This is a genomic window from Sorangium sp. So ce385, from assembly GCF_051474135.1.
Classification (GTDB): domain Bacteria; phylum Myxococcota_A; class Polyangia; order Polyangiales; family Polyangiaceae; genus Sorangium; species Sorangium cellulosum_D.
Genome location: NZ_CP150337.1, coordinates 9632452 through 9863137 on the forward strand (window position 1 = coordinate 9632452; position 230686 = coordinate 9863137).

Consider the following 230686-nt stretch of genomic DNA (forward strand, 5'->3'; position numbering starts at 1 on the left):
GCCCGCTCGACGCGCGCATCGGCTCGGGCCCGGACGCGAGCTTCCGGGTGAAGCACAGCCGCGACGACTTCGAGCTGACGGAGAAGCGCGGCCCGGAGTGGACGGGGATGATCCCGAGCGGGTGGCGGCGGATCGCCGTCCTCGGCACGTCGCGGGACCTCTCGCGGTACTGGGAGATCGAGCCGGCCGAGGGCGAGAGCGTGCTGCACTTCGAGGGGTTCTACCTCCGCGGGGGCTTCCGCATCGTCGAGACCGTGAGCAGCACGCAGCGGGCCGTGGCGGCGTTCAAGGGGTTCCAGCCGCGGTGAGCGCGGGCCGGGGGCGCGCGCGGCGCCCGCGCGATCCTCAGAAGCGGGCCTGGGCGCTGACGCCGCCGCCGACGAAGTCGGGGTTCACGAAGGTGCGCAGGGCGAGCGTGCCCTCGGAGGGGTCGCGCTCCATGAAGGTGCCGTTGTTGTCGCGCACGTACTGGACCCACGCGACCGCGGAGAGGATCCGGCTGATATCCCACTTGAGGCTGACGCGGGCCTGGAAGATGGGCACGGCGGACCGGTTGTAGGGGAGGATGGACAGGTTGCCCTGCTCGCGCACGACGACGGTGCGCGCGATCGGCGCGCTGTAGAGGTCGAACGACGTCGTCCTGAAGGTGGCGGGGAGCTGGAGGCCCGCGCCGATGCCGGGGGTGAGCCGCGCCGGCGCGACGTAGTAGTCGGCCGAGAGGGCGAAGAACAGCTCGTCGCCGGTCGAGGCGCCGCGCGTCTCCGGGATGCTCTGGAACGGGATGAAGCTCGGCTGGTTGCGCAGCACGAACGGCAGATCGCGGTAGATGCCGGTGACGCTCGCGCGCGCGTACCCCGACTTGAGGACCGCCTGGAGGGCGCCGGCGCGGGCCGCCTGGCGGGTGGTCACGCCCGCGGACTCGAAGTCCTTGAGGTTCTGGTAGAGGTTCGACGCCTCGAGGCTCACGGCCCAGGTGGTCTTGCCCGGCGTGTAGGTCTCGGGCTTGAAGATGACCTGCGGGCGGTCCGGGTCGTTGCGGTAGAGCAGGAAGTCGACCGACTGCGGGATGGGCTCGCCCTTCGTGTGCGCGACGACGCGGGCCGAGGCGCCGTACGTGTAGACGGGCTCGCCCGCGACGTCGGGCCAGTCGAACCTGCCCTGCTGGAAGTAGCCGGCGCCGAGGTCGGCGTGCACGTAGGGGTGGAGATCGACGCCGCCGCCGAGGAGAAAGCCGTAGTTCGTCTGCGCGATGCGGATCTCCTCGACCTCGCTGGTGCCGGGGGTGAGCACCCGCTGGAGCTGCGTGAGGCTCGCGACCTTGAACCCGGCGAAGACGCTGAACCGCTCGGCGTCGAACTGCACCTTCGCGCCGGGCGCGGCGCCGATGATGCGCGGGAAGATCGATTGGTTGATCGACGCGTTCGTGCCGCCCCACGAGATGTCGTAGAGGTAGCCGAGGCGGAACCGGTCGGTGTCGAGGGGCCAGAGCGTGATGCCGAGCCCGGTCTTGCCGTCGGCCTTGCCGTCCGTGTGATAGAAGGCGCGGATGAACGAGCCGGCGTCGTAGAGCGCCTGATTGACGTTGTTGCTGTTCCTGGACAGCGAGGCGAGGTCGATGCGGAGGACCATCGAAGCCTCGGTGTCCAGCCCCTCGATGAACCCCGGCATCTTCTTGTAGAGCGCGAGGTGCGTCAGGTTCTCGCGCCCGCTGAAGCGGGAGTTGAGGTTGTCGAAGAAGAGCCGGTATTGCTTGCGATCGCCGATGCTCACGTTCGGCGAGATCGGCTGCGCCTGGCCGGTGTCGTGGAGCACGTCGTCGTCGCCGAACGTCCAGGTGAGGCGCGTGTCCATGGCGTCGCCGACGCGGACGGGCGGCTCCTCGGCCGGGATCGTCGCGCGGGGCTCGACCCGCGGCAGCGCGGTCGCGGCCCCGGCCTCGGCCGCGGGCGGCAGCGCGCCGGGGGCCGGGAGGGCGGCGGCCGGTGGCGCCGCGGCGGCCGGGGCCGGCGCGGCGGGCTCCGGGCCCAGCGCGGCGGGGGTCTGGACCGGCGCGGCGGGCCCGGGGGTCGGCGCGGGGGGGATGTCGGCCGGCGGCGCGGGGGCCGCCGCGGGCGCGTCCGGGGTCTGGGCCGGCGCGGCGGGCGCCGGCGGGGCCTGACCGGGGGTCGGCTGGGGCTGGCCCAGCGCCGGCGGGGCGAGGGTGAGCAGCAGGGCCGCGGAAACGGCGGGGGCGAGGAGCGCGCTTCGGTGCATGGCGGGCGGTGGGCTTCCTTGGGGCCTGGGGGATCCGAGGGCGCGGCGCGGCCGCGGGGGGGAGGCGGCGGCTAGTTGGTCTCCGCGTCGTTGTCGTCGAGGCTGCGCAGCCGCACGCAGGCCTCCGTCGAGGGCTTCGCGGCCTTCGCGCAGCCGGGCGCCTCGCAGACGAGATCGTCCGGGCAGCGGGCCTCGATCGTCCAGTTCAGCGAGCCGCCCGAGAAGTTCCGCAGCGTGCCGGTCACGGCCTCGAGCGCGCGGCCCCGGTGGGACGTCGGATCGAAGGCGCTCACCGTGCCCGTCTGGATCTGGATCATGCTCGACCCGTCCGTGACCTTGTAATTGCCGCGCGCGGAGAAGCTCGTCCACTCGCTGCACTCGGGGTCGCGCGAGCACGCGTTCGCGCAGCTCCCCTCGGCCCGGCTGTCGAAGTCGACCTGGCCGTCGCCGTTGAGGTCGCAGCTCGACTGCTCCGGGGCGAAGACGTTGTTCCGCGCGGGCTTCGGGCCGAAGTTCTTGCTGATGTGGACGCCCTCGACGCGCACGAGCCCGCTCTCGAGGCGCTCCATGGCCGAGGCGTCGGCGATCGTCCGCGCGTCGAGGACCGCGGGCTCCGGGACCGGGCACGGCTCCCCCTCGTGGAAGGGCGCGATCTCGTACGACGGGAACGAGAGCTCGGTGAAGCCGAAGAACTCGTTCACGGTGCCGGCGAGGTACTGGAGCCGATCGCAGACCCGCATGTTGGCGGGGGTGTTGAAGTTGTACGCGAAGAGGTGGTTGTACCCGCCGTCCTGGCCCGTCAGATCGGTGACGTAGAAGCCGTCGCTCGCGACGCGCGTGACGACGACGTCCTGGGGCGCGGCGGTGTTGATCTGGATCCCCTCGAACGCGTAGGGCGTCGCCGAGCCGCCCCCCTGGACGTCGGCGACGCGCGGCAGGGCGTAGGCGACGGGCTTCGAGGCGCCCGCGCTGAAGGTGCCGCCCTCCTCGGTGTCGTCGTCGGCGAACGCGCACCCGGGGTCGGCGGGGAAGTCGATCAGCACGTCGCCCGGCGCGTCGTCGTTCTCGCCGTTGGCGCACGCGGGCCGGCCGCCCCGGGGCGCGGGCGCGTAGCCGACGTCCTCGGCCCAGAGCCGGGCGGGCCCGTAGACGGCCGTCACGTGGACCACGCCGGTCGCGACGCCGCCGCGGAGGCGGACGTTGCGGCCGACCGCGAGGTCCGCCTCGTCGGCCTCGACGTCGACCACGGCCCCCGGCTCGACGCTGAGCCGGACCATGCCGTCGAACGGCGCCCGGCGACCGGCGGGGTCGCGCGCCTCGATCCGGAACGACCAGGCGTCCACCGTGTCGCCGCGGTTGGCCGGGAGGGGCGCCTCGGCGGCGGGCGGCGCCGCCCCGTTCACCTCCACGACCTGGACCCAGAAGCTCGAGACGCCCCGCGGCGGGCCCGCGTCGCTGCCGCACCCGGCGAGCGCCGCGGCGAGGAGCGCCGCCTGGAGCCGCGCCCGCGGCGTCACTGGCCCACCATCCGCAGGCGGCCGTCGGAGAAGTTGCCGAGCCGCCGGTCGACGCACGCGAGGTACTTGCACTGCTCGCCGGCGGCGCTGCACGGGGCGAGCGCGCCCTCGCACTGCTGCCGCACCTCCGGGGTCGGCGCCCTGGCGCAGACGTCGCGCTGGTAGGCGGCGACGTCGTCGCGGCAGCGCGCGAGCACGCACGCGCCCTCGGCGCACGGCGCGCCGCCGGTCTTGCACACCGGGCCCTCGACGACCGACTCGGGGCACGCGCAGACGTAGCCCTCGCCCACGCCGGCGCAGTCGGCGTCCCGCTGGCACGACGCGAGCTCGCCGCGGTCGTCGGCGCCGCACGGGCGGCCGGCGCGGATGTAGTCGATGAGCGCGTCGCGCTGCTGCACCTGGGTGTCGAACTGGGTCGTGTTGCGCTGGAGCACGCGGAACCCGCTGCCGCCCTGGGCGAGGTAGTTCGACGTGGCGAGCTCGTAGGTGGCGATCGGGTCGATCGGCTGCCAGCACCGGTTCGCCTCGACGTCGCAGCTGCCCGTGAGGCCGCCCGGGCAGTCGGCGTCGCCGTTCGGGCACGCGATCGGCGGGTCGTGCGCGCCGATGTAGACGTGGGTCGCCACGCCGGGCGCGGCGCCCTCGGAGGCGCGCGCGGCGCAGTCGATGACGACCCGCGCGCCCGCGATCTGCGCCTGCGACACGCACCCGCGGCCGCTCGATCGGCGCGCCACGAAGTCGAACAGGTCCTGCACCTCGAGGCCGGAGAGCTGCATCTTCGAGATCGAGTTGTCGAAGGGGAAGATGTTGAACATCTGCTCGACCGTCACCGGGCCGGGCACGAGGTCGGCGCGGATGCCGGTCGTGTTGGTGAGGGCGAAGTCGGTCTGGATGCCGAGGCGCAGCCACATCGCCGCGGCGATCAGGTTGCCGAGCGGCGAGTCGCCGCCGCTCGTGGAGACGCGGCGCGAGCCGTCGAGCGCGTAGCCGACCAGGAGATCGAGGTTCGCGAGCGCGTCGAGCCCCTGCGCGTACGGCTCGAGCACCGAGGCGACGATCGGGTCCGCCGGCACGCCCTCGGTGACCGGGAAGAGCTCGTACCGGTTCGAGAGCACCTCGTAGCCGTTCAGCGGGTCGTAGTCGGCGCCGAGCTCCGAGGGATCCTTGGACAGCACGAGGTCGAGGCGGCCGACGAACTTCGCGAACGCGCCGGAGTGCGCGAGGACCACGTCGCGCGGCGTGCAGTAGCGCCGGCGCTTCTCGCCCGCCTCCGGGGAGCGCTCGTCGTTCAGGAGGATGTAGTGGCGCTGCTCCGCCTCGTCGTAGTACCGCGAGCAGTCGCGGACGCGCTTCGGCGGCTGGAGCACGATGTGGTTGTGCCCGCCGAGCACGACGTCGATGCCCGTCGTGGTCTCGATCATCCGCTCGTCGACGTCGAGCCCGAGGTGGGTGACGAAGACGATGACGTCCACCGTGGGGCGGAGCAGATCGACGTAGAACTGCGCGACCTCGGTGGTGTTCAGCGGCGTGATGCCGAGCCGGTTCGGCGCCTCGAAGATCGAGGTCAGGCTGGAGAGGTTGCCCATCCCGATGACGCCCACGCGCAGGCCCTCGAGGTCGAAGACCGTGAACGGCTGCAGGATCGCGCCGAGCGGCGAGGCGCCGGGCTGCGCGGGGTCCTCGAGGAGGTAGTTCGCCGCGAGGATGGGGAAGCCCGCGTTCTGCTGGAGCTGCACGCCGAGGTTCAGCGCGCCGCGATCGAACTCGTGGTTGGCGACGATCATCGCGTCGACGCCCATGGCGCCGAGGGTGCGGATCTCCGCCTCGCCCGAGTAGAAGTTGAAGATCGGCGCGCCCTGGAAGCAGTCGCCGCCGTCGAGGTGCAGCACGCGCGACGCGCGCGCGCGCTCGCGGCCGATGATATGGGACATGCGCGCGGCGCCGCCGACGTTGGCGATGGAGGTGGCCTCGCCGAGGCCGAGGCCCGCGTCGACCTGGCCGAGCTGCAGGTTGTAGGGGAAGAGCCGCGAGTGGATGTCCGACGTGTGGAGCAGGGTCAGGTGCGCCTGCCCCACGAGCCGCGTGGGCGGCTGCTCCTGCTCGCAGCCTGCCGCGCACAGGCCGAGCGCCGCCGCGCCGGCGGCCAGCGCGCGCGTGAGGCGCGACGCGGCCGGCGAGCGCGCCGCCGCGCCGCGCGCCGGTGAGAGGGGAGCCTCGGAGGGCCGCGTCGTCGCCCCCGGCGCCGCGCCCATGGCATTACGGGACTTCATGAAGCGGCTTCACGCTAGGAAGCCCTCCCCGCGAGCTCAAGCGAAAAGGAGGTGAAGACGGCGAGGCCGTCGACCTGCGACGCAGGTCACCGCGCGCCGCGCTCTCCCGAGCGCTGGCCGGTCACCGCGCCTCGCGCTCTCCGGTGAGCAGGTCGTAGAGGCCCGGCGCGAACGCCGCGGCGACGCAGCACTCGACCTCCTCGGCCGTGGTGCAGGCGAGCGCCTCCGCCGCGACCGCCTCGGCCTCGGCGACCGTCACGCGCCGGAGCGTCTCCTTGATCTCCGGGATCGCCGCCGCCTCCATCGAGAAGTCGCGGAGGCCGAGGCCGAGCAGGAGCAGCGCGGCGAGCGGATCGCTCGCCATGGCGCCGCAGAGCGAGACGGGGCGGCCGTACTCCTGGCCCGCCTGGATCACCTTCGTGATCAGCCGGAGGATCGACGGGTCGAACGGCGAGGCCAGGTACGCGAGCGAGCGGCTGGTCCGGTCGACCGCGAGCGCGTACTGGATGAGGTCGTTCGTCCCGAGGCTCAGGAACGCCGCCTCGCGCGCGAAATGGTCGACCATGATCGCGGCCGCGGGCACCTCGATCATCACGCCGAGCGGGATCTCGTCGGCGCAGGGCTGGCCGCGGGCGCGCACCTGCTCCTGCGCGCGGCGGAGCAGCGCGCGCACCTGCCGGAGCTCGCCGAGGCCGGCGACCATGGGGATCATGATCCGCACGTCGCCGTAGGCGGAGGCGCGCACCATGGCGCGGAGGTGCTCGAGGAAGACGTCGGGGCGCGAGAGCGCGAGCCGGACGGCGCGGAGGCCGAGCATCGGGTTCATCTCCGGCGGCACCTGGAAGGTGGAGACGAACTTGTCGCCGCCGATGTCGAAGGTGCGCAGGGTGACCGGCTTCGGGCGGAGCGCCTCGACGACGGCGCGGAAGATCTCGAACTGCTGGTCCTCCGAGGGCGGGGAGGTGCGGTCGATGTAGAGGAACTCGGTCCGGTAGAGGCCGATGCCGTCGGCGCCCTGGTCGCGCGCGAGGATCGCCTCGGCCGGGAGCTCGACGTTGGCCCGGAGCGACACCTTCACCCCGTCCTTCGACTCGGCCGCGCGGTGCCTGGACTCCGAGAGCTCCTTGGCGAGCGCGACGTGGCGCTCGGCGCGGGCGCGCGCCTCCGCGAGCTCGACGGGCCCGGGCCGGACGATGACCGTGCCGCGCAGGCCGTCGATCACGACGACGTCGCCCGTGATCACGCGCTGGAGCACGTCGCTGACGCCGACCACGGCCGGGATCTCCAGCGCGCGGGCCATGATGGAGGTGTGGCTCGTGCGGGTGCCGACCTCGGTGACGAAGCCGACGACCGGCTCGTCGACCATGGCCGCGGTGTCGGCCGGCGAGAGGTCGTGCGCGATGAGGATGGTCGGCCCGGAGAAGCGCGGCAGCGCCGCGCCGAACGTCGCCGGCATGGCGATCGAGTTCTGGAGCTCGATGAGGCTGCGGGTGGAGAGCGGCCCGGTGTCGCGCGAGGACGGCGGCTCCTGGGGCGGGAGAGTGAAGGCGCGCAGCAGGCGCTCGCCGACGAACATGACGTCGTGGCTGCGCTCGCGCAGGTACGGGTCGTCGAGGGCGGCGAAGCGGCCGGCGATCGCCTCGCACGCGGCCGCGACGGCCCACTCGGCGCAGCGCCGCTCCTCGGTGACCTGGCGCCTCACGGCGTCGGCGAGCGCCTCGTCGCCGAGCATCAGGAGGTACGCCTCGAGGATCGACGCCTCGGCGCGGTGGTCGCCGAGGCGCTTCGCCATGTCGCGGAGCTCGTCCTGCGCGCGCTCGACCGCGGTCTCGAAGCGCTCGAGCTCCGCCTTGATCTCGCTGGAGCTGACGCGGCGGCGCGGGTGATCCGTCCTGTGCCCGCCGATCACGACGGCGGCGCCGATGGCGACCCCGGGCGATCCGGAGATGCCCCGCAGCGTCTCGGTGCGGGCGCCAGGCGGCATCGAGTCGCCGCGGGCGCCGGGCGGCATCGAGTCGCCGCGCGCGCCGGGCGGCATCGAGTCGCCACGCGCGCCGGGCGCCCCCGAGTCGCCGCGCGCGCCGGGCGCCCCCGAGTCGCCGCGCGCGCCGGGCGCCCCCGAGTCGCCGCGCGCGCCGGGCGCCCCCGAGTCGCCGCGGGCGGCGTCCGCCGGGACGGCGTGATCGCCCGGAGCCTCCGCGGAGAGCGCGCTCCGGCCGGGCGTCACTCGTTTTCTCCGAAGCGTGAGGCGATCAGCTCGCCGATGGCGGAGACCGCCTCGGCGGCCTGATCGCCGGTCGCGTGGACCTCGATCTGGGTGCCCATCGAGCCGCAGAGCAGGAGCACGCCCATCACGCTCTTCGCGTTGGCCGACTGCCCGTCCGGCCCGGTCAGCGAGATGTCGCAGTCGTAGCGGCCCGCGAGCTGCACCAGCTTCGTCGCGGCGCGCGCGTGCAGCCCGCGCACATTGATGATGGTGAACCGCCTCGTCACCCCCTCGGTCGTCACCGATCGCCCCCCGTCACGCTCTTGTCCGACCCCGGGCGCGACTCCGCCGCGGCCGTCCCCGGCTGCAGCCGCCGGAAATCCACGCTGGGCGTCCCCGCCATGCCCTCACCCGCCCCGGAGGGTACTATACTACTGCTCGCCCGGGCGACGTCCCGATGCACGACCGTGATCGGAAGGCCCGTCTTCCGCCGCAGGCTGTCGCTGAGCACGTTGGTGAGCACGACGGAGCGGTGCCGGCCCCCGGTGCACCCGATGCCGATCGTGAGGTAGCTCTTTCCCTCGTCGGCGTAGCGCGGCATGCAGAACGAGAGCAGCTGCTCGGTCTTGCTGATGAACTCGAGGGCGTCCGCGTTCTTCAGGATGTACTCCCGCACCGGCTCGTCGTTGCCCGTCAGCTCGCGCAGGCCGTGGACGAAATACGGGTTGTCGAGGAAGCGGACGTCGAAGAGCAGATCGGCGTCGAGCGGGATGCCGTACTTGTAGCCGAACGAGATGAACCGGGTGGACATCCGGGGCAGATCGACCTTGGCCGGGCGCAGCCGCTCGAGGACGGCGCGGCGCAGGTCGTGCGTCGACAGCCGCGTCGTGTCGAGCTCGATGGTCGCCCTGGCCCGGAGCGACGCGAGCCGCTCGCGCTCGAGGAGCACGCCGTCGAGCATCGCGATGGCGCCGCTGCCGCCGGTCGTCAGCGGGTGCGGCCGCCGGGTCTCGCTGAAGCGCCGGAGCAGCGTCTCGTCCGAGGCGTCGAGGAAGAGGATCACCACGTCGCGGCCGACCCGGATCGAGTCGAGCGCCGCCGTGGCGCCCGCGAGGAACGAGCCCACCCGGACGTCGATGCCGAGCCCGATCCGGTTGATCCCGCCCGCCTCGCACGCCTCGACCGCGGGCCGGACGAGCGAGGTGGGCAGGTTGTCGACGCAGAAGAAGCCGAGGTCCTCCAGCGCGTGGAGCGCCGTCGACTTGCCGGCGCCGGACAGGCCCGTGACGACGACGACGCGCGCCGTCGCGCCGTCGGACGGCGGCTGGGCGGGCGGCTGCGGGTCGGGCGCGCCGCTCACCCTCGCCTCCTCGGCCGCGGCAGGCTCACGGACGACTCCGTGGCGACGAACCCGGTGCCCGGCCGCTCCGGCGGCCTCCCCCGCTCCACGGGCTGCCGGAAGGCGCTGCTCGGCGGGCTCTGCACGTCCACGCCGTGGCCGGGCCGCGGCGGGCGGGGCGGGCCGTGCGGCGGCGCGCCGCGCGGGGCGCCCTCCTCCGCGAGGCGCACCGGCGGCGGGACCGACGACTCCTCGGCCGAGCGCTCCCGGAGCAGCTCGCCCTCGACGTTGCCGAAGAACTCGCGCGCCGCGTGGAACCCGGCGTTCTTCAGGAGCTCGTTGCGGGCGGCGACCTCGAGGATCGACGCCATGTCGCGGCCGGGGCGCACCGGGATGACGAGCTCCCGGATCTTCACGCCGAGGATGGTGTGGTACCGCTCGTCGAGCCCGAGCCGGTCGTACTCGGTGTCCTTCGACCACTCGACGAGCTTCACCACGACGTCGATCCGCTTGCGCTCGCGGATCGAGGTGACGCCGAAGAGGTCCTTCACGTTGAGGATGCCGAGGCCGCGCACCTCGAGGTGGTACCGGAGGAGCTCGGCCGGCGCGCCGAACACCATGCCGGGCGGGCGATAGTCGCACTCCACGGCGTCGTCGGCCACGAGCCGGTGGCCGCGCATCACGAGGTCGAGCGCGCACTCGCTCTTGCCGATCGCGCTCGACCCCATGAGCAGGAGGCCCACGCCGAAGACGTCGACGAGCACGCCGTGCAGGCGGATGCGCGGCGCCAGCCGGTCGTCGAGCAGCGCGTGCAGGGCGGTGATCGTGACGCTCGACCGCACCGCCGAGACGAGGAGCGGCGTCCCGCTCTCCTCGGCGCACTGCGCGAGCTCCGGCACCGGGACGAAGCCGACGCCGGAGCCGTTCACGTCGAACGGCTGGTCGCCCTGCGTGAGGATGACGCAGCACAGGCCGAGCTCGAAGAAGCCGCGCAGCGACAGGAGCCGGTCCTCGCGGGAGAGCTTGTGGAGGAACGAGAGCTCGGTCTGCCCGAGGATCTGCACCCGCGTCGGGACGATGCCGTGGAAGTGGCCGACGAGCGCGAGCCCCGACTTCTGGATGCGGGTGTTCATGATCGGCCGGTCGAGGCCCGCGGCGCCGGCGATCAGGGTGAGCTCGATGCCGAGCCCGTCGTCGGCCATCAGGCTCCGCACCGTGAGGGCGGGGCGCTCGAGCCGCCCTGCGCCGGCCGCGGGGGGCACCCGGCCGCCCCCTTCGCCTTCCTGTGTGCTGCCGCGCGAGCTGCTCATGACACCGACCTCCCTTCCTCGGCGGCGATGAGCTCGAACGCCGCCCGCCCGGTCGAGGCGCCGAGCAGCCGCCTTCTGAACGCCTCGTCCCGCAGGAGGCGGGAGATGCGCGCGAGCGTCTTCAGGTGCTCCCCGGTGGCCCGCTTCGGCCCGATCACGGCCACGAGGATGGACACCGGCGCCCCGTCGATCGCGTCGAAGTCGATCGGCTTCGGGCAGAGCAGGACGGCGCCGATCAGCCGATCGACGCCCTCCATGGCGCCGTGGGGGATGGCCACGCCGCTGCCGACGCCGGTGGACTGCAGGCGCTCGCGCTCGGCGAGCACCCGCTCGATGTCCTCGCTCTTGACCCCCTGCTGTCCTGTCGCGAGCAGGGCGGCGAGCCGGCGGAGCGCGTCCGCCTTGGAGCGGACGACCCCCTCCAGCTCGCTGGCGACGGATACCTGGTGCGCGGTCAAGATGTCGCAGACTTGCATGCTGATTTCGGCGCTCGGCGAGGTGAGAGGGCTCTTTTGTGGCGCACGGGGTACGGACGGCGCGGCGCCCGGCCAGGGCCAGGCGCGCCGACGTGCCATCGTACCCTGGGGACCTCGGGTACGCGACTCAAGGACGCTATCGCGGCCGGCGGCCCTGGAGGGAGCGATCTTCGCGCCGCGGCCGCCCGCGCCGCGGGCAGCAGGCACCTCGGGCGGGTCGCCCGCGCGCGCGCCGTCGCCGCCACGACGGCGAGCGTGGAGGCTCACCCGCAGCAGGCGGCGGCCGCCGCGGTGGGCGCGCAGCTCCCCGCGGGAGGCCGCCGCCGCGACGGCGAGCGCGGCGGCTCAGGCCTCAGTTCGCCGCGCCGCCGCGCCGCCTCGTCGGCGGGCGCGGCAGCTCGGATCGGACGCGCTCCGCCGCCCCGGCGGCGGGCGCGGCGGCTCAGGATCGACCGCGTCCCGCGGCTGCGGCTGCGACCGCTTCCCGCTCCACCTCGGCGGCGTACTCGCCGGCGCTCGTCCCGCCGCGCTTCCGCGCGATCGTGTGCCCCTTTCCATCGCGGATCTGCCGTTCGAGCTTGTCGTGGACCGTGTCGATCGACGCGTACATGTCCTCACCCCGTTCGGTGGCCTGGAAGGCCAGGCTGCCGGAGGAGATGCGGACGTCGGCGACGTGCATCAGCCCCTCGACGGAGAGGGTCACCTGAGCCGTCATCGCCTGACGAAGAAATTTCTGGAGCTTGGCGACCTTCTCGTGAGCGTACTTTTTGACGGCCTCGGTACCCACCATGTGCCGGAACGTGATCGTGATGTTCATCGGGCCAGCCTTCCTTCCCTGATGCGTAGAGGAAACAATCGACTACGGCTACAGAGCTCCCCTCCATCTCGATAATAACACTGACGTAGAGCTCCGGTCTGCCCTCAACGGCACAGCTCCTTCGTTTTGTTTGCCTCCCTTTCGGTCTGGCTCTGTGCCGCGTCTTGCCGCCTCTCCCGCGTCTTGCCGCGCTGCGCTGTGTCCGGCGCGGCCTGCATGCGTCCTCTTCAACAAGTCTTGGCGCGCCCCGCTTGTTCCAGCGCCCGGCGCACCGTGTGCGGGGCATGGCCAGAGGCCAGCGCGATCTCGCCGATCGTGGGTGTGCGCCCAAGCTCGGCCGCGAGCCGCCTCGCGCTCGAGAGGACGGCGCGGAGCACCTCGACGTCGCCCGCGTCGAGCGGCTCGGCCACCCGGAGGCCCTCGGACTCCAGCCGGTCGATGATGTGCTCCACCTCCTCGTACGACACCGGCCGGCGGTCGATGACGTCGGCGATGTCGTTGAGGTCCACCCGGCCGGTGGACCGATGGCGAGTAAGGAGCTCCTGGATCATGTCGTCGATGACAGGCCGCACGGGGCTAGGGTGCCACCTTCGCGCAGGCCGCGCACGCGCGCCCCGCCCCCGGCGCATGGCCTTCGGCGCGGAGCCGGCCGGACGTCCCGAGCCCGTCCGCCGCGCAGCCGCTGCGGCCTGGTCGCGCGGGAGCCCTGAACAACCGGCTCGCCGGCGCGCGGGCCGCCTCGTCCCCCCGTCGAGGACGCCGCGCCCGGCGTCCGTCCTCACCTCGTCTCGTCGGCGCCGGCGCATCGGCGTCGGCGTCCGCGCCGGCTCAACGACGTTTCCGCGAGGATTCGAGGAGGTATGATAGAACCATCGACCGGATATAACTCAGGAGATCTCTCTATGCGCTGGGCTCCTCCCAAATCGCGATCGCGTTATGCGATCCGCGACCATATCGAGGCGAACCTCGATCCGGTCCAGGATCATCAGGAGATCGCGTTTCTCTCGACGTGCTATGAATTTCCGTGGGACACGCACCGCGCCCTCGAGCTCGCGCTGCTCCGCGTCTTCGGCATCGCGAAGGGCACGCCGCTCCTGGTGCAGACAGGGGAGCTCCTGCAGCGGACCCAGAAGCGCTACGACGACACGGTCCTCATCCTCTCGGAGATGCTGGAGAACGGATACGACAGCGAGCGCGGCCGGACGGCGCTGCGGCGCATGAACCAGCAGCACCGGCGCTACACCATCCCGAACGACGAGTACCTGTACACGCTGTCGACGTTCATCTTCGAGCCCATCCGCTGGAACGAGCGCTTCGCCTGGCGGCCGCTGCTCGAGAAAGAGAAGCTCGCGGCGTACCACTACTGGAAGCAGGTCGGGACGCTCATGAACATCCGCGACATCCCGCCGAGCTACGAGGCGTACGAGCGCTTCAACGTCGAGTACGAGGCGGAGCACCTGCGATTTTCGGAGAACAACCGCAGGCTCGCGGTCGCGACGCGCGACCTCATGCTCGGCTGGGTGCTGCCGAAGGCCCTGTGGCCGCTCGGGGCGCAGGTCATCCACGCGCTCATCGACGATCCCCTGCTCGACGCGGTCGGGCTGCCGCGGCCGCCGCCGGCGCTGCGCCGCGTCGTGGAGGCGGCGCTCCGCGCGCGCGGCCCGCTCCTGCGCGCCATGCCGCAGCGGCGCTCGCCGCGCCTGCTCACCAAGATGAAGAGCCGCACGTATCCGGACGGCTACCGCGTCGAGGACCTCGGCGCGCGCTGACCGCGGCGCACGTCGACCGCGCGCCCTCGGGGACGCCGCGTGTCCTTCAGGGCAGCTGGCGCCGCAGGAACTTGAGCGCCTCGCGCGCCGCCGGGTTCACCGGCTCGTAGACGTCGGGCGACTTCCGGAGCGGCGCGCCGATCGGATCGCCGCGGCGGACGCCGAGGATGCGCTCGACGTCCTCCAGGAGCGATTGCATCGAGTCGAAGCGGTTGCCGGGCAGCTTGCGGAGCGCGGTGGCGACCAGCGCCTCGAGGCGCCGGTCGATGCCGGGGCGGATCGCGCTCAGCCGGGGCGCCGGGGCGCAGGCGTGCTGGGCGACGACCACCACGTCGTCCGGCGAGGAGAACGGCAGCTGGCCGGCGAGCATGCGGAACATCGTGACCCCGAGGGCGTAGACGTCGGTGCGGCCGTCGACCGGATCGGCGAGGGCCTGCTCCGGGGCCATGTACGGGACGGTGCCGAGCACGAGGCCGGCCGCGGTGACCGGGCCCGATCTCACCTTGGCGAAGCCGAAATCCATCATCTTGAGCACGCGCGGGCCGCTCGAGGAGCGGACGAGGAACATGTTGTCCGGCTTCACGTCGCGGTGGACGATCCCGGCCGCGTGCGCGGCGGCGAGCGCCGACGCCGCCTGACGTATCAGCGGCAGCGCGACGGCCTCGCTCACGGCCACCTCGCGGCGGAGCAGGACGCCGAGCGACTCGCCGGTGAGGAGCTCGAGCACGATGAACGGAGACCCGTCCTTGCGCTCGCCCGCGTCGAGGACCCGGATGATGTTGGGGTGCCCGAGCTCGGCCGCCACCTCGAGCTCGCGGAGGAAACGCTCGCGCTGGGTCCGGTCCGCGGCGAAGGTGCGGTTCAGGATCTTGACCGCGACCTGCTCCTTCGTGTGGCTGTCCACCGCGAGGTACACGCGCGACATCCCGCCGGCGCCGATGAAGCCCTGGATCACGTACCGGTCCTCGAGGACGGCGCCGAACTGCCGCGTCGGCTGCGCGGGCTGCGCGGCCGACAGCGACGGAACCAGGCGGGCGCCGTCGTCAGGGCAGAACGCGTACGAACGGTCGGCGTAGCCGCGATGGCAGCGCGGGCAGATCATGGACGCGCAACATGATGGCGGCGCGGACGGGGATCCTCAAGGGACATGCGCCCGGGCGGGCAATCGTACGTAAACCAACATGAAACAAAACGGATCCACGCGGAGCGACACGGCCCCACGCGGACCAGCGCGGAGCGCACGAAACAATTGAAACATGTGGAGCGTAACGGTGACGGCGGTGACGACGGGACGCGCGGCGCGCGCTCCGTCGAGGGCGCGATCTACCGTCCCGGGAGGTAGATCGCGGCGCGGACCTCGACTATGCGTGCAACTTTCCTGGACGACGCGAACCACCCCGAGCCCGAGAGACAGAGCCCGTGACCTCACAGAAGCATCCTGCGACCCTCATCCCCGGCGATGGTATCGGCCCCGAGATCGTGGAGGCGACGCTGCGCGCCCTCGACGCGCTCGGCGCGCCTTTCGAGTGGGAGACGTGCGTGGCCGGCATGGCCGGCGTCAAGGAGTCCGGCGATCCCCTGCCCCGGGCCACGCTCGACAGCATCCACCGCACGCAGCTCGCGCTGAAGGGGCCGCTCGAGACGCCGATCGGCGGCGGATACCGCTCCTCGAACGTGCGCCTGCGGCAGGAGTTCAAGCTCTTCGCGAACGTGCGGCCCGCGCGCACGCTGATCCCGGGCGGCCGTTACGAGAACATCGACATCGTGCTCGTGCGGGAGAACCTCGAGGGCCTCTACGTGGGCTTCGAGCACTACATCCCGATCGGCAGCGACGAGCACGCGGTGGCGATCGGCTCCGGCGTGAACACCCGGGTCGGCTCGCGCCGCATCGCCGAGTTCGCCTACGACTACGCCGAGAAGAACGGCCGCAAGAAGGTCACGATCGTCCACAAGGCGAACATCATGAAGGCGCTCACCGGCATCTTCCTCGAGACGTCGCGCGACGTGAGCAAGGCCTACGAGGGCCGCGTGGCGACCGACGAGCGCATCGTGGACGCGTGCGCGATGCAGCTCGTCCTGAACCCGTGGCAGTTCGACGTCATCGTCACGACGAACCTGTTCGGCGACATCCTCTCGGACGAGATCGCGGGTCTCGTCGGCGGCCTCGGCATGGCGCCTGGGGCCAACATCGGCCAGAACGCCGCCATCTTCGAGGCGGTGCACGGCTCGGCGCCGGACATCGCCGGCAAGGGCGTGGCGAACCCGATCGCGCTCATGCTCGCCGCCGCGATGATGCTCGACCACGTCGGCCGCCGGGACCTCGCCGACCGCCTGCGCGCCGGGATCGACGGGGCGCTGAACGTCGACGGGGTGCGCACCCGCGATCTCGGCGGCAAGGCGGACACGAAGGCGCTCACCGACGCCATCGTGGCGCGCATCAAGAACGGCTGAGCGGCGCTCGGGACCTCGCGCCGAAAGGCGCGGCGGAGGTCGCCGCCGGCGCGCCGCGGGCGCGGGATCAGCCGCCCTGGGAGGGCTCGGAGAGCGGGAGCGTGAAGTGGAACGACGTGGTCTCGTCCGGCGCGCTCCGCGCCCAGATGCGGCCGCCGTGCGCCTCGATGATGCCTTTGCAGATGTAGAGCCCGAGGCCCGTGCCGGGCAGGTTCCTCCTGGACGGGCCTGACGTGAGCCGCTGGAAGCGCTGAAAGAGCTTCGGCAGCTCGTCCGGGTGGATGCCCGGCCCGCGGTTCTCGATCGCGACCTCGACCTCGGCCTCGCCGCGCGAGAGCGTCACCCGGGTCGGCGCGCTCGGGTCGCCGTACTTGGCGGCGTTGAGGAGGAGGTTTCCGACCACCTGGTCGACGCGCGCCGCGTCCGCGTGGACGAGCGGCACGCCCTCCTCGGCGGCGAGCACGACGGCGCGCTCCGGCCGCTCCATGTTGGCGAGCTCGACGGCGGCGCGGAGCTGGGCGCAGAGGTCCATCGGCTGCCGGTCGAGCGAGAAGCGGCGCGCCTCGAGCTTGGAGGCGTCGAGCAGGTCCTCGGCCATCCGCTCGATGCGCTGGGCGCTGGCCAGGATCTTCCGGCTCCAGCCGCGGACGTCGGCGGCCTCGGATCGTCGCGACAGCATGCCCGCGCACGCGGTGATCGCGGTGAGCGGCTGCTTGAGGTCGTGCGCCACGATGGAGAGCCACTCCTCGCGGAGCCGCTCGCGCTCGATGAAGTGGGTGACGTCCTCGTAGCTGGCGATGGCGCCGAGGATGGTGCCGTGGTCGTCGCGGACGGGGCCGGCGCTCACCACGACGGGGATGTGGCTCCCGTCGCTCCTCCGGAACCACAGCTCCTCGCAGGTCATCCCCTGGCCGCGCGCGGCGCGGACGAGGGGCATCTCGTGGTGCAGGAGGGGCCGACCGCCCGGCGCGCACAGGAGCGCGCGCCGGGCGGACGTGGGCGTCGCGAGGGGGTGCGGGCCGTCGCAGAGCTGCTCGCAGCGGCGGCTCGCGAGGAGCGAGCGGCCGCCGCGCTCGTCGAAGACGGCGATCGCGACGGGGAAGCCCTCGATGATGCTGCGCAGCCACTGCTGCTCCGCCGCGAGGCGGGCGTTCGCCTCGTGGAGCGCGGACTGGGCGTCGCGGAGGAGCGCCTCGGCGCGCGGCTGCGCCTCCGCCGCCTCGGCGCTCGCGGCAGCGGCGACGACCGCGCGGCGGGGCTTTCGCTCGTCGCGCGGCTCGCCTTCGCGCTCGTCGCGCGGCTCGCCCTCGCGCTCGGCAGAGGCGAGCGCGAGGGCGAACAGCGCGCCGAGGGCCTGGACGCGCGGGAGGAGCTCCGCTGGGGGCGCGCTGCGGCCGCCGAACGCGCAGGTGAGGACGCCGAGCAGCCGCCCGGCGGCGAGCAGGGGAGCGGCCAGCACCCAGCGGACCTTCAGGCAGGTCTCGATCGCGCGCACGTCGGCGAAGCGCTCGAGGGCGGCGTCGTCCGCCGCTGCGTGCTCGACGCGGCGGCTCTCCGCGGCGAGCAGGGCGAGGGACGCGGAGCTCGTGAGATCGCCGAGCGCCCCGTGGAGCGCGCTCGGCGCGCCGGAGGAGGCGAGCAGGCGGATCGCGCGCACGCCGTCCGCGGGCGCGCGCGCGTCGTGGAGCAGCGAGAGGTCGGCGCCGAGCAGCCGGGTAGCCTGCTCGACGATGATGTCGTGGATCTGCTGCGGGTCGCGCTTGCCGGAGAGCGCGGCGGACGCCGCGACGATGGCCTCCGCGAGCTGGGCGGCGGCCGCAGCAGGCTCTCCGTGGGTGCCCGGGGGCCGGTCATGCGCCGAGATCGTCGTCATGCGTCCCTCCATCTTGGCCTAGCACCTGCGGAGGTAGGTGCCGCTCGAGCGGATGGCACGTCGATGCGATGGCGCCGCGTGCGCTATGGGGATGGCGCGAGCGAACGGGCGGGTTGGACATATAGGCTGAGCGAGCGAGCGGAGGTGTGCGGCGCGCGCCGCCGGCGGCCGGTCAGCGGGAGGGATCGAAGCGGCGTTTTGCCCAGCTCACGAGCGGGCTGTTGTCCCGCGTTCGCGCGGCGCCGGGTGCGCCGCGGCGTTTCCGCCAGTCGCCCTCGCGGACGCGGCGGCACCCTGCCGCCTGTTCCATCGAGAGGAGGTAGGCCTGGGCTTCCCGGCCGTCGGCGAGGCGTACGGCGGCGCGCCGGTGCAGGATCGGGTGACCCCGGTGCACGTCGAGCGCGGCGAGCGCGGCGGGCGCGATGGCGTAGAGCTCGCCGGTCACGGCGACGAGCCCGCCCTCGACGAGGGCGCCGCTCGTGCCCAGGTCGACGAGCGCGTACTGGGGGGTCGTGGTCGCCGCCCCGAGCGGGCGGGCTGCCGCGAGCCACTCGTGCTGGTCCTCGCCCTTCATGAGGTTGTCGTAGACGAAGAGCGCGATCTCGCTGGTGGTCATCGGGCGTGGTCCTCGGGAAGGGCTCGGCGGCCCGGCAGAGACCCTCGCAAAGGGAGGGGGCGGGCGCAAGGTCGGCCGGGAGGGCGCCGGCGGGCGCGCGGGGGAGCTGCAGCGCCATGGGAACGTTGCACCTGTGTGGCGGGGGAGCTGCGACTCGGGTGTGGAGCTCGGACGAGGGTCGGTGCAGCGATGAAGGGAGATGGAGCGGCCCTGTGGCTGTCCCGTCTGCGCGTGGGCGAATGCGCGCCTCGCGTGCGTCGATCTTCGCCACAACCCATCTCGCCGTGGTCTCTCGCCCTGGGACGAGGCGCCCACGCGTTTGTCGCGCGAGACAGCGCGGCGACACCACCGCAGTCGCTCGGTGATATCGTCTCCTGATGGAACGCCCCAGCCGCGTGATCGCGACGCTTCTGCTCCTGCCCCTAGGGACCGCGACCGCATGCGAGGCCACGACGGCCGCGACGCCGGGTGCCGCGCAGCAGGACGCAGCGCGCGAGCTTCCGGCACGCCGTGGAACGTGGGCGTGCGGTTTTCCCGAGGAGGCAGACAAGAACGCCATCGACGAGGGCACCGCTGTCGTGAGGGTTTACGTCGAGCTCGACGGCTCCCCCCGACGAGCAATGATCCTGCAGGACTCTGGCCACGGCTTCGGCTCGGCCGCAGCCCAGTGCGCAATGACGAAACGTTACGTGCCGATGAAAGACAGGTCTGGAGCACCGATCCCTGCCTGGACGCCGCCAATCACGGTCCGCTACTTCAGGAAACCGCTGCCCTCGACCGATCGGTAATCCGCCGCCCGCGGCGTGAGCCCCGCCGGGCCGCATCGTGCGTCGCGATGGCCAACGCCGGTGAACTGCCGGCGCCTCGGGGAGAGCGTGCCGTCGCCGACATCAGGCGGGCATGGGTTTCGTGCGGGTGGGTCATTCCTAGCGATGGGTGCGCATGAGCGCGATGATCGAGGCGCTCGATCGCAAAGACGTGAAGGCGGCGGCGGAGCGACTCGGTCCCGTGCCACCAGCGCCAGGAAGAAGGCCGAGCCCAACGAGCCCGAGCCGATCTGAGCGCCTCTCGATCCGCCGACATCCACCGTCCAGCGGGTTGTTCTCCGCGCGTTGCGACACGACCTCGTACGGCAGAAGCTCGGGTCGACGCCGCTCGGCATTGTGGGCCAGGCGACGCTCGGTTTGCCCCGAGCTGCGTGCGCTCCGCGACAACCTTGCAAACGCGCGCACGCTCCGCCTACAGTCGAGCAACTGGCAATGACAGACGACGGGCTGGGGGAGACCGGGCGGCTCAGGGCAGAGATCACGGCGCTGCACGCGCGCGTGCAGGAGCTGGAGAGGGCGCTCGCGGAGCGGTCCAACGGCCCTGCGGCCGACGAAGTCGCGTCGCGCGGCGCGGCGAGCGCGGACGCTCACGGCGCGCTCGCCGCGCTCGCGTGGCTGCTCGCACGAGAGCCGGCGCAGATCCGCTGGCGCCCCGATGGCACGGTGACGCGGTGGAACGATGGCGCCGAGCGCCTCTTCGGCTGGAGCGGGGGCGAGGCCGTCGGTCGCGCGCTCTCCGACCTCGTGGCCGCAGATCCCGTGTCCCCGGACGCGGTGCGCGCGCTCATGCTCGACTGGACGGAGAACCGGTTCGCCTCGGTCACGAGCGAGGGCAGGACGAAAGACGGGCAGGCGCGCCGCTGCCGGTGGACCTACGCGGTGCTGCGCGACGACCGCGGGGCCGCGCGCGAGATCGCGGCGATCGTGGAGGACGCCAGCGACCCGCCGTGGAGGGAGCACGCGCTGCTCGGGCGGCTCCAGCTGCTCCTTCAGCTGGTGGACCACTCGCGCAACTCCATCTTCGTCAAGGACATCGACGGGCGTTATGTCTTCTCCAACCGCGCTCACGCGGAGGTCTATCAGAGGCACGTCGTCGACGTCATCGGCAAGGATGAACATGAGTTGAGCCCCCTCGCCCCCGAGGCCATCGACGAGCTCGTGGCGAGAGAGCGCGATGTGCTCGCCGGGGGGAAGGAGGTGCAGTGCGAGGAGGTCCTGATGCTCGGGGACACGAGCATTCATTTCTCCACGGTCAAATTCCCCATCTTCGACGAGCGTGGCGAGCCGATCGGCCTCGGCGGCGTCGTCACCAACACCACGTCGCTGAGGCATGCTGAGGCCGAACGGGCCGCGCTGCAGGAGAAGATCATCCTCGCCCAGCAGGCTGCCCTACGGGAGCTGTCCACGCCGCTCATCCCGATCGCCGACCGGGTGGTGGCGATGACGCTGGTGGGGACGATCGACACCGCGCGCGCGGCGCAAATCATGGAGACGCTGCTCGCCGGCATCAGCAATCACGGCGCCCACACCGCGATCCTGGACGTCACGGGCGTACGCGCCGTCGACACGCACGTTGCGGACGCCCTGACGCGGACCGCGCGCGCTGCCCAGCTGCTCGGCACCCGCGTGGTGCTCACCGGCGTCGGCCCGGACGTGGCGCAGACGCTGGTCACGCTCGGCGTGGACCTGTCCGGAATCACCACGCTCGGCACCTTGCAAAGCGGCATCGCGTACGCCCTCCGCCACACGGCGCGCTCGCGACAAGCAGGTTGACTCCGTCCGATAAAGCGGAATCTCGGACCGCCGACGGCGCCTGGGCTCGCCCTGTCGTATCACGCGCTGTCGGCGACTCGGCATGAGCCGCCGTGTCCGCCCGCCGATCGCTCCTCGATCGGATGAACCGCCCCCTTCACCACCGTAGCGCCGGCGGGAGGGTCAGCGCGGCGGGGGCGGGTGGGCGCGGCGAGCACCGACCGAGGTGCCATAAGGTCCCCGAGGGCTCGGCGTCCCAGGCGCGCCTTGTGTGGCGCGCAACATAACGTCCCAGATGGCATGGCCCGAAGGGAGACATGCCGGGCGGTGTTCTCAGCGCAAGCTCCCACGCCGCCCGTCTTGGCGGATGGCCGAGCGCCCACCCGCCCCCGCCGCGCTGACCCTCCCGCCGGCGCGGGCCCTACCAGCTCACCAGGAACTGCAGCGCGTCCGGCCCTCGCACCTCGACGGCGATGGTCGGCCTGGCCCCGTACCCCATGACGAGCGCCTCGAAATTCCCGAGCGGGTACTCCAGCATCCCGCGGAAGCTGCCGATGTCGATCTGCACCTCCGACGGCCCCAGCTGCCGCGCCCTGGCCGACGGCCCCTTCACGAGCGCGCCGAGGCTGCCCGTGTAGCGCATCAGCGCGGCGCCCGGGTCGGTCGCCAGGTGCATCGTGATCCGACCGAGCGCGCTCTCCCGGAACGCCGCGACCTGCTGCCGCGCGAGGCGGCGGTAGGCCTCGCGCGAGCTCCGGTTCGGGTGCGAGAGCCGGGCGGCGGCGTCGTAGACGCGCAGGAAGTCGCGCATCGGATAGTCCGAGAACGGCAGGTAAAGCCCGCCGCGCGGCGGGCTCGACAGCGTCGCCACCACCTGCGCGAACCGTTCCCCGAGCGTCGCCGCCAGCGCGTTGAAGAACATCCCCTTCATCGCGTAGAACTCGGGGACCGCCGCCACCACGGCGTCGATGTCGATGTTGCCGAGGAGCGGATCGGACGGACGCACCTCGAAGGACGCACCGTTCGGCCCCACGAGCGGCCCCTCGGAGGCCGGCGCGCTCGCCGGCATGACGCTTCGAGGCACGGTGCGCATGACACCGCTCCTGGGAATCGGCGTCTCGTTGGCTTGCCGGCGCTGGTCGCTGCGGACCTCTTTCATATGGGAGCTCGCCGCGAAAAAAATCTCAACACGGGGCCGCTTGCGGCAACCACCGCAGCGGAGGGGACGCTCCCGACGCTGCAACGGCCATGCCGCTCGATCCGGGGACGAGTCACCGCACGAACAAGGGGATTCACGGCGGATTTCCCTTGCATGGATGAAACGCCGCTTCAGCGGTGCAACCGGGGCCGATGGCCAGGACGGTACCGACCTCCACGCCCGGCACGAGCGCGCGTGTGCAGAGACACATCCGCGAGCGTCCTGGCCGAAGGAACACCGCGTCAAACGCGCCATCAGCGCACCGGCAGGCCGTTCTCGCGGAACTCCGCCGCGCGCAGCGGGAGCTCCTCGGCCATGAAGAGCTCGTCGCGCAGCGGCGGCTTCGCGCGCCCGACCTGAACGTGATCGCTGCGCAGAATCTGCACCTCGCTGTCCGGAGCTGCGTCCGCGGAGCGCGGCTCGCGGGCTGCGATGAGCCGGCGATCGATCTCCCGCTGCGCCTTGTGCAGCGCGGCGAGGCGCGCTGTCGGGAGGGCGCCGCGTCTCCTGACAGCACGCTGTCAGGAGGCCGCCGCGTCTCCTGACAGCACGCTGTCAGGAGGGCCGCCGTAGGGTGCCGGAGCGCGTGGGCGGAAGTCCCGCGAGGAGGCTCTGATGAAGACAGGATTGGGTGGCGTGGTCGTCTATGTGCCCGACGCGGTGGAAGCCGCGGCGTTCTACGAGCGCGCGTTCGGCTTCGAGCGCAAGTTCGTCGCCGACGGCAACGATTACTGCGAGATGCAGGGCGACGTGCCGCTCGGGTTCGTGCGGGAGGAGTTCGTCCAGAAGCACCTGCCCGAGTTCGTGAAGAACCGGCCCGGCGCGCGTCCCGCCGGGTTCGAGATCATCGTGACCAGCAAGGACGTCGACGCGGCGTTCGCGCGCGCGGTCCAGGCCGGCGCCGCGCCCGTCGCGGAGCCCCACGACATGCCCTGGGGCCAGCGCGTCTCCTACGTGCGCGACCTGAACGGCGTGCTCGTGGAGATCTGCTCGCCGTGGTCCACCCCATGAGATCGACCGCTGCGCCGCGGCGGCGCCGTCGCCGCGACGCAGCGCGCAGCCGGCCGAGAGGGTGCGCCCTGTCACCTGACAGCGCTCTCCTGACGGGCTCCTGCGGCAAGTCCTTGCCGTCCCTGACCCGGCCTGCTTAACCTCCGCGCGTGAACGCGAACGGCCGGACACGGGTGCACCTGCTCGTGGCAGCAGCGCTCGCCCTGCTTGCGGCCGGCCCTTCGGGGCTTGGCGGCGGGCCCGTCGCCGAGGCGAAGGAGGCCGCGCGGGGCAAGAGCAAGAAGACGACGCAGTACGAGTGCCGCGTGCAGAGCCCGCAGAAGTTCCTGAAGCGGCGCACCTTCGTCCAGAAGGGCATGCTCAACCCGAGGAAGCACGCCAAGGCGGTCCGCTACCTCGCCGAGCATTACGGCCACGTCGAGACCGAGGAGACGCGGCGTTACAACTCCGAGAGCGCCCATTCCCAGGCGAAGACCGTGCAGTTCATGGGTCTGCCGGTCTCCATCCACGAGAAGATCGCGCCCGCGCTCCACTGCGTGGAGAAGCGGATCCGCGCGACGTGCTCCAGCAAGTCCCGCCGCTACACGCCGCGCGCCGTCGGCGGGTTCCGCACGGCGAACAGCTACCGGGGCGCGGAGATCTCGAACCACCTGTTCGGCATCGCCATCGACATCGATCCCGACCGGAACCCGTGCTGCGGCTGCGTCGATCCGTGGCCCACGAGCCCGCTCTGCCAGGAGAAGAACCGCACCGCCTACGAGCGCACGTCCCTCTCCCGCTGCTGGATCAAGGCGTTCGAGCGCTACGGCTTCGACTGGCTGGGCCACGACGACCTCGAGGACACGATGCATTTCGAGTTCCTCGGGAATCCCGACCGGTTCAAGAAGAAGTAGCGCCGGCGCTCGCGCGCTGCGCCGCCTCCGCGCCGGCGCTCACGCGCTGCGGCCGCCCCCGCGCCGGGAGAGCCGCCGCGCGCGCCGCTCCGCCGCGGCCTCGGCGAGGCGGCGGTCCTCGTCCGTCTCCAGCCGGAGCGGCGGTACGGCGGTCGGCCGCAGCGACGCGTCGACGGCCACGAACGTCACGAAGGCCGTGACCATGGGCCAGACGTCGCCCGTGGCTGCGTCCTCCCCCTCGACGGACACGAGGATCTCGAGCGACGTGCGGAAGGTCGCGGTCACCCGCGCGGCCAGGCGCACGACCTGACCGACCTTGCTCCCGCGGTCGAACGAGAGGTCGTCGATGCCGGCGGTGATGACGGTGCTGCCGGTGTGCCGTTGCGCGCAGATGGCGGCGCACAGGTCGATCCAGGCGAGCACCTGCCCGCCGAAGATCGATCCGAGCGCGTTCGCGTGCGTCGGCAGGACGTACTCGGTCATGGTCGTGACCGAATCGGAGGCGCGCTTCTCGTGGTGGGCCTTCACCCGGCAGGTGTATCACCGCGGCCCCAGGACCGCTCGAGCTAGCTGGACGTGGACGCCCGCCCCGGGCTCGGAAACGACGGCTCGTCCGCCGTGCCCGCCCGACCCGGGGTCGGCGAGGACACCGGCTGCTTCGCGAGCCCCGGCGGCCCGGTCGGCAGCGTGGGCTCGTCCTCGAAGCGCATCGACGTGATCTTCAGCCGGCCGAAGATCGCCTCCGCCCGCTCGTTCATCGTCACCGCCTCGCGCCGCGCCGCCATGTTCGCCACGAAGCTCCGGTCCGTCGTCAAGAACCGCGCGTAGGCCTGGAACGTGCGCGCGAGCTCCAGCTCGTTCCCCGTCTCCTCGAAGATGCTCACCGACCGCGCGAAATACGCGCGCGCGCTCTTCGTGTTCGCGCTGCCCCAGCCGCCCGCCGCCGTGATCTCGCCGAGCGTCCGGAGCGCGATGCCGAGGTGCACCTTGCTCCGCACCGAGGCGAACAGGTCCACCGCACGGCTGATCGAGTCGCGCGCCTTCTCCAGGTCGCCCCGGAGCATGTACGCCTTCCCGAGCGCGCGCCGCGCCTCCGCCAGGCCGAGCCGGTCGCCCAGCTCGTCGCAGAGCTCCTCGGCCTGCTGCAGCACCCGCACCGCCTCGTCGGGATCGCCGCTCCGGTAGAGCGTCCCCCCGATGTTCGTCAGGATGAGCGCCGTCCGGTTGCGATCGCCGACCTGCCGCGCCACCTCCAGCGCCTCCTCGAACAGCTTCAGGGCGCGGCGGTGGTCGCGCTGATCCTGGGCGATCATCCCGAGGTTGTTCAGGCTCACCACGACCCCGAGCAGGTCCGAGATCTCGCGCCGGATCGCGAGCGACCGCTCGAACGTGTTGAGCGCCTGCTTGAACTCCCCCGAATCCTGCAGGGCGAGCCCGAGGTTGTTCAGCGACAGCGCGATCGAGCGGCGGTCGCCCATCCGCTCGCGGCGGGCGAGCGCGTCGCGCAGCCACTTGAGCGCCTCCTGGTACTCGCCCCGGAGCCAGTGCAGCTTGCCGATGTCGTCGATGGTCGACGCGATCCCCCGCTCGTCCCGCGCGCCCTCGAACAGGCGGAGCGCGGTGGTGAGGTGCTTGCCGGCCTCGTCGAGCGAGCCGCTGTCGCGGTAGAGCCGCCCGATGCGGTTGTGCGCGGCGCCGCCCTTGCGCCGGTTGTCGAGCCGGTAGGCGAGCGTCAGCATCTCGCGGAAGGCGGCGAGCGCGTCGTCGATGCGCCCGGCGAGCTGAAGGACGTCGCCGTAGTCGTGGAGCGCGTCGATGCGCCGCGCGACGTGCGCGTCGCCGAGCAGCGACAGCCCGCGCGCGTAGTACTCCGCGGCCTTCGCGTTCGAGTAGCGCCCGCGCGCCACGTCCCCGGCGTCGAGCAGCGACAGCCCCGCCCGCACCGCGTCGCCGATGCGCTCGCGGTGCGTCGCGAGCTCGGCGAGGAGCTCCTCGCTGGCGCGCACCGCCACCTGCTGCTCCAGCCACTCGGCGATCGCGTGGTGGTACCGCCGCTGGGCCGCGGCGCTCATCCGCTTCTGGAGCGCCTCGCGCTCCTTGTCGTGCACGAACACGTACTCGTCCGAGCCCGCGAAGCTCGACTCGCCCTGCCTGCGCAGGTAGCCGCGGTCGCACAGCGAGCGGAGCGCGGCGTTGATCCGGTCGAGATCCCTGTCGCTCTGCTCCTCGCCCCAGAGCTCGGGCGCCTGACAGCCGGCCCGGCCGAGCACGAACAGCGCGCCGCTCCAGAACACCGGGCCGATGGTCGCGGCCTGCTCGAGCAGCTGCCGGCCGTCGTGATCGAGCGCGGCGAGGCGGACGTTCACGGCGTCCTCGACCGTCGCCGGGAGGCGCGCCGTCGACAGCTTCCCGAGGTGCACGCGCCAGCGCGGCCCGCCCGAGTCGGGCGCGAGCTCCTCGATCACCCCCTGGTCGTGGCAGATGCGGACCATCTGCTCGATGAGCGCCGGGTTGCCGTTCGCGAAGGCGCAGGCCGCCTCGACGAGCTCGGCCGGCGCGCCCGGCCGGGCCTGCGACTCCGCCCCCGCGGCGTCGACGACGACGACGTCGTCGCCGCCGCGCGGCGTGCACGGCGCGAGCAGCGCCCTCGCCAGCTCCGCCGCCTCGGCCTCGCCGAGCGGCGTGAGCTCGACAAGCGCGTGGCGCCGCTCGCCGACCTTGCCCCAGTCGTCCTGGCGGGTGAGCAGCTCCGGGCGGGCCGCGCAGACGATCAGGATCGGGCCCGCGAGGTACTCGACGAGGTAGCGCAGGAGCGCGAGCGAGTCGTCGTGGGCCGCGTGGAGGTCCTCGAAGACGAGGAGCATGGGGCCCTGGGCCGCGTCCGCCTCGAGGAACGCCTTCAGCACGGCGCGGCGGATGAGGTCGCCCTGCGCCGGGTCGTCCTGCACGGCGCGGGTGAGCGGGCTGTCGCCGAACGCGAGCCCGATGAACTGGCCGAGGAAATAGATGACGTCGCCGACCTTGCGGTCGCCCATCACGTGCGCGACCTGCGCGCGGACCTCGGCGCGGGCCGCGTCCTTGTCCATGGCGTCCGACAGGCCGAAGCGGGCGCGCAGGAGCCGCGCGAAGATGCCGTACGCGGACGCCACGTCGCCGGCGGCGCCCGCGTAGACGCGCAGCGCGGCCGAGCCCTCGCGCCGCCCCTCGAGGAACTCGCGTACGAGCCGGCTCTTGCCGATGCCCGGCGGGCCGACGAGGGTCACGGTCCGCGTCGAACGCTCCCGCTCGACCGCGTCGAGGGCGCGGGCCAGCGCCGACAGCTCGGCCTCGCGCCCGACGAGCGGTGCGGGGGCGGGCGTCGCTGCGCCAGTTGCACTGTCCTCTCGGCTCATCTCCATGGCCTCCACGTCCCCGGGTGCCGCAGCGCGGGGCACTCCCCTCGGCTCATCTCCCTGCCTCCGCGTCCTCGGGCGCCGCAGCGCGGGACACGATGTCCCGAGCCTATACCAGGTTCGGCTTCGGTGGCGCGTGCGGTAAGCTGCGGGGCGTGGACGACGAGGTCACGGGGACGCCGCCGGGCGCCGGTAGCACGGCGCGCAATGCCGCGGAGATCCGCGGGCGCATCGCGGCCTGCTTCAGCCTGGCCGAGCTGCGCCGCTTCGCAGAAGAGCTCGGCGTGCCCGACATCCCCTGGGACCGGGGGATGCAGGGGGCGGCGCACGAGCTCGTCCGCCGCTTCGAGCAGCGGCGCGAGCTCTGGTCGCTCGTCGCGCATCTCCGCGCGGTGCGGCCGCTCGTGGAGTGGCCCGACATGCCGACGGTGCCGCCCGCCTCGTCGATCGCACAGGCGCCGGCGCACACCGACATCCCGCGCCCGGCGCCGCTGCCGAACCTCGCGCCGCTGCCGGTGCCGTCGCCTCCCACCGAGGTCGCGACGCTGGCGCCGCCGCCCATCCCGCCGACCACACGGACGCCGACCGTCCCCACGCCGGAGCCCGCGGCGGCGCGGCCGCGCGGCGCCGCCGGGCCGGCGCGCCCGGCCGGCCCGCCGGGCGCCGCGGAGCGCGCGCCGGCCCGGGCCGGGCGCCGCGTCGATCCGCGGTTCCTGCTCGCCGCGCTGGGGCTCGTGGTGGCCAGCCTGGTCGTCGCCTTCCTGATCGGCCGGGCGTCGAGCGCGCCGGACGGCGAGGCGACGCCCGCGCGCGCCGCGAGCGCCGCGCCCACGCCCGCGCCGCCGGCCGCCCGGCCGGACGGGGTCGCGGCGCGCGCGGCCGCCGCGATCGAGCGCCGGATCGAGAGCGTGGCGCGGGCGTGCGAGATCCCGCCCGGCGCCGCGGAGGACGTGATGCGCCGCGCCTTCGAGCGCTGCGGGCCGGCGCCCACCCACGCGGCGCAGCGGGCGGCCCCGGCGCAGGGGAGCGACGCGCCGGCGGCAGAGGCCCCGGCCGCTCGGCCGGACGCCCCCGGGGCGGCGCCGCGCGCGGCCGCCGCGGCCGCCAACGCGCCCGCCGGCGGCAATGCGGGGTGCGTGGGGGCGTGCGAGCGGAAGCACCAGGCGTGCAGGGCAACGCAATGCGGCAAGGAGCCCACGCAGGGCAGCCAGTACCAGCGCTACCAGAATTGCCTGTCGACGTGCCTGGAGCAGGCGTCCCGGTGCCGGCTCGGCTGCCTCTGAGCCGCTGCCGCTGAGCCCCTGCGCCGCGCCGGCGCGCGACGCCGGCCCGTGCGACCGCGGCCGCGCCGGCCCGTGCGACCGCGCGCCGGGCGTCAGAGCGGCGGGCGGCTGCGGCGCATCACGTTGACCGTGGCGGTCGGCTGGTGCTCGGGGCAGCCGGTCCGGCCGGAGCGGCTCGGATCGAAGTCGATGCGGAGGCAGGTCTTGCAGACGCAGAGATAGGCGTCGTGGAACTCGCGGTAGCTCAGGATATCCGCGGCGAACAGGCTGAGGACGATGTCGCTGAGCAGGTCCTCTTCGCGCGGGCACGGCTCCCAGAGCGCGCCGTCGCCGGCGCGGCGCACGCGCCCGTCGTCGATCGCCGCGGCGAGGAAGCGATCGTCCGCGGCGGGCGGCATGAGGGCGCGGAGCGAGGAGAGCACCCGGAACCGCGCCGCCTCGACGAGCGCCTGGAGCTCGGACTCGTCCGGCTCCTCCGGGGCGGTCGGGCCGAGCGCCACCTGCATGGAGAAGCCCTCCGTCACATAGGTCGGGCGCCGCATCCGCCCGGGCGCCACGAGGTGCTTCTCGAACCAGCCCGAGAGCGCCGCCGCGCTGCGGGGAGGCTTGTCGACGAACGTGAGCGCCGCGAACAGCGCCCGGCGATCATGCTCCTTCGCGACCAGCGACGGAGCGGATGGAAGCGTGGGAATCGAGGTCTGGGAGTCCGCTTGCCGCATGAACACCCCCATGATTTCGCCCCAGTCTGCCCGAGGTCTTCTGTCGCGGTAAAGACGCGCTGGCGTCCCGATCCCAGATTGCGGAACCACCTGCAATGCAATGCGTTATACGCATGTTGCTGCGGCGGCGCGCGGGGGGAAGGCGGCTCAGTCCGTGATCTTGAGCGCACCGCTGTCGTCGAGCGCGCCGCTCGCGTCGGCGCCGTCCGAATCGGCCTCGACGTCCTCCTGGGACGTGGAGGGCCGCAGGAAGGACAGGTCGAGGCGGCCCATGGGCTGCTGCGCCGCCGCGCGCGCGGCGGCGAGGGGGATCGCGTCGGCTTCGCCGGCGCGGGGCGCGGCGCGGCGCTCGGCCTTGTCAGGGCGCGGGTCCTCGCGGCGCGCGTCCTCGCGGCGCGGGTCCTCGCGGCGCGCGTCCTCGCGGCGCGGGCCTTTCGCGGCGTCGCGCCCGCTCGCGCCGGCCTCGCGCGGCCGCTCCGGCGCGGGCGCCGCGGGCGCGGCCTGCGGGCGCGCGGCCCGCGCGCCCGGAGACGCCGGGGTCCGGAGCCCCTTGGCCGCCTTCGCCATGCGCGCGCGCGTGCGGAACGAGGGGGCGTTCTTCGCGAGCTCGATGCAGCTGCCGCGCATGGCGCTCGGGCAGGAGATGCGCACGTGCATGTGGTCGTCGTGCGGCTCGGAGCCCGTCGGCTGCATCATGGCGAGCTGCGCGCGGACGAGCAGCGCGCGGGAGACGCCGATGCGCTTGGCGTGGGTGAGCAGCGCGTGCCGCAGCGGATCGGAGATGAAGATGTGGCTCACGTGGGCGCGGGGATCGGTGAGCAGGTGCTGCACGAGCAGCCAGTTGCGCGGCAGGTCGAAGCGCGCCCCGGGCAGGTTGGTCGAGGCGAGCCGGGCGTTGAAGCGCAGGAAGTACGGCGCGTGGACCTGCTTGCCGCGGCCGTCGAGCGCGTAGAAGCCGAGGTCGACGTCGCGGCCGCTCTCGTGGGAGTTGTGGCGGTGGACGTCGCCGCCGCGCTGGCGCGACAGGTCGCCGACCTCGAGCACGGCGCCCGGGAAGCGCTTGGCCACGCCGCGCGCCGCGCGCTCGATCATGCCGACGAGCGCCGGCAGCCCCCAGCGCACGTCGGCGTGCGCGTAGGCGGGCACGACGCGGATGTCCTTGCGCGAGGTGTCGAGCCGCACGCCGCCCTCGAGGTGCCCCTCGTTCGGGTGGCCGACCGACGCGGCGGGCGGCTTGGGCGCGGGCTTGGTCTTGGCCGGCTCGGACGATCGCGGCCCTGCGCCGCCGGCGCGGGGGCGGTGGCCGTTGCCGACGTCCCGCGTGAGCCGCGCGCGCGGGGCGGCCGCGCGCGCCCGCGTGCCCGCGGCCCCGCGCGCCTTCGAGCCCGCCGCCGCTTCGGCGCCGCGCGTCTTCGAGCCCGCCGCCGCTTCGGCGCCGCGCGTCTTCGAGCGCGCCAGCGCCTCCGCGGCAGAGCGCGCCTGCGAGCGCGCCGGGGCGTCCGGCGCCGCGGCGGCCGCCGGGGCGCTGGGCAAGGAGAGCGCCAGGATCGTGAACAGCACGGAGATCGGTCGAGGCACACCGGTGCGTTACGGGGTTTCGGCGGGCAGGGCCAAGAAGCCGGCGCCGTCCGGCCCCCGTGCCGCGCTGCGGCGTCCCGGCGTCCCGGCGTACCGCGGCCGCAGCGGAGGCTTTTGCCTCGCGGCCAGTTGGGGTACCTCTCGGTCGGCCATGGACAAGGTCTACAAGAGCGCGCTGGACGCCGTGCGGGACATCCCGGTCGGCGCCACGATCCTCTCGGGCGGCTTCGGGCTCTGCGGCATCCCGGAGCACTGCATCGCCGCGCTCCGCGAGCTCGGCACGAAGGACCTCGTGGTCGTGTCCAACAACTGCGGGGTCGACAGCTTCGGCCTCGGGATCCTCCTGCAGAACCGCCAGATCCGGAAGATGATCTCGTCGTACGTCGGCGAGAACAAGGAGTTCGAGCGGCAGTACCTGAGCGGGGAGCTCGAGGTCGAGCTCACGCCGCAGGGCACGCTGGCCGAGCGCATCCGCGCAGGGGGCGCCGGGATCCCCGCGTTCTACACCCCGACCGGGGCGGGCACGGCCATCAGCGAGGGCGGGCTGCCGGTGCTCTACAACCCCGACGGCACGGTGAAGAAGTACTCCGAGAAGAAGGAGGTGCGGCAGTTCGACGGGCGCGACTACGTGCTCGAGCCGGCCATCCGCGGCGACTACGCGCTCGTGAAGGCCTGGAAGGGCGATCGGTTCGGCAACCTCGTCTACCGCCACACCGCCATGAACTTCAACCCGATGATGGCGATGGCCGCGAAGGTGACGATCGCCGAGGTCGAGGAGCTCGTCGAGGTCGGCTCGCTCGACCCGGACCACATCCACACGCCCGGGATCTTCGTGCACCGGATCTTCCAGGGCGAGCGCTTCGAGAAGCGGATCGAGCGGCGCACGGTGCGCAAGGCGCCGGCCGCCTAGGCGCGGGGCCGGGACAGGGGACACGATGGGACTCACGCGGGAACAGATCGCGCAGCGCGCCGCGCTGGAGCTCAAGGACGGCTACTACGTCAACCTCGGCATCGGGATGCCGACGCTCGTCGCCAACTACATCCCCGCGGGGATCGAGGTGGTGCTCCAGAGCGAGAACGGGCTGCTCGGCATCGGCCCGTACCCCGCCGAGGGCGCGGAGGATCCGGACCTCATCAACGCCGGCAAGGAGACCGTGACCATGCTCCCCGGCTCGGCGATCTTCTCGAGCGCCGAGTCGTTCGCGCAGATCCGGGGCGGCCACATCGACCTCGCGATCCTCGGGGCCATGGAGGTCTCCGAGAAGGGCGATCTTGCCAACTGGATGATCCCCGGCAAGATGGTGAAGGGGATGGGCGGGGCGATGGATCTCGTGGTGAGCGCGAAGCGCGTCGTCGTGATCATGGATCACGCGGCGAAGAACGGCGCGCCCAAGATCCTGACCGAGTGCGCGCTGCCCCTCACCGGGCGCGGCGTGGTCCACCGGATCATCACCGATCTCGCCGTGCTCGACGTGACGCCCGAGGGGCTCGTGCTGCGCGAGCTCGCGCCCGGCGTGAGCGCCCGAGAGGTGCAGGAGAAGACACAACCAACGCTCCGGGTCCCCTCCGACGTGAAGGAGATGGGGCAGCGGAGCGCCTAGGGGTTCGCCGATGACCTGGCCCGAAAAGACCCTGCCGACGACCGACGCGAGCGAGAAGCGCTCGCTGGGAGCGGGCGTGTTCCGTCGCTGCGACGGCTGCTCGCACACGCACGACGCCTCCGAGCTCGCCCGCGCCTTCGAGGTGTGCTCGCAGTGCGGCCACCACCACAAGCTCGACGCCGAGGGGTGGCGTCGGCTCCTGCTCGACGACGGCGAGCTCGCCCAGTGGGACGATCACCTCGTCCCCAACGATCCGCTCGGGTTCAGCGACGGCAAGAGCTACCGCGACCGCGTCGCGGCGCTCCACAAGAAGGGCCGCGCCAAGGAGGCGATCGAGATCGGCCGCGCCCGGCTGAGCGGCCGCGACATCGCGTACGGCGCGTTCGTGTTCGCCTTCATGGGCGGGAGCATGGGCTCCGTCGTCGGCGAGAAGATCACGCGGCTGTTCGAGCGCGCGACGCGCGAGGAGCTCCCGGTGGTGCTCCTCCAGTCGTCGGGCGGCGCGCGGATGCAGGAGGGCATCCTCTCGCTGATGCAGATGGCGAAGAGCGTTGCCGCGCTCGAGCGCTACCGCAAGGCGCGCCTCCCGTTCATCTCGGTGCTGCTCCACCCGACCACGGGCGGCGTCGCGGCGAGCTTCGCCTTCCTCGGCGACGTGAACATCGCCGAGCCGAAGGCGCTCATCGGGTTCGCCGGCCCCCGGGTCATCGAGAACACGATCCGGCAGACCTTGCCCGAGGGCTTCCAGCGGGCCGAGTTCCTGCTCGATCACGGCATGGTCGACGCGATCGTGCCGCGCCCCGAGATGAAGGCGTACCTCGCCACGCTGCTCCAGCACCTCGCGGGCGATCGCCGGGCGCGGCGATGAGCTCGGCGGCGCCGCGGCTCCCGGCGCTGCTCGAGGCGCTGGGGCAGCGGGCGCCGCGGGGCATGGTGCTCGGGCTCGACCGGGTGCGCGAGGCGCTCGGGGCGCTCGGCGACCCCCACGCCGACGTCGCCGCGGTGCACGTCGCCGGCACCAACGGCAAGGGGAGCGTGTGCGCGATGGTCGAGTCGGTCGCGCGCGCGGCCGGGCTCCGCACCGGCCTCTACACGTCGCCGCACCTGTCCCGCTTCGCCGAGCGCATCCGCATCGACGGCGAGCCGATCGGCGACGCGGCGCTCGAGCGCGCGCTGTCGGCCGCGCTCGAGCGGGTCCCCTCGCCGCTCACGTTCTTCGAGGCGCTGACGGTGGCCGCGTTCGTGGCCTTCCGCGACGCGGGCGTCGACCTCGCGATCGTCGAGGTCGGCCTCGGCGGGCGGCTCGACGCGACCAACGTGCTCGCGGCGCCGCTCTGCACGGCGATCACGTCGATCGCGTTCGATCACGTGGCCCTGCTCGGCCCGACGCTGGCCGACATCGCCCGGGAGAAGGCGGGCATCCTCAAGCCGGGCGCGCCCGTGGTGCTCGGCCCGCTCGACCCCGAGGCCGACGCCGCGATCGAGGCCGCGGCGCTGGCGATCTCCGCCGGGCCGCGCCTCCGCGTCGCGCGAGCGGAGCGCGGCGGGAGCGCGGGCGAGATCGCGGTCGGGGGCGCGGGCGAGATCGCGGTCGGGCGCGCGGGGCCTTCCGCGCGCGCGACGCGCATCGCCGGGCCGGGGCGCGCCGCGATCGAGGTGGAGCTCGGCCTCCGCGGGGCGCACCAGGCGGAGAACGCGGGCGTCGCGTGCGGGATCGCGTGGCAGCTCGCGGGCCGGTGGCCCGAGGTCGAGCGCGCGCTCCCGGCGGGGCTCGCCGCGGCCCGCTGGCCCGGTCGGCTGGAGCGGATCGACGCGGGCGCCGCCGGGGTCCTGCTCGACTGTGCGCACAACCCGCACGGCGCGCAGGCGCTCGCCGCGTGGCTCGACGAGGAGGGTCCGGGCGCGGCGCGCACCGCGCTCGTGTTCGGGGCGATGGCCGACAAGGGGTGGGGCGAAATGCTACAGACGCTCGCCCCGCGCGCGCAGCGGCGGCTCTACGCGACGCCGCAGGGCCGCGCGGCCGCGCCGCTCGATGCGCTGCGGGCGATCGCGCCGGGCGAGCCGATCGGCGATCCGCGCGCGGCGGTGGCGCGGGCGATCGAGGTCGCCGGGCCGGGCGGGCTCGTCGTCGTGACGGGCTCGATCTACCTGGTCGGCGAGGTGCGATCGGCGCTGCTCGGCATCGCGCCGGACCCGGTCGTGACGCTCTGACGCGGTCGCGCCGCCGCGCGATGTGCAGGCGCGTCGCTGCGCGGCGGCGCGCCGGTCTGGCACGGGCGATGCCGGTCCGCCGGCATGGCGTTCAGGAAGCGGCGATCTCCGGTGCTCTTCCCTGCGGCGGCCCTCGGGGCTGCCGCGCTCGCGCGGACGGCGTTCCGCGCCCTGCGGCGGCTCGATCTGCGCGGCCGGGTCGTGGTCATCACGGGCGGCTCTCGCGGCCTCGGGCTGCTCCTCGCCGAGGAGTTCGGCCGGCACGGCGCCCGGGTGGCGATCGCCGGCCGCGACCCGGCGGCGCTCGACCGGGCCGAGCAGCGGCTGCGGGCGCTCGGCGTCGAGGTGCACGCGGTCGCGTGCGACCTCGGCGATCGCGCCGCGGCCGAGGCGTTCATCGACGGCGCCGCGCGCGCGTTCGGCCGGATCGACGTGCTCGTCAACAACGCCGGCGTGATCCAGGTGGCGCCGATGCAGGACCTCCGCGTGGAGGAGCTCGACGAGGCGATGCGCTCGAACTACTGGAGCGCGGTCTACGCGACGCGGCGCGCGCTGCCGCACCTGGAGAAGCAGGGGCGCGCGGCGCGGATCGTGAACGTGGCGTCGATCGGCGGGCGCGTCGCGGTGCCGCACCTGCTCGGGTACAACGCGTCGAAGTTCGCGATGGTGGGCTTCTCGGAGAGCCTCCAGGCCGAGCTCTCCTACGGCAGCGCGCGAGGCCCGCGGGTCACCACGGTGATCCCCGGGCCGATGCGCACGGGGTCGATCTACAACGCCGAGTTCGGCGGCGACCCGCGGCGCGAGTTCGGCTGGTTCGGCCTGGCCTCGTCGATCCCGCTCGCGACGATCGACGCGCGGCGCGCCGCGCGGCGGGTGGTGGCGGCGGCGCGCGAGGGGCGCGCCGAGGTGAAGCTCGGGCTGTCTTCGCACCTGCTCAGCTGGGCGCACGGGATCGCGCCGCAGATGACGGTGCGGCTGATGGGCCTGGTCAACGCGTTCCTGCCGGCGCCCCGCGGCGCCGCGGGGACGACGCGGGGGCGGGATCTGCGCGCGCCGGCGCAGGGGTCGGTCCTGCTGCGCCTGAGCAACGAGGCGGCGCGGCGCAACAACGAAGCGCCGCCCGAGGCGGCGCGGTGAAAGCGGAGCGATAGAGCGATAGATCGAGCGACGAACACGCGCCGCGGTCACCGCGCCGGCAGTTGGCCGTAGGCTGTCTTGGCAAAGGTTGCTAAGGGTGGTCTCCTCAGCCCAAACCACGAGAGAGGGACCGTGCCGAAGCACACCAAGAAGGATCATAGGGAGGGCGCTCCGTCGGCGACGGGCGCACCGCAGCAGGCCTCCGCTGGGCGCAAGCTCTTCGGCACCGACGGGGTGCGCGGCGTGGCGAACCAGCCGCCGATGACGCCGGAGATGGCGCTGCGGCTCGGGCGCGCGATCGCCTTCGTCGCGAGCCACGGGAAGTCGCGGCAGGTGCGGGTGGTGATCGGGAAGGACACGCGGCTGTCCGGCTACATGCTGGAGACGGCGATCGCGTCCGGCGTGTGCGCCATGGGCGGCCGCGTGATGCTGAGCGGGCCGATCCCGACGCCGGCGGTCGCGCAGCTCACGCAGAGCATGCGGGCCGACGCCGGGGTGGTGATCAGCGCGAGCCATAACCCGTACCAGGACAACGGCATCAAGATCTTCGGGCCCGACGGCTACAAGCTGCCCGACTCCGCGGAGGAGGAGATCGAGCGGCTCATGGAGAGCCACGAGCTCGACGAGGCCCGGGTGGTGGGCTCGGCGATCGGCAGCGCGGTGAAGCTCGACGACGCGCGGGGGCGGTACGTCGTGTTCTGCAAGAGCACGTTCCCCACGGCGCTGTCGCTCGACGGCGTGAAGATCGTTGTCGACGCGGCGCACGGGGCGGCCTACCGCGTGGCGCCGTCGGTGTTCACCGAGCTCGGCGCGCACGTGACCGCGCTCGGCGTGAAGCCGAACGGGCGCAACATCAACCGCGAGACGGGCGCGCTGCACCCGGAGCACGTGAAGGCCGAGGTGCTCAAGCGGGGGGCGGCGATCGGCATCGCGCTCGACGGCGACGCGGACCGGGTGATCATGGTCGACGAGCGCGGCGAGGTCGTGGACGGCGACGCGATCATGGCGCTCTGCGCGCTCAGGATGCTGCGCACCGGGAAGCTGCCGCGGAACACGATCGTGACGACGGTGATGTCGAACCTCGGCCTCGAGCGCGCGCTCAAGGCGCAGAACGGGCACGTGGTGCGGACCGCGGTCGGGGACCGCTACGTGGTGGAGGCGATGCGGAACGGCGGCTACTCGTTCGGCGGGGAGCAGTCGGGGCACCTCATCTTCCTGGACCACGCGACGACGGGCGACGGGATCGTGGCGGCGCTGCAGGTGCTCGCGATCATGATGGAGGAGGACAAGCCGCTGAGCGAGCTCGCGTCGAAGGCGATGCAGCGGGTGCCTCAGGTGCTGGAGAACGCGACGTTCCCGACGCGGCTGCCGCTCGACAGCATGCAGCGGACGCGGGTCGCGGTGGATCGCATCGAGAAGACGCTCGGGGACAAGGGGCGCATTCTGGTGCGGTGGAGCGGGACGGAGCCGAAGCTGCGCGTCATGGTCGAGGGCGAGGATGCGTCGACCATCGGGGCGTACGCGCTCGAGATCATCGAGGCGGCCAAGCAGGACGTGGCGGGGGTCACGGCGTAGCCAGGGCTGCCCGGCCCCCGGAGCGGGTGTCCGCTGGGCGGGGTGGGGGCCCCGCCGAACTCGGCGGAGACATGGCTCATCCGGCAAGCCGGATGAACCATGTCTCCGCCTCAAACATCGGCCCATCCCCCACCCCGCCCAGCGGACACCCGCTCCGGGGGCCTACCGTTGTCCGAAGGACGCGCTGCCTGCGGTCGTCCGAGGGATGCCCGGCGTTGGCTACAGGGCGCGGCGCATGAAGAGATCTTCCAGCGTCTCGCGGCGCGGCGTCACCTCGACCACCTGCGCGCCCGCGGCGAGCGAGCGCTGGAGCACCTCGCGCACGCGCGCCTCGCCCTCGACGTCGACCACCACGACGTCGCCGCGGCGCGTGGTCGCGAAGCCCAGCGCGCCGAGCTCCTCGAGGAGCGACTCGGGCGCGGCGGCCAGCATGACGTCGGTGCGCAGCACGTCGCCCCGGAGGAGCTGACGGATCGCGCCGCTCACCACCACCTGGCCCTCGCGCAGGATCGCCACGCGATCGCACATCGCCTCGACGTCGCTCAGGATGTGCGTCGAGAAGAAGATCGTCCGGCCCTGATCGCGCTCCGCAAAGATGAGATCGCGCACCTCCTTGCGGCCCACCGGATCGAGGCCGCTCATGGGCTCGTCCAAAATCAGCATCTCGGGATCGGCGACCAGCGCGGCGGCCAGCCCCGTGCGCTGCAGCATCCCCTTCGACAGCCGGCGCACCTGCCGATCCGCGGCGTACGCGATCTTCACCTGATCGAGCACCTCCATCGTCCGCCGGCGCAGCGAGGCGCCGCGCATCCCGGACAGGCTGCCGCAGAGCTCCACGAACTCGCGCGGGGTGAGGTAGGGGTAGACGTACGGGTTCTCCGGCAAAAAGCCGATCTTCCGGCGCGCCTCGGGCGACGGGACGCGCGCGCCGAACAGGTACGCCTCGCCGCCGGTCGGGGCGATGAGGCCCGTCAGCATCTTGATCGTCGTCGTCTTGCCGGCGCCGTTCGGCCCGAGGAAGCCGAAGATCTCGCCGCGGCGCACGCCGAAGCTCACGCCCTTGACCGCCTCGACCGCGCGCCGGCGCAAGAAGCCCACCCGGAACGTCTTCAGCAGGCCGCGGACGTCGATCAGCAGCTCGCCGCCCGGCGCCTCCCCGCCGGGGCGGGACGGCGCGGCGCGCTCGCCGCGCTCCTCGACCATCGCCTCGCCGCCGCCGCTCACGCGCCCTCCTCGCCGTCGGGGGCCTCGCCCGGCGCGCCGTCCCCCGGCCGCGCGCGGCCGCGCGCCGTCGCCGCACTGTACTCGTGCAGCTTGTACTGGATCTTGCGCGGGCTGATCCCGAGGATCGTCGCCGCCTTCGAGGTCGAGCCCTTGCACGCCTCGAGCGTGCGCAGGATCGCGTAGCGCTCCAGATCGTAGATCGTGCTCCCCGGGACGCGCGGCATCGCGTCGGACGCCTCGGCCGGCTCGGACGACATCTGCGCCGGCAGGTGCCGGGGCTCGATGCGCGCGCCGTCGCAGAGCACCGCCGCCCGCTCGATCGCGTTCTCCAGCTCGCGCACGTTGCCAGGGAACGAGTAGCTCGTCAGCGCCGACAGCGCCTCGTCCGTGAAGCCCTCGATCCGCTTGCCGTTCTCCTGCGCGTAGCGGCCCAGGAAGAACGTCGCGAGCTCGGGGATGTCGCTCCGGCGCTCGCGGAGCGGCGGGATCTCCAGGGTGACGACGTTGAGCCGGTAGTAGAGATCCTCGCGGAACAGCCCCTCGGCGATGCGCTGGCGCAGGTCGCGGTTCGACGCGGCGAGGATCCGCACGTCGACCTTCAGCGTCTCGTTGCCGCCCACCCGCTCGAACGTGCGCTCCTGCAGGAAGCGCAGGAGCTTCACCTGCGTGGCGAGCGGGATCTCGCTCACCTCGTCGAGGAACAGCGTGCCGCCGTTCGCCTGCTCGAAGCGGCCCTCGCGACGGCCGACGGCGCCGGTGAAGGCGCCGCGCTCGTGGCCGAACAGCTCGCTCTCCAGGAGCGACTCGCTCAGCGCCGCGCAGTTCAGCCGGACGAGCGGCGCCTTCGCCCGCGGGCTCGCGCGGTGGATCATCTCGGCGATGAGCTCCTTGCCCGTGCCCGTCTCGCCCACGATCAGCACGCTCGCGCGGCTCGGCGCCACCTGCTCGACCAGCCGGAGGAGCTTCACCATGCTCGGGTGGCTCGCGATCACGTGGCCGAACGCGTTCCGCTCGCGCAGCCGCTCGCGCAGCCGCGAGTTCTCCTGGAGCAGCCGCGCCCGCTCCACCGCGCGCTCGACCACCACCGCGAGCACCGAGAAATCGAGCGGCTTCGTCAGGTAGTTGTACGCGCCCTTCTTCACCGCCTCGACCGCGCTCGAGATGGTGCCGAACGCCGTCATGACGACGAACGTCGCGTCCGGCAGCGCGAGCTGCGCCTTCTCCATCATCCGGATGCCGTCGAGCCCCGGCATCTTCAGGTCGGTCAGGACCACGTCCGGCGCGAACTCCTCGAGCTTGCCCAGCGCCTTGAAGCCGTCGGCCGCGGTCTCGGTGGTGTACCCCTCCTCGCGGAGGATCTCGGAGAGCGCCGCGCGCGCGTTGGCCTCGTCGTCGACGATCAGGATGCGCCCCCGGGATGCCATGATGATGGCTTTCCTAGCATGCGCGCCCGCAGGATTGGGCAGCTGCGCAGCCCGGCCGAGCGACACCGGGGCCGCGGGGCGCCGCGGCCGAGCACGTTTGCGACCGGGTCGCCGGGCGCCGGAGCGCGCAATCGCGGCGAGGCGCGAAGGAGGCCCGACGATCGCGCCTCGCCGCGGTGAGGCCGCACTTATCGAGCCGTGCGGCGCGGCTCGTCGAGGATCTGCCATCGACGAAAACCGCTGTTTCGTGGGACGCCCGGGATGGTACAACGGGCCGCGCGCGAGGTCCCCACCGTCCCGATTGGCGGGCGTTTCCTTGTTCGATCTCGCGGATGAGGCTCGATGCATACGCTTCGGAAGGTGTTCGGCGACAGGCCCCGGCGCGCTGCGCTCACGGCGCTGCCGCTCGTCGGCTCGCTCACGCTCGCGGGCGCTGCCGAGGCGCAGCAGCCGCAGCCGCCCTTCGGACCTCAGCCGCTTCCGGGCCAGCCGGCGCCGCCCAGGCCGTTCGGGCCAGAGCCTCCTCCCGCGCAGCCCGGCCCCTTCGGCCCGCAGCCAGGCTTTCCGGGCGACGCGCCGCCGACCCAGTTCGGCCCCCCGCCGGCGCAGCCGGGCTTCGGCCCGCAGCCGGGCTTTCCGGGCGACGCGCCGCCGACCCAGTTCGGCCCGCAGCCGGGCTTCGGCCCGCAGCCGGGCTTCCCGGGCGACGCGCCGCCGCAGTTCGGGCAGCCGGGGCAGCCGCCGCCGGACGCGAGCTTCTCGTTCGGCGCGCAGGCGTCCGCCGGCGAGCAGGGCGTCCAGGCCAGCGCGACGGCGCCGCGCTCCACCGCGTGGGACGAGGAGGAGCGCGCGCTCTCGCTCACCGCGCAGCCGAACCTGTGGGGGTCGACCGGCCTCCTCAGGACGTCGTACGCGGGCTCGGGCGCGCCGGGCACCTTCCGGGTGTCGTTCCTGCTCGACTGGTTCTCGACGAGCGGCTTCCTCTGCGATCCGGCCGAGTCGACGCTCGCCGGCCACCCGATCACCTGCGGCCCCGACGCGCAGGAGGACTCGGCGAGCCACGTGGGGGCGTTCTTCGCGCTGAACGCGACCCCCCTGCCCTTCCTCGAGGGCTACGCGGCGATCCGCACGTTCGCGAACGCGAACGATCAGGGCCGCCCGCGGCTCTTGCAGGTGCTCGGCGACACGACGTTCGGCGTGAAGGCGTTCACGCCCCCGAAGATCGGCAAGCCGCTCACCTTCGGCGGCGAGGCGCAGCTGCTCCTGCTCAACGGCACGGGCGACGTGGGCCTCGCCGGCGGCGGCACGAGCGCGGTGTTCCGCGGGCTCGCGACGCTCGATCTGCGCAAGCCGCAGGGCAAGGGGTTCCCGCTGCGGGTCAACCTGAACCTCGGCTACAAGCTCGACAACTCCGGCCAGGTCGTGGAGGAGGTCGAGAAGGAGCGGGCCAAGGCGTTCACCGACGGGCGCGATCGGCAGCCGATCTCGCGCATCGAGCGGTTCGGGCTCGGCATCAACCGGGTCGACTTCTTCCAGACCCACCTCGGCGTCGAGGTGCCGCTGCCGAAGGTGCAGCCGTACCTCGAGTACACGCTCGACATCCCGGTGAACCGGCAGGGCTACGAGTGCCACACGAGCCGCGTGTCGCGCGGCGACGTCTGTCTCGGGCTCGACGACTTCGCGTCCCCGGACCCGCAGAACCAGGGCGGGCCGGGCTACGCCGCGGCCCCGTCGCGGCTCTCGCTCGGCGTGCGGGTGACGCCATTCCAGAAGGCGTTCCGCGGGCTCTCCGGGCACGCGGCGTTCGACCTCGGCCTGTCGGCGACCTCCGTGTTCATCGAGGAGGTCGCGCCGCAGGCGCCGTGGACGCTGTACCTCGGGATCGGCTACGCCTACGACACGAAGCAGAAGGAGCCGCCGCCGGCCCCTGCGCCGCAGATCATCAAGGAGCCGCCGCAGCTCGTGCCCGCGCCGCAGACGTTCGCGCGCGGCTTCGTGCACGAGCAGAACAGGCCCGACGCGGCGGTGGCGGGCGCGATCGTGACGATCGAGGGCGTGCCCCAGCCGCCGTACGCGACCGGGCCGGACGGCCGCTTCCTCACGCGGCACCTCGAGCCGGGGACGTACACGTTCAACGTCCGGGCGAACGGCTACAAGCCGGGCACGTGCCAGGCGACGATCCTCGCCGGCGGGGCGGCGCCTGGGCAGCCCGGGCCGTTCGGCCCGCAGCCGGGACCCTTCGGCCCGCAGCCGGGGCCCTTCGGTCCGCAGCCGGGACAGCCTGGCGCCTTCGGCCCGCAGCCGGGACAGCCCGGCGCCTTCGGCCCGCAACCCGGGCAGCCCTTCGGTCCGCAACCCGGACAGCCGGGCGCCTTCGGTCCGCAGCCCGGACAGCCGGGCGCCTTCGGTCCGCAGCCCGGACAGCCGGGCGCCTTCGGTCCGCAGCCGGGGCAGCCCGGGCCGTTCGGCCCGCAGCCGGGGCCGTTCGGCCCGCAGCCGGGGCAGCCCGATCCCTTCGGCCCGCAGCCGGGGTTGCCCGGCGCGGGACAAAGCGCGGCGCCGCCGCAGGGGCCGACGTTCGTGGACGTCGACTGCTCGCTCGAGGCGCTGCCGAAGACGGGCAACATCGTCGGGACGGTGAAGGACGCGGAGAGCGGGGACGCGGTCGCCGGCGCGACGATCCGGCTGACCGACGCGGCGGGCCGCGAGCAGACGGCGACGAGCGACGCGAGCGGCGCGTTCCGCTTCCCGGATCTGCCGGCCGGCGCGGTGACGCTCAAGGTCGAGGCGCAGGGCTACATGAACCACGTCAACCAGGCCGACATCCGCACGAGCGAGGACACGCGCGCCGCGCTCACGGTGAACAAGCGGCCGAAGGTCTCGCTCGTGAAGGTGCAGGGCAACGAGATCAAGATCTCGCGGCAGATCCACTTCGAGACCGACTCGGCGAAGATCCTGGGCGACTCGAACGCGCTGATGGAGGAGATCGCGGACGTGCTCCAGCGGAACCCGAACATCCGCAAGGTCGAGATCCAGGGGCACACCGACAACACGGGCGGGCGCGAGCACAACCAGACCCTCAGCGAGTCCCGCGCGAACTCCGTGCGCGCCTGGCTGATCCGGGCCGGCGTGGACGGCTCGCGCCTCATGGCGAAGGGCTACGGGCAGGACCGCCCGGTCGCGCCGAACGTCACGCCCGCGAACAAGGCCAAGAACCGGCGCGTGCAGTTCATCATCCTCGAGAAGTGAGCCGGGCCCGCCGCCGGGCGGAGCCGGCGCGCGGCCGCGCCTCGGCGTCGCTTGTCGGCGCCGGGGCGCTGCGATAGGGCACGCGCATGATGAAGCAGGTCGTCGCGGGCGCGCTCGCCGTGATCGCGGGGTGCGCGGCGCCCACCCCGGCGCCGGACGCCCGGCCCGCCGAGAGCGCGCGGCCCTCGTCGCCCGCCGCCGCGCCGGCGGACGCGGGCGCGTCGGCGACGGCGGCCGCCGGCGCGCCTGCGTCCTCCGGCGCGGCGCCGGCGCTGCAGGCGGAGGACGCGGGGGCGCCGGCGTCGCCGCAGGACGGGGGCGCCAGCGCGGCCGCCGACGCGGCGGCGACGGACGGCGCGCCCTCGCCGGGATCGCCGCCGGCCGCCGGCGCCGACGCGACCGCGATCGCGATCGCGATCGCGACGAACAAGATCCTGCCGCCGCTCGAGAGCGAGGAGCTCACGGCGCGGGCCAGGGCGCTGTTCGACGCCATCGTGAAGAACGAGCCGGCGCTGGCCGACCCGTTCTGGTTCCCCAAGGAGCCGTTCATCCCGCTCAAGGACGTGAAGGACCCCGGCAAGTACTGGGACAACCTCCACGCCGCCTACGCGAACGACGTGAAGGCGATGCACCGGAAGCGCAAGAGCTGGGAGGGCGCGCGGTTCGTCGGCTTCGAGGTCGGCTCCAGGCCGAAGTGGGTGCCGCCCGGCGACGAGGTCAACAAGATCGGCTATTACCGCTCCTTCCACGGCAAGCTGAAGTATGAGCTCGACGGCAAGCCGGCGAGCCTCGACGTCCACACGATCATCTCGTGGCAGGGCCGCTGGTACATCACGCACCTCGGCGACTTCAAGAAGCGCTAGGCGCCCGCGCGCCGCGGCGGCATCTCTCGCGGAGACGAAGGACCCCAGGGGAGCGCGATGGAACAGGCAGAGCGCGTCGCGGGCGGGCTGAGGGCGCGGTACGACGCGGTCCGTGCGTTCACGGAGTCGCTCTGCGCGCCGCTCTGCGCCGAGGACTACGTCGTCCAGTCGATGCCGGACGCGAGCCCGGTGAAGTGGCACCTGGCGCACACGGCGTGGTTCTTCGAGACGTTCGTGCTCGGCCAGCGCGCCGGGTACGCGCACTTTCACCCGCAGTTCGGGTACCTCTTCAACTCGTACTACGTGAGCGTGGGCGAGCGGCACAGCCGGCCGCGGCGAGGGGTCCTGTCGCGCCCGACCGTCGAGGAGACCTACCGCTACCGGCGCCACGTGGACGAGCGCATGCGCGCGCTGCTCGACGAGATCGCCGCGGGCCGGCACCTCGATCTCGCCTTCACGATCGAGGTGGGGCTGCACCACGAGCAGCAGCACCAGGAGCTCCTCCTGACCGATCTGAAGCACGCGATGGCGCAGAACCCGCTGCGCCCCGCGATCTTCGGCGGCGCGCCGCCGGGCCGGCGCGGCGGCGCGGCCGGGGAGCTCCGCTTCGTCGAGCACGCCGAGGGCGTGCGATGGATCGGCCACGGCGAGGGCGGGTTCGCGTTCGACAACGAGGCGCCGCGGCACCGCGTGTTCGTCGGCGCGTTCGCGCTCGCGGACCGGCCGGTGACATGCGGCGAGTACCTCGAGTTCATGCGGGACGGCGGGTACGCGCGGCCGGAGCTCTGGCTGTCGGGCGGCTGGGACGCGGTCGTGGCGAACCGGTGGGAGGCGCCGCTCTACTGGGAGCAGCGCGACGGAGGGCTCCAGCTGTTCACGCTCCACGGGCTCCGCGAGGTCGACGCCGGCGAGCCCGTCTGCCACGTGAGCCACTACGAGGCCGACGCCTACGCCCGCTGGGCAGGCGCGCGGCTCCCGACCGAAGCCGAGTGGGAGACCGCCGCGCAGGGCGCGCTCGCCGCCGCTGGGGAGGTCGCCGGCGGCGCCGCGCCGGGCGGGGCGGCGCTCGAGGGGAACTTCGCCGAGCGCGGGCGCTATCACCCGGAGCCGGCGGGCGCGCCGCCGCGGCCGGGAGCCCCGCGGCAGCTCTTCGGCGACGTGTGGGAATGGACGTCGAGCGCGTACGCGCCCTACCCCGGGTTCCGCCCGTGGCCGGGGGCGCTCGGCGAGTACAACGGCAAGTTCATGAGCAGCCAGCTCGTGCTCCGCGGCGGCTCGTGCGCGACCCCGGCGACGCACCTCCGCGCGACGTACCGGAACTTCTTCCCGCCGGACGCGCGGTGGCAGATGAGCGGCATCCGGCTGGCCCGCGACCTCTGACCCGGGCCGCGCCGGCGGCGCGCGCCCTTCCTGTGGACGCTGCGCCGGCGCGCCGCCATGGTCTCGGCGTGGCGCCGCTCGTCTCCGTCTTGCTCCCGTACCGGCAGGCGGAGGCGACCCTCGAGGAGGCGCTGGAGAGCGTGCTCGCCGAGCGCGACGTCGACCTCGAGGTGATCGCCGTGGACGACGGCTCGACCGACGCCGGCCCGGCCACGGTCGCGCGCCTCGCGCGGCGCGACGCCCGCGTGGTTCCGGTCGCGACCGGCGGCGTGGGCATCGCGCGGGCGCTCGCGCGCGCGGCCGAGGAGGCGCGCGGCGAGCTCTTCGCGCGCATGGACGGCGACGACATCTCGGTCGGCGGGCGCCTCGCGCGCCAGGCCGAGGCGCTCCACCGGGATCCGCGGCTCGCCGTCGTCGGGGCGCGCGTCGAGGCGTTCGCGGCCGGGCCGATCGGCGAGGGCATGCTCCGCTACGTCGACTGGCTGAACGCGATCCTCACCCCCGAGGATCACGCGCGGGAGATGTTCGTGGAGTCCCCGCTGTGCCACCCGTCGGTGATGCTGCGGCGGAGCGCGCTGGAGCAGGTCGGCGGGTTCCGGGAGACCCCCTGGGCGGAGGACTACGACCTGTGGCTGCGCCTCGACGCTGCCGGCGCGCGGATGGCGAAGCTCCCGGAGCTCGGCCTGCGCTGGCGGCACCGCGAGGGCCGCGCCACGTTCGCGGATCCGCGGTACGCGATCGCGCGGTTCCTAGAGGCCAAGGCGCACTACCTCGCGAGGAAGCTGGGCGCGGCGCGCCCCGTGGCGGTGTGGGGCGCGGGCAAGACGGGCCGGCGGCTGGCGAGGGCGCTCGCCCGGAACGGCGTGAGGCCGGAGCGGTTCATCGACATCGATCCGCGCAAGATCGGCCGGATCGCGCAGGGGGCGCCGATCGTCGATCCGTCGCGGCTCTCGCGGGGCGCGCAGACCGTCGTCGTCGCCGTGGGGGCGCGGGGGGCGCGCGCGCTCATCCGCGAGCACCTCGCCGCGCGCGGCTTCGTCGAGGGCTCCGACTATGTGTGCGCGTCCTGAGCACACGGCGCGCGCGCAGGGCGCCTCTTTGCAACCGCGTGCTCCGGTGGGAGGATTCGATCCCACAGCGATGCGCGTCCCGGTGCTCACGAGCAAGCTCGACTTTCCTCCGCCCGAGCGCGCGACCCCGGAGGGGATCGTGGCCGTGGGCGGCGAGGCCTCGCCGGAGCGGCTCCTGGCCGGCTACCGCCGGGGCATCTTCCCGTGGCCCCACGACGGGCTACCGCTGCTCTGGTTCTCCCCGGATCCCCGCTTCGTGCTGCCGCCGCGCGAGGCGCACATCCCGCACTCGCTGCGCAAACGGGTGCGCCGGGGCGGGATCGAGGTGCGGACCGACACGGCGTTCGCGGACGTCATGCGGGCCTGCAGCGCGACGCCGCGGCCAGGGCAGGACGGCACGTGGATCACCGAGGAGCTCATCGGCGGGTACACGGCGCTGCACGCCGCCGGTGTGGCGCACAGCATCGAGGCCTGGTCGAACGGCGAGCTCGTCGGCGGGCTCTACGGCGTGTCGCTGGGGCGGATGTTCTTCGGCGAATCGATGTTCGCGCGCGCGCCCGACGCCTCGAAGGTCGCGTTCGCGACGCTGCTCGGGAACCTCGTCGCCTGGGACTTCGCCCTGGTGGATTGCCAGGTGTACACCGACCACCTCGATCGCTTCGGCGCCGTCGAGTGGCCGCGGCGCGAGTTCCTCCGCGCGTTGAAGACGGCGCTCGACGCCCCGACGAAGATGGGGCCGTGGCGCTTCGACCTCGAGCCCGCGCAGGCGATCGAGCGGCTCATCTCGCGGTGATCGCGCCCGAGCCGCGCGCAGCGCCGTCCGAGCCGCGCGCAGCGCCGCCCGGCCCCGGCGCTACGAGCGGCCGTCGCCCGCGTCGTCCTTGATCTCCCGGAGCAGCTCCTCGATCCGCCGCTCGGCGTCGGGGCCCTCGTCGTAGAAGAACCGCAGCGTCGGCACCACGCGCAGCCCCATCGTGCGGGCGACGTCCCTGCGCAGCCGGCCGGACGCCGCCTCCAGCCCCTTGAGCAGGGCGCGGCGCGACGCCGCGTCCTCCGCCCCGAACTCGTGGCGCACGTGGACCTTCGCGCTCTGCAGGTCGTCGGTGATCTCCACACGCGACACGAGCACCCCGGCGATCCGCGGATCGCGCAGCTCCCGGAGCAGGTTGGACAGGTCCTCGCGGAGCCGTTCGGCGACCCGCGTCGCCCGCTTCACCGTGCCGCTCATTCGTCGTCCTCTGCGTCCTCGAACCTGTCCGAGGCCGCTCCCAGATCATCATCCTCGCGGCCGAGCGCCTGCTCGATGCCGCCCTGCACCCCCGCTCCCCCCTCGCCGAACGGCACGATCTCGGTCGCGCGGTCGGTGAGGACGGCGTGGGGCAGCGACCCGGCCATCGCGGCCACGTCCGCGAGGACCCGGTCGCACATGGCCGCCGAGTTCGAGACGACCGCGACGCCGAGCGTCGCCCGCCGCGGATCGTCGAGCACGCCGACCTCCGCGATCGACACGCGCATCCGACTCTGCGCCCGCTCCTTCAAGGAGCGCACCACACTGCGCTTGTCCTTGAGGGAGCGGGCCCCGACGATATCGAGGCGGAGACGGAGGACGCCGACGAACATCTACGGGCTCAGAGCTTCGTCTTGACCTCTTCGATCTCGAAGCTCTCGACGATGTCCTTCTCCTTGATGTCCGAGTAGCCATCGAGCGAGATACCGCACTCGAACCCCTCGACCACCTCTTTCACGTCGTCCTTGAAGCGGCGCAGCCCCGAGAGGCGCCCCGTCCAGACGACGACGTTGTCCCGGATCAGGCGCGCCTCGCCGGTGCGCTTCACCGAGCCGCTGATCACCATCGAGCCGGCGACGATGCCCGCCTTCGTGATCTTGAAGACCTGGCGGACCTCGGCGCGGCCGAGGACCTTCTCCACCTTCGTCGCGGGGAGGAGGCCCTCCATCGCGCTCCGGATGTCGTCGACGGCGTTGTAGATGATGTTGTAGAGCCGGATCTCGACGCCCTCGTTCTCGGCCAGCGCGCCGGCCTTGCCGGCAGGCCGGACGTTGAAGCCGACGATGATCGCCTTCGACGCGACCGCCAGGTTGACGTCGCCCTCCGTGATGCCGCCGACGGCGCCGTTCACGATGGTGACCTTCACCTTCTCGGTCGAGAGCTTCGCCAGCGCGTGGGTGATCGCCTCGACCGAGCCCTGCACGTCGCCCTTGATGATCAGCTTGAGCTCGAGCTGATCGGCCTCCTGCAGGTTCTTCGTGATCGACTCGAGCGAGACGCGCGAGTCCTGCGGGATCAGCGTCTTCGACGCCTTCTTGCGGCGGGTCTCGGCGATCTCCTCCGCGGTCTTCCCGTCCTTGACGGCGTGGACGGGATCGCCCGCGCTCGGCACCTCGTTGAGGCCGAGGACCTCGACGGGCGTCGCGGGGCCGGCCTCGGCGACGGAGCGCCCGAGCTCGTCGGTCATCGCCCGGACCTTGCCCCACGCGCCGCCGGCCAGGAGGATGTCGCCCGTGCGGAGCGTGCCGTCCTGGACCATGACGCGCGCGACCGGGCCGCGGCCGCGATCGAGCAGCGCCTCGATGACGGTGCCGCTGGCGCGCTTCTTCGGGTTGGCGCGGAGGTCCTGGACCTCGGCGAGGAGCAGGACCGACTCGAGGAGCTGGTCGATGCCCTGCCCCATCTTCGCCGACACGCTGCAGAACATCGTCTCGCCGCCCCACTCCTCGGGCTGCAGCCCGAGCGCCGCGAGGTCGCGCTTGATCTTGTCCGCGTCGGCGCCCGGCTTGTCGATCTTGTTGACCGCGACGATGATCGGCACCTTCGCGGCCTGGGCGTGCGAGATCGCCTCCTTGGTCTGGGGCATCACGCCGTCGTCGGCGGCGACCACCAAGATGACGATGTCGGTCAGCGACGCGCCGCGGGCGCGCATCGCCGTGAACGCCTCGTGGCCCGGCGTGTCGAGGAAGGCGATCGTGCCCCGCTGCGTCTCGACGCGGTAAGCGCCGATGTGCTGGGTGATCCCGCCCGCCTCGCCCTCGGCGACGGTGGCCTTCCGGATCCGGTCGAGCAGCGACGTCTTGCCGTGGTCGACGTGGCCCATGACGGTGACGATGGGCGGACGCATCTCGACGTCCTCGTCGGCGTCGACCCCGGCCTGCATGGCCGCGGTCAGCGTGTCCTGCTCGCTGACGGCCACGTCCTCGACGCTCCAGCCGAACTCGCTCGCGAGGATCTTCGCGGTGTCGGCGTCGAGCGTGCTGTTGATGTTCACGCCCGTCATGCCCATCGACAGGAGCCGCATGAGCACGTCGGTGGCCTTCAGGCTCATCTTCGCGGCGAGCTGCTGGAGGGTGACCTGCTCCTCGATCTTGATGACCTTCTTGTGCGAGGCCATCTCCTGCGTGGAGACCTGGACCGGCTTGCGCGGCAGCGCGCCGCCCCCCGGGCGCTGCCGCCCGAAGGTCCCCGGGCGAGCGTTCCGGCCGCCGGGCATGGACCGGCCGCCCGGACCGAAGCTCGGGCCGCCGGGGCGCGCCTGCTGGGCGTTGGCGCGCGGATCGTAGGTCGTGCGCCGCGCCGGCGGCGTGCCGGTGCGGGCGGCGGGCATCGTGACGCCGGGGCGCCCCTGCCACACCTCGATGCCGGTCTTCGGCGGCGAAGACGGGCGGCGCGGCGCCTGGTTCGCGGGCGCCGCATCCTCCGGCTTGGCCGCGGGCGCGGACGCCGGCGGCTGCGTCGGCCGCGCGCCGGGGCGGGCTGCGGACGCCGGGCCCGCGGGCTGCGCCGGAGCGCCCGGCCGCTGCCCCGCGGGGGGCGGCTGCGTCGGCCGAGAGGCCCCCTGCGCCGGAGCGGACGCCGGCGTCGAGGGCGCAGCCTGCGGCCGGCCCTGAGCAGGCGCGGGCGCCGCAGCAGCCGCGGGCTTCGCCGGGGCGGGCGCGGGCGCAGCCGCCTGCGCCGGGGCAGGCGCGGGCGCGGCGGGCGCCGCGGGAGCGGCCGCTTGCGCCGGAGCCGGCGCAGGCGCCGCGGGAGCAGCCGCGGCGGGCGCGGGCGCGGGCGCCGCGGTGGGCGCGGGCGTGGCGGCGGCGGGCGCCGGCGCAGCGGCGGCGGACGGCGCCGCTGCGGCGGCGGGCGGAGCGGGCTTCGGCTCGGGCGAGGTCACCTTCGTCTCCTCCGCGGGCGCGGGCGCGGACGCCGCGGCAGGCGCGGGTGCTGCGGGAGCGGGAGCCGCCGGGGGCGGCGGCGCTGCCGGCGCGGGGGGCGCAGCCGCAACGGGCGGCGCTGCCGGGGCAGGCGCGCTGGGCGCGGGCGCGGGCGCAGGCTCGCGCGGGGTCGCGGCGACCACCGGCTCGGGAGCCGGCGCCGGGGGCGCTGCGACGGGAGCGGCGGGCGGCGGAGCGGGGCGATGGACCGGCGCTTCTTCCTGGGCAGCGCGCTCGGGCGGCGGGGAAGCTGGAGCGGACGCAGCCACAGGCCGAGAGGGCGCCGGCTCCGGAGCGGCGCGCACGGGCGCCTCCGCCGGCTCGGGCCCGCGGCCCGGCGAGGACGGCTCGGGCTCAGCCCCGGGCCGGGCGCGGCGCTTCACGACGGTCGGACGGATCCGCTCCTCCACCACCTCAGGCGACTTCTGCCGCTCGAGGTGCCGCTTAACCCGCTCGACGACGTCGGACTCGACGGCGCTCATGTGATTGCGCACGTCGCCTATACCCATGGACTGGAAGAGCGCGACCAGCGTCTTCTGGTCCATGTTCAGCTGCTTGGCGACCTCGTAGACCCGGACTTTGCTCATGCACCTCGCTCCACGTTAACCAATCCGCCTCACCCATCCGCGCGGGCGACGATTTGCGGCCACTCTGTCCACCGTCGAGGCGCGTCCGGTAGAACCGGACATCGCCGCCCTGCCCCCGACCGCGCCGCCTTCCCCGGTCCCCGGCGCAGTTGCAAGAAGCCGACCGGACCCACTCTCTGACGCCAACCGCGCCTCGCGGCCAGCAAGCTCGCCCGCCGGGCGGCCAGGTTGTCCCCCGCCCCCCTCGGACGCCGGCCGAGCGGAAGGCCTGGGGTGCTCGACGTCCACCCCCGCCCTCCCCCGCCCACGGCGGGGCGCCGGGCCGGCAGGGCCGGGCGCGGCCTTCTGCGGCTCGGGGCTCCCGCCCTCCTCGGATCGGGCAGCCGCGTTGCGCGAAGGCCGCCCCTTTCGACCGGAGCCGCCGCGCCCGCCCTCCGCGGCGCCCTCGCCCCGCTCGATGCGGGCGCAGGTGTCCACGACGTGCGCTGCGTGCGCGACGGCGGCGGCGATCGAGGGCGAAGAGATCGCCATCACCGCCACGCCGCGCTCGCGCGGGCCGCCCGCCAGGGAGCCGAGCACCTGCTTGCTGCCCCATGCGACGGCGCGCCCGTCTGCGATCGCCCGCCGCACCTCCGGCAGATCCGCGCCCGCCGCCGCGTCGCACGCGACAAGCACGAGCGCGGCCTCGCCCCGCTGGCACGACCCCACGACCGCATCGGCGCCGACCGCCACGCCCTGGGAGCGGACGGCCGCGCGGATGAGCCCCTGGAGCCGCCGCTCCGTCGCCTCCCGGATCGCCCGCGCCAGCGAGACGGTCGTGAGCGGCTCCGGCCCGGGGGCGGCCGGCTCGCCGGCGCGATCCTCGCCTGGGCCGCCCGTGCCGCCCAGGCCGGCGGTCCCCATGATCGCGTGGACCCGCCCCTTCGCGGCGCGGGCGAGACCCCGGGCGACCGCGGCCGCCAGGCAGTCCCGCTGCGGATGCACGTGCGCGCCCCGCCCGAACCCGCCGTCGCCCGGATCGACCGCGATCACGCCGCCGGGGCCGAGGATGAGCCGGACGAGCGGACGGGCGCCGCGGGCGTCCTCGACGCCGACGCGCTCCCCGCAACCGACGCACGTGCGCACCCGCCCCTTCTCGAAGGGCTCGCGCTCACCCGCGTCGCTCTGTCTGCTCACCGCTGATTCCATCCTTGGCCCTCTGCGCTGCCCCACTTCTTACGCGTGCCTCGCCTCCGCCGCACGACGGATGTCCGCCCGCGCTGCATCGAGCACCTTCTGCTCGCTCTCGACGAAGTCCCGCGCGCCCTGCTTGATGGCGCGCGCCTTCTTGATGCCGAGGCCCGTGCGGATCGCCAGCCGATCCTCGTCCTCCCGCAGCAGGTCCTCCACGCTGCGGTACCCGGCCTCCTCCAGCAGCACCACCGTCCGCTCGCCGACGCCGCGGATGAACATCAGCCGCTCGCGGTCGGTGAGCGGCTCGGTGCGCGAGCTCGCGGAGCGGATGCGCTCCTGCCGCAGCCGCTCCATCGTGGTGTCCGCCTGCGACTTGATGCGCTCCGCGGCCTCGGCGCCGCCGAGGCCCGGGATCGCGGCGAGCTCCTCGACCGACGCCTCGCTCACCTCCTCCAGCGCCCGGAAGCCGAGGCGGTACATGGACTTGGCGATCTGCTCGGTCACGCCGTCGATCTGCTGGAGGGCGGAGATCGCCTCCTCCTCCATCTGCTTGAACTTGGTCTCGCTGATGATGTCGAGCTTCCAGTTGGTCAGCTGCGCGGCGAGCCGCACGTTCTGGCCCTTGCGCCCGATCGCGAGCGACAGCTTCTCGTCCGGGACCACGAGCTCCATGCGCCCGTCGGCCTCGTCGACGATCACCTTGTGCACCTCGGCCGGCTGGATCGCGGCGATGACATAGCGCGCCGGATCCCGGTCGAACGGCACGATGTCGATCTTCTCGCCGCGGAGCTCCTGGACCACGGCCTGCACGCGCGAGCCCTTCATGCCCACGCACGCGCCCACCGGGTCGACGTCCGCGTCGCGGCTCGTCACCGCGATCTTGGAGCGGGCGCCCGGCTCGCGGGCGACCGACACGATCCGCACGATGCCCTCGTAGATCTCGGGGACCTCGGCCTCGAAGAGCTTCTCGACGAGCCGGGGATCGGAGCGGGAGAGGATGACCTGCGGCCCGCGCGCCTCGCGATCGATGTCCTTCACGTACGCGACGATGCGGTCACCCGGCCGGTACGTCTCGCGCGGCGTCTGCTCGCGGAACGTGAGCACCCCCTCGGTGCGGCCGATGTCGACGATGATGTTGTTGCCCTTCTCGAACCGCCGCACGATGCCGCGGATGAGCTCCCCCTTGCGATCCTTGTACTCGTTGAAGATGAGATCGCGCTCGGCGTCGCGCACGCGCTGGAGCAGGACCTGCTTCGCCGTCTGCGCGGCGATGCGCCCGAAGGTCGTGCGGCCGTGCTTGAGCTTCAGGATGTCGCCGTACTCCTTGTCCTGATCGCGCGCCTTCTCCGCGTCCTCAGGGCGCCAGAAGACCTGGAAGCCGAGCTCCTCGCCCAGGGTCGCGTCCAGCTTGAGCTTGTCGACGTCGTTGATGGAGATCTCGCGCTCCGGCTCGGTCACGGCCTCGACCACGGTCATGTACTGGAAGAGATCGATCTGCCCGGTGTCCTCGTTGAAGCGCGCCTCGAGCTCGCGGGTCGGGCCGAAGACGCTCTGCGCGGCCTTCAAGATCGCGGCCTCGATCGTCTCGACAAGGATCTTCTTGTCGATCCCCTTCTCCTTCGCGACCTGATCGAGGATGCTGCCGAGGCTCGTCTCCGAGGTCGGCATCGCTGCCATCGTTGCCATGACGTCCCTGTCTCCTGATCTTTCTTCTCTCTACTTGCGCTTCTCGGAGCCGCGCTCGCTCCGCCCGGAGGCCGATCCCGGAGCCGCCTCCGCGGACCGCCTGGCCTGCCCCGACTCCTTAGCGGTCTCCTTGCCCTGCCGCTGCCCCTTCTTGGGCTTGGGCTGCGTCGTGAGCTCGAAGACGAGGCGCGCCTCCACGACATCCGAAAACGGCACCTCGATCCGCTTGCCGTCGACCAGGACCGCGACCTGCCCCTCCGGCGCCTGAAGGAGCTCGCCCCGGAGCAGCCGCTGGCCGTCCGGCGCGGGCCGCGACAGCTTCACCTTGGCCGTCTTGCCGAGGAAACGGACGAACTCGGCCGGCGTCCGCAGCCGCCGGTCGAGGCCAGGAGAGCTGACCTCGAGGTTGTAATGGTTGGGGATGAGGTCCTCGACGTCGAGGACCGAGGAGACGTCGCGCGACACGTCCGCGCAGTCCTCCAGCGTGACGCCGCCGCCCGCGTCGGCCGACCCCTCGCGCTCGATCGTGATCCGCAGCGTCCAGCCCGCCCGTTCGGTGGTCCACTCCAAGTCGACGAGCGTCACCCCGTGCGAGGCGAGCACCGGCGCGACCGCGTCGCGAACGCGGCCGAGATCGAACGCGGCTCTGGTCGTAGGCTCCATCGGTTGCGGCATGTGAGAGACGTCACCCTCGGCGGATCCGGGACCTTCCGGCGCCATGAGCCCCGAGCGACGGTGCCCGGCGCCCCTGCGCCAAAAAAAAAGAGCCGATTCCCGAACTGGGAATCCGGCTCGCGGATCCGCCTAGTTGTCGGCGGACAACCTAGTCGAATGCGGGCCTTCATGCAAGGGGGGATACGGGCAAACCGCGCCTGCATTCGCCGGGGATCTCCCCGCCGGTTCGTCTCCCCGCGTCCCCCGCCGTCGGGCCGCGCCGCGTCACCGCCGGGAGGCGGGCCGCCTTACGCCAGATTCGGCAGCGCGACGATATCCACGTGCAGGACCTCCTCGAACGCCGCGATCTCCTTCAGGCAGGCTTCGCTCGGCCGCCCGGTGACCCGCATCTTCGTGCACGTGGCAGTGGCCCCCTCGAAGACCGTATTCGAGATCTCCTCGATGTTGATCCCGTGCCGTTTCATGACGCTGAGCGTGTTCGCGAGCACGCCGACCTTGTCCAGCATCCGGACGACGACCGCGTAGCGCGCGGGCGAGGTCGCGCAGATGTTGACCACGTTGGGCAGGTCCGCCTCCGTCAAGAAGGCGCGGATGATCCGGGCCGTCTCGAGGGCGACCGCGCGCTGGGCCTGCTCGGTCTGCGCGCCGACGTGCGGGGTCCCGTAGACGAGCCCCCGCCCGAGGAGGTGCGACTCGAACGGCGCCGAGCCCTTGTCGGGCTCGCTGGCGAAGACGTCGAGGCCGACCCGCAGCCCCTTGCGCGGGATGAGCTCCTCCAGCGCGGCGTAGTCCAGGACCTCGGGGCGCGCGGCGTTCACGACGATGGCGCCGTCGGGGAGCGCCTCGAGCACGCTCCGGCCGACGATGCCGCGCGTCTGCGGGGTGGCCGTCAGGTGGATCGTGAAGATGTCCGAGCGGGCGGCCAGCTCCTCCAGCGTCCGGGCGTAGCTGACGTCGAGCTTGGCGGCGCGGCCCGGCGTCAGCGAGCGCGACCAGGCGTGCGGCTCGAGGCCGAAGGCGCGGGCGCGCAGCAGCACCTCGCGGCCGATCGCGCCGAGCCCCGCGATCCCGATCCGCCGGCCGAACAGGCCGCGGGCCGCCGAGTACTTCGTCTTCTCCCAGCGGCCGGCCCGGAGCTCGGACGTCGCGTCGACCAGGCGGCGATCGAGCGCGAGGATGAACGCCATCGTCAGCTCCGCCACGGCGGTCGCGTTCTTGCCGGGACAGTTCGCCACGTAGATGCCGCGCGCGCTCGCCGCCGCCACGTCGATCGTCCCCACGCCGACCCCGGCCCGCACGATCAGGTTGAGCTGCCGCCCGGCCTCGATCGCCTTCGCCGTGACCTCCGTCGAGCGAACGACCAGAATGCCGACCCCGTCCAGGGCCGCCGGCAGGGTGTCCCTGGTGAGCTCCGGCCGGGACTCGATCTGGATCCCGAGCACCTTGAGCTCTTCCAGAGCCGAGAGGTCCATCTTGTCGGCGACTAGCAGGCGCATGCGGAAGGGAACGGTAACAGAAAAGCTCTCGCTGACGACGTGCGTTCTGTTCGCCGCCTGCGTTGCCGCCTGCGCGAGCGATCATCAGGTTTCTCCCTGGGGCGCCGCTCGCAGGCCGCACCTCGCGGCGTACGTCGCGCCCCCCGACCTCGACGCCCAGCTGCGCGCCATCGACGTGGAGGCCGCCGAGCTCGGGCTGACGCTCGAGGTCGAGCTCCGCGGCGCGCTCCCGCGCCGGGGGGGCGAGGTGGTGCTGCGCGGCTACGGCGGGACCGACGCGATCGGGCGCCGCACCTCGGCGGTCCGCGTGGCGACCCCGCGCGGCGTGGTCATGGCCGCGGGGCCGCTCGACAGCGGGCGCGCGGACCGCAGCCAGGCGACCCAGCTGATACCGTCGCTCCTCCCGGGCTCGGAGCCGGACGCGACCGAGCAGCTCGGGGCGTTCCGCTCCGGGACCGATCTCAACGGCGACGACGCGCCGGACGTGGTGCTCAGGAACGAGGCGGGCGCGCTGGAGATCTGGGCCGTGCAGCCGTTCGGCACGGCCAGGTACGCCGTCGAGCTCGCGGCGCCGCCGCGGTTCGCGCTCGACGTCGACCACGACGGCACGCTGGAGCTCGCCGGCCGGATCCCCGTGGCCGACGGGGATCCCATCGCGCCGGATCTCCTCGACGTCGCGGGCTTCGAGGGCGGCCGCTACACGCACCGCGGCGGCGCGGCGCGGGCGTTCCACGCGGCGCGCGCGGGGGGCCCGGGCGCGGACGGCCAGGGCAAGCCGAAGGAGCCGGCGAAGGACGACGCCGCGCGGCTGAGGGGCGCGCTCGAGCGGGCCTGGCACGCGCTGCTCGCGGGCAGGCCGGCGGCCGAGGCGCTCGCGGCGCTCGACCGGGAGCCGGTGCCGCCCGCGCTCCGGGAGGCGTTCGCGGCCCACCGCGCACAGGTGGCGGGCGCTGCGCCGGCGGCCCCGGGGGGCGCGCCGGCGCGGGAGGGGCCGCGCGGCGCGCCTACTCGTCCGCAGGGAGCATCGGAAACGCCTGACCGAAGGTGACGAGGATGTCGCCCGGGAGCGCGTCGGGCTCCCGGTAGCCGCGCGTGAGCGGGAAGCCCCAGTCGGCGCGCATGACGACGCGGTTGATCTGCGGGAAGAGGACCCGGAGCCCGAAGCCCGCCGACTGCTTGAGGCGCAGCTCGCCGTAGCCGTCGAACGCGTCGCCGGCGTCGAAGAAGGCGGCGCCCGCGATCTGGCACGACCAGATCTCGACCGGGCGCGCGCGGAGCTCCAGGTTCGCGGAGAGCACGTCCTCGCCGATGAACGCCGCCGTCGGGTACCCGCGGAGGCGCGTGTCGCCGCCGAGCTGCGACCTCCGGTTGAGGTAGTTCCGGTAGCGGTCGAGCAGCCGCACGTCGAACACGAGCCGCCCGAGGCCGAAGCTCGGCGTGTGCACGCGCGCGCGCGCCTCGAACGAGGCGTCGAAGATCTGGGAGCGGTCGAACTCGGTGATCGTCTTGACCACCGCGCGCGCGAGGCCGTCGCCGAGCGCGACGGTGTACGCGGCCGCGGCGGAGACGCCGAGGAAGCTCCGGGTGGAGTTGAGCGCGGTCGTGACCGGGTAGATCAGGATCGAGAGCTCGTGCCCGAGCCGGTAATCCTCCTGCAGCGCGAGCGTGTTGAAGTCGAGCACGCGCGAGAAGCGGGTCGAGTACGTGGAGTACTTGAACGTGGGCGCGATACGGGTGTCGCTCACCGGCATCTCGCTCGCCTCGAACTCGGCGATCGCGGCCGGCGCGATGCCCGCGGGCGCGTCGAGGCGGTAGACCCTGCGGCTCGCCTCGATGCCCACCGAGAAGTCGTGCTTCACGGTGGAGCCGGCGCCGCCGGGCGCGCCGCGGCCGCCGAAGCTGCGCGTGACGGCGTAGCCGCCCACCAGGATGTCGCTGCGGTAGCGGTACGGGACGTCATCGTCGTCCGGCGTGGCCGCCGCGTCGAAGGTGGCGAGCCTCGTCCCGATGAAGCGGCGCGTCACCTCGTCGCGCCAGGAGATCTCGGCGTCCCAGGCCCACTCGGCCTCGGTCGCGTAGAGCGGCTGCCCGTACACGAACGCGCCGCTCGAGCCCTCGAGCGCGCCGGTCTCCCGCGCGACGATCGCGTTCAGCTCGGTCCGCAGCCGCACGTGGCTGCCCCCGATGCGCGGCATCGCGTAGGCGACGCCGAGCGAGAGCGCGCCGGGATCGAGCGTGAGCTGCGCCGCGACGGCGTGGTGGATGCCGAACAGGTTCGTCTCGGCGGGCTGCAGGAAGAGGTACTCGAGCTTCCCCCCGGCGAAGCGGTAGTTCGAGTTGAGGCGCAGGCTCCAGACGTCCTTGGTGGCGACCGCGACCCGCACCCGCCCCGGCGCGCTGCCCCGCACGGCGAAGATGAGGACGAGCGACACCTGGCTCAGGCCGCGCAGGTTGCGCGCGGACTCGTCGGCGAGCGCCTGCTCGTAGGGGCGCCCGACGGCGAGCAGCACCTCGCGCCGGATGACGTGCGGCCGCGAGAGCACGTGGAACCAGTTCAGGAAGGACGGAGCGGGATCGCGGTCCTCGATCACCTCGTACGGGACCACGTCGACGCCCTCGACGATCTTGCCCTCGGGCGCGGGATCGAGCGTCGCGCCGAGCCGCGCCAGGGTGCGCTCGATCGTGGCGCGCTCGTAGCTCGAGTAGCCCTCGAGCTGCCGAGGCGCGGCGTCAGCGGCCGGCGCGGTCTGCTGCGCGTGCGCCGCGGTCGCGAGGAGCGCGCCGAGGAGCGCGGGCGCGCAGCGCATCAGCACGATCGATGCGCGCCGCACGAGCCGCTCCCCTCAGAAGGACTCGTTGGCAGGGTACGTCGCCATGACGTTGATCTTGTACTTCACGTACTGGTGCGGGATCGTCCCCCAGTCGGGCGTCGGCATCGCGCGCTTCACGCAGCGGAGCAGCTCCTTCGTCTTCGCGCGGCTCACCGTCGTCGACTTGCCCGCGTAGAGGTTCGTGCGCTTGCGGCGGAAGTCCATCTCGAGGACGTAGCTCACCGTGATGCTCGCCTTGCCGGACGGGGCGCACTGCACGTTGTCGCGGATCGCGCGCGCGAGCGCGTCCTCGAAGAAGGTGACGTGGTCGCAGCGCTCGGGCGGCGTGGTGCCCGGGCCGGGGTTCTCGCACTTGATCGTGGTAAACGGCGAGAGCGTGACGCCCTCCTCCACCGCGGCGCCGGCGTCGGCGAGCGCGCCCGCGTCCCAGGCGTAGGCGCCGGCGTCGGCCGTCGCCGCGTCCGCGGACGGGATCGACTCAGGCTTCGGGCGGCGCCAGAGGTAGAGCGGCACCGCCACGACGATGAGCCCCGCGACGAGCGCGATGATGATCTGGAGCCGCACGGGGCGCTCGCTGCCGCCGCGACCGAGGTAACGGTACGGCGAGGGCTGAGACGGCGGGCTGGACGGGAACGGAGGCCGGCTGTTCATCGGACGCGTTCAGGTTCAATCGATGAGCGTCCGCGCAGGGCGCCCGGGCTCGCCCTTCACCAGCGTCGCGCCGAGCTCGAGCGTCTCGGGGAGCATCCCCTGAACCTGCGCGACCACCTGCTCGACCACGTGGCGCGCCTCGTCGATGCTCGGACCCACGATCGAGACCACGAACTTGAGCGGACCCGTCCGCCCCGCCACGGCGGGCGTGAGGCTGAGCAGCAGCATCTCGGTCAGATCGATCACCCGCTGCGCCGCCTTCCGGAGGGCGAGCATCTCCAGGATGGTCGGGCGCTCGCTGACCTGGCGGTTCGGCCCGCGCAGCTCGTAGCGCGCGACCTGCATCGGCACCTCGGCCCAGTCGGCGAACAGGCCGTCCTCGTCGATCGCCTTCATCAGGTGCTCGCGCACGAGCAGGCCGGTGAGGCCGTCGCGCTTCGCGAGGTACTGCTTCGCGCGCCGGTGCTGCGGCGAGTCCGGGCCGAACGTCACGAGCTTCATCCGGCACTCGCCGACCTGCACCTCGCCGCCGTGCAGCAGCGAGACCTGCGACTTGCGCTCGTAGTTGAAGTCCGCGTAGGTGCCGTTCGTGCTGCCCTGATCCTCGATGAGCCACGAGCCCGTCTGCCACTTCAGGATCGCGTGCGCCCCAGACACGGTCGCCTCGGGCACGCACAGGCTCTGATCGCTGCGCCGGCCGAGCGCGAGCTTCGTGTCGTGCAGCGGGAGCAGCGTGCCGACGATCTCCGGCGCGTTCGTCGCGTACGTCACGAGCAGCGACTGCGCGCCCGGCGTGAAGTTCAGCTTCAGCGCGCCGCCCGGCGGCGGGCCCGGATCGAGGCGCTCGCGCGGCAGCTGGATCGGGCTCGTCGTGAGCTGCGACGGGTTGAAGAAGCGCATGTGCCGCGCCTGCGGCCGCATCGACGGGTCCTCGTTGAGGCCGCGGAAGATCTGCCGCACCTCGTCGATCGACAGGCCCGCGGGGACGTCGAACATGATCTGCTGCTTCATCGTCTTGAGCCGCGGCTTGTAGCCGGGCTCGGGGACGCGGCAGGTCCACATCTCCCAGAGCGTCAGGGCCATCGCGTACACGTCGTCCTCGGGGCTCGCGCCGCCGTTGCGCAGCCGCTCGGGAGACATGTAGTTCGGCGTGCCGCCGTCGGGCGGCGCGCCGGGGCGGCGCGCCGAGGCGCGCGCGCGCTCCTGCGCGAAGCCGAAGTCGAGGATCACCGCGCGGCCCTCGGAGACCATCACGTTGCCGGGCTTCAGGTCGCCGTGCACGAGGCCCTGCGCGTGGATCGCCGCGAGCCCGTTGCACACCTCGCTCGCGATCTTGCGGAACTCGTCGGCCGTGTAGCCGCCCTGAGCCTTGCGCTTGCGGATGTGCGTGTGGAGCGTCTGCCCGGGGATCTGCTCCATCACGAGGATGGGGCCCCACGGGCTCGGCGCGAGGTCGTGCACGCGGCAGACGTTCGGGTGGCCGACCGAGCGCGCGAGGAGCAGCTCCTGGCGGAGCGCCTCGTCGTCGCCCGGCATGCGCGACTCTTCGCGGACCACCTTGAGCGCCACGGTCTGCTGCGTAGAGCGATCGAAGGCTAGGAAGACCTCGCCCATGCCGCCCTTACCGAGGCTCTGACGGATGTCGTAACGATCGTTGATGACCGTTCCGGCAGTGATGGGAGGAGGGGGTGTCTTGGTCACGGCCCGCGGTGGATGAAAGGAGCGCGAACCGGAGCGTGCCCGACACCGGCTGCGGCGCACAGCGTCGTCCATCTGAACGTCGAGCGCAACGGTCGTTCTAGGGAACAGACAGGACGCAGCGCGGCGGCAGCCGCCGGCCCGCTGGTTTGTGCCGAGATCGCCCCTCCGGACGCCCCGGGCGCCGGGATCTCTTCGGGATCTCTTGACGATGGCCGCCGATTTGTTTACGCGCCTCGGCCAGCCCGGCGGGACCGCCGCGCGCGCCGGCGCTGGCGCCGCGAGGCGCGCCAGGCCGGCGAGCCGGCGGAGCCGAGATCCGGCGCAGCGCCCCCGCCGGCCCAGAGCCCGGGACGGACGCGATCACGTGACCGCAGCGCCGCGGATCCTCGGAGGACCGATGCGCTGGGACGGCTGGATGGAGCAGAGGAGAGCGCGCCTCGCCGCGGCGGCGCTCTGCGCGGCGGCGGCGGCGTTCGCGCAGGGCTGCGGCGACGACGAGGACGGGAGCGCCGGCGCGGCGTCGGGCGGCGGCGCGGACGGCGCCGGGTGCCTGGACGCGCGATCCCACGGCGCGCTCTTCTCGCTGGTCGACCCCGCGTGGTGCGCGGTCGCCGTCTACACGACCGACGAGGAGATCGGCTTCGCCTCGGTGACGTGGGGGCGGCACGGCGGGCCGATGTTCGCGCGGAGCGACGCCGGCGGCGCGGCGGAGATCGTGCGGCTCACGCCGCCCGAGGGAGCGGACGGGGAGCTCGCCGCGGCGTCGACGACGATCGACGCCGGCGTCCCCGACGGCGCCTTCCTCGGCGCACAGGCCGTGGACCTGCCCTTCTTCGGCTGGACGGCGATCTCGTGGACCAGCGCGTTCCCCGACACGCTCGGCGAGCTGATCCTGATCGACGACGGCGCGGTGCGCGCGGTGGCGGAGCGCTACGAGGTGAACGGCATCTTCGCGGCCGCCGCCGTCGAGGGGCGCCTGCTCTACACGGGGCTGTCGCCGCTCGGCGATCCCGCCGCGGGCGCGAACGGCCTCTATGCGGCCGACAGCTGCGGCGCGGCGGGGCAGGACGCGCGGCTCCTGCCCGAGGGCGACGCGGGCTGCGCAGCGCCCGACGCCGTCGCGGCGTGGGGCGACAGCTCCGGCCCCGTCGCCGCGGATCTCCGCGGCAACGTGATCGCCGTGCTCCCGTCTGCAGACGGAACGCAAGAGGCGCGCGGGTTCGCGGCCGAGGCGATCGCGCGGGGCGCCGGGCCCACGGAGGGCGACGTCCTCTTCTCGCTGCCGGGCAGCGGCACGAGCCTCGCTGCCCTCGCGCCCGAGCAGGGCGCGCCGGGCCTCGTCGTCTTTCAGCCGAGCGACCCCGCGACCTACGAGGCGCTCGCGCCGATCGCCGTCGCGACCAGCGACGACGGCGGCCGCATGCGCGCCGAAGGCGCCCCGGCCCCGCTCGTCGAGCTCGCCACGGCGGGCACGCTGCTCTCCCTCGTCACCGACGACGCGAACCGCCTCTGGATCGGCGGCCCCCTGCCGGACGGCGGGTTCCTGTTCGCGGTCGCCGTCCGGCGCTGAGCCGCACGCCTCGGGCGGCCCCTCCAGCGCCGCGCACGCGGCCGCGTCACCGCCGCGCCGCGGCTCACCGGCCGTCCGGACGGCAGCGCACCAATCTCCGCGCATTTCCTGCGCGTATCGTGACACTGCAGATTGACACCTCAGAGTCGCCTCAGTCACACTGCTTTCGAGGCGGCTGCTGTGTGTCCAATCTTCACCTCCTCACGCTGCCCGAGGAGAGGCACGACATGCCTGAGGGCCGACAGCCAGAGGTAACCGGCAGCTCGAGGGGATCGAGGGCTGCCGCGCCCGATCCGCTGCTAGGGCGTGTCATCAACGGCCGCTTCACGATCGTCAGCGTCATCGCGCGCGGCGGCATGGGCAAGGTGTACAGGGCCGAGCAGGCGCCGCTCGGCCGCATCTGCGCCCTCAAGGTGCTGAGCCCCAAGTACGAGGGCGATCACGACCCCGAGTTCCACCGGCGCTTCTTCCTCGAGGCGTCGACCGCGGCGAAGCTCTCGCACCCGAACACGGTCACCGTGTTCGACTACGGCCAGAGCGACGACGATATCTACTACATCGCGATGGAGTACATCGAGGGGAAGACCCTCCACCGCGTGCTCCGCGAGGAAGGGCCGTTCCCCGAGGCGCGCGCCGCGCACATCGCCCGCCAGATCTGCCGGTCGCTCCGCGAGGCGCACGGGCTCGGCGTCGTGCACCGCGATCTCAAGCCGGGCAACGTGCTGCTCGTCGACCACGAGGACGAGCACGATCACGTGAAGGTGCTCGATTTCGGGCTGGTCAAGGACACCCAGAGCGGCGAGGACCTGACGCAACAGGGCCTGTTCATGGGCTCGCCCAAGTACATGGCGCCCGAGCAGATCGCCGGCAGCGGGGTGTCCGCGCGCACCGATATCTACGCGCTCGGCGTGATGATGTACGAGATGCTGTCGGGCCAGGTGCCCTTCGACAAGGGCGCGAGCGTCGGGACGCTCATGTCGCACGTCAACGACCCGGTCCCGCCCATGCAGGCGCACAACCCGAGCCTCTCCATCTCCCAGACGATGGAGGGGATCGTCTACCGCTGCCTGGAGAAGGACCCGGCGCAGCGCTTCTCCTCGATGAACGAGCTCCTGGCCGCGCTCAAGTTCGCCGCGGGGGGCATCTCCACGCGGGACACCGGCGAGACCGCGCCCATGCTGCCCGGCGCGGCGAGCCACCGCCCGTCGGCGCCCTCGTACCCGTCGCTCCCGGCGTATCCGCGGCCCCCGTCGTATCCATCGTCGCCGTCGTATCCGTCGGGCCCGTCGTATCCGCCGACGCCGTCGTATCCGCCGACGCCGTCGTATCCGCCGACGCCGTCGTACTCGACGACGAGCGATATCCCCGGCCTCTCCACGCCGAACTCGTCGCCTCCCACGAGCTCGCCCGTCACCTTGACCGCCCCCATCGCCACCGACAGCGGGCCGCGGCCGCCGGCGGCGCCCCTCTTCGTCGCCCCGTCGGTCACCAACGCGATGGGCACCGACGCGATGGGCGCCGACCCGGTGGGGGCGCGCCCGGCGCCGCACGCCGACGGGCTCTCGTCGACCCAGCCCGGCGCGAGCCCGGGCAGGCGGCTCGTGCCCTGGGCGATCGCCGCGGCCCTCGCCGCCGTGGTCGGCGTCGCCGCCGTCATGACGACGCGCTCGCCGGCGGCAGGGACGAGCGCCGCGGCGCGCGAGCAGGGCGCGGGGAGCACGCCGGCGGCCGAGGCGCCCCCGGCGGCGAGCGCGCCCGCGGCGAGCGCACCCGCGGCGCGCCCGCTGCAGGTCGAGAGCACGCCGCCCGGGGCGGCGGTCCGGGAAGGCAACAAGGAGCTCTGCGCCGAGACGCCGTGCGAGATCATCTGGCGCGGGACGGCGGCCGCGCTCGCGTCGGAGCACGAGCTCGTGTTCGAGAAGGCCGGCTATCGCCCCGCGATCGTGCGCGTCTCCGGCGCCGAGGAGCGGGTGCGCGCGCGGCTCGATCCGGCCCCGATCGCGGCGCCGGGCGCCCCGAGCAAGCCCAGGGCGAACGTCCAGAAGGCCGAGCCGTACAAGAGCAATCCCTACTGACGCGCGCGCACGCGCGCCGGCCGCTCTGGTAGAATCGCCGCGCCTCCGCGGCCAGAGCCGCTTGCCACGACCAGCGCGGCTTCGCGCTCGCGGGAGGGGCGCGCCGGGCGCTCCCCTCGTCGATGAAGTGTTCGGTGTGATGTGGGGAGCCGCGCCGTCCGCGCTCCCGAGCTCTCGCCGGGATCGCCGTCGCGGCCCGGCCTTTGTCGCCGGAGGGTCGCGGTCGCGCCCCCGGCCCCGATGAGGACAGGGCGAACTCATGTCGTCTCCCGATTCCTGCTCGCACGGCCGGAACGGCGCCGCCCCGGCGCCCGCCCCGACCCACGACGCCCGCCCGCGCCGCCCCGCGCGGCCGCGCAGCGGCGCGGCGCTCGCGCGGCGGCTCCTCGCCTGCGCCGTCGCCCTCGGCGCGACGACCGCCGCGCGCGGCGCGCTCGCCGACGCCCGCACCGAGGCGCGCCTCCACTTCCGGTCAGGCATGGACCTCATCGCCCAGAAGCAGTTCGACGAGGGCATCCGGCAGCTCCAGAAGGCCAACGAGATCCTCCCCCACCCGAACGTCGTCTTCAACATCGCGCGCGCGCACGCCGAGGCCGGCCACATCGAGCAGGCGATCGCCGCGTACCGCGAGTACCTCGCGAGCGATCCCGCGGACCGGGACCAGGTGACGCGGATCGTCGCGCAGCTGGAGCAGCGCCTCGCCGCGCAGCGCGCCGCGGCGGCCCCGGAGCCGCGGCAGCCGCCCGCGCCCGAGCCGCAGCCGCCCGCGCCCGTCCAGCCGGCCCCCGGCGACGCGCCCGCCCAGCCCCCCGCCGGCCAGCCCCCCGCGGGGACCGCGGCGCCGACCGGCGCCGTCGCGGCCCCGGCGCCCGCGCCGGCCTCGAGGGCGGCGCACGTCGACGCCGCGGGGATCGTCGGCGCCGCGCGCACCGAGGACGTCTACCAGGAGACCGTGATCACCGCGTCGCGCGGCGCCCAGAGCCCGCTCGACTCCCCGAACTCGACGACCATCGTCACCCGCCAGGACATCCGGCTCTCCGGCATGACCCGCATCCCGGAGCTGCTCCGGCGCGTCGCCGGCATGGACGTCATGCAGATCACGGGCGGCGACGAGAACGTCTCGATGCGCGGCTTCAACAGCCGCCTCGCGAACAAGCTCCTCGTCCTCGTGAACGGGCGCACGGTCAAGAACGACGTGCTCGGCTCGACCTTCTGGGAGGCGCTCTCGATCGACGTGGATCAGATCGAGCGCATCGAGGTGGTGCGCGGCCCGGGCTCGGCGCTCTACGGCGCCGACGCGTTCGCCGGCATCGTCAACATCATCACGATCGAGCCCGGCGCCGGGAAGAGCGGGTTCCGCGCGGGCTACGGCGACCACCAGCAGGGCTACGGCTCGGTGTGGGCCTCCGCGCGGGAAGGCGACTTCGCGTACCGCCTGTCCGCGGGCTACACGCGCTATCCGCGGTGGACGCGCGAGGTCGCGGGCGACCGCATCGACCTCGAGACGAGCGGCCAGAGCCAGGATCTCGGCGCGCAGAACGTGCGCATCGATCTCCGGGCCTCGCAGCGGCTCGGGCCGCGCCGCGAGCTCGCGGTGGGCGCCGGCTACTCCCGGAGCGAGCTCGACATCTACGGCATCGGCCCGTTCAACGACTACAACCTGGAGGTCGCCAACACCGACGCCTCGGTCGCGTACCGCGGCGAGAACGTCAACGCGCGGACGTACTACTCGTACCTCGACGGCTCCTCGCTGCTCAACGCCGCGTACCTCGGGCACACCCTGTACGCGGGGCGGCCGCGCCAGCACATCGTGAACGCCGAGCTCGAGTTCGCGAAGACGCTCCGCGCGCCCGCGGCCGTCGCGCACGACTTCCACATCGGCCTCGGCTACCGGCTCAAGGCGACCGACTGGAGCTACCTCGACGGCGACATGCCGATCGAGCACCACGGCTCGGTGTTCCTCCAGGACTCGATGAAGCTCGGCGAGCGCGTGACGGTGGTCGCCTCCGGCAGGCTCGACTACGTGCCCTACCTGGAGCGGCTCATCCCGTCGCCGCGCGGCTCGGTCATCGTCAAGCCGACCGCCCGCCAGGCGATCCGCCTCTCCGGCTCGACCGCGTTCCGCTCGCCCACGTCGCTCGAGGCGTACGTCGACCTGCCGATCCAGCTCGCGCTGCCCGGCCTCGAGCTCCTCTCGACCACGCGGCCGCCGGTCCGGTCCGACGTCATCATCGACCCCGAGCAGATCATCACCGCCGAGGCGAGCTACCTGAACCAGCAGAGCGACTATTTCGAGTTCGAGGTCACCGCGTACTACAACCGCGTGAGCGATCTCATCGTGCTCGCCGAGCCGCAGCGCGTGACGCTCTCGCAGCGCGCCCAGGGGTTCGGGGGGCTGAACCCGGAGACGGGGCGCTACACGTCCGGCTTCGGCGGCTTCGAGAACCAGTGCGACGTCTACCACGTGGTCGGCGGCGAGCTCGGCGGCCGCGTCTACCCCGTCGAGGGGCTCGACATCTTCGCCAACTACGCGCTCAACCTGTCGGAGCAGCAGCGCCCCGCCGGGTGCAACGCCCCCGAGGACGAGCGCACCAGCCGGCACAAGGTGAACGCCGGCGTCCAGGTCCGCACCCCGATCGGCGTCGACGGCGAGGTCACGTTCCACTACCAGTCCGCGCAGGCCTGGGCGGAGCAGGTCCCGGCCGGGACGGTCATCGCCACCACCGTCTACCCGCTGCCCGCGTACACGCTGCTCAACGCGCGCCTCGGCTACCGCTTCCTCGACAACCGCGCCGAGGTCTCCGCGACCGTCTTCAACGCGCTCGACGGCCTCGGCGAGGCGCCGCTGCAGATGCACCCGTTCGGCAACCGCATCGGCCGGCGCTTCATGGGATTCTTCCGGTACTCGCTCTAGGCACCTCCATGCTCGGATCCAGCCCCCGCACCGGTCTCCTCCTGCTCGGCGCGCTCCTCGCGGCCCTCCCGGGGTGCGAGGAGGCGGACGTCTTCATCCCGCTGCCGGACCAGAGCGGCCCCGCCGGGGTGCTCGACGGCACGGTGACCTACGCCGGCCCCCGGCCCTGCACGCGGGACGGCCGCGTCGTCGGCGCCGCGATCGTGCTCGGCTTCGACACGCGCCTCTTGCCGCCGCCGGAGGGGCTCGGCACCTCGGCCGCGAGCCTCGACGTGATCCCCGGCGACGAGCTGTTCGCCGGCCTGGGCGCCGCGCTCGATCGCACGAACGACGGCGCGCTCCGCTGCCCCGCGCCGGACGATCCGCCCGTGACCGTGAGCGCCACGTGGCGGCTGTCGCCGCTGCCCGCCGGCACCTACCAGGTCCGCGGCTTCTACGACCACGACGGCGACTTCGATCCGCTCTTCAGCATCGCCAACCTGCCGACCCGGGGCGACGTGGCCGGCGGCGCGATCGAGAACGCGACCGAGGTGCTCGGCGGCGCCGCCCCGCGCTACCGCGAGATCGCGCTCGCCGCCCCGATCCCCGCGACCGGCGCGCGCGTCAGCGGCATCGCGGTCACCCTCGGCCTCCCGCTCCCGCTGGAGCGGCCGATCTTCCACGTCGCCGAGGTGCTCGAGCCGCCCGACGGCGTCGAGGAGGGCCCGGGCGAGGTGGTCATGGCCTCGGACTTCCAGCTGGAGACGTTCAGCCCGGCCAACCCCGCCGGCACCGAGGCGTCGCTCCTGCGCCTGCGGCTCGCCGCGGGCGTGCCCGACGAGGAGATCGCCAGCGCGGCGAAGCCACCGATCTCGCTGCCGGTGGGCGGCGAGCCCGCGCCGACCCTCACGTACGCGCGCCAGGACGTGAACGGCGACGGAGCGATCGACGGCGACGATCACGTGCCGGACTCGGCGCTCATCCCGGCGCTCTTCCCGATCGCGGTGTTCGCGAAGCAGAGCGCCGACGACCCGCTGGTCAGCCAGGCTGCGCCCGCGGTGCTCCTCCAGGGGCTCACGATCTACGACGACCTGCTGACCACGGCCACGCTCGGCGCGGAGCCGCTCAACGAGCCGCGGGACAGCGCGCTCGTCGGCGTCCGGCCCGCCGCGCTCTGCATGCGCCCGGCCGAGCCGGAGCGGGGCGGCGTCCTCGTGATCAGCCACGCGAAGGACAAGGAAGGCAACGACATCATCGCCGCGCAGGACGTGCCCGAGGTCGAGGCGGCGCTCGCCCGGCAGTTCGGGCGCCCGATCGAGATCGTCTACGGCTGCCTGCCCGAGGGGCGCTACGCGCTCAACCTCATCTACGGCACCGGCCAGGCCTGGACCGTGCCGAACGAGGCCGGCGTGTGCGCGCCGTCGGAGGCCGCGCCGTCCCCCGACGTCTGCGGCGCGCGGCCGCGCCTCGCGTCGCAGGACATGGCGCTCCGCATCGGTCCGCCGGACGACCCGGCGTACTGCGCCGAGCACCCCACCCCCGCGCTCTGCCTGCCCTGAGCGCCTCGCGCCCCCTGCCCCGCGCGCCGTCGCGCCCGCCCCGAAAGAAGCGCCGATTTCCTGCGGAGAGCGCCGGTTGCGCCGCGCGCGCCGGTTCCCTCGCGCGCCTTCTCCGATGGTAGGGTCCAGGCCCATGCGCTGGTTTCGCTTTCCCTCGCTTGCTTGTCTGGGGGCGCTCGGCGGCGCCGCGGCGGGCGCGCTCGTTTCGTCCGACGCGGCCGGCGGCTGGCCGCCGCCCGCCTCGGCCAGCGCAGCGGACATGGCCGATCCCGAGAACTGGCCGGACGATCCCGACTACGGCCCCTCGGCCACGCAGAGCGGGCAGTGGAGCTTCTACTCCTTCCTCCCGGCCCCGAGCGGGAGCGTGCACCCCCGCCCGGAGGAGTCCGCCGCCGGCATGGCGATCGATCTCGCCTGGCGCCTCACCCAGGGCGACCCGCGCGTCCGCATCGCCGTCACCGGCTCCGGGATCCTCTGGGACGACGAGGATCTCCTCGAGAAGGTGTGGCTCAACCGGGGCGAGCTCGAGCCCTACAAGCCGCTGCACGCGGACGGCACGGCGTGCGCGGGCGACGGCGAGCTCGCCGGCTTCGACTGCAACGGCGACGGGGTCCTCTCGGCCTCGGACTACAAGGACACGCCGGGGCTCACGCCAACGGCGTCGGCGGGGCGGCCGCAGGGCGACCGGAACGGCAACGGCCGGCTCGACGCCGGCGATCTCATCCTCCACTTCTCGGACGGCTTCGACGACGACGACAACGGCTACGTCGACGACATCGCCGGCTGGGACTTTTTCAAGAACGACAACGATCCGTTCGACGACACCCGGAACGGCCAGGGCACCGAGGGCGCGAAGATCGCGGCGGCGCAGACGAACAACGGTCTGGGCGGCGCGGGCGCCTGCCCGCTGTGCAGGGTCGTCCCGCTGCGCGTCGGCGACAGCCGCGTCGCCGACGCGCAGGACCTCGCGAAGGCGATCCTCTACGCCGCCGACCTCCGGGCCGACGTGGTGCAGTGCCCGGTGACCGCCGTCGACAGCACCGCCTTCCTCCAGGCGGCGCTCGATTACGCGCACGGCGAGGGGACGCTCGTGGTCGCGTCGGTGGGCGACGAGGGCTCGCGCCACCACAGCGCGCCCGCGATGAGCAACCACGCGCTGCCCGTGAGCGCCGTCCGCTACGACGGCCAGAGCGTCCAGACGTCGACCACCTTCCTCGACGCCTCCCCGTGCTCGAGCTTCGGCGGCAACAACCTGCTCGCCGTGTCGAGCGCCGGCTGCGCCAGCGACGCGACCGCCGAGCTCGCCGGCGTCGCGGGCCTCCTGTACTCCGCCGCCCTGGAGCGCGGCGTCGCCCTGTCGCCCGCGGAGACGCAGGGCCTGCTCCTCGTGAGCGCCGACGACATCGACGTGCCCGAGTCGCGCGAGCCCGGGTCGCCGTACCGCTCCTCGCAGCCGGGGTTCGATCAGCGGTTCGGCCACGGCCGCGTCAACGCGAGCCGCGCCGTCGAGGCGCTGCGCGACGGGCGCGTGCCGCCCGCGATCGACCTCACGTCGCCGCGGTGGTTCGAGGTCCTCTACAAGGATCAGGTGCAGGTGCCCGTGCCGATCGAGGGCACCATCTCGGCGAAGCGGGCGACGGCGTACGACTACGCGATCGAGTGGGCGCCCGGCGTGCAGCCGCTCGAGTCGGAGTTCCGGGTGCTCCAGCGGGAGGTGAACGTCGCGCCGTCGGTCGTCATCGGCGCCGGCGGCCCGCTCGCCTCGCTCGACGTGCGCACCATCGACACGTCCCACGCCCGCGACGCCGACAGCCCCCACGGCGAGAACGACCGCGCGATCACGGTGCGCGCCCGGGCGACCGCCCGCTACGGCGGCGCCGCCGGCGACGTGCGCACCGAGGCGCGGCGCACCTATTACGTCGCCAGCGATCCGACGCTGGTCGACGGCTTTCCCTTCCCCATCGGCGACAGCGGCGAGGGCAGCCCGAAGCTCGCGGACCTCGACGGCGACGGGGGGCGCGAGATCATCTACCCCACGGCCGGCGGCGAGCTGCACGCGCTGAAGCTGACGCCGAGGGGCCCCGAGCCGCTGCCCGGGTTCCCGTTCCAGACGCGCCACGCCGACGGGCTCGATCCCGAGACGCCGGAGGCCTCGCCCGCCTCCTACGGGCGCGCCCGCGCGTACGACGAGGTGGCCTGGAACGAGCTCGGCCGCGAGCCGATCCTGGGCGCGCCCGCGATCGCGGATCTCGACGGCGACGGCGCGCAGGAGATCGCGATCTCGACCTGGCCGGGCACGGTCTACGTCGTCGGCGTGGACGGCTCGCTCCGCGACGGCTGGCCGGTGCGCCTGCCCGAGATCCCCTCCTGCCCCCTCGATCCCGGGGCGCCGGCGGGCGCGCCGTGCATGTCCGCCGACGCGCGGATCGCGCGGGGGGCGTTCGCCGCGCCGGTCCTCGCCGACCTCGACGTCGACGGCCGGCTCGACGTGATCCAGGCGGCGTTCGACGGCAAGGTCTACGCCTTCGACGCGGACGGCGGCGCGCTGCACGGCTGGCCGGTGGAGGTGCACTACGAGGGGCCGCTGGCCCGGGAGCCGGCGCGGAGCCGCCTGCTCGCGACGCCGGCCGTCGCCGATTTCAACGGCGACGGGCGCCCGGACCTGCTCGTCGGGTCGAGCGAGCGGCTCGGCGACGACGGCGACGCCGGGGCGGTCTACGTGCTCGACGCGCGCGGCGCGGACGCGCCCTCCGGGCCGGTGCTCGCGGGCTGGCCGGTCACGATGCCGTCGCTCTCGCTCGCGCCGCTCGTCGCGGAGGGGATCGCGGCCTCGGGCGTCGTCGGCCGGTTCGGCGGCACGCTGGCGGGGGTCGCGCAGGGCAACGGCGCGCCGCCGCTCGTGCTCCCGGCCTCGCCGGGCGCGCAGGACGGGCTCCTGTCGACCCCGGCGGGCGCGCTGCCGCCGCCGCGGGGCGGCTCGCCGGCCGGGCTCGATCCGACGTTCGGCCCGCTCTCGCCCGCGGCGGGCGCCCGGACGATGCTCCCGCTGCTCTCGCATCCGGCGCTGGGCGACGTCGATCAGGACGGCACCCCCGACGTGATCGCCGCCGGCGGCTCGGAGGCGGCCGCGCTGGCGCTCGCGGGCGAGCGCGGCGCGGAGCGGCCCGCTCACCTGCTCGCGGTCTGGAGCGGCCGGTCGGGCGCGATGCTGCCGCGCGCGCCGTTCGTCCTCGAGGATCACACGGTCGGGGGCAGCCAGGCGGTGGTCGATCTGAACGGCGACGGCTACCCCGAGGTGCTGACGGGCTCGAGCGGCTATTTCCTGCACGCCTTCGACGGGTGCGGCCGGGAGCCGCGCGGGTTCCCGAAGTTCACCGGCCAGTCGATCGCGACGACGCCGGCGGTGGGCGACCTCGACGGCGACGGGACGCTCGAGGTCGTGGTGGGCACCCGCGACGGCTGGCTCTTCGCGTGGCACACCGAGGCGACGACGGGCGCGCTCGTCGCGTGGGAGAGCTTCCACCACGACAACCGGAACACGGGCAACCTCGAGACGCCGCTCGATCAGGGGGGCGGGCGGAGCGCGGCGCGACCGCTCACCGTGGACCTGTGCGAGGGCCCGCAGCAGGCGCAGGTCCTCCTGCGGCTGGGCGGCGGCTGCGCCTGCGCGGCCGCGGGGGCTCCGCGCGGCGGGGCCGACGACGGCGGCGAGCGCGCGGCGCTCGGGGCGGCGCTGCTCGGGGCGATGGCGCTGTGGGGGCGGCGGCGGAGGGCGTAGGCGGGGCGCGCGGGGCCGCGGCAGCCGAGCGAGCCGTCGCGCGGCGCCCTCGCGTCGCCGTCGCCGCCGGCCAGCCCCTGCCTGCGCCGCTCCCGGCGCCCCTCAATAGGGGCAGGCCAGCACTTCCGGCGCGCTCACGCCCTGGGTGCTCACGCCCGAGATGACGTTATCCTCCGGATGAAAGAGCGCCTGGGCGCCAGCCGGCCCCGACAGCCAGCATTGCTGCTGGATGGATTGTGATTGCCTCCCGCGCGAGGGGTCGCAGCGCCCCACCGTAGCGCCGCGGACCGTGACGTCGCTGGCCTCTATCTTGATGCCGGGATGGGAGCCCGACGTGAGGCGCAGGGCATTGTCGAAGACGAGCAATCGCTTCAGGGTCACGTCTCCCACCCGAACCGCGGTCACGGGCAGCGTGGTTCGCGAGCTCAGGAGCACGCCGTAGAGCCCGTTTCCCCAGGACGCGACGTCCCGGAGCGCCACCCCGGCGCCTGCCTGGACGTGCACGCCGTGGCTCGCGTTGTATGCGGATGCGACCCGCTCGATCAGGATCCCCGTCGGACGGTCCTCCTCGACGGCGCTCGCCAGCATGACGCCGGCGCCGCCGTTGTGATGAAAGTAGCTGTCTTGGACCACGATGTTCGCCGGCACCGCGCCGGGGATCCCGGGCCCAGGGGGGACCTGGGCGGAGATCCACAGGCCATGTCCGCCGCTGCCCGTCGCGGAGCCGTTGCCGGGATGGATCAGGTTGTGGTGAACGTTGCAGTTTCGCACGGTCACGTTGGCGGTGATGATCTTGATCGCGCTGGCGCCGATCGGGCCGTTGATGTTCTTGATCTCGCAGTTCTCCACGAGGATGGGCGGCGTGTCGTGGTGCCCGGCGATGGAGGACAGGTAGATGCCGCCCTTCGCGGTGCCGTCCACGATCACGTTCCGGATGACGCCCCCGGAGCCCCAGGAGAAGCCGATGCCCTCCAGATTGGACGGCTTGCAGGCAGGGAGCTGGGGCACGAGGGGCGCGTAGCGCACGATGACGTTCTCCACCTTGCAGTCCGCGCACGTGTTGAGGTGGATGCCGCTGTTGGCCGTCCTGCGTGGCCCATCCGTGAGCGCGATCTGCAGATGGCGGATCCAGAGCCCCCGGACCGCGCTGACGGCGGTCCCGTCCCGCTTGACGACCTCGCTGACCTGGATGGCCCCGGGGTACTGCTCCGGATTGCAGGGAATCGCCACGAGGGTCGCGGTCCCGGGATCGCCCGGGCCGGCGCGGGGAGACAGCTCCGGCCCCTCCAGGGTCAGCGCGTCGTAGTGGGGCCGCAGCGGGCTGCGCAGCACGTATCGCCCCGCGGGGAAGGCCACGACGCGCCTGCGGGCGCGCAGCGACGCCGCGCACTCGATGGCCGTCGCGATGCCCGGGCTGTCGTCGACGTTCGTGCTGTGGTCGACGGACGCGTCGGCGGAGAACGGCCATTCCGCCGGCCTCGCCAGGTAGGGAAGGACGTTGACCACGCCGTCCGGGTCGACGGAGCCCGGCAGGCAGCAGCGCGCCCCCTCGCAAGCATTCAGGTCCTCGTGCAGCGTCCTGGTCCCGAGGCAACCGCCGCTGGCGGGGCAGAAGGGCCCCGTGCAGACCGGAGACAGCGTGGCGGACTCGGGGCAGGCGACGCCGGTCGTCTCGTCTGCCACGAAGGGCGGCTCGGTGTAGGGCGCGTCGAGGCCGCAGAAATCCTGGGACGCAGCGCTCACCATCGCATCAGGGCGAACCCCCCAGTCAGCCTCGCCGCAGCCGGCGCTGTCCGGGGGCGGGGTGGCTCCGGCTGGAGCGGAGACGAGCGCGAGCAAGACTCCGATCCAGATCTTCACGAACCGCTGGTCCAATGACACACATACCTCCTTCTCGGACGAGGGGGTAATCCGGGACTTTCAGGTGCAAGGAGCGAGCGTGGGCGTCGAGCGGAGCATCGTTGTGCGAAGAAGCGGGCCACCGGGGCAGCCGCGATGCGATCGCACCACCGTTCCGCTCCACGCGTCTGGCATGAGCGATTTTCCTGAGCGGGCGTGCCGCGCGCGGCGCGGCGGGCCGTCCCAGCGAGCGCGGAGAGGGCACGTCGACGACGGGGATGCTGCGAGCCGGGGCGCGCTGGCTCGCTGTCAGCGGGGCGCGGGGCTGTCCGCGACAGTCGCTCTCGAGATCGAACTGCCCGTTGCGGTGAACGCGCCGGAGGCTGCGTCCCTCGGGCCCGCCCCGTGCCCGCGAATGCCACGTGGCTTGTCACGCTCGACGCGTCTGCGCAAGCGCCGCGTCCGAGCGCCTCGCGGCGGCTCGCCGGGGGCGATCGGGGGACGAGCCCACGACGGCCGAGCGAGTTTCGTGAAGGACGGGCGCGCGGCCTGCGACAGGGCGTTGCGCCGCAGGAGCCGCGAGCTCCCTCGCGCGCCGGGCTCGCGCTCGAGCCCGGCGCTGCACGACGGAGGCGCGATCAGCGCTCGCGCTTGACGCGCATGCCCCCGCCGAAGCTGACCGTCCACACCTCGTCGAGGTCGTGCGGGTTCCAGAACACCCGCACCGGCTGCTGGAACGAGTACCCGTCGTCGCGGAAGAACGTCGGCGCGTCGTCGTTGAGGTCCTCGGTGATCCAGAGCCCGTCCCGCTCGGTCGTCATGTACATGCGGTCCGGGTCGCGCGGGTCGATCGCGCACGACTCGACGCGGACCTTGTCGCTGATGCGCTGCCAGGTCAAACCGCGATCCCTCGTCCGGTACAGCCCGCCGAAGAAGCGGTCGTCGTGGCTGAACACCGTCACATACCACGTGCTCTCGGTGCGGTCGTTCGGATCGACGACGATGTCTTTCGTCCAGTAGTGCATCTCCGGCGAGGAGCGATCCTCCCACGCCGACGCGCCGGGCGGCAGGAGGAACACGCCCGATCGATCGGTGAACGTCCGGGTGTTGCCGGGCTGATGGCCAGAGTAGGTCGCGACGATGCTCCCGTCCTTCAGCACGTGGACGTTGAACGCGTGCCCCTGCGTCCGCGGCGGGGCGGGGAGCGGCTCGGGCGCCGCGCGGGGCGCGCTGAGATCGAGGTGGACGATGCCGCCCGACACGCTGTTGACCGTGCTCGCATAGAGCTGGTCCGGATCGTTCGGATCGAGCGCCAGCCAGATGACGGGGCGGCCCAGATCGGCGACGAGCGACCACGTGGCGCCCTTGTCCTCGGAGATCATGATTCCCCCTCTGGCCGGGCGGGCCTCCGTACCGTCGATGCGGGCGTCGCGCATCCAGGGGCTCTGGTAGATGTCGTGAACGCTGCCGGTGGCCGCGTAGAGCGCTCCGGTGATCGGGTGCTGGACGGCGTGGTAGGTGGTGTTCAGGGTCAGGCCGTTCGCGCCGTCGCGAGCCCACGAGCTGCCGCCATCCTCGCTGTAGGCGCTCCGGATGTCCGTGAGCGACGCGAAGATGGTGTGTTTGTCGGGGAAGGTCAGCCACCAGCCCGACGTCTGCTCGACGCCGCTCGTGCGGTAGAAGCGGGACTTCGGGGTATCCGCGCCCCTCCGGTTGTCGTCCGCCGGGTCCACGTACGCCTGCTGGAAGCTCTTCCCGCCGTCGTCGCTGACGTGGACGAACCCGAGATCGGTGATGGCCACCCGGCGGGAATCCTCGGGCGACACCGAGAGGCCGAGCGCGTACTCGCCGAAGTCCCAGCCCATGTCGCCTCCGAACCCGCTCCAGCCGGTGGCGATGTTGGCGTTGTGATCGCTCCGGAACACGTGCCGCCAGCTGGCCCCGCCGTCGATGGTCTTCAGCACGATGGGCGCGAGCGTCTGGCGATCGCCGCCGGCGACGTACGCGACGCCGGGGTCGTCCGCGGACGTGGCGACGAACGCGAGCTTGTCGCTCGGTCCGAGCCCGTTCGTCGCGGAGACCCAGCGCTTCTCGCCGAGCTTGAGCCGATAGAGGCCGGCGTAGGCGTCGAGCTCCCCGCCGGTCGTGTTCGCGGTGACGAGGGGGTTGCCGCCGCCGTCGGCGGCGGAGAAGGTGACCGCGAAGAAGCGGGCCCGCCTGCCGTGCCCGGCCCCCGCGAACGAGACGATCTTCTCGCCCTGGGGGAGGCCGCCGATCGAGGTGTCGAGCCGGAAGCTCGCGCCGCCGTTGCGCGAGACGAGCAGCCCGTCGCTCGTGCCGGCGTAGATGTCGTCGCCGTCCCAGTGCACGCCGCCGACCTTGAGGCCCCCCGGCCAGTCCGTCGTGTGGACCAGGTGGAAGCTGCGGCCGCCGTCGAGCGAGGCGTAGAGCTGGCGCGTGTCCGAGACGAGCAGCCGATCGGTGTCGCAGGGGTCCACGAACAGGTAGTGGGCGTCTCCGGGCGTCCCCGGGGTGGTGACGGGCGCGTCCCACGTCGCTCCCCCGTCGGTGCTCTTGGCCAGCGTGGCCGCGTCGAAGATGACGTTCTCGGGGCCCCTGTAGGTCACGGCGTAGAGGACATCCGGGTCGGCGGTGAACCGGAACTGCGAGAGGACGCCGCCCTGGATGTCGCGGAAGTCGAGGTTCGTCCATTTCCTGCCGAAATCCCTCGTGCGGTACACGCCCCGCATGTCGCTGGCCATGAAGATCTCGCGGCCGTCGTGGGGGTTGATCGACGGCGAGAAGAGGGCTCCTCCGCCGCCCACGCCGCGCGATCGCCACCGGCCGCGCGCGCCGCCGCTCCCGTGCCCGTGGTGGCGGCGCTCCTCCGTCCTATCGGCGCCGAGCGCGGACGACGCGAGGCGGGCGCTCCCCAGGGCCGCCGGCTCGCCGGTCGATACCTCGGCGCAGCCTCCCGCGAGCAGCCCTGCGCCGACGGCCAGCAAGCTCGTCACCCTCCTGATGCACGCGACGGCGCCAACCTCGATGCTCATGCTCTCTCCTTCCGTGCGGACGTCCCGAGCTTCACCAGCCCCCGGGACAGGAACCTGGCGCATAGGCTCCTTGCGCTCGCGATGCGACGATGAGCGCAGGACGCAATTCGACGAGCACATCACAGGATCTCGACAGAGGGAATCCAATCGACCGTCGCAATCGTGCGCAGCGGCGCCGGTGACGAATGTGTGCAGCCGTGTTGACGGTACTTCTACACGCTCGCAGCGGCTCTCTTCACGTTGATGCGCCCACGCACCGACGGGTCCGTGTGTCAACTTCCGGTTGACACCGTGTACAACGCCATTTGACGGCGGCGACTGGATCTTTCGGCGGAGAATGGCGAAAGGCGCGTCATGGTAAAACATTACAGCAGAGGCGCGCGTTCAGGTCATCGCGCGGGCTATGCTCCGTGGCCCGATCATTGCTGATGCGCGAGGTCCTATGCAACACCGGGTCCTGTTCACGCGCACCATGTCTCTGCGCGCGCTTTCTCTTGCGGCGCTGATGGCCGCCCTTCCCGCCTGCGGTGACGACACGAGCGGCGCCTCGTCCAGCGGCTCCAGCTCCTCGGCTGGCGGCTCCAGCGCCTCGGCCAGCGGCTCCAGCGCGTCGGCCGGCGGCGCCGGTCCCTCGTCCAGCAGCTCCAGCGCGTCGGCTGGCGGCGCCGGGCCCTCGTCCAGCAGCTCCAGCGCTTCGTCGGGCGGCGAGAGCTCATCCTCCGGCGGTCCCGACGATCCCGGAACCTCCGCGGACTGCGTCGACCTGGTGACCAACCCGGACATCAACTGGCGCGAGTCGTCCTTGAAGAGCGATCAGGAGATCGTTCGGTGCCTGGCGGAGACCCTGGGGCGGCCGGTGGGTTACGGGGAAAAAGCCCGGGGTGGCTTCGACCCCAATGGCAATAGCCGCCTGACGGTGATCACCACACGCTCCGATGTCTCGGTGGAGCAGCAGATCTACGACGCCGTCACCGGCGACGAGCACAACTGGGTGGTGTTCGACAAGGACGACTTCAAGAGCGATCACGACATCGCCATGTACCGTCTGAAATGCGGCGAGCCGGCGGTCCTGGCCAAGCTGGGCGCCACCGAGCGGCAGTGCGTCAATTACCAGGAGTGGTGCAGCGCCAAGGGCGTGCCGGCGGCCGACTGCGAACATCAGTTCTTCAACGTCGCCCTGAACGACGCGAGCCTGCCCATCCGCAACGTGGTGATCGGCTCCAACACCACCATCGATGGTCGCATGAGCCGCGCGGTCTTTCGCTTCAGCGGCTTCGCCATCGGCCGCGACAGCACCGGCACGCCGACCCAGACCGCCGAGAGCGTGATCCTCACCCACCTGAGCTTCAAGGGCGCCGGCCACGTGGAAGACCACGGCCTGGATCCGGACATGATCCGCTCCACCGGCGCGTCCCACGACATCTGGATTCACAAGAACAGCTTCAGCTTCACCGGGGACTCCGCCTTCGACGTGAAGGTCGGCGCCCACGACATCACCATGTCGTTCAACCGCGTCCTCGACGTGAAGCGGGCCACCCTGCACGGATCCAGCGACGACCACACCATCGACGCCCAGATCACCACCACCATGCACCACAACGCGTTCATCACCAGCGAGCCGTTCTATGACGAAGGCCGCGGCACGGCCCGGAGGGTGCCCCTGCTGCGCCGCGGCTCGTCGCACATGTTCAACAACGTGTTCATGAACTACTACAAGGACTTCGCCAGCGTGCGGGTAGGCGGCACCCTGCTGTTCGAAGACAACGCCTTTCTGGGCGGAACCCCCGTCCAGAGCGAGAAGAGCGACCGACGCGCCGCCTTCGACGAATGGACGACGAAGCGGCTCTCGAGCAACGTCGTGGACGACGGCAATTTCACCGCCACCGGCTCGTTCGCCTGGTTCTCCGATGACGAGTGCGTCATCGACGCGACCTACGAAGCCGCGGTCTCGGGCGGCGGCGGCGCGGCGCGGGATCTCTCCCAGGATTACTCGGAGGAATCGCGCGCGCTGATCGGCGTGCACAAGCTCCGCGCCGGCCAAGACTTGGTGGATTACGTCAATGCCACCGCGGGCAAAGACGGCGCCGCGCCGTTCAACTCGCCTCTCTCCGAGGGGCGCGACGCCATCCTCGGACTGCCCCACGAAGCCTGCATTCGCTAGCGGCCCGCCGCCTGCGCTGCGTGGTAGGATGCGGCGCGCATGCGTACGTCACGCAGGAGGGCGCGAGCGCTGCTGTTTGCCATCGTGGCGCCGTGCGTTGCGCCCCTCGCTTCGAGCGCCGCGCGCGCCGACGATCGCCCCTTCGCCTTGCGGTGGACGGCCCCCGCCGGCTGCCCCGAGGGCGCGGCGGTCGAGGCCGAGATCACCCGGCTCCTCGGAGACCAGAGCCCCTCTTCGAGCGGCGCGCTGCGGGCGGTGGGCGCGATCGCGCCCGCGGGCAGCGGTTTCGAGCTGCACATCGAGCTCTCTCGCGACGGATGGAGCAGCGCGCGGACCGTGCGCGGCGCGACGTGCCCCGCGCTCGCCGACGCGGGGGCCCTCATCGTGGCGATGGCGATCGATCCGGACGCCGCGGCGCGGTCGGGCACGGCAGCGACGGACGATCGTTCGATCGCCGGGGCGCGTCCGGCCAATCCCGCCCCGGAGCCGCCGGCCGCCGCGGCTCGAGGCGCCGAGCCCGCGCCGCCGAGGGGCCCGCCCACGGCCCCGCCCAGGTCCGCGCCGCCGACGCGGGCGCGCGCGCGGCCGACGGAGGGCTCGGTCGACAGGGCTCCCCGGTTTCGCATCGGGCTCGGCGGCATGAGCGATCTGGGCACGATGCAGCGGCTGAGCGGCGCCATCGAGCCCTGGGCGGGCGTCGTCGTCGGCCCCGCGCGGCTCGAGGCCGGGGCCTCGTTCTGGCCGGGCAGGAGGGCGGAGTCCGCGGCCAAGCCCGGCACCGGCGGGACCATCGATCTCGTCGCCGGCTCGCTCGCGGCGTGCGCCCTCTTGCCGCCTCTCGAGCGCGCCGTTCGCCCGGATTTCGAGGTCGGCGTGCCCTGCGCCGGCGTCGAGCTCGGGCGCATGCACGCCGAGGGGTTCGGCGTGAGCGACCCAGGCGAAGGGAGCGGCGTGTGGGTCGCGTTACGCAGCGGCGCGGCGGCCTCCTGGGTCGTGGCGCCGTGGATGCGCTTGAGGCTCCGTCTCGAGGCGGTGGTGCCGCTCGAGCGACCGCGCTTCGTGCTCGAAGGCGTCGGCGAGGTCCACGAGCCGAGCGTCGCGGCGCGGGCCGCCCTGGGGCTCGAGCTCGCGTTGTGACGGGCGCGGTCGTTTTCTTCACGGAATCGGCGCGCGCTGGCCATGGGCGAGGGTGGCCGCCCGTGCCGTCACCCTGAGCGCCGAGTCTGCCGGAGCGGAGGTTGCGCCCCCGGCAGAAGCGGCAGACTGCGCGGTCGCGCTCGAGTTCGACGCGATCTACGAGCGCTATTTCGATTTCGTCTGGCGCAACGTACGCCGGCTCGGCGTCCCGGACTGCCACGCCGACGACGCGGTGCAGGAGGTGTTTCTCGTCGTCCACCGGAAGCTCCCGGCGTTCGAGCCCCGTTCCACGGTCCGCGCGTGGCTCTCGGGCATCGTCGCGCGCGTCGCGCGGGAGCACCGGAGGGCCTACGTGCGCAAGAGCCCGCTCGCGAGATCGCCGGTCCCGCCGCTCGATCCGGACGAGGTGGAGAGCGGCGCGGCCGGCGGTGACGAAGCGCTGGCGCAGGCGCAGGCGACGCGGCTCTTGCACGCGCTGCTCGAGGGGCTGGACGACAACAAGCGCGCCGTCTTCGTGCTCGCGGAGCTCGAGCAGATGACGGCGCCGGAGATCGCGGAGGCGACCGGGGCCAACCTGAACACCGTTTACGCGCGCCTCCGGGCGGCTCGCAAGGAGTTCGAGCAGGGCGTGGCGCGCCTGCGGGCGCGCGACGGGTGGAGGTCGCGATGAACGGAGGGCCCCGGCGCGCGGCGCGGAGCACGCAGAATGGCAGGGAGGCATGAGTCAGCTCGGGCCCCTGTCGCGATCGATCATCGAGGCCGCCCGCAACGGCGATCGGAGCACGGCGGCGGACCGCGCGCGCGTGCGCGCGAAGCTGCGGAAGAGCCTGGCCGTCGGAGCGGCCGTCACGGCGGGCGGTGCCGCGAAGGCTGGCTTTGCGATGGTCTCGGCCAAGGCGGCGCTGCCGTGGGGGGTCGTGGCGCTGCTCGCGCCCGCGGCGGTCGTGACCGCGCTGCATGCGGCGCAGGGCGAGCCGAAGGCCGTTCCGCGCGCGAGCACGGCCAGCGCGGCGGTCATCGCGAGAGCGCGCGCGGCGGCCGCGGCGCGGCCGGCGGCGAGCGACGCCCGCGCGCCGGCGGAGAGCCCGCGCGCGCCGGCGGAGAGCCCGCGCGCGCCGGCCCTGCCGATCGAGCCCGCGGACGGCAAGGAGCTCGACCCGCCCCAGGCGGCGAGGACGCTGCCCACGACGCCAAGCCGGGCGCCTCGGCCCGCCGCTTCCGGCGGACCGGGAGCGCCGCCCGACGTGGCGGCGGAGGACCCGCTCGTCGCCGAGACGCGGCGGCTGCGCGAGGTCCACGACGCGCTCCGGCGCGGTGACCCGGGGCGCGCGCTCTCGCTGCTCGATGCCGCGGATGCGGGCGGGCAAGAGCTGCGGGAGGAGCGGGCCGCTGCCCGCGTCGTGGCGCTGTGCGATCTCGGCAAGAGGGCGGAAGGTCGCGCGGCGATGGTCGAGTTCCTGCGGAAGAGCCCCGGTTCGCCATATTTGGGCCGCGTGCGCGCTGCGTGCGAAGAGAAATGATTCGAGAGGACGTTTCTCGCACGGATTCCTCCGCGCGCGACCATGAGCCGGTGAGAGGAGCGATCATGAAAATCCAGATGCTCATCGGCGCAGCGGGCCTGACGATCGTGGCGGCGATGTTCTCGTGCACTCCCGAGATCATCGCGATCGGGCAGGACAAGCAGCAGGTCGCGTGCAACACCGACGCCGAATGCGGCCCAGGGGAGACGTGCGGCGCGGGCACGTGCCAGACGGGCTGCGTCGCGGACGCGGACTGCCCTTCGGGGCGCTCCTGCGTGAACGGCGCCTGCGTCGACGGCGCGGCGTCCCGCCAGTGCACGACAGACGCGGACTGTCCTTCAGGGCTCTCCTGCGTGAACGGCGCCTGCGTCGACGGCGCGGCGTCCGGCCAGTGCGCCGTAGACGCGGATTGCCCTGTGGGGTCAACCTGCATGAGCGGCGCCTGCATCCATGGCTCGGAGTTCTGCAAGTGCACCACGGACGCGGATTGCCCGGGTGACCAGTTCTGCATGAGGGGCGACTCGTGCGGCTTCGGCGCGGGGCTCTGCGCGACCGACGCCGACTGCCCCGTCTATGGCCAGCTCTGCTCCGATGGCGTGTGCGAGGGCCCGGCGCAGGCTCACTGCACGTCGGACGCGGAGTGCGGCGAAGACCACGTGTGCATGGGTGAAGTCTGCAAGTCCACGCTGCCGGCGAAGGGCACGGAGCGCTGCGTGCCTCTGGTCGACCCCGAATGCGTCGCGGACGCCGATTGCCCTGGGACTCTCCTCTGCGCCAGAAACGGCACCTGCATCGCCGATGGCCCTGCGCCCTGCACGATCGACGCCGACTGCCCCCTCCGTGGTCAGATCTGCACCGGTGACACGTGCGAGGGGCCGTGGGGCCAGCTCTGCGCGTCGGACGCGGATTGCCCCGCGAACCACGTGTGTATCTCCGAGGAGTGCAAGTCCACGTTGTGATACCGCGCCGTGAACCTCCTCCGTCCCCGGACGGCGGATCGTCACGGGCCCGCTCGCCTCTTCCTCGCGACCGCCCACGGCGCTCTCCAGGTGATGGCGCGAGCCGCCACCCCTGAAGACTGCAGCCTCTAGCCGGGCGCCTCCGCGCCGGCGCGACGGTCGTTTTCGCGGCGGAATCGCCCCGATCGGCCGCGCGCGCCGGTGGCATCGAGGTTGCCATGGCTCCGGACAAGCAGGCACGCCTCCCTGGCGCCGCCGGATCCGGCGATGGCCGGGAGGGCTCCCCGTCGACCTGCGGAACACGAACCGAGGGTGAATCGACATGCGAACTTCCGCGATGGTCTCGAGCGCGTTGACGGCGGCATCGGCGATGATGATGGGCTGCGTGGCGGCGCCCGATCTCAACGAGCAGCTCGTGGGTGAGGTCGCACAGCCCACCATCTGCGGCACAACGGCTGATTTCCAGCACGTCGAGCAGTACGACGGCACCCTCGGCGTGACGACGGGGTTCGTCGGAGCGCACGAGTCCCCGGTCGGGCAGATCCAGTGGAAGAGCGATCTCGCGTCCCGCTACGCGAACCCGGGCAACGTGAGCGGCACCCGCACCTGCTCCGGCACGCTGATCGCGCACAACCTCTTCTTGACCGCCGGCCATTGCTTCGATCCCGACGGCAACGGCTGGACCTGGCCCCGGACCGCCTCGAGCACGCCGATCTCGGCGAGCCAGGGGGCCGTCGAGATGCGCGTCAACTTCGATTACCAGGAGGACCCGAGCGGCAACCTCAGGACCGCGGAGTCGTTCGACATCGTGTCCTTGCGCGAGCACCGGCAAGGCGGCCTCGATTACGCCATCGTGCAGCTCGCGCGGAGCGCCGCGGCGAGCTACGGCTTCACGGTGGTCTCCACGAAGGACGCCGCCGTCAACGACATGCTCGCCGTCATCGGCCATCCGAGCGGCGAGCCCAAGCAGGTCGACGCCGGCCCCGCCACCAGCTTCAGCGGCGACTATATCCAGTATGGCTCGCTCGACACGCTCGGCGGCAACTCCGGCTCGGGCGTGCTCCACGCCGCGTCCGGCAAGATCGTCGGCGTCCACACGAACGGCGGGTGCACCTCGATCGGCGGCGCGAACTCCGGCGTCAGGATCACGTCGATCCTCGAGGAGTCCCCGATCCTGCGCGACGTGACGCAGCGGCTCGTCGTGTTCGCGAAGGGCTCGGACAACGCCATCTGGCACAAGTTCTACGACGGCGGCTGGTCCGGCTGGACCTCGCTCGGCGGGAGCCTCACCTCAGCGCCCTCCGCCACGCTCACGCGGGAGGGCCGGCTGACGGTGTTCGCGAAGGGCGCGGACAACGCCATCTGGCACAAGTACTACGAGGGCGGCTGGTCGGGCTGGACCTCGCTCGGCGGCCCGCTCGCGTCGGCCCCCGCCGCGACCGTGACGCGCGAAGGGCGGCTGACGGTGTTCGCGCGCGGCACCGACAACGCCATCTGGCACAAGTACTATGACGGCGGCTGGTCCAGCTGGATCTCGCTCGGCGGCGCGACGACGCACGATCCGGCGGCGGTCGTCACGGCCGAAGGGCGCCTGGTCGTCTTCGCGAGGAGCTCGAGCGGCGAGCTCGTCCACCGCTACTACGACGGCGGCTGGTCCAGCTGGATCTCGCTCGGCGGCACCATCGCCTCGGGCCCGTCGGCGGTGGTCACGGCCGAGGGGCGGCTCACGGTGTTCGCGCGCGGCACCGACAACGCCATCTGGCACAAGTACTATGACGGCGGCTGGTCCGGTTGGATCTCGCTCGGCGGCGCCATGGTGGATCAGCCCGGCTCCGCGGTCACGCCCGAGGGGCGCCTGGTCGTGTTCGCGCGCGGCGCCGACAACGCCATCTGGCACAAGTACTACGACGGCGGCTGGTCGAGCTGGATCTCGCTCGGCGGCGCGCTGACCTCGAGCCCGGCCGGGATCTGAGCACGACGCACGCGCGCCGGTCCGCTCCCATGGCGTGTCGCCTGCGTGACCGGCTGCTGCGGGGCGCCGGGGCGAAGGAGCCTGACGCTTTCTGGGTGATGTCGAGGTCCGTGGGGAAGTGAGAAGGGTCGGGTGAGCGAGCTGTCCACGAGCGCGGAGCTCCTATCAAACGGGCCAGGTGTCGGGGGGGTCCCGCGATCTGGTCCCGCGATCTGGGCGACGAGCCTGTCCGCCCGGCGGCCGGGCTCATCCGCCGGCGTCGCCCGCGCTCCTCGGACGATGCTGTGCGTCGCGAAACCGGAAGGACGGCCACGATCGGGTCCAGCGCCTGGTCAGGGCTCCTCCGCGGCCCGGGATCTGGCGCGCCTCCTGACGGCCAGCTCGTACGCGTCGGCGAGCAACGGCCGCACCGCCTCGAACGTCGCGTCGCTCGGGTTGAGCACGCAGACCCAGGACTGCGGCGCATAGACAGGGTGAGGCATGATCCGGTCGAGGGCCGTGAAGTCATGGCCAGCGTTCGCGAGGCTTTCTGCGCCCGCCTGACCGGGAGAGGGCGGCGGGGCGCCAAACAACGCACGGTATGTGTCCTTGCCGACCCCGATGTTCAGGCGGAACACGCCCGGGCGATCCAGGTTCGAGGCGCGGTCGAAGTCGCCGTAGTCCTTGGTGACGATGGTCGCAAACGGAAACCTGTGCTTGGGCTCGAGGTTGCGCCCGGGATCGTAGATGAAGAACGTATCGCCCCACGCGAGCTCCGGGGCGCTGCCGCCGGCCTCCGGGCGCTCGACGTCGACGCCAGCGAACGTGTCGGCGATGTATCGGGCGATGGCAACTTCGTCCATGGGTGCTCCCTCCAGCGTGTCTGGTCCTGATGCCTCGGAGATCCGCCGAGGCCCGACGGCGGCTCGCGCGCGGCGGCTTGACGTCGGCGCCCGGTGCTCCGCGGCACGGCCGGCAGCTTATCCGGGACGACGCGCACGCGGTAGGGGGGCGAGCGACGGAGCTGCCGTGGTGTCCTCGCTGATCGGTGAGCTCCCCGCCGCGCCGCCGCGCTGTGCGGGGCGGCGCGACCCGCAGCACAGCGGCAATGCGTTGGGCCGTCGTGCCGTGGCGCGGGGCGTGGTCGCCGCCCCCTCCGCCATGGCGCCGCCACCCCTGAGCTGGCCCTGTCCTCGGGTTTTCCCGTCGTTTCGGGCCGGCATGGGGTGTGCTCGAGGCCGAGCGTCATGCCGACGCTTGAGCACAACGCCCTCGTCGAGATGTTCCGTGACCAGCCGGCGCTCGCGCCTCGCTTGCTCGCGACGCTCTTTCACGTCGAGGTGCCGCCGCACGTCTCCGCTGCGGTGGTCGAGTCGTCGCTCGACCAGCTCATCCCCGTGGAGTTCCGCGCTGACCTGGTGCTTGAGCTTCGAGACGCGAGCGGCACGCTCGTGCTGGCGATCGTGATCGAGGTCCAGCGCGACATGGATCCGAACAAGAAGTTCTCGTGGCCGACGTACGTCACGGTCGTGCGCGCCAAGAAGCGCTGTCGCACGGTCGTGCTCGTAGTCGCGCCGGACGCCGGCGTGGCTGCCTGGGCGGCGGAGAGCATCGACCTCGGCCTGGGCCTCGGCCACGTCGCACCGCTGGTGCTCGGCCCGGCCGTCGTCCCCGAGATCACCGATCCTGTCGACGCGGAGGCGGAGACGGAGCTCGCCGTGCTCTCGGCGGTGGCGCACGGCAACGGGCCGAACGGGCTCGCCGTGGTCCTGACGGCGCTCGTTGCCCTTGGCCGGCTCGACCAGGAGCACGCGATGGTCTACTTTCAGCTCATCTGGAACGCGTTGCGTGAGCCGATGCGGCAGGCTCTGGAGGCGTTGGTCATGGAACGGCAGATCGAAGGCGAGGCGACGTTTCCCCCGTTCGTGCAGAAGCTCATCGATCGCGGCAAGCTCGAGGGCGAGCTCAAGGGCATGCGTGAAGGCGAGCTCAAGGGCAAGAGGGATACGCTGTTGCGGCTGCTCGCGCGTGCGGGGATCGTGCTCACCGAGAACGAGAGCGCGCGCATCCAGGCATGCGCGGACATCGCGACCCTCGACCGCTGGCTCGACAACGTCCTCGGGGCCAAGACCGCCGCCGAAGTGCTCTCCTGACGGGTGACGGACGCGGCCCGCCGGGGCGACGAATCCGACGGGCTTCGCCCGCTGAGGTTCGCCAGGGCGTTGGCCGGGCCGCATGCCGGAGCGAGGGAGCCGGAGGCCTCGCGGCAAAGAGCCCTCTCGCTCGTCTCTACCGCACATGGGCTGCCCGTCAGGCGCGCAAGCCCCCCGAGCGCCCGCCGGCTCACCCACGCGCCCTGCCGGCGATCGCTTTGCGACGAGACTCCGCCGCACGACGCTCCTCGGTTGCGTGGCAATGGCGGCGGGGACGCGCGGGCGACTCCCCTCCTCCCCGGGTGAATCCTCTGGCACGCCAGCGAACATGCTCTCCGCCTCGGGCAGAAGGGACACCCCCTCCCACGTCCGCGGAAGACCGCTGGGATCGTCCGGAGACGACCGGCCGCCGCGATCGCTCGCCCCCCGGCTCGCCCGCCACCGCCGCCACCCACGCGCTCGCCTGCCGCGACCGCGCCGGCACCGATGCTCCGCGCCTCGCTCCGCCCCGGCGAGGTACGCTGACGAGCGCATGGCGCGCAATGTCCTGCTGCTGGAGCCCATCGCCACGGAGCGCGACTACATGGCCGAGGTGCTGCGGGGCGCCGGCTGGTCCGTCTGCATGCCTCCCGGCGCGCGCCCTGCCCCCGAGGACTGCGCCGCCGCCGACGCCATCGTCGCGGACCTCGACCGCGCCGCCGGCGAGGGCTGGGTCCGCGCGGCCGATCCGACGCCGCCGCCCGCGCGGCTCATCGTCACCTCCCGGTTCCGCGCCTTCCTCGACCGGATCCGCCGGTACGAGCAGGTCGCGGCCGTCGTCCACAAACCGGCCACCGCGGAGGCGCTCCTCGAGGCGCTGCTCCCGCCGGCGAGCGACGCGCCCACCCGGTCGCGCGGGGCGCAGAGCGCCGCCGCCGATCCGCTCGACGATCCCGCGCGCGACGCCGAGCTCGCGCGGCGCGGCCTGCGCAGCACGACCCCCGACCCCGAGCTCGTCGTCGTCGCCGAGCTCGTCGCGCGCGGCGTGGGCACGCCGGCCAGCGTGGTCACGGTCATCGACTCGTCGCGGCAGATCTTCCTCGGCGCGACCGGCCTCCCCCGCGACCTGACCCTCGCCGGCGGGACCCTGCGCTCGTGGTCGTTCTGCGAGCACGTCGCGCGCGACAACGCCCCGCTCATCGTCGAGGACGCGCGCGAGCACCCCGCGCTCGCCGACAACCCGCTCGTGGCCATGAACATGATCCGCGCGTACGCGGGGTTCCCCGTCGTGCTCGAGGGCGTCGGTGCCGTCGGGAGCGTGTGCGCGGTGTCCGGCGAGCCCCGGAAGTTCGACGCGGGGAGCATCGCGACCCTCCAGCTCGCGGCCAGGCTGGTGAGCGAGCAGCTCGCGCGGCGCTCCGGCCTCCCTCCCCAGGTGACCGAGTCGGGCGACCGGGCGACGTCGCTGCCGACGACCGAGAGCACCGCGCCGCCCGAGCCGCCCGCCCGGGGCCACGCCCCCGCGCGGCTCGCCCCCGGCGATCTCGTGGACGACAAGTACTGGATCACCGCGATCCTGGGCGAGGGCGGGCAGTCGCAGGTCTACCTCGCGCGCGACAAGCTCCTCGGCCAGCTCGTCGCGCTCAAGGTGCTGACCGAGCCGGACGACGGCGCGCTGCTCCGCGAGGCCGAGGCGCTCGCGCGGCTCAGGCACCCGAGCATCGTCCAGCTGTACGGCTGGGGGAGGCTCGACGGCGCGCGCATGTACCTCATCCTGGAGTACGTCGAGGGCGAGACGATCCACCGCCACATCGTCGACCGCGCGCCCCAGGGCGGGCTCATGCCCCTCCCCCAGGTCCTCTCCGTCGTCCGCCAGATCGCGGGCGCGCTCGCGAGCATGCACGCCGAGGGGTACGTCCACGCGGACGTGAAGCCGGGGAACATCCTGCTCGACACGCGGATCGAGCGGGCGGTGCTCATCGACTTCGGGCTCGGGCTGCGCCTCGGGAGCAGGCGGCCCCACCTCGTCGGCGGGACGCGCGGCTACGCGGCCCCGGAGCAGCTCATCCCCGAGGCCGCCGATCCGCAGCCGGCGCTCGACACCTACGCCCTCGCGGCGGTCACCTACGCCATGCTGACGGGCAGGGCCCCCTTCGAGGCCGCGAGCGCGCACGGCATCGTCGCCATGCAGCAGCGCGGGGAGATCACGCCCGCCTCGAGCGCGCGGCCGGGGCTCCCCCCGAGCGTCGACGCCCTCTTCGCGCGGGCGCTCGATCCGGAGCCGTCCCGGCGCCTCGCCTCGCCGGTCGCCTTCGCCGACGCGCTCGCGGCCGCGCTCGTCGCGAGCCCCGGGGAGCGCGCGCCGGCGGAGGTCCCGGCGCCGCACGACGGCGCGCCGCAGAGCCGCGGCCTGGCCTTCCGGCTCTGCCGGGAAGCGGCGGCGCGGCGGCTCGGCGACGGGGTCGAGGCGCGCGCGTGGGGCAGCCTCGATCCGGCGGACCGCGCGGCGATCGCCGCGGCGACCGACGACACGGCGCTCTACCCGGTGGCGCCGCTCGTCGCGTACCTGCGCGCGCTCGGCGGCGAGGCCCCCGGGAGCGTGGAGGCCGTCGGCGGCGCGCTCGCGAGCGCGGCGCTCCCCGAGATGCTGCGCAGGCTCCAGGTCGCGCGCGCCCCGGAGGCGCTGCTGGAGGTGGCCGGGCCGCTGCTCCGGCGGTTCCACGCGTGGGGTCGCGTCCAGTTCGAGCGCACCTCGACCCACAGCGCGAAGGTCGACGTCTGGCTCCCCGAGGGGCTCGCGCCGGTGATGTGCCGCTACGTGAGCGGCTTCCTGCGCGCGCTGCTCGCGACGTCGGGGCGGACCACGCGCCTCCTCGAGCTGCGCTGCGGGGGCGGCAGCGCGGGGGCGTGCGTGCTGCAGGTGGGCTGGAGCTGATCGGCCGGCGGCCCGCGCCGCAGCAGGCCCGCGACGCGCGCGGCGCGCTCCCGCCGAGCGACGCCCGTCCCCCGCCGGAACCTCCCCGCGGCGCCGCTGTCAGTCGCTGGCACGACGGACCGCCGGCCGGAGCGGCCGAGCGCGTCGCCCGGAGGGCGCGGATCCGCGCGCCTGCTGCCGGATTTCTGACGACATGAGCGCGCCGCTCCGCGCGGCGCACAGGGGAGATCCATGCCCAGCGCGAACCCATCGGACGCCGCGGACGGCGCCGCCAACCCCCACGCGAGCCCCACGGCGGCGGAGCCACCGAACGCGGCGAGCCCCGGCGAGGCCGCGGAGACCGCGGTGCGCTCCGTGGAGATCCTCGTCTCGTGGGGCACGACCGTCCTCTTCGTCCAGCACCTCGCGCCGCCCCGCGCCTTCGACGTCGGCGAGGGGCGCGCCGACGGACGCCCGTGCGATCTCTTCCTCCCCGCGCGCGTGCTCGGCGCGCGGCGCGCGCCCCTCCTCGACGTCGACCCCGCGGGGCGCGTCCGCTTCGTCCTGCTCGGCGCCGCGACCGGCACGCTCACCGTGGACGGCGCGCCCCTGTCCGCCGCCGCCGCGCGGGCGCGGCACGCCGGCGCGACGCGGCCGGACCTCCCCGGCGCGGTGCTCGTGCCCCTCCCCGCGCACGCCCGCGTGGACGTCGAGATCGCGGGCGTGCGGATCCAGGTCGCCACCGATGCCGCCGCGGGCGAGCGCGCGCGCCGGTCGCTCGTGAGCCGGAAGAGCCTCGCCCTCCACGCCGCCTCCGCGGCCCTGCACCTCGGCCTCCTCGGCGCGCTCGCGCGGTGGGCGCCGCCCCCCGAAGACCCGTCCTCCGGCATGAGCGCGGACCGGATCGCGCTCGTGCAGCAGTACCTCGCCTCCGCCGACGCGCGCGAGCTGCGCGCGGCGATCGAGCAGGAGGGCGAGCCGAACGGGGACGCGAAGGAGGGCGGGACGGGGGCGAGGGCGAAGGGCGAGGAGGGATCGATGGGCGGCTCGCCCGCGCGCGCGATGGCGACCGGAAACCGGTGGGGGGTGGCCGGCCCGAGCGACGGCCCAGCGCCGCACGCGACGCCGCGGGAGGCGCTGCGCGACGCCGCCGAGTTCGGGATGATCGGCCTGCTCAACGCCGGGGCCGGCGGCGAGCCGAGCGCGCCGCCGAGCGCCCGGGGCCAGCTCTGGGGCCAGCCCATCGCGCCCGCGGGCGCGGGCGGCGCCGGCCTCCCCCTCGACGGCCTGGGCGACGATGGCGGCGGCGCCGGGTCGGGGCTCGGCTTGAGCGGGATCGGGACGATCGGGCACGGCGCGGGCGCCGGGTCGGGCCAGGGGTTCGGCAGCGGTCAGGGGCGCGCCGGCGCCGCGCCGCCGGGCGCCGCCGCGTACGCCCCGGAGGCCGACGTCCCCCTCGATCCGAACGGCCGCTTCGCCACCACGTACCGGCCCGGGGGCGGCCACCTCGCCGCCTTCGAGGCCGCCCTCGCGCGCGGCGTCGTGCCCGAGGCGGAGCGCGAGCTCGTCAGCGACGTCGGCGCCCGCTACGCCCCGGAGGTCCCGCTCGGCCCCGGCAAGGCGCTCGGCCTCCGCACCGACCTGGAGCGCGCCGCGCTCGCGCCGGGCGGCGGCGCCGTCCACCTGCGCCTCGCGCTCCGCTCCTCCGCCGCGGCCGCGGCGGCGCGGCCGCACCTCTCGGTGCACCTCGTCCTCGACACGAGCGGCTCGATGGCCGGCGCGCCGATCGAGAGCGCCCGCCGCGCGGCGCAGGCGCTCGTCGACCGCCTCGCGCCCACCGACGACTTCTCGCTCACCACCTTCTCGAGCGACGCCGAGGTGCTGATCCCGGACGGCCCGGTCGGCCCGCGCCGCGAGGCGATCCGCCACGTCATCGACGGGATCCGCGAGGGCGGCGGCACGAACATCGGCGCGGGGCTCGCGCTGGGCTACGCGCAGGCGAACCGGCCCGGCATCCCCGAGGACGCCGTGCGCGTGGTGCTGCTCGTCTCCGACGGCCGCGCGACCAGCGGCATCACGCACGGCGAGCGGCTCGCGCGGCTCGCCCTCGACGCGTTCCAGCTCGGCGTCCAGACGAGCGCGCTCGGGCTCGGCGACGACTACGACGGCCAGCTCATGAGCGCGATCGCGAGCGACGGGGCGGGCGGCTACTACTACCTGCGGCACCCCGAGCAGATCGCGCCCGCGCTCTCGACCGAGCTCGACAAGCGCCTCGACCCGGTGGCGACCGCGGTCGAGGTGCGCGTGCGCCTGAAGCGCGGCGTCGACCTGCTCCGCGTCTACGGCTCGCGCCGGCTGAACGACGCCGAGGCCTCCCGCGTCCGCGCCCAGGAGATCGCGGCCGACCTCGCCGCCCTGTCGCGGGACCGGATCGCGGTCGACCGGCGCGACGACGCCGAGGGCGGCCTGCGCTTCTTCATGCCGATGTTCGCCCGCGATGACCGCCACGCCCTCCTGCTCAAGCTGAGCGCCGAGCCCGGCACCGGGAAGCGCACGCTGGCGACGATCGAGCTCAAGTACAAGGACCGGCTCTCCAGGAAGAACGTGATCGAGGAGATCCCCGTCGATGTGCGCTACGCGGACAGCGACGCGGCGAGCGCGGCGTCCGTCGACGCCTCGATGACGCGGACTCTTCAGGGCTTCGCCGCGGGCGAGTCGCTGGCCGAGGCCGCCGCGCGCGTCGGGCGAGGCGACCCGAGCGGCGCGGCCGCGCTGCTCGCCGAGCGCGAGGGCATCCTGCGCGAGGCGGCGGCCCGGCTCGACGAGCCGCTGTTTCTGGAGGACGCAGCGCGCCTCGCGCGCCTCCGCGCGCACATGGGCGCAGAGCACGGCCTCGGCGATCCGCTCGTGCTCGCGATGTTGCTGGAGACGGCGGGCCGATCCCACCTGCACTGAGGCGCGCAATCGCAGCGCGCGCACGGGCGGAGGCGTCGCCCAGGTGGTAGGCTGAGCGCGGCCATGACAGAGAGAGTCTCATCGACCGGTCGCGCTGCGCTGCGAGAGTCGCTGCTCCAGTTCTCCGCCTTCGCCGACGCGCTCGAATCCCGTGCCATGCGCGAGGCCATCGAGGCCTGCATCACCGTCCTGGACGCTCCCGGTCCGCTCGACAAGCGCGCCCTGGCCCCGTGGCTCAAGGTCGTCCACGAGCGTGCAGCCGAGGTCTTTCGGCGGGGCATCCGCGAGACCACGGGGGTGCTGCGCGAGCAGATGAGGCACGGCCTCAAGCAAGCCGAAGAGGACGCGGTCTGGATGCAACAGGCCATCGACGCGCTGAGCCGAGACCACGCCAACTGACATGAGGGGACAGGAGGAGACGACGTCGGTGGTCCGGTGGACCGGGCGTTCGTACAAGGGGTCTGGATTCCTCGAACCACGCTGAAAGCGGCGCTCCGTGGGACGAGGGTTGTGAGGACTGCGAATCGTCGAGCACGCCTTGAGGTTGCGCTGATCGGGTGTCACCGCAGCGTCGCGACACGATCGACGAGCCTGCTTTCTTGAGTCGGTCGAGAGGACATTCTTCACCGGATCTGCCCGCGAAGCGCTGCCGGCCGGACAGGGCCGATCGATCGGGCGGCGCGCGGGCCGGGATGCGGCGGGATCGGACGCGGCGCGCGGGGCCGAGCTGCCGCGGGGAGCGCGTCTCACGCCGCCGTGGCACGGGGAGCGCGGTCCGTGCTACGAAGCGGGCCATGATCGCCTCGGCGTTTCCGCTGCTGCTCCTCGGCTTCTCCCTCGGCGTGCGCCATGCGACCGACGCGGACCACGTGATCGCGGTGGCGACGATCGTGAGCCGCGTCCGGAGCCTCGGGGTGGCGCTGCTGATCGGCGCGATGTGGGGGCTGGGCCACACCGTCACGCTGATGCTCATCGGCGGCGGCATCCTCCTGTTCGGGCTGGTGGTGCCGCCGCACGTCGGCCTGGCCATGGAGCTCACGGTCGCGCTGATGCTGATCGGCCTCGGCACGTACCACCTCGTGCGGATCTACCGGGCGGTTCGGCGGGGCGAGCCGCAGGCGCAGGCGGCGGAGCGCCACGACGGCCACCGCCACGGCGTCGGCTGGGCGGACCGCGTGTTCGGCGGGTCGCGCCTCTATGTGAGCCTCCGGCCGCTGCTCATCGGCGTGGTGCACGGGGTGGCCGGCTCCGCGGCGGTCGCGCTGCTCGTGCTGACCACGGTGCACGATCCGCGGTGGGGGCTCGGGTACATCGCGCTGTTCGGCGCGGGCACGATCGCCGGGATGATGCTGATCACCGGGATGCTGGCGGTGCCGTTCGCGTACACGAGCGCGCGCTTCGGCGGGATGCACCGCGCGCTCGGCGCGGCCGCGGGCCTGCTCAGCGTGGGCTTCGGCCTGTTCCTCGCCTACGACATCAGCATCGGGTCCGGGCTGTTCACGGCCAACCCGCAGTGGACGCCGGGCTGACGGCGCCCGTCGCCGGATGGTCACGGTCACAGCCGGATCACTCGGCAGGGCTACAGCCGCGGACGTCGTTGCGCCAGAGTCCAACCGTCCTTGAGGAGCAGACCTCGCCGGCGCCGCAGTCGGCGTCCGACCGGCACAGCGTGCAGCTGCGCAGCCCGTCTCCCTCATCCCAACAGCCGAGGCAGGAGCAGTCGAAGGGCGGCGGTCCTGGATCCGGCGAGCACTGGAGGTTCAAGAGCATGTTCCGCATGGCCACGCAGTATTCGCCGTTCGCGCAATCCTCCGGGCCGTCGCACGCGCCGATCAAGTACGTTCCCTCGGGGACTTCGTCGACGCTCGGGCTGCAATGGGCCGTGGCGGCGGCATACCCGTCGGGATCGTGCTCGGGATTGGGAGAGCAGAAATAGTCACGGTTGCAGAACATACATAGCTCGCCCGGTGCGCAGTCGATGAGGGCGCAGTGGAAGCCATCCGCGACGCGTTGTCCGCCCGAGCCGCCGCTCCCTGAATCACCTCCAGCGCCGCCCGCCCCGCCCGCACCACCACCGCCAGCGTTCGATCCGCCGCTTGCGCTCATCCCCCCAGCGCCGCCGGAGGGACCGGACGTTGCGCCGCTCGCCCCCGCGACCGCCGCGCCTTCGCCACCGGCGCCGGCTGCGCTTGCAGCCTGGCCAGCGTTGCCGCCCTGCGCTGTTTGCCCCGCTTGTCCACTCGAGGCGCCCGCTCCGAGCCCGCCAGCGCCGCCGCCCGTCGCGGTGCCCGTCTCAGGAGGGACCACGGAAAGGTCGACACGCCCGCACGCAGCCATCGCGAGCACGGTCGCGGCGATCGACGCAGTGAAGCCTGTCAGGCGGTGTTTCCGCATGGAATCCCCTCCCTCGAGTCCAGGAGCTACGCCGGACTCTAAACGGGATGAAGAGACTTGCCAAGCGTGCCACCGGAGCTTGTCGGCGCATCCGCTCGAGCGACCATTTGACGCTCGGGGCGGAGCTCACGTGCTTCTGCGCCGGCTCAGGAAGGCTCCCTTCCTCTGCGCGCTCTAGTTCCATGCTGATCACCGACCGCTGGTTCAGCGTTGGTCCGGCGCGCGGCCGCGAGCGACGCCGAGTCCTGGGATGGGGCGCTGGCAGCGCCGCATCGTGATCGCAGCAGTCGAACGGCTGCTGCCCGGGCATGCACGGACGACATCATCGTGCGCGAGCATGACAGAAGCACTCGGCGCCGTGCGGACCCAGAGGATGCCAATCCTCAACGTGGTTGAGCCTCTTGGGTGAGCGGGGACCTGGCTCGGGCGGAGAAGGAGGGGCTGACCTGGGACGTTGTCCGGGGAGATGACGGACGCGGAGGTCGAGTCGCGGCTGTTTCGCGACGTGAGACGCAACGAGCCGCACGCCCGCGCGCCGATCGACTTTCCCCGAGATCGCCGCGAGCTGTCGAGGCCGAGCGCCGCGCTGCAGACGCTCTGGACCGGGCTCCGCGGCTCGAGAGGAGCTGCGGGCAGCGCCTGCCCACGCGGAGTGGATCGCGGCTTGCTCGTCGCCGCAGCAGCGCCCGGCGAAGGTGCGTCTCGCGGCGCAGGGAGCAGAGGATGCGATTGAACAGGATAGCGCTGAACACCGTGGTTCTCCTCGCGCTCGGCAGTCAGGCGTGCAGTCCTGAGGACGACGCGACCCGGGCCTGGGCCGCCCGCTCTGCAAGCGAGGCGCGGGACGAGGCGACGCCCCCCGGGACGCCGCTCTTCAGCCGCTCTTTCCCGGGCAGCGAGGCGGGCCCCTCCGGTTTCGGCGAGGGCGCGCCGCGCGTGACCGGCCTCGCCGTCGACGCCGCCGCCAACGTCTTTCTCTGCGGAGCCTTTCGCGGGACGGTGGACTTCGGCCGCGAGCGGCTCACGAGCCGCGGCGGGGAGGAGGAGACCTTCGTGGCGAAGCTCGGGCCCGACGGCAGCCCCCTCTGGGCCCGGCATCTCGCCGGAGCAGGATGGAGGGACGCGAGCATCGCCGCGGACAGCGCGGGCAACACGTTCGTGCTGGGGGCCTTCGGCGGCAGCGTGGATTTCGGCGCCGGGCCGCTCTCGACCGAGGACCGGGCGCACGCTCTCTTCCTCCTCAAGCTCGGTCCGGACGGCACTACCCTCTGGAGCCAGAAGAGCACGTCGGAGGAAGGGGGCGCGATCCCGCGCGGCGCGGCGGCGACGCCGGAGGGCGGCGTCGTGATCGTGGGCTCTTTCGACACCGACGTCGGCATGGGACGGATGATGTTGAGGGGAAACGGCAGCTTCGCGTTCGCGCTGGACGCGAGCGGGGGGGTGCTCTGGGGGAAGAACTTCGGGCGCTCGGGCGACAGCTTCCCTTCGAGCGTCGCGGTCGACCGCGACCAGAACACGGTGGTGGCCGAGGCGTACGGCACAGGGCGCCGGCTCTACCTGACGAAGCTCGACAGGAGCGGCGCCACCGTGTGGCGGAACCGACTCAATCCCACGCGCGACGTCGGTTCGATCTGGCCCGACGGCGTCGCCGTGGACGCACGGGGCGATATCCTGCTCACGGGCGGTGGGAACGTGGACTTCGGCGTCCCCTCCGCGCCGGGGAGCGAGGACGAAGGCTTCGTGACGAGGTTCGATCCCGGCGGCGCGGTGCGCTGGGTCCGCCGCCTCGCCGGCACGGGCCATGTCGCGGCGGACGCTGCGGGCAACGCCCTCGTCGCGGGGGCGAGCGGGTCGGCGATCCTCGTCACCAAGCTGAGCCCGCAGGGCGAGGTGCTCTGGACGCGGCGTGCCGAGGGCAGCGCCAACGCCGGGGGTGTCGCCCTGCGCCCCGGCGGGGACGGGCTCGTCCTCGCCGGCACCTTCCACGGCCTGCTCGATTTCGGCGTCGGCCCGCTGTCGAGCGGTGCCCGCACCGACATCTTCGTCACGGCGCTTTCGCCGTGACGCCGCGAGCATCGAGGGCCGGTGCTGAAAGGATGCGCGGGTGATGCCGACGCTCAGCCGCCGAGCGCTCTGTCTATCGCCTGCGTGAGCTTCGGGTCGTCCGGCGCCACCGACGTCTAGCGGCTCACGGCCGGCCACGCGCGCTCGGCCTCGCGCGGCGGCGCCGGCGCGAGGTGCGCGTCGATCTGGGTCATGAGCCAGTCCAGGAACTCGTCCTTCAAGATGGTCTGCGCCACGTGCAGGTCGGTCCACACGGGCGCGCGCGCCGCCGCCCGGTCGCTCGTCTGCACCACGACCGGGATCGTGCAGAACCTCGCGTCCTCGCGCATCGCGCGGATGAGCTCCACCCCGTTCATGACGGGCATGTGCACGTCGACGATCGCCAGCGCCACGGGCTCGCGCGAGAGCAGCTCGAGCGCGGCGCGCCCGTTCTCGGCCTCGATCACGGTGAAGCGCGGCTCGAGGATCAGCCGGTAGCACGCCCGGATGTCCGCGTCGTCGTCCACGACGAGGAGGGTGACCCCCTCGACGGCGCCGAGCACGCGCTCGACCGCGGCGCGGAGCTCCGCCGCGGTGACGGGCTTCCGCACGTAGCCGGCGACCCCCCGCAGGATCGCCTCCGCCGGCTTGTTCACGACGGAGACGAGCATCACGGGCACCCGCTCGCGCGACTGCACGAGCCGGTTGAAGGCGAAGCCATCCATCTCGGGCATCAGGAAGTCGGCGAGGATGAGGTCCGGCGTCCAGGAGCGGAGGAGCTCCAGCGCCGCGCTCCCGCCGCGCACCGTCCGGACGTCGTAGGCCGCGCCCTCCAGCGCCTCGGCCATCCACGCGAGCGTCCCCGAGTCATCGTCGACCAGCATGAGCTTGGCCATGGCATCACTCCCTTTACGTCGCTCCCTGTGCCCCTGTGCCCCTCGCCTCGCCCGGCGCGCCGACGCGCCGCAGCCGGAGCCAGAACCTCGCCCCTCCTTCCGGCCGCGCCTCGTACCCGATCGCCCCGCCCCACCGCTCCGCCGCGATCCGCGCGCCGTAGAGCCCGAGGCCGCTGCCCGCCTCCGGATCGCGGCCGTGCGCGAATTTCTGGAACAGGTGCGGCGCGATGGCGGGCGAGACGCCCGGCCCCTCGTCCTCGACCGTCACGCGCGCCCACCCGGGCTCGTCGCGCACGAGGACCCGCACCGCCCCGCGCGCCGGCGTGAAGCGGAGCGCGTTCTCGACGAGGTTGGAGACCACGCGCGCAAGCCGGCGCTCCTCCCCGACGACGCGACACGGCGGTCCCCCGCCGGTCTCCGGAGGCCCCTCCAGGCGAACGCCGCGGCTGCACGCCATCGGCAGCAGCGCCTCGACGACCTGCGCGACGGCGCCGCGCAGGTCCGCCACCTCGGCGAGATCGCCGCCGGGGACGTCGAGCGCGGCCCCCTCGGCGGCGAAGGTGTCGAGGATCTCCCGGATGAGCTCGCGCTGCCGCAGGGCGGCCTTCAGCGCGACCTCGGCGAGCGCGCCGCACCTCTCCGGGAGCGGCTGCTCTTGCAGCAGCGACAGGGCACCGAGGAGGCTGTTCAGCGGGCCGGAGAGGTCGTGGACGATGCAATGGATGAGGACGTCCTTCCGCTCGATCTCGCGCGACAGCGCCTCGTGCACGAGGCGCAGCTCCCGCGCCCGCTGGAGGACGCGGCTGCGCTCGTGGAACAGCGCGTCGTTCCGGGTGATCACGAGCAGCCGCGACGGGCCCACGCAGAGCGCCGTGGCCTCGAGGTGCAGCGCCTCGTCGTCCTCGGTCATCTGCGTCCAGCCGTCGGATTGCACGCTCGGCGCGCCGTCCGCGGACCAGGCCCGCTCCGCCTCGGGGAGGAATACCTCCAGGAACGGCAGCGCGCGGTCGATCCGGAGCGGCGTATCGCGCCACGGCGGCGCGATCCCGAGCCGCAGGAACCAGGGCGGCGGCTCGCCGCGGACGACGAAGGCGCCGTCGTGCACGCGCTCGAGCACGAGCTTGTCCAGCGCCGAGAGGATCCGGGTGTCCACGTCCATCAGCCCCGCCACACGGGCGCCTCCCTCGCCAGCATCGCGCGCGCGAGCGCGCTGAACGCGCCCTCGACCCCGGCGCCGGTCTTGGCGCTCGTCCTCGCGACCCAGAGGCCCGCCCTCCGCAGCCTGGCCTCGGCGGCCTCGTCGATCTCCCACGCGGCCGTGAGATCGGCCTTGTTCAGGACGGCGACCGACGGGAGGTCCCCGGCGATCGCGCGCGCGGCGGCGTGGAGGCGGAGCCCCGTCTCCACGGTGAGGCGCCGCGTGCCGTCGATGACGAGGAGCAAGCCCGCGGAGCCGCGCACATACGATATCTGGACGTCCTGGAACTCGTCCTCTCCGCTCAGATCCCAGAGGATGAGATCGAGCTCGCGATCATCGCACCTCACGCGCCGCGTCTCGATCGTCACGCCGATGGTCGTCCGGTAAGCCTCGGAGAAGATGCTGCGCACGAAGCGGGCGACGAGGCTTGTCTTGCCGACCCCCGTGGCGCCCAGCACGCAGACCTTGCGTTTCTCCCCCATGGCTCATTCCTTGATCGATGGGCGCAGGTCCACAAGGAAGATCACGCTGCGCGCGCGCCGCTCTTCCGCGCCGCCGACGACGCACCCGGCCCGCGCCGCGCCGCCGGGGCACGGCGCGGGCGCGAGGTCGCGGCGCAGGCCGCCGCCGCTCGCCCGCAGCCGCTCGGCCGGGACGCCGCGCGCGATGAGCTCGGCCGCGACGTGCTCCGCGCGGGCCAGGCTGAGCGCCCGGTTCGACGCCTCCGATCCGACCGGATCCGCGTAGCCGACCACGCGGATCTCGGCGGTCATGCCGGCCTCGCGCGCGAGCGCGAGCTCCCGCGCGGCCGCGGCCGCGGCCTCGGAGACGCGCGCGCGCTGCTCGGCGGCGAGCCGGGCGGCGCCGCGGCGGAAGAGGAGCTCGATCCCCTCGAGCGACCGCGCCGCGGCGCGCGCCCGCTCGATCGCCTCCTCGGCCGTGAGGCGCGCGCCGTCGAACCCCGAGACGCCCGGCAGCACCGCCGCCGCCCAGCGCGCGCGCTCGATCCAGCGCTCGGGCGCGACCCCGCTGGCCACGACGACGCCGCCGCGCAGCGAGAGGGCGACCCCCGGCGGCGGCTCCAGCGCCCGCGCCGCCCGGCGCTCGACGATCTGCGGGTGGAGCGAATAGAACGGCTCGAAGCGCAGCGTGACCGGCGTGAGCGCGGGGCCGGCGCGCGCGATCACCGCCCGCGGGTCCTCGGCGAGCGGATCGCGCAGGCCGGTGAACACGACCCCGCCCGCGCGCCGCTCCGCCGCGGTCACGAGCAGGCCGGGCTCGCCCCGCAGCGCCTCGGCCCATCCGGCGAAGCGGCGCTGCTCCTCCCACGAGGCGCGCATCCGAAAGGCGAGGGCGGTCGCGGCGATCGCGACGAGCACGGCGGCCGCCGCGAGCACGGCCCGGCTCCGGCGCGGGATCGGCTTGCGCTGCTGGTGGAGGCAGCTCGAGAGCAGCTCGCGGGTGCCGGAGAACGGCGTCCGATCGCCGCGGAAGCCGGCGAGCTCGTCCCCGTACGTCAGGTGCACGCGCTCGAGCGTCTCGCTCAGGGCGGTCCCGTACGCGTGCGGCGCCACGCCGCGCACGATGGCCACGAGGAGGGCCGACGGCCCGTGCTCGACCCACCCGGTGAGATCGCCCACGCAGAAGCGCTGGAGCCGCGCGTCGGTCCGGAACGCGTCGTGGGCGAACGCGTCGATGGCGGTGAGCATCGCGGAGACCTGATCGGGATCCCGGTAGGGGATGTCCTCGGCGCTCACGTGCTCGAGGACGATCCCCGTCCCGCGGTGGACCAGGAAGAGCTGCTCGGTCCGGTAGATCATCGCGCGGAGCAGCACCACCTCCGCGAAGGGGCGCCCGGTGCGCCGCGCCTCCAGGCGCCAGCGCAGGCTCTCCCAGGAGAGGCTGAGGGCGAGCGCCTCGTTGAGGCGCTGGATCATCCCCCGGAGGGCGCAGGCCACGGCCTTGCGGATGGCCGGCCCCATGGCGGGGGAGATCGCGTCCGCGAACGCCCCCGGGTCCCGGCGCACGCGCTCGTGGATCGCGCTGGTGATGAGCGGATCCAGCGCCCACGAGAGCGCCTCGCCCTTCTTGCGGCTCTCGACCACCGCCTCGGGCAGCACCCCGGCGACCATCTCGGGCATCGACTGGTCCAGCCGCTCCTCGAGCCGCCGGATCCGGCGCTGCTCGGGGCCCACGAGCAGGGGGCGGAGGTCTTCGAGCGTCTTGTTGACCGGCGGGGGCGGCCCGCGACGCGCTCTCGGCTGTCCCATCGTTCGTCTCCGGCCCTCCACGCCCGCGCCGCCCGCCAGAGCGGCGCGGGCGCCTCACGCGGCTTCGTCCGAGCGGGGCTCCGCCTTCTGCTGGTAGCGCTCCGGCTCCGCGGACCCCTCCCGCGCCGGCGCGTCCGGCTGGGCCGCGTCGGCGCCGTCGGTCCACAGGACGGCGAGCTCGCGCTCGACCATCGCGCAGAGCTCGCTCCGCGTGCGCCGCGCCTCGTCGAGGAACGTCTTGGACTGCTCGAGCAGCTGTTGCCGGAGCTCCCGCTGCGTGCGCCCCACGAGATCTTCCAGCCGCTGGACCCGCTGCTCGAGCAGCTCCAGTCCCTCCCGCGCGTCGCGCGCGACGCTGCCGAGCGCGCCGGCGCCGGCCGCGCGCTGGGCCTCGAGCGACGCGGCGAGCGCCTCGAGCTCCTTGCGCACGTGCGCCTCCAGCACGTCCAGGCGCCGTCGCGCCTCGAGCCGGAGCTCCTCCGCCTGGGCGGCGACCTGGGCGTCGGTGTGCGCGAGCCGGCGAGCGAGCTCGCGGAGCTGGGCGCCGCACAGGATGTCGCGCACCTGCTCCAGGCTGTTGGCGATCGCGGACTCCACGTGTCCCGCGCTCGCTTCGTGCTCCGTCCGCCCGCTCATCTTCATGGTCATGATGGAGATCCCCCTCTCCGTGCGCGCCGCGCGCGTCCCCCTGCCGAGCGGCGGGCGCGCTCGCCGTGGAGCCTCCGCGCCGCGCGGCCACGCTCGCGGCGGCCCACCGAGCCCGCTCGCTCCGGGTGTTCTCTTCGTCTGGGCACGAGGCCCCCCGTCGTTCATCACGTCATGCACCGCGCTCCATGGGTCCTCGCCCTGGCTCCTGGTAGCCCTCGCGAGGCCGCCGGGTGGCCACGGCCCGGCCGAGGGAGCCGCTCGGCTGCTCGGGAGCGGCCCAGCGCGCAGGGGCTCTCGGAGCCCGGCTAAGATGCCGGCATGCGAACCCCGCGAACCTCCCTGGTGGCCGCGGCCCTGCTCGCGGCCTGCGGCGCGCCGGCCGGCGGCGGCGCTCCCGCCGCGGGCGCCGCGAGCGCGGTCGCCGGCGGCCCGAGCTCGCCGTCCGCCGCCCCGCCGCCCGCCCCGCAGGCCGCCGCCCCCGCCGCCTCGGCCACCGTGGCCGCGGCGGCCGCGGCCCCCGCCTCCGCGGCTCCGGTGCCGTGCGGCGCGCTCGGCTGCCTCGCCTTCGATGCGCCGGCCCAGGCCTTCGCCCACGCGCTGCAGAGCAGCCCGCGCGTGCTCGCGGTGGGCGAGGCGCACGCCCAGCAAGGCGCGGAGGGCGTCCCCTCGGCGACCCGGCGCTTCACCGAGCTCTTTCTGCCGGCGCTCGCCGGCCGCGCCTCGGACCTCGTCGTCGAGCTCTGGGCGGTGGATTCGCGCTGCAAGCGAGAGCAGGTGGCGCGGGTCGAGGAGGAGCAGAAGGCGGTCACCCAGGCGCAGTCGGCGGGCAACCAGGGAGAGTTCCTCGCGCTCGGCAGCGAGGCGAAGCGGCTCGGCATCCGTCCGCACCTGCTCGCGCCCTCCTGCCAGGAGTACGACGCCATCGTGCGCGCGGGGCCGGACGCGGTGACGGCCATGCTGGAGATGATCGCGCGCCTGACCGCCGCCGAGGCGAAGGCGCTGCTCGGCCGCGAGGACGCCGCCGGCAAGATGGTGATCGCCTACGGCGGGGCGCTCCACAACGACGTCGCCCCGCGCCCCGGGCGCGAGCGCTGGAGCTTCGGACCGGAGCTCTCGGCGGCGACCGGCGGCAAGTACGTGGAGCTCGATCTCATCGTGCGCGAGTTCATCAAGGACTCGGAGTCCTGGCGGGCGCTGCCCTGGTATCCCCATTTCGACCGGGAGGCGCACGCGGACAAGACGGTGCTCTTCAACCCCGCGCCGGGCGCGTACGTGCTCATCTTCCCTCGCTCGCCCTGAGCGTCACGAGCGCTCCCGCGAAGGGCCGCAGCGGGCGTCGCGCGCGTCGGCCCGAGAAGCGCCCCGCCGGGCGTCGCTGCCGCTGTCCTGAGACGGTGAATGCTCCGCCCGGCGAGGGCAACGAAGGGAGCAGCAGGAACTCGGCCCCCCGGCGCTGTTCCGCGGCGTCCCCTCTCGGTCGAAGAGGAGCATCATGACGGGATTTTCCTTCACAGTCTCCATCGGATCGCTGCGCTGCCGAGGGCTCACCCCCGGAGCGATCGCGCTGCTCTCGCTGCCGTGGACCGCTGCCGGATGCGCGGATCAGGGCGGCATCGACGCCGTCGAGGGGCTGCGCGCGCACTTCGCCGGGCAGCAGCAGCTCGCCATCGGGGGCGGCGACGGCTTCGCCCGCGCCGCGGACGGGCTCGGGGCGCGCGGTGAGCCCTTGCCGATCGCCCCTGTCTGGACGCTCGCGGCCTCGATGCTCTCTCCCCGGGAGGGCCACTCGGCCACCTTGCTGCACGACGGCCGCGTCCTCGTCGCGGGCGGGAGGGATGGCGGCGGGAGCTGCATGACGTCGGCGGAGCTCTATGATCCAGCGAGCGACGCGTGGACGCCCGCCGCGTCGATGGGCGAGACGCGCTGCTGGCACCAGGCGATCCTGCTGGAGGACGGCCGCGTCCTCGTGGGCGGAGGCGGCTCCGAGGAGCGCCGCAGCGTCGAGATCTACGATCCGGCAGCCGACCGGTGGGCGCAGGCCGCGCCGATGATCGATGCGCGGGCGAGCTTCCCCGCCGTGCTGCTCGCGGACGGCAGGGTCCTCGTCGCGGGCGCAGCCGGCTCAGACGCCCGGAGCGCCGAGGTGTACGATCCTGTGTCCGACACGTGGGCGCCGACGGCTTCCATGCTTCACCCGCGCAGGGATCACAGCGCCACGCTCCTCCTGGATGGCACGGTGCTCGTCGCGGGCGGGGAGGGCGCGGTCTGGCCCGACCCGTCACCCCGGACCGCGGAGATCTACGACCCGGCGACCGATACCTGGGCTTCGGCCACGGACATGAACGGCTCCCACAGCTGGCACACCGCGATGCGCCTGCCGGATGGCAGGGTGTTCCTCCTCGACATGGGCTCCCTCTTGAATACGCAGGCGGAGACGTACGATCCGGCGGCCGGCACCTGGACCGCCGGGCCTGGGCTCACCGGCCTTTCCGCAGGACTTTACGGCGGTCCCTCGGACTACGCGCTCTCGTCGCTGGGCGACGGCCGGGTGCTCGCGACCGGCGGCGTGACGACGAGCACAGGCGCCTGCGGCACGATCGACGGCTGCGACGAGACCATTCACTACGTGCTCTACGATATCGTACAGGTCTACGATCCTGCGACGAGCGTGTCGTCTCACCTCTCTCCGATGCAGCTCGTGCGGTTCTCGCACTCGTCGACCGTGCTGCCGGACGGGCGAGTCCTCATCGCCGGCGGCCGCAGCGCGCCGCCGCCGCCCCCTGGGCACCTGCCGAACGTGTGGCTCCCCTCCGAGACCATCGTCACGGCGACGACGGAGGTCTCCTCGCCGATGGGCACGCGGGGCGCTCCCTGCGCCAGCAGCGCCGAGTGCGCGGGCGCTCTCTGCGTGGATGGCGTCTGCTGCGACCGGGCCTGCGAAGGAGCGTGCGAGGCGTGCGCGGTCGCGGCCGGCGCCGCTCAGGACGGCACCTGCAGCCCGGCGAGCGGCGCGAGCTGCGATGATGGCGATGCCTGCACCGAAGCCGACACCTGCGCGGTGGGTGTCTGCCGCGGCGTGCCCCTCGATGTCGGGCCGTGCAGCGGCGGGTCCGGCGAGGGCGGCTCGTCCGGCGGCGGCTCGACCGGCGGCGGCTCGACCGGCTCGACCTCCTCCACCTCCGCGGCTTCCTCCGGCTCCGGCGGCGACACCGGCGACGGCGGCCACGCCGGCTCGACCGGCGACGGCGGCTCGACCGGGGTTGCCTCCACCTCCGCGGCTTCCTCCGGCTCCGGCGGCGACACCGGCGACGGCGGCCACGCCGCCTCGACCGGCGACGGCGGCTCGACCGGGGTTGCCTCCACCTCCGCGGCTTCCTCCGGCTCCGGCGGCGACACCGGCGACGGCGGCCACGCCGGCTCGGCCGGCGTTACCTCCACCTCCGCGGCTTCCTCCGGCTCCGGCGGCGGATCTGCCGACGGCTCTACCGCGTGCAGCGCCAGCGCCAGCGTAGGCGCCTCGAGGGCGGGCACATCCCTCGGCGCCGCATGGCTCGCCGCCCTCGGGCTGCTCGCCTGGTCCCGGCGCCGCGGCGCGCATCTCGACGTCGAACGCGGCGCGCTCCCGCCCGACGATCCATCCAACACGTCGTCTTGAAAGGACTCCACACGCGGGAGCCGGAAACCGGCTCTCGGGGCCGGAGCGAGCGCACAGGCTCTCTCGGCCTTTGCCAGCGCTCCGCGCTGCGCCCGGCCCCCTGCAGGCCGCCGCGAATGGCCGCTGGGCGCCGCGCTTCGGCGCCCAGCGCGGCCCTCAGGGCTCGACGGAGAACGTGACCGGCTCGCCCGTGAACGGCCCGCCGCCCTGCACGATGCGGTTGTTCTCGAACACCGCGTTGAGCACGCTGACGGTGATCGGCCCGCCGGCGGCGCGGAGCTTGTCCCACGCCGCCGCGTCCGGCGTGTAGCTCAGCTTCGTCGTGAACACCCGGAGCAGCCCCTCGCGCTCTGCGGTCGAGAAGACCAGGAAGTAGGCGCGCCCGTTGATCGGCATCCCGTGCGCCCGCGCCGCGCGCACCGGCCCGAGGAGCGCGCCGAGCTCCGCCCACGGCGACGCCGCCGGCCGAGCGCCCGCGAAGCCGAGCGCCGGCGCGGCCCCCGGGGCCGTCCACCGCGCCGCGCCCCCGACGTGGAAGGTCAGCGCCGGCGCGGCGTCGCCGGGGACCGTCGCGCCGTCCTCGGGCGCGTCGAACACCGTCCCCTGCGACGGCTCGTCCTTCGGGTCGGCCGCGAGCAGCGCCTCCAGCGCCTCGTCGGTCGCGCCCCCCTCGAAGATGACGTCGGCCAGCTCCGACAGGACCTCCGTGTCCCCGTGGTCGTGGTCGTGGCCGTGACCGCACGCCCCGACGTACATCGCGGCCGACGCGAGCGCCGCCAGCGCGGGGACGAGGATCGCCCGGGGAAGGATCGGTGTCCGGCTCACGGCGCCTCCGCCCACGGATCCGCGTGGCGCGGGTCCGTCAAAAACTCATCGTCCGTCAAGCTCTCCAGGAAGGCAATCACGTCTGCTTTCTCCTCTTCGGTGAGATCGAACCCGGTGATGAGCTCGCTCTTGAACTTGTTCTCGCTCCCCACGCCGGCGTTGGGGCCGTCCGCGATCGTGCGCCCTCCGGCGGCGTAATGGTCGAGCACCTCCTCGAGCGTCTCGATGCTGCCGTCGTGCATGTACGGCGCCGTGAGGGCGATGTTGCGCAGCGTGGGCGCGCGGAACCGGCCCATGTCCGCCTCGTTGCCCGAGATGTCGTAGACCCCGGCGTTGCCCTGCGGGTAAGCGCCGCTCCCGCCGATGTTGTAGAGGCCGGTGTTGTGGAACATCACCTCCGTGAAGGTGGTCCCGTCGTGCTGCACCGAGTCCGACAGGTTGAAGCCGCCGTGGCAGTGGAAGCACTCGAGCTTCTCGGAGAAGAAGAGATCCATGCCGCGCAGCGCCGCCTCCGACATCCCCGAGGGGTCGCCGTCGTAGCGGTACCGGTCGTAGGGCGAGCGGTACGAGAGCAGCGACCGCTCGAACGCCGCGATCGCCTTCGTGATGGTGTCGAGGCGGATGGGGTCCTCGTCGCCGGGGAAGGCCGCGGGGAAGAGCTCCTGGTACAGCGGCTCGTCCCGGAGCCGCTGGAACAGCTCCTCTTCCAGGCCCGCGAGCCCGAGCTCGACCGGCGTCTCGCCGAACATGGGGAGGAGCGCCTGCTCCTCGAGCGAGTCGAGCAGCGGATTTCCCCAGGTCAGCGTCGTCAGGTAAGCGACGTTGGCCAGGCTCATCGAGCCGCGCACGTGGAATTGCCCGGTCGAGCCCTTGCCGGTCGCGAGGCCGTCGGTGAACGCGAGCTCCTGGACGTGGCACGAGCCGCAGGAGTACGTGCCGTTGCCGGACAGGCGCCTGTCGTAGAACAGCCGCCTGCCGAGCTCGACCTTGGCCGACGACATCGGGTTGTCCTCGGGGACCTTCGGCACCGGGAAGCCCGGCGGCAGCCCCCACGCGAACGCGCCCGCGTCGCCGCCCCCGCCGCTCCCCCCGTCGCCCCCGCCGCTCCCCCCGTCGCCCCCGCCCTGACCGCCGGCGCCCTCCCCCGAAGTCCCGCCCGCGCCCGGCGTGCCCTCGCTGTCGCCGCAGGCACAGGCGAGGGCCGCCAGCGCGGCCAGGACAGAGGAGAGCGCGGCGCGGCGGAATGCGGTCACCAGTGCGGTCATCGTCATGGCTCCTATTCTATCCTGAAGAACGACTGCTGCTCCGGGCGCGGCGAGCCGTCGGTGACGTCGATGCCGAGGTGGGTGAACAGCGGCGGACAGTCGGGATCCGTCGCGTCGGACATGCATCCGGGCGTGCCGCCCGCGTTCGCCGACACGTCGGTGTCCGCGACGAGCGCCCCATAGTCGACGAGCACCTTCGTCGCGAGCGGGTCGATGCCCTCGAAGACGATCTCGGCCACGTTGGGGCGATCGCACGCGGTCACCTCGCCGCCGTCGCCGGCGACGCAGCCGGTGCTCCCGACGTGGATGATGAAGGGGTTCTCGCCCTGCTCGGAGACGCTGTCGATGCGCAGGAACTTGTACCCGTGATTCCAGCTCCAGAACAGCCCGGTCAGGTTGAGCGGCGACGGCGCGACCGAGGCGTCGCCGTGGTTCCGCTCGAACGGGACGCCCAGCTTGAACGACAGCCCGTCGTAGTCCCCGGCCGGAACCGTCCCGAGCACGCGCCCGTTCGTCTCCTGCGTCCCGTTGGCGCAGCTCCCGGATTTGTCCTCGAAATCGAGGAGCACGAGGTTCTCGAGCTGCCACTTCCCGTCCTGTTCGAGCGTGAGCGGCACCTTCTCGCCGTCCGCGCGGTGCAGGCGTACATCGTGGATGTACAGGCGGAAGTCGTTGAGCTTCACGTCCGTCGCCGCGGCGCCGACAGCGTACGTGCCGCTGCAGGAGAACACCTCGTCTTTGACGCGGGCCTCGAACGTCAGCTCGACGGCGATCGCCGCGTCGGTGCCCCCGGCCCCGCCGCCTGCCTCGCCGGTGCCCCCTTCGCCGGTCCCTCCCTCGCCGGTCCCTCCCTCGCCGCCGGCCCCGCCGCGCCCGCCGTCACCGCCCGCGCCGCCGACGCCCGTCGAGGTCGATGTGCCGTCGACGGGGTTCACCCCACCTTCGCCGCCGCCGCACGCCGTCAGCGAGAGCGCCGCCCCGGCCAGCGGGAACAAGAGCCGTAATGCATGAAGACCGCGTTTCATGAGAGTCCTCCTGAGGAACAACGACGCGCGCAACGATAGGCCGCGTCGTCACCAACCTGAATGCGACATCTTGTCGCGATCGCCGCCGCGATCCGCCGGAGCGCACGAATCGAGCAGGCGTCAAAAAAAATAGCCTCCGAGCGCCCCGGCGCGAGGCCCGGCGGCCCGCGATCATGAACGCGGCGGGCGCCGCGCGCCCGCAGCTCGAGGCCGAACAGACACACCCACGCCGTCCCAGGCGAGCGAGCGCATCCAGAACGTAGCACGATTTCTCCAAGTCGTGCTACGGACGGTCCCGCTGTGACCTTCCCCCTGCGCACGGCGCTCGCGCCGCTTCTTATCACCACGGCCGCCGTGCCGGCGCGCGCCGGCGACGGCGCGGCCCCCCCGCCGCCGCCCGTGGCCGCGGCCGAGGCCTCGCCGGCGGCAGAGGCCTCGGCCGCGGCGCCGGACGGCGGCGCTGGCCCGGGTGCGACCGGCGGCGCCGCGCCGGTCTCGGTCGTGGTGCAGGGCGCGGCGCCGCCGCGCAGCGCCTCGGAGGCGGTGCGGGAGCGGGCCGAGGTGAGGGCGGCGCCCCACCGAACGGCGAGCGACGTGCTGCAGCTCGTGCCGGGCGTGTTCGCCGCCCAGCACGGCGGCGAGGGCAAGGCGCACCAGATCTTCTTCCGCGGCTTCGACGCGGTCCACGGGCAGGACCTCGAGATCTGGGTCGCGGGCGCGCCGGTCAACGAGGTGTCCAACGTCCACGGGCAGGGCTACGCCGACCTCCACTTCGTGATGCCCGAGGTGATCCGCGAGCTCCGCGCGCAACCCGGGTCGTACGACCCGCGCCAGGGCGACTTCGCCGTCGCCGGCAGCGTGCGCCTCGAGCTCGGCTACGACGAGCCGGGGATCACCGCGGCCGCCTCCGCCGGCTCGTTCGGCGCCCGCCGGCTCTTCCTCGCCTACCACCCCGAGGGCGCCGACGAGACCACGTTCGCCGCGTTCGAGGCGTACGCGACCGACGGCTTCGGCCCCGCCCGCGCGGCCAGCCGGACCTCGGCCGTCGCGCAGGGCGTCTACGAGCCCGTCGCGGGCGTCCGCGCGCGCGTGATGGCCTCGGCGTTCGCCTCGCGCTTCGCGTCCGCCGGCGTCCTGCGCCTCGACGACCTCGAGGCGGGCAAGGTCGACCGCTTCGCCTCCTACGACCCGGATCAGGGCGGCGACTCGTCGCGCGCGCAGCTCGTCGTGGACCTGCGCGGCGCAGGCGCCGACGCCGCCCGCGGCGAGGGCCTCTCGCTCGCACCGTTCGTGGTGCTGCGCTCGCTCCGGCTGCGCTCGAACTATACCGGTTACCTCGAGGACCCGACCTCCGGCGACGCCACCCAGCAGCTCAACGAGGCGATCACCGCGGGCGCGACCGCCTCGTACCGGCTCAGGTTCCCGCTGCTCTCGGATCGCGACGTGCTCGAGGCGGGCGTCGTCGCGCGCACCGACTGGATCGAGCAGTCGCAGCGACGCCTCGCCGCGGTCGACGGCCGGCCGACCGCGACGCTCGTCGACGCGAAGGTCCGCGCGACCGACCTCGCCGGCTACCTCGACGCGTCGATCCGGCCGGTGCGGCGGGTCACGGTGCGCGGCGGGGTGCGCGCCGACGGCCTCGCCTACCAGGTCGTCGACCACGCCGGCGCAGGCGCGCAGGCGCGCAGCGCGCAGGGCATCCACGTGGGCGGCAAGGGCACGGTCGACGTGGCGCTGCTCCCCGGGCTGCGCGCGCTCGCCAGCGTGGGCCAGGGGTTCCGCTCGCCCCAGGCGCGCAGCCTCGGCGACGGCGAGCGGACCCCGTTCACGCGCGCGCTCTCGGCCGAGGCCGGGCTCCGCTACGCCGACGAGCTCGTGCGGGCGTCGGTCGCGCTGTTCCACACGCGCCTCACCGACGATCTCGTCTTCGACGAGGCGACCGGCCGCAACGAGCCCGTCCCCGCCACGGCCCGCACCGGGGTGGCCTTGGACGCGGTGGCGCGCCCCGCGCCGTGGCTCGTGTCGAGCGTCGGCCTGACGTACACCCGGGCCGCCTTCACCGCGCCCGGCGGGCGCTACGCGGCGGGCGATCTCCTCCCGTTCGTGCCGCAGGTCGTCGCGCGCGCCGATCTCGCCGCGACGCCGCGCCTCGGCGCGCTCTTCGGCCGGCGCCTCGAGGCCCGCGCCGGCGCCGGCGTGACGCTGCTCCACGGCCGCCCCCTACCCTACGGCGAGCTCGGGCGCGACGCGCTCCTCACCGACGTGACGGCGCACGTCCGCTACCACCGCGTCGAGCTCGGGCTCGACGTCTACAACCTCCTCGACGCGGCCTGGTTCGACGGCGAGTTCGTCTACCCGTCGAGCTTCACCCGGGGCGCGGCGCCCGACCTGTTGCCGGCGCGGCACGTGACCGTCGGCGCCCCCCGCAGCTTCCTCGTCTCGCTGTCCCTCTATCTCGGATGAGGTCCTCGATGAGCTCCACCACAGCACAGAAACCTAAGCCCCGCCGGAGCGCGGCGCTCGCCGCGGCGGGGCTCCTCGCCGCGGCGCTCGCCGCCGGGTGCGGCGCCGGGGGCGACGGCGCGACCGCGGGCAACCGCCTCACGCTCGCGACCGAGGTCGCCGCCGACGCGGCGTCGGTCGCGCCGTTCACGAACGCGCTCGGCTGGACCGTCACGCTGTCGACGGCGCACCTGTCGATCGGGCCGCTCTACTACTTCGAGGGCGCCCCGTTCACGGCGCGGCGCGCGGCCCCGGGCCGCGGCGGCGCGCCCTCGCTGCTCGACCGGCTCGCGCGGTGGGCCGTCCCGGAAGCGCACGCCCACCCGGGCCACTACCAGGCCGGCGAGGCGCGGGGCCAGATGGCGCAGCCCACCTCGGTCGACCTGCTGGCGGGGACGACCGCGCTCGCGGACGCGGACGCGGTGAGCGGCGTCGTGCGATCCGCGCGCTTCACGTTCGGCGCGCCGCCCGCGGGCCCCTTCGCCGCGGAGCTCGACGGGCACGTCGTCGCCCTCGAGGGCCGCGCCGAGAAGGGCGACGCCGCCCGCGTGTTCCGCGCGCGCGCCCTGGCCGCCGACGTCGCGAGCGACGTGACCGGCGAGCCGGCGGTGGAGGGGTGCGTCTTCGAGGAGGTCTACCTCGACGGGCCCGGCCTCGTGACGCTCGTGGTCAAGCCGTCGGTCTGGCTCGACCAGGTCGACTTCGAGGCCGTGGCCGAGGGCCAGGACGGCGCGCCGGCCGATCTCGAGCCGGAGAGCCAGGCCCAGCGCGGCTTCGTGCGGGGCCTCAAGAAGGGGACGGCCTACGCGCTCTCGTTCGCGCCCGGCGCGCCGCAGGAAGAGGAGGAGAAGGAGCGATGAGGAGCACGGGAAGCTTGTGCGCGGCGGCGCTGTCGCTCGCCGCGGCGGCGCTCGCCGGCTGCGGCGACGACGGCGCGTCGGGGGCCGGGAGCGTGGCGTTCTCGACGTGGGGCGAGGAGTACATCGAGCAGGAGATCCCGGCCGCCGATCTCGAGGACGGCTGGAGCATCCGGTACGAGAAATTCCTGCTCGTCCTCCGGAACGTGACCGTCGCCGATCGCGACGGGAACGTCGGGGCGCGGATGGAGGGCTCGATCCTGTTCGACCACACGAAGCCCGGCGTGAAGCCGGTCGTGACGTTCGAGGGCCTCGAGGCAAAGCCCTGGGAGCGCGTCTCCTACGAGATCGGCCCGGCGGACGCGGACACCGCGCTCGACGGGGCGACGGAGGAGGACAAGGCGCTCATGCTGGCCGCGGGCGCCTCGGTGCACATCGAGGCGATCGCGCGGAAGGGCGACGGCGGCGACGAGAAGCGCCTCGACTGGACCTTCTCGCTCGCGACGCGCTACGCCGAGTGCAAGGGCGACAAGGCCGGCAAGGAGACCGAGGGCGTCCTCGTCACGAACGGCGGCACCGACACCGTGGAGCTCACGATCCACGGCGACCACTTCTTCTACGACGACCTCCAGTCCGCGTCCGCGGCGCGCCGCTTCGCGCCGATCGCCGCCGCGGACGAAGACGGCGACGGCGCCGTCACCCTGGAGGAGCTCGCCGCGGTGCGCCTCGTCGCGATCGAGGAGGGCCCCTACGGGACGGGCAGCGCCGGGGACATCGACGATCTCGGCGCCTTCGTCGCGGCGCTCTCGCGCACGCTCGGGCACTTCCGCGGCGAGGGCGAGTGCGTCTCCGTCGACCCGTGACCGGGCCGCGGGGGGCGCTCACTCGAGCGCGACCGTCGTCGAGACCTCCTGGAGCTCGTTCCCGTCGAACGCCGGCACCCGCGCGGAGCTGAGCACCATCTGCACGCAGGTCCCGGCCGGGGTCATCGCGACCCGCGGCTCGATGCTGATGCGCTGCACGGCGCCCGCGGGGTTGAAGTACACCCGCGCCGTCACCGCCTTCGGCCCCTCCTTGCCCCTGCAGTGGATCGGCGCGGTCGACCCCTTGCGCTGCAGCGCGGCGTGGGCCGCGGCGTGATCGAACGGCCTCGCGGCGCCCGGCTGCGCCGCGCCCGCCTGCGCCGCGGTCGCCTGCGCCGCGGTCGCCGTCTCCGGCGCGCCGCCTTCGCGCGAGGGGCGCGGGACCTTCGGCAGGAGCGCCGGCACCGGCCCGTGGCGCGGGCCGGGCGGCGGCAGCTCTGCGTCCACGCCGTCCGCCGGCGGGCGCGCCTCGTCGCCGCGGCCGGCGCTGATCACCGTGGGGCGCGCCGGCTCGGGCAGCCGCTGCGCCACCGGGACCTCGCGCGGCGCGCGGCCCGTGGAGAACGCGAGCGCCGCCGCGGCGCCGCCGAGCAGGCCGAGGGCGAGGAGCAGCATCGGCTTCCACATGGCTGGCCTCGAGGGCGCCGGCGCCGGCGCGCTCGAGGCCAGGGCCGGCGCGCTCGCCGGCGGCAAGGACGCGCCCGGCCGCGGCCGATCCGGCGGCGGCGCGGTCGACGCGCCCCCGCGGCCGCCCGCGCGCGCGTCCGCCGGGCGCGGCGCGTCCGTGGCCATCTCGGTCGGCCCGGTCAGCGACAGGTGCGAGGCCGTCCCGGCGGGGGTCATCGCCGCGGCGATGCCGGGCGGCGTCACCGAGACCGCGGCGCCGGGGGGGCGCACGCTGCGCGGATCGGCGAAGAGCGCCGGCCCGAGCGCGTCGAACGCCTCCTGCGCCGTCTGGAAGCGCTGCGACGGCTCGCGCGCGAGGCAGCGCGCGAACCAGGCGTCGAACGGGTGCACGACGCAGCCGGCGCGCCCGAGCGCCGTCGCGCGCGTCGACGCCGGGTCGATCGGCTCGAAGAGGATCTCGCGGAGCAGCACGGGCATCGCGGTGCCCATCGGGTCGTTCGCGGCGCGCCAGTACATGCGGCCGGTGAGCGCCGCGAAGGCGATGAGCCCGAGCGCCCACACGTCGGTCGCCGGCGAGATCTGCCCGCGCGCGTCGGACTGCTCGGGCGCCATCCAGAGGGGCGTGCCGAGCGACGCGGTCGCCATCGTGCTCGCCTCCGCGGCGATCTTCGCGATGCCGAAGTCGAGGACCTTGACCGACCACGGCGCCGTCGCGCTGTTCGACTTCGCGAGGAAGACGTTCTGCGGCTTCATGTCGCGGTGGACCACGCCCGCCCGGTGGGCGGCGCCGAGCGCGTGGCAGAGCTGCCGGAAGATCTCGTACACGTCCTTCGGCGCGAGCAGCCCGCTGCGCTTCATGCGCTGCGCGAGGTCCTCCCCTTCGAGCAGCTCCATCGCCAGCCACGGCACGCCGCTCGCCGCGTCCACGCCGGCGCCGATCACCTGCACGATGTGATCGCTCTCGACCAGCGCGCCCACGCGCGCCTCCTGCTCGAAGCGCTCGCGCAGCCGGGTGTCCGCGCAGAGCTGCGGGTGCATGAGCTTGAGGGCGCGCAGCTTGCCGGTGCTCGCCTGCTCGGCGACGTACACGGCGCCCATGCCCCCGGCGCTGAGAGGCCGAACGATCCGGAACTCCCCGAAGAGCATCCCGACCGCCGGCTGAAGCGGCGCGATCATGGCCCGCGATGCTAGCATGGGGGGTGCTTCGGGGGTGTCGCCGCTCACGGCCGCGGCTCCGTGTTGCAGCGCACACGGACGCCCCGTCGGCCGGGCGCGGCGCGCCTCGCCAGAGCGGTCTTCGCCCGTCGCTGGCGTTACAGAGCGGCGGTCACCCGCACAGGAGACGGGCCCAGCTCGGCGTTTTCGGCGCGGAAGCGCACTCCCGTGCGCTGAGCACCGAAAACGTCGAGATGGGCCCGTATCCGAAGCGGGTGACCGCCGCTCACGGGGGGAGCGACGCGACCAGGCGTTCGAGCCCGATCCGGCCGGCGACGAGCGCGCCCGTCGCCGCGGCGCGGAGCGCGTCGGGCGCCGGCTGGGGGCTACCGGCGAAGTGGCGCATGCCGAAGCGCAGGAACGACGGCTCGCGGAGGAGGTAGCGCTCGACGCGCTCGCGCGGCGCGCCGTAGAAGGCGCGCATCGCCCGGCGCCGGAACCGGAGGTCCAGGCCGAGCAGCGATCGCTCGACCCGCCGGCCCCAGTCGCCGAACCCGAGGTCGCCGGCCTCGAGCTTCTCGGCGAGGTACGCGCCCGCGAGCGCGCCGTAGGCGATCGCCTGCGCGATGCCCTCGCCCAGCATCGGATCGATGCCCGCGGCCTCGCCGACGAGCAGGGCGGCGGGCCGCGCGATCGCGGCCCTCGGGTCGAGGCCGCGCTCGGCGAAGCGCTTCCGCCGGTAGCGGTCCGGGTCGAGGCCGAGCGCCTCGAGCCGGCTCCGGAGGACGCGCTCGGCGTCGGGGGCCGGTCGCGCCGCGCCGAGGGCGCCCTCGTGCAGCACGTACGCCCCCCGGCAGACGAGCTCGCGCCCGCCCACGATCGTGGGGAAGTCCCACAGGTAGCCGGCGAACGAGCGATCCCGCATCTCGAAGTGCAAGAGGTCGCGCGCCCGGTCCCCCGCGACGGGCTCGGTGTCGACCTCGACGGCCTGCGCGCGCAGCCGGCCGAACGGCAGCCCCATCGCGCGGCGGACGACGCTGCCGACGCCGTCCGCGCCGACGACGACGCGGCCGTCGAAGTCCCCGGCCGAGCTCTCGACCCGCGCGCCGTCCGGGCCCAGCGAGGCGGCGGTGACCCGCGCCCCCTCGACGATCCGGACGCCGCGGGCGCGCGCGGCGAGCGCGAGCGCGCGATCGAACTCGACGCGCCGGACGACGCGGCCGATGTTCCCCTCGCGGAGCGCGATCTCGCCCGTCTGGAAGGCCGCGCTGACGCCGTGCACCACGACCGAGGGCACGTCGATCGTCACCCCGATCGCCGCGAGCGCCCTGTCGGCGCGCTGGCCGAGCCCGCCTGCGCAGCACTTGTCCCGCGGGTAGCGCTCCTTTTCGAGCACCACGATCCTGTCGGTGAGGGCCGGGCGATGGTGGGCGAGGAAGAGCGCCGTGCTCAGGCCCGCGGGCCCGCCGCCGACGATCACGACTTCATGCGCCGACATGGGGCGCCGCTCTAGCACGGCGCCTCGCGCCGCGGGCGCGGGATGCTCGGCGGGCGGGACGCTCGCGAACAGGCGGGCTCGTCCGGAGGGGGCGCGCGGGCGCGCGGCGGCTCAGCGCCGCTCGTAGGAGGCCACCTGCGTGCGGTACGGGAAGAGGTACGCGCTCTTGCCCGCGAGATCCGGGTGGGTCCCGGCCAGATCGCGGACCTCGTTCAGGACCGAGTACCGCTCCTTCAGGGGGAGCGCGGCGATGTAGCTGATCGAGGCGACGCGCTCGAGGAGCCCGTCGAGATCGAGCTCCTGCGCGTGGGTGAACTCGTGCTCTCCGATCGGCGCGAAGAGGCGGGTCTCGGAGAACGGCCGGCGCCACGCGCCGATCCGGTGGACCGGGGCATCGCGGCCGTAGCGGTTGAGGATGCGGGAGATGCGCGCGACCCAGTCGACCCGCTCGTCCCGCAGGTTGAAGAGCAGCGAGAGGCGCCCCCGCGGCCGGAGCACCCGGTGGACCTCGGCGAGCGCGAGATCGCCGTGGAACCAGTGGAACGACTGCGCGGCGACCGCGGCGTCGACCGACGCCTCGGGCAGGGGGATCGCCTCGGCCACGCCGTCCAGCAGCACGGCGGACGGGACCATCTGGCCCAGCTTGCGGCGCATCCCCTCGACCGGCTCGAGCGCGAGGAGCCGGGCGCCCGTCGGCACGAGGAGGCGCGTGAGCTTGCCGGTCCCCGCGCCGAGATCGAGCACCGTGCTGGCGGCGTCGATGCGCAGCGTGTCGAGCAGCAGCTCGATCGCGCCGCGCGGGTAGTCGGGGCGCCCTTTCTCGTAAGCATCCGCTGCAGTCGCGTAGCCCTGTGCAGCGAGGCGATGGAGAGTCATGGCCTGCGTCCGCTCCGCGTGAGGATGAGTTCGACCAGCGCCGGAGGGACCACCCACCCCGACGGCCCTGTCGAGAGGCTACGCAACCGGAAGCTGTGTTGGAAGCGGATTGTCGCGCAAGACGCGCATTGCGTTCCCGCGCAGCAGCTTGCCGATGACACGCTCGCTCAACCCGGCTTGGAGCAGCGCATCCGTCAAGAGCGGAAGGTGCGCGGCGTCGCGGAGCTCGCGAGTGGGAACGATGAAGCCGTCCCAATCGGATCCGAGCGCGGGGGTGTCCTCGCCGGCAACGTCGATGATGTGCAGGAGGTGCTTGACCACGGGAGCGAGCCCGTTGCCGCCGAGGTAGAGCGGGCAAAAGATGATCCCGGCGCACCCGCCGCGGTCGGCGAGGGCGCGGAGCTGGTCGTCATCGATGTTGCGCCAGTGGTCGAACGCGCCGGCGACGCCGGTGTGGCTGACGAGGGGCGGCCGGCGCGCGAGCGCGCACGCCTCGAGGAAGCCAGCGCGGTTGATGTGCGCGAGGTCGACGATGACGCCGAGCTCCTCGGCGCGGCGCACGACGTCGCGGCCGAAGGGGGTGAGGCCTTCACCGTCCCTGCGACCACGGCCGTAGGCGGGATAACACACGTCGTTGGCGCTGAAGTGGCAGAGCCCGAGGTAGCGCACGCCGCGCCGCGCGAAGCGCTCGAGCGTGTCGAGCTCGCCCTCGAGCGCGTGCGCGCCCTCGATCCCGAGCAGCGCCGCGACGGCGCCGCGGGCCCTCGCCGCCTCGACGTCCTCGGCGGTGCGCGCCTTGACGAGGCGATCCGGCTGCGCGAGCGCGGCCTGCTCCAGGAGGTCGATCTGCTCGTCGACGACGGCGGCGAGCCCGCGCCGCTGGCCGATGGGCAGCGAGACCAGGCCGAAGAACTGCGCGCCGACGCCGCCCTCGACGAGCCGCGGGACGTCGACGTGCCCGCCCAGGGCCGCGAACGGCAGCATCGGCTCGTGGCGCTCGTGCAGATCGTAGCCTACCCAGCGCGACCACATGAGGCTGTCGGCGTGGAGGTCGACGGCGGGGAACTGCGCGTGCAGGGCGCGGGCTTCGGGGCTTCCGTGCATGGGGGGAGGTTAGTCGAGGCGGGGCGCTCGGTCGCGCGCGCCGCGCGGGGCGGCGGCTCAGGAGCTCGACAGCTTGAGGCCGAGGATGGACACGACGAGGAGCGCGAGGAACCCGAGCCTCGCGGGCGTGGCGGGCTCGCCGAACAGGACGATGCCGGCGATCGCCGCCCCGAACGCGCCGATGCCGACCCAGACGGCGTAGGCCGTGCCGATGGGCAGGGTGCGCGAGGCGGCCTCGAGGAGGACGAGGCTCGCGACGATCGCGGAGATCGTGAGCACGGTGGGCAGGGGGCGCGTGAAGCCCTGTGTGTACTTGAGTCCGACGGCCCAGCAGACTTCGAGCAGACCTGCCAGGAGCAACAACAGCCAGGACATGACGAATCTCCTCGTGATGTGGCTGCGTCGTCTTATCCTGACCGGGTACGGCGCGTCTCGTCCGGGACGCTCCCGTGGGGCGCCGGGGGGAACCTAGCAGGCGCGACGGGCCGTGCAAAGGGGCGCTGTCGACGCGGTGCGCCGCGGCTGTGACGGCTCGGTTCGGCCCGCGCTCGACGAGCGTCGCGGCGCGGGCCGGGTGGAGCTGGCTAGTCGGTCTCCTCCTCCTCGCCCTGGAACGCCACGCTGGACTCTGCCGTGCTGATCAGCGCGGCGGCGAGCTCGTTGATGTACTCCTCGATCGCGGTGTATCCGGACGGCATCACCCGGCTGTGATCGTTCGCGTTGGAGGAGCTGAGGCCGCGCGCGCGCTCCCACGCGTCCGCCATCCCGTCGCGGTCGGCGTCGGCGGGCGCCGTCCCGGGGGTGAGCCCTTCCATCAGGTTGTTCACGTAGCGAGCGCCCCACGCGCCGTCGCGGCGCTCGATGTTCCGGAGGACGCCCTTCGTCACCACGTCGCGCGGCAGCGCGCCGGCCTGCGCGAGGACGAGCCGATAGGCGTCCTCCGCGCGGTGCGTCGTCACGGGGATGTACCCCGGGACGTCGCGCGAGAAGTTGAACTGCGACGAGGCGCGGTACGACTCGGGCTTGTTGAGCCGGCTGAAGCTCGGGTGGAGGTACGGCTTCTGCCAGGGGTTGTCGACCACCCCCGTGAGCTTGCCGGGATCGTCGATGTAGTTGTCGGCGAAGAAGTACTTGAGCCCCGCGCCGGCGCTGCCGTCGAAATAGAAGGGGATCAGCTGATCGCTCGGCCCCTTGATGTACGCGTTGCCCACGATGTTGAACTGGCCGCTCGCCCGGTTGTGGTGCACGAACCCGTGTCTGACGTTGTAGGCCACGTTGTTGCGGATATCCGCGGGGCCGTTCGCGACCGCGGGGCACCTCGCCTTGTGATGGGCGAACAGGTTGTGATGCAACGTGATCCGATGGCCGTCAGGGCCGTTGATGAGACCGTAATTATGCGCCCCCTCTGGATGCCCCGTGATCGATGACGACTCGATGGTGGACCACTGGACCGTGACGTCGTCCGCCTCATAGAGATCCAGGGTCTCGTCGACGCCCCAGGCGATCGAGACGTGATCGAGGATCAGCTTCGAGTTCAGCGAGAACTGCGCTCCGTCGAACTGCTCTCCGGCCGAGCCGTCGAACACGGGGCGGACTCGCAAGAATCTTACAATGACGTTGTTGACCGCGTTGGAGTACCTGGAGAGCAGGCGCCCGCGCACGGTGATGCCCGCGCCAGGCGCGGTCTGGCCGGCGATCGTCACATCGCCATTCCGGACGACGACGTCCCCTTCGATCACGCCGCTCACGTCGAAGACGATGATGCGCGGCCCGCTCGCGTCGAGCGCCGCCTGCAGGCTCCCCGCCCCGCTCGATCGCAGGTTGGTGACCTTGATGACGCGCCCGCCGCGACCGCCGGTCGCGACGGCGCCAAAGCCCTCTGCGCCGGGGAACGCCGGGAGCGCGCTCGCCGGAGCCGACATCGCGGTGAGCGCAGAGGCCGCTGCGAGCGCGCAGCCGAGGCGGCGAAGACCCTGTGCTCCAATGGAAGAACAAGTAGGAAGATATGTCATGACGTCTCGCTCCCCTTTCGTACGTCTTAACCGCAAGCCGTAGTGTGATGACCCTACAGGACCGACTTCATGAATGGCAATCGACAATTGCCAATCTGTACGACAGGGCACATCAGAATCGATTTGGCAATTTCATATCGCCAGATGAAGCGAGCTTGGTTATCCTGCGCTCGAAGCGCACGAGCGGACTCATGGAACACCGGCGCGCTCCCACCCGCGACGACATCGAGCACGCCGGCGGAGCGCGTCTCTCGGCCTCGGCGCGGCGGACACGCACGGCATTCTCGGCCCGGGTTTATCGACGCATCAAACGCGCGTCGTGCGCGTCGCAATCGATACGATAGCGGCGCTCAGCCGATCAGCGCGCGAGCCCTCAGGCGAGGAGGATGCACAAGAGAGCGCTTCTCTTCGGGCGCGCTCGTCGCTCGGGCGATCCTTCCACGGCGCGCCGGCGCCCGCGGCGCTACGCCGTCGCTCATGCCAGGCGCAGCTCGCGGATCCTGCGCTGGAGCGCGCGCTTCGAGACCTTGAGGCGCTCCACCATCGCGTCGATGTGACCACCGCACTCCTCGTAACAGCGCGCGACCTCGTCCGGCGGGAGGTGGCTCGCCTGGCGGACCTGCGGGCAGCTCTCCACGAGCGCATAGAGCGACGTCCGCGAGACGCCGAGCTGCTCGGCGGCGGCCTTGAAATCCCACCGGCTCCGGCGGAGCGCATCGATCAGCTCCTCTTCACGTACGTCGGAGGGCTTGCGCCAGCCGGCGCCCTTGGGCGAGCCCGAGCTCGCCCGCGCGGCCGCCGCGCTCTCCGGCCGAGCCGGCCTCGGCGCAGCCGCGCGGTCCTCGCCCGCGTGGCCCCGCGGCTCCGGGGCCGCCCGCTGGAGCAGGTAGTCGAGCGCCGGCGCCTCCTCCAGACGCGCTGCGCCCTGGCTCCCCACGACCAGCTGCCGCGCCACGTTCCGGAGCTGGCGAACGTTCCCCGGCCAATCGTAGCGCGCGAGCCGAGCCACCACCGACGCCGGCAACCACGGGGCGCCGTCGGGCGCCGGCGCGTCGAGCCGATGCGCGTCGCCCGAGGCCGCGAGCTCCTCGCGCAGGAAGTGAACGAGCAGGCGCCCGATGTCGTCTCTGCGCTCCCGGAGGGGAGGGAGCGCAATCTCGTAGCCGGCCAGGCGGTGGAGCAGCGGAGCGCGAAAGACCCCCTCGGCCACTTTGGCCTCGAGGTCGGCGTCCGTGGCGGTGATCAGTCGAATGCGGGTCTTCTTCGGCTGCTGGGCGCCCACCGCCTGGATCTCGCCCGCCTCGAGGGCCCTCAGGAGCATCGCCTGCACGTCGGGCGGCGCTTCGCCGATCTCGTCGAGGAACAGCGTCCCGCCCTCGGCCGAGCCAAAGTAGCCGGGCCGGTCGCGCAGGGCTCCCGTATACGACCCGCGCTCGGCGCCAAAGAGCTCCGCGGCCGCCAGCGAGGGAGGAATCGCCGCCATATTGACGGCCACGAAAGGCTGATTGCGCCGGTCGCCGGCCTGGTGGATCGCCCTCGCGACGAGCTCCTTGCCCGTGCCTGTCTCCCCGCGGAGGAGGACCGCGGTTCCGAGGTCGGCGACGCGGCGGATGTCCCGCCGCGTCCGCTCCAGGAGATCGCTATGACCGACCAGACCGAATCGATCACCCGGTTCGCGCGGGGACGGATCAACCCTGTGGAGCAGCAGGACGACGCGATTGGCGAGCTCGACAACGACCCCGCGCGACACCGACCCGGGCGAGAGATCGCGGGTCCCCTCCAGCGAGGCGCCATCCACCGTGACGCGCGAGCCGCCCTCCGCCGCCTCCAGCCGGATCCGGTCATCGGGCAACGCAATGATGCGCAGGGGCTTGCGGCTCAGGTGGGTATCCCCGAGCGGCGCGCGGACGAGCTCGCCGGGTGGACCGAAGCACGGTTCCAGCCGCGACAGCGCGAGCGCATCGCGAAGCGCGAGATCAGCGAGGACGGCGCGCTCACCGACGCGCTCCAGACGAGGATGGTAGAGGACGGTCAGGGCCGGAACCGGGCGAGTGCTGTCCCGCCGCGACGGGCCCGTATCGGGATGCTGCGTCGTCGCATTCGCGAGCGTGGTGAGCCCTGTTCGCTCGGTCACCATGGATTCCGAGAATACGCGTCCGTAGAAAACACTTGCAAGCTCGGTGAAGCCTGCACTTGGCCTCCGCCGCAGGCGCGCGGCTCGACGCGCACATCCGAGCACATCGAGCCGCATTGGGCCCCGAGGTCGCGTGGGCGGCGCCGGCGTGACGCCCGTTGACACCATGTACGCACGCGCGTAGGTATTTTTTTTTGTGAAGGGGCAAACGGTCGGCGGGAGGTACGCGCTCGAGCGTGAGATCGGCCGAGGCGGCATGGGGATCGTCTGGCAGGCCTTCGACCAGATGCTGCGCCGGGACGTGGCGCTCAAGCTCATGATGCCCGAGAACGTCGCCTCCTTCGAAGCGCGGCGTAACTTCGAGCAGGAGGCGACGACCGTCGCCCGGCTCCGGAACGAGCACATCGTTCAGGTCCATGACTACGGCATCGATGAGGGCTCTCCGTACATCGTCATGGAGCTGCTCGAGGGGGAGGACCTCGAGACCCGGCTCCGCCGCGCGCGTCAGCTCCCGGCGGCGACCGTGCTGTCCTTGCTGCGGCAGCTCAGCTCGGGCCTCGAGGCGGCGAGCGCGGCGGGCATCGTCCATTGCGATCTCAAGCCGGCGAACGTCTTCCTCGCCCGGGGCGCATCCGGCGAGTCCGTGAAGATCCTCGATTTCGGGGTGGGATGGCGGCTGTCCGAGGCCCGCAACTGGAGCGGCGTGCGCCTCGGAACCCCCGCGTACATGAGCCCGGAGCAGGTCCGCGGCGCCGTTCCCCATCCCCTGGCCGACCTCTGGTCGCTCGGTGTCATCGCCTATCGCGCGCTCACCGGCCGTCTTCCGTTCTCAATGGAAAACCTGCCAGGGCTCATCGTCAGCATCTGCACCGATCCTTTCCCGCTGCCTTCGTCGCTCGACCCTGCCCTGCTCCCGGGCTTCGATCGGTTCTTCGAGCGCGCCCTGGCGAAGGACCGGACCCGGAGATTCCAGTCGTCCCGCGAGCTCGTCGCGGCGTTCGCCGCGGTGTGCGACGCGGGGAGCAAGCCCGCCAAGATCCTCGTCGTCGATGACGAGCCGGACATGCACCTCCTGTTGAAGCTGCATTTCCGCAGGAACAAGAGCAGCACCGCTTACGAGCTCATCTTCGCCGAGGACGGCCAGCGCGCCCTCGAGGAGCTCCGGCGACACCCGGACATCGACGTCGTCGTCGCCGACATCAACATGCCAGTCATGGATGGGCTGACCCTGCTCGAGCGCATCCCCGAGGTGAACCCGCTCGCGAGGACGGTGATCGTGTCCGCGTATGGCGACATGACCAACATCCGTCGCGCGATGAACCGTGGGGCGTTCGACTTCCTCTTCAAGCCGATCGATTTCGCCGACCTCGAGACCACGCTGGAGAAGACCCTCCGCTCCGTGGAGCAGCATCGGCAGAAGGCCCAGGCGAACGAGGAGAACGACCTCCTGCGGAAGTTCACGAACGCCGCCCTGGTCGAGCGGCTCCGGGCGCTCGGGCCCGCGGGCGCGGCCGCGAGCGAGGCGCTGGAGGCCACCGTCGCGTTCGTCGACGTCTTCCGGTTCACCCGCGTCGCGCAAGAGCGGCCGCCCGCCGAGGCCACGCGGCTGCTCAACGCCAATTTCGAGGTGATCGTGCCGGAGCTCCTCGCGCAGGGCGGCGTCGTGGACAAGTTCGTCGGGGACGCCGTCATGGCGGTGTTCCACGGGCCGGAGCACCTCGAGCGGGCGCTCGCCGCATGTGTCGCCGTACGCGAGCAGCTCGAGACGGTCGCGCGGCGCGCGGGGAAAGATTCGCCGTACGCTCACGGGGTGTGCGCCGGCGTCTCGACGGGCAGCGTCCTCGCGGCGGAGGTCGGCTCGCACGCGTGCGCCCGGCTCGGCTACACGGTGCTTGGGGAGGCCGTGAACGCCGCCTCGCACCTCGCGCGCGCAGCGCTGGCTGGAGAGATCCTCGTCGATGAGGCGGTCTGCCGGGCCGCCCGTCAGGGCTTCAAGTTCGAGAGCGCCGGCGCGCGGAGCGTCTGGCCGAGGGCGGAGTCGACGATCGTCTACCGGGTGGCGGGGCGCGATGTGGTGCGGCAGCCGCTCGGGGAGGAGCCGACGGTCCAGATCTCCTTGGAGCCCAGACCGGCCTAGCCCCGGCGAGGCGCCGGCATGTCGGCCGGCACCGCGCCGGCGTGTCGGCCGGCACCGCGCCGACGTGTCGGCCGGCACCGCGCCGGCATGTCGGCCGGCACCGCGCCGACGTGTCGGCCGGCACCGCGCCGACATGTCGGCCGGCGCCGCGCCGGCAGGCGCTCGACGGAACGCCGGCGCGCCGTGTCACGCCCTGGCCTGGAAACGCCCGCATCCCCGCGTGTGGGCCGGGCCGCGGACGGCCGCGGAAGGCTGGTACGCACCGTGCAAAGCCACGTCCTCGACCGATTCCGATCCATCCGGAACGTCATTGTTCACCGGTCCGAGCGGCTCCCAGCAGGCGGTCCTCCCCAGCGAGCGACCGCCCCTGAGACGCCGTACGACGCACGAGCCACCGAGCCGCGCGCGGCCTGGCACGCGCGCGAACAACCATCGAAGAACCCCCGAGAGAAGGAAGCGATGACGATGCCCCCCGAGACAACGCAATATCCGCCCGGCGTCCTGTCCTTGATCTATCACCTGAGGCACACGAGCCTCAACCTGAACCATGACAAGACGAGAACACTGAGGACCTTTCGCTTGAGCGACACCGAACGGGACGTGTTCAGCATATGTGGCGACGTGGGGTACCCCAACGACAGCCGCGTCGCCGATATCCTGTATCTCACGGCGCACCAGGTCAGAGGCAGCCTCTTCAGGGGCGCGGGCGCGGACGACCAGGCGCGCGCGGCGCAGGCGAGCGGCGCGGCGCTCAGGCCGGGCGTCCTGTCCTTCCTCTATCACCTGGTGCACACCAAGGAGGTCTACGATCGCTTCCACGCCGACAAGGGCGCATCGAGGAAGGCGCTGATGGATGCGTTCGACGTGAGCGACGCTCAGCAAGCGAAGATCAATCACTGCATCAGGCAAGGTCCGTTCGACGACGAATCGCTCAAGGCCGTGCTGGCTCTCGCCGTTCCGGAGCTCAGCGGCGACAACTGGTACAAGGCCTGGTGAGCCGGCAGCCTCGGGCGCTGCTCGGAGGTTCACCGCGGCTGTCGGCAATCATCGCGCGGGCACGGCCCGGGAGGACAGGAGGTCGCAGCATGATCGGTTGGTCCACGGAGGAGACGCTGAGGCTCGTCGAGCCCCATGCCCCGTCGGCGCTCGTGTCAGGCGCAGATTGGCGCGCCCTCGGCCGGTGCGCTCCAGCCCTGCTCGACGCCGCCTCGATCATGACCCTCGAATGTCATCTCGGGACGGCCGCCGCGCGGGTCGATGTTCTGGCCTGCGTCCTTCCGGCAGGGAGGGATGCCCTCGCATCTCGGCTCCCGCGCTCGCGCGGCGATCGCGCTCGGGCGCACGGCGATCTCCCGGCGTCCGAGGTCGGCCCGCTCCAGGGCCCTCCAGGGCGTCTGCTCCTCGCGTGGACCACGCCCGGCACCCTCCTGTCGGAGCAGGTCCCGCTGCTCTGGTTCGAGTTCGATCAACCGGCCGCGCGCACCGGCCCGGTCGAGCCGTCTGTGCTCCTCTGCCTGGATCCGAGGCCTCTTACCAACCTGGAGGTCCCGGCGGCGGAGCGCGACTTCAGCCCGAGCGGCCGGCTTCAGCTCATCGACACGGCCGTGTCCGTGCTCCTGGGCGTGCCCGTGCCGGCGGCGAGGCGCGCCGCGCTGCGCCGCTGCTTCGACCTGTTGCCGGACGGCGGCCACGTCGTCCATCTGTCCGTCATGAGCGCCAGGCGGCCCGTCGCGCTCAAGCTCAACGTCTCGCTGCCGCGCGACCGGCTCGTCGACTACCTGCTCGGGGTGGGCTGGCCGGGCGACCCGGGCGAGCTGGAGGGAACGCTCGATGCGCTGCGCGTCGACGACGAGCGCGCCACGATCGACGTCACCGTCGGAGACGTCGTCGCCCCTCGGCTCGGGATCGAGCTCTTCGATCTGGCGACCCGGAAGCTCGACCCGGGCCGCCGCGCGACGCTCGACCGCTTCGCGTCGCTCGGCCTCTGCACGCCCGCGCAGCGCGACGCCCTCGCGGCGTGGCCCGGCTCGTCGCGCGAGCGGCACCGAGCGCACGAGTGGCCCTCTCGCGTGCACCGCTGGATCGACCTGAAGATCACCCTGGGCCCGGATCGAGCGCTGTCCGCCAAAGCCTACCTGGGGTTCTCGCGCTGCTTCTCTCTGGTTTAACGACCGACACGCACGCTGCATTTTGGAGTCCGCATCATGAAACGCCATTTGTCCATCTACAGATCGGCTTTGATGATCCTGGCGGGGGCGGCATACCTGTCGTGCATCGCGACAGGCGACTGGCAGAGCCCCCCTGCGCCTCCTCCCCCCGCTCCGGACGGCGGCGTGGCACCACCGGATGACGACGAGCGGTGCCGGAGAGCGCTGTGGAGCAGCTTCCCGGACTTCACGCAGGAGCTGTGCTCGGCCCTCCCCCGGGACGTCGACCGCGAGCTGAACGAGCGCTACAGAGAGCGCGGAGAACCCAAGAAGATCAACCGTCTGTTCGACATCCTGGCATGGCAGTCCTTCATCGCGATGGCGTGGCCGGTCGCCGATGACGGCCGGACGCGGCTGGGCCTCGCGGCTGCCGGCGCCCCTTGGTGGGATACCTGGAAGAACGGCCAGGACGTCTTCCGGCCGGACGGCGCCAAGCCCGATGGCTGGGACCCCGCCGCGCAGCGAGACAAGCGGAATGGCCGGGGCGCGGCCTCCACGACGGAGGCCCACGGCGCGCAGCTGGAGGACAGGCAATCGGATTCGCTCGTCCTCTGGGACCAGAACGGCAACAAGGTGTATTACGAGGTGCTGTTCAACGAGCATTTGTTCGACTTCCTCGTGAGGAACGAGCTCTACAACCTCGATGGGCAGATCGCCCACCGCGCGCAGCACGACGACATCCCCGAGGCCCCCTGGGGCAACGCGGTGAACGTGGACCAGATGCCCTCGATCGCGCTCAAGCTCGCGTGGAAGGTGGTGGACGAGGACAAGGGCGACATCAAGGAACGCTTCATCCTCCGGGAGGCGTACATCCGCACGGACGCAGGCCCGTCGAAGAGGACGTTGGGCCTCGTGGGCGCCAACTTCATGATGAAGACGCTCGCGACCAGGAAGCATTGGACCTGGGTCGCGTTCGAGCACATCGACAACGTGGATGTGAACGACCTCGAGACGCACGGCGGCAAGCCGCTCAAGCCCTTGTTCAACGATCCGAGCTGCCCGCTGTGCCCCGTCAATGAGCCGCCGGACGCGCGCGTCTGGCCGGTCACCGTGGATCCCTGGGTCCCCCGCACCCAGGTGCACCGGCAGCAGCCGATCCGGGAGGACACGGCCGCCCTGAACAGCAAGGTCCAGGCGCTGCTCAAGGCGAGCGGCTCCGCGCTGCAATTTTACGAGCTCATCGGCACGCAATGGGCGACGGATCCCTTGAGCGCACCGTCGCCGTCGGGGGCGCTGCCCGACGCCATCGTCAACGAGTCCGGCGGCAAGCCGTCCCGCGCTTACCTCGTGAACGCCGTGATCGAGACGTACCTGCAGAGGGGCAATGCGGTCGCCGCCGATGTGAACGACGCTCTGCGCTTCGCGCCGACCCGGCTGTTCCACACGGGGAGCTGCATGGGCTGCCACTCCGGCGCGCCGATCGCGGAAGGGGCCTCGCGCGACGGAATCGTGTGGAGCTCTCGCGGCAGCGGTGACTTCTTGTGGAGCTTGTCGAAGAGGGCTAGACCTAGGGCTGCCGCGGGGGGCGGCGACGGGCCCGATGAAATGACGAGCACGGCCTCGGCCCACACCCAGCCGGAACGGAAGGAGTAGTCGCACTTGAAGGGGCAGCCCATGCAAATCCTCCTTGGCTACGAAGTGATCGCCACCGTCGTCGAAGAGGCGCGGACTGCCACCTATCGGGCCATCCGATCCGCCGACGGGGAGCGCGCGCTGCTCAAGGCGCTCCACGTCCCCTACCCGACCCTGCTCGACATCACGCGCATCAAGCACGACGTCACGCGCATCAAGCACGAGCACCAGCTGACCCGGATGCTCGAGAGCCCGTGGATCCTGAAGGCCCAGCGGCTGGAGGAGCACCGGGGCGCGCCGGTGCTCGTCTTCGAGGATTTCGCGGGTGAGCCGCTGCACTCGGCCATCCCGGCCGAAGGGCTGGATATCCAGCTGTTCCTCGAGGTCGCCATCCAGCTCTGCCGAGCGCTCGAGGACTTGAATCAACGGGAGATCATTCACAAGGACATCCACCCCGGCAACGTCCTGTTCGACCGGGAGACCGGTCACGCGAAGCTCACGAATTTCAGCATCGCCTCGCGGCTGCCTCGCGAGAGCCAGACGATCGAGAGCCTCGCGCTGATCGAGGGGACCCTGGCCTACATGTCCCCCGAGCAGACCGGCCGGATGAACCGGGCCCTCGACTACCGCACCGACTTCTATTCGCTGGGAGCGACGCTGTACCACATGCTGACCGGCCGGCCGCCGTTCTTGGCCGCCGATCTGCTCGAGCTCGTGCACTGTCACATCGCCCGGCGGCCCGTGCCGCCGGACGAGGTGCGGCCGGCGGTGCCCGCCGCGCTGTCGAGCGTCGTCATGCGCTTGCTGGCCAAGGCGGCCGAGGAGCGCTACCAGAGCGCCCGCGGGCTGCGCATGGACCTCGAGACCTGCCTCGCCGAGTGGGGCTCCGCGCGCCAGGTAACGCCGTTTCCGACAGGCAGGCAGGATCGCTCGGAGAGGCTGCAGTTCCCGCAGAAGCTCTACGGGCGCGACGCGGAGCTCGACGCCCTCACGGGCGCCTTCGAGCGCGTCGTCGGAGGGGCCACCGAGATCGTGCTCGTCCATGGCTACTCCGGCGTCGGCAAATCGACGCTGGTCAACGAGCTCCACAGGCTCATCGTCGGGCAGGCCGGCAGCTTCCTCTCGGGCAAGTTCGATCAGTTCAAGCGAGGCCTCCCCTACAGCTCCCTCATCGACGCGTTCCAGCAGAGCATTCGCCAGCTGCTCACCGAGGACGAGGAGCGGCTCTCCGTCTGGAGGACGCGGCTCGGACGCGCGCTGGGCCCGAACGGCCAGATCATCATCGACGTGATCCCGGAGCTCGAGCTGATCCTCGGCCCGCAGCCGCCCGTGCCCCAGCTCGGCCCGGCCGAGGCACAGAACCGGCTCCGTCAGGTCTTCCAGAGCTTCATTCAGGCCTTCGCCCAGAAGGACCACCTCCTCGTGCTCTTCCTCGACGACCTGCAGTGGGCCGACGCTGCGTCGCTGGATCTGCTCCAGTACCTGAGCGCCAACCCGACCGGCGGCTACCTGCTGCTGATCGGCGCGTACCGAGACAACGAGATCACGGACGGGCACCCGCTGGGCCGCGCCGTCGAGCGGCTCCAGGCGGCGACGACGAGGGTCACGCACCTCGCCCTGGCGCCGCTCTCCGAGGCCGATCTCACGCGGTGGCTCGTCGACGTCCTCTCGTGCACGGCGGAGCGCGCGGGGCCGCTCGCGTCGCTCTTGGCCAAGAAGACCCACGGCAACCCGTTCTTCGTCATGGAGTTCTTGAAGACGCTCCACCAGGAGCGGCTGCTCGTGTTCGACCCGGAGCTCTCGGACGAGCGAGGCGTGGGCGCGTGGCGCTGGGACCTGGAGCAGCTCAGGTCCGTGCGGGTCACGGACAACGTCGTCGACCTCCTGGTCGGCAAGCTGCAGCGGCTCCCGCTCGCGGCGCAGACCGCGGTGAAGCTCGCCGCCTGCATCGGGAATCGCTTCGACTCGAACATTCTATCCATCGTCTACGAGCGCTCGCCGCGGGACACGGGCGACGCGCTGTGGGAGGCCGTGCAAGCGGGCCTCATCCTGCCGGCGGATCAGTCCTACAAGCTGCTGCTCGGCGCCGAGCCGGGCGATCCCCCCGACGAGTCGCTGAAGGAGCTCGCCGTCCCGTACGAGTTCCTGCACGACCGCGTGCAGCAGGCCGCCTATTCGCTCATCCCCGACGAGGATCGGAGGAAGACCCACCTCGACATCGGCCGCCTGCTCCGGCAGCGCCTCCCGCCCGAGCGCCTTGCGGAGCGGCTCTTCGAGGTGGTCAACCACCTGAACGCCGGCGCCGAGCTGGCGCGCGACGCGACGGAGCGCGAGGAGATCGCCGCCCTCGATCTCACCGCCGGTCGCAGGGCCAAAGCGGCCGCTGCGTACGAGCCGGCGCTGCGCTACCTCGCCGCCGGCACGGAGCTCGTCGGGGCGGAGGGGTGGAGCCGATGTTATGAGCTGACGTTCGCGCTGCACCTCGAGCGCGCCGAGTGCGATTATCTCATGACCCACTTCGCGGAGGCCGATGAGCGGTTCGCGCTCCTGCTCCGCAACGCGCGCACGGACGGCGACCGGGTCGCGGTGCATACCGCGCGCGTGACGCAGCTCCTGCACCTGCGCCAGTACGAGCAGGCCGTGGAGACGGGCTTGCTCGCGCTGCGGCTGCTCGGCATACGGCTCTCGTCCAAACCGCACATCGGTGAGGTGCTGCTCGAGCTCGCCCAGGTTCGATGGAAGCTGCGGGGCAAGCAGATCAGCGAGCTCAGCGACCTGCCGGACCGCATGACGCCGGAGATCCGAGCGGCGATGGGCCTGCTCATCACCCTCTGGTTCCCTGCCTACCTGCTGCAGCGCGAGCAGCTGATCGGGCTCATCGTCCTCAAGCTCGTGCAGCTGTCGCTCACCTACGGCAACGTCGAGGCCTCGTCGTTCGCGTTCGCCTGCTTCGGCATGTTCAACAGCTCGGTGTTCCGCGACCCCGAGACGGGCGCGGAATATGGCAAGCTCGCCCTGGTCCTGGCGCGCAAGTTCAACGACCCGTCCGTGACGTGTCGAACGCTCTTCGTCATCGCGAGCTTCCTGGAGGCGTTCTCGTCCCACCTGCGCAAGGCGCTCGATCTGCTCGCCGAGGCGATCCAGTGCGCGATCGACTCCGGCAACCTGGTGCAAGCGTCGTATTGCATGTGCCTGACGACGTACTGGACCTACCTGGTCGACACGCCGATCGGCGAGGTCGCGGCGCAGGCTCGCCGATACCTCGAGTTCGGACAGCGGACCGACGCCCAGAAGGTGGTCCAGTGCATGCAGATCACCCTGCGTTGGGCGAGAGAGCTGCAGGACGCCGACCCCGACGCGCTGCGCGCGCGGGCGCACTCGCTCGAGCCCGACTCGTACGTCACCGAGGAGATGGAGCGCGCGCAGCATTTGCTGCTATCGCTCCAGATCGGCTACCTCTTCGATCGTCACGCCGAGGTGGTGGAGATCGCGTCGAGGCTCGAGGCGTACAAGGACATGCTGGACCCGAGCTCGGCGTTCGTCCCTCACCACGCGTTCTACCGGGCGCTCGCGGCGCTCTCGCTGGTTCCGGACACCGACGGCACGGAGAGGCGCCGCCTGCGCGGCACGATCGAGCGAGCAAAGCGGGTCTTGCACAGGTGGGCCGAGCACAGCTCGGTGAACGCCCGCCACAAATACCTCTTGGTGCTGGCCGAGGAGGCGCGCGTCGAGGGCAGATCCACGCGGGCGGCGAGGCTCTACGAGGAGGCGATCTCCACCGCGCGCAAGAACGAGTACCTCCACGAGGTGGCCCTGGCCTGCGAGCGCGCGGCGCTGTTCCACCTGAGCATGGGCAAACCGCAGCTGGCCGGCTCGTACCTGCAGGAGGCGCGCGGCTGCTATCTCGCCTGGGGAGCGCACACGAAGGTCCGCGCGCTCGACGAGCAGCACCCCGTGCTCCTCATGCGGCCGCCTCCGGCGCAGGTCAAGCATCAGAGCGGCACCGCCGCGACCGTGTCGTCGGCGCCCCATGACCTCGACTGGACGACCGTCGTCAAGGCGTCCCAGGTGCTCTCCAGCGAGATCATGCTCGGTCGGCTCCTGGAGAGGATCATGCAGATCATGCTCGAGAACGCGGGCGCGGAGAAGGGGATCCTCCTCATCAAGGAGGGCGGCCACCTCGTGATCGAAGCCAAGGGGATGATCCCGTCAGGCGAGGTCACCGTGCTGCAGTCGATCCCGATGGAGCAGAGCCCGGATCTCCCGCATACGCTGGTGAACTACGTCGCGAGGACGCGGGAGAGCGTGGTGCTGCGCGACGCAGGTCGGGATGAGCGGCTGATCAGCGACCCCTATGTCGTGCGCTGCCAGCCGAAGTCGGTGCTCTGCGCCCCGCTCGTCCATCAGGGGCAGCTCGTCGGCGCCCTGTACCTCGAGAACAACCTCATCACCGACGCCTTCACCCCGGGCCGGCTGGAGGTGCTCCGCCTGCTCTCGTCGCAGGTCGCGATCTCGATCGAGAACGCGCGGCTGTACAACCACCTGGAGCAGAAGGTCGAGGAGCGCACCGAGGAGCTCAAGCGCAAGAACATCGCGCTGGCGTCGACGCTCGACCACCTCCAGCAGACCCAGCGGCAGCTGATCCAGGCGGAGAAGATGGCGTCGCTCGGCAATCTCACGGCGGGCGTCGCTCACGAGCTCAAGAATCCGCTCAACTTCGTCAACAACTTCGCCGGGCTGTCTGTCCGATTCGCGGATGAGCTCGACAGGCTCGCGGCCGAGCTCCGCCCCGGAGAACCGACCACGAGCGAGGTCCTGGCAGAGGTGAGGGAGCTGCTCCCGATGCTGAAGATCAACGCGCACAAGATCGCGGAGCACGGCAAGCGCGCGAACGCCATCGTGAACAGCATGCTGCTGCACTCCCGTGTCCTCTCGGGCGTCCGGGAACCGGTGAACCTCAACGCGCTGATCGAGCAGTCGGTCGAGCTCGCGGTGCTCGGCAAGCTCTCGGCGGCGCCCGCCTTGGACGTGGTCGTCGAGAAGGAGCTCGACGCTTCGCTCCCGCCGGTCGAGGTGATGGATCAGGAGCTCGCTCGCGTGATCATCAACCTGATCAACAACGCGCTCTACTCCGTGGGTGAGCGGGTGCGGGCGGAGGGCGGCGCCTCGGTGGAGCCACCCCGCATCCGCGTGTCGACGCGCCGGGTCGGGTCGATGGCCGAGATCCGGATCTGGGACAACGGCACCGGGATACCAGAGCCCATCCGCGAGAGGATCTTCGACCCATTCTTCACCACCAAGCCCAACGGACAGGGTACCGGTCTCGGGCTCTCCATCTGTTATGAGATCGTGCGTCACGGCCATGGAGGCTCGATCCGGCTCGGGAACACCGAGGAAGGGCGCCACGCGGAGTTCATCGTCGAGCTGCCGGTGCGCTGCCCCGCGCCCGACCAGCGCCCGTCCGCGGCCGTGCCGCTCGGCGGCCTCGCGATGGAGCCGCCGAGCAAACATCGAAGCTGACCAGGCTGGCGCCGCCGGCGGCGCGAGCGGCGCGCGCGGCGAGGCGGCGACGCGACCCGACCGGGAAGGCGCCTGGCGCGCCGCGGCGCCGGCCGGCGCGCTCGGCCCCCGCCCGGCTACCGCGCCTGCGCGCCGCGCCCCTCGACCGCCGCGAGGTAGTCGAGCACCGACTGCTTCATGCCGACCTCGAGCGCGCGCGCCACGAGGTGGTGGCCGATCGACACCTCCTGGATCTGCGGCGCCTCGCTCACGAGCGGCGCGAGGTTCTCCACGGTGAGGTCGTGCCCCGCGTTGATCCCGACCCCGGCCGCCGCGGCGGCCCTCACGGTCGCGACGATCTTGTCGAGCTCCGCGCGGTGATCGCCGCGATCGAACGCCTGCGCGTAAGGCCCGGTGTAGATCTCGATGCGATCGGCCCCCATCTCCGCGACCACCGGCACGACCGCGGGGTCCGCCTCGACGAAGAGGCTCGTCCGGATCCCCTCCTCCTTGAGCCGCTTCACCACCGGCTGCAGGACGAAGCGCCACTTCACGACGTCCCAGCCGCGGTGCGACGTGAGCTCCCCCGGCGTGACCGGGACCAGCGTGCACTGCGTCGGCCTGAGCTCGAGCGTGAGGTCCAGGAACTCCTCGCGGAGATCGCCCTCGAAGTTCGTCTCGACGGTGGTGATGTGCCGAGTCACCGCCCGCGCGTCGTCCGGCGTGATGTGCCGCCGATCGGCCCGCGGATGGATCGTGATGCCGTGCGCCCCGTAGGACACGATCCGCTGCGCGAAGGAGAGGACGTTCGGGGCGTCGTGTCCCCGCGAGTTCCGCAGGAGCGCGATCTTGTTCACGTTGACGCTGAGCTTCATGGGGGCATCCTCTCGCGGGCGCGCCGCTGGCGACGCCGCTATACACGATCGACGCCGCGAGGCGAAACACGCCGCGAGCCGGCCGTGGAAACGCGGCCGGCGGGGCGGCGCCGGACCGGGCGCGGCGCCCCGCCCTCCCGCCGGCCCATCGCCCCTAGAGCCGCGGCACGGTCCGCGCCCCCCGCACCTCCACCTCGGCCGGGACGAGCGACACGATGAGGATGCCGATGGCGACGAGCGCGCTGTTCCACACCGTCCACGCCGACAGCGCGGGTATCGACCAGGCGCTGACGAAGAGCCAGATCGCCAGGAGGGCGTTGAGGTAGCGCGCCCGGGGCGCCCAGATCGCGAGCAGGGCGAAGAGCACGCACAGCGCGCCCACCACCCAGGCGTTGGTGAACTGCCCCTGGCTGTGCCGCCAGAGGAACGCCGAGATGAACAACCAGATCCCGAGCGCGATGTTGATGCCGCGCACGGTCGCCGTCCGACGCTGCATGGCTCCCCCCTCCTCTGCTGCCGCCGCGCCGGCGCCCTCCGCCGCGCAGCGCTCTCGCTCCCCGCCCGCTCGCCCCAGGACGCGCGCGGGCGTCACGCCCCGGAGCGGCCCCGGGAAGGCCGAGTCCGCTCACCCCCTCGGCCGAGCGCCGGCGCGTGCCTGCGCCCGGTCCACACATCAACGAGCTCGCCGAGCTCCGTGCGAATCCGGTGCCACCGCCGCGGCCCCCGCGGCCCCGCGACCGGCGCGGCTCGCCCGGCGGCGCAGCGGCGCGGCGTCCACGGCGCGGCGGCGGCCGTTCGTGAGGGCCAGGAGCCGGCGGTTCGGCTACAAGCCCGGTCGCCATGGACTTCTTCGCGACCGCCGCCAAAGGCACCGAGCCCGCGCTCCGCGACGAGCTCCGCGAGCTCCGATTCCGCGGCGTCCGCGCCGATCGCGGCGGGGTCCACTTCTCCGGCGCGGCGGACGAGGGCTTCCGCGCCTGCATCGAGCTTCGCACCGCCGTGCGCGTGCTCGCGGAGCTCGCCGCCTTCGACGCGCCCAGCGGGGACGCGCTCTACGAGGGCGTCTCCCGCGTCGACTGGGCCCCGTACCTGAGCCCGGTCCACACGCTCGCCGTCCGCGCCTCCTGCCGCTCGAGCGCGCTGACCCACACCCAGTTCATCGCCCAGCGGACCAAGGACGCCATCGTCGACCAGATCCGCCGCCGCGTCGGCGCGCGCCCGTCGGTCGACCTCGACGACCCGGACCTCGCCCTCTTCGTCCACCTCGTCCGCGACCGCGCGACGCTCTACGCGGACCTCGGCGGCGCCTCGCTCCACCGCCGCGGCTACCGCACGCACATCGGCGGGGCGCCGCTCAAGGAGACCCTCGCCGCCGCGCTGCTCCGCCTCTCCGGCTGGGACCGCGCCCGCCCGCTCGTCGACCCGATGTGCGGCGCCGGCACCATCGCCCTCGAGGCGGCGCTCTGGGCGCGGGACATCGCCCCCGGCCTGCGCGCGCAGCGCTTCGGCTTCGAGCGGTGGGCCTGCCACGATCACGCCGCCGCGCAGCGCACGACCGCCCTCCGCGACGCCGCCCGCGCCCGGATCCGGCCGGAGGGCCCGCCGATCCTCGCCGCCGACATCGACCCCCGCGCCGCCGAGATCACCCGCGGCAACGCCCGCATGGCCGGCGTGCAGATCGAGGTGCGCTGCGAGCCCATCGCCGCGCTCGCGCCGACGGCGCCGCCGGGCCACGTGCTGACCAACCCGCCGTACGGCGAGCGCCTCCCGGGCACGCTCGCCCTCTACCGCGACATGGCGGCCGCGCTCTCGCGGCTCGCGGGCCACCGCGTCGCCCTCCTCGCCGGCACCGAGGACATCGAGCGCGCGATGCGCCGCCGGCCGGAGCGGTCGCTCACCGTGTTCAACGGCCCGATCGAGTGCCGGCTGCTCACGTACGACATCCCCTGAAGCGCCGCTCCCTCCGCGCGGCGCGCGGCCGGGCGCGCCTCAGGAGAGCAGGCGCATCAGGACCGCCATGGCCGCCGCCGTGAGGATCATCCCGGCGACGAAGCCGATGATGAGCCCGCGCTTGCCGGCGAGCCAGCTCGGCTCGCGCGACGGCGCGGGCGGCACCTGCGGCGCCGCGAAGTCCGGCACGGTCGCGCTGCGCTCCAGGGACGCGCGCTCCGCGGCGAGCGTCGAGGCGAGCTCGAACGGCAGCGCCTCCGCCGGGGCCGCCGGCGCGGCGCCCCCGGCCGCGGCCGCCCGCACCACCACGGCGGCGCTCCCGGCGCCGGCCGCGCTCGGCGCGGCGGGCGCCGGCGGGATCACCGCCTGCAGCTCGCCGGGCTGGAACGTGGGCAGCTGGCTGTCGGCCGGCGGAGGCGACGAGACCAGCCGGAGCGTGTTGGCGACGCGCTTCGGTCGCCGCTCCCACGCCGCCTCGCCCGGATCGAACTGCGGGCTCTGCGGCGTGGGCGGCACCGGCGGCGTCGGCGCGGAGTCGACGCGCACAAGGCCGACCTCGGCCCGCTTCTCCGGCGTGCCCAGCCCGAAGTCCTCGGCCGAACGGAGCGTCGCCTTCACCTCGCGCCCCGGAGGCGTGATGTCGAGCTCGTCGCCCTCGTCATAGGACGACGCCGCGTGCACGCGGACCTTCGGCGGACCGAGCAGCTCGTCGCGGCGGACCATCGTCAGCGTGCTGTCCTCGCCCCCGTCGTCGGGCGAGCTCGGCGCGGCGAGGCCGTTCCCCGAGAGCAGCGCCTCGCTCTCGGTGTGGGACCAGGACGGGAGCTGCAGCGAGATCTCCGGCACCGACTCCCCGGCCCAGCGCTGCGGCTCGGCGCCGAGCGACGGGTACACCCCCGGCGGATCGAGCGTGGGCGGGAGCTCCAGCGCCGGCGTGTGGAGCCTCGCCGGCGGCGGCGGCCCCGCCTCGGGCGCGGCCCCGCCCGAGACGAGCGTCCTGGCCGACTCGATCGACACCTCCGGCCGCGGCGCCGGGCCGGAGAGCGGCGCCGACGTCGAGCTCGGCAGCGACGTGAGCGGCGGGAGCGACGACAGCGGCCCCCGCGGCAGGTCCCGCGAGAACAGCGAGCTCGGCTGGCGGCGCGAGATCGGCCCCAGCCCCACGGCCGTGTCGGGCAGATCGGCGAGCAAGGTGTGCAGCGCGTACCCGAGCTCGCGCGCCGTCTGGTGCCTGTCCGCCGGCTGCTTGGCGAGCGCCTTCACGATCAGGGCCTCGAGCCGGGGGTCGATCCCCGGCGCGGCGCTGCGCGGCGCCGGCACCGGCGCGTGGATGTGGAGCGTCGCCGTGTGGAGCGGCGTCTCCCCCTCGAACGGGAGCCGCCCCGTGACGAGCTGGAAGAGCAGCACCCCGCACGTGTACAGATCCGCCCGCTGATCGACCGGCATCAGCCCGCACTGCTCCGGAGACATGTAAGCCGGCGTACCGACGAACGTGCCCGCGCGGGTCACGACGGAGAGCGGATCGGCCTGGATCTCGGGCTCGTTGCCCGACGAGGCGGTGTCGAGGATCTTGGCGATCCCGAAATCCAGCACCTTCACGCGCTCGCCGTGAGGGTGCGTCGGGTCCGGGACCACCATGATGTTCTCGGGCTTGAGGTCGCGGTGCACGACGCCCATCTCGTGGGCGACGGCGAGCGCCTCGCACACCTCCGAGAGGATGCGGACCGCCCTTGCCTGGCCGATGGCGCCGTGGCGCTCGAGGAGGACGTAGAGGTCGTCCCCCGAGAGCAGCTCCATCACGATGTAGCTGAGCGCGCCCTCGACCCCGTACTCGAAGATCTTGACGGAGTTCGGGTGCTTCACCCGCGCCGCCGCCTTCGCCTCGCGCTGGAAGCGCCGGACGAACGCGCGGTCCGCGGTGAACTCCGGGTTCATGATCTTGATCGCCACCCGGCGGGGCTCGGCGTCGCGCTCGGCGATGAAGACGCTGGCCATCCCGCCCTCGCCGAGGAAGCGGGTGATCGTGAACCGCCCGGCCACCTTGCGGCCGAGGAGAGCCTCATGCCTCATGCGCCCGGCACCCGCCCGCGCCCCTCGCGCTCGCTCGCCATCCCGCAGCCGCACCGCTCGCCCGCTCGCGGGCCGCCCCGCCGCCCGCGCAGCAACGCACCGCCAGCAGGGCTGTCCGCGCGCCTGCGCGACCCGCGCGCTCGATGCGAGGGGGAGTGCACGCGGCGACCATACCAAAGAACGTGTCAGGGGACGACTTGTCGACCCCGGCGGCGGCCCGCCAGCGGACGCAGCCGCCGGCCAGCGCGCGATCGGCCGTCCCGACCACCGTTCCCGACCCGCGCTCCGGAGCGCCGTTCCCGACCACCGTTCCCGACCCGCGCTCGCGGCCACCGTCACCCCGGAGACGGCGCCGACCCCGGGCCCGACCGACGGCAGTTAACTCTTTAACGCCACCCCCGGTGCAAATGTGCGACAAGTGCTTAACTTATCGAAAGAGCTCGCCTTCGACCGTTGGCAGCGTTCTTGCCTGGGGGGAAATGCCTCGCGCCGCGCCGGGTGCGTCGCGAAGGGCCGGCTTGTGCATCGATCTCGACAGGCAGCTTCCGGAGGATCGTTGATGAATCGAATTTTTAGGCGCGCGGTGCTCCTCGGCACCGTCGCGCTGACCGTCGTGGGGGCGGGCTGCGCCGAGGAGCGGCAGTCCATCAGAAAGGTCCAGAGCGATGCGCTCGCCAAATCCTTCTTCGTCGGAGGGAGCTTGGTCGACATCGCCGACGACCCCGAGTTCTACATGCGGGGCACGGTCATCGACGTCGGGTACGGCTCTGCCCAAGACGGGCTCTTCACGTCGACCTACGCTCAGCCCGTCTCCCGCATCAAGTGGGAGATCACCGAGCACCAGCTCAATGCTCGGCTCGCTTACGAGCGGATCGAGGGCACCGACACCAAGGGCAACGCCTATAACGGGCTCACCAAGAAGACGACGAACGACGGCCAGATCGTCGCGAGCTACGCCATCGAGTCGCACTTCGACATCCGCCGCGACTACAACCCGGCGACGGGCGAGGAGTCGAACGTCATCGTCGAGAACACGACGGACAGGCTCTGGCACGAGCGCGAGTACATACGCGTCGACTGGTCGCGCAACCTCGCGACCGACGCCTACAACTTCGACACCCTCTCGCAGCTCGGCCTCTACGGAGGCGTCGAGTACGAGCCGCTCGCCTACACCGTCAACGATCCCAACGCCGCCGACGCCCCGAAGTTCGACGCCGCGAACGGCTACTTCGACGTCACGACGAAGGCGTTCGCCACGCCCGCCATGCTCGACCTCTCGAGCCTCGGCTGGGGCATCGACAAGTTCCCGGCCTGCATGCTCCCGGGCGACTTCGCCGGCGGCACCGACCCGTACGGCAACTGCAACCCGATCGAGATCACGATCCGGCAGTCGTTCAAGAAGGTGGTCGACACCGACTACGAGCCGGTCGACTTCGACGGCGTGAGGTTCCAGGCGTTCGGCATCTTCAACTTCGACTACCGCTACGGCTACGAGCGCAACTACGGGATCCTCGACAACCAGTGGCGGCGCTTCGCGGCCCGCTACAACCTCTGGAAGCGCAGCCACTTCTACACGAACCCGGAGACGATGGAGGGGGCGATCGCCTGCGCGACGCGGGAGACGGCCCTCGCGTCCGGCGACCTGAACGCCGATCCGAACCGCGACGAGGACAACGACGGCACCGCCGACGTGTGCGCCGCGGCCGGCCCGGGCTCGCAGTGCGACGTGTTCAAGCAGAAGTGCACGCTGCCCTACGCGCAGCGCGAGGCGGTCGTCATCCCCTGGTACATCGGCGGCAACACGTCGGAGGACCTCTTCGAGGCGACCAACTGGGCCGCCGAGGAGTGGGATCTCGCGATGAAGACCTCGATCCAGACGTCGCGCCTGGTCGAGTGCAGGAAGACCGGCGGCGCCGACTGCGACGCGCAGTTCCCGATGTGGAAGGGCCAGCAGGACGACATCGACGAGGCCATCGCGATCTCGCGCGACCTCAACGCGTGCCGCCGCGCGAACGGCTGGGACGCGCCGCAGTGCGACCAGGCGGCCTGGGACGCCGTGGCGAAGCTCTCGGGGCTGCGCGGCAACGACCCGGCGACGCTCGCGATCGGCAACGTCGTGACGCAGCCGTCGGTGATCGTGCTCTGCCACAACCCCGTCGTCGCGGGCGATCACCCGGCCTGCGGCGAAGAGGGGCTCTCCCCGCGCCTCGGCGACCTCCGCTACAACAGCGTCCTCATCGTCGACAAGCCGCAGACCCCGGCGCCGTGGGGCATCATGGTCGACGGCGACGACCCGATCACGGGCGAGAAGGTGGCCGCCAGCATCAACATCTGGAGCCACCAGACCGACTTGGCGGCGCAGGGGCTCGTCGACCTCGTCCGCTACATCAACGGCGAGATCTCGACCTCCGAGGTCACCGAGGGCAAGTACATCCGCGACTGGGCGCAGGCGAGCCGCGCCTCGGGCGGCGGGACCGGGCCCACGATGACGAAGGACGAGGTCACCTCGCGGCTCGCGAGCGTCACGAAGCTCGACGCCGAGGCGTACAAGAACCTCGTCGCGCAGGGCATCTCCCCGCAGCTCCGGGCGGTGATCGAGCCGATGAAGGCCAAGGTCGCCGACATCGCGGTGCGGAGCGACGTCCCCTCCCCGCAGCAGGCGGTCGTGAGCGCGCGCATGAAGGCCGCCCGCGGCAGCCTCGCCGAGGCGGAGCTCATGAACCCGGCGATGCTCCAGCGCGCCGGCATCCCCGCAGGCGTGCCGGTCGAGGGGCCGTTCGCCGACGCGGCGTCGCCGTTCGCGATGAACAACCCGCAGGTGCAGTCGCAGCTCCGGCGCATGCACGACAGCGCGCTCGCCGAGCGCGGCGCCTGCATCCTGCACGAGGCGCCCGAGGCCTCGGCGATGACGGGCCTCGCGGAGGCGCTGCGCGAGAAGTTCCCCCCGGTCGACAACGAGACGTCGGCGGAGCGGCGGGGGCGCTACGAGCGGATGTTCAAGTACATCCAGCGCCGCTACCAGTACGCGGTCATCGCGCACGAGATGGGGCACTCCATCGGCCTCCGGCACAACTTCGTGAGCACCTACGCCTCGCTCTTCTTCCGGCCCCAGTACTGGCAGCTCAGGACGAAGAACGGCACGGTCGAGGCGGCGTGCACCGGCGCGCCGGGGGAGAACCCGGAGGAGTGCGTCGGCCCGCGCTACTACGACGCGATCACGGACGAAGAGCAGAAGAACATGATCTGGATGTTCCAGCACTCCACGGTCATGGACTACCCGGGCGACGTCTCGCAGGACCTGGTCGGCCTCGGCGTCTACGACTTCGCCGCCGCGCGCTTCTTCTACGGCGACACGGTGAGCGTCTACGACAACGGCGACCGCAACTACCAGGCCGGCGGCAAGGTCGGCGGCGCGCTCCTCGCCGCGACCGACACCTTCGGCGGGCTCGCCGGCATCAAGTACGGCACGTACGCGAAGGGCAGCGGGAGCGTCTCGGACTTCCACTACTCCCAGCTCCAGAAGCAGTACAATGTCATCCGCGACTGCTACGACGTGGAGACCAAGGCGCCCGCGAGCTGGAACGAGGCGCTCGACGGCAAGTGGCACCAGGTCATCGACGGCGGCATCGTCACGGTCGGCAACGAGACGAAGCGCTGCCGCCAGCAGCCGGTCGACTACGTGAGCTGGAGGAACCTCCGCAAGCCGCAGGACAAGGAGACCAACATGATCTCCTACCGCGGCGGCCCGGCGGTCGACGATCAGGGCCGGGTCCGCGTGCCGTACGCGTTCGCGAGCGACAACTGGGCCGACACCGGCAACGTCTCGGTCTTCCGCCACGACAACGGCGCCGACCCGTACGAGCAGCTGATGTTCCTGATCACCTCCCAGGAGAACAGGCACATCTTCGACAACTTCCGGCGCGGCCGCACGACGTTCAGCGTCCGCGCCGCGGCGGACCGGTCCTACAGCCGCTACAACGAGAAGCTCCTCGGCATCGCCGGCGGCATCGGGTTCTTCGGGACGATCTACCAGGATCTCGCGACGAACCAGGGCCTGTCGTTCGACTCGCTGTGGCCGCTCCTCATCGAGGGCAGCCTGGAGGAGAACGTCATCGCCGCGACGGTGGCCTTCGACCACTTCGCCCGGCAGCTGTCCCGCCCGGAGGTGGGGCCGCACTACCTGCGCAACAGCGAGGCGTTCGATCCGGGCAACCCGTGGTCCGAGTGGGGCATCCTGCGCTCGAACGACGACAGCGACGATTACGGCGCGGGCGAGGACTTCAGCGGCTTCGGCGGCCAGGCGAACACCAACGTGCTGGTGCAGATCCCGAACGGCTCGACCGGCTACTTCAAGGACATCGGGTTCGGCGGTCACCCGCTCGCGAACAAGAACTCGGAGGTCAACGGCGACTTCGACACCGACTTCACGATCAACGCGGGCAGCTACTACGACAAGATCAACGCGGCGATCCTGCTCTCCGAGTCGGAGGACCGGTTCGTGAGCAGCTCCCGCCGCGACTTCTACGACGCCCGCTTCCGCGCGGTCGGCATGGCCGACGTGCTGCCCGAGGGCTACCGCCGCCTGCTCGCCAACGCCCTCACCGGCGACCGCGCGCTCCTCGCGCCTCGCCTCGAGGCCGACGAGAACGGCTTCCCGGTGGTCGACGAGGACAGCAAGGATCCCGACCCGCTGGCGAAGCAGTACCCGGCGCGCCCGATGGGCTGGATCAGCTGGTGGCCGAACGAGGGGCCGAAGGTCTGCTTCCCGAGCGACGGGAAGAACCTCTGCTCGAACTACCTCGGCGGCGACTTCAACGAGGAGACCGTCAACCGCACCATCGCGATCGATCCGCAGGTCGGCTGGGAGGTGCAGAAGTTCCTGATCGCCTGGACGCTCGCGTACATCCCCGCGAACGGCAAGACGAACTGGACGGACATGATGCGCGTCTACCGGCTCGGCACCGACGCCGAGCCCGGGATCGAGCAGCGCGTCGAGTGGCAGGACCCGACGTCCGGGCAGATCTACTACGCCCGCACGTACGGCATGGAGTGCCTCTTCGGGACCGGCAAGGACAGGGCGACCTGCAAGGACTCCGGCGGCAAGTGGGTGCAGAAGGGCATCGCGGCGCGCGTGCTCGAATACGCCAACGAGCTCACGTCGAAGGGCTACCAGCTCGATCCGTCGTATGAAGGCGCCGTGCCCGGGGATCCCGCGTACGCCGCCGAGTACGGCGAGGGCTTCAACAAGTACGGTCGCGCGATGGTCATGCACCACCCGGACGGCGCCGCGATCGTCGTCCCGGATAGCGCGGTCAAGGACTTGAACGCGAACAGCGGTCAGCTGGAGACCGTGAAGCCGTGCGACCAGAACATCAACCCGAACTGCGAGCAGCTCACCATCTACAAGAACCACTACGCGTACGAGCTGAAGAGCTACAAGTCGGTGCCCGACTACATGCTCCAGATGATGGTCCAGCTCGGCGTCGCCGATCCTGACCAGCTGGGCGTGTACCCCGACTGATCCGCGCCTCGCCGCGCCGGGGGCCCCGCGCCGGGGCCCCCGCGCTCCCCTCCTCTCTCCCCCTCCAGCACCAGCGACCCGAGCGCGCGGGCGCTCGGCGATCCCACGGGCGCCGTGACCCGCGCGGCCGTCACCGGCCGTCAGGCCGGGCGAGCCCGCGGTCGCTCGGCCCCGCCCCGCTCGCGGCTTACAGGTCGCGCGGGCGCCGCGGCGGCATTACGCTCCCCGAGGCGCAGCGCGCGCCACGGCATGGACGCCTCCCCCGCCCTCCCCGCCATCACCCCGGCGCAGCTCTCGGACGCGCGGGCCTTCATGACCTACCTCGTCGAGCACGTGGCGGAGTCCGGCCGCCGCGGCGCGCCCCATTTCGCCGTCGTGACGTCGCTCGCGCCCGACGAGGTCGAGAAGAGCGCGCGCGACCGCTGGAGCAAGGCGCTCGACGAGCCGCTCTGGGGGCGGGCCTGGCTGCTCCGGTCGACCGAGCCGCGGGCGCGCGTCATCGGGCACATCGAGCTGCGCGGCGGCCGGGTCTGGTCCGAGAGCCACCGCGCCGTCATCGCGATGGGCATCCTCGGCCCCTACACCGGGCAGGGCCACGGCCGGCGCCTGCTCGAGACGGCGATCGCCTGGGCGCGCGACAAAGCGGGCCTCTCGTACCTGGATCTCGGCGTCTTCTCGAACAACGAGCGCGCCATGCGGCTCTACACGCGGATGGGCTTCGTCCCGATCGGCACCCGCCACGACGCGTTCCGGGTGGGCGACGCCACCCTGGACGACATCCAGATGACGCTCGCGCTCCGCGCCCCCGACGCGCGTCCGGACGCGCGCGCGGCCAGGCCCGCCGGGCGCTGATCCCGGCGGCACGAGCCCGACCGGGGCGCCGGCGCCGGCGCCCCGGTCGGGCTCGTGCCGCCGGGGCGCGCTGGAGGGTACCCACCGCGGCGCAGATGGGTCATGAGGAGACCGCCGCCCGGGCGCCCGGGCGCCCGTCGGCCGGCCCGGCCGGCTCGGCGCGGATCGCCCGCGGTCCTCGCCGCCGTCCATCGCCACCGAAAGCCACCATGCGCCGTTCGCCGCTCCTGCCGATCTTCCTGACCGTCTTCGTCGACGTCCTCGGCCTCACGCTCGTCCTGCCGCTGCTCCCGTTCTACGCCGAGCACTTCGGCGCCAGCGAGCTCGTGGTCGGCGTGCTCGCGGCGAGCTACGCGGTCTGCCAGCTCGTGTCCGGGCCGATCCTCGGGCGGATCTCCGACCGGGTGGGCCGCAAGCCGACGCTGCTCGCGAGCCAGACCGGCACGTTCTTCGGGTTCCTCGTGATCGGCTCGGCGAGCTCGCTGCCGATGCTCTTCGTGGGGCGGATCATCGACGGCCTCACGGCCGGGAACCTGACGATCGCGCAGGCGTACATCAGCGACGTGACCCGGCCGGAGGAGCGCACCCGGGCGTTCGGCCTGATCGGCATCGCCTTCGGATCGGGGTTCCTGCTCGGCCCGGCCATCACCGGCGAGCTCGCGAGCCGGTTCGGCTACGGCGCCCCGGCCTACGGCGCGGCGGCGCTGTCGCTGACGTCGATCCTCCTGACGGCCACGCTGCTGCCGGCGAAGCCGATCGCGCCGGCGGCCCCGCCCGAGGCGGCCGCGGCCGAGCCCGCCCGCGCGTCGGCGATCGGGCGCGGGGACGCCTTCCGCCGCTTCTTCGACAGGCCGCTCCCGCGCCGCCGGCTGCTCGAGTTCTTCGCCTTCACGCTCTCGTTCTCGACGCTCATCGGCGGCCTCGCGCTGTTCCTCGAGCGGCGCTTCGCGTTCGGGGTCAAGGAGACGGGCTACCTCTACGCGTTCTCCGGCCTCGTCGGTGGGAGCATCCAGGGCGGCGCGATCGGCCGGCTGGCGAAGCGATTCGGCGAGGAGCGGCTCGCGCTGATCGGCTTCGGCACGATGGTGATCGGCTACGGCCTGCTCGGCGTGGCGTACGCGCTGCCCACGCTGCTCGTGCTCGTGGGGATCGGGGCGTTCGGCTCGGCGGTGGTGCGGCCGGCCGTCACCACGCTGCTCACGAAGAGCGTCGGCCGCGACGAGCAGGGCGCGGCGCTCGGCGTGAGCCAGTCGCTGGCGAGCCTCGCGCAGATCGTCGGCCCCATCGGCGCCGGGTGGCTGATCCAGCACCGGGCGCTCTCGGCCTACGGCCTCATGGCGGCGGGCTTCGCCGCCGTCGGCGTCCTCCTCGGCCTGCAGAAGCTCCCCGTCGGCGAGCCGGTCGAGTCCTGAGGGCGCGCGCCCGCGCCCGAGCGCGCCGCCCTGCGCTGCGCCCTCAGGCGCGCGCGCCCTTCACGAAGGGCAGGACGGCCTCGACGAGCGGCGGCGTGGCGTCGTCGAGCTTCCGCGGGTTGTACCAGGCGAACGGCTCGACGAGCCGCGACGGGCGCAGGCCGAGCCTGCCGCGCGAGCACTCGACGAGGAGCGACAGCGCCCCGTGGCGGTCGTGGAGCCAGTCGATCTCCAGGCCCGCCTTGCGGATGCCCCAGGCGAAGCGGACGTAGGACATGGCGCGGTACGGCCTGCGGCCCGCGGCGCGCGCGACGCGGAGGGCGAAGGCGCGGTGCTCGGCGGCGTCGGCCACGGGCCAGAGGCTGTGCGCCGGCGGGTACAGCACGGCGCCGCCGGCGCTGTGCAGCGACAGGGCGCGGTCGATCCGGCGCGAGGAGAGCGCGTGCGCGATCGCCTCGACCTCCGGCTCGCTGGCGGGGCGGCTGCCGGGCGAGACGACGAGCCCGACGAGGCGCTGCACGAGGCCGCGCTCGTACCACCCGGCGTCGAAGTTCCGGTTGAGGTCGACGCCCCGCGCGTTGCCGCGCACGTAGCGGTGGCGCCCGGCGCGGAGGTTCATCTCGACGCGCAGGAGCCCGTCGGGGTTCACGATCGGGACGGCGAAGATCGATCGGCCGCCGAGGTCCTCGGTCGCGAGGCGCTCGAGCAGCGCGAGGTTCGCCTCGATGCCGACCCATTCGAGGGGGTGGATCCCGGACAGGATCACCGTGGTCCGCCCGCGCGGCGCGGCGCCCGCGGCGCGGCGCGGATCGAGCGGGCCGGCGCCCGCGGCGCCGCGCGGGTCGAGCGGACCGGCGCGCCCGGCCAGCTCCGCCGCGGCGGCGTCGTTCGCCGGCGGCCCGCCCGCGCCCCCCGGCGCGTCGCCGCCGACGTGGGCGCCGCGGGGCGGCGCGCCGTTCGCGGAGCGCCGCCCCCCGTGGGAGAGCAGCGCAGGGTGACCTACACCGGGCCGGTCGCCGCCGCCGGGCGGGCGGGCTGGGCCGATGTGGACGGCGAGCAGCGGCTCGCCGCGGATCGAGCGCCCGATCAGGGAGAGCTGCGCGCCCCGATCGGCGAGCCGCTCGATCGCCTCGAGGAGCTCGCCGTAGCCGCGGTAGGGGCCGAGGCCGCGGCGAGCGAGCTGGCGCGAGAGGGGCGCGCGGCGATGTACAAAGAGGGCCGCCCTCAGGGCGGCCCGGCCTTGCTCTTCCGACGCCGGATCGGACTTCGGCATGCAGGGCTCACCTTTAGCCTAGATGACATGACTATAGAGCACGGGTCGCGCCTTCGCGCGATCCGGACCAGGCTGAGCCGGGATTATCGTGGCAGCGTGCGCGCGCATGGAATTCGATGTCAACGGGTGGGCGGAAGGACGTATCGAGCTCGCGGCGCCGGGCCAGGGCTGGTCGCTGCTGTCGCCGGAGCCCGAGGCGCGGATCGACGAGCACCGCTGGGCGCACCAGGCGCGCGTCTTCTTCGGCGCGGAGCTCACGCTCGTGCAGAAGAAGGCGTACCCGTCGGGGGCCACGCCGATGGCCGACGCCGTGGAGGTCGACGTCGCGCGCGTCTCCTCGACGCCGCGCGCGCCGAGCCGGGTGCTCGTGCTGACGGTGCCGCTGGATCGCGCGCCTCTCTTGCGGGCGGCGGCCGCCGCGGGGGTGCGGGCGATCGGCGGGCGCGGGTTCGACGCGCTGATCGCGCGGGCGCGGCGGGCCTGGCAGGTGCGCGAGCCGCCGGTCGCCGGCGGCGACGCGCGAGCGCCGCTGGTCGTGACGGCGATCCTCGCGGCCGTGCTGCTCGCGCCCGTGGTGCCGCCGGGCGAGGCGACGATCTTCGGGGTGAAGGGGGCGCGGGAGCGGCTGCAGCGGCTAGGCTGGTGACGAGGCGGCGCGGGCGAGCGTTCTGTGGAGCGCGCGCCGCCCCGCTGGGGTAAATTTTCCTCGAGGTTGCCCATGGAACTCGCACCCAGGCTCGTCCGCCCGGCGACGCTCGCCGACCTGGAGGCGCTGCCGCCGACGTGGCGGGGCGAGATCCTCGACGACACGCTCTACGCGTTCCCTCGCCCGCGCGCGCCCCACGCGAGCGTCGAGGGGCTGATCACGACCGACCTGACGAACCCGTTCCAGCGGGGACGCGGCGGCCCCGGCGGCTGGTGGATCCTCCCCGAGCCGAGCATCCAGCTGCCCCGCGCGCCGGAGATATCGCCCGATGTCGCGGGCTTCCGCCGCGAACGCCTCCCGACGCTCCCCGCCAAGGGGCCGATCACCCTCGTGCCGGACTGGGTCTGCGAGATCCTCTCGCCCAGCACGGCGAGCTACGATCAGATCGTCAAGCGCCGCTTCTACATGAAGATCGGCGTCCCGCACATCTGGTACGTCGACCCGCGCGACCAGACGCTCCTCGTGGCCCAGCACGTCGACGGCAAGTGGATGGAGCTCGGCATCCACGGCGCGGACGAGCGGGTGCGCGCCGCGCCGTTCGACGCGGTCGAGATCGATCTCTCCGCCTGGTGGGAGGGCATCGAGCCGGAGAAGGGCGCGGATCCGTAGCGGCGCCGCCCCGGCCACGCTGGAGCGCGGCCGGGCTGGAGCTCGTCGGCGTCACGGCGCGGCGCCGCCCCCCGGCGCGGCGCCGCGGCGCGCCGCGAGCCCCAGCGCCACGAGCGTCGCGACGTACGGCAGGAGCTGCGCGAGATCGGCCGCGCGCGACGCCCCGCGCGCCGCGGACTGGAGCGCGATCTGCAGGGCCTCCAGCGCGCCGAACAGGAGGCACGCGAGCGCCGCGCGGCCGGCGCGGAGGCCGCTCACGACGACCGCCGCGAGCGCGATGAAGCCGCGGCCGTTCGACATGCCGGCGTCGAAGCGGTGCTGGTCGTAGGCGAGGTGCGCGCCGCCGAGCGCGCACAGGGCGCCGGACAGCGCGAGCGCGGCGCAGCGGACGCGGGTCACGGGGACGCCTGCGGCGGCCGCGGCGGCCGGGTCCTCGCCGGCGGCGCGCACCCGGAGCCCGAAGCGCGTGCGCGCGAGCAGGAGCGGCGTCGCCGCGATCGCGAGCGCCGCCGCGAGGACGACCGGATCGAGGAGCACGCGCGCGAGCAGCGCGGCGCCGCTCCGCCCGGTCGGGCCCGCGCGGAAGCCCTCGATCGGGGGCGAGCTCGAGGCGCTGTCGTAGAGCCCGCGCAGGAGGAGGCGCGTCCCCGCGTAGGCGAGCAGGTTGAGCGCGATGCCGCTGACGACGGCGTGCACGCGGGCGCGCTCGACGATCAGGGCGTGGCCGAGCGAGAGGGCGGCGCCCGCGGCGATCGCGGCGGCGAGGCCGGCCGCCGCGCTGCCGCTCGCGTGGGCGACCGCCACCGCGGCGAAGGCGCCGGCGAGCAGCACCCCCTCGAGGCCGATCTGGACGACGCCCGAGCGCTCGGCCCAGATGCCGCCGAGCGCCGCGCATGCGTACGGCGTGGAGATCCGCAGCGCCTCGGCGAGCAGGACGAGCGCGGGCGAGCTCACGCCGGCGCCCCCTCGGAGCGGCCCGCGCGCTCGCCGCTCCCCACCGCGGCGGCGACGAGGACGATGGCGAGCGCCTCGAGCACGTCCATCGCCTCCTTCGGCACGCGCGCGTTGATGGCGAGGCCGGCCTGCTCGAGGGTGCCGAACAGCACGGCCGCGAGCACGAGCCCGAGCGGCGTCCCGCGGCCGAGCAGCGCGACCGGGATCCCGGAGAAGCCCGCGCCCGCGCCGAGGCCGAGCTCGTAGTACCCCTTGTACCCGAGCGTGGTCGCGGTCATGGCGGCCCCGGCCACGGCGCCGGACGCGAGCAGCGCCGCGAGGCGCCGGCGCGGCACGTCGATGCCCTCCGCGCGCGCGGCCTCGGGCGACTGCCCGACGAAGCGCATCTCGCGGCCCGCGCGGGTCCGCGAGAGCGCGCGGTGCGCCGCGAACGCGAGCGCCACGGCGAGGGGGAAGGCGACGCTCGCGGCGCTGCCGCGCAGCGCGGGGACGAATCGGTCGAGCCGCGGCAGCGTGGCCGCGGGGATGGCGTCGGCGGTGCGCATCGCGGCCCTGCCGAGGACCGACGCGAGCAGCCACGGCGCGAGCGCGTCGGCGACGCGGTTCATCATGATCCCGCTGATGATCTCGTGGGCGCCGAGGCGCGCGCGCAGGAGCGCGGGGACGAGCGCGACGGCGGCGCCCGCGGCCATGGCGCACGCGATCGACGCCGGGACGGCGACGGCCCACGGCGTGCCCGGAGGGAGCCGGGCCGCGACGACGGCGCCCGCGAGGCTCGCCATCGCGAGCTGCCCCTCGGCGCCGATGTTGAAGAGGCCCGCGCGGAGCGCGATGGAAAAGGCGAGCCCGGTGAAGAGGAGCGGCGTCGCCTTGAAGAGCACCTGACCGACGCCGTACGGGGTGCCCCACGTGCCCTCGAAGGCGCGGCGAAGGATCGGCGCGGGCGCCTCGCCGAAGCCGAACGAGATGAGGTTCAGGGCGAGGAGGATGCCGCCGAGCACGAGCGCCGCCGGGAGGGCGGCCCCGCGGAGCTCGCGCAGCCCGCTCCGGAGGCGCGCGGCCCCGCGGCCGGGGCTCACGCCGCCTCCAGGCCGAGCATCGCGCGCCCGATCTCCTCGTCGGAGCACGAGGGCGGGAGGGTCGCGACGATCCTGCCCTTCCGCATCACGAAGAGCCGGTGGCACAGCCGCCGGAGCTCGCCGAGGTCCGCGCTGATCACGAGGACCGCGAGCCCGGCCGCGGCGGCCTCGGCGATGGCCGCGTGGATCACCGCGGCGGCGCCGACGTCGACCCCCCGGGTCGGCTGGGCGAGGACCGCGGCCGCGCGGCGCGGCGCCCGGGTCGGCCCGCCCGGGCCGGGCGCCGCCGGGGCGACGCGGTCGAGCGCGCGCGCGACCACGATCTTCTGCTGGTTGCCGCCGGAGAGCTCGCCCGCGAGGCGCGACGGATCGGGCGGCTCGACGCGGAAGCGGGCGATGCGGCGCGCGACCAGGGCCGCCTCGGCGTCGCGGCCGCGGGCGCCGCGCGGGAGCTCGCCGAGGTCGCCGAGGACGAGGTTGTCGCCGACCGAGGCGCCGAGGAGCACGCCCTCGGCGTGGCGATCCTCGTGCACCACGCCGAGGCACGCCCGGCGCGCGCGGATGTCCCACGAGGAGAGGTCGACGCCGCCGACGGCGACGCGGCCGGCCGCGCGCGGCTCCATCCCGGCGAGGGCGCGCACGAGCTCGCGCTGGCCGTTGCCCTCGACGCCCGCGACGCCGGCGATCTCCCCCGCGCGCACCGTGAGGGTCACGCCGTCGAGCAGGCGCCGCCCGCCGGCGCCGATCACGGTCAGCCCGGCGATCTCGAGCGCCGCCGGCGCGCCCTCGCCGAGCGGCGGCCGCTCGACCCCCGGCGGGGGCTCGCCGCCCATGATCGCGCGGGTGAGCTCTCCTTCGTCGCCGCGTTCCCCTGCGTCGGCGGGCCGGCCCGCCGCGGGCCGCGACAGCGCGACCTGCCCGCGGCGCATCACGGTGACGTGGTCCGCGAACCGGATCACCTCGTCGAGCCGGTGGGTCACGACCGCGACCGTGCGGCCCTCGCGCGCGAGGCGCCGGAGGGTCGCGTACAGCCCGTCGGCCTCGATCGGGGAGAGCACGGCCGTGGGCTCGTCGAGCAGGATCGCCCGGGCGCCGCGGTAGAGGACCCGCAGGATCTCGAGCTTCTGCCGCTCGCCCACGGTGAGCGCGGAGGTCGCCGCGTCGAGCGGGATCGAGAGCCCGGCGGCGCGCATGAGGGCGCGGGCGCGGGCGCGGGCAGCGGCGAGGTCGAGCCGCCCGCCGCCGCGCGTCGGCTCGCAGCCGAGCACGACGTTCTCGAGGGCAAGGAAGCTCCCGACGAGCATGAAGTGCTGGTGGACCATCCCCACGCCGCGGCGGGCGGCCTCGGCCGGCGTCGCCGGCCGGAGCGGGGCGCCGTCGACGCGGACGGCGCCGGCGTCGGGCGCGAGCACGCCGGCCGCGAGCTTGAGGAGCGTGGACTTGCCGGCGCCGTTCTCGCCGACGATGGCGTGGATGGCGCCGGGGGCGAGCCGGAGCGAGGCGCCGCGCACGGCGACCTGCGCGCCGTAGCGGCGGACAACGCCGTCGAGCTCGATCACCGCGCCGCCCGGGAGGGGCGGCGCGGGCACACCCGAGGCCGGCGGCTCCGTCACGGCGCGGGGCTCCGGGGCGAGGGCGGCGGGGTGGAGGCGAGGGCGGGGCGAGCTACACGGGGACGCGCGGCCACGCCGGCGATCAAGGGCCCGCGCCGGCGTGACACCAGTCGCGCCGGCGCTGCTTCGACGTCCGGGTTCGCCCGAAGCGCGGCGCCTGGGACGGCGCGTCGCCCGCCGCGAAGGTGCCTGCTCCTCGCGCGCCTGTACTAGCGTGCGCGCCCGTGCGCTCCCGCTTCCCGCTCGTGGCTGCCCTGTTCTTCGTCTCCGGCGCGACCGGCCTCCTCTACGAGGTCGCCTTCTCCAAGCTGCTCGCCTACGTCTTCGGCGCCACCGCCTACGCCGTGAGCACGGTCCTCGCCGCCTTCATGGGCGGCCTGGCCCTCGGCGCGCACCTCGGCGGCCGTCACGCCGCGGCCGCCCGCCGCCCGCTCGTCGTCTACGGCGCGCTCGAGGCGATCGTCGGCGCCATCTGCGCCGTCTCGCCGTTCCTGTTCGAGGCGCTGACCTCGGCCTACGTCGCCGTCGCCCGCGCCGCGCCGGACTCGCTCGCGCTGCTCACCGTCGCGCGCGCCGCGCTGACCGCCCTCGTCGTCGTCGTCCCCACGGTCGCGATGGGCGCCACGCTCCCGGTGCTCTCGCGCATCCTCCGCGCCGGCGCCGCGCCGGACGGCGCGCCCCCGGCCGAGCACGACGCCGCGCGCCGCCTCGCCTCGCTCTACGCCATCAACACGGCCGGCGGCGCGGCGGGCGCGCTCTCCGGCGCCTACGTGGTCCTCCCGCTCCTCGGGATCCGCGGCGCGCTCTGGTCCGCGGCGATCGCCAACCTCACCCTCGGCGCCGTCGCGATCTCCGCCGGGCTCCGCGGCCCGGCGCTCGCCCCGCCCGCCGCCGCGGCCGACGAGCCCGAGGCGCGCTCTCCCGAGGCGCCCTCGTCGCGCGCCCCCCTCCCGCCCGCCGGCGGCCGCGCCGAGGCGTCGTTCCTCCTGCCGCTCGCGTTCGCCTCGGGCTTCCTGGTCTTCGCCGCCGAGGTGGTCGAGACGCACCTGCTCGCGCTGCTCATCGGCAACAGCGCCTACGCCTTCGGGCTGATGCTCGCCGTCTTCCTCGTCTGCCTCGCGATCGGCGCCGCGCGCTCGCCGGCCCTCGCGCGGCGCCACGGCGAGGGCGCGCTCTGGCGCGGGCTCGTCGCCACGGCCCTCGCGCTGGCCGCCACCACCCCGCTCTGGGACCAGCTCCCGCGGCTCTTCGCCTTCGCGGGCAAGCACGTCGACGGATGGGCCGGCCGCGAGGCGTGCCGCGCGCTCGCCGCGCTCGCGATCCTCGCGCTGCCCACGCTGTGCATGGGCACCACCTTCCCGCTCCTCCTCGCGCGCGCCGCCGCGCACGCCGACGTCGCCGCGCGCGTCGGCAGGCTGACCTCCGCGAACACCCTGGGCACGATCGCCGGCTCCATCATCACCGGCTACCTGATCCTCCCCGCGCTCGGCTCCGAGCGCGCCCTCTTCGCGATCGCGCTCGCCTTCGCCCTCACGGCGGTCCTCGCCGCCGCGCGCGCCCGCGCGGAGCTCCCCCGCGCCCTCGCGGCGGCGGCCGCCGCGGCCGCCCTCGCCGCGCTCGCGCCGCGCTGGGACATGGCCCGCCTCACGAGCGGCGCGAACGTCTACTTCGCCATGGGGCCGCGGCCCGAGCGCATCGACTTCGTGCGCGAGGACGTGCACGGCGGCGTCACCACCGTCGCGCGCCGCGCCGGCGTCACGACCATGTACACGAACGGCAAGTTCCAGGGCGACGACGGCCCCGAGATGACGGCGCAGCGGCGGTTCGCGCACTTCCCCTCGCTCTTCGTCCGCCGCCCGCGCGCGGCGCTCGTCATCGGCCTCGGCACGGGCACGACGACCGGCACCATCGCGGCCTACCCCTTCGAGCGCATCGACGTCGCCGAGATCTCGCCCGCGATCGTCGAGGCCTCCCGCCGCTTCTTCGCGGGCCCGAGCCTCGACGCCCTCGACGACCCCCGCGTCCGGCTCTCGCTCAACGACGGCAGGAACGAGCTGCTCGTCGCCGCCGAGGGCCGCTACGACCTCATCGCGATCGAGCTCACCAGCGTCTGGTTCGCGGGCGCCGCGAGCCTCTACAGCCGCGAGTTCTACGAGCTCGCCAGGTCCCGGCTCGCCGAGGGCGGCGTCCTCCAGCAGTGGGTGCAGCTCCACCACATCCGGCGGCGCGAGCTCGCCGTCGTGATCCGGACCATGCGCAGCGCCTTCCCGCACGTGGCGCTGTTCGTGGGCGGCGCGCAGGGCATCCTGGTCGCGAGCGCCGCGCCGCTCATCGCCTCGGAGGCGCGCCTCGCGGCGCTCGACGCGCGCCCCGCGCTCCAGGCGACGCTCGCCGGCGCGCGGCTCGCGGACCTCCTCGACGACCTCGTGACGTCCGGCGACGACCTCGACCGCCTCGTCGCCGACGCGGCCGAGGACGGCGGGCCGATCCTGTCCACCGACGACAACCTCTACCTCGAGTACGCCACGCCGAAGGGCAACGTGCTCCCCTACGGCGCGTCGCTGGACGCGGCGCTCGCGCTCCTTTCGCGGTACCGCACGCCGGCGCCCCGCGCGCGCCACCTCGGGCCCTGAGGGCGCTCAGGCGCGGCCGTCGGCCCGCCCGCGCCACCTCGGGCCCTCGGGGCGCTCAGCCCCCGCCGGCCGGCGCGCCGCCCTTCGCGGGCGCCTCCTTGGCCGGCGCGCTCGGCTTGAGCGGCTCGCCCTCCGGCCCCGACGCCTCGACCGGCGGCTTCACCGGCACCGGCTTGATCTCGTCGCCGGTCGCCACGAAGGCCTTGCGGGGCGGGGGCGCCTTGGGCTGCGCGGCCTGCTCCGCGCGCAGCTTGCGCTCCTCGAGGCTCAGCACCTCCAGCGCGAGGCCGCCCGCGTACGGGTCCTGCCCCTGGAACGGGCGCCCGTCCACCTCGGCCACGTGGAACTCGACCCGCCGGTTCTCGCTGCGCCCCGCCGCGATCTCGTTCGGCCCGAGCGGGCGCGACTCGCCGAAGCCCACCGCGATCAGCCGGATGTTCTCGACCCCGTGGTCGACCAGCCAGTCGGCGACCGCGAGCGCGCGCTTCGCGCTGAGCTCCTGGTTGTGCTCCTCGCTCGACTGCGCGTCGGTGTGCCCCTCGATCCGCAGCCGCGTCACCTCGGGGTGCTCCTTGAGGAACTGGAGCAGCGTCTCCAGCGTCTTCTCGCTGCCCGGCCGGATGGCCGCCTTGTTCGTCTCGAAGACGATCTTCCCCTGGATGTAGACCTGGCTCTCCCCGCCCTGCTCCGACCAAGGCTTCTCCGGGTACCAGCGCGGGAGCGGGCGCTGCTCGTCGGCGCGCGGCAGGTCCCGCGGCGGCAGCCGGTTGTCCCCGCACCCCTGCCCGACGTGCGCGGCGGCCGCGAGCGCCGCCGCGACCGCGAACGGCAGGGCGGTGCGGCCTGCCTGCTTCCTCTTCGAGTCCATCTCGCCCTGTAGCGTGTCAGAACCGGCGCTCGAACCGCAAGTAACCTGGCGCCGGCGGCCCCGGGTCACCCCTCGGGCGCCGGGCGGACCGGCGCCCGGGACGGCGTGTGGTAAAGGGAGGATCGCCATGTCCGCGCCGTCGCTCACGCCCGAGGGCTCCCCCATCGACACGAAGCTCGCCGGGCTGCGCGCCCGGCTCCGGGAGCTCGGCTCCGTCCTCGTCTGCTACTCCGGCGGGGTCGACAGCGCCTTCGTCCTCGCCGTCGCCCACCAGGAGCTCGGCCCGAACGCCGTCGGCATGACCGCGGTCTCGCCGAGCCTCGCGCCCGCCGAGAAGGAAGAGGCTGCGGCGATCGCCCGCCTCATCGGCGCCGACCACCGGCTCGTCGAGTCGTCCGAGATCGACGACCCGCGCTACGTGGCGAACAACCCCGACCGCTGCTTCCACTGCAAGAGCGAGCTCTACCGGATCGCGGCGCGCAAGCGCTCCGAGTGGGGGCTCGCGGCGATCCTGAACGGCACCAACACCGACGACCTCGGCGACTACCGCCCCGGGCTGGAGGCGGCGCGCGAGGCCGGCGTGGTGAGCCCCCTCGTCGAGCTCGGCTTCAGCAAGGCCGACGTGCGCGCCGGCGCGGCGCGCGTGGGCCTGCCCATCTGGGACAAGCCGGCCGCCGCCTGCCTCTCCAGCCGCATCCCCTACGGGACCAGCGTCACGCGCGAGCGGCTCGCGCAGATCGGCGGCTTCGAGGCGGCGCTGCGCGGCCTCGGGTTCCGCCAGGTCCGCGTCCGCTACCACGACGACCTCGCGCGCATCGAGCTCGACGCGGGCGAGCTCGCGCGCGCCGCCGAGCCGGCCGTGCGCGCCGAGGTCGTGGCCGCCGGCAAGCGGCACGGCTTCCGGTACGTGACGCTCGATCTCGGCGGGTACCGGACCGGCAGCCACAACGAGGTCCTCGTCGGCCGCGCCCTCAAGATCGTGAGCTGACCGGCGGCCCCCGCCGGAGGAGCCTCGCCATGGGACGCTTCGATCACCTCGCGACCCGGCCGATCCGCGGCCCGGCCGACATCTTCCGCTGGAAGGTCGTCGACGCCATCGCCGGCAGGAACCGCAAAGATCCCGGGGGGTTCTCGACGCCCGTGCGGCCCTACGATCGCGCGCTCGTCGCGGCCGCCGCGCCGTCGCTCACCTGGATCGGCCACGCGTCCTTCCTCGTCACGCTGGGCGGCGCGCGGCTGCTCATCGACCCGATCTACCGCGACGGCCCCGGCCCGCTGCGCCGGCTCGCGCCGCCGGGCATCCCGCTCGGCGAGCTGCCGCCCATCGACGCGGTGCTGATCACCCACAACCACCGCGATCACCTCGACACGTGGACGCTGTCCCGGCTGGGCAGCGCGCCGGTCTACGTCGCGCCCGTCGGCCACGAGGCGGTCCTCCGCGAGGCGGGCGCCGAGCGGATCGTCGAGCTCGAGTGGTGGGGCAGCGCCGTGGTCGGCGGGGTCGAGATCACGCTCGTCCCTGCGCGCCACTGGTCGATGCGCTTCCCCTGGGACCGGAACGACGCGCTCTGGGGCGGGTACCTGATGCGCGCCGCCGAGGGGACGGCGTACCACTCGGGCGACACCGCGTTCTTCGACGGCTTCGCGGAGATCGGCCGGCGCGCCGGCGCGATCGACTGGGCGATGCTCCCGATCGGCGCCTACGACCCGCGGTGGTTCATGGAGCCCCAGCACATGTGCCCGGAGGAGGCGATCGAGGCGAGCGTCCTGCTCGGCGCGCGCCGCCTCGTGGCGATGCACTGGGGCACGTACCGGCTCACGGACGAACCCCCCGGCGAGCCGCCGGAGCGGACGCGCGCCGGCTGGCAGGCGCGCGGGCTCCCCGAGGACGCGCTCTGGATCCTCGACGTCGGAGAGACGCGGGCGCTCGCCCGCTGAGCCGGGCCGAGCCGAGCGCCCGGACGCATGGCGAGCGAACTCATGGCGAGCGAATTCATGGCGAGCGAGCTCCGCGCTCACCCCTGGCTGCCAGATCGACAACGATGACACGCCCCTATCGTCTCCAGGGTCCATTCATTCGGGCCATGGACCACCGTTTCGCAATGGGCCAATGGGTCACGGAGCGATCCCGCCGGGCGCAGCGCCCACATTGACGCGAAATCATTTAAAAAACATCCGCGAGCCACGATTACGTGACACTGCGCGCGGGATGTCGGCTTCCGATCGGCGCGACGGCTGCTGGCCGATCCCTCGGACTGGGCCCCGTGGCGATTCCAAGCCCGAGCCCGCGTCGGCGTGAGAGCTGCCCCGTCCGTTCTGCTCTCCCGCCTCTCGATATGCGTCAGGGAAGGAGGGGACCGACCCCCGTCACGGGACCTTCAAGGTCGCCGCCTTCCCGACCGCGCGCCGCATCTGGAGCGCGCGATCCGTGACGCCGAGCCGAACCGCGGCGCGCTGCAGATTGCCGCCCTCTTCGTCGACGGCGATCCGCACGGCGATATCCTCCGCCGCGCGTCCGATGTCCTTGAGGCCCGCGCCCAGGGTGAGCGCCCGCCGGATCGCTTGCTCCAGCGCGCCGGCACGCCAGTCACAGACAGCGCCCCCCGCGGGTCGTTCTTCGTCCGGCAGCTCGCCCACCGTGATCGGGCCTGGACCGACATGCCGGTAGTAAATGCGGGTGACGAGCTGCCGCAGATCGCGCACGTTGCCCGGGTACTCTCGCTGCTGAAGCCGCTCTCGCACCTCGTCATCGAAGGGGGGCGGCTCGACCCCCGGCCGCATGCACCTCATGAAGTGCTGCGCGAGGGGGATGATGTCCTCCGTCCGCTCGCGGAGCGGCGGCAGCTTCACGCTCACGTTCGCGATGCGGTAATAGAGATCGCGCCGGAAAGCCCCCCGCTCCACCTCCGCGAGCACATCGCGGTTCGTGGCACAGACGAGCCGAAAGTGCGCTCGCTGCCAGGTGTTGCCGCCGACGCGCTTGTAGGTCCGCTCCTGGACCACGCGCAGGAGCTGCGCCTGGAGCGGCAGGGGCAGCTCACCGATCTCGTCCAGGAACAGCGTGCCGCCGTCCGCGAGCGCAAACGCGCCCTCCCGCAGGCCCGCCGCGCCGGTGAACGCTCCCTTCTCGTGACCGAAGAACTCGCTGCCCGACAGCTCCGGGACGATCGTGGTGCAATCGAGGACGACGAGATCCTTCTTGTCCGGGCGGGGATCCAGGGCGTGGATGAGCTGCGCCGTCAGCTCCTTGCCCGTGCCGCTCTCTCCTTCCAGCAGCACCGGGGCGTCGGTGAACCGGGCGATCTCGACGATGCGCCGGAGCGCGCCGGTCCAGGCGCGGCTCCTGCCGATGAGGTTCTTCTCGACGAGGCTCGAGCCCACGGCGTGATCGACGATCTCCCAGCGCTCGATTCGCGCGGCGACCTGCTGCGCCACCGCGGCAGACGGCTCCCAGACGATGACATCCGACGCTCCGTGCTGGAGGACCGTCCACGCGCCTCCGCCCGAGAGCGATGATCGCACGAGCGCGATCGCGAGCACGCGCGTGAGCCCGTTCCGGCTCTGCTCCTGCAAGAAATCGAGCAGCTCTTCGCTGAGCTCGTGGAAGACGACGATCCCGGGCGCCTGCGCGCTCCCGCTCCCGCTCCCGCGCGGGACCGCCTTGATACCGGCCCCGAGGAGCGCCTGGACCATGCTGCTCCGCTCCAGGACGTCGTCCGAGGCAAAGCTATAGAACCATGTCGTTCGCATGTTCGAAATCCCCTCACCCGCCTCCCGCTTTCGTCCCGGCGCAGGTCACCGCGCCCGACGCGTGCTCATGGGGGACAGCGCCCGCACCACGGCCTCGGGTTGAGCCGCTCCCCCTGTGAGATGATAGACGAACTATCTCATTGCCGATTACCCGCTCCAAATTCTCGCATCCGGTTCCTCGCATCCGCATTTTCATAACCGGACAATCACATCCGCTGTGGACGCCTGCCGCATTGCGTCAGGCGCATGGTTTTCAGCCAGGCTTCGGCGACGCTTTCGCCGGAGCTGCCGCCTTTCTGCCTCGGGCCAGCAGGCGGAGCAGGTTTCCGCCGAGCACTGCGCGCTCGGCTTCCGGAGGGAGGCCGAGCGCGCGGACCTTCTCGAGCTCCACGCCGGGATGGAGCCAGGGCCCGTCGGAGCCGAAGATGATCTTGCGCGCGCCGGCGCGCCTCACCGCCTGCTCGAGCAGGTCGAACCGCCGGACGCCCGACGTGTCCGCATAGACATTGGGATGGCGCACGAGATGATCGATGACGGCGAGCTGCGCGCGCCAATCGTCGGCGAAGCTGCCGAGGTGCGGGATGATGAACCGCACCGCCGGGAACTCGGTCGCGAGGAGCTCGATCACGTGGGCCTCGCCGGCCACGTCATAGAGGATGGGCACGGCGAGCCGCTGCGCGACCTCGCAGACCTCCCTCGTGATCGGCGCGTCGTGGCGGTGGACCTTGATGCCGCGGAAGCCGTGATGAACCACCGACTCGCGCACCATGTCGAAGACGCGCCCGCGGTCGCGGGCGGCGTGGACGAAGGCGAAGCCGATGAGGCGGGAGGGGTGGCGCGCGACGAGGCGCGCCACCTCGCGATTGGCGGCAAGATAGTCGGAGTGGAACGCCGCGAAGACCACGGTGCGGTCGATCCCCGCACGCCCGGCGCGCTCCAGGTAGCGGTCGAGCGGCGCCGAGGTGTCCCAGGGGCCGGTGAAGCCGTCTCCCTTGCCCGCGTGGCAGTGTCCGTCGATGATCATGATCCTCCTAGCAGGGCTCGGCGCACAGCGGCGCTCCGAGGGCCGGTATCACGCGCTCCACGGGGATCGCTGCCTCGCTACCGCCCAATGATCCGAGCGCGCCCCTGCTGCTCGGCGAGCCTCGCGCGGAGGTGGTGCGAGGGGGGGAGGAAGCGCTGGTTGGTCGCGCTGCCGTCCGTCGGGAGGGCGCCGAGCTCGACGCCGGTGACCGCGCGGTACGCGTGGATGTAGCCCTGGATCTCGGCGCGCCAGTAGCGGGCCCAGTTCGCCGCCTGCTGCGGCTGGACGACGGTGTTCCAGTGGCCGAAGCGGACGGAGAGCAGGATCTGCTCGCCGAAGACGCCGAGATCGCGGAAGTGCATCACGTTCGTGCGCGTCCAGCCCTGGAGGGTCTTCATCGTGTCGACCCGATCCATCCAGGACTCCGAGTAGGCCACCATGGGGCGGCCGCCGAGGAACTCCCGCATCTCCGGGCGCGCGAGGATCCACTCCATCATCATCATCTCCATGCGCGCGGTCCACGGCAGGTCGCCGTACTGGTTGTGACCGCCCTCGGTGAGGAGGATGTGGACCTCCTTGAGCGAGTTGAGCACGGGGAAGCCGTCGGCGATGCGCGTCGTGTCGTCGTCCTCGTTGTAGAACTTGACGCACTGGAAGAGGAGGTTGTGGAACGCCTCCAGGAACTTGGTGCGGCTGTCGGCCGTGCGCGGCTGCGGGATGGCCTTGCCGTGCAGGGTGAAGCCGTAGTGGTGGTCGTACTCGTAGGCGCGGCGCGCGACGCTGAGCCGGTGCTGCTCGTCCTGGATGAACCCCCAGAGGTACGAGTTGAGCGGCCGGAGCGGGTCGAGCTCCATGTTCGCGAGCGGATCGCGCGGGCCGCCGCGCCGGTTCTGGAAGCGCATGCTGAGCGCGTTCATCGTCTGCACGAGCATGCCCTCCTCATGCCAGTAGGACCAGATGAGCTCGATGAAGAGGGGGTTCCTCATCTTGTCCAGGAGGTAAGTCAGATCCGCGGGGGTGTTCGCGGCAGCGTTGCTCGACGACGTGACGGGCGCGCCGAGCCGCTGGGCGACCACCCGGATGTAGGGCAAGACCGCTTCGCGCGAGTCGAGCTCCACTCGCGTGTACGCGCGCCATTGCGACTTGATCTGCTCGACGCTCCACGGCTGGTTGAGCCGGGCCATGTTCTCGGGATCGTTCTTGAGGATACCCGCCGCCGCGTCCGGGTCCTGCGGGCCGCCGAGGTCCGACGTGCCGGTCACGACCATCATGAACACCTCGGTGGCCGCCTTGAGCTTGGCATATGCGTCCACACCCGCGAAAGGCAGCCGGTTCCCCCGCTTGTCGAGCTCCTCGCGCGGGACCTCCTTCAGGCCGAGCACCGGCCCGCTCCCTTCGAACAGCACCCAATTGAGAAACGCGTCGTACTGGTCGAACGCGATGGCCCGCGCGCCGTTGCGGATATGCATCCACAGCGTCTGGTCCGGCGTGGGCTCGATCCCGGTGCGCTGCAGGCCGACCCGGACCTGCGGTCCATCGGGGTCCGGGCTGACCACAACCTTTCGCGGCATTCCATTCAAATAGCTTTCATTATCAGCCATGATGTTCCTCCTTCGAACCTGTCTCGATCAAAGAGCCGCGGCCCTCCGGCGCGGCAAGGTGGCGCAGTGAGCAGAGTTCTCGAGCGCGCTCTTCAGGGCCCACTCCGTCAAGAGCCCTCCAAGCAACCGGCTCTCCTGCTCGGGGCTCACGAGCCCGTCGGATCGGGCCTGGCCGAGCACCGCGAACACGAGCGTCGGCTTTGTCCTGGCGAGGAGCGCCGGCCGCGCGCGAAAGCCCTGGTAGAGCGCGGCGAGCTGCGCGGGCTGCCGGTCGGCGACGGGCAGCGCCTGCGCGAGCGAGCGGCCGTGCAGCGTGCGAGGCCGGTGGCCGACGAGGAGCTCCACGAAGGCCGGCATCGTGGCGTCGAGCGAGGCATAGAGCCGCCGCTGCTCCTCCGGGAGGCCGTCGAGCGGATAGAGGCCCATCCAGAGCCGGTCGAGGCGATCCCACTGCGCGTGGGGGAACAGCGCCCGCCCCATGGCGCAGCTCAGCCGGACGCGGATCCACGGCGTGGGGTGCGGGTCATCGGCGTTGTCGCGGAACACGAACGCGCGCGGCAGGCTCACGACCGCCAGGAGCCCGAGCGTCGCGTTGACGCCGAGGGTCGCGATGGCCCAGAAATCCGCGACGATCTCGGAGATCCATCGGTACCAGAGCTGCCAGGCCGGCAGCTCGGGCCCTTGATGCCGCAGCCTGGGCACGAGCGCCGCGCGCAGCGACGGGAGCAGGTCGAGCAGCGCGGCGCCCTGGTGACCGACCTCGTGGATCAGCGAGGAGCCGATCCCCGCGCCGATCATCCGCTCGCGCGGCACCCGGATGATGGCGACGGGGTTCTCGCCGCCGCCCGGCAGGCGCGTCCGCGCCCGCCGGATCGCGGCGCCCATCGAGCGGTCGAGATAACAGACGAGCGGCGGCGGCGTGTAATAGCCGCCGGGGAGGTCGAGCGCGTCCATCGCGACCTGATCGAGACCGGCGAGCCAGACGCCGATATCGTGCTCGCTCCGCTGCGTGAGCGTCGAGGAGAAGATGTCGAACTGGGAGAGCACGGCGTTGAACCGGAGGCGCAGCAACGTGAACTGGCGCTGCATCTCGGCGGGCTTGCCGTCCTTCCCCGGTCCAGAGAGCCACCGGAGATAGCTCAACACGTCTCCTCGGAGCCGCCGGCGGCCCGCGATGAGGTAGTTCTCGATGGCGGCCTGCGCCGGCGTCGAGATCGCGGCGGCGGGCACCATCGTCTCGTGGAGCGCGAACGGCTTCACCCGCGCGAGGCGCGGGAGCAGCGAGCGCGCCTCGTGGGCCAGGTGCTGCGCAGCGAGGGAGCCGGCGGCCATGGGGTCAGATCCCGACCAGGACGATGGTGTTGCCCCGGCGAAACCAGCGCCCCGACGTGGCGCCCGCGACGCCGCCGACGAAGGCGACGCGCCCGGCGGTCGCCCTGGGAACGGCGCGGCCCGCGACCCCCCTCGCGACCTCGCGGCCGAGGACCTGCCGCGAGCCTCCGGCGGCCGTGCGCGTCCGCACGAGCTGCGGCACGAGCCCGGGCGCATAGCGGCGCGCCGCGGTGAGGAGGGCGCGGCGGGCGACGGCCGGCGGGGGCGCGGCCTGCGCGCACGTGCCGGCGCGCGCGAGGCGGGCGGCGTTGCGCGTCGCTGCGCCAGCGAGGTTGACGAACTGCTTGGCGATCTCGAACTCGCGGTCCTCCGCGCTCAGCCCCTCGAGCTCGAGGCCGAACATCCGGCCCGCCATCGACGCCAGCTTGCCGCCGGCGACGCCGCCCACGCCGGGCATGACCATGTTGCCGAGCGCGCTGCCGACCATCGGGAGGGCGCGGCGGGCCACCTGACGGAGGCCGCCGAGGACCGATTTGCCGACGCTGGACCGCGCAAAGGAGCGCGCCGCGCCGGCCGCCTTCTTGATCAGCCCGCCGAGGAACTGATTGAGCTCCTGCTCGTTCGAGACGGAGAGCAGCTCCGCCGCGAGCTCCATGGTCTCGGCCTCGTGGAACGGGGGCGAGGCCTCATGGGCCTCGAGCTCGCCCTCCAGCTCATGGGCCTCGAGCTCGCCTTCGAACTCGAACCCTTCGCCCTCGCCCTCGCCCTCGCCCTCGAGCTCGAGGCCCTCGCCCTCGCCTTCGAAGAGGAAGCCCTCCTGCTCGAGCTCGTGAGCCTCGAGCTCGCCTTCGCCCTCGAGCTCATGGCCCTCGAGCTCGTGTTCCATCTCCAGCGTGGTGCGATCCAGGTTGTGCATGGTGATCTCCTCAGGAATCGGTTTTGCGGAATCGGGTCGAGCGGCCGAACGACGCCGCGCGGGGAGGCTTAATGCACGAGGGGTGCCAGCGAGAGGACGGCCCTATCGATGCGGTGGACGAAGCGACCTTCGGGCGATGGGGGAGCGAGAGAGGGAATCGGCGAAACGCGCTTCGTGGGTCCGGCGCGTGGCGCACGCGAGCGCGAAAGCCGCCGGAGGCGTGCGCGCGTGCGCGGGGAGGCGGGGTCGATGCCTTGGTATGAAGGCCAGCGCGGGAAGGCGAAGCAACCACCTGCGCGGGTGGCGCGGCAACACGCCACGTGCGCCATGGGGGGCTGCGTGGGGCGCCCGTGGCATGGTGAGGCGGCTGGCGAAGAAGGGCCGCCGACGGCGAGGATCCTGGCACGCCAGGGCGCCGCGACAGCGATGACGGGGACGAGCGCGCTTTCTTGGTCCTTACCGGCGGGCGGTGAAGGGCGCTCGGACGCAGGTCTGCTGCGGTTTTCGCTACCTGGGGTTCTTGTCCTACTTGGCGGAAGTCTTCACAGCGCCTGCGCGCTCGACCTCTTCCTGGCTGCCGTTGAGCGCTTTTTTGGCCCGGCCGACGCGGTTCTTCACTGTCCGCAGAATATTGATCAGATCCCCGTCATAGGAGTGATCCTTGATCATCCCTTCCAGGATCGCATCGGATTCCTCCAACGCGTCCATGGCCACCTGCTTCTCTTTGACGCACTCTTCGAGAGCGTCATCGTCAGACTGCGGTTCATCGCAACCATCGGCTGGCGGCGACGAGCGGAACAAGTGCTTACCAAGGTTCACGATCAGGTCGACCACCGCCCGCTCCAACGCCTCTTGCGGTGTATGTCTCTGCCTCAAGTGTCCATCGAATATCGACCGCACATGGTTGACGGTCGGGGCGACTGGCACGTAAAGCACTTCCGTGCCGGTGACGACGGGCACCACGCGGCGGGCGTAGTCGACAGGGCTGCCGAAAGCAACACCGCCGCCGTTGACGTCGAACTCCACGCTGGCCTTGAGCCTCGCGCCGGGCAAGGTGATCCCCGCCCCAGCCGCGGGTGCTTCTTGCCTCGGCTCATCCGGCGCTACGGGCACGGGTCCATAGACATTCTTTACGCTCAAAGACATCTCGATTCTCCTCCGGTTTGCGCTGCGGCGACCGACGCGGGGCGTATCCCGACGGAGTCACCGCGCAGGGTCGTGCGCGCAGGATCCGAAGCAAGATCAGAACCAGCCGGCATATGAAGGAGCTACCGTCCCATGGCCGTGGGCCCTGTGAGCCGCCGCGCTCGGCGGGCGCGAGATTCCGAAGCTATATTCGCCGGAGCGCCCGGGCGATCGAAGGGCGTTTCGGCGCGTCTCCGGTTCGCAGCGGCCCCGGCTTGCGCTCGCGGCTCAAGGAGCGAGCTTGGCCACGAAGATGTTGCTCTCGGCCGAGCCCGACAGCGTCTGACCACCGAGGCTGATATCTCCGCGGAACGCCCCGGTGACCGCGACAGCGCCTCCAGCATCCATGGCGACGCCCACGGCGCTCTGGAACAGCGCATCGCCGACGCGCTTGCTCCACGCCGGCCTGCCGTCCGGTCCGAGCTTCGCGATGAAGGCATCGCTCCCGCCGGCGCTCACCGCGGGCCCTCCGCCGAAGTCGATGGTTCCATCGAAGATGCCGGCCAGGGCCACGTTGCCGGCGGCGTCGGCCGCGACGGCGGACGCCCTCTGCTCTTCGCTGTCCCCGTACGCATGGCTCCAGAGGTGCGATCCGCCGGGACCCAGCTTCGCGAGGATCGCGTCATCGCCGCCGGCGCCCCCCAGCTCGGCGCCGCCGAAGTCGACGGTCCCCGCCGCGCTCCCCGCGACGATCGCGTTGCCCGCCCTGTCGAAGGCGACGCCGCTGCCTTGCTGAGCGTTGCTGTCACCGTAGACATGGCTCCAGAGGTGCGATCCGCTGGCATCGAGCTTCGCCAGGTAAAGGTCGTGCCCCGCGGCCTGGAGCACCTCCCCTCCAAAATCGATCGTCCCGCTGGCACGTCCGGTGATCAGCACGTTATCCGCCGCGTCGACGGCGACGGCCACGCCGAACTGCTCGAGCGAATCGCCGGCGCTCTTGAGCCACACCGGAGCCCCCGACGGGTCCAGCTGGGCCAGGAAAACATCCCGCATCCCTGCAGAGGTCCGCGTGGTACCGCCGAGGCGGATCGTCCCCGCGAAATGGCCTAGCCAGAGGACGTTGCCCCGCGAATCGATGGCGACGGCGCGCCCCTCCTGGGTTGATGCGTCGCCGACCTGATGCGCCCAGACGACGCTCCCGGTGGAGCCGTCGAGCTTGAGCACGAAGGCGTCGAGGCCGCCGGAGCTCGTGAGCTCGCCGAACCCTATGGTCGATTCAAAGTATCCTGTCACATAGATGTCGCCGGCGGGATCGACAGCGACGCCGCTGGCGTAGTCCGCCGCCGTGCCCCCAAACCGCTTTCTCCACGAGGATGAGCCGCCGGCGCTGTACTTCACCACGAAGACATCGGTGTCCCCCGCGCTCTCACCGAAGCCGAGATCATTCTCGAAATCGCCGACGACGATCACATTCCCGCTGGCGTCGACGGCGATGCCTTTGCTGCTGGCGATGCCTGCCCCTCCAAACGATGTGCTCCACACGTGCTCGCCCGTGCAGCCGACGTCATTGCAGTCCTCGTCGGCGTCGGTCGCGCAGTCCTCGACCGCGGGCAGCACCTGTCCCACGCAGCTCGCGCCGCGCTGGCAGCCGGCCTGGCAGGTGCCCCTCCCCTCGGTGTCCGCCGGGCCGGTATAGCAGGGGACGCAGCCGCCCTCGCCTCCGCCGCCGGCCGCCGGCATCCCTCCGCCGGAGCTCGCGGCCCCATCGCCTCCGCCCCCGCCGGTGGCTGACGCCCCGCCCTCGCCTCCCCCCGTGGCCGACGTCGCCCCCTCACCGGCCGCGCCTCCGGTCGCCCCGCCCGGCGTGACCTCCGCCCGGTCCAGGCACCCCACCGCGAGCGCTGCCGCGAATACCCCGGCCGCCCGGGCAGCGTCCCGGAAGACGATCCCGCCCCCAAAGCCCATCGAGCGTCCGATACGCATCAGAAGACCCCCATGATCCCCGCGCCGCCGGGGCTCACCCACGGGCGCACCGCCGCCTGCGCGCCGCTCGCCCGATCGCGCGGCGCGGTCAGCAGCAGCACCGCACCCGCGGCGCCCACGACGCCGCCGGCGATGAACCCCACGAGCGGCAGCGGCCGCAGCGTGTTGTAGCGGTCCACATCGCCCTGCGCCTCCGGAGGGCATCGCCAGACGCCGCCGCCCGCACCCTGAGCACACCCCTTGGACTCCAGATCGCCTCGCGCCGAGAGCGCGAGCCCCAGCGTCACGCCCCCGAGCACCAGGCCCGCCCCGCCCACGCCGACGCCCACCCACCCGAGCGTCCGCAGCGTCGAGCCGTCCTGGGCTGGAGCGCGCCCCCCGCCCTCCTGGCCTCCGCCACCGTCGCCGGGCCGCAGCCCCGGCGCGACAGCCGACCCGAACGTCAACGCGATCTCCGCGGATTGGCCCTCTTTCAGGTCGAGCTCCTCCCGGACGACCTCGCTCCCTCTCCGGCCCTCCAGCGTACGGCGCCCAGGGTCCGTCAGCCGGCTCACGCCGATCATCGCCGCCGGGATCGGCTTGCCGTCGAGCGTGACCTGCACCTCGTCCGGCGCCGCGCCGCTCAGGCGGATGCTCAGCTTCGGGATCCGTGAATCGAGCGCCGCGGCCTCGGCCGCCGCGCGGGTCACCGCCTTCCTGAACGCGTCCGACGCTTCCGGTCCGAGCTCGGTACGGCTCACCGCCAGCAGGCGCTCACGCGCCTCGACCAGCCGGCCCAGCTTCTGGAGGCATAGCCCGGCCATCCGGCCCATCGTCGGCGCGCGGACCAGCGCGTCCGCACGGTCGAACCGCTCGAGCGCCGCGCGGTAATCGCCGCCGTCATAGAGCGCCAGGCCCTCCTCCGCCAGCATGCGCGCCGTGCCCTTCGCGGCCGCGTCGGCCGTCTGCGCCAGGGCGAGCCGCGCCGGCGCGAGGGCCAGACCACCGCACAACAAGAATCCGCACACCACGCCCCATCGCTTCATCACAGGGAGGCCCTACTCGGTTCGCCGCTCGGGTTCAGAAGCCAATGCGGTCCTCTTCTTCCTTCGTGGCGGACGACGGCTTTGCCGTGGAGGAAGGGCCCCTGGGTGCCGAGGTCTTCGCCTGCTTCGGCGGCGGAGCGAGGGGTGCGGCGGGAGTCGTCGTAGGACGTGACGGCGCTTCCACGGAAGGCGCCTCCGCCGCGGGTGCCGCCGCGGCCGACGGAGCGGCGCTCTCCGCGAGCGCCGCCGGCGCGCCCGCCGTGGCCCCAGCTGCGGCAGGCGGCGGCGCGCGCTCCGCCGGCGCCGCGCTCGGCGCCTCGGCCGCAGCGCCCGCTGGACCATCGCCGCCGCGGCGCACCGTGAGCCCCACCAGCAACGCCAGCGCCGCGAGCGTCACGCCGCCGACCGCCGCGCCCACGCGCGCCGAGGTGCTCCACCGGGGCGGCCGCACGGAGCTGCGATCGAAGGTCGCACCGCCATTGATGGTCTCGCGCCGCGCGCCGACGGGGAGCACGGCGACCGGCTCGATCCTGGGAGCCTGCGCGCCCGTGGGGCCGCCGCTCGCCTGCGCGATGGACGCCGCCGCCGAACCCGGCTCGGCCAGACCGGCGGCTGGACCTCCTGCTGCTGCTGCACCCGCGCCGACGCCGACCAGCGTCTCGGGGACGCTCGGCGAAGTCTGCAGGATCACACGCAGCGCGTCCGCCATCTCCTTCGCGGATTGAAATCGCTCTGCAGGCTCTCGCCGGGTCGCGCGCGCGAACCACTCGTCGAAGCCCCGCGGCACCGGCGCCACCTGGGACGGGACCGGGAGCGGCTTGGCGCAGATCTCGAGGACCAGCTCTCCCGGCGCGTCCGCGAGGAACGGCAGGCGGCCGCAGACACACTCGAACGCGATGACGCCGAGCGACCAGAGATCCGTCCGCCAGTCCACCTTCGCCCCGCGGGCCTGCTCCGGGCTCATGTAAGGCAACGTTCCGAGCAACATGCCCGTGCTGGTCTCAGCCCCCTGCGCGCCGGACACGAAGCTCGTCTTCGCGATCCCGAAGTCGAGCACCTTCGCGATCTCCTGCTCGTCATTGCGCACGAGGAAGATGTTCTCGGGCTTGAGATCGCGGTGGATGATGGCGGCGTCGTGCGCCCTGCGCACCGCCCTGGCGACGTCGCCGAAGATCCGCGAGAGCTCCGCGGGGTGCGGGGTGCGGACGCGGGCGAGGCGGTCCGCCAGGCTCTCGCCGTCGAGGAGCTCCATGGCAATGAAGGGAACGTCGCCGTCCACGCCGTAATCGAGGATCTGGACGACATGCGGGCTGCGCAGCGCGGCGCCCGCCTTCGCCTCCTGGTAGAAGCGGGTCCGCACGTGTTCGCTCTCCGCGAGCGCGGGATCGATGAGCTTGATAGCGACCGGCGAGTCCAGGGTCAGATCGTCGGCGCGCCACACGGAGCCCATGCCGCCCTGGCCGAGCCGCGCCGCCAGTCGATAACGACCGGCGATGACACGTCCGCCGAAATTGCCGCTATCGCTCATGACGGAACCCGACGCACAGCACCCGCCACCCTCCGCGTCTGAGCGCCAGAGCAAACACCGTCGTACGTGCCGCGTCAAGGCGCCGAGGGCTTCGATCCGGGGCGCCTCGACTGACAGGATTTGCACGCGCACACCCTGGCGCGCCGCGCGGGGCCGCGGGCCGGCCGCACGACCGGGCCGAGCGCGCGCCCGCGCGGGGTGGGAAGGGCAGGGCCCGTCAGGCCCGTGTTGCCGAGCCGCCGCTCTCCGGCGGGGGCGAACAGCAGGGTGCGGCCCCCCCTGGGGCTGGGCAAGGTGCGTCCGGCGACTCCCGGATCGTTGCGCATCGCGATGGCGACGCCTGACATCGTGGGCAGCAGGAACGGCGCGTCGCGACGGGTAGCATTCAGCATGGCGCGGAAGAGGGCCGAGCGCACGGTCCGCCGCGGCAGGGGCTGACCATGACGGAGCAGGCGCACCAGGTCGAGCGCCGCGAGCCGCGCCGCGCGCCGCGCCGCGCGCACGAAGCGCAGGGACATCGCGATCTGGAGCTGGCGGGGCGATGCCCGCGAGAAGGCCGTCCCCCAGCGCCGCGCGTCCCTCGTCGAGACCCCGAGCGAAAGCTCGCCCTCGCCGCCCGGCGCGCCACCGCCGGGCGCGGCGCGGACCTTCGCCGCCCCGGCCCTGAGCGTCGAGGTCGACTTGACCGTGGCTCTCTTGAGCATCGGAATTGCCTTGACCGCGACCTTCCTGAGCATCGGCATGGCGACCTTCATGACCGCCGGGGCCACCTTGGCGACGGCCGGGATCGCGGCCTTGAGCGCCGTCAGCGCGGGCCCGAGGAGCAGGGGCAGGAAGCGATCGAGCTCCGATGCATGGTGCACCTCGAGCAGCTCCATCGCGAGCTCGAGATCTCGGCGGTTTCCGGTTGATTGAATCATTGTTCCTCTCCTTACATCTTCAATGGCAATGGCGACGACCGCACGAGCCGCGCCGGAGCGAGCTGCGACGGCCAGATGGGGTCACGCGACGACGGGACGACCTCACTGGGCTGCGAGCTGGAGCTCCAGCTCCAGCTCTCTCCGATCCCTGGTCCTGACTCCCCCCTGCGCCTTCACGCGCGCGTCGCGCCGCTTCCTCTCTTCAGCGGACAGGTTGGCGCCCGGGGCGGTCTTCTTGAACGTCACGAGGACGTCCCTGGAGTCGCCGCACAACCGCTCGATCAGGTTCTTGTGCTGCACGAGGCGGCGGCGCAGGTTCTCGGACTTCCCTACCGAGAACGAGAGCAGCTTCCTGCCGTCCCTGCGGCTCAGCGTGTAGACGCCCGCCTCCCCGGAGCTGAGCCGGTCGATCGCGGTGTCGAGATGCATGGCGCCCTCGCCCTCCATCTCGCCCTCGCCTTCCAGCTCCCACTCCATCTCCAGCTCGCCGAGGCGCTCTCCCCAGCTCCTCAGGCGCGCGATCTCGGATTTGGGGTTCGTGCCGTTGCGGATGGCCCGGAGCGCGGAGTTCAGGATGTCCTGCGCCTTGCGGGCGATACCCCTCTCGTGCTTGCCGGTCGTGCTTCCCCGCGCACCGGCGCGGTGGCCCATCTTGCGGGCGATCTCGTTGGCGAGCGCGCGGAGCGTCGCCAGATCGGGCTTGCTGATCTCTTGCTCGCCTTCGAGCTCCCCGCGGATCCCGGCAGCCGGGAGGATGCGCTGACCCGAGCTCATGATGGCCGAGCGGACCATCGCTCGGATCGTCGACGGAGCCACGCGCTTGCCGGCGGACATGTGGCGGCTGAGGGCGCCCGCGGCGCGCATCGCCGCGTCATCCGCGAGGCGGACGAACCACAAGGCCGCCTCGAACTCGGCCTCGGCCTCGGTCATCTCCCCGAGCTCGCCGAAGAGGGAGCCGATGATGCCGCCGAGGAAGCCCTCCAGCTCCTGCTCGCCGAAGAGGCTGCCAGCGCTGGCCTCGAGGAGCTGCTCCAGCTCGCCTTCCCTGTCGCTGAACGAGCCGCCAGCGGCGTTTCCGAGCAACGGCCCTGACGCCGCTTCGCCTTCGACCCGCCGCCTGGACGCTAGTTGCAGCGCCTGCTGCCGCCGCGTCCGATGCGCGGCGGCGGCCTGATTGCGCCGCAGGACGTTCTTCGCCGCAGCTCCGACCGCCCGGGCCCCATGGCGCGCCGCCATTCGCCCGACGCGGCCGGTCACGTTGCCTCCCAGCCGGGAGAGGAGCTTGCCGCCGATCGACTTGAGCGCCGGGACAGCCGCCTTGGCGATGGCCGAGCCTGCCGCCTTGAGCGCGGGCGCCGCCAGCGCCTTGAGGCCCGCGAGGGCAGGCCCGATGAGGAAAGGCAAGAATCCCTCGAGCTCCTCCTCGCTCTCGAGCTCGAGGACGCGCACCGCGAGCGCCGTCTCTCGGGGGCTCGGGCCAGGGTCGGGGGGCAGCGGGACGAGCTCCGCACTTTCAAGCTCACCTTCGAATTCAAAGCTCATGTCGTCTCCTTGTCGTCGGCGCGACTGGCGGGAGATTCACTCCGAAACGCCCACGCGTGAGGGGATGCCCAACGCCGGGTCAACGCGAAGGCGCGCAGCTCCTCGCGGCGCCCTGGCGTCCGGCATTTGCAGACTTGCTCTTTGAATGACTGCATGACCCGTGCCGTCCCGGTCTACGCCGGGCCCAGGCCGCGCGATGGCCTCGTTCACCGAAGGGCGCTTCGCCGAAGGGGAGACCGCGCGGTCCTGCCGCGCGCGACGCTGGCCCTTCCAGGCGCGACGTGGAGGCCTCTCGGCCCGAGGCGCATCGGAGCGCGACGCGGCCGATGCATCCCATCGGGCGGTCATCGCGCCCGCGAAGCCCACTTCGGTGGCCTCGACTTGCCGCCGGGCGTCCCTGTTCGATATCGGAGTTGCCGAATGATGTCGCGATCGTCGTCTCGACGGCGAGGCTCGCCCATCTCGCCGCGGCGCAGGTCGCCGCGGGGACTCAGGGCATCTCCAGCTCGTAACGTTTCCTCCCGCGGACCGTGGCTCGCGGCGTCTTGGCGGCGGCGATCTGTGCCGCCGTCGCGCCGCTCCCGGGCTTGGCCTGCTGCTGCTGCACGTGCCGCAGGAGGCGCCTCGGGACGGCGCTCTTCAGGTCGATGCGCTGGCCGCCTTCGGTGTAGATCTTCTCGCCCGTCTGGGTCTTGTTCTTGCGCCCGTGGTGCGAGAGCGCGACGCCCATCCGGTCGAGCTTGCGCGCGATGATTTTCTGCGCGTCCTGCGCGTAGGGTCCCATGAGGTCATTTCCGCTCACGTCGACCACGCGGCCCACGTAGAACCGGGGGTTGCTCGGATCGACGCCGATGTCCTGGAGCTTCTGCCGAGAGCTGTAGCGACGGGTCGGTCCGCCCGGGTTCTGGTGCAAGTTGCCGGACTCGCCGACCTTGGTGGGATTGCCGCTCGCGTCGATCGGGATGTAGACGAGGTGGGCGCGCTTCCCTCCGTACACCCTGTCGATCTGCTCCGGCGTCAGCGGGCCCTTGTGCCACCGGACGCGCGCCTCCATCGGCGGGAGCCGTACGTCGTACTGGATCTCGCGGACATCCAGCTCGCCGAGGTACGCAGGCGCTGGCGCGGCGGGCGGCGACGGGTGGGCGGTGAGCACCGCGTACGCGCCGTCGGGAAGCCGGCGCGTCAGGAGGCGCATCCCCGCCGCGCGGTCGAAGAAGATCGGGTAGCGCGCGCCGGATACGCGCAGCACGCCCACGCGGCGGGCGTTGCGCGCGATCCGGCCGATGCGCTGCGCGATCCCGGGCAGCCTGCAGCAGGCGCCGCCACACGGCGGCGCGCCGAGGAGACCGATCGCGCCGCGGTCCCGAGCCAATCGGGCGAGCGCCTTCGCGCGCGCCGCACCGAGCCTCACCACCCATCCATCCGCAGTCGTCCAGTCCATGACGGCGCCCTTCGCAAAGAGCGGGCCCGCCGATCGCAGCGCCGGCGCTCGGGAGCCGAAGCACGTTTTGGAGGGGCCGCCGAAGCGTGTTTCGGCGAGCGCCCGCGGAGGCGCCGCGCGAGGGAAGGTCGCTTCGGCGGGTCAGCGACTCGACGACGTGGATGCGGTCGCCACCCCAGTGTCCTCGCGCCACGCGGCGACGCCGCGCGCCCCGCTCGGCCGCGCGGCTTACATCAGCGACGAGCGCGCGGCCTTCGCGCGCTCGTCGCGCTCCTTCAGGTGCTCCAGGATGATCACCGCCGTCTCCTCGATGGCGCGCCCGGTGACGTCGACCACCGGCCACTCCGGGTGCGCGGCGAAGAGCCGGTTCGCGTAGTCGAGCTCCTGCCGGACGTGCTCGCGCATCGCGTAGTTGGTCTCGGCCGGCATCCCGAGCTGGCGCAGGCGCGCCTGCCGGATCGCGCAGAGCTGGTCGATCCCGATGGTCAGGCCGACGACCCGGTCCTGGGGGGCGTCCATGAGCTCGGGCGGCGGCGCCACGCCGAGCACGAGGGGCAGGTTCGCGACCTTGAGCCCGCGCTGCGCGAGCAGCGTCGACAGCGGCGTCTTCGACGTGCGGGAGACGCCGACGAGGACGATGTCCGCCCGCTTGAAGTTCCGCGGCTCCTTGCCGTCGTCGCTCTTCACGGCGAACTCCACCGCCTCGATGCGCCGGAAGTACTCCTCGCTCAGCGGCAGCATCGCGCTCGGCAGGTTGATCGGCTCCCGGTCGAGGAACGTGCCGAGCCGGACGATGAGCGAGCCGATCAGATCGATCGCCTCGATGTTCAGCTGGGCCGTCGAGGCGTGCACGAACTCGCGCAGCTCGGGGCTCACCACCGTGAACACCACGAGCGCGCCCTCCCGGGCCGCGCGCTCGAGCACCGGCCGCGCGACCTCCGGCGTGCGCACCCGGGTGTGGAGGCGGATCTGCACCCCCGCGTCCGGGTACTGGAGCAGCGCGGCGCGCACGGCCTTCTCGGCCGTCTCTCCCGTCGAGTCGCTCAGGACGTCGATGAACTTCGGCTTGTCCATGTCCGATGCCTCCGTCGCCGTGTCGGCGCAGGCGCTCGAGGCAGCGCTCGTGCCTCGGCGCTCAGCGGGACGCAGAGGATCGCCCGCGCGCGCGGGGCGGGTCAACCAAACAGCCCCTTGAGCTTGTCCATGAAGGTGACCTGCTGGGGCTGCACGTTCTCGCCGAGCTCCTTCGCCAGCTGGGAGATGAGCTCCTTCTGCGAGGCGGTGAGCTGCGTCGGCACCTCGACGCTCACCTCGACGAGCTGATCGCCGCGCCCGCCGACGACGCGGCGCGGTATGCCCTTGCCCTTGATGCGGAGCACCGAGCCGGGCTGCGTGCCCGGGGGGATCCGCAGCCGGCCCTTGCCGTCGAGCGTCGGGATCTCCAGCTCGCCGCCGAGCGCCGCGCGCGCGAACGAGATCGGCACCGCGCACACCACGTCGTCGCCGACGCGGCGGAAGAGCTCGTGCGGCGCGACGCGGATGGTGAGCTCGAGGTCGCCCGGCCCGCGATCGGGGCGGACGGCGTTGCCGCCGCGCTCCACGAGCCGGGTCGCGCCGTTCTCCACGCCCGGGGGGATGGTCACCTCGATCGTCTTCTGCTTCGCCGCGAGGCCCGCGCCGCGGCACGTCTTGCACGGGTCGATCACGATCCGCCCCGTGCCGCGGCACTTCCCGCACGGGCGCTCGATCGCGATGGGGAACATCCCCTGCTGCATCCGGACCCGACCGCGGCCCGCGCACGCCGCGCACCGCTCGGTCGACGAGCCGGGCGCCGAGCCCGAGCCGGCGCAGTCGCCGCACGGCTCGACGCGATCGTAGGTGATCTGCTTCGTGCAGCCGAACGCCGCCTCCTCGAAGCTGATGCGCACCTCTTTCTGGAGCGTCCCGCGGTCGCCCACCTTGATGCCGAGGGCGCCGAGCAGGTCGCCGAAGATGGCGTCCAGGTTGAGGTCCTGCATGTCGAAGGGGACTCCCTGGAAGCCCGAGCCGGCGGCGGCGCCGACCGCGGCGGGGCCGAACCGATCGAACGCCGCGCGCTTCTGCGGGTCGCTCAGGATCTGGTAGGCCGCGTTCAGCTCCTTGAAGCGGACGTGCGCGCCCTGGTCCCCGGGGTTCTTGTCGGGATGGTGCTGCGCGGCGAGCCGCCGGAAAGCGCTCTTGATTTCATCCTGCGTCGAGGAACGCTCGACGCCCAACACTTCGTACGGGTCCCGCACGAGGTGCGAAATAGCATCGATCGCCCCCCCGGGACAGCGGCTAGCGGCGCACCTATCCCGCTGATTTCCGCTCCGGTCCGGCGAGCTCGCGCTTCATCACCTTGCCCGTCGGGTTGCGCGGCAGCGCGTCGACGAAGACGATCTCGCGCGGGACCTTGGGGCCCGCGAGCGCGGCGCGGCAGTGCGCCTTGATGTCGTCCTCGCTCGCGGACGCGCCGGGGCGCAGGGCGACGAACGCGCGCACCCGCTCCCCCCAGGCGCGATCCGGCACCCCCACCACGGCGGCCTCGGCGACCGCCGGGTGATCGTGGAGCGCCGCCTCCACCTCGGCGGGGTACACGTTCACGCCGCCCGAGATGATGAGGTCCCGCTTGCGGCCTTCGATGTGGTAGCAGCCGCGCGCGTCGCGGCGCGCGAGGTCGCCGACCGAGAAGTAGCCGTCCAGCGTCGACTCGCGCGTGGCGCCGGGATCTCCGTGGTAGCCGGACACGAGCAGGGGGCTCCTCACGTAGAGCTCGCCCACCTCGCCGTCCCCGCACGGCCTGCCGTCGTCCCCCACGAGCAGGAGCGCGCTGCCGGCGACGGGACGCCCGATGGTGCCCGGCGACGCGCGCAGGTCCTCGGGGCCCGCGATCGTCACGATGCCCGTCTCGGTCGCGCCGTAGAAGTTGAAGAGCTTGTCGCCGAACACCCCCATGACCTCGGCCGCGAGCGCCGGCGGCAGCGGCGCGCCGCCGGTGAAGATGGCGCTGAGCGACGACGTGTCGTAGGCGCGGACGCGCGCCTCGCCGAGCTCGAGCACGCGGTGGAGCATCGTCGGGACGACCGCCGTGGTGGTCACGCGGTAGCGCTGGATCGCCTCGAGGAAGAGCTCCGGATGGAACTCCGGCAAGATCACGATCGTCGCGCCGAGGACGAGCGACAGGTTCACGAAGCCGAACGCGGTGAGGTGGTAGAGCGGGCACACGGCGAGGTGCACGTCGCCCGCGCGCATCGGGGTCGCGCCGATCGCCCCGAGCGCCGACATGACGACCCCGCCGCCGAAGCCGCGCACCGCGCCCTTCGGCTTGCCGGTCGTGCCGGAGGTGTACATCACGACCGCGGCGCGCTCGCTCCGGTCCGGCGCGGCGCCGGGCTCGGCGAGGAGCTCGTCGAAGCGCGAGAAGCCCGGCGCGCCCTCGCCGACCGCGATCATGGCCTCGGGCGGGATCCCCTCGAGCCGCGGCGCCGCCTCGCGGATCACGCCGGCGATGTCGGCGTCGAACACGAGCAGCCGCGCCCCGGAGTGGCCGGCGAGGTACGAGAGCTCGGCCGGGGTCGATCGCCAGGAGGCCGTCACCACGGACGCGCCGACGCGGGCGAGCGCGATCTGGCACATCACGAACTCGGGGCGGTTCTTGAGCGCGAGCAGCACGGTCGCGCCCGGGCCGACGCCGCGCCGGTCGAGCGCGTGGCCGAGCCGCTCGATCGCCTCGTTCAGCGCGAAGAACGAGTAGACCCGGTCCTCGGCCGGGACCGTCGCCTCCCCCTCGGCGGAGCGGCGCCCGAGGCTCCGCGGGTCGACCACCGCGATGCGGTGCGGGCTGTTCTCGGCGTAGAACCGGAAGATGAGCGACGGGTTCGCCTTGCCCTTCGCGAGCTCGCGCGCGAGGACCTTGAGCCCCGGCCAACGCAGCGCGGCGAGGAGCCCCGTCTGCGTCACCGCCCGTCCGGCGACGAGCGCCCCATCCTTGAGCGCGGAGGCCCTGCGGCGCCCGCTCGCGAGCGCCGCCCTGACATGACCGAGTTCCATGCCGGCGACTTTACTCTGGCCCTCGCGCCCCGTGGTAGGGTGGTGCCGTGACGGAGCCAGACCGCCGCTCAGCCCAGCGCGCCGCGATCGAGCTGAGCGTGGAGTACAAGCGACTCAACACGTTCTTCGCCGACTACACGCGCAACATCTCGAAGGGCGGGACCTTCATCCGAACAGAGCGCCCGCTCGCGGTGGGCACGGAGTTCGTCTTCGCCCTCTCGATCCGCAACCTGGCCGAGCCGCTCCGCCTCCGCGGCCGGGTGAAGTGGATCGTGATGCCCGCGGAGGCGACGGAGACGGCCCCGGCGGGGATGGGCATCGAGTTCCAGTATGCGAGCGAGGCGGAGCGCGGCGCGACCGAGGCGGTGGTCGAGCAGCTGATGATGAGCGAGCTCGGCGAGACGCTCGCCTCCAAGCTGCTCGGCCGCAAGCTCGGCGACGGCGCGCGGTAGCGCTGGAGCGCGCGGTAGCGCTGGAGCGCTGAAGACAGAGCGGCCCGGGGGGTGCGCGCACGCTGTGCCCGTGTACACTGCCTCGCAATGTCGCTGCCGACCCTGCCCCCCCGGCGCCGTCTCGCCCGGGGTCTCGCCGCGCTCGCCCTCGCGCTCTCTCCCCTCGCCTGCGCAGCCTCCGGCACGCCGGGGGCGAAGGGGCCGCCCGGCGCCGAAGGCCGCGCCGCCCCCGTCGAGGTCCGCGACGCCGATTTCTCCGCCAGCCTCTACACGATCGTGCGCGACGGCAAGCAGAGCCCGCAGCGCACGGGCCTGCTCATCGGCGTGGTCCGCCGGCAGCTCGCGCACGCCGCGGCGCGCTTCCACGCTGGGCAGCCGAGCCGGGGCGTCGACAGCGTCCGCGGCGCGCTCTACCTCGTCCGTCCCGGCGAGGGCCACGCCGAGATGATCGACGCCGTTGGCGAGCGCGCCCTCGCCGGCGCGATCGAGCGGCTGAGCCCCCGCGGCGACGAGGGGCGGGTGCGGGCGCTGATGGAGCTCCGCGCCGCCGCGCTGCCGGCCGGCAGCCGTGCCCGCGCCGAGGTCGACGAGCACCTCACCGCGCTCGATCGCTGGATGAAGGATACGCGCACCGGCGGGCCGCTCGAGCAGCTCGGCATGGAGCAGCGCGCGTCCGTCTCGCGCGCCCTCCTCGACAGCCGCCCCGAGGCGATCCAGCGCGCGGCCGCCGCCACCGCGGCGTGGATCGACCGCGCGATCGAGTTCAACATCGAGTACCGGCAAGGGGGGAAGCGGCCGGAGCGCGAGGAGGCGGTCGAGGCGGCGCGCGCCCTGGAGTCGGGCGGCGCGAGCATGGCCGCGCTGTTCCTGCGCTACGGGGACGCGAAGGGCGCGCTCGAGCAGATCGACCGCACGAGCGCGCGCCGGGTGATCCCGCCCGGCCTGTACGAGCGGCTCAAGGCCGCGGCGTCCGACGGCGACGCGGTCTCGTGGCAGGCGCTCGCGGCGGCCTTCGCCCACCACGACACGCAGGAGCGCGACGCGGAGACCGGGATGCTGCAGGACCTGCTCGACGGGGCGATCTGGGGCACGGCCCTGGAGGCTTACCGCCGCGACCCGCAGAGCTACGACAGCGCCACGCTGCTCTCCCAGGTGATGATCCGCCTCGGCATGTCGGAGGCGACGCCGCTCCTCCTGGCCGGCGCGCTCGGCGACCGGCCGAGCGCCGGCGCGCTCGGGTCCGCGCTGGGGCTCGTGCTGAGCGCGCTCTCGGAGGAGGCGTCGAACGACGACTTCGAGGCCGCGCGCCGCACCTACAACGCCGCGGGTCCGCTGCTCGTGCTCGCCGACCGGGCGGCGCGCGGCGGCGGCGCGGTGGATCCGTCGGGCGCGCGCGTCCGGTCCCTCATGGCGTCGCTCGAGCTGCGCGCCGGCAACCTCGCCGGCGCGCTGCCGCTGCTCCGCGCGGCGACGGCGGCCGAGCCGACGGTCAACGGGCTCACGCTGCTCGCGATGGCCGAGCGGCAGTCCGGCGAGCTCCAGGCCGCGCTGGAAGACGTGCGGCGGGCGCTGGGCGCGCCGGACGCGCGCACCGCGCCGCTCGAGGTCATCCAGGCGCACCTGCTCGCCTTCGAGCTCCACCGCGAGGCGGGCACGCAGGATCGGGCCAAGGAGTCGCTCGACGCGGCGCTCACCGCCGCGCTCGACGCCCGGCAGCGCGCGCGGGATCCCGGCGCCAAGGCGCGGACGGAGCGGCTGCTCGGGCGCATCCTCGACGGCTACGGCGACGAGAAGGGCGCGACCCGGGCCTACGAGCGGGCGTTCGCCCTGGTGGCCGCCGAGCCGCCGCAGCTCGGCGCCACGATGCTCGACGCCGTGGGGCGCGCGCTCGTCGAGCGCGATCTCCCCGCCGCGCGGCGGGCGCTGAAGCGCGGCCTCGAGGCGAACCTGGACGAGGAGGATCTCGTCTACGGCGGGCTCTGGGTCCTCCTGCTGGAGCGCTCCCTCGGCGTCGCGACGGACGGCACCGCGGGCCGCGCGCTGGACAGCGCGGTGAACCGCGCGTCCTGGACAGGAAAGCTCGCGGCCTGGGCGAACGGCAAGATCAGCGACGCGGATCTCGGCAAGCTCGCCCAGAACGCAGCGCAGCGCGTGGAGGCGCAATTTTACACGGCCATGGCCAAGAAGGCGGCCGGCGATGCGGGCGCGGACGAGCGGCTCCGGGCGGTGTCGAAGAGCCCTGTCATCGACCTGCTCGAGGTGCACCTCGCGCGCGAGATGCTGGCCCCCGAGCTGCGGCTCGAGCTGCCCCGCAACGCGAGCCTTCCGTAGCGGCTCGGGCTGCTCCGCGGCGCGAGCCTGCCGTAGCGGCTCGGGCTGCTCCGCGGCGCGAGCCTTCCTTCAAGGTGGGATGCCGTCCCCGCGCTGGGCAGGCGGCGAGGTGGTCGGATGGCCAGCGCGCGGCGCGCGAAACCGCACGCGCGGCGAGAAAATGACTTCCACGCATGCGCGCTCTTGTTCGATCATCGATTGATGTCCGATGACCGGAACGATCCGCTCGAGAAGCTCGCCTCCGCTCACCGGAGCCTGGAAGAGAACCTGAACGACCTCGCGCGCGCCGCGCGGGCGCTCGGCGATCCCCGCGGGCGCGCCGCCGCGCTCGAGGGCCTCTCCAGCGTGGTGGCCTACTTCGAGCGATCGATGAGCCGGCACCACGAGGACGAGGAGCGCTCGCTGTTCCCGCGGCTCGCGGTGCTGGAGGCCATCGCGCCGACGCTCGAGCGCCTCCGGCAGGAGCACAAGGCGCATCAGCGCGCGATCAACGAGCTGCGCGCCGCGATCGAGCGAGACGGCGGCTCCGAGGCGCCGGAGAAGCTCCCCCAGATCATCGAGGACCTGCGCTCCGCGTACCATCGGCACGTGACCTGCGAGGAGCAGGAGGTGTTTCCGGCCGCTCGCCGGTTCCTGCAGGCCTCGGCCATGCACGGGATCATGAACGAGATGGAGACGCGCCGGGGGCGCGGCGGGCACGGCAACCCCGCCAAGGGGATCAGCGGGCGCCCCTACCGTCCCGGCGGGATGCGCAGGGGCCCGTGACGGCGCGGCGAGCTCGACGCGCCCATCCAGCGCGCGCTCGCCGATCTGAGAGCGCGCCGCGCTAAAACCGCTCTTCGCGCGCGCGCTCCAGCGCCGCGCGCAGGTAGTTCTGCGCCCGCAGCGTGTGCGCCCCGTCGGGGTGCTGGTCCAGGTGGATTCGGAACGCGTCCGCCGACTGCACGAACTTCCCCAGCCGGTAGAGGGTGATGCCGCGGGCGAGGTGCCTGGGATACGCCGGATCGAGCGCGGCGAGCTCGTCGATCTTCTTCAGGCGGTAGTGCTCCTCGGCGCGCTGCGCCTCCGCGGCCCGGAGCGCCGCCGCGGACGAGCGCGGCCCCGGTTCGCCCGCCTGCGGCTCGGGGCGCGCCGCCGTCTCCGCGGCGGGAGGCGCCGCGGGCTCCTGCGCGTTCCTCCCGCTGAGCGGGTGCGACAGGAGGAACTTGTACAGCGCGCGCTCCTCGTCGAGCGCCACCCCGAACGGCGCGCGCCTCAGGCCCACGATGGCGTCCCAGCGCTTCTTGAACAGCGCCCCGAGCGCGGCGCCATCCAGGGCGACGCGGCGCGCCTCGCCGCCGCGCGGCCCCGCGTCCCCTGCCCTCAGCCACGCGTTTCGGCGGAGCAGCCCGGGGAAGTTGCCGCCGAGCTCGCGGAGCTCGTCGGACTCCTCGCCGGTCGCCTCGAAGCGGCGCACCTCGCGGACGAACGAGCTCATCTGGTAGGCGCGCAGCCGGAGCACCGCCTCGTCCCCCTGGGCGAGCGCGGGGCCGGCGGCCTCGAGCACGCGCTTGCGCGCGGCGAGGAGCTCCGCCTCGGTGTGATCCGCGTCGGCGTCCACGATCCCGAACGCGCGGATGGCGGACCCGAGCGCGCGCACCTCGGCGTCGAGCCCGAGCAGCTCGGCCTCGCGGGCGCGGGCGATGTCCGCGTCCCGCACCCGCGCGAGGGCCCGCGCGTCGGCGAGCGGCAGCGGAAGCTCGGCGGGCTCGACCGCGCGCGGCACCGCGAGGATCGCCGCGGAGCCCGCGATGAAGACGGCCACGAGCCCTGGCTCCCAGCCTTCGAAGTGCCGCCGCAAGCCGCGGCGCGCCGGCGCGCGCTCCGCCTTCCCGCGCGCGGGCACGGGAACGGGAACGGGAAGAAGGTGCCCGCCGGCCGAGCGCGGCTCCGCCGGGGCCGAGCGCGGCTCCCGGCGCTTGACAGAGGCGCTCTCGGCTCGCGACATTGATCGTCTCCTCCGCGCCTCAGAATACCCCACGCGGCGACCTCCAGCGCCGCGCACCGAACCAGCGAGGAACGTGCGAGATCACCGCAAGCACCCGCGCAAGCCCATCGAGCTGTCGATCGCGTTCCGGATCGGCGACGGCCCGCGCATCGATGCGATATGCCGCGACATCAGCCTCGGCGGGATGTTCATCGAGACCACCTCGCCGGCTCCCTTCGGGGCGAGCATCGAGGTGCTGCTGTCGCTGGAGGGCCTGAAGCAGGCCGCCGCGATCCCGTCGGTCGTGCGATGGACCACCCCCGAGGGGATGGGGGTGCAGTTCGGGGTGATGGGGGCGCGGGAGACCTACGCGCTCACGCAGCTCCTCGGCTCGCTCTGAGCCGCCGCGCGACGTGCCGCGCGGCGCTCCCCGCGGCAGCCGCGCACGCTCCTCGCCGCGGCCGCGCTCAGTCCTCGATGATGAAGGGGATGGCGAGCTGCATCGGGCCTCCCGCGAAGCGCCCCTGGTAGAGGCCCTCGGCGCAGGCCTGCAGCCCAGGCCGGAGCGGCGGGTCGAAGCGCATGGCGGCGACGCTGCCGTCCGGGCGCACGGAGATGCGCAGCGTCGAGGCGATCGACTTGCGGACCAGGGATGGGCCGCTCGCCGTCTCGCGCGCGAAACAGCTCGACAGCTGCGACTGCACGGACGCCGGCGTCAACGCCGGCGGGCGAGGCGTCGCCTGAGCGTCGGCGATCGGCGCCGCGACGGCCGGCGCCGGCTCGATCGCCGGCGAGGGAGGCGGCTCGGCGACCGCCGAGGGCGGCTCGGCGACCGCCGAGGGCGGCTCGGCGACCGCCAATGCGGCGGGCGCGGCGGATGCCGCGGCGGGCTCCTCCACCTGAGCGACGACCACGCGGGCCGCGGCGGCGCCGCTCGAGGGGCGCACACCGGCGGTCGCGCCGGCGGTGGGCCGGGGCGGCGCGGGTGGACGCGGCGGCTCCGTCGGGGAGGCGGCGGGCGCGCCGTCCTCCGGCGCGGCGCCGCCCTCCGGCGCGGCGTTGCCCTCCGGCGCCGGGCGCTGGAGCAGGCGCGCCTCGCGGCCGCCGTCGAGCGAGAAGGTGCCGCGCGACGGACCGACGAGCAGGTGCGCGGTGGTCGCGCCGCGGTACGCCGCGGGACCGACCGCGACGGTGCCGTGCTCCACGTCGACCTCCACGCGATCCGCGAGGCGGGTCACCGTGAAGAGCGTGCCGTGCACCGCGACGCGGGTGCCGTCCACCTCGACGGCGAACGCCTCGACGAGGCCCTCCTCGGGCGCGCGCGTGACGACGTCGGCCCGCACCGAGCCTCGCTCGAGCGCGATCACGTGGCCGACCCCCGCCGCGCCGACGGCGCGCACCACGGCGCGGCTGTTCGGCAGCAGCGTCCAGCGCACCGAGCCGACGTCGGCGAAGGAGATCGCGTGGGCGGCGGTCTCGACGGCGTCGCCCGGCCGGAGGGCGCGGAAATCCAAATCGTCCGCCGCCCCGGCGGCCCTCGGTACCTCCGCGAGATCGCGGGCGCGCGGCGGCGTCGACGTCGCCACGACGGGCGGCGCGGAGCGCCCGGCCGCGAACACCGCGAACGCGATGGCCGCCGCGGCCGCCGCGAACGCGAGCGCGCGCCCGAGCGGCGAGCGCTGCGGCGGAGCGGCGCGGCGCACCGGCGCGGGCCGCTCGATCCGCGCGAACAGCTCGCGCTCGATCTCGTCCCAGCGGGGCTCCGGAGGCTCCTCGGCGCGGAGCAGCCGCTCCATGTGCTCCCGTGCCCGCTCGTACTGCTTTGCGCCGCTCACATGTCCTCCGCGTCGACAGCCGATCGATCCGCCGCGGGATACCGCGCGGCGCCGCCTGCCACAGAAACCCGAGCGCGCGCCGCCTCTGGAGCTGCGCCGTCCGCTTTGTCCGCGCCGCCCTCGGCCAGCTCGGCGGCGAGCTGGGCGAGCGCGGGCTCGGCGCGCATCATCGCCTCGATCTCGCGGCGCGCGTAGAACAGGCGCGTCCGGACGGTCAGGACCGGCGCGCCGACGATCTCCGCGATCTCGGTCGGCGCGATCCCCTCGAGCTCGTGGAGGACGTAGACGACCCGCTTCTTCTCGGGGAGGCGCTCCAGCACCCGACGGAATGCGTCAATCCTGCGGGCGCGGGCGGCGTCTTCGTCCGGGAGCATGCCGCGGTCGACCTCGAGCTCGGCGCTGGGCTCGCCCGTGAACACCGGCCGGGAGCGCGCCGCGCGCCGGGCCATCAGCACGGCGTTGACCGTCACCCGGTGGAGCCACGTCGTGAACTTCGACTGCCCCCGGAAGTCCCCCAGGCTCCGGTGCACCTGGATGAACACCTCCTGGATGACGTCCTCCGCGTCGGCGGACGGTCCGAGCATCCGGAAGACGAGCCGCGCGACGTCGCGGCGATAGCGGCGGAAAATCTCGGCAAAGGCCGTGGGGTCGCCGCTCTGGAAGCGGCGGATCCACTCGCCCACGTCGTCGGGCTCGGTCACGGGCGGAAGCCTATCCGCCCCTTCGGCGCTCATGGAGCTCGACGGCGAGGCGACCAGCTCCGGACGGCGAGAGAGGTCGTCACCAGCGGACGTCACATCGAGCGCCACGCGCGCGCCCTCGACCTCCCGAGCGGGCAGCTCGTCCGCGCGGCCGCCCGGCGCACCCCAGCCGAGGGGGAACAAGAACGACCGCGAGAGGTGCGCCCAGAACGCCCCCGTCTCGACCGCCACGGTATGCACAAGGCCTATGATGCGCCGGGCAGCCGGATCATTCAGGCCGCTGCGTGGCCTCGCGCGGCGTCGCGCCCGGGCGCGCAGCGGCGCCCGGAAACGCACAAAAGTTGTTCCTCCGGGCACATCGGCGCGACCTTCCAGCGCATGATCTTCATCGCCGTATCGCTGACCGTGGCCCTCGTGGCCGCCGACCTGTTCGAGCTGGGCTCCCGCCGCCGCGATCGCGTGTAGCGGCCGGCGTCAGGCACTGACCGACAAAAAGGTGCCCGGCTTGAGCCCGCTCCGGCCTGGGGCCGACGTGCGCTCAAGCCGGGCGGTGGAAAGAGCCGTGAGGGTCCGGGTCGTCCGGTAGGATCAGCCCGCGGCCTCGGCGCCTTCCGCCGCGGCGCCACCCTTCTTCGGCAGGTCGAAGAGCGCCGACAGCTCGACCTTCTCCTGCTTCTTCTGCTCCAGGATGCGGTTGACCGCGCGCAGCAGGCGCGTCTTCGCGGGGCCGCTGATCGGCTTGCCCTGCAGCGCAGCGCTCAGCGTGCGGTCGGTCACCGGGCGGCCGCTGCGCGGCTTCTTCGCGCCGGCGGCCTCCTTCTTCTTCGCGGCGTCCTCGCTGCCGCGCGCCAGCCGCTTGGTCAGGCGGATCGCCCGATCCTCGGGCTGCAGCCGCTCGATCTTGACCGACGCCGCGAGGATGCGGCGGGGGTCGATCTTCTTTTCCTTCAAGAAATCTTCGATCTTGGTGCCCATCGTCGTCACTTGCCCCGAAAGGGCGGCGACCCTATCACGGGCGATGTCGCCGTGCATCTGCGACGTTTACCCTTTGCGTCGCCCTGGGGTAGCTTGTCGCGATGACCCTCCTGGCCGAGCTCGACGAAGCCGCACGCGTCATTCGCCAACGAATTCCGGCGCTTCCGAGCGTCGGTGTGGTGCTGGGCTCAGGGCTCGGGGGCTGGGGCGACGAGCTCTCCGGGCTCGTGAAGGTCCCCTACGCCGAGATCCCCGGCATGCCCCGGCCCGCCGTCGAGGGGCACGCCGGCTTTCTCTGCGCCGGGCGCGTCGGGGACGTGCCGGTCGCCTGCCTGCAGGGCCGCGCGCACCTCTACGAGGGGCACCCGCCCGCGAAGGCCGTGTTCGGCGTGCGCGTGCTCGCGCGGCTCGGCTGCCGCGCCGTGCTCCTGACGAACGCGGCCGGCGGCATCCACCCCGGCTTCGCCGCCGGCGATCTCATGCTGCTCACCGATCACCTGAACCTGATGGGGACGAACCCGCTCGTCGGGCCGAACGACGACGCGCTCGGCAAGCGCTTCCCCGACATGACCTACGCGCACGATCCCCGGCTGCTCGAGCTCGCGCGGGCGGCGGCGAGCGACGCCGGCGTCCCGCTGCGCGAGGGCGTCTACGCCGGGCTGCTCGGGCCGACGTACGAGACGCCGGCGGAGATCCGGATGCTGCGCACGCTCGGGGCAGACGCGGTCGGGATGAGCACCGTCCCGGAGATCATCGCGCTCCGGCACATGGGCGTGCCGGCCGCGGCCATCTCGTGCATCACGAACCTCGCGGCGGGCCTGACCCAGCGCGAGCTCGATCACAAGGAGGTCGAGGAGACCGCCCGGAGGGCGCGCGCCCGGTTCACGGCGCTGCTCTCGGCGTGGGTCCGCCGCGTCGGCGCCGAGGCTGCGGCCGGGAGCGCGGCGTCGTGAGCCGCGCCCCGCAGGACGCCGGCGAGGCGCCCGCCGCGGCCGAGGCGGCGCCGGCGATCGACTGGGACGCGCTCGACCGCGCGGCGCTCGCCGTCCGGGAGCGCGCGCACGCGCCGTACTCGGGCTACTGGGTGGGCGCGGCCATCCTGGTGCGATCGGGCCGCGTGTTCGCCGGCTGCAACGTCGAGAACGCCTCGTACGGGCTCGCCATCTGCGCCGAGCGCTCGGCCATCGTGCAGATGGTCGCGGCCGGCGAGCGCGATCCGATCGCGCTCACCGTCGCCACCATCGGGCCCGTCCTCGGCAGCCCGTGCGGCATGTGCCGGCAGACCCTCGCCGAGTTCGCGGCCGATCTCCCGATCCGCCTCATCGCCGCCGACGGCGGCGCGCCGCCCCGGCTCACCTCGCTGGCAGCGCTCCTGCCCGAGGCGTTCGGGGCGGCCGCGCTCTCGCGCTGATCGCCCCGCGCGCCGCCCCCGCTGGCCAGCGCCGCCGGCTCACTCGACCGACAGCGCCTCGTTCTGCTCGATCTGCGACAGCGCGGAGGCGAGCGCTTCGCGCGCGCGCTCCAGCGAGGCGCGGTCCTCGCCCCATTTCGAGCGCGCCTTCTGCAGGCGGGCTCGCTCGACGGCGAGCTGCTCGGCGAGCTGCTCGCCCTGCGTCCTCAGGGTGTCGCGCTCCTCGGTCCGGTGCGAGAGCTGCGCGCCGAGCTCGCTCTCCCGCTGCTCGGCCTCGGCGAGCCGACCCTGGAGCGCCTCGACGTCGCGCGCCCGCTCGGCGAGCTCGCCCTGCAAGCGATCGCGCTCCCCGGTGCGGGCGGAGAGCTCGCCCGTCCGCTGATCCAGCTGCTGCTCGAGATCGTGCGCCCGGCCCTCGAGGTGCGCCACCTGGTTGCGCGCCTGCCCGAGCTCGGTGGAGAGCCCGCGGGCGATCTCGTCCAGCTCGTGCTTCTGCGCCGCCCACGCGGCGTCGCGCTCGGCGATCTCGGCCTGGTGCGCCCCGCGGAGGTCGGCGAGCGCCTGCGCGTGCGCCGCCTCGATCTGCGCCTGCCGCTCGGCGGCGCGCGCCTCGAGGTCGGCCACCCGCGCCGCGTGCGCCTGCTCGGCGGCGCGCGCGGCCTGCTCGCGCTCCTCGACGAGCTCGCGCTCTCGCGCCGCGAGCCGCGCCGCGAAGTCCTCTCGCGCAGCCTCGAGCGCCCGCGCGTGCTCGTTCGCCTGCCCCTCGACGGCGCGGGCGTGCTCGGCCCGCAGCGCCTCCAGCGCGGCCGCGTGCTCGCGATCGCGCCGCTCCCTGTCGTCCGCGTGCTCGCGCCGCAGCGCCTCGACGGCGGCCGCGTGCTCGCCCCGCAACGCCTCCAGCGCGGTCGCGTGCTCGGCCCGCAGCGCCTCCAGCGCGGCCGCGTGCTCGCCCCGCAGCGCCTCGACGGCGGTCGCGTGCTCGCCCTGCTGCCGCTCGAGCGCGGCGACCTGCTCGGCCCGCGCCGCCTGCAGCGCGGCCGCGTGCTCCGCGCTGATGCGCTCGACGGCGGCGGCGTGCTCGGCGCGCGCCGCATCCAGCGCCGCCGCGTGCTCGGCGCGCGCCGCATCCAGCGCCGCCGCGTGCTCTCGGTCGCGCCGCTCGGTCTCGCCCGCGTGCTCGCGCCGGAGCGCCTCGACGGCGGCCTCGTGCTCGCGCTGCGACGTCGCGACCGCCGCGTCGTGCTCCGCCCTCTGCCGGTCCAGCGCCGCGGCGTGCTCCGCCCTCAGGGCATCCATCGCCGCGGCATGCTCGGCCCTGAGCCGATCGACGGCGGCGGCGTGCTCCGCCCTCAGGCCGTCCATGGCAGCGGCGTGCTCCGCCCTCAGGCCGTCCGCCACCGCCGCGTGCTCGGCCCTCGCCCGCTCGAGCGCCGCCGCGTGCTCGCCGGCCAGCTTGTCGATGGCCGCCGCGTGCTCGCCGGCCAGCCTGTCGGCGGCCGCGCGGTGCTCGGCGGCCTGCTGCTCCGCGCGGGCGGCGTGCTCGGCGCTCAGCCGATCGACCTCCGCCCGGTGCGCCGCGGCCGCCTGATCGAAGCGCTCCCGCTCCGCCTGCGCGCTCTCCTCGAGCTCGCGGCGCGCCGACGCCTCGACGGCGGCGATCGCCTGCGCCCTCTCGTCCGCCGCGGAGCGCAGCGCCTCCGTGTGCGCGGCCTCCGCGTCCATCAGCGCTTGCCGGGCCGCCGACAGCTCCGCGTCGCGGCCGGCGATCTGCGCCTGCAGCTTCTCGGTGCGCGCCCTGAAGTCGTCGGCGCGCTTCGCGGCGAGCTCCTTGTCCGCGCGCAGCGACGCCACCTGCGCGTCGAGGTCCTCGCTCGCGCGCTCGAGCTCCAGGATCCGGTCGACCTGGTCGGCCTTCTCCCGCTCGAGCGACAGCGCCTGATCCCGGAGCTCGAGGAGCTCCTTGTCCTTGCGCGACATCTGGTCGCGGAGCGCGAGGATCTCCTTGTCTTTCTTGTTCAGCGCCTCGCGCAGATCGAGGAACTCGCGGCTCGACACGCCGCCGGGCCTGGAGGGGCTGCCGCCGGTCGCGGCCTTCGCCCTGAGCTCCTCGAGCTCGCGCCGCAGGCGGGCCGCCTCCTGGCTGCCCTCGTTCGCCGAGGAGAGCTCGCCCTCGAGGCGGTGCGACGTGGCGCGCGCGGAGGCGACCTCCTTGGTGAGGCGCACGATCTCGTCCTTGGATCTGTCCAGCTCGGCGCGCAGGCGCTCGATCTCGCCCGCGTCGGCGTCGGATCGCGGCGCCGGCGGCGCAGGGGTCAGCCTGCCGCGCTCGGAGACGGGAGCGCGGTAGGCGCCCCCACGCTCGGAGACAGGCGCGCGGTAGGCGCCCCCGCGCTCGGAGACGGGCGCGCGGTAGGCGGCCACCGGCGACGAGCTCACCGGCGGCGGCGCCGAGGCCGGCAGGGGCGTGCTGGTGGACGTCGGCGTCCTCGTCGACGGCGCGGCCGAGGGCGTCCGCGCGGACGGCGCGACCGAGGGCGTCCGCGTCGACGGCGCGACCGAGGGCCTCACGTCGGTCCGCTCCTCCTCTTCGTCGCGGATCAACCGGGTAAACGCGCCGCCGATGAACTCCTCGATGTCCTCATCCGACTTGCCGGAATCCGACCTCACCGTGGGCGCCTGCGGCGGCTTCGTGGGCCCTGGCGCCCGCACGCGATCCTGCGCGACGGCGGCGGGCGGCGGCGCGGCGGGCGGCGGCGGCGCGGCGGACGGCGGCCTCGGCGCGACCGACGGCGGCCGCGGCGGGGCCGGCGGCGGCGGCGGCGCGGCGGACGGCGGCCTCGGCGCGGCGGGCGGCGGCGGCGCGACGCTGGCGGGCGTGCCGTTCGAGGACACCGCCGCCGTGATGATCGTGGGATCGCCCGAGTCCTCGTCGATGTCGGCCTCGAGCACCTCGGCCTCGTCGATCATGATCGGATCGGCCTCCGCCTCGTCGCCGTCGAGCGGGACGTAGTTGCGGATGTGCTCGAGGAGCTCGCCGAAGGCGATCGGCTTGTGGATGTAGTCCTCCGCGCGCGTCCTGAGCTTGCGGTGCTGCTCGAACGTCTCCTCGCTCGACTCGCTCGACATGATCACGAGCGGGACGTCCTTGAGCTGCACGTCCTTCTTGAGCTTGTTGCAGACCGAGAAGCCGTTCATGCGCGGCAGCTCGATCGACAGGAGGATGAGGTCGGGGCGATCCGCCGCGGCGGCCTGCAGGCCGACGTTGCCGTCGTCGACGACCTGAACGGTGCAGCCAAGGCGGCCGAGTTCCGTGCGGAGCTCCCCGGCGAACGCCGGATCGCTCTCAAATACGAGGACTTTCGTCATGTTCCGGGTGTGCGCGGGTTCGGAGGGGAACCCAAGATATCGGCCCCCTTCGACGAGTGTCAAACACGAGGCTGGTTGCCTCGCTCAGGCCGTCCGGCCGACGACGCGCTGCGCGAAGCGCCGGCCGAGGGCGAACCTGGACAGTCCCACCATGCCTCCTGCCGGGCCGACGGCCGACAGCAGCCCACCCGCGCGCCCGCGGGTCAGGTCGCGGCGAAGTGGCCGGGCGGCTCGTCGCCGAAGCACAGGCCCATCTCGCGGGCCGTGACGACCGTGTCCGAGTCGAGCGGCACCGTCTTCGTCTTTCCCGCGACCTCGTCGAGGGGGACCAGCTCGATCCGGTTCGCCCGCAGCGCGACCATCCCGCTCCCGCAGTCCTCGACGAGGCAGCGCGCCGCGGCCGCGCCGAAGCGGAGCGCGAGCAAGCGGTCCGCCGTCGTGGGCCCCCCGCCGCGCTGCAGGTGGCCGAGCACCATCGAGCGCGCCTCCTTGCCCGTCCGGGCGGCGAGCTCCTTGGCGACGCGCTCGGCCACCCCCCCGAGGACGGCGGTGCGACGGAAGGCGTCGCCCGCGTCCTTGATGATCAGCTCTCCCCCCTGCGAATGCGCCCCCTCCGCCGCCACCACGATGGAGAAGCGCCGCCCGCGCGACTCCCGGAGGCGGATCTTCTCGGCGATCGGCTCGTAGCGGAACGGGATCTCCGGCATCAGGATGACGTCGGCGCCCCCGGCGATCCCGGCGTTGAGCGCGATCCAGCCCGCGTGCCGCCCCATCACCTCCACGACCATGATCCGCTCGTGCGCCTCGGTGGTCGTGTGGAGCCGGTCGAGCGCCTCGGTCGCGATGGACACGGCCGTGTCGAAGCCGAACGTCATGTCCGTGCAGCAGACGTCGTTGTCGATCGTCTTCGGCACGCCGATGACGAGGGGCAGCCCGCGCAGGAGGAGCTCGTGCGCGATCCGCATCGAGCCGTCGCCGCCCACGGAGATGAGCGCGTCGAACCCCAGCGCGCGGAACCGCCGCACGAGATCCTCGGACCGATCCCGCGGCACGAGCCCGTGCTCGCCCGGCGTCGGGTAGTGGAACGGATCGCCGCGGTTCGCGGTGCCCAGGATGGTGCCCCCGAGGTGCGCGATGCCCCGCACACGCTCGCGATCGAGCCGGATGAGCCCGTCCGGCGAGTCGTCGAGCAACCCGCGGTAGCCCTGCCGAATCCCCCAGACCTCCCAGCCACGCTCGATCGCGCCGAGCGTGGCCGCGCGGATCACAGCGTTGAGCCCGGGCGCGTCGCCGCCGCCGGTGCTGATAGCGATCTTACGTGCCGCCATGAGGCGGCCAGCATTGCGAGCCATCCTCGGCGACGCAATAGACATCTTCCTCGCCCGAGCCCGACCCGCCCGAGCCTCGAAGGGCGCGGGGCGCGCGGGACAGCCACGCTTCGCGCGACGACGAACGACGGCGCTCGGCGCGCTGGAGGAGCGAAAATGCCTCCGCGAAGCGTGGTTCGCACCCGCGCGCGCGCCGTGTGGTCGGGGCCGCTCTGCGGCGCGCCTCGCGCCGGGAGCGGCGCCGCAGGACGGTCGCGAGCGCCGGCGACAGGGTATAGGGGCATGCGCATGCGATCACCCCGGCTGCGCGCCCCCGTATGAACCGCGCCACCCTGATCCGAGGCATCCAGGTCATCGTCACGCTCACGCTCGCGTCGTTCGCGTACGTGCTCTACAGCGAGATCCACGACAAGCAGGAGAGCCTCGCCGCCGGGCTCGCGCACGTGCGGCCGGGCTGGCTGCTCGTCGGCGCCGTGCTGGCCCTGCAAGAGGGCGTGTTCGGCGGCCTCAGGATCTGGGTCCTCGGGCGCGTGCTCTGGCCCGAGCTCCGCGTGCGCACCGCGGTGACCTCGGAGTTCGTGCTGATGTTCTGCGCCGGCGTGACCCCGGGGCAGGCCGGCGCCGCGCCGTCGCAGGCCGCCGTGCTCGTCCACGGGGGCATGCGGCTCGTCGACGTGGCCACGGCGGAGCTGCTCACCGCCTCGTGCACGGTCTCGTTCTTCCTCCTCTCGGCCGTCGCCATCTTCGTGCTGCGGCAGAACGGGATGCTGGTCTTGCATGGGGGCCCGCAGATCGAGTGGCTGCTCTTCTTCACCATCGCCATGTTCGGCTCGGCGCTCGTCGGGCTGATCTTCGCGGCGGCGTACCCGCCGCTGCTCAAGGCGATCGTCCGCGCGCTGTCGGCGCCGCTCGGGGGGCTCCTGCGCGCCGCGCTGCGGGTCGCCCGGGGCGTGCCCCGGCTGCGGGCCCGCGCCGACGCCGCGCTCGCCGCGCCCGGCGCCACGACCGCGCGCGTGTTGCACAGCGTGGACGAGTTCCACAAGGGCTTCCGCATCTACATGCGCCGCGGGAAGCGCGCCTACGCCGCCGCGCTGCTGCTCACGTTCGGCTTCTTCTGGTCGCGGTTCGCGGTCGCCTACTTCATCCTGCTCGGGCTCGGCATCCCGACGACGCCCTCGACCTTCGTCTCGGCGGGCCCGCCGATCGTCCAGGTCGTCCTGACGCAGACGGTGCTCAACTTCGCGCTCTACATGAGCCCCACGCCCGGCGCGAGCGGCGTCGCCGAGCTCGGCTCGAACGCGCTCATGTCGCCCTGGGTCGAGGGCGCGTTCGTGGTGCCGTACGTCGTCCTGTGGCGGGTGCTCACCCTGTTCCTCTGCATGTTCGTGGGGGGCATCTATGTCTTCCGCTACCTCGGCACCGACGTGCTCGAGGCGCAGGTGGAGCAGACGGAGGCGGAGAAGCGAGCGCTCGAGGCGGCGCGCGCCGCCGGCGGCGCGCCTGCGAGCGCGGCGCCCGCGAGCGCGTCGGAGGGAGGAGAGGAGACCGCCGGCCGGCGGCGAGGCGCGGGGTGATGCAGGGAGGGCCGGCGCGGACCGGCGCGCGCCGGCCGCGCCGCGGGATCAGCGCGCGGGGATGGGTACGGCCGCGAACTGGACGAGCTTGCCACGCCGCACCTTGAGGAGCGCCGTCGACCCCTCCTTGGTCTTGCCGATGGCCGCGCGGAGGCCGGCGACGTCCTTGATCGGGGCGCCGTTCACCTCGAGGATCACGTCGCCCACCTGGAGCTCCTGCGTGTCGACGCCCTGCGCGAACCCGTCGACCCGCACCCCGCCGCCGGCCGCGTCGGAGACGTGGATGCCGAGCTTCTCGGCGCTCTGCTGCCGCTCGGGCCGCGCGCCCTGGATCGGCCGCACGCGGCCCTGCGCGTCGCCCTCCTCGTCCTGGAGCGCGTCCAGCTTGGCCCGGAGCTCGTGCCGCTTCTGGCCGCGCACCACCGTCACCTCGATCTCCGAGCCGGGCGCGTTGCGCGCCACGTTGCGCCGCAGCTCCTCGGCGTGGAGGATCGGGGTGCCGTTCACGTCGACGATCACGTCGCCCGGCTTGATGCCGGCGCGCGCGGCGGCCCCGCCCGGCTCGACCTCGGCGACGAGCGCGCCCTTCGGCGCGTCCAGCTGGAGCGCCGCGGCGAGCTCGCGCGTGACGGGCTGGAACAAAAGGCCGAGCTTGCCGCGCTCGACGAAGCCCTTCTCGCGGAGCTGCGGGAGCACGTCCTTCAGCGCGTCGATCGGGATCGCGAAGCCGATGCCGTTCGCGCCCGCCCGGATCGCCGTGTTGATGCCCACGACCTCGCCCCGCCAGTTGAACAGCGGTCCGCCGCTGTTGCCCGGGTTGATCGAGGCGTCGGTCTGGATGAAGTCGTCGTACGGCCCCGCGCCGATCGCGCGCGCCTTCGCGCTGACGATGCCGAGCGTGACCGTGTGGCCGAGCCCGAACGGGTTGCCGACCGCGAGCACGTGCTCGCCGACCCGCAGCTGCTCGCTGTCGCCGAGCGGCGCCACGGGCAAGCCGCTCGCGCCCTTCAGGCGGAGGAGCGCCAGATCGAGCTTGGGATCACGGCCGACGACCTCGGCCTCGAACTCCCGCTCGTCGGCGAGCCGGACGCGCACGCCGGAGGCCTCGTGGATGACGTGCTCGTTCGTCACGACGTAGCCGCTCGGATCGATGATGAAGCCGGTCCCGAGCGCCGTCTGCGGCGGCCGCGGGCCGCCCCGCGGGTTGAGCCGGCCGCCGCCGTGCGGGCCGAAGAAGAAATCGAAGGGGTCGAGCCCCTCGGGGCCGCGGGACTCGTGCGTCGTCGTGATGTTGACGACCATCGGCTTGACCCGCTCGGACAGCGCCGCGACGTCGAAGGTGGCCGGCACCGGCGCCGGCGGGAGCGTCACGGTCGAGACGGGCGGCGGCGCCGCGGAGGGCGGCGCCGCGGCGGCGGCCTGGGTGGAAGGGGGCGTGGCGTGAGCCTGCTGGCCGCATCCGCCGAACGCCAGCGCCGCCATCGAGAGCAGCGCCAGGGCCGAGGCGCGAGAGCGAGAGGAAACCGCTTGAATCATGGAATCTCCGTCGGGCAGTCGAAAGGTCCCGTCCTGCGTTCGGCGAACAGGGAGCCGACTGCGTTCATTCCGCCGCACAAATAACCGCACGAGGTCCGCTGACAAGGGCGCGCGCCGGGCCGGGCGGGCGCCGCGCGCCGGGCCGCCCGTCCCCGGCGGCACGCCGCGCCGGCGGCGGTGTCCGTCGAGATTTGAGCCGCGGGCTCGGCAAGGCTGCTAGGGTGCGCGCTCCTGGAGGCGAGCGAGGGCGATGGGGAGCGACGACGGCCGGCTGCGAGGGCGCAAGATCGGGTTTCTTGGCGGCGGGAACATGGCGGAGGCGCTCATCCGAGGCCTGATCCAGGGGGGCGCCGTGGGCGCCGAGCAGATCAGGGCGAGCGATCTCAAGAGCGATCGGCTCTCGTTCCTCCACGCGCGGTACGGCATCGAGACCACCGACGACAACGAGGCGCTCTGCCAGTGGGCCGACGTGCTCGTCATCGCCGTCAAGCCGCAGATCGTCGATCGGATCCTCGCGCCCATCTCGTCGGGGCTCGGCCGCGCGGACGTCGTCATCTCGGTGGCGGCCGGCGTGCCGATCGACGCGATCGAGGCGCGCCTGCCGGAGGGCGCGCGCGTCATCCGCAGCATGCCGAACACCGCCGCGATCGCGCTGGCCGGCGCCACGGCGATCGCCGCCGGCAGCCACGCCACGAGCGACGACGTCGAGATCGCGCGGGCCCTGTTCCAGGCGGTCGGCCGCGTGGTCGTGCTCGACGAGTCGCTGCTCGACGCGGTGACCGGCCTGTCGGGCAGCGGCCCCGCGTACGTCATGCTGATGATCGAGGCGCTGGCCGACGGCGGCGTGAAGGTCGGCCTCGGCCGGGACGCGGCGCTGCTGCTGGCGGCGCAGACCGTGTACGGCGCCGCCAAGCTGCAGCTCGAGACCGGCGAGCACCCCGGGCGCCTGAAGGACATGGTGACGAGCCCCGGCGGCACGGCGATCGCGGGGCTCCACACGCTGGAGGCCGGCGGGCTCCGCCGCACCTTGATCGACGCGGTCGAGGCCGCGTCGAACCGCTCGGCCGAGCTGGGTGCGCAGATGGCGCAGAAGCTCCGCCGCACCTGATCGCCGCGCGTCGCGGCGCCGTCGAGGCGCGGCCCGCGGCGGCGGCTTGATGACTCGATGGCTGGATGTGCGGATAGCAAATTGCCACAGCTGCCACAGCGGGCCGCGGCAGAGGTCCGCTCCCGCGCTGCCCGGGACGTGGCCGGCGCGCGGCGCGGAGGTATTGGCGTCCGGACGTCCCTTGACTATGTTCGCCGCGTCGCAGCGGGACAGGCGATCGCCGGCGGCCGGGGGAACCCGGTCGCGGGAGGAAAGTCCGAGCTCCGCAGGGCAGGGTGCCGGGTAACGCCCGGTGAGAGCGATCTCGAGGAAAGTGCCACAGAGAACAGACCGCCGCGCCGCGCGCCTCGCGAGGGCGAGGAGCCTCCTGCCCGGACGGGCTGCGCTCCGAGCCTCCGCCGGCCCGCCGCGCGGCAAGGGTGAAACGGCGGGGTAAGAGCCCACCGCGCCCTTGGCAACAAGGGCGGCACGGCAAACCCCACCTGGAGCAAGGCCGCGTAGGGAGGCGTCCGCGGCGGCGACCGCCGCCACGGCAAGGGCTGCCCGCCCCAGGCCTCCGGGTTGGCTGCTTGAGGCGCGCGGCGACGCGCGTCCTAGAGGAATGATCGCCAGCGCGAGGGGGGCGACCCCCCGCGCAACAGAACTCGGCTTACGTCCCCTGCGACCACGGAGCCCCGCCCCGGCGGGGCTCCGTGCTTTTGTGCTGTGATCGCCCGCCGCTCACCTGTGGCAAGGCGCTACGCCGCCAGCGGCTGCAGGCGGTCGCGCAGCTTCTTCTTCGCGCGCGCCTCCAGCTGCCGAGCCCGCTCGCGCGACACCCCGAGGCGGCGCCCGATCTCGGCGAGCGACAGCTCCTCCTCCGGGTCGGCCATCATCCGGGTCTCGACGATGTACCGCTCGCGCGGGTCGAGGTTCTCCACGGCCTGCGTCAGCCGCTCGCGGAGCAGCGCCCCCTCCTCCGCGCGGGAGAAGCGCTCCTCCTGGTCCTGGTCGTCCGCCGGCAGGGTGTCGACCAGCGACCGGGCGCCGTCCTCGAACACCTTCGTGTCGAGCGACACGTCCCGGGCCTCCAGCCGGTGCGCCATCTCCAGCACCTTCTCCGCGGGCGCGCCGAACTTCTCGGCCAGGAGCCGATCGCCCTCCTCCCCCTCGCCCACCAGGCCCGCGATGCGCGCCCGCTCGCGCCGCAGCCGGAAGAACATCTTCGAGCGCAGCGGGCCCGAGCCCACGCCGACCAGGCTCCAGGAGTGGATGACGTGGTTCAGGATGTACGCCCGGATCCAGTAGGCCGCGTAGGTCACGAAGCGATTTCCACGGTCAGGGTCGTACTTGCGGATCGCGTGGACGATCCCGAAGTTCCCCTCGGCGATGAGGTCGGCGAGCGGGATCCCGTACCGCCGGTAGCTGATCGCGATCGAGACAACATGCCTCAGGTTCGCGAGCGCGAGCGCCGCTGCGGCCTGCTCGTCGCCATGGTCCCTCCACCGTCGAGCGAGCTCGACTTCTTCCTCGCGCGACAGCTCCGGGATCTGCCGAACATGCGTGATGTAGCGCGAAACCGCGCTGGCCTGATCTCGGGACGTTTGCACAGGGTTTCCTTCGAGGTCCGAAGACCCCGGTTCGATGGTTGAGGCCGGCCGACGCCGGACCTCGGCTCCTGCGGCCGAGGCCGGCCGAAGCCGGACCTCGATCGCGTTGATCGCCTCGCCGGCACTTGCCGCCGAAGGGGTTGGTTCGAGATTCCGAAGAGAGCAGCCCACCCAGGCTGCGATGCAGCTGGCATGCCGCCCCGGGCGGGCAGCTTGTACACCGTGGCTGCGAAGCCATGGCGCATGCGGCTCAGGCTCGCCCGCGCGAGCGCTGAGGCAAAAAGGAGCCGCTAGAGAGCCGGGAAGGTCTCGATGCTCCGGGCGTACGCGCGCACGGCGCCCGTGTGCATCTCACGTCGGCCGCTTCGCCGACGGGCGAAGCGGGCCAGGACGGAAGCGAGGCTCAGGAGGAGGCGCGCGCGCGCCAGGTCAGGAGGCGCGCGCGCCAGGTCCGAGGAAACCGGAACCGCGGGATCAGACGGAGAACGAAGAGCCGCAACCGCAGGTGCTCTTGACCGACGGGTTGCTGAACTTGAAGCCCGAGCCGTGGAGGCCTTCCACGTAGTCGATCTCGGTCCCATCGAGGTACTGGTAGCTGAGCGGGTCCACGTAGAGCTTGATTCCGCGGTCCTCGAACTCCTCGTCGAACTCGGTCGGCTTGTCCTCGAAGTACAGGTCATAGGAGAAGCCGGCGCAACCGCCGCCCACGACGCGCAGGCGCAGCCCCTGCCCCAGCAGCTCCTCCGCGGTCGCGATCTCCATCACCTTCTCGGCTGCCTTCTGCGTGATCGTGATCATCCTGAATCTCCTCTGCGTGCTTTGTCCGGCGGGGGACGGCAGGTCCTGCCCGAGGGGCGCTCGCCCCGATGGAGGGCGAACCGCGCGTGCGCCCGGCCGGCCGTGCCCTGGGGTGGGGTGCTCAGGGCTAGCCAAAGATACGCACCTCCAGCGATGTCCGCCAGTGCCTCAGCCGGAACGGGGTACGCCTTCGACCTGACCGCCCGGTCGTCCAGGTAGCGCCGCCGTTCGCCCGGGGGATCCCGCCCATGGCGCGCGGTGAAGCCGAAGCGGGTGAGGCCGCAGCCGGCGAGGCCGCAGCTGAGGGCCGCCGTCCTCGCCCGCCGCAGGCGAGGCTTGACGCCCGCCCGCCGGCCCGCCACGCTGCTATCCGTTCATCCGGATTGAGAGATACGCGTTGCCCGACCTCACGGCCACCACCGAGCTCCTCCGGCTCCTCAGCGACCCGACCCGCGTCCGCCTGCTCGCGCTGCTCGGCCGCGAGGAGCTGAGCGTCGCCGAGATCACGGACGTCACGCAGCTGGCGCAGTCCCGGGTCTCCACGCACCTGGGCAAGCTGCGGGAGGCCGGCCTGGTCAAGGACCGGCGCGACGGGGCGTCGTCCTTCTACGCGATGAGCCACGGCGCCATGCCCGAGGAGGCACGGCGGGTCTGGGCGCTGCTCGAGGCGACCACGGAAGATCCGCTGATCGAGCAGGATCGCGAGCGTGTCCGCGAGGTCGTGCGGGCGCGCGCCGGCGGGGCGAGCTGGGCCGACTCGGTGGCCGGGCGCATGGAGCGGCACTACTCGCCGGGGCGGACCTGGGAGGCGTCGCTGCGCGGGCTGCTCGGCCTGATGTCCCTCGGCGACGTGCTCGACATCGCCTCCGGCGACGGCGCGCTGGCCGAGCTCGTCGCGCCGCGGTGCCGCTCGATGACCTGCCTCGACGCGAGCGAGACCGTGATCGAGGCCGCCCGGCTGCGCCTCGCGCGCCTCGGCAACGTCCGCTTCGCGCGCGGCGACATGCACGAGCTGCCGTTCGAGGGGGCGTCGTTCGATCAGGTGATGCTGATGAACTGCCTGACCTTCGCCCGGTCGCCCGCCCGCGCCATCGCCGAGGCGGCCCGCGTGCTCCGGCCGGGCGGCGCGCTCGCGGGGGTGACGCTGAAGGCGCACCGGCACGAGATCGCGGCCGTCACGTACAGCCACGTGCGTTTCGGCTTCGAGCCGCGCGAGCTCCGGGCGATGCTCGAGGCCGCGGGCCTCGTCGTCGACGCCTGCGACGTGACCTCGCGCGAGAAGCGCCCCCCGCACTTCGAGGCGATCTCGATCCACGCCCGCAAGGAGGGCGCGGCCGAGGCCGCCCCGCCGGCCAGCGAGGGCGAGGACGCAGAGCCCCGGGCCGCGCGGCCCGCCCAGCAGGACGGCTGCACCGCGGCCGCAGCACCCACGGTAAAGAAGCCCAGGAGAAGAGCAGAGCCATGAACGGAAGCGAACGCCCCGCGCGCCTCGAAGAGATCCTCGACAGCCGGATCCTGTGCCTCGACGGCGCGATGGGCACGATGATCCAGCGCTACCGCCTGGGCGAGGCCGACTACCGCGGCGATCGCTTCCGCGACCACGCGATCGACCTCAAGGGCAACAGCGATCTCCTCGTGCTGACGCGGCCGGACGTCATCGCGGAGATCCACGGCGCGTACCTCGACGCCGGCGCCGACATCATCGAGACGAACACCTTCACGGGCACCTCGATCGCCCAGGCGGACTACCGGCTCGAGTCGCTCGCCTACGAGATCAACCTCACCGCGGCCCAGATCGCCCGGAGGGCGGCCGACGCGTGGACGGCGCGCACGCCCGACAAGCCGCGCTTCGTCGCGGGCTCGATGGGGCCGACGCCGAAGACGCTGTCGATCTCGCCGAGCGTGAACGACCCGTCGTTCCGCGCCGTCACCTTCGACGAGCTGCGGAGCGCGTTCGCCGAGCAGGTGCGCGGGCTCGTCGACGGCGGGGTCGACGTGCTGCTCGCGGAGACGTTCCTCGACACGCTGAACATGAAGGCGTGCCTCGTCGCGATGGAGGAGGTCTTCGCCGAGAAGGGGCGGCGCCTGCCGATCATGCTCAGCGTGACGATCACCGACCGGAGCGGCAGGACGCTCGCCGGCCAGACGATCGACGCGTTCTGGACGAGCATCGAGCACGCGAGGCCGCTCAGCGTCGGCCTCAACTGCGCCCTCGGCGCGAGCGACATGCGGCCGTACCTCGTGGATCTCGCGAAGCTCGCCCGGGCGCGGGTGAGCTGCTACCCGAACGCGGGCCTGCCCAACGCGTTCGGCGAGTACGACGAGCAGCCGGAGACGACGTCGCGGCTGCTCGCGGAGTTCGCGGAGAGCGGGCTCGTGAACATCGTCGGCGGCTGCTGCGGGACGACGCCGGACCACATCCGCGCGATCGTCCGGGCGCTCTCGGAGCGGAGGCCGCGGCCCCTGCCCACGGCGCGCGACGGCTTCGGGCGCTTCAGCGGCCTGGAGACGCTCGTCATCCGGCCCGACACGAACTTCCTGATGATCGGCGAGCGGACCAACGTGACCGGCTCGGCCCGGTTCATGGAGCTCATCAAGAAGGGCGACTTCACGACCGCGCTGGAGGTGGCGCTCGACCAGGTGCGCGGCGGGGCGAACATCCTCGACGTCAACATGGACGAGGGCATGCTCGACTCCGAGCAGGCGATGACGACGTTCCTGAACCTCATCGCCACCGAGCCCGAGATCGCCCGCATCCCGATCATGATCGACAGCTCGAAGTGGTCGGTCATCGAGGCGGGGCTCAAGTGCATCCAGGGCAAGGGGATCGTCAACTCGATCAGCCTCAAGGAGGGGCCGGAGGACTTCCTCAAGAAGGCGCGCGTCATCCGCCGCTACGGGGCGGGGGTCGTGGTGATGGCCTTCGACGAGGTCGGCCAGGCCGAGACGGTGGCGCGGAAGGTCGCGATCTGCCAGCGCGCGTACAGGCTGCTCACCGAGGAGGCCGGCTTCGATCCGCAGGACATCATCTTCGACCCGAACATCCTCGCGATCGCGACCGGCATCGAGGAGCACAACGACTTCGCCAAGAACTTCATCGAGGCGACGCGGATCATCAAGGCGACCTGCCCGGGGGCGCGCGTGAGCGGCGGCGTGTCGAACCTGTCGTTCTCGTTCCGCGGGAACAACGTCGTCCGCGAGGCGATGCACTCGGCCTTCCTCTACCACGCCATCCGGGCGGGCATGGACATGGGCATCGTGAACGCGGGGCAGCTCGCGGTCTACGAGGACATCCCGAAGGACCTGCTCGAGCGGGTGGAGGACGTCATCTTCAACCGGCGCCCGGACGCGACCGAGCGGCTCGTCGAGTTCGCCGAGCAGGTGAAGGGCAAGGGCAAGAAGAAGGAGCTCGACCTCGCCTGGCGCGAGGGCCCGGTCGAGGAGCGGCTGTCGCACGCGCTCGTGAAGGGGCTCGTCGACTTCATCGAGGCGGACGTGGAGGAGGCGCGGAGGAAGTACGAGAAGCCCCTCTCCATCATCGAGGGGCCGCTGATGGACGGGATGAAGATCGTCGGCGAGCTGTTCGGCGCCGGGAAGATGTTCCTCCCGCAGGTGGTGAAGAGCGCCCGCGTGATGAAGCGGGCCGTCGCGTACCTCCTGCCGTTCATGGAGGCCGAGAAGGCCGCCGGGGGCGGGACGTCGTCCCAGGGGAAGGTCGTGATGGCGACCGTGAAGGGCGACGTGCACGACATCGGCAAGAACATCGTGGGCGTGGTGCTCGGGTGCAACAACTACGAGGTGATCGACCTCGGCGTGATGGTGCCGCAGGACAAGATCCTGGAGACGGCGCTGAGCGAGAAGGCCGACATGATCGGGCTGAGCGGGCTGATCACGCCGTCGCTCGACGAGATGGTCAGCGTGGCGCGCGAGATGGAGCGGCGGGGCATCCGGCTGCCGCTGCTCATCGGCGGGGCGACGACGAGCCGGCAGCACACGGCGGTGAAGATCGCGCCGGAGTTCGGCGGGACCGTGGTGCACGTGCTCGACGCGTCGCGGGCCGTGGGCGTGGTGTCGAGGCTGCTCGATCAGGCGAACCGGCAGGCGTTCGACGCGCAGAACCGGGAAGAGCAGGCCAAGCTGCGCGAGCTCTTCGCGAGGAAGCGGGCGAAGCCGCTCGTGACGCTCGCCGCGGCGGACGAGGGGCGGCTCAAGGTCGCGTGGCGGCCCGAGGACATCGCGGCGCCGTCGTTCACGGGGCGGCGCGTGGTGGACGACGTCCCGCTCTCCGAGATCGCGCGGTACATCGACTGGACGTTCTTCTTCACGGCGTGGGAGCTCAGGGGCCCGTTCCCGCAGATCCTGGAGCACCCGCAGTACGGCGAGGCGGCGCGCGAGCTGTTCGACCACGCGCAGAAGGTGCTGCAGCGGATCATCGACGGCAGCTTGATCCGCGCGCGGGGCGTCTACGGGTTCTGGCCGGCGAGCGGCGAGCAGCGGGACATCGTGCTCTACGGCGACGAGGCGCGCTCACGCGAGCTCGTCCGGTTCAACATGCTCCGCCAGCAGCAGGTGAAGGCCGCGGGCGGCGCCGAGGAGGACGGCGAGAAGGCCGTGGGCGGGGTGAAGCCGTACCTGTCGCTCGCCGACTTCGTGGCGCCGCGGGAGAGCGGGCTCGCCGATCACGTCGGCGCGTTCGCGGTGACGGCGGGCATCGGGCTGGATGAGGTCGTGCGCGCGTACGAGAAGGACAAGGACGACTACAGCGCGATCATCGCGAAGGCGCTCGCGGATCGGCTCGCGGAGGCGTTCGCCGAGCTGCTCCACGAGCGGGCGCGGAGGGAGTGGGGGTACGGCGCGGCAGAGGCGCTGAGCAATGACGAGCTCATCGCCGAGAAATACCGGGGGATCCGGCCGGCGTTCGGGTATCCGGCGTGCCCGGATCACACCGAGAAGCGCAAGCTGTTCGCGCTGCTCGACGCGCCCTCGGTCGGCATCGAGCTGACCGACACCTGCGCGATGACGCCGGCGGCGAGCGTGAGCGGCATTTACCTGGCGCACCCCGAGGCGCGGTACTTCATGGTGGGGCGCCTCGGCAGGGATCAGGTCGCGGACTACGCGAAGCGCAAGGGGATGACGCTCGAGGAGGCCGAGCGGTGGCTGTCGCCGAACCTGGGGTACGACCCGAAGGCGGCGGACAGCGCGTGAGGCTTCTGCGCGAGCTCCCTCGCCTCCTGCGGTCCGAGCCGAGAGCGCCTCATCCGCCCGGCGTAGGCAAGGGAGACTGGGCGCTGCTCGGCGCGCTCGTCGCGATCGGGCTGGTCGAGCTGGCCGTGAGGCTGGATCGCTCGTGGGCATCCGCCTCTCTCCTGGTCGGCTTCGCCCTCACGCCCACGGTGCTGTGGCGGCGATCGAGGCCGCTGCTCATGGTCGTGATCGCGTTCGGCGCGAGCACGGCCATGGCGTTGACCCGGCTCTCGATCGGCGGCGACCTCCCCAGGCTGCACACGACGGCCTTCCTGCTCTTGCTTCCCTACTCCCTGCTCCGGTGGGGCGCAGGGCGCGACGTCATGGCGGGCTCGCCCATCATCCTGCTCTCGGCGTCGCTGGGCCTCCTCGCGGATCGGGCGAAGGCGAGCGACGTCATCGGGGCTTTCGCCGTCCTGCTCTCCGCCATGGCGCTCGGCGCGGCGATCCGCTATCGGGCGCGCGCGCGCTCGCACGAGCTCGAACAGGTGAAGCTGCGCGAGCGCGCGCAGCTCGCGCGCGACCTCCACGATACGGTCGCCCATCACGTGTCGGCCATCGCCATCCGCGCGCAGGCCGGCCTGGCCACGTCGTCCACGAACCCCGACGCCGCGATCGACGCGCTCCGCGTCATCGAGACCGAGGCGTCGCGCACCCTCACCGAGATGCGCGCGATGGTCCGGTTCCTGCGGCGAGACGAGTCCGCGGACCTCGCGCCGAGCCCGCGCATCGCGGACCTCGATCGCCTGGCCCACCGGTCCGAAGGCCCCGAGATCCACGTCGAGCTCTCCGGGGACCTCGACGACCTCTCACCGTCGGTGTCAGCCGCGATCTACCGCCTCGCGCAGGAGTCGATCACCAACGCTCGGCGGCACGCCCGGCACGCGACGCGGATCGACGTGGGCGTCTCCGCAGACCATGACTCGGTGAGCCTGCGCGTCAGCGACGACGGCGCCCCCACGAACGGCCGCCAGCCCGCCTCGGTGGGCTACGGGCTCCTCGGCATGATCGAGCGGGCGGAGCTGCTCGGCGGCACGTGCCACGCGGGCCCGCGCCCGGAGCGCGGCTGGACGGTGACCGCCGTGCTGCCGCGAAGGGGACCGGCCCTATGAGCATTCGAGTCATGGTCGCCGATGATCAAGAGATCGTCCGCACCGGGCTCACCATGATCCTCAATGCCCAGCCCGACATCGAGGTCGTGGGCGTCGCCGCCGACGGCGACCAGGCCGTGCGGCTGGCGCTCGAGCTTCGCCCCGACGTGTGCCTGCTCGACATTCGCATGCCCGGCATCGACGGCATCGAGGCCACGCGGCGGCTCGCCGGCCCGAGCGTCGACCGGCCCATCGGGGTCGTCGTGATCACCACCTTCGACCACGACGATTACGTGTATGGCGCCCTCAAGGCCGGCGCCCGCGGCTTCCTGCTGAAGGACGCCGGCCCTGACCTGCTCGCCCAGGCCGTCCGCGCCGCCGCGAGCGGCGACGCCCTGATCGCGCCCAGCATCACCGCGCGGCTCCTCGGCGCGTTCGCCGCCGCCCGGCGCCCCCTGCCGCGCGCGCAGCCGAGGGAGGCCCTCACCGACCGGGAAGAGGAGGTCCTCCTCGCCGTGGCCCGCGGGCGAACCAACGCCGAGATCGGCGACGAGCTCCACATCAGCCTCAGCACCGTCAAGAGCCACATCGCCAGCCTCATGGCCAAGCTCGGCGCGCGCAACCGGGTCGAGATCGCCATCTGGGCGTACGAGACCCAGCGCATCCGGAGCTGATCGGCCGAAAGTACGACTTCCCGGTCCGACTCTCGGCCGGCCGAGATTTGGCCGCTCTGCCGATGTTCGCGGCCAGGGGCATCCTTACGCTCGAGCGCATGATGGATGAGAGCGCTGCAGCGTCCTGTGCTTCACCCTCCCTGTCGCCGCCGAGCGGCCGGCGCCTGGAGGGCCGGAGACGAGAGCGATCGAGCGCGAAGGCCCCCTCGGCGAAGGGTGCATGGCGTGTCCCCGCGCTGCTGATCGCGCTCAGCGCGGTCCCGGTCGCCGCCGGCGCCGTTCGCGTGATCGGGCTGGCCGGCGGCGCGGAGATCACCCCGGAGAACGCGCGGTTCTTCGCGGATCCGGTGCCCGTGGTGCTGCACATCCTCAGCGTCAGCGTGTGGTGCGTCCTCGGCGCGTTCCAGTTCTCCTCCGGCCTGCGCCGCCGGAGCCCCGGATGGCACCGAGGCGCTGGGCGGGTGCTGGTCCCCGTCGGGCTCATCGCCGCGCTCTCGGGTCTATGGCTGACCTGGGCCTATCCCCCGGTCGATCACGACGGCCCGCTGCTTCAGGCCCTCCGGCTGGTGGTGGGCTCGGCGATGGCCCTGTGCATCTGCCTCGGCTTCGCCGCCATCCGCCGCCGGGACATCGCCGGGCACCGCGCCTGGATGATGCGCGGCTACGCGCTCGCCCTCGGGGCCGGCACGCAGGTGCTGACCCACGTGCCCTGGCTGCTGTTCGGCGGCATCCGTGACGAGCTCAGCAGGGCGCTCGCCATGGGGGCCGGCTGGGCGATCAACCTCGCCGTGGCCGAGTGGATCCTCCGCAGCGCGGCGGCGCGAGGCGGCGCGGCGGGCGCCGTGATAGACCGGCGCGCATGACCGAGGCCGAATGGTTTGACCTGAACCGCCGCGCCTGGAACGCGCGCACCCCCGTGCACCTGGGCTCCAAGTTCTACGATCTGGCCGCCTTCCGGGCCGGCGCGAGCTCTCTCAAGCCGATCGAGATCGAGCAGGTCGGCGACGTCCGGGGAAAGACGCTCCTCCACCTGCAATGCCATTTCGGACAGGACACGCTCTCGTGGGCGCGGCTCGGCGCGCGCGTCACCGGGCTGGACCTCTCCGACGAGGCCATCAAGGCTGCTCGCGCGCTCGCCGCGGAGCTCTCGATCGACGCGCGGTTCGTGGAGGCCAATACCTACGACGCGCCCTCGGCGCTCGGCGGCGAGGCGTTCGATATCGTCTTCACCTCGTACGGCGTCCTCGGGTGGCTCCCGGACATGACGCGGTGGGCGCGCGCGGCCGCCGCGTGCCTGAAGCCGGGGGGCGTCCTGCACCTCGTCGAGTTCCACCCGCTCGTCTGGGCCTTCGACGACGCGTTCGAGCACATCGCCTACGCGTACGACGGGAACGGAGAGCCGATCCTCACGGAGCAGACAGGCACGTACGCCGACCGCGACGCGAGCGTGAAGCTCCGAGAGGTCGGCTTCAACCACGGGATCGGGACGGTGGTGACAGCGCTGCTCGAGGCAGGCCTCACCCTGGAGCGGCTCCGGGAGCTCGACTGGTCGCCCTACGACATCTTCCCGGACATGGAGGAAGGGCCGCCCGGGCAGTTCCACATGAAGAGATTCGGGCGCCGCCTGCCGCTCGTCTTCGCGCTCGCGGCGCGGCGGGGGCGCTGAGCGCGGCGACGATGTAGTCCGCGTAGCCGGCAGCCTGACGCACGCTCAGGGCGCCGCCGCGCCGCCGGCCGCCTTGGCGTACGAGCTGCCCGCCGGCGCCGTGAGGTGCGGGTTCCTCTCGACCTCCTCCGCGGCCGCCGCGGACCAGCGCGCCATCGCCGGGAGCGACGTGATGGTGCCCGCATAGGCCCGCGCGACCTCGTCGATCTCGACATCGTACGAGAGCAGGCGCGTCACCACGGGCGCGAACATCGCGTCGGCGATCGAGAAGGCGCCGAACAGGAACGGTCCGCCCTGGCCGAACCGGGAGCGGCAGTCGCGGAAGATCTCGAGGACGCGCGCGACGTCGCGGGCGGCGCCATCCGAGATCGCGCGCCGCGGGTACCGCCGGGCGACGTCCATCGGCAGCTCCCGGCGCAGGTCGGCGAAGCCGGCGTGCATCTCGCTGCTGACCGCGCGCGCGATCGCGCGGGCCTCGCGCCCCTCGGGCCACAGCCGCGCGCCGGGGAACGCCTCGGCCACGTACTCGCAGATGGCGAGCGACTCCCACACGACGATCTCGCCGTGGCGCAGGGCGGGCACCTTGCGCGTCGGCGAGTGCCGCGCCACCCGATCGACCCAGTCGGGGAGCTCGTACGGAATGACGTGCTCCTCGAACGGGACGCCCGCGTGGGACATGGCGAGCCACGGCCTGAGCGACCAGGACGAGAGGTTCTTGCTGCCGATGTACAGGTGAAGCTCGGGGGTGCTCATCGTTTCGTCTCCTTGTTTCGTCGGGTCTTGCGGGGCGCGCCGCGGGGGCTCCGGTCGTCGCCCGGGCCGCCCGCGGGCTGCGGAGGGGGAGCGTCGCCGCAGAGGACGGCGCGCTCCTCGGTCAGCATGCGCGCGAGGGCGTCCAGCACCGCGCGGACGCGGGGCGCGTGCTGGAGGTCGCGGTGGACGGTGAGCCAGACGGCGCGGCGGGGCTCGTCCGGCAGGGGGATGCGCGCGAGGTCCGGCTCGTGGTCGCCGATGAAGCACGGCAGGAGCGCGACGCCGATCCCGGCGCGCGCGGCGCCGAGCATGCACGCCGTGCTGTTGCTCCGGAGGACGCACGGGCCGCCCGCGGCCATGCGCTCGAACCAGACGTGCTCCGGCGGCATCGCGCCGGGCGCCTCGATGCCGATGCGCGCGTGCGCCGGGAGATCGGCCGCGGTGGGCGCGCCGCGGCGCTCGATGTAGGCGCGCGCGCCGTACACCGCCCAGCCGACGACGCCCGCTTTCCGGACCACGAGGCCGCCCTCGGTCGAGCGGAAGAACCGGACCGCGATGTCCGCCTCCCGCCGGGAGAGGTCGAGCGCGCGGATCGCGGTCACGAGCTCGACCGAGATCCCCGGGTGCGCCGCGTGGAGAGCGCCGAGCCGGGGCGCGATGAAGCGGCTGCCGAACGCCTCGGCGGCCGTCACCCGCACGGTGCCCGTGAGGCGCTGGTCGCGGCCGAGGCTCCCGCGCTCGATGGCGAGGATCGCCTCCTCGACGCGCGCGACGTCGGGGATCAGGCCGAGGCCGTCGTTCGTGAGCGCGTATCCGGAGGGCGACCGCACGAAGAGCCGCACGCCGAGCGCCTCCTCGAGCGCCTCGACCCGGCGGCCCACGGTCGTGTGATCGACGCCGAGCGCGCGGCCGGCGCCGGCGAGGGAGCCCGCCCGGGAGAGGGCGAGGAGATACCGCAGGTCGTCCCAGCTCATCACGATGCGACTCTCCCAGCCACGCTGCGCGAGCATGCGCTCGCGGCAGCGTACCGGGGAGACCGCAAATATGCGCGCCTATTGTGCAAAAATGCACAGCACGGCTGTGCGTGGGTGCGCTCCTGGATCGACGGGCGGTCTCGCCGATCGGCCAGCCGCCTCCGGCGAAGCCACCACGAGCCTCCTGGGACAGACGAGGGGCCTGCGCGCCGATTTCATCGCGGCAGCGACGCGGCCGCGATGCCGATCACTCCTCAGCGGCGTCCTGCGAGACCGAGATGGGCCAGCAGCTGTAAGCGTTGTAGTGGATCCCGTTGCAATAGAAGTTAACACCATACAAGCAGGCGTTGATGTTATGCCACACGCCGTTACAGCAAGCGTAACACCGGCCTCCAGAGCACGATGAGCTGCCATCCACGCACGCTGCAAAGCTCGACGTGGCAAGCTCAGCGTCGCTCCCCTCGCCCGCGAGGGCATCCATCGATCGCGCGCCCTGGCAGTGACCGCCTTCGGCGCCCTCAGGCGATGAAGGCACGAAATCGGAGCCGGCGCGCCGCGAGAGATCGACGGCGGGGATCAGCGCCTGCTCCGCCTCGTCGACAGCTCCTTCATCACCCACAGGGGCGGCAATGCAGCCGCACAGGCTCGTCACGACCGCAAGGATGCTGCAATGAATCAACTTCATAAGACGTCCTCCTCCTTGTTCTGTGCGTCGAACGCGCGCCGTTCAGCGCTCGAGCGCTGGTGACGTCGACCCGATCGTCGTCTCGCGTTCGCCCCCTTGAAAAACGCACCGAATCGGTAACGCAGGCCACTAAGTCTCGTCAAGAGAATTCAGTCCGTCAGGCCCCGTCCCGCAATACCTGCGTTGAGAGGCCGCATCTCTTCTGCGTCTTCTGCGAATTTCGCGCGATGAGCTGATGAGTCTGCCGCGCGACGCCGCGGATGCAGACTGAGGCATTCCGCCTCATCGCCGCTCAGCCCGCGCGTGCCCCATGGCGCGTCACGCCGTCGCGGGACTCCATCCACGCCGCGCGCCGCTGCGCCGCGGCGCAGCGCCTGGGCGACAGCGAACGTTGCGCGACGGAGCGCCGCTCACGCGCACAGGACGCGCTCGTCGACCGGGAGCCGCGCGCTGCGCTCGGGGTGCGCGAAGCTGCCGGGCGATCGCAGCGCGTCGCAGAGGCCCGCGTCGGCCAGCGAGACGAGCGCGCCCGGCGCCGCGGGGAGCGGGCCTTCGCACGGGATGAGGTGCACGAGCGCGTGGACCGTCGGACCGGGCCGGAGGAGGCTCTCGTAGAGCGCGTGGCCGAAGACGAGCGCCGCGGCCTCGCCCCGTTGCACGGCGCCCCGCGCCTCATCGGCAGAGCGCCCGAGATCGGCGGCGTCTTCGAGCAGGGGCGCCCGGCGCGCGTCGTGGAGCAGCAAGAGCCCGCCCTCGTCGAGGAGCGCGAGCCCGTCGAGCTCGCGCGTGCGCGCCGGCGGGAGCGCCCCGGCGGATGGATCGAGGCGCGCGGCGATCGCCCGGTGCTGGCGCGCGTGGAGCTCCGCCTTCGCGCGCGGGAACGCGGCCCACACGAGCATGTTGAGGAAGTCGTGCCAGTTCCTCGGGCGCGTGGGCACGCGGCCCTCGACGTGGATGCGCGCGTCGTAGAGCGACGAGGGGTCGAGCGGACCGCGCCGCCCGCGGCGCCGCGGCCTCGGCGGCTGCTCCACGAAGCGGACGGGGAAGCCCTCGCCGAGCGCGCGGCCATAGGCCTCGACCGGCGGCCAGTCGACGCACCCCGAGAACGCCTCGGCCCACGGACGGATGGGCCAGTAGAGACGGCTCTTCTCGTAGAAGAGCGGCTCCCAGGGGACGGGGCTGCGCCCCGGTGCGCCGCCCTGTTGCGGCGCAGCTCGGCCGTCGGCGCTCACGCAGGGCAGCGTAGGAGCAGGACCGCGAGAGCTCAAGCCGCGACGGAGCGCGTGCGATGAAGCCGCGGCGGAGCGCGTGCGATGAAGCCGCCGCGGAGCGCCGCCCCGGCGGGCCGCCCGGCGCCGTGATATCCTGGCGCCCCTGATGACGCCGGACCTCATCGTTCGCGGGTTGCGGGTGGTCACCGGGGGCGCGGTGCGGCCGGCCTCGGTGCACATCCAGGGCGGCACGATCGCCGCCGTCGCCGGGCACGACGAGGTGCCGGAGGGCTGCCCCGTCGTGGACGCCCGAAGCGCGGTGGTGATGCCCGGGCTGGTCGACGCGCACGTGCACATCAACGAGCCCGGACGCACCGAGTGGGAAGGGTTCCAGACGGCGACGCGCGCCGCGGCCGCCGGCGGCGTGACGTCGCTCGTCGATATGCCCCTCAACAGCATCCCGCCGACGACCACGGTCGCGCACCTCGAGGAAAAAGCGCGCGCGGCCGAGGGCCGCTGCCTCGTCGACGTGGGGTTCTGGGGCGGCGCCGTCCCGGGCAACGCGGGAGAGCTGATCCCGCTGCTCGAGGCCGGCGCGCTCGGCTTCAAGTGCTTCATGGTCGACTCCGGCGTCGCCGAGTTCGGCCACGTCGCCGAGGCGGATCTGCGGGCGGCGCTCGAGGTGCTCGCGGGCACGGGGGCGCCGCTGCTCGTCCACGCCGAGCTCCCCGGCCCGATCGACGCCGCGCGCGCGGCGATCGCCGGCCTGGATCCGCGGACATACGCCGCCTACCTGCGCTCGCGGCCGCGCGAGGCGGAGGACGAGGCGATCGCCCTGCTCGCGTCGCTCTGCCAGGCGACCGGCGCGGCGGCGCACGTGGTCCACCTCTCGTCGGCGACGGCGCTCGGCATCCTGCGGCGGGCGCGCGACGGCGGCGCCGCGCTGTCCGCCGAGACGACGCCGCACTACCTGCACTTCGCCGCCGAGGAGATCCCGGACGGCGCGACGCCCTTCAAGTGCGCTCCGCCGATCCGGGAGCGCGAGAACCGCGAGGAGCTCTGGGCCGCGCTGCAGGGCGGCCTCATCGATCTCGTGGTCTCCGATCACTCCCCGTGCACGCCCGAGCTCAAGCGGCTCGAGGCCGGCGACTTCGACGCGGCCTGGGGCGGGATCTCGAGCCTGCAGCTCGGGCTGTCGATCGTGTGGACCGACGCCCGGAAGCGGGGCGTCCCGCTCGAGCGGCTCGCGGACTGGCTGTGCCGGGGGCCGGCGCGGCTCGCCGGGCTGCGCCGGAAGGGGGAGATCCGGCGCGGGTTCGACGCGGATCTCGTCATCTGGGATCCGGAGGCGAGCTTCCGGGTCGAGCCGCCGCTCATCCAGCACCGGCACAAGGTGACGCCGTACGCGGGGGAGGAGCTCCACGGGGTCATCCAGGCCACCTACCTCCGCGGCGAGAGGGTGTTCGACCGCGGGAGCTTCTCCGGAGAGGCGAGAGGGCGATGGCTGAAGCGAGAGGGGTGACGGGGCCGGCGTTCGCGGAGGCGCTCGATCTCGCCTCGGAGCGCCTCGGCGGCGCGGTGATCTCGGCGAACGACGAGTTCTTCGCGCCGAAGGAGAACCTGCTCAAGGCGACGAAGCCGGTGTTCCTCGAGCACGAGTACACCGATCGCGGCAAGTGGATGGATGGCTGGGAGACGCGCCGGCGCCGGACTCCCGGGTTCGACTGGTGCCTCGTCCGGCTGGGGTTGCCGGGGATCATCCGCGGGGTCGTCGTCGATACGGCGTTCTTCCGGGGCAACTACCCCGAGCACTGCTCGATCGAGGCGTGCGCGGCGCGGCCCGACGCGCGGGTGGAGGAGCTGCTCAATCCGCGGACCCACTGGGTCGAGATCCTGCCGCGCTCGCCGCTCGCGGGCGACGCGCAGAACGCGTTCGCGGTGAGCTGCCCTTTCCGGTTCACCCACCTCCGCCTGAACATCTATCCGGACGGCGGGGTGGCGCGGCTCCGGGTGCACGGCGATGCCGTCCCCGACTGGCGCCGGCTCGACCGCGCGGGCGCGGAGCTCGATCTCGCGGCCGCGGAGAACGGCGCCCGCGTGCTCTCGTGCAGCGACATGTTCTTCGGGGTGCGCCACAACCTCATCATGCCCGGCCGGGCGGCGAACATGGGAGAGGGCTGGGAGACGCGCCGCCGGAGGGGGCCCGGGTACGACTGGGCGCTCGTGGCGCTCGCGGCCCAAGGCGAGATCCACCGGATCGAGGTCGACACCAACCATTTCAAGGGCAATTACCCCGACAGCTGCATGATCGAGGGGATCGACGCGGCGGGGCGCCCGCCGGAGGAGCTCGCCGGCGCGAGCGATTTCCGGGAGATCGTGCCGCAGACGAAGCTCCAGGCGCACACGCGGCACCTCTTCGAGGAGGAGCTCCGCGCGGCGGGGCCGTTCACGCACGTGCGGCTGAACATCTATCCTGACGGCGGGGTGAGCCGGCTCCGCGTCTTCGGCAAGGCGACCCGGAGCGGGGCGGCGGAGCAGCGGCTCCGCTGGCTCAACGCGCTCACGGACCGGGAGGCGGAGGCGGAGCTCCGCGCGGCGTGCGGGGCGTCCTCGTGGGCGTCGCAGATGGCGGCGGCGCGGCCGTTCCGCGACGAGGAGGCGCTCTACGCGACGGCGTCGCAGGTGTTCGCGCGGCTCGGCCCGGAGGACTGGCTCGAGGCGTTCCGCGCGCACCCCCGCATCGGAGAGACCAGACCGCAGGCCGAGGAGGCGAGCGCGACGGCGAGGCGGTTCTCGAGCCAGGAGCAGGCGGGGATGAGCGCGGCCGCCGAGGAGACGCGGGAGGCGCTCGCGCGCTACAACCGGGCTTACGACGAGAAGTTCGGGTTCATCTATATCGTCTGCGCGACCGGGAAGAGCGCGGACGAGATGCTGGAGATGCTGCGCGAGCGGATCGAGCACGCGCCGGAAGAGGAGCTGCACATCGCCGCGGAGGAGCAGCGGAAGATCACGGAGATACGGCTGAAGAAGCTGCTGTGGGGCGCGTAGATCCCGGGGGCACGGCCGCCGAGGAGGGGGCGCCAGGACGCTTTTGCGTCGGCGAGACGCCTGTCTGGAAGCCGGTCTATCGGGGTGTCGGGCGCTCAGCGCGATAGCTGGCCTCGCAAGGCGCCCTCGGGGAAATCGGCGGTGCGGACGGCGACGTAATACCGCTCCGGTGCGGTGAGCAGCGCGCTCAGGTCGTCGCGGGACGCGCCGACGCAGCCCTTGGAGCTGCCGCCCGTCGGCGGCATCAGCGTGAGGACGACGCGGCCCGCAACTCCGGCTGGGCCCTCGTGGACGCGCGCCGCGATCGCGGGCGCGATCCCGGAGACCGTGAGGTCGAAGCAGACCTCGCCCAGGACGAGATCGAGCGTGAGGCGGGCCGTGCCGCTCCCCCTCCGATCGCCGCGGCCCGACGCTTCGTCCTGCCCGGTCAGCGCGGCCGTGAGCGGCCGGATCGGGCGCTCGGGCAACGCCGCGCGCGCGAGCGCCGCCGCCAAGAGGACGGCGCCCAGAGCGGACATCGTGAGATGCGGCATGTCTCCCTCCTGCACATCCCAGGGATGCGCCGTGCGAGGGCGCCACGAAGAGCAAAGACGACGCCGGCCCGCGCGCGCGTCGCACGACGCACGCCCGGCGGCGGCGCCGGCGAGGAGGGCTGCGACGGACATCGCCCCTCCGACCGTCGCGCCCGGCGAGCTGAGTCGAGGACGAACGCGGACAGGAGCGGCCCAATGCATGGACCCAAGTCGCCGCTTCTGCCGCGATTGAACCAGGATCGACGGAAGCGTAGAGTGTCCGCCACTCATGATCTCGACCCGAAAGCCGTCCCGCGCCGCGACGTCCCGGCGCGTCGAGGGCAAGCCGCCCCGGCAGCGGCTCGACCTCGACGCACGCCGCGCGCAGCTGCTCGCGCTGGGGCTCGAGCTCTTCAGCCAGCGCGCCTACGACGACGTGTCCATCGACGAGGTGGCGCAGGCCGCAGGCATCTCGAAAGGGCTTCTCTACCATTATTTTCCAACCAAGCGCGATTTCTACATCGCCGTCCTGCGTGAAGCGGCGCGCGAGCTCGTCGAGCGGTCGCTGGACGTCGACGACGTGCCGGTGCCGGAGCGGCTGCGCACCGGGCTGGACGCCTATCTGGCCTACGTCGAGCGACAGGGGATCTCGTACGCGGCCGTCTTCCGGGGCGGCATCGGCTCGGACGCCGAGGTGCTGGCGATCATCGAGGAGACCCGCAGCCGGTTCCTCGACAAGCTGCTCGCCGATGCGCCGGTGGCCGAGCGGCCTCCGGCGCTCCGGGTGGCGCTCCGCGGGTGGATCGGGTTCGTGGAGGCGACGAGCCTCGACTGGATCGAGCGCCACGAGCTCGACCGGGCGTCGCTGCGCGACCTGCTCGCCGATCTGCTGCCCGAGGTGGTGCGGCTGGCCATGCTGCACGCGGGCGGACAGGCGGCCAGCGGAGCGGCGGCGGAGGCGCCCGCCTGAGGGCGCCCGGTCCGTCGCGGCCGGGGGTCAGGGTTGACGGCGAGTCCGCGTTCTGCCAGGAGACGGGCGCGCGCGAGGCGCGCGGAGAGCACGGCGGAGGCACCTGATGAGCACAGAGAACCCGAAGATCGAAGACGACTGGACCATGCCCAAGCTCATCGCGCTCGCGGCCGGGACGCTCGCCGTGGCCTTCACGATCATCTACCTCATCTCCCCCTGACGGCGCCGCACGGCGCTGGCCAGCGCCGCCTCGCGCGGCGCGGCCCGCGCTACAGCCGCCTCGCGCAGCGGACGCCGAGCGCGTCCGTGAGATCGGCCGGATCCCAGCTCTCCCGCAGGGGCGTGGAGATGTCCTCCGCTGCAGGCTGCCACCAGCTGCCGCCGCGGATCACCCGCGCAGCGCCGCCCTCGACCTTCGCGCAATCCCGGCACGGGTCGAGGTAGGGCCCGTCGAAATCCAGGGTCCACTCCCACAGGTTCCCCGCGAGGTCGGCCTGCCCCCACCGGCCGTCGCCCCTCGGCGATTTCGAGCCGACAGCCGCGCTGCCCGTCACGTCGTAGACGGCGTACGTCGCGTTCGGAAACGCGTTGCCCCACGGATACTCGCGCTGCTCGCTCCCGCCGGCCGACGCATAGTTCCACTCCGCCTCCGTCGGGAGCCGACCGCCATCCCAGGCGCAGAACGCGAACGCAACGAACCAGCTCACGCAGCTGATCGGCTTGGCCTCGTTCTCGCCCGCGTCGTCCGTCCATGTGTGCAATCCCGGCTTGCACTTCAGCTGCTCCCTCAGCGCGGCCCGACTCGCCGGCAAACGAGCGCCCCACCCGTCGTCCCAGCCGCTCCCCGGGATCGCCGGGTGAGCTCCTTCGCCGCCGTCAGGCCGGCTCTCGGGGTACGCCTCCACGAACCGGCGGAACCGTCCGACCGTGACCTCGTAGCGGTCCAGACGCAGCTCACTCACGTCTGCAGGATGGGCCGCGTCGTTGCTCCGGTCGTACCTGCCGCCCGGAACGCGCGGGCTCGCGCAGCAGGGCTGGTTCCGCTCCGGACCGCAGGTCTCGCCCGCTCCGGCCCCGCCGGCCTCGCAGCTCCGCGGCACGACGCACGCGCCCGCGCCGCACCATCCGGCGCAGGCGGCATGCCGCCACTGCCCGTCGCCGTCGCACACCTCCAGGCGATCGCCGGCGCACCGCGCCTCCGACGGAGAACACGCCGCGGAGCTCCCCCCATCGCCAGACCCGCCGTCGCCAACCCCGCCGCCGCCGGCCTCGCCGCCGCCGCCGCCGTCGCTGGCCCCGCCGCCACCCGCCTCGCCGCCGCCACCCGCCTCGCCGCCGTCACCGCCTCCCGCGACCGCGGATCCACCTGCTGCACCGGAAGCGGCGCCATCGCCTCCCGTGGCGCCCGGCTCGACGAAGCGCCGCTCCTCCGGCGTACACCCCGGCCAGAGCGCCGCCGTCGCGACCCAGAGCAAGCCAGCACCGCGCCGGAGACCCCGCGCTTCACCCGAGCGAGTTCGTAGAGCGCCCACCGTTCCCCCTCCATCTGGCCCGACGCCAGGCAGCGTCCATCGTATCACGAGCCCCTCCGCCATGCGCCGCGCCAGGCCGTCGCCGCCGCGGCCCCTGGAGCACGCCGAGGGCGATCCGCTCGCGGATCCAGCGCGCCGCGCTGAGCGGCCGAGCCTCCGTCGCGAGGCACCGGGGCGCGCGCTCAGCTGCCGCGGTAGGTGGTGTAGCCGTAAGGGCTGAGCAGCAGCGGGACGTGATGGTGCTGCGCCGGGTCCCGGATCTCGAAGAGCACCGAGACCGTGGGGTAGAAGCTCTCGGACCCGAGCGCCGCGTAATAGGCCCCGGTGTGGAAGGTGAGCCGGTAGGCGCCCTTGACGGGACGCTCGCCGGGCGGAAGCAGGCCCCGCTGCCGGCCATCGTCGTCGGTCGTGCCGCGGCCGACCTCCCGGTAACCGCCGCCGTCGCCGACCTCCAGCACCACCAGCACGCCGCTCGCCGGGCGGCCCCGCGACGTGTCCAGCACGTGCGTCGTGATCGCGCTCATCGATCCTCCTCGCGCTCGGGCCCGCGCTCGGGCTCGGGGCTCGGGCCCTCGCGCGATGCCGTCCGTTCCGAGCCTCCCATATCACGCGCTCCGGCGGGCCACGATGGCAGGGAACGACCGCCCCTTGAGCTCGTCCGGCGCGAGGCCGGTCCGCGCCGCCGCCTCGGCCTCCGTCATCGCGCCCGCGCTGATCGCGCGCAGGAAGAAGCGCAGCAGCCCCTGCCCCGTCGCGGCGTCGTCGAACACCGTCCCGGCGACGGTCGCCTGGGCGGCCCGCTCGATGAAGCTCCGCAGCCGGGCGGCCGTCGCCTCGACGCCCTCCAGGAAGAACGCGTAGGTGGCCGCGTAGCGCGCCGGGAGCTCCGCCGGATGCAGATCCCAGCCCTGGTAGTAGCCGCTCGCGAGCGCGCGACGGACGTGCTCGTACTTCAGCCGCCAGGCGCCGACGACCGCGCGGCGGTTGTCCTCCACCTGCTGCGACGAGAGCGGCGCCCCGCCGGGCCGCGCGCGGTGCGGCGCGACCGGCAGGATGTTGCTCGCGCCGTCGGAGAGCCAGACCCCGGAGCCGGCCAGCGCGACCTGCATCACGTGCCGCGCGAAGTCGCACGCCGGGTGCGCGAGGTGCTGGTGGGCGGCCGTGATCTCGCAGCTCGCCGTGTAGTCGTAAGCGCCGAAGTGCGCCGCGACGCACCGCCCGCGGGCCGCCTCGACCATCCCGGGCAACGCGATCTCGCCCCGCGGGCCGATGATCGAGGCCGGCGTCTCGACCATCAGCTCGATCCGGATCGAGCCGACCGGCACCCTCAGCGCGGCCTCGAGCGCGTCGAGGGCGTCCGCCAGCGCGGAGACCTGCTCGGGCGCGGCCACCTTCGGCAAGGTCACCACGAAGCCGGGCGGGAGCGCGCCGCCCGAAGCGGCGACGAGCGAGGAGAGGAAGAGATCGAGCGTCCTCAGGGCCCGCTCGGCGCACCCGTCGCCCAGCGGCTTGATCCGGATCCCGAGGAACGGCGGCAGGCCGCCCGCGGCCATGCCGAGGGCGACCTCGCGGCCGGCGGCGGCGGCGTGCGCGTCCTCCTCGTGCCCGGGGCGCACGCCGTAGCCGTCCTCGAAGTCGATGCGCAGATCTTCCACGGGCTCGCGGCGGAGCTTGTCGAGCACGCGCGCGTGCACCGCGTGCGCGAGCCGCGCCGGGCCGGAGGCGCCCGCCGCCGCGCCGCCGCCGGCGTCGATGGCGGCCGAGAGCGCGAGCGCCCCGGCGCGGTCCTCCGGGAGCCCGTCGGCCCCCGGCAGGCCGATCGCCCGCGCGAAGGCGGCGAAGTCGGGCGCGTGCTCCTCGACGGCGCGGAGCGCCACGGCCCCGAGCTTGCGGGCCGTGTCGGCCTTGAACAGGTGAGCGCCGCCGTAGACGGTATGGACCGGCTGACGCGCGCCGGCGCGATCGAGCCCAGGGTGGCCGCTGCGGAGGCGCGCGAGGGCGCCGCGCAGCGCATCAGGGGGGAGGCTGGTCTGGAACATGGCGTGCATGTGATAGCTGATAACTGATAACCGATCGGCGACAGGTGACAGGTGGGTCGGGTGACAGGTGAGGCGACAGGTGGGACGCACACGAGAGGCCGCCTGACTCGGCACGTCAAGTCGCGCTCGCGCCCGTCGCGACGAGGCGCCATGCTGCGGCCGCGGCGCCCGAGCGAGCCCGAGGAGCGCTCGGGCGCGCGGCGCGAGGGCGGGCCCGGCGCCGCCGTTGCGCGCGCAGCGCCCGGGGTGTATCCGTCGTTGGAGGGCTTCAATCGATGATGCGACGCCGAGACTTTCTTCGTGCCACCCTGGTAACTGCCGGCGCGGTGGTCGTGCCCACGGCCTGCTCCGAGGACGAGGGGGCGGCCGGCGCGTGCGACGCGCACGAGGATGACGCGTACTTTCCCCAGTCGGTGGCCTCCGGGGACCCGAGGCCCGACAGCGTCGTGCTGTGGACCCGGCTCGTCGACAGCCAGCAGACGGCGGATGTCAGCCTGGCGCTCGTCGTCGCGCTCGACGAGGCGTTCACGCAGCTCGTGACGCTCACGCCGACGTCCAGCAGCGCGGCCACCGTGGGCTCGACCAGCACGCGGCTCCCCGTGGTCGCCCGGGCGGAGTTCGACCACTGCGTCAAGGTCAAGGTGAGCGGCCTGAGCCCGGGGACGACCTACTATTACCGCTTCTACTACACGACAGGAGACGGCTGTGTCAGCTCGCGTGTCGGGCGGACGCGGACGGCGCCGGCGCCCGACGCGGACGTGCCGGTGCGCTTCGCCTTCGTGTCGTGTCAGGACTACGTCGGTCGCTACTACAACGCCTACGCGGCCCTGGCGAGAGAGCAGCTCGACTTCGTCGTCCACCTCGGGGACTACATCTACGAGACGACCGGCGATCCGAGCATCCAGACCCCTTCGGAGGAGCGCAAGGTCACCTTCTCGGACGTGAACGGCGCGATCGCCTTCGAGCCGGCAGAGGGCGCCCCGTACTACGCCGCCCGGTCGCTGAGCAACTACCGGGAGCTCTACAAGACGTACCGGTCCGACCGGGCGCTCCAGCGGGTGCACGAGCTGTTTCCCATGATCGCCATCTGGGGCGATCACGAGTTCTCCAGCGAGTGCTACGGCGCGACCGCGACCTATTTCGACGGCCGGCAGCCGGAGACGGACGTGGACCGGCGCAAGGCGGCAAACCAGGCGTGGTTCGAGTACATGCCTGTCGATTACCCGGCGGGCGACGACTTCAGCTACGACAGGACGGCCGACTACCCCCAGGACATCACCCTCTACCGGGACTTCACCTTCGGGAAGCACGTCCACCTCGTGATGACGGATCTCCGCACCTACCGCGCGGATCACCTGATCCCGGAGGACGGCTTCCCGGGGAAGGTCATCGCGAAGCAAGGGGAGCTCGGAAGCGAGCCCGAGCACGCGGGCAGGTACATCGACGATATCGATACCTACGAGATCGATACCTACGAGCAAGGCGTGTACGCGACGGCGCTGGAGGAGGCCGCGCCCGTGCTCGGCTTCGATCCGAGCCTCGGGTTCGCGCAGGACGAGCGGCCCCGCAGCGTCAGCGCCTCCTTCGTCAACGCGATCGTGGCGAAGCTGAACGAGCAGCGGTCAGAAGAAGAGCGGCTGCCCCTCATCACCGGACCGACGTACGCTGAATTGGATCCCGGGATCGCCTACGTCGATCTCGGGAAGCACGTCGACTTCACGCTCGAGAAGCCCGATTTCTACAGCGCGTTCGGGTCGCGCTACTTCGTGGTCAAGGAGACCTTCGATGCGGCCTCGCGGTTCGCGTACGAGACGTCCACCGGGAGCCCCGACGCCATGGTCATGGGGGAGGCGCAGCTGGCCTGGTTCAAGGACACGATCAAGGAGTCCACGAGCACGTGGAAGGTGTGGGGCAACGAAACCTGCCTCTCGCAGCTCGCCATCGATCTCACGCCTTCCTTCGGGGAGGACGACCCGCTCAAGCGGCGCTTCTACCTGAGCTGCGACGGCTGGGACGGCTTCCGCGAGCAGCGGAACGCGCTGCTCAGCGAGATCGCGACGGCCGGCAACGTGGTGGCGATCACCGGCGATCTCGGCGCCTTCCTCGCAGGGACGCCGGCGGTGGACCGCGCCGACGCCGAGCCGGCGAAGATCGTGGAGTTCGTCGGCGCCGCGATCTCGTCGGATACGTACCAATCGCGGCTAAAGAGGCAGATCGCCAGCCATCCGCTCCTGAAGCACGCCATGGGCTCGGAGAGCATCGCCGTCGGCATCGACGACTACCTCGTCGAAACCGACTCCGAAGCCATCCCGGTCAATCCCTACCTCGCCTTCAGCAACGCCAGCAGCAACGGGTTCTGCATCGCCGAGGCGAGCGCCGACGAGTTCGTCGTGAGCATGCACATGCTCCCCGCAGACGCGCTCGCGAAGCCCCTGTACGAGGAGGCCGACAAGGAGACGCTCGACGGCCAGATCACGATCGCGCGGTTCAAGACGACAGGCGGGTCGGCGCTGTACAAGGAAGAAGGGGGCACCTGGAAGGAGTGGAGCCCGCCCACAGCGAGCGGAGGCAGCTGATCCACGGCGGCCCCCGGCGCGCCGGCCGCGGCCCCGCACGGCCGGCCGCGTCGTCGTGACGTGAGGCACGGCCGCGCGGCGCGGCTCAGCGCGCCAACATCACCACGGTGCCGTCGCGGCACGCGATCGCCATCCGCTCCTCGCCCGCGGGGACGACGGCGACCGGCGCCGCGCAGACGCGCTCGGCGGCGATCGAGACGTTGCCGTCCGCCTCGACCACGCCGGCGCGGCCGCTCGCCCGCACGAAGCCGACGCGGCCCGCGCGATCGATCACGACCGGCGGGCTCGGCTTCGCGTCCACCGGACCGAAGAAGCCGGAGAGGCCACCGTCGGCGGGCGGGGCCGCGAGCGCCCGGTCGATCGGGACCCGGAGCGCCTCGTTGCCCGAGGGATCGACCCCGACGAGCAGGCCGGCGGTCGAGAGGACCACGGCCACGCCGCGGGCGCCGACGGCGGGCGGCCCGTCGAGCGCGCCGAAGGCGCCGCCGACGCGGACGCCGGTGGTCCCGGTCGGCAGATCCAGCGCGACGAGGCGGCGGCCGTCGACGACCGCGAGCAGCGTGCGGGCGTCGGCCAGCGCGGCGCCGCGCCGGGGCAGGCCGCCGAGGGAGCCGAGCCGCCTCGGCGCGCTGGGCGGACGCCACGTCAGCACCGCGCCCGACTCGGTGGTGACGAGCGTGCCGTCGGGGCCCGCGAGCAGGGCGCCGGTCGCGCGATCCGGGAGCTCGGCGCGGGCGCGCACGCTGCCGTCCGCGGCGAGCTCGACGAGGGAGCGCCCCGCCGCCGCGACGAGCCCGCCGTCGTCGAGCGCGAGCGGCGTCACGTCGGCGTCGCGCCCGCGGAGGCCGAGGGGGACGGCGAAGCGCACGCCCCCCGCGGGCGTGAGCCCGACGGCGAGGCCGGACGAGGTGATCAGCGCGATGGTGCCGTCGCTCGTGATCGCGGCGGGCGCGAGCGGAGCGCTGTCGCCGATGCGCACGCGCCAGCGCTCCCGGCCGTCGGCGCCGAGCTTGACGACCTCGGGGACGGTCAGCGTGAGGACGAGATCGCCCTCGGCGTCGGCGAGCGGCGCCGCGTCGATGCCGCCGCGGAGCTGCTTTCGCCACACCTCGCGCGCCGGGAAGGGCAGCCGCGCCGCGGAGCGGCCGGTGCGGCGGGCGTCGAGCCGCTCGCTCGGCGCGAAGCCGCGGGGCGCGCCGACCACGATCGTGTGCGGCCGGCTCGTGTCCACCGCGTCGGCGAAGGCGAACGGCGCCGCGGCCGGGAGCAGGGCCGCGGCCGCGGCGAGGCCCGCCCTGGCGAGGCGGCGCGGGCGGCGCGGGCGGCGCTCTGTCGGGCGCGCGGCGCTCACCGGGCGCCCTTCACGGTGAACTCGACCCACACCTCGGGGATCTCGGCGCCGCCCGGCGCGACGAACGGGGGCGCGACGCTGCCGTAGGCGGTGAGGACGTCCCCGCGCTGGGCGGGGTTGTCGGCGCCGTGGACGAGGCGGACCTTGCACGCATCCGGCGAGCGCGCGCCGGCGCCGGCGCCGGTCACGCCGGCCTTGCAGCCGGACGTCCGCGGCATCGAGAGCAGGATCAGCGTCGAGTACCCCTGCCGGCGCGCCTCGAGGACCTCGCCGGTCAGCGCGATCGGCTTGCCGATGACGTCCTTCCCGCCCGCGGCGAGCTCGACGTAGCCGATGGGGTTGCGGCCGGCGAACTCCTTCGCGGCGGTCTCGAGCCGGTCGACCCGGCGCACCGCGATCTTCGCGATGCGCGGGGCCATGCCCTGCATCTTCGCGCGCACCTCGAACTGGGTCGCGCCCACGGACGAGACGTTCATCACGTGCGCGAAGGTGCCGTCGGGGCGGACCGTGATCGGGTGGGCGCCGGCGAAGAGCTGGGCGCCGCGGGCCGTGCGCCCGGCGAGCACGAAGCTCTCCTTGTCGATGACCACGCTCGGGCCGGGCGCCTCGATGCCGAGCGGGACGATGCCGACCGCGACGCTCACCACGCCCTGCTCGCGCGGGCCGTCGGGCGGGGCGACGGTGTACGGCACCTGCCGGCTCAGCGTCTTCGTCTCGTCCGAGAGCCCGGTGACCGCCTCGGTGACGTCGATCGACTCGATGGCCCGGCCGCTCGCGAGCGCGACCTCCTTGCCGTCGAGCGTCACCTGCGTGCCCTTGCTCGCCTCGACCACGACCTGGATCGAGGGGCGCTCCCCCTGCAGGGTGCCGAGGTCGGGGCGGATCCGGTACGCGACGTGGATGGAGACGCCGACCGTCTCATCGCGCCCCCTGCCGGGGCGGTCGATGGCGACCTTCATGTGATTTTCGCCGACGGAGAGCGGGCTCGCGAGCGGGATCTGCGCGACGCGGCCGGCGATGGTCGCGCGGCCCTCGCCGATGGAGACCGCCGTGCCGTCGGGGCAGCTGTCGCACCGGAGCTCGATGACCTCGCGGCCGCCGGCGTCGGCGCGGGCGCGCGCGGTCACGGGGGGCGCGCTCGGCCAGAGCAGCGCGAACAGGACCGCGCCGAGCGCGAGCACGCCGCCCGCGGCGACGACCACGACGGCCCGGCGCGACGAGCGCCCGCGCCGCTGCGGCGGCGCCGGCGCGAGCCGCTGCTTCAGGCGGTGCGGGCGCATGAGCACGGGGTTCCGCAGCTCCGGGGCGCGGAAGCGCACCGGGGCGATCGTGGCGCCGAGCTCGCCGGCCGGCTGGTAGCGCGCCTCGAGGTCGGGATCCGGCTCGGGATCGGCCGTGGCGCCGGGCGCGAGCGGCGCGATGCCGGGCCGGGCGACGCCGACCAGCGTGCGGGACGCGGCCGCCGGCGGCGCCGGACCGCGCGCCGCGAGGCCCGGGGCGAGGGGCACCGTGTGATCGAGGGGCTGCGCGCCCGGCGGCGGGTAGGCCGGCGCGCCCGGCGGCGGGTAGGCCGGCGCGCCCGGCGGCAGGTAGGCCGGCGCGCCCGGGGCCGCGTGCATCGGCGCGCCCGGCGGCGCCGATGCCTCGTAGCGCGCTCGCGGCGCGGCGGCCCCCGGCGTCCCCACGGCGAGCGTGCCCCCGTACAGGCGCGGGTCCGCCGGCCCGGGCGCCGGGCCGAAGGCCGCGGCGGGCATGCCGACGATCGTGCGGGAGGCGGCGCCCGGCCCGCCTGCCACGGGCGGCAGCGCGGCCTTGCCGTGGCCCGCGCCGCCCGGATCGGCCGGAGCAGACGGCCCCTGCCGGAGCAGATCGGGGAGCGCGACGCCGACCATGGTGCGGGCCGCGGGCTTCAGATAGCCCGCGGCTCCGCCCGGCGGCGTGAGCGCGGCGCCGCAGTGCGGACACACGTTCGCGCCCTCGGGGATCGGTTTCCCGCAGTGCGGGCAGTGCATGGCCGCCATGGTAGCGAGGAACCGCGGCGCGGTCAGGCTCCGGGCGATCCGGCGCGCGCGCGGCGCCGTCCTCGCGGCAGAAACGACGGCGAATCCACGGGAGGGCGCCCCGCGGCTCCGGCGCCGGCGCGCCGCGCAACAGTTGGCCCGCGGCCGACAGGTACGCTAACGCGGACGTATGCTCGCGAAGCGCATCATCCCGTGCCTCGACGTCAAGGACGGCCGCGTCGTGAAGGGCGTCCGCTTTGTGGGGCTGCGGGACGCCGGCGATCCCGTCGAGGCCGCCCGTCGTTACGACGCCGAGGGCGCGGACGAGATCACGTTCCTCGACATCACCGCGTCGCACGAGAAGCGCGGCATCATCCTGGACGTCGTGGCGCGCACGGCGGACGTGCTGTTCACCCCGCTGACGGTCGGCGGGGGCGTCAAGTCCGAGCAGGACATCGAGGCGCTCCTCCACGCCGGGGCCGACAAGGTGGCGATCAACACCGCCGCCGTGAACGATCCCGACCTCGTGCGGCGCGCCGCGGACCGGTGGGGCACGCAGGCGATCGTGGTGGCGATCGACGCGCGCCGGATCCCGGATCCCTCGCGCGTGGCCTGGACGGTGGTGACCCACGGCGGCCGGCGCGACACGGGGCGCGACGCGGTCGCGTGGGCCGAGGAGATCGCGCGCGCGGGCGCCGGCGAGCTGCTCGTCACGAGCATGGACCGCGACGGCACGCGGGACGGCTACGACCTCTTGCTGACGGCCGCCATCGCGCGGGCCGTGCCGGTCCCGGTGATCGCCTCGGGCGGCGTGGGGAACCTGGATCACCTGCGCGCCGGGCTCGTGGAGGGCGGCGCCGACGCCGCGCTCGCCGCGTCGATCTTCCACGACGGCGAGTACACGATCGGCGAGGCGAAGGCGTACCTCGAGGCGGCGGGGGTGCCGGTCAGGCCGGCGCGCGCGGGCGCGTCGAGCGGCGCGGCGGCGCGGGGGCTCTCGTGAGCGCCTGCGTCACGCTGGAGGAGGTGCTCGCGGCGGCGCACGCGCGGTGCGCCTCGCTGGTGCCGGAGACCTCGGGCTACCTCGCGCTGGCGGTCGGCGACGCGACGTCGCGGCTGCCGCTGCGGCTGGACGATCGCGCGGTGCTGCTCACGACCGAGGGCACGGTCACGGTGCGCTCGCGCGGCGAGCCGGTGGCGCCCGCCGAGGCGGCGCGGCTGCTGCGCGATCTGCTCGCGCGGCTGCTCTCCGCGTCGGCCGGCAGCATGCCGAACCTCGCGGCGACGGCGCGCCCGCGCCCCGCGTCCGAGCAGGACCCGGACGCGGTGGCGCGGGAGCTCGAGGCCGCGCTGATCCCGGTGAACCGCAACGCGGCCCGGCGCGCGCTGGCGCGGCTCGCCCGCGAGACGCTGCGCGCCAAGGAGGCCGGCCGGCTGCGGCGCGCGCGGGCGGAGGTCCAGGAGAGGCCCGCGGCCCAGGGAGCGAGCGAGGCGGCGCAGCCGACGCCCGCGCGACCGGAGCGCGCGCCGCGCGCCGAGGCCGCGGTCGCGCCGCGCGAGCCGGCCGCCGATACGGCGCGCGCCGAGGCCGCCGCGGCGCGCGAGGGTGCCGCCGCGGCGCGCGCCGAGGCCCCGCCGCCGGGGCCGGCGATCGTGGAGCTCACCCTCAGCCCGGGGCCGGTCGCGCCGGCCATCGTGGAGCTCACCCTCAGCCCCGGGCTGGTCGCGTGCGAGACCGCGGGGCTCCCGGCCCCTGCGACCGCGGGCGAGGTCCCCGGGGCCGCCGCCGTCGCGCCGCCTCCCGAGGACGCCGCGCGCGCCGGCGGGCCGGCCGGGGCGCCCGAGCCTCCCGCCCACGCCGGCGCGCAGGCCGACGCGGTCGAGCCTCCGGCGCTCGCCGGCGCGCAAGCCGAGGCTTTCCCGGAGCCGACGCCGACCGTCGTGCAGGCGGTCGTGGAGATCGAGGCAGCCGGAGCGCCGGCCGAGATCCCGGTGATCCCGGAGCTCATCGAGCCGGCGCGGTCGATCGCGCCCGTGGCGCCGGTCGCGTCGAGCTCGCCGCGCGCGCCGGCGGTGGCCGCCTTCGGGGCTGCCGAGCCGCGCGCCGTGGGCGCATCCGCGCCCGTCGTCTGCGGCGCCTCGGCGCATGGAGAGGCGCTCACGAGCCCCGAGGGGATCGAGGTGCTCCTTGTCGACTTCTCTCCTGCCCCTGCCGCGGTCGCATCGCCGCCTCGGGAGCCCACGCCCACCGAGTCGATCCTCGTCGAGCTCTCTCCGGATCCGGCCGGCGTCGTCCCGCTCTCGCAGGAGCCGACGCCGACCGTGGCCACGGCGGTCTGGGCGGAGATGGTGGCGGCCGAGGGCGCCGTGGCGGGCCCCCTCGCGGAGGCGCCCGAGGGTGTGAGCGACGTCCCGCCGGAGGCCGTCGAGACCACGCGCGCCCCTGCCATCCAGTACAAGGTCGAGGAGGAAGTCGCTCTCCAGGTCACGCCGGCCTACGGCGGCTGGCCGCTCGTCCGTCGGGAGCGCCTCGACGGCCTGCCCGTGGGTCCTCGAGCGGCCGTCGCGTCGCTCGACGAGACGCCGGCGGCGCGGCACACGCTGCCCTGGCCCCTCCCGGCGCAGCGCGACGACGAGGCGCTGCGCGCGCCGGCCCCCGCGACCCTGGC

At 73.2% G+C, this 230686-nt stretch carries 169 protein-coding genes, 1 other RNA gene and 1 riboswitch (2 of these 171 running past the window's edge); of the genes, 78 read left to right on the forward strand and 92 right to left on the reverse strand.

The genetic code is table 11. The annotated features are described in order from the left end of the window. Nucleotides 1-308 carry the final stretch of a helix-turn-helix domain-containing protein gene (locus WME83_RS35075; RefSeq protein ID WP_437314061.1) on the forward strand. The gene continues 499 nt to the left of window position 1, outside the view, so the window shows 308 of its 807 coding nt (coding positions 500-807); the start codon falls outside the window, past its left edge; the stop codon is at nucleotides 306-308. A 37-nt stretch (nucleotides 309-345) separates the two neighbouring features. Here the strand turns inward: WME83_RS35075 and WME83_RS35080 are convergent, their stop codons facing one another. The 10 genes from WME83_RS35080 to WME83_RS35125 form a co-directional block, all read right to left on the reverse strand. Next, the gene (locus tag WME83_RS35080; protein ID WP_437314062.1) at nucleotides 346-2253 is read right to left on the reverse strand and encodes a hypothetical protein; all 1908 of its coding nucleotides are present in this window, start codon (nucleotides 2251-2253) and stop codon (nucleotides 346-348) included. A 71-nt stretch (nucleotides 2254-2324) separates the two neighbouring features. Further along, complete coding sequence (locus WME83_RS35085) at nucleotides 2325-3770, reverse strand: hypothetical protein (protein WP_437314063.1); 1446 nt, start codon at nucleotides 3768-3770, stop codon at nucleotides 2325-2327. Beyond that, entirely contained in the window at nucleotides 3767-6040 is a 2274-nt protein-coding gene (locus WME83_RS35090) for a bifunctional metallophosphatase/5'-nucleotidase (protein WP_437314064.1), read from the reverse strand. The genes WME83_RS35085 and WME83_RS35090 overlap by 4 nt, the downstream gene beginning before the upstream one ends. A 121-nt stretch (nucleotides 6041-6161) precedes the next feature. Then, the gene (gene ptsP, locus WME83_RS35095; RefSeq protein WP_437314065.1) at nucleotides 6162-8267 is read right to left on the reverse strand and encodes a phosphoenolpyruvate--protein phosphotransferase; all 2106 of its coding nucleotides are present in this window, start codon (nucleotides 8265-8267) and stop codon (nucleotides 6162-6164) included. Next, nucleotides 8264-8548 carry an HPr family phosphocarrier protein gene (locus tag WME83_RS35100; RefSeq protein ID WP_020738741.1) on the reverse strand — a complete coding sequence of 95 codons (285 nt, stop codon included), beginning with the start codon at nucleotides 8546-8548 and terminating at the stop codon, nucleotides 8264-8266. The genes ptsP and WME83_RS35100 overlap by 4 nt, the downstream gene beginning before the upstream one ends. Beyond that, nucleotides 8545-9606 (reverse strand): RNase adapter RapZ, encoded by a 1062-nt coding sequence (gene rapZ, locus WME83_RS35105; protein WP_437314066.1) that lies wholly within the window; start codon nucleotides 9604-9606, stop codon nucleotides 8545-8547. Before rapZ ends, WME83_RS35100 begins: the two co-directional genes overlap by 4 nt. Continuing rightward, nucleotides 9603-10895 carry an HPr(Ser) kinase/phosphatase gene (gene hprK / locus WME83_RS35110; RefSeq protein WP_437314067.1) on the reverse strand — a complete coding sequence of 431 codons (1293 nt, stop codon included), beginning with the start codon at nucleotides 10893-10895 and terminating at the stop codon, nucleotides 9603-9605. The genes rapZ and hprK overlap by 4 nt, the downstream gene beginning before the upstream one ends. Beyond that, nucleotides 10892-11371, reverse strand: coding sequence for a PTS sugar transporter subunit IIA (locus WME83_RS35115; protein WP_437314068.1), 480 nt, complete (start codon nucleotides 11369-11371; stop codon nucleotides 10892-10894). Before WME83_RS35115 ends, hprK begins: the two co-directional genes overlap by 4 nt. A gap of 442 nt (nucleotides 11372-11813) precedes the next feature. Next, nucleotides 11814-12188, reverse strand: coding sequence for a ribosome hibernation-promoting factor, HPF/YfiA family (gene hpf, locus WME83_RS35120; protein ID WP_020738746.1), 375 nt, complete (start codon nucleotides 12186-12188; stop codon nucleotides 11814-11816). A gap of 227 nt (nucleotides 12189-12415) precedes the next feature. Further along, nucleotides 12416-12760, reverse strand: coding sequence for a sigma-70 domain-containing protein (locus WME83_RS35125; RefSeq protein WP_437314069.1), 345 nt, complete (start codon nucleotides 12758-12760; stop codon nucleotides 12416-12418). A 330-nt stretch (nucleotides 12761-13090) separates the two neighbouring features. Between WME83_RS35125 and WME83_RS35130 the strand changes: the two genes are divergently transcribed. Continuing rightward, complete coding sequence (locus WME83_RS35130; protein WP_437314070.1) at nucleotides 13091-13957, forward strand: oxygenase MpaB family protein; 867 nt, start codon at nucleotides 13091-13093, stop codon at nucleotides 13955-13957. Between the two features lie 46 nt (nucleotides 13958-14003). Here the strand turns inward: WME83_RS35130 and WME83_RS35135 are convergent, their stop codons facing one another. Beyond that, a complete protein-coding gene (locus WME83_RS35135; RefSeq protein ID WP_437314071.1) occupies nucleotides 14004-15059 on the reverse strand; it encodes a serine/threonine-protein kinase in 1056 nt (351 codons plus the stop codon). A gap of 317 nt (nucleotides 15060-15376) precedes the next feature. Between WME83_RS35135 and WME83_RS35140 the strand changes: the two genes are divergently transcribed. After that, nucleotides 15377-16408: an isocitrate/isopropylmalate dehydrogenase family protein gene (locus WME83_RS35140; protein ID WP_437314072.1), complete on the forward strand. Its 1032-nt coding sequence runs from the start codon at nucleotides 15377-15379 to the stop codon at nucleotides 16406-16408. A gap of 67 nt (nucleotides 16409-16475) precedes the next feature. Here WME83_RS35140 and WME83_RS35145 read toward each other — a convergent pair whose 3' ends face one another. Together WME83_RS35145 and WME83_RS35150 are read right to left on the reverse strand one after the other, a co-directional pair. Then, complete coding sequence (locus WME83_RS35145; protein ID WP_437314073.1) at nucleotides 16476-18281, reverse strand: ATP-binding protein; 1806 nt, start codon at nucleotides 18279-18281, stop codon at nucleotides 16476-16478. A gap of 172 nt (nucleotides 18282-18453) precedes the next feature. After that, the gene (locus WME83_RS35150; protein WP_020738752.1) at nucleotides 18454-18897 is read right to left on the reverse strand and encodes a gamma-glutamylcyclotransferase family protein; all 444 of its coding nucleotides are present in this window, start codon (nucleotides 18895-18897) and stop codon (nucleotides 18454-18456) included. 377 nt (nucleotides 18898-19274) lie between these two features. Here WME83_RS35150 and WME83_RS35155 point away from each other — a divergent pair, with 377 nt between their 5' ends. Both WME83_RS35155 and WME83_RS35160 read left to right on the forward strand, forming a co-directional pair. Continuing rightward, nucleotides 19275-19685, forward strand: a complete 411-nt coding sequence (locus tag WME83_RS35155) for an energy transducer TonB (protein WP_437314074.1) — start codon at nucleotides 19275-19277, stop codon at nucleotides 19683-19685. Between the two features lie 471 nt (nucleotides 19686-20156). After that, entirely contained in the window at nucleotides 20157-21497 is a 1341-nt protein-coding gene (locus WME83_RS35160) for a PAS domain-containing protein (RefSeq protein WP_437314075.1), read from the forward strand. Nucleotides 21498-21897: 400 nt separating this feature from the next. Here WME83_RS35160 and WME83_RS35165 read toward each other — a convergent pair whose 3' ends face one another. Together WME83_RS35165 and WME83_RS35170 are read right to left on the reverse strand one after the other, a co-directional pair. Beyond that, nucleotides 21898-22569: a DUF2378 family protein gene (locus WME83_RS35165; protein WP_437314076.1), complete on the reverse strand. Its 672-nt coding sequence runs from the start codon at nucleotides 22567-22569 to the stop codon at nucleotides 21898-21900. A gap of 359 nt (nucleotides 22570-22928) precedes the next feature. Continuing rightward, nucleotides 22929-23060, reverse strand: a complete 132-nt coding sequence (locus tag WME83_RS35170; protein WP_437314077.1) for a hypothetical protein — start codon at nucleotides 23058-23060, stop codon at nucleotides 22929-22931. Nucleotides 23061-23289: 229 nt separating this feature from the next. On the opposite strand from WME83_RS35170, the gene WME83_RS35175 reads away from it, so the two are divergent. Then, the gene (locus WME83_RS35175) at nucleotides 23290-23685 is read left to right on the forward strand and encodes a VOC family protein (protein ID WP_437314078.1); all 396 of its coding nucleotides are present in this window, start codon (nucleotides 23290-23292) and stop codon (nucleotides 23683-23685) included. A 149-nt stretch (nucleotides 23686-23834) separates the two neighbouring features. After that, nucleotides 23835-24578 (forward strand): M15 family metallopeptidase, encoded by a 744-nt coding sequence (locus tag WME83_RS35180; RefSeq protein ID WP_437314079.1) that lies wholly within the window; start codon nucleotides 23835-23837, stop codon nucleotides 24576-24578. Nucleotides 24579-24617: 39 nt separating this feature from the next. Here the strand turns inward: WME83_RS35180 and WME83_RS35185 are convergent, their stop codons facing one another. Next, entirely contained in the window at nucleotides 24618-25106 is a 489-nt protein-coding gene (locus WME83_RS35185) for an acyl-CoA thioesterase (protein ID WP_437314080.1), read from the reverse strand. 38 nt (nucleotides 25107-25144) lie between these two features. After that, nucleotides 25145-27976: an ATP-binding protein gene (locus WME83_RS35190; RefSeq protein WP_437314081.1), complete on the reverse strand. Its 2832-nt coding sequence runs from the start codon at nucleotides 27974-27976 to the stop codon at nucleotides 25145-25147. 92 nt (nucleotides 27977-28068) lie between these two features. Here WME83_RS35190 and WME83_RS35195 point away from each other — a divergent pair, with 92 nt between their 5' ends. Continuing rightward, a complete protein-coding gene (locus WME83_RS35195) occupies nucleotides 28069-29253 on the forward strand; it encodes a hypothetical protein (RefSeq protein WP_437314082.1) in 1185 nt (394 codons plus the stop codon). Between the two features lie 92 nt (nucleotides 29254-29345). Here WME83_RS35195 and WME83_RS35200 read toward each other — a convergent pair whose 3' ends face one another. Continuing rightward, nucleotides 29346-29972 (reverse strand): hypothetical protein, encoded by a 627-nt coding sequence (locus tag WME83_RS35200; RefSeq protein ID WP_437314083.1) that lies wholly within the window; start codon nucleotides 29970-29972, stop codon nucleotides 29346-29348. Between the two features lie 147 nt (nucleotides 29973-30119). Continuing rightward, nucleotides 30120-31550 carry a penicillin-insensitive murein endopeptidase gene (locus tag WME83_RS35205; RefSeq protein WP_437314084.1) on the reverse strand — a complete coding sequence of 477 codons (1431 nt, stop codon included), beginning with the start codon at nucleotides 31548-31550 and terminating at the stop codon, nucleotides 30120-30122. 151 nt (nucleotides 31551-31701) lie between these two features. Here WME83_RS35205 and WME83_RS35210 point away from each other — a divergent pair, with 151 nt between their 5' ends. From WME83_RS35210 to glmM, 6 genes are all read left to right on the forward strand, one after another. Further along, the gene (locus WME83_RS35210) at nucleotides 31702-32460 is read left to right on the forward strand and encodes a CoA transferase subunit A (protein WP_437314085.1); all 759 of its coding nucleotides are present in this window, start codon (nucleotides 31702-31704) and stop codon (nucleotides 32458-32460) included. A gap of 25 nt (nucleotides 32461-32485) precedes the next feature. Further along, nucleotides 32486-33151, forward strand: a complete 666-nt coding sequence (locus tag WME83_RS35215; RefSeq protein ID WP_129578203.1) for a CoA transferase subunit B — start codon at nucleotides 32486-32488, stop codon at nucleotides 33149-33151. 10 nt (nucleotides 33152-33161) lie between these two features. Next, a complete protein-coding gene (gene accD / locus WME83_RS35220) occupies nucleotides 33162-34019 on the forward strand; it encodes an acetyl-CoA carboxylase, carboxyltransferase subunit beta (RefSeq protein ID WP_020738767.1) in 858 nt (285 codons plus the stop codon). Continuing rightward, the gene (locus WME83_RS35225; RefSeq protein WP_437314086.1) at nucleotides 34016-35362 is read left to right on the forward strand and encodes a bifunctional folylpolyglutamate synthase/dihydrofolate synthase; all 1347 of its coding nucleotides are present in this window, start codon (nucleotides 34016-34018) and stop codon (nucleotides 35360-35362) included. The genes accD and WME83_RS35225 overlap by 4 nt, the downstream gene beginning before the upstream one ends. An 84-nt stretch (nucleotides 35363-35446) precedes the next feature. Continuing rightward, on the forward strand, nucleotides 35447-36499 hold the full coding sequence (locus WME83_RS35230) for an SDR family NAD(P)-dependent oxidoreductase (RefSeq protein ID WP_437314087.1): 1053 nt from the start codon (nucleotides 35447-35449) through the stop codon (nucleotides 36497-36499). A 132-nt stretch (nucleotides 36500-36631) separates the two neighbouring features. Then, nucleotides 36632-38074, forward strand: a complete 1443-nt coding sequence (gene glmM, locus WME83_RS35235) for a phosphoglucosamine mutase (protein WP_437314088.1) — start codon at nucleotides 36632-36634, stop codon at nucleotides 38072-38074. A 219-nt stretch (nucleotides 38075-38293) separates the two neighbouring features. Here glmM and WME83_RS35240 read toward each other — a convergent pair whose 3' ends face one another. Together WME83_RS35240 and WME83_RS35245 are read right to left on the reverse strand one after the other, a co-directional pair. Next, nucleotides 38294-39298: an ABC transporter ATP-binding protein gene (locus WME83_RS35240; protein ID WP_437314089.1), complete on the reverse strand. Its 1005-nt coding sequence runs from the start codon at nucleotides 39296-39298 to the stop codon at nucleotides 38294-38296. Continuing rightward, a complete protein-coding gene (locus WME83_RS35245) occupies nucleotides 39295-40722 on the reverse strand; it encodes a sigma-54-dependent transcriptional regulator (protein ID WP_020738772.1) in 1428 nt (475 codons plus the stop codon). Before WME83_RS35245 ends, WME83_RS35240 begins: the two co-directional genes overlap by 4 nt. A 342-nt stretch (nucleotides 40723-41064) precedes the next feature. Here WME83_RS35245 and WME83_RS35250 point away from each other — a divergent pair, with 342 nt between their 5' ends. The 5 genes from WME83_RS35250 (at nucleotide 41065) to aat (ending at nucleotide 48077) form a co-directional block, all read left to right on the forward strand. After that, nucleotides 41065-43971 (forward strand): carboxypeptidase regulatory-like domain-containing protein, encoded by a 2907-nt coding sequence (locus WME83_RS35250; RefSeq protein WP_437314090.1) that lies wholly within the window; start codon nucleotides 41065-41067, stop codon nucleotides 43969-43971. 86 nt (nucleotides 43972-44057) lie between these two features. Beyond that, nucleotides 44058-44834: a hypothetical protein gene (locus WME83_RS35255; protein WP_437314091.1), complete on the forward strand. Its 777-nt coding sequence runs from the start codon at nucleotides 44058-44060 to the stop codon at nucleotides 44832-44834. A 57-nt stretch (nucleotides 44835-44891) separates the two neighbouring features. Further along, nucleotides 44892-46214, forward strand: coding sequence for an ergothioneine biosynthesis protein EgtB (gene egtB, locus WME83_RS35260; protein WP_437314092.1), 1323 nt, complete (start codon nucleotides 44892-44894; stop codon nucleotides 46212-46214). A gap of 68 nt (nucleotides 46215-46282) precedes the next feature. Continuing rightward, complete coding sequence (locus WME83_RS35265; RefSeq protein ID WP_437314093.1) at nucleotides 46283-47284, forward strand: glycosyltransferase; 1002 nt, start codon at nucleotides 46283-46285, stop codon at nucleotides 47282-47284. A 70-nt stretch (nucleotides 47285-47354) separates the two neighbouring features. Further along, nucleotides 47355-48077, forward strand: a complete 723-nt coding sequence (gene aat / locus WME83_RS35270) for a leucyl/phenylalanyl-tRNA--protein transferase (protein WP_437314094.1) — start codon at nucleotides 47355-47357, stop codon at nucleotides 48075-48077. Nucleotides 48078-48137: 60 nt separating this feature from the next. Here the strand turns inward: aat and rbfA are convergent, their stop codons facing one another. The 7 genes from rbfA to WME83_RS35305 all read right to left on the reverse strand — a co-directional run bounded on the left by rbfA (nucleotide 48138) and on the right by WME83_RS35305 (nucleotide 57110). Next, nucleotides 48138-48512: a 30S ribosome-binding factor RbfA gene (gene rbfA / locus WME83_RS35275; protein ID WP_437314095.1), complete on the reverse strand. Its 375-nt coding sequence runs from the start codon at nucleotides 48510-48512 to the stop codon at nucleotides 48138-48140. After that, a complete protein-coding gene (locus WME83_RS35280; protein WP_437314096.1) occupies nucleotides 48509-48904 on the reverse strand; it encodes a DUF503 domain-containing protein in 396 nt (131 codons plus the stop codon). Before WME83_RS35280 ends, rbfA begins: the two co-directional genes overlap by 4 nt. 8 nt (nucleotides 48905-48912) lie before the next feature. After that, on the reverse strand, nucleotides 48913-52080 hold the full coding sequence (gene infB / locus WME83_RS35285) for a translation initiation factor IF-2 (RefSeq protein ID WP_437314097.1): 3168 nt from the start codon (nucleotides 52078-52080) through the stop codon (nucleotides 48913-48915). Nucleotides 52081-52095: 15 nt separating this feature from the next. Further along, nucleotides 52096-53256 (reverse strand): DUF448 domain-containing protein, encoded by a 1161-nt coding sequence (locus WME83_RS35290; protein WP_437314098.1) that lies wholly within the window; start codon nucleotides 53254-53256, stop codon nucleotides 52096-52098. 39 nt (nucleotides 53257-53295) lie between these two features. Then, complete coding sequence (gene nusA, locus WME83_RS35295) at nucleotides 53296-54939, reverse strand: transcription termination factor NusA (protein WP_437314099.1); 1644 nt, start codon at nucleotides 54937-54939, stop codon at nucleotides 53296-53298. A 30-nt stretch (nucleotides 54940-54969) separates the two neighbouring features. Further along, on the reverse strand, nucleotides 54970-55602 hold the full coding sequence (gene rimP, locus WME83_RS35300) for a ribosome maturation factor RimP (protein ID WP_020738783.1): 633 nt from the start codon (nucleotides 55600-55602) through the stop codon (nucleotides 54970-54972). Nucleotides 55603-55901: 299 nt separating this feature from the next. Beyond that, complete coding sequence (locus WME83_RS35305; protein ID WP_437314100.1) at nucleotides 55902-57110, reverse strand: phosphoglycerate dehydrogenase; 1209 nt, start codon at nucleotides 57108-57110, stop codon at nucleotides 55902-55904. Here WME83_RS35305 and WME83_RS35310 point away from each other — a divergent pair. Next, a complete protein-coding gene (locus WME83_RS35310) occupies nucleotides 57109-58158 on the forward strand; it encodes an FG-GAP repeat domain-containing protein (protein ID WP_437314101.1) in 1050 nt (349 codons plus the stop codon). The genes WME83_RS35305 and WME83_RS35310 overlap by 2 nt on opposite strands. On the opposite strand, the gene WME83_RS35315 is transcribed toward WME83_RS35310, so the two are convergent. From WME83_RS35315 to WME83_RS35325, 3 genes are read right to left on the reverse strand one after another with little or no spacing between them, the layout of a single operon-like run. Beyond that, nucleotides 58115-59941 (reverse strand): hypothetical protein, encoded by a 1827-nt coding sequence (locus WME83_RS35315; RefSeq protein ID WP_437314102.1) that lies wholly within the window; start codon nucleotides 59939-59941, stop codon nucleotides 58115-58117. The genes WME83_RS35310 and WME83_RS35315 overlap by 44 nt on opposite strands. A gap of 12 nt (nucleotides 59942-59953) precedes the next feature. Then, entirely contained in the window at nucleotides 59954-60592 is a 639-nt protein-coding gene (locus tag WME83_RS35320) for a hypothetical protein (protein WP_437314103.1), read from the reverse strand. A 15-nt stretch (nucleotides 60593-60607) separates the two neighbouring features. Next, nucleotides 60608-62293, reverse strand: coding sequence for an FHA domain-containing serine/threonine-protein kinase (locus WME83_RS35325; protein WP_272826330.1), 1686 nt, complete (start codon nucleotides 62291-62293; stop codon nucleotides 60608-60610). Between the two features lie 415 nt (nucleotides 62294-62708). Here WME83_RS35325 and WME83_RS35330 point away from each other — a divergent pair, with 415 nt between their 5' ends. The 5 genes from WME83_RS35330 (at nucleotide 62709) to WME83_RS35350 (ending at nucleotide 74168) form a co-directional block, all read left to right on the forward strand. Then, nucleotides 62709-63863 carry a hypothetical protein gene (locus WME83_RS35330; protein WP_437314104.1) on the forward strand — a complete coding sequence of 385 codons (1155 nt, stop codon included), beginning with the start codon at nucleotides 62709-62711 and terminating at the stop codon, nucleotides 63861-63863. A 227-nt stretch (nucleotides 63864-64090) separates the two neighbouring features. Beyond that, entirely contained in the window at nucleotides 64091-65938 is a 1848-nt protein-coding gene (locus WME83_RS35335; protein WP_437314105.1) for a serine/threonine-protein kinase, read from the forward strand. A gap of 259 nt (nucleotides 65939-66197) precedes the next feature. Beyond that, nucleotides 66198-68852, forward strand: coding sequence for a TonB-dependent receptor domain-containing protein (locus WME83_RS35340; protein WP_437314106.1), 2655 nt, complete (start codon nucleotides 66198-66200; stop codon nucleotides 68850-68852). A gap of 8 nt (nucleotides 68853-68860) precedes the next feature. Further along, nucleotides 68861-70390, forward strand: a complete 1530-nt coding sequence (locus tag WME83_RS35345) for a hypothetical protein (RefSeq protein ID WP_437314107.1) — start codon at nucleotides 68861-68863, stop codon at nucleotides 70388-70390. A 133-nt stretch (nucleotides 70391-70523) separates the two neighbouring features. Then, nucleotides 70524-74168, forward strand: a complete 3645-nt coding sequence (locus tag WME83_RS35350) for an FG-GAP-like repeat-containing protein (protein ID WP_437314108.1) — start codon at nucleotides 70524-70526, stop codon at nucleotides 74166-74168. Between the two features lie 102 nt (nucleotides 74169-74270). Here the strand turns inward: WME83_RS35350 and WME83_RS35355 are convergent, their stop codons facing one another. Both WME83_RS35355 and WME83_RS35360 read right to left on the reverse strand, forming a co-directional pair. Beyond that, a complete protein-coding gene (locus tag WME83_RS35355) occupies nucleotides 74271-76049 on the reverse strand; it encodes a right-handed parallel beta-helix repeat-containing protein (protein ID WP_437314109.1) in 1779 nt (592 codons plus the stop codon). Nucleotides 76050-76645: 596 nt separating this feature from the next. Further along, complete coding sequence (locus tag WME83_RS35360) at nucleotides 76646-79060, reverse strand: hypothetical protein (RefSeq protein ID WP_437314110.1); 2415 nt, start codon at nucleotides 79058-79060, stop codon at nucleotides 76646-76648. 442 nt (nucleotides 79061-79502) lie between these two features. Here WME83_RS35360 and WME83_RS35365 point away from each other — a divergent pair, with 442 nt between their 5' ends. The 6 genes from WME83_RS35365 to WME83_RS35390 all read left to right on the forward strand — a co-directional run bounded on the left by WME83_RS35365 (nucleotide 79503) and on the right by WME83_RS35390 (nucleotide 86809). Further along, nucleotides 79503-81221: a pectate lyase gene (locus WME83_RS35365; protein ID WP_437314111.1), complete on the forward strand. Its 1719-nt coding sequence runs from the start codon at nucleotides 79503-79505 to the stop codon at nucleotides 81219-81221. A 39-nt stretch (nucleotides 81222-81260) separates the two neighbouring features. After that, nucleotides 81261-82358, forward strand: a complete 1098-nt coding sequence (locus WME83_RS35370; protein WP_437314112.1) for a hypothetical protein — start codon at nucleotides 81261-81263, stop codon at nucleotides 82356-82358. A gap of 52 nt (nucleotides 82359-82410) precedes the next feature. Then, nucleotides 82411-83028, forward strand: coding sequence for an RNA polymerase sigma factor (locus tag WME83_RS35375; RefSeq protein ID WP_437314113.1), 618 nt, complete (start codon nucleotides 82411-82413; stop codon nucleotides 83026-83028). A gap of 49 nt (nucleotides 83029-83077) precedes the next feature. Then, on the forward strand, nucleotides 83078-83878 hold the full coding sequence (locus WME83_RS35380) for a hypothetical protein (protein WP_437314114.1): 801 nt from the start codon (nucleotides 83078-83080) through the stop codon (nucleotides 83876-83878). Nucleotides 83879-83943: 65 nt separating this feature from the next. Then, entirely contained in the window at nucleotides 83944-84837 is an 894-nt protein-coding gene (locus WME83_RS35385) for a DUF7107 domain-containing protein (RefSeq protein WP_437314115.1), read from the forward strand. Nucleotides 84838-85159: 322 nt separating this feature from the next. Next, nucleotides 85160-86809: a trypsin-like peptidase domain-containing protein gene (locus WME83_RS35390; RefSeq protein WP_437314116.1), complete on the forward strand. Its 1650-nt coding sequence runs from the start codon at nucleotides 85160-85162 to the stop codon at nucleotides 86807-86809. 332 nt (nucleotides 86810-87141) lie between these two features. On the opposite strand, the gene WME83_RS35395 is transcribed toward WME83_RS35390, so the two are convergent. Beyond that, the gene (locus tag WME83_RS35395) at nucleotides 87142-87651 is read right to left on the reverse strand and encodes a DUF6194 family protein (protein ID WP_437314117.1); all 510 of its coding nucleotides are present in this window, start codon (nucleotides 87649-87651) and stop codon (nucleotides 87142-87144) included. Between the two features lie 384 nt (nucleotides 87652-88035). Between WME83_RS35395 and WME83_RS35400 the strand changes: the two genes are divergently transcribed. The 5 genes from WME83_RS35400 to WME83_RS35420 all read left to right on the forward strand — a co-directional run bounded on the left by WME83_RS35400 (nucleotide 88036) and on the right by WME83_RS35420 (nucleotide 96318). Then, the gene (locus WME83_RS35400) at nucleotides 88036-88941 is read left to right on the forward strand and encodes a hypothetical protein (RefSeq protein ID WP_437314118.1); all 906 of its coding nucleotides are present in this window, start codon (nucleotides 88036-88038) and stop codon (nucleotides 88939-88941) included. A 532-nt stretch (nucleotides 88942-89473) separates the two neighbouring features. Beyond that, the gene (locus WME83_RS35405) at nucleotides 89474-91855 is read left to right on the forward strand and encodes a protein kinase domain-containing protein (RefSeq protein WP_437314119.1); all 2382 of its coding nucleotides are present in this window, start codon (nucleotides 89474-89476) and stop codon (nucleotides 91853-91855) included. Nucleotides 91856-92086: 231 nt separating this feature from the next. Further along, nucleotides 92087-94789 carry a vWA domain-containing protein gene (locus WME83_RS35410; protein WP_437314120.1) on the forward strand — a complete coding sequence of 901 codons (2703 nt, stop codon included), beginning with the start codon at nucleotides 92087-92089 and terminating at the stop codon, nucleotides 94787-94789. A 156-nt stretch (nucleotides 94790-94945) separates the two neighbouring features. Further along, on the forward strand, nucleotides 94946-95188 hold the full coding sequence (locus WME83_RS35415; protein WP_437314121.1) for a hypothetical protein: 243 nt from the start codon (nucleotides 94946-94948) through the stop codon (nucleotides 95186-95188). Between the two features lie 395 nt (nucleotides 95189-95583). Next, nucleotides 95584-96318 (forward strand): high-affinity nickel-transport family protein, encoded by a 735-nt coding sequence (locus WME83_RS35420; RefSeq protein WP_437314122.1) that lies wholly within the window; start codon nucleotides 95584-95586, stop codon nucleotides 96316-96318. Between the two features lie 37 nt (nucleotides 96319-96355). On the opposite strand, the gene WME83_RS35425 is transcribed toward WME83_RS35420, so the two are convergent. Then, on the reverse strand, nucleotides 96356-96742 hold the full coding sequence (locus tag WME83_RS35425; protein ID WP_437314123.1) for a hypothetical protein: 387 nt from the start codon (nucleotides 96740-96742) through the stop codon (nucleotides 96356-96358). Between the two features lie 1170 nt (nucleotides 96743-97912). Here WME83_RS35425 and WME83_RS35430 point away from each other — a divergent pair. Further along, nucleotides 97913-99247 carry a hypothetical protein gene (locus tag WME83_RS35430; RefSeq protein ID WP_437314124.1) on the forward strand — a complete coding sequence of 445 codons (1335 nt, stop codon included), beginning with the start codon at nucleotides 97913-97915 and terminating at the stop codon, nucleotides 99245-99247. 116 nt (nucleotides 99248-99363) lie between these two features. Here WME83_RS35430 and WME83_RS35435 read toward each other — a convergent pair whose 3' ends face one another. Genes WME83_RS35435 through WME83_RS35455 form a run of 5 tightly spaced genes read right to left on the reverse strand, consistent with a single transcriptional unit; the run spans nucleotide 99364 to nucleotide 104238 of the window. Continuing rightward, nucleotides 99364-100122: a response regulator gene (locus WME83_RS35435; RefSeq protein ID WP_437314125.1), complete on the reverse strand. Its 759-nt coding sequence runs from the start codon at nucleotides 100120-100122 to the stop codon at nucleotides 99364-99366. Nucleotides 100123-100135: 13 nt separating this feature from the next. After that, nucleotides 100136-101281, reverse strand: coding sequence for a sensor histidine kinase (locus tag WME83_RS35440; protein WP_437314126.1), 1146 nt, complete (start codon nucleotides 101279-101281; stop codon nucleotides 100136-100138). Then, on the reverse strand, nucleotides 101281-101802 hold the full coding sequence (locus tag WME83_RS35445) for a Rab family GTPase (protein WP_437314127.1): 522 nt from the start codon (nucleotides 101800-101802) through the stop codon (nucleotides 101281-101283). The genes WME83_RS35440 and WME83_RS35445 overlap by 1 nt, the downstream gene beginning before the upstream one ends. Before the next feature lie 3 nt (nucleotides 101803-101805). Further along, complete coding sequence (locus WME83_RS35450) at nucleotides 101806-103590, reverse strand: OmpA family protein (protein WP_437314128.1); 1785 nt, start codon at nucleotides 103588-103590, stop codon at nucleotides 101806-101808. 54 nt (nucleotides 103591-103644) lie between these two features. Further along, nucleotides 103645-104238, reverse strand: a complete 594-nt coding sequence (locus WME83_RS35455) for a hypothetical protein (RefSeq protein WP_437314129.1) — start codon at nucleotides 104236-104238, stop codon at nucleotides 103645-103647. 318 nt (nucleotides 104239-104556) lie between these two features. Here WME83_RS35455 and WME83_RS35460 point away from each other — a divergent pair, with 318 nt between their 5' ends. Next, nucleotides 104557-105537 carry a hypothetical protein gene (locus WME83_RS35460; protein ID WP_437314130.1) on the forward strand — a complete coding sequence of 327 codons (981 nt, stop codon included), beginning with the start codon at nucleotides 104557-104559 and terminating at the stop codon, nucleotides 105535-105537. A gap of 193 nt (nucleotides 105538-105730) precedes the next feature. Continuing rightward, nucleotides 105731-107893, forward strand: coding sequence for a Kelch repeat-containing protein (locus WME83_RS35465; protein WP_437314131.1), 2163 nt, complete (start codon nucleotides 105731-105733; stop codon nucleotides 107891-107893). Nucleotides 107894-108049: 156 nt separating this feature from the next. Here WME83_RS35465 and WME83_RS35470 read toward each other — a convergent pair whose 3' ends face one another. From WME83_RS35470 to WME83_RS35480, 3 genes are read right to left on the reverse strand one after another with little or no spacing between them, the layout of a single operon-like run. Beyond that, nucleotides 108050-108718, reverse strand: a complete 669-nt coding sequence (locus tag WME83_RS35470) for a hypothetical protein (RefSeq protein ID WP_437314132.1) — start codon at nucleotides 108716-108718, stop codon at nucleotides 108050-108052. Next, on the reverse strand, nucleotides 108715-109989 hold the full coding sequence (locus WME83_RS35475; protein WP_437314133.1) for an MbnH family di-heme enzyme: 1275 nt from the start codon (nucleotides 109987-109989) through the stop codon (nucleotides 108715-108717). Before WME83_RS35475 ends, WME83_RS35470 begins: the two co-directional genes overlap by 4 nt. 5 nt (nucleotides 109990-109994) lie before the next feature. Further along, entirely contained in the window at nucleotides 109995-111008 is a 1014-nt protein-coding gene (locus tag WME83_RS35480; protein ID WP_437314134.1) for an MbnP family copper-binding protein, read from the reverse strand. 300 nt (nucleotides 111009-111308) lie between these two features. Between WME83_RS35480 and WME83_RS35485 the strand changes: the two genes are divergently transcribed. Genes WME83_RS35485 through WME83_RS35495 form a run of 3 tightly spaced genes read left to right on the forward strand, consistent with a single transcriptional unit; the run spans nucleotide 111309 to nucleotide 115230 of the window. Then, nucleotides 111309-113471 (forward strand): TonB-dependent receptor, encoded by a 2163-nt coding sequence (locus WME83_RS35485; RefSeq protein WP_437314135.1) that lies wholly within the window; start codon nucleotides 111309-111311, stop codon nucleotides 113469-113471. Nucleotides 113472-113479: 8 nt separating this feature from the next. Next, nucleotides 113480-114370, forward strand: a complete 891-nt coding sequence (locus tag WME83_RS35490; protein WP_437314136.1) for a hypothetical protein — start codon at nucleotides 113480-113482, stop codon at nucleotides 114368-114370. Next, on the forward strand, nucleotides 114367-115230 hold the full coding sequence (locus tag WME83_RS35495; RefSeq protein WP_437314137.1) for a hypothetical protein: 864 nt from the start codon (nucleotides 114367-114369) through the stop codon (nucleotides 115228-115230). The genes WME83_RS35490 and WME83_RS35495 overlap by 4 nt, the downstream gene beginning before the upstream one ends. Nucleotides 115231-115248: 18 nt before the next feature. On the opposite strand, the gene WME83_RS35500 is transcribed toward WME83_RS35495, so the two are convergent. From WME83_RS35500 to WME83_RS35530, 7 genes are all read right to left on the reverse strand, one after another. Beyond that, entirely contained in the window at nucleotides 115249-117033 is a 1785-nt protein-coding gene (locus tag WME83_RS35500; RefSeq protein ID WP_437314138.1) for a protein kinase domain-containing protein, read from the reverse strand. A gap of 265 nt (nucleotides 117034-117298) precedes the next feature. After that, nucleotides 117299-118510: an NAD(P)/FAD-dependent oxidoreductase gene (locus tag WME83_RS35505; protein ID WP_437314139.1), complete on the reverse strand. Its 1212-nt coding sequence runs from the start codon at nucleotides 118508-118510 to the stop codon at nucleotides 117299-117301. 111 nt (nucleotides 118511-118621) lie between these two features. Then, nucleotides 118622-119386 (reverse strand): class I SAM-dependent methyltransferase, encoded by a 765-nt coding sequence (locus WME83_RS35510; protein WP_437314140.1) that lies wholly within the window; start codon nucleotides 119384-119386, stop codon nucleotides 118622-118624. Nucleotides 119387-119464: 78 nt separating this feature from the next. Next, nucleotides 119465-120490 (reverse strand): dipeptidase, encoded by a 1026-nt coding sequence (locus tag WME83_RS35515; protein WP_437314141.1) that lies wholly within the window; start codon nucleotides 120488-120490, stop codon nucleotides 119465-119467. A 57-nt stretch (nucleotides 120491-120547) separates the two neighbouring features. After that, nucleotides 120548-120865 carry a quaternary ammonium compound efflux SMR transporter SugE gene (gene sugE, locus WME83_RS35520; RefSeq protein WP_437314142.1) on the reverse strand — a complete coding sequence of 106 codons (318 nt, stop codon included), beginning with the start codon at nucleotides 120863-120865 and terminating at the stop codon, nucleotides 120548-120550. Nucleotides 120866-120886: 21 nt separating this feature from the next. Further along, a riboswitch (guanidine-III (ykkC-III) riboswitch) is annotated at nucleotides 120887-120952 on the reverse strand. Between the two features lie 122 nt (nucleotides 120953-121074). Then, nucleotides 121075-122091 carry a pectate lyase family protein gene (locus WME83_RS35525; protein ID WP_437314143.1) on the reverse strand — a complete coding sequence of 339 codons (1017 nt, stop codon included), beginning with the start codon at nucleotides 122089-122091 and terminating at the stop codon, nucleotides 121075-121077. Between the two features lie 886 nt (nucleotides 122092-122977). Continuing rightward, on the reverse strand, nucleotides 122978-124354 hold the full coding sequence (locus tag WME83_RS35530) for a sigma 54-interacting transcriptional regulator (protein WP_437314144.1): 1377 nt from the start codon (nucleotides 124352-124354) through the stop codon (nucleotides 122978-122980). Between the two features lie 478 nt (nucleotides 124355-124832). On the opposite strand from WME83_RS35530, the gene WME83_RS35535 reads away from it, so the two are divergent. The 5 genes from WME83_RS35535 (at nucleotide 124833) to WME83_RS35555 (ending at nucleotide 136072) form a co-directional block, all read left to right on the forward strand. Continuing rightward, entirely contained in the window at nucleotides 124833-126773 is a 1941-nt protein-coding gene (locus WME83_RS35535) for a protein kinase domain-containing protein (protein WP_437314145.1), read from the forward strand. A gap of 459 nt (nucleotides 126774-127232) precedes the next feature. Next, nucleotides 127233-127769, forward strand: a complete 537-nt coding sequence (locus WME83_RS35540) for a hypothetical protein (protein ID WP_437314146.1) — start codon at nucleotides 127233-127235, stop codon at nucleotides 127767-127769. An 89-nt stretch (nucleotides 127770-127858) separates the two neighbouring features. Next, nucleotides 127859-128941 (forward strand): hypothetical protein, encoded by a 1083-nt coding sequence (locus tag WME83_RS35545; RefSeq protein WP_437314147.1) that lies wholly within the window; start codon nucleotides 127859-127861, stop codon nucleotides 128939-128941. Nucleotides 128942-128977: 36 nt separating this feature from the next. Next, nucleotides 128978-130573 (forward strand): hypothetical protein, encoded by a 1596-nt coding sequence (locus WME83_RS35550; protein ID WP_437314148.1) that lies wholly within the window; start codon nucleotides 128978-128980, stop codon nucleotides 130571-130573. A gap of 21 nt (nucleotides 130574-130594) precedes the next feature. Continuing rightward, nucleotides 130595-136072 carry a trifunctional serine/threonine-protein kinase/ATP-binding protein/sensor histidine kinase gene (locus WME83_RS35555; RefSeq protein ID WP_437314149.1) on the forward strand — a complete coding sequence of 1826 codons (5478 nt, stop codon included), beginning with the start codon at nucleotides 130595-130597 and terminating at the stop codon, nucleotides 136070-136072. Nucleotides 136073-136188: 116 nt separating this feature from the next. On the opposite strand, the gene WME83_RS35560 is transcribed toward WME83_RS35555, so the two are convergent. Then, a complete protein-coding gene (locus WME83_RS35560; protein ID WP_437314150.1) occupies nucleotides 136189-136926 on the reverse strand; it encodes a pyridoxine 5'-phosphate synthase in 738 nt (245 codons plus the stop codon). A 154-nt stretch (nucleotides 136927-137080) separates the two neighbouring features. Continuing rightward, nucleotides 137081-137422, reverse strand: coding sequence for an SPW repeat domain-containing protein (locus WME83_RS35565; protein WP_437314151.1), 342 nt, complete (start codon nucleotides 137420-137422; stop codon nucleotides 137081-137083). A 344-nt stretch (nucleotides 137423-137766) separates the two neighbouring features. Here WME83_RS35565 and WME83_RS35570 point away from each other — a divergent pair, with 344 nt between their 5' ends. Further along, complete coding sequence (locus WME83_RS35570; protein ID WP_437314152.1) at nucleotides 137767-138876, forward strand: THUMP domain-containing class I SAM-dependent RNA methyltransferase; 1110 nt, start codon at nucleotides 137767-137769, stop codon at nucleotides 138874-138876. A 39-nt stretch (nucleotides 138877-138915) separates the two neighbouring features. On the opposite strand, the gene WME83_RS35575 is transcribed toward WME83_RS35570, so the two are convergent. Beyond that, nucleotides 138916-140946 (reverse strand): serine/threonine-protein kinase, encoded by a 2031-nt coding sequence (locus tag WME83_RS35575; protein ID WP_437314153.1) that lies wholly within the window; start codon nucleotides 140944-140946, stop codon nucleotides 138916-138918. A 559-nt stretch (nucleotides 140947-141505) separates the two neighbouring features. Between WME83_RS35575 and WME83_RS35580 the strand changes: the two genes are divergently transcribed. The 3 genes from WME83_RS35580 (at nucleotide 141506) to WME83_RS35590 (ending at nucleotide 148731) form a co-directional block, all read left to right on the forward strand. Beyond that, a complete protein-coding gene (locus WME83_RS35580) occupies nucleotides 141506-146467 on the forward strand; it encodes a hypothetical protein (protein ID WP_437314154.1) in 4962 nt (1653 codons plus the stop codon). Nucleotides 146468-146716: 249 nt separating this feature from the next. Next, complete coding sequence (locus WME83_RS35585) at nucleotides 146717-147319, forward strand: N-acetyltransferase family protein (RefSeq protein ID WP_437314155.1); 603 nt, start codon at nucleotides 146717-146719, stop codon at nucleotides 147317-147319. A gap of 209 nt (nucleotides 147320-147528) precedes the next feature. Next, on the forward strand, nucleotides 147529-148731 hold the full coding sequence (locus WME83_RS35590; protein WP_437314156.1) for an MFS transporter: 1203 nt from the start codon (nucleotides 147529-147531) through the stop codon (nucleotides 148729-148731). 43 nt (nucleotides 148732-148774) lie between these two features. Here WME83_RS35590 and WME83_RS35595 read toward each other — a convergent pair whose 3' ends face one another. Then, a complete protein-coding gene (locus WME83_RS35595; RefSeq protein WP_437314157.1) occupies nucleotides 148775-150004 on the reverse strand; it encodes a M14 family metallopeptidase in 1230 nt (409 codons plus the stop codon). 106 nt (nucleotides 150005-150110) lie between these two features. Between WME83_RS35595 and WME83_RS35600 the strand changes: the two genes are divergently transcribed. Beyond that, on the forward strand, nucleotides 150111-150650 hold the full coding sequence (locus WME83_RS35600) for a hypothetical protein (RefSeq protein WP_437314158.1): 540 nt from the start codon (nucleotides 150111-150113) through the stop codon (nucleotides 150648-150650). A 72-nt stretch (nucleotides 150651-150722) separates the two neighbouring features. Then, nucleotides 150723-151319 carry a Uma2 family endonuclease gene (locus tag WME83_RS35605; protein ID WP_437314159.1) on the forward strand — a complete coding sequence of 199 codons (597 nt, stop codon included), beginning with the start codon at nucleotides 150723-150725 and terminating at the stop codon, nucleotides 151317-151319. A gap of 51 nt (nucleotides 151320-151370) precedes the next feature. Here the strand turns inward: WME83_RS35605 and WME83_RS35610 are convergent, their stop codons facing one another. The 3 genes from WME83_RS35610 to WME83_RS35620 are packed head-to-tail and all read right to left on the reverse strand — an operon-like array spanning nucleotide 151371 to nucleotide 154965. Beyond that, nucleotides 151371-152273, reverse strand: coding sequence for an ABC transporter permease subunit (locus WME83_RS35610; RefSeq protein WP_437314160.1), 903 nt, complete (start codon nucleotides 152271-152273; stop codon nucleotides 151371-151373). Beyond that, complete coding sequence (locus WME83_RS35615) at nucleotides 152270-153352, reverse strand: ABC transporter permease (RefSeq protein ID WP_437314161.1); 1083 nt, start codon at nucleotides 153350-153352, stop codon at nucleotides 152270-152272. The genes WME83_RS35610 and WME83_RS35615 overlap by 4 nt, the downstream gene beginning before the upstream one ends. Beyond that, a complete protein-coding gene (locus WME83_RS35620; RefSeq protein WP_437314162.1) occupies nucleotides 153349-154965 on the reverse strand; it encodes an ABC transporter ATP-binding protein in 1617 nt (538 codons plus the stop codon). The genes WME83_RS35615 and WME83_RS35620 overlap by 4 nt, the downstream gene beginning before the upstream one ends. A 224-nt stretch (nucleotides 154966-155189) precedes the next feature. Between WME83_RS35620 and WME83_RS35625 the strand changes: the two genes are divergently transcribed. Next, nucleotides 155190-157598: a fused MFS/spermidine synthase gene (locus tag WME83_RS35625; RefSeq protein WP_437314163.1), complete on the forward strand. Its 2409-nt coding sequence runs from the start codon at nucleotides 155190-155192 to the stop codon at nucleotides 157596-157598. Between the two features lie 55 nt (nucleotides 157599-157653). Here the strand turns inward: WME83_RS35625 and WME83_RS35630 are convergent, their stop codons facing one another. Beyond that, a complete protein-coding gene (locus WME83_RS35630) occupies nucleotides 157654-158466 on the reverse strand; it encodes an OmpA family protein (protein WP_437314164.1) in 813 nt (270 codons plus the stop codon). Nucleotides 158467-158593: 127 nt separating this feature from the next. Between WME83_RS35630 and larE the strand changes: the two genes are divergently transcribed. Together larE and WME83_RS35640 are read left to right on the forward strand one after the other, a co-directional pair. Then, nucleotides 158594-159454, forward strand: a complete 861-nt coding sequence (gene larE / locus WME83_RS35635) for an ATP-dependent sacrificial sulfur transferase LarE (protein ID WP_437314165.1) — start codon at nucleotides 158594-158596, stop codon at nucleotides 159452-159454. A 29-nt stretch (nucleotides 159455-159483) separates the two neighbouring features. Further along, nucleotides 159484-160404: an MBL fold metallo-hydrolase gene (locus WME83_RS35640; RefSeq protein ID WP_437314166.1), complete on the forward strand. Its 921-nt coding sequence runs from the start codon at nucleotides 159484-159486 to the stop codon at nucleotides 160402-160404. A 429-nt stretch (nucleotides 160405-160833) separates the two neighbouring features. Here the strand turns inward: WME83_RS35640 and WME83_RS35645 are convergent, their stop codons facing one another. From WME83_RS35645 to WME83_RS35715, 15 genes are all read right to left on the reverse strand, one after another. Beyond that, a complete protein-coding gene (locus WME83_RS35645) occupies nucleotides 160834-162216 on the reverse strand; it encodes a sigma 54-interacting transcriptional regulator (protein WP_437314167.1) in 1383 nt (460 codons plus the stop codon). A gap of 253 nt (nucleotides 162217-162469) precedes the next feature. Beyond that, the gene (locus WME83_RS35650) at nucleotides 162470-163240 is read right to left on the reverse strand and encodes an amidohydrolase family protein (RefSeq protein WP_437314168.1); all 771 of its coding nucleotides are present in this window, start codon (nucleotides 163238-163240) and stop codon (nucleotides 162470-162472) included. 77 nt (nucleotides 163241-163317) lie between these two features. Beyond that, nucleotides 163318-164841: a hypothetical protein gene (locus tag WME83_RS35655; RefSeq protein WP_437314169.1), complete on the reverse strand. Its 1524-nt coding sequence runs from the start codon at nucleotides 164839-164841 to the stop codon at nucleotides 163318-163320. Between the two features lie 27 nt (nucleotides 164842-164868). After that, entirely contained in the window at nucleotides 164869-166173 is a 1305-nt protein-coding gene (locus WME83_RS35660) for a hypothetical protein (protein ID WP_437314170.1), read from the reverse strand. 4 nt (nucleotides 166174-166177) lie between these two features. Further along, the gene (locus WME83_RS35665; protein ID WP_437314171.1) at nucleotides 166178-167089 is read right to left on the reverse strand and encodes a hypothetical protein; all 912 of its coding nucleotides are present in this window, start codon (nucleotides 167087-167089) and stop codon (nucleotides 166178-166180) included. A gap of 525 nt (nucleotides 167090-167614) precedes the next feature. After that, on the reverse strand, nucleotides 167615-168115 hold the full coding sequence (locus tag WME83_RS35670) for a hypothetical protein (protein ID WP_437314172.1): 501 nt from the start codon (nucleotides 168113-168115) through the stop codon (nucleotides 167615-167617). Nucleotides 168116-168502: 387 nt separating this feature from the next. Further along, nucleotides 168503-170197 (reverse strand): SBBP repeat-containing protein, encoded by a 1695-nt coding sequence (locus WME83_RS35675; RefSeq protein WP_437314173.1) that lies wholly within the window; start codon nucleotides 170195-170197, stop codon nucleotides 168503-168505. Next, nucleotides 170197-171225: a tetratricopeptide repeat protein gene (locus WME83_RS35680; protein ID WP_437314174.1), complete on the reverse strand. Its 1029-nt coding sequence runs from the start codon at nucleotides 171223-171225 to the stop codon at nucleotides 170197-170199. The genes WME83_RS35675 and WME83_RS35680 overlap by 1 nt, the downstream gene beginning before the upstream one ends. A 31-nt stretch (nucleotides 171226-171256) precedes the next feature. Continuing rightward, a complete protein-coding gene (locus WME83_RS35685) occupies nucleotides 171257-172750 on the reverse strand; it encodes a serine/threonine-protein kinase (RefSeq protein WP_437314175.1) in 1494 nt (497 codons plus the stop codon). A 74-nt stretch (nucleotides 172751-172824) separates the two neighbouring features. Continuing rightward, on the reverse strand, nucleotides 172825-173670 hold the full coding sequence (locus WME83_RS35690) for a hypothetical protein (protein ID WP_437314176.1): 846 nt from the start codon (nucleotides 173668-173670) through the stop codon (nucleotides 172825-172827). Between the two features lie 102 nt (nucleotides 173671-173772). Continuing rightward, nucleotides 173773-175212: a hypothetical protein gene (locus tag WME83_RS35695; protein ID WP_437314177.1), complete on the reverse strand. Its 1440-nt coding sequence runs from the start codon at nucleotides 175210-175212 to the stop codon at nucleotides 173773-173775. A gap of 490 nt (nucleotides 175213-175702) precedes the next feature. After that, a complete protein-coding gene (locus WME83_RS35700) occupies nucleotides 175703-176653 on the reverse strand; it encodes a hypothetical protein (RefSeq protein ID WP_437314178.1) in 951 nt (316 codons plus the stop codon). A 228-nt stretch (nucleotides 176654-176881) separates the two neighbouring features. Then, nucleotides 176882-177727, reverse strand: coding sequence for a pyruvate, water dikinase regulatory protein (locus WME83_RS35705; protein WP_437314179.1), 846 nt, complete (start codon nucleotides 177725-177727; stop codon nucleotides 176882-176884). A gap of 101 nt (nucleotides 177728-177828) precedes the next feature. Beyond that, entirely contained in the window at nucleotides 177829-178929 is a 1101-nt protein-coding gene (gene dnaJ, locus WME83_RS35710; protein ID WP_437314180.1) for a molecular chaperone DnaJ, read from the reverse strand. A gap of 52 nt (nucleotides 178930-178981) precedes the next feature. After that, a complete protein-coding gene (locus WME83_RS35715; RefSeq protein WP_437314181.1) occupies nucleotides 178982-180721 on the reverse strand; it encodes a class I adenylate-forming enzyme family protein in 1740 nt (579 codons plus the stop codon). Nucleotides 180722-180768: 47 nt separating this feature from the next. Here WME83_RS35715 and WME83_RS35720 point away from each other — a divergent pair, with 47 nt between their 5' ends. The 3 genes from WME83_RS35720 to WME83_RS35730 all read left to right on the forward strand — a co-directional run bounded on the left by WME83_RS35720 (nucleotide 180769) and on the right by WME83_RS35730 (nucleotide 184269). Continuing rightward, nucleotides 180769-181173: a PilZ domain-containing protein gene (locus WME83_RS35720; protein WP_437314182.1), complete on the forward strand. Its 405-nt coding sequence runs from the start codon at nucleotides 180769-180771 to the stop codon at nucleotides 181171-181173. Nucleotides 181174-181260: 87 nt separating this feature from the next. Continuing rightward, the gene (locus WME83_RS35725; RefSeq protein ID WP_437314183.1) at nucleotides 181261-183504 is read left to right on the forward strand and encodes a hypothetical protein; all 2244 of its coding nucleotides are present in this window, start codon (nucleotides 181261-181263) and stop codon (nucleotides 183502-183504) included. 201 nt (nucleotides 183505-183705) lie between these two features. Further along, nucleotides 183706-184269, forward strand: a complete 564-nt coding sequence (locus WME83_RS35730) for a hemerythrin domain-containing protein (protein WP_437314184.1) — start codon at nucleotides 183706-183708, stop codon at nucleotides 184267-184269. Nucleotides 184270-184330: 61 nt separating this feature from the next. Here the strand turns inward: WME83_RS35730 and WME83_RS35735 are convergent, their stop codons facing one another. Next, complete coding sequence (locus tag WME83_RS35735; protein WP_437314185.1) at nucleotides 184331-185308, reverse strand: hypothetical protein; 978 nt, start codon at nucleotides 185306-185308, stop codon at nucleotides 184331-184333. Nucleotides 185309-185564: 256 nt separating this feature from the next. On the opposite strand from WME83_RS35735, the gene WME83_RS35740 reads away from it, so the two are divergent. Further along, the gene (locus WME83_RS35740) at nucleotides 185565-185870 is read left to right on the forward strand and encodes a PilZ domain-containing protein (protein ID WP_020738867.1); all 306 of its coding nucleotides are present in this window, start codon (nucleotides 185565-185567) and stop codon (nucleotides 185868-185870) included. Between the two features lie 67 nt (nucleotides 185871-185937). Here the strand turns inward: WME83_RS35740 and WME83_RS35745 are convergent, their stop codons facing one another. Next, a complete protein-coding gene (locus WME83_RS35745; protein ID WP_437314186.1) occupies nucleotides 185938-187305 on the reverse strand; it encodes a FecR domain-containing protein in 1368 nt (455 codons plus the stop codon). Next, nucleotides 187302-188246 carry an RNA polymerase sigma factor gene (locus WME83_RS35750; RefSeq protein ID WP_437314187.1) on the reverse strand — a complete coding sequence of 315 codons (945 nt, stop codon included), beginning with the start codon at nucleotides 188244-188246 and terminating at the stop codon, nucleotides 187302-187304. Before WME83_RS35750 ends, WME83_RS35745 begins: the two co-directional genes overlap by 4 nt. Between WME83_RS35750 and WME83_RS35755 the strand changes: the two genes are divergently transcribed. Continuing rightward, nucleotides 188241-188471, forward strand: coding sequence for a hypothetical protein (locus WME83_RS35755; RefSeq protein ID WP_437314188.1), 231 nt, complete (start codon nucleotides 188241-188243; stop codon nucleotides 188469-188471). The genes WME83_RS35750 and WME83_RS35755 overlap by 6 nt on opposite strands. Before the next feature lie 123 nt (nucleotides 188472-188594). Here WME83_RS35755 and WME83_RS35760 read toward each other — a convergent pair whose 3' ends face one another. Then, a complete protein-coding gene (locus WME83_RS35760) occupies nucleotides 188595-189038 on the reverse strand; it encodes a hypothetical protein (RefSeq protein ID WP_437314189.1) in 444 nt (147 codons plus the stop codon). A 44-nt stretch (nucleotides 189039-189082) separates the two neighbouring features. Between WME83_RS35760 and WME83_RS35765 the strand changes: the two genes are divergently transcribed. Further along, complete coding sequence (locus WME83_RS35765) at nucleotides 189083-189934, forward strand: purine-nucleoside phosphorylase (RefSeq protein WP_437314190.1); 852 nt, start codon at nucleotides 189083-189085, stop codon at nucleotides 189932-189934. Continuing rightward, on the forward strand, nucleotides 189931-190392 hold the full coding sequence (locus WME83_RS35770) for a cytidine deaminase (RefSeq protein WP_437314191.1): 462 nt from the start codon (nucleotides 189931-189933) through the stop codon (nucleotides 190390-190392). The genes WME83_RS35765 and WME83_RS35770 overlap by 4 nt, the downstream gene beginning before the upstream one ends. A gap of 39 nt (nucleotides 190393-190431) precedes the next feature. On the opposite strand, the gene WME83_RS35775 is transcribed toward WME83_RS35770, so the two are convergent. Together WME83_RS35775 and WME83_RS35780 are read right to left on the reverse strand one after the other, a co-directional pair. Then, complete coding sequence (locus WME83_RS35775; RefSeq protein ID WP_437314192.1) at nucleotides 190432-193758, reverse strand: response regulator; 3327 nt, start codon at nucleotides 193756-193758, stop codon at nucleotides 190432-190434. Nucleotides 193759-193961: 203 nt separating this feature from the next. Continuing rightward, nucleotides 193962-195086, reverse strand: coding sequence for a 6-phosphofructokinase (locus WME83_RS35780; protein ID WP_437314193.1), 1125 nt, complete (start codon nucleotides 195084-195086; stop codon nucleotides 193962-193964). 317 nt (nucleotides 195087-195403) lie between these two features. Between WME83_RS35780 and WME83_RS35785 the strand changes: the two genes are divergently transcribed. Then, on the forward strand, nucleotides 195404-196660 hold the full coding sequence (locus tag WME83_RS35785; RefSeq protein ID WP_437314194.1) for a lysylphosphatidylglycerol synthase transmembrane domain-containing protein: 1257 nt from the start codon (nucleotides 195404-195406) through the stop codon (nucleotides 196658-196660). Nucleotides 196661-196708: 48 nt separating this feature from the next. Here WME83_RS35785 and WME83_RS35790 read toward each other — a convergent pair whose 3' ends face one another. Further along, entirely contained in the window at nucleotides 196709-198196 is a 1488-nt protein-coding gene (locus WME83_RS35790; protein ID WP_437314195.1) for a Do family serine endopeptidase, read from the reverse strand. 250 nt (nucleotides 198197-198446) lie between these two features. Between WME83_RS35790 and proC the strand changes: the two genes are divergently transcribed. After that, nucleotides 198447-199304, forward strand: a complete 858-nt coding sequence (gene proC, locus WME83_RS35795; RefSeq protein WP_437314196.1) for a pyrroline-5-carboxylate reductase — start codon at nucleotides 198447-198449, stop codon at nucleotides 199302-199304. Nucleotides 199305-199505: 201 nt separating this feature from the next. Beyond that, nucleotides 199506-199970, forward strand: an RNA gene (rnpB, locus tag WME83_RS35800) — RNase P RNA component class A. A gap of 71 nt (nucleotides 199971-200041) precedes the next feature. On the opposite strand, the gene WME83_RS35805 is transcribed toward rnpB, so the two are convergent. Together WME83_RS35805 and erpA are read right to left on the reverse strand one after the other, a co-directional pair. Next, complete coding sequence (locus tag WME83_RS35805) at nucleotides 200042-200893, reverse strand: sigma-70 family RNA polymerase sigma factor (protein ID WP_012238497.1); 852 nt, start codon at nucleotides 200891-200893, stop codon at nucleotides 200042-200044. A 474-nt stretch (nucleotides 200894-201367) separates the two neighbouring features. Next, the gene (gene erpA / locus WME83_RS35810; protein WP_437314197.1) at nucleotides 201368-201691 is read right to left on the reverse strand and encodes an iron-sulfur cluster insertion protein ErpA; all 324 of its coding nucleotides are present in this window, start codon (nucleotides 201689-201691) and stop codon (nucleotides 201368-201370) included. A gap of 397 nt (nucleotides 201692-202088) precedes the next feature. Between erpA and WME83_RS35815 the strand changes: the two genes are divergently transcribed. The 6 genes from WME83_RS35815 to WME83_RS35840 all read left to right on the forward strand — a co-directional run bounded on the left by WME83_RS35815 (nucleotide 202089) and on the right by WME83_RS35840 (nucleotide 210366). Then, nucleotides 202089-203156 carry an ArsR/SmtB family transcription factor gene (locus WME83_RS35815; RefSeq protein ID WP_437314198.1) on the forward strand — a complete coding sequence of 356 codons (1068 nt, stop codon included), beginning with the start codon at nucleotides 202089-202091 and terminating at the stop codon, nucleotides 203154-203156. Then, a complete protein-coding gene (gene metH / locus WME83_RS35820; RefSeq protein ID WP_437314199.1) occupies nucleotides 203153-206896 on the forward strand; it encodes a methionine synthase in 3744 nt (1247 codons plus the stop codon). Before WME83_RS35815 ends, metH begins: the two co-directional genes overlap by 4 nt. Continuing rightward, complete coding sequence (locus WME83_RS35825) at nucleotides 206893-208047, forward strand: sensor histidine kinase (protein WP_437314200.1); 1155 nt, start codon at nucleotides 206893-206895, stop codon at nucleotides 208045-208047. The genes metH and WME83_RS35825 overlap by 4 nt, the downstream gene beginning before the upstream one ends. Beyond that, the gene (locus WME83_RS35830) at nucleotides 208044-208700 is read left to right on the forward strand and encodes a response regulator (protein WP_437314201.1); all 657 of its coding nucleotides are present in this window, start codon (nucleotides 208044-208046) and stop codon (nucleotides 208698-208700) included. Before WME83_RS35825 ends, WME83_RS35830 begins: the two co-directional genes overlap by 4 nt. Nucleotides 208701-208798: 98 nt before the next feature. Beyond that, on the forward strand, nucleotides 208799-209563 hold the full coding sequence (locus WME83_RS35835) for a DUF2306 domain-containing protein (RefSeq protein WP_437314202.1): 765 nt from the start codon (nucleotides 208799-208801) through the stop codon (nucleotides 209561-209563). Further along, nucleotides 209560-210366 carry a class I SAM-dependent methyltransferase gene (locus tag WME83_RS35840; protein ID WP_437314203.1) on the forward strand — a complete coding sequence of 269 codons (807 nt, stop codon included), beginning with the start codon at nucleotides 209560-209562 and terminating at the stop codon, nucleotides 210364-210366. Before WME83_RS35835 ends, WME83_RS35840 begins: the two co-directional genes overlap by 4 nt. 45 nt (nucleotides 210367-210411) lie before the next feature. Here the strand turns inward: WME83_RS35840 and WME83_RS35845 are convergent, their stop codons facing one another. From WME83_RS35845 to WME83_RS35860, 4 genes are all read right to left on the reverse strand, one after another. Continuing rightward, nucleotides 210412-211119, reverse strand: coding sequence for a glutathione S-transferase family protein (locus WME83_RS35845; protein ID WP_437314204.1), 708 nt, complete (start codon nucleotides 211117-211119; stop codon nucleotides 210412-210414). Next, nucleotides 211116-212129, reverse strand: coding sequence for a LysR family transcriptional regulator (locus WME83_RS35850; protein ID WP_437314205.1), 1014 nt, complete (start codon nucleotides 212127-212129; stop codon nucleotides 211116-211118). Before WME83_RS35850 ends, WME83_RS35845 begins: the two co-directional genes overlap by 4 nt. Nucleotides 212130-212340: 211 nt before the next feature. After that, a complete protein-coding gene (locus WME83_RS35855) occupies nucleotides 212341-212778 on the reverse strand; it encodes a hypothetical protein (RefSeq protein WP_437314206.1) in 438 nt (145 codons plus the stop codon). Between the two features lie 410 nt (nucleotides 212779-213188). Beyond that, the gene (locus WME83_RS35860) at nucleotides 213189-214010 is read right to left on the reverse strand and encodes a DUF3025 domain-containing protein (RefSeq protein WP_437314207.1); all 822 of its coding nucleotides are present in this window, start codon (nucleotides 214008-214010) and stop codon (nucleotides 213189-213191) included. A 145-nt stretch (nucleotides 214011-214155) separates the two neighbouring features. Between WME83_RS35860 and allB the strand changes: the two genes are divergently transcribed. Further along, entirely contained in the window at nucleotides 214156-215511 is a 1356-nt protein-coding gene (gene allB, locus WME83_RS35865; RefSeq protein WP_437314208.1) for an allantoinase AllB, read from the forward strand. Beyond that, nucleotides 215490-217037 (forward strand): allantoicase, encoded by a 1548-nt coding sequence (locus tag WME83_RS35870; protein WP_437314209.1) that lies wholly within the window; start codon nucleotides 215490-215492, stop codon nucleotides 217035-217037. The genes allB and WME83_RS35870 overlap by 22 nt, the downstream gene beginning before the upstream one ends. A 95-nt stretch (nucleotides 217038-217132) precedes the next feature. On the opposite strand, the gene WME83_RS35875 is transcribed toward WME83_RS35870, so the two are convergent. After that, the gene (locus WME83_RS35875) at nucleotides 217133-217570 is read right to left on the reverse strand and encodes a CHRD domain-containing protein (protein ID WP_437314210.1); all 438 of its coding nucleotides are present in this window, start codon (nucleotides 217568-217570) and stop codon (nucleotides 217133-217135) included. A 268-nt stretch (nucleotides 217571-217838) separates the two neighbouring features. Between WME83_RS35875 and WME83_RS35880 the strand changes: the two genes are divergently transcribed. After that, complete coding sequence (locus WME83_RS35880) at nucleotides 217839-218519, forward strand: TetR/AcrR family transcriptional regulator (RefSeq protein WP_437314211.1); 681 nt, start codon at nucleotides 217839-217841, stop codon at nucleotides 218517-218519. Nucleotides 218520-218788: 269 nt separating this feature from the next. Here the strand turns inward: WME83_RS35880 and WME83_RS35885 are convergent, their stop codons facing one another. The 3 genes from WME83_RS35885 to WME83_RS35895 form a co-directional block, all read right to left on the reverse strand. Beyond that, on the reverse strand, nucleotides 218789-219994 hold the full coding sequence (locus tag WME83_RS35885) for a formylglycine-generating enzyme family protein (protein ID WP_437314212.1): 1206 nt from the start codon (nucleotides 219992-219994) through the stop codon (nucleotides 218789-218791). Nucleotides 219995-220233: 239 nt separating this feature from the next. After that, on the reverse strand, nucleotides 220234-220575 hold the full coding sequence (gene uraH / locus WME83_RS35890) for a hydroxyisourate hydrolase (protein WP_437314213.1): 342 nt from the start codon (nucleotides 220573-220575) through the stop codon (nucleotides 220234-220236). Nucleotides 220576-220656: 81 nt separating this feature from the next. Continuing rightward, a complete protein-coding gene (locus WME83_RS35895) occupies nucleotides 220657-222090 on the reverse strand; it encodes a DUF6986 family protein (RefSeq protein ID WP_437322083.1) in 1434 nt (477 codons plus the stop codon). A 326-nt stretch (nucleotides 222091-222416) separates the two neighbouring features. Here WME83_RS35895 and WME83_RS35900 point away from each other — a divergent pair, with 326 nt between their 5' ends. Then, nucleotides 222417-224666: an alkaline phosphatase D family protein gene (locus WME83_RS35900; protein WP_437314214.1), complete on the forward strand. Its 2250-nt coding sequence runs from the start codon at nucleotides 222417-222419 to the stop codon at nucleotides 224664-224666. An 85-nt stretch (nucleotides 224667-224751) separates the two neighbouring features. Here the strand turns inward: WME83_RS35900 and WME83_RS35905 are convergent, their stop codons facing one another. Both WME83_RS35905 and WME83_RS35910 read right to left on the reverse strand, forming a co-directional pair. After that, nucleotides 224752-226017 carry a hypothetical protein gene (locus WME83_RS35905; protein ID WP_437314215.1) on the reverse strand — a complete coding sequence of 422 codons (1266 nt, stop codon included), beginning with the start codon at nucleotides 226015-226017 and terminating at the stop codon, nucleotides 224752-224754. Continuing rightward, the gene (locus WME83_RS35910) at nucleotides 226014-228029 is read right to left on the reverse strand and encodes a zinc-ribbon domain-containing protein (protein ID WP_437314216.1); all 2016 of its coding nucleotides are present in this window, start codon (nucleotides 228027-228029) and stop codon (nucleotides 226014-226016) included. Before WME83_RS35910 ends, WME83_RS35905 begins: the two co-directional genes overlap by 4 nt. 178 nt (nucleotides 228030-228207) lie before the next feature. On the opposite strand from WME83_RS35910, the gene hisF reads away from it, so the two are divergent. Together hisF and WME83_RS35920 are read left to right on the forward strand one after the other, a co-directional pair. After that, nucleotides 228208-229020, forward strand: coding sequence for an imidazole glycerol phosphate synthase subunit HisF (gene hisF, locus WME83_RS35915; protein WP_437314217.1), 813 nt, complete (start codon nucleotides 228208-228210; stop codon nucleotides 229018-229020). Then, on the forward strand, nucleotides 229017-230686 hold the 5' portion of the coding sequence (locus tag WME83_RS35920; RefSeq protein ID WP_437314218.1) for a hypothetical protein. 811 nt of this gene lie beyond the right edge of the window; the window shows 1670 of its 2481 coding nt (coding positions 1-1670); the start codon lies at nucleotides 229017-229019; its stop codon lies beyond the right edge, outside the window. The genes hisF and WME83_RS35920 overlap by 4 nt, the downstream gene beginning before the upstream one ends.

Bases quoted from the DNA above. Each gene is read 5' to 3' on its own strand.
- WME83_RS35080 (WP_437314062.1), bottom strand. From the start codon at position 2,253: ATGCACCGAAGCGCGCTCCTCGCCCCCGCCGTTTCCGCGGCCCTGCTG.
- WME83_RS35090 (WP_437314064.1), bottom strand. From the start codon at position 6,040: ATGAAGTCCCGTAATGCCATGGGCGCGGCGCCGGGGGCGACGACGCGG.
- hprK (WP_437314067.1), bottom strand. From the start codon at position 10,895: ATGAGCAGCTCGCGCGGCAGCACACAGGAAGGCGAAGGGGGCGGCCGG.
- WME83_RS35115 (WP_437314068.1), bottom strand. From the start codon at position 11,371: ATGCAAGTCTGCGACATCTTGACCGCGCACCAGGTATCCGTCGCCAGC.
- hpf (WP_020738746.1), bottom strand. From the start codon at position 12,188: ATGAACATCACGATCACGTTCCGGCACATGGTGGGTACCGAGGCCGTC.
- WME83_RS35130 (WP_437314070.1), top strand. From the start codon at position 13,091: ATGCGCTGGGCTCCTCCCAAATCGCGATCGCGTTATGCGATCCGCGAC.
- WME83_RS35135 (WP_437314071.1), bottom strand. From the start codon at position 15,059: ATGATCTGCCCGCGCTGCCATCGCGGCTACGCCGACCGTTCGTACGCG.
- WME83_RS35145 (WP_437314073.1), bottom strand. From the start codon at position 18,281: ATGACGACGATCTCGGCGCATGACCGGCCCCCGGGCACCCACGGAGAG.
- WME83_RS35150 (WP_020738752.1), bottom strand. From the start codon at position 18,897: ATGACCACCAGCGAGATCGCGCTCTTCGTCTACGACAACCTCATGAAG.
- WME83_RS35155 (WP_437314074.1), top strand. From the start codon at position 19,275: ATGGAACGCCCCAGCCGCGTGATCGCGACGCTTCTGCTCCTGCCCCTA.
- WME83_RS35160 (WP_437314075.1), top strand. From the start codon at position 20,157: ATGACAGACGACGGGCTGGGGGAGACCGGGCGGCTCAGGGCAGAGATC.
- WME83_RS35165 (WP_437314076.1), bottom strand. From the start codon at position 22,569: ATGCGCACCGTGCCTCGAAGCGTCATGCCGGCGAGCGCGCCGGCCTCC.
- WME83_RS35175 (WP_437314078.1), top strand. From the start codon at position 23,290: ATGAAGACAGGATTGGGTGGCGTGGTCGTCTATGTGCCCGACGCGGTG.
- WME83_RS35190 (WP_437314081.1), bottom strand. From the start codon at position 27,976: ATGGAGATGAGCCGAGAGGACAGTGCAACTGGCGCAGCGACGCCCGCC.
- WME83_RS35195 (WP_437314082.1), top strand. From the start codon at position 28,069: ATGTCCCGAGCCTATACCAGGTTCGGCTTCGGTGGCGCGTGCGGTAAG.
- WME83_RS35200 (WP_437314083.1), bottom strand. From the start codon at position 29,972: ATGCGGCAAGCGGACTCCCAGACCTCGATTCCCACGCTTCCATCCGCT.
- WME83_RS35210 (WP_437314085.1), top strand. From the start codon at position 31,702: ATGGACAAGGTCTACAAGAGCGCGCTGGACGCCGTGCGGGACATCCCG.
- WME83_RS35215 (WP_129578203.1), top strand. From the start codon at position 32,486: ATGGGACTCACGCGGGAACAGATCGCGCAGCGCGCCGCGCTGGAGCTC.
- accD (WP_020738767.1), top strand. From the start codon at position 33,162: ATGACCTGGCCCGAAAAGACCCTGCCGACGACCGACGCGAGCGAGAAG.
- WME83_RS35225 (WP_437314086.1), top strand. From the start codon at position 34,016: ATGAGCTCGGCGGCGCCGCGGCTCCCGGCGCTGCTCGAGGCGCTGGGG.
- WME83_RS35230 (WP_437314087.1), top strand. From the start codon at position 35,447: ATGGCGTTCAGGAAGCGGCGATCTCCGGTGCTCTTCCCTGCGGCGGCC.
- WME83_RS35245 (WP_020738772.1), bottom strand. From the start codon at position 40,722: ATGGCATCCCGGGGGCGCATCCTGATCGTCGACGACGAGGCCAACGCG.
- WME83_RS35250 (WP_437314090.1), top strand. From the start codon at position 41,065: ATGCATACGCTTCGGAAGGTGTTCGGCGACAGGCCCCGGCGCGCTGCG.
- WME83_RS35255 (WP_437314091.1), top strand. From the start codon at position 44,058: ATGATGAAGCAGGTCGTCGCGGGCGCGCTCGCCGTGATCGCGGGGTGC.
- egtB (WP_437314092.1), top strand. From the start codon at position 44,892: ATGGAACAGGCAGAGCGCGTCGCGGGCGGGCTGAGGGCGCGGTACGAC.
- aat (WP_437314094.1), top strand. From the start codon at position 47,355: ATGCGCGTCCCGGTGCTCACGAGCAAGCTCGACTTTCCTCCGCCCGAG.
- rbfA (WP_437314095.1), bottom strand. From the start codon at position 48,512: ATGAGCGGCACGGTGAAGCGGGCGACGCGGGTCGCCGAACGGCTCCGC.
- WME83_RS35280 (WP_437314096.1), bottom strand. From the start codon at position 48,904: ATGTTCGTCGGCGTCCTCCGTCTCCGCCTCGATATCGTCGGGGCCCGC.
- infB (WP_437314097.1), bottom strand. From the start codon at position 52,080: ATGAGCAAAGTCCGGGTCTACGAGGTCGCCAAGCAGCTGAACATGGAC.
- nusA (WP_437314099.1), bottom strand. From the start codon at position 54,939: ATGGCAACGATGGCAGCGATGCCGACCTCGGAGACGAGCCTCGGCAGC.
- rimP (WP_020738783.1), bottom strand. From the start codon at position 55,602: ATGGAGCCTACGACCAGAGCCGCGTTCGATCTCGGCCGCGTTCGCGAC.
- WME83_RS35310 (WP_437314101.1), top strand. From the start codon at position 57,109: ATGCGGAAGGGAACGGTAACAGAAAAGCTCTCGCTGACGACGTGCGTT.
- WME83_RS35305 (WP_437314100.1), bottom strand. From the start codon at position 57,110: ATGCGCCTGCTAGTCGCCGACAAGATGGACCTCTCGGCTCTGGAAGAG.
- WME83_RS35320 (WP_437314103.1), bottom strand. From the start codon at position 60,592: ATGAACAGCCGGCCTCCGTTCCCGTCCAGCCCGCCGTCTCAGCCCTCG.
- WME83_RS35330 (WP_437314104.1), top strand. From the start codon at position 62,709: ATGGAGCAGAGGAGAGCGCGCCTCGCCGCGGCGGCGCTCTGCGCGGCG.
- WME83_RS35335 (WP_437314105.1), top strand. From the start codon at position 64,091: ATGCCTGAGGGCCGACAGCCAGAGGTAACCGGCAGCTCGAGGGGATCG.
- WME83_RS35340 (WP_437314106.1), top strand. From the start codon at position 66,198: ATGTCGTCTCCCGATTCCTGCTCGCACGGCCGGAACGGCGCCGCCCCG.
- WME83_RS35345 (WP_437314107.1), top strand. From the start codon at position 68,861: ATGCTCGGATCCAGCCCCCGCACCGGTCTCCTCCTGCTCGGCGCGCTC.
- WME83_RS35350 (WP_437314108.1), top strand. From the start codon at position 70,524: ATGCGCTGGTTTCGCTTTCCCTCGCTTGCTTGTCTGGGGGCGCTCGGC.
- WME83_RS35360 (WP_437314110.1), bottom strand. From the start codon at position 79,060: ATGAGCATCGAGGTTGGCGCCGTCGCGTGCATCAGGAGGGTGACGAGC.
- WME83_RS35365 (WP_437314111.1), top strand. From the start codon at position 79,503: ATGCAACACCGGGTCCTGTTCACGCGCACCATGTCTCTGCGCGCGCTT.
- WME83_RS35370 (WP_437314112.1), top strand. From the start codon at position 81,261: ATGCGTACGTCACGCAGGAGGGCGCGAGCGCTGCTGTTTGCCATCGTG.
- WME83_RS35380 (WP_437314114.1), top strand. From the start codon at position 83,078: ATGAGTCAGCTCGGGCCCCTGTCGCGATCGATCATCGAGGCCGCCCGC.
- WME83_RS35385 (WP_437314115.1), top strand. From the start codon at position 83,944: ATGAAAATCCAGATGCTCATCGGCGCAGCGGGCCTGACGATCGTGGCG.
- WME83_RS35390 (WP_437314116.1), top strand. From the start codon at position 85,160: ATGCGAACTTCCGCGATGGTCTCGAGCGCGTTGACGGCGGCATCGGCG.
- WME83_RS35395 (WP_437314117.1), bottom strand. From the start codon at position 87,651: ATGGACGAAGTTGCCATCGCCCGATACATCGCCGACACGTTCGCTGGC.
- WME83_RS35400 (WP_437314118.1), top strand. From the start codon at position 88,036: ATGCCGACGCTTGAGCACAACGCCCTCGTCGAGATGTTCCGTGACCAG.
- WME83_RS35405 (WP_437314119.1), top strand. From the start codon at position 89,474: ATGGCGCGCAATGTCCTGCTGCTGGAGCCCATCGCCACGGAGCGCGAC.
- WME83_RS35410 (WP_437314120.1), top strand. From the start codon at position 92,087: ATGCCCAGCGCGAACCCATCGGACGCCGCGGACGGCGCCGCCAACCCC.
- WME83_RS35415 (WP_437314121.1), top strand. From the start codon at position 94,946: ATGCGCGAGGCCATCGAGGCCTGCATCACCGTCCTGGACGCTCCCGGT.
- WME83_RS35420 (WP_437314122.1), top strand. From the start codon at position 95,584: ATGATCGCCTCGGCGTTTCCGCTGCTGCTCCTCGGCTTCTCCCTCGGC.
- WME83_RS35425 (WP_437314123.1), bottom strand. From the start codon at position 96,742: ATGTTCTGCAACCGTGACTATTTCTGCTCTCCCAATCCCGAGCACGAT.
- WME83_RS35435 (WP_437314125.1), bottom strand. From the start codon at position 100,122: ATGGCCAAGCTCATGCTGGTCGACGATGACTCGGGGACGCTCGCGTGG.
- WME83_RS35440 (WP_437314126.1), bottom strand. From the start codon at position 101,281: ATGGACGTGGACACCCGGATCCTCTCGGCGCTGGACAAGCTCGTGCTC.
- WME83_RS35445 (WP_437314127.1), bottom strand. From the start codon at position 101,802: ATGGGGGAGAAACGCAAGGTCTGCGTGCTGGGCGCCACGGGGGTCGGC.
- WME83_RS35450 (WP_437314128.1), bottom strand. From the start codon at position 103,590: ATGGGACAGCCGAGAGCGCGTCGCGGGCCGCCCCCGCCGGTCAACAAG.
- WME83_RS35455 (WP_437314129.1), bottom strand. From the start codon at position 104,238: ATGACCATGAAGATGAGCGGGCGGACGGAGCACGAAGCGAGCGCGGGA.
- WME83_RS35460 (WP_437314130.1), top strand. From the start codon at position 104,557: ATGCGAACCCCGCGAACCTCCCTGGTGGCCGCGGCCCTGCTCGCGGCC.
- WME83_RS35465 (WP_437314131.1), top strand. From the start codon at position 105,731: ATGACGGGATTTTCCTTCACAGTCTCCATCGGATCGCTGCGCTGCCGA.
- WME83_RS35475 (WP_437314133.1), bottom strand. From the start codon at position 109,989: ATGACGATGACCGCACTGGTGACCGCATTCCGCCGCGCCGCGCTCTCC.
- WME83_RS35480 (WP_437314134.1), bottom strand. From the start codon at position 111,008: ATGAAACGCGGTCTTCATGCATTACGGCTCTTGTTCCCGCTGGCCGGG.
- WME83_RS35490 (WP_437314136.1), top strand. From the start codon at position 113,480: ATGAGCTCCACCACAGCACAGAAACCTAAGCCCCGCCGGAGCGCGGCG.
- WME83_RS35495 (WP_437314137.1), top strand. From the start codon at position 114,367: ATGAGGAGCACGGGAAGCTTGTGCGCGGCGGCGCTGTCGCTCGCCGCG.
- WME83_RS35500 (WP_437314138.1), bottom strand. From the start codon at position 117,033: ATGATCGCGCCGCTTCAGCCGGCGGTCGGGATGCTCTTCGGGGAGTTC.
- WME83_RS35505 (WP_437314139.1), bottom strand. From the start codon at position 118,510: ATGTCGGCGCATGAAGTCGTGATCGTCGGCGGCGGGCCCGCGGGCCTG.
- WME83_RS35510 (WP_437314140.1), bottom strand. From the start codon at position 119,386: ATGACTCTCCATCGCCTCGCTGCACAGGGCTACGCGACTGCAGCGGAT.
- WME83_RS35515 (WP_437314141.1), bottom strand. From the start codon at position 120,490: ATGCACGGAAGCCCCGAAGCCCGCGCCCTGCACGCGCAGTTCCCCGCC.
- sugE (WP_437314142.1), bottom strand. From the start codon at position 120,865: ATGTCCTGGCTGTTGTTGCTCCTGGCAGGTCTGCTCGAAGTCTGCTGG.
- WME83_RS35540 (WP_437314146.1), top strand. From the start codon at position 127,233: ATGACGATGCCCCCCGAGACAACGCAATATCCGCCCGGCGTCCTGTCC.
- WME83_RS35545 (WP_437314147.1), top strand. From the start codon at position 127,859: ATGATCGGTTGGTCCACGGAGGAGACGCTGAGGCTCGTCGAGCCCCAT.
- WME83_RS35550 (WP_437314148.1), top strand. From the start codon at position 128,978: ATGAAACGCCATTTGTCCATCTACAGATCGGCTTTGATGATCCTGGCG.
- WME83_RS35555 (WP_437314149.1), top strand. From the start codon at position 130,595: ATGCAAATCCTCCTTGGCTACGAAGTGATCGCCACCGTCGTCGAAGAG.
- WME83_RS35560 (WP_437314150.1), bottom strand. From the start codon at position 136,926: ATGAAGCTCAGCGTCAACGTGAACAAGATCGCGCTCCTGCGGAACTCG.
- WME83_RS35565 (WP_437314151.1), bottom strand. From the start codon at position 137,422: ATGCAGCGTCGGACGGCGACCGTGCGCGGCATCAACATCGCGCTCGGG.
- WME83_RS35570 (WP_437314152.1), top strand. From the start codon at position 137,767: ATGGACTTCTTCGCGACCGCCGCCAAAGGCACCGAGCCCGCGCTCCGC.
- WME83_RS35575 (WP_437314153.1), bottom strand. From the start codon at position 140,946: ATGAGGCATGAGGCTCTCCTCGGCCGCAAGGTGGCCGGGCGGTTCACG.
- WME83_RS35580 (WP_437314154.1), top strand. From the start codon at position 141,506: ATGAATCGAATTTTTAGGCGCGCGGTGCTCCTCGGCACCGTCGCGCTG.
- WME83_RS35585 (WP_437314155.1), top strand. From the start codon at position 146,717: ATGGACGCCTCCCCCGCCCTCCCCGCCATCACCCCGGCGCAGCTCTCG.
- WME83_RS35590 (WP_437314156.1), top strand. From the start codon at position 147,529: ATGCGCCGTTCGCCGCTCCTGCCGATCTTCCTGACCGTCTTCGTCGAC.
- WME83_RS35595 (WP_437314157.1), bottom strand. From the start codon at position 150,004: ATGCCGAAGTCCGATCCGGCGTCGGAAGAGCAAGGCCGGGCCGCCCTG.
- WME83_RS35600 (WP_437314158.1), top strand. From the start codon at position 150,111: ATGGAATTCGATGTCAACGGGTGGGCGGAAGGACGTATCGAGCTCGCG.
- WME83_RS35605 (WP_437314159.1), top strand. From the start codon at position 150,723: ATGGAACTCGCACCCAGGCTCGTCCGCCCGGCGACGCTCGCCGACCTG.
- WME83_RS35630 (WP_437314164.1), bottom strand. From the start codon at position 158,466: ATGGACTCGAAGAGGAAGCAGGCAGGCCGCACCGCCCTGCCGTTCGCG.
- larE (WP_437314165.1), top strand. From the start codon at position 158,594: ATGTCCGCGCCGTCGCTCACGCCCGAGGGCTCCCCCATCGACACGAAG.
- WME83_RS35640 (WP_437314166.1), top strand. From the start codon at position 159,484: ATGGGACGCTTCGATCACCTCGCGACCCGGCCGATCCGCGGCCCGGCC.
- WME83_RS35645 (WP_437314167.1), bottom strand. From the start codon at position 162,216: ATGCGAACGACATGGTTCTATAGCTTTGCCTCGGACGACGTCCTGGAG.
- WME83_RS35650 (WP_437314168.1), bottom strand. From the start codon at position 163,240: ATGATCATCGACGGACACTGCCACGCGGGCAAGGGAGACGGCTTCACC.
- WME83_RS35655 (WP_437314169.1), bottom strand. From the start codon at position 164,841: ATGGCTGATAATGAAAGCTATTTGAATGGAATGCCGCGAAAGGTTGTG.
- WME83_RS35660 (WP_437314170.1), bottom strand. From the start codon at position 166,173: ATGGCCGCCGGCTCCCTCGCTGCGCAGCACCTGGCCCACGAGGCGCGC.
- WME83_RS35665 (WP_437314171.1), bottom strand. From the start codon at position 167,089: ATGCACAACCTGGATCGCACCACGCTGGAGATGGAACACGAGCTCGAG.
- WME83_RS35675 (WP_437314173.1), bottom strand. From the start codon at position 170,197: ATGCGTATCGGACGCTCGATGGGCTTTGGGGGCGGGATCGTCTTCCGG.
- WME83_RS35685 (WP_437314175.1), bottom strand. From the start codon at position 172,750: ATGAGCGATAGCGGCAATTTCGGCGGACGTGTCATCGCCGGTCGTTAT.
- WME83_RS35690 (WP_437314176.1), bottom strand. From the start codon at position 173,670: ATGATTCAATCAACCGGAAACCGCCGAGATCTCGAGCTCGCGATGGAG.
- WME83_RS35695 (WP_437314177.1), bottom strand. From the start codon at position 175,212: ATGAGCTTTGAATTCGAAGGTGAGCTTGAAAGTGCGGAGCTCGTCCCG.
- WME83_RS35700 (WP_437314178.1), bottom strand. From the start codon at position 176,653: ATGGACTGGACGACTGCGGATGGATGGGTGGTGAGGCTCGGTGCGGCG.
- WME83_RS35705 (WP_437314179.1), bottom strand. From the start codon at position 177,727: ATGGACAAGCCGAAGTTCATCGACGTCCTGAGCGACTCGACGGGAGAG.
- WME83_RS35715 (WP_437314181.1), bottom strand. From the start codon at position 180,721: ATGGAACTCGGTCATGTCAGGGCGGCGCTCGCGAGCGGGCGCCGCAGG.
- WME83_RS35725 (WP_437314183.1), top strand. From the start codon at position 181,261: ATGTCGCTGCCGACCCTGCCCCCCCGGCGCCGTCTCGCCCGGGGTCTC.
- WME83_RS35730 (WP_437314184.1), top strand. From the start codon at position 183,706: ATGTCCGATGACCGGAACGATCCGCTCGAGAAGCTCGCCTCCGCTCAC.
- WME83_RS35755 (WP_437314188.1), top strand. From the start codon at position 188,241: ATGCACAAGGCCTATGATGCGCCGGGCAGCCGGATCATTCAGGCCGCT.
- WME83_RS35760 (WP_437314189.1), bottom strand. From the start codon at position 189,038: ATGCACGGCGACATCGCCCGTGATAGGGTCGCCGCCCTTTCGGGGCAA.
- WME83_RS35765 (WP_437314190.1), top strand. From the start codon at position 189,083: ATGACCCTCCTGGCCGAGCTCGACGAAGCCGCACGCGTCATTCGCCAA.
- WME83_RS35775 (WP_437314192.1), bottom strand. From the start codon at position 193,758: ATGACGAAAGTCCTCGTATTTGAGAGCGATCCGGCGTTCGCCGGGGAG.
- WME83_RS35780 (WP_437314193.1), bottom strand. From the start codon at position 195,086: ATGGCGGCACGTAAGATCGCTATCAGCACCGGCGGCGGCGACGCGCCC.
- WME83_RS35785 (WP_437314194.1), top strand. From the start codon at position 195,404: ATGAACCGCGCCACCCTGATCCGAGGCATCCAGGTCATCGTCACGCTC.
- WME83_RS35790 (WP_437314195.1), bottom strand. From the start codon at position 198,196: ATGATTCAAGCGGTTTCCTCTCGCTCTCGCGCCTCGGCCCTGGCGCTG.
- proC (WP_437314196.1), top strand. From the start codon at position 198,447: ATGGGGAGCGACGACGGCCGGCTGCGAGGGCGCAAGATCGGGTTTCTT.
- erpA (WP_437314197.1), bottom strand. From the start codon at position 201,691: ATGATCACGATCACGCAGAAGGCAGCCGAGAAGGTGATGGAGATCGCG.
- metH (WP_437314199.1), top strand. From the start codon at position 203,153: ATGAACGGAAGCGAACGCCCCGCGCGCCTCGAAGAGATCCTCGACAGC.
- WME83_RS35830 (WP_437314201.1), top strand. From the start codon at position 208,044: ATGAGCATTCGAGTCATGGTCGCCGATGATCAAGAGATCGTCCGCACC.
- WME83_RS35835 (WP_437314202.1), top strand. From the start codon at position 208,799: ATGATGGATGAGAGCGCTGCAGCGTCCTGTGCTTCACCCTCCCTGTCG.
- WME83_RS35840 (WP_437314203.1), top strand. From the start codon at position 209,560: ATGACCGAGGCCGAATGGTTTGACCTGAACCGCCGCGCCTGGAACGCG.
- WME83_RS35845 (WP_437314204.1), bottom strand. From the start codon at position 211,119: ATGAGCACCCCCGAGCTTCACCTGTACATCGGCAGCAAGAACCTCTCG.
- WME83_RS35850 (WP_437314205.1), bottom strand. From the start codon at position 212,129: ATGCTCGCGCAGCGTGGCTGGGAGAGTCGCATCGTGATGAGCTGGGAC.
- WME83_RS35855 (WP_437314206.1), bottom strand. From the start codon at position 212,778: ATGAAGTTGATTCATTGCAGCATCCTTGCGGTCGTGACGAGCCTGTGC.
- allB (WP_437314208.1), top strand. From the start codon at position 214,156: ATGACGCCGGACCTCATCGTTCGCGGGTTGCGGGTGGTCACCGGGGGC.
- WME83_RS35870 (WP_437314209.1), top strand. From the start codon at position 215,490: ATGGCTGAAGCGAGAGGGGTGACGGGGCCGGCGTTCGCGGAGGCGCTC.
- WME83_RS35875 (WP_437314210.1), bottom strand. From the start codon at position 217,570: ATGCCGCATCTCACGATGTCCGCTCTGGGCGCCGTCCTCTTGGCGGCG.
- WME83_RS35880 (WP_437314211.1), top strand. From the start codon at position 217,839: ATGATCTCGACCCGAAAGCCGTCCCGCGCCGCGACGTCCCGGCGCGTC.
- uraH (WP_437314213.1), bottom strand. From the start codon at position 220,575: ATGAGCGCGATCACGACGCACGTGCTGGACACGTCGCGGGGCCGCCCG.
- WME83_RS35895 (WP_437322083.1), bottom strand. From the start codon at position 222,090: ATGTTCCAGACCAGCCTCCCCCCTGATGCGCTGCGCGGCGCCCTCGCG.
- WME83_RS35910 (WP_437314216.1), bottom strand. From the start codon at position 228,029: ATGCACTGCCCGCACTGCGGGAAACCGATCCCCGAGGGCGCGAACGTG.
- hisF (WP_437314217.1), top strand. From the start codon at position 228,208: ATGCTCGCGAAGCGCATCATCCCGTGCCTCGACGTCAAGGACGGCCGC.